We start from the raw sequence: 221,830 nt of genomic DNA, 5'->3' as shown, positions 1-221,830 counted from the left end.
TTCAAGAACGGGCAGAAACGCCCAAGGAGGCAACGATCATCCCCTCAATCTAATAAAACAATTATCTCCTATCAGACTGGAGATGTAAAGAAGTAGGTCTAAGGGTTTATAGGTATCCCTTGAACAACCTAAATACATTATACAAGGAGGCTATATGATGATAATGCATAGGAACAATGGTTGGGTGCGGAGGATATCTCCGCTTTAAAGGAGAAAGACATGATAACAGAGAAATTAAGAATAGATGGTATCCCTGCGATTCTGTGGGGAAAAGAAAGCAGCAAGTGGATGATAGCGGCTCATGGAAGCCATTCGTCTAAAATCGATGACTGCATATGGATACTGGCAGAGGAAGCGCAGATCTTGGGGTATCAGGTGTTAAGCTTTGATTTCCCCCGGCATGGCGAGCGCGTATATGAGACAGAACATTGCATGGTGCAGCAGTGCGTGCGGGAACTGGCACAGGTTATGGAGTACGCAAGGAAGAGGGCAGACCATATAAGCATTTTCGGATGCAGCATGGGTGCTTACTTCAGCCTTCTGGCGTACGGGCAGGAGAAGATAGAACATGCACTGTTCTTATCTCCGGTGACGGATATGGAACGTGTGATTCAAAACACGATGAAGCAGTTTCAAGTATCTGAGGAACGGCTGCGGGAAGAGAAGGTAATAGAGACGCCCTTTGAACCGCTTATCTGGGATTACTACTGTTATGTTAGAGAACACCCGGTCCTGTCATGGAACCATCCCACATCTATCCTGTACGGAGAACATGACAATATCTGCGAATATGAATACGTCAGTGCGTTTGCTGAAAAGAATGAATGCCATCTGGAAGTACAGCCGGGAGGAGAGCACTGGTTCCACACGGAGGAAGAGCTGGCGTATTACAGAGACTGGCTGGGACGCAGGCTGTAAGTTCTGCCAAATGAAGGTTGGTGATAGTAATGACGGATGTTATGACGAAGGAGCAGCGGAGCAAGACGATGAGCCGTATCCACCGGCAAGACACCAGTATCGAAGTGAAGCTCAGAAAAGCGCTGTGGAACAGGGGATACAGATACCGGAAGAATTATAAGGGGCTTCCAGGCTCTCCTGATATCGTCCTCACGAAATATCATATCTGCATCTTCTGTGACAGCGAGTTCTTCCACGGAAAGGACTGGCTCGTTCTTCGGCCGAAGCTTGAGAGAGGGAATAATCCTGGCTACTGGGTCAGGAAAATATCCAGAAATATGGAAAGGGACGACGAGGTGGACAAAAAGCTGCTGTTCATGGGTTGGACGGTGATACATTTCTGGGGAAAAGATATTCTCAAAAATACGGATGAATGTATAAAAGTAATTGAAGAGACCATATTTGAAGACCGTTTACAAGATATTGAACTGGATGAAATGTGAGAAAGGGATAAGCTATGCTGCCATATGATAAGACGGATCCTGCCTCTATAGAGGCCTACGCTAAGGGACTGACAGGCAAGACGTTCCGCCAGGTACTGGAGGAAAGCCGGTATCTGGACTTTGCCGTGAAGGACAGCAAGATTGATTACAGCAACCCGAACCAGAAGGGAAAGCTGGGGAACCTGCTGGAGGAGAAATACTTCGGTTATAAGGCGAACAGCGACCAGGAAGCCGACTTCCCGGAGGCGGGAGTCGAGCTGAAAGTCACCTGTTATGATGTGCTGAAGAACGGCAGCATATCTGCAGGAGAGCGCCTTGTCCTGACGATGATTTCCTACGAGGGTCCTGTGGAAAAAGATTTTTATAAGTCTCACGTGTGGGAGAAGTGCCGCAGAATCCTGCTCGTATATTACGAGAGAGATAAAAAGCTGGCGTACAATACGCTGTATAAGATTACATTTGCAGATATGGTATCACCGGCCCGGCAGGATATGCCGATCATCGTGCAGGACTATAACAGGATCATCCAGAAGATGGAAGCGGGAAAAGCCGATGAGCTCAGCGAGAGCGATACGCTCTATCTCGGGGCATGTACGAAAGGTGCGACGGCAGCTTCCAGCATGCGTCCCCAGTTCTATCCGCCATATACGCCGGCAAGAAAAAGGGCATTCTGCTTCAAGAGGCAGTACATGGATTATATACTGCACACGTATATCATGCCGGGAAGGACCACATATGAGCCACTGATTCGTGATGCAGAGGAACTGGCAGGAAGAACCTTTGAAGAGGTCATCACGTCCCGCGTTGCACGTCATTATGGAGCAAGTGACAAAGAGCTGTGCGACCTGTACGGCAGAGAATATAACAATAATAAGGCGCAGTGGTATGATCTGGCGTACCGGATGCTTGGCATCAGAGGGAACCACGCAGAAGAATTCCAGAAGGCGAACGTCGCAGTCAAGGTGATACGCCTGGAAGAAAACAATACGATAAAAGAGAGCATGTCTTTTCCTCCTTTTAAATCTAAGGAGCTGGCCGCGCAGACGTGGGAAGAATCGGATGTATTCAGGTATTTTGACGAGACGAGGTTTTTGTTCGTCATCTTTAAAAAGGCAGGAGATGTGTACTGCCTGCATAAGTGCCAGTTCTGGAACATGCCGTACCGTGATTTGAACGAAACAGTCAGAGACGGATGGGAAAGGGTGAAAGAAAGAATTATAAACGGTGTGAGCTTTCATATATCACCTACGAAAACGGGACATATCATCCACAATAACCTTCCCGCCAAGAAGGACAACCGGATTATCCATGTCAGGCCTCATGCGGCGAAAAGCGCATATAAGCTGGACGGATTTGTCTCGGGCAATATCGACAGAGACGCGGATGAGCTTCCAAGCGGCGAGTACATGACAAGGCAGAGCTTTTGGATCAACAATAGCTATCTGCTGGAGCAGCTGGAAGTTTAGCCGGGTAAGCTTAAGGTTATCCGGCGGTGTACGGCGAAGCGGTCCGGCCCATATGGGCCGGACCGCTTCGCCTGCGTTTAATGTACGATACCTTCATGGTATATTCTTAGGATTTCCGGTGCCATATCTGTGACAAGTTCTGTGACAAGTGCATTTCCCATCAGGAAGTAGCGCTGCCGGTTGCTTAAGGTCGTCTCTACCGTATTGCCATCCTCGAGCATCTGTATGCCATGCTTCGTCCAGTTGTCAGGGAAGGTCTGGATACGTTCTGCTTCCAGGGGGAGCAGGATCCGCTTCTGTCCCGTGGCCGGATCCAGTACGACATGGGAGGACCGGTTCACGGAACCTTCGCTTGTCAGCATTGTCCTGGCGGGAACGGACTCGTTATCAGGATACGGGCAGGTACCCTCAGAAAAGATATAGGTAAATCCTTCCTTTGTCGTCCGTTCCTTTTTCTTGGACTGCTTTGCTTCGATCCACGGAGCTTCGTTTTTGATATTATAACTGTCGTCTGGTGCGGGCACGAGTATAGAGCCGAGGATGCGGTCATTATCGGCTTTCACCGCAGCCGCCTTTTTCGTCGTGATGATACCGTCTGCCATATGGCCGGCCGTTTCAAACGTGAAAGCAAAAGATTCACTGATCTGTGAGATGTCAAGATCTCTTACCGTAGCCTGCTTACACGTCTTTTCCTCATAGGTACAGGGGAAAATGCTGCCAAAAAAATCAGGGTTTTCCCCGGCATATCTTAAATGATTCTTATACGCGAAGATAAACGTACGGCGCCTTTTCTGCGGCTTTCCATATTCAGCGGCATTGATGACCCGCCATTGGACATCATAGTCCAGTTCATCGAAGCATTTCAGGATGACGCCGAAGTCGCGCCCTCTCTGCGAGGCAGGTGATTTCAGCAGCCTGTCTACATTTTCGAGCAGGACATAGGAAGGAGATTTTGCCTCCAGAGTCGACCGGATGTCCCACCAGAGGATTCCCTTTGTTCCCTCTATGCCTTTTGAAGATTTAGGCCCTGCCACGGAATAATTCTGGCAGGGGAATCCCCCTACAAGCAGGTCAAAGTCCGGCAGCTTGTCCTTGGGGACCTGATGTATATCAAGGTTGGTGTACGGACGCAGGTCTTCGGCGATGGTATCTAACGGATAGTGCTTTATATAGCACTCATATGCAAATTGGCTTTTATAAGAAGGTTCCCACTGGTTGAAGAACACGGTTTCAAACTCATCGGAATAACGCTCCAGCCCATACCGGAAACCGCCGACACCTGCGAATAGTTCGCATACTTTCATATAAACAATCCTTTCTGTTCAGAATCTATTATATTATAAAGTAGGTGGAGAAATAAAACAAGCGGCAAATCATACTGTATAAAATTAGAGGGTTGCATAACGGACAAAGCATATTTATAATCATGACATACAGATGTCGTGATTCACATGCTATTCTGTTACCACAGACAAGATAAGGGGGATTGAAGATGGCATCAAGCAAAGAATTTGTAGAGTATATCGCGGACCAGCTCTCGGGTGCGGGCGAGATCACTTACCGGAAGATGTTCGGGGAGTACGGTATGTACTGTAACGGGAAGATATTTGCCCTGATCTGTGACGACCAGCTCTTCGTCAAGATTACAGAAGCCGGGCGTAGTTTCTGGCCGGAACTGGAGGAGGCGCCGCCTTACGAGGGAGCGAAACCATATTTTCTCGTAGAAGACATTGATGGCAGGGAGCGTCTTTGCATGTTGGCGGCAGAGACGTATAAGGAACTGCCCGAGCCAAAGCCGAAAAAGAAAAAGGCGGAAAGGAAAAAGAATGGATAAAGAGAAGGCGACAAAACTGGATTACAAAAAGGAATATAAGGACCTGTATCTTCCCAAGACAAAGCCCATGGTCATCGATGTGCCGGAGATGATTTTCATACAGGTAGAAGGGGAGGGGGATCCGAATACGGCCGACAGCTATAAGAATGCGCTGGAAGTATTATACGGCCTGTCCTTTGGCATCAAGATGAGCAAGATGAGCGGCAGCCAGCCAAAGGGATATTTTGAATATGTCGTGCCGCCGCTGGAAGGACTCTGGTGGATGGAAGGAGATAAATATCTGGGGACCACGGGTCTGGCCGGACAAAAGGACAAGTTCCAGTGGATATCGATGATCCGGCAGCCTGAATTTGTCACACCGGACGTATTTGAATGGGCAAAAGAGAATCTGAGGAAGAAGAATCCGGACATCGACCTTTCATCCACGAGGCTCGTGACATACACGGAAGGCCTCTGCTGCCAGGTCATGCACATCGGCCCGTACGACGATGAACCGGCTACGATAGAGAAGCTGGGACGGTTCACCGAGGAAAGCGGATATATATGTGACATAGGGGAAGAACGCCGCCACCACGAAATCTATCTCGGAGACCCGAGGCGGACGAAGCCGGAACGGCTGCGGACCGTAATCCGGCATCCGGTCAGGAAAGCGTGATACCGCTATTTTCTGCTGTAAAAGATATCCTGAAAAATAGACGGTAAAATATGTCCACATCTGTTGGTTTTGTGATAGAATGTGTATAGAGTTTTGCATTGATATAACAAACTATGATTTTGAGGGCAGATGTGGAGCAAGAACGATATGCCGGATGATAATCTCATAAATTATGTGAGCAGCATCATGGACGAGCTTCTGACCGGAGAAGGCGAATATGGGCTTGAGAGGACCGGCTACGGAGCGTTTAATGATAATCTGGAGAAGCTGGGCGGAAGATGGGAACAGATTAAGGCGGAAATAGCCGAAGTGAGGAAGGGGAACGATAAAGATACGCTCCTTAAGTCAAGCGACGCGCTGTTTGATATTGCAAACGATACAGTATTTTCCATAGAAAAGTATTTCGTAATGCGTTCCGCATCTCTGGCCAGGCAGCTGATTGTCATGGGTGTATTCTGCTTTCTGATCGGCATAATCATAATCGGATATTATGTACGGGAATATTTCAGGCTCCGTAAAAAAACGGAGACGCTGGCGGATATGGCGGGACGTGACAAGCTTACAGGTGCTTTGACAACAGAGCGCTTCTATGCGGACGCGCAGAAGGAGCCGAAGCACTTATACGTTGGATAAACGCTGACGGAGAGTTCATTACTCCGGGAGAATTTATCACCCTGTTTGAAAAGAACCACAGCATAAGAAAGCTGGATCAGTATGTATTCGAGACAGTGTGCCGGCTGAACATCAAGGCGGTAGCGGAAGGGATTGAGACGGAGAGCCAGGTTGCCTTCCTGAAAGAGTGCGGCTGCGACTATATACAAGGCTATTACTACTATAAGCCGATGCCGGCGGAAGAGTTTGCTGCAGAACTGGACAGGCAGTCGGGAAAGGCTGTTTAGCATTGGGCATGTACAATATTGAAGGATAGTTGAAAAAATGCCCCCTTCAGTTGAATACACGTCCATTGTGGATGTACCCGCCTTTGCTGTAAAATAAATATAACAGGCAGAACAGCGGAGGTGGATGCATGAAAGAAGAATTAGGAAGAACAATACAACAGTTACGAAAAGTACAGTGCTATACGCAGGAACAGATGGCGGCCGCGGTGGGGGTGTCTGTCGCGGCGGTATCAAAGTGGGAGAATGGCGTGAGCTGCCCCGATGTCACGATGCTCCCGGTGCTGGCGAGATATCTGGACACGGACGTCAACACGCTGCTGTCTTTCCACAAAAAGCTGGCGGAGGCTGAAGCAGCCTCGCTAATCAATAGGCTGACGGATATATTCTTTGACAGCGGATTTGAAGCAGCCTATGCCTTTCTGATGGAAAAGATAAGGGAGTATCCCGGCAGCGACATGCTTGTGCTGAATGGAGTTATGGCATTGAGCGGCGCACTGGTCATGAACGGAGACCGGGAGGCGGCAGAACGTTATGAAGAAGAGATAGAACGGCTGTATGAAAAGGCAGCTGAAAGCGAAGATCCTGCCGTCTGCAGCCAGGCGCGGTACATGCTCGCCTCAAGATATATGGGGCGGGGAGATTACGACAGGGCAGAGGCATTGATTGACAGGCTGCCCGACGAACCGGCTTATGATAAAAGGCAGATGCAGGCGAATCTCTGCCTTGCACGCAATCAGCTTGCGGATGCGGGGGAGATGGAAGAGAGGAAGCTGATGCTTGCCGCCAGCAGCCTGAGCATGGTGCTTGTCACCCTCATTGAGATAGCATTCAGGGAAGGCCGGACAGAAGACGCCCGATATCTGGCAGAGGCTGCCGAGCGTACGGCCCGTGCCCTGGACATGTGGGAATATACGGCGCAGCTGCCGTGGCTCGAGCTGTACACACATATGGAGGACAGGGACAACTGCCTGAAAACACTCGGATCCATGCTTGCATCGGTGACAGACGGGTGGGATTACACCGCTTCCCCGCTGTACAGGCACATGAGGAAGAGGGCAGGGGAAGAGGGGCTTGGCTCCAGAATGAGGGAGATGCTCCTATCCACAGTAGAATCCACAGTAGAGCATGACGGAAGATATGCTTTTCTTAGGGACTCGGAATAATGGAACATGATAATATCCGCCGGAGGCGGAACGGACAGGGGTGCTGGACGAGATGAAACGTAAGGTAGACTTAAAGGATATATCAGACGGGAGACTGTATTCGTCCAATGACATGGTACGGGCAGACTGCTATAACTGCGAAGGGTGTTCTGCCTGCTGCCGCGGGATGGGGAGCTCCATCGTGTTGGACCCGCTTGACATTCAGAGGCTGTGTAAAGGGCTGTCCGTAAGCTTTGACGGACTGATGGAGCGGCATATAGAACTCCATGCAGAGGACGGCATGATTGTGCCGAATCTGAAGATGGACGGGAAGGAAGAAGCCTGCGCGTTTCTCGATGCCAGGGGCAGATGCAGCATCCATCCTTTCCGCCCTGGCCTATGCCGTCTGTTCCCGCTTGGCCGGTACTATGAGGAAGATGGGTTCCGGTATTTCCTCCAGATCCACGAGTGCAGGAAGAAGGACAGGGGAAAGACTAAGGTAAGAAAATGGCTCGACACGCCGGACCTTAAGGCATACGAACAATACATAACAGACTGGCACGGATTTCTGACAGGCTGCCAGGAGGCCGCGGGAACGCTCGATGAAGAACAGGCGCGTATCCTTAACCTGTTTGTGCTGAAGACGTTCTATCAGTTAGGTTACAAGACCGAAGATTTCTATCAAGAATTTTACACCAGGCTCAGCCAGGCGAGAGAAAAGCTTGGCATCTGATGCAGATAGCAGAACACAGGATGTAAAGGACGTGGGGCAGCAGCCACGTCCTTTTTTATGTCTTTATCTGTCGAAAATTGTAAATATATGGAACGAATCATCTTACGGATTCCCCTGTCCATGCTATAATAGTGTCAATCAGATAAATTACGTAAAGAGGTGTTACTATGTACATAGCAGATCTGCACATCCATTCCCGTTACTCAAGAGCCACGAGCAAAGACTGTACTCCGGAACATCTGGATCTATGGGCCAGGCGGAAAGGCATCCACATCGTAGGCACCGGGGATTTTACACATCCGGCATGGAGGAAAGAGCTGGAGGAAAAGCTCGTGCCTGCCGAAGAGGGGCTGTATGTCCTGAAGCACGAATATCGTATAGAAGACGGATTGGACACAGGTGGTCCGGCGCCCCGCTTTATCATTACCGGGGAGATAAGCTCCATATATAAGAAGGGGGACCGCGTCCGGAAAGTGCATAGCCTGATACTGCTTCCGGGACTTGAAGCCGCGGAGGTGATAGCGGGGAAGCTGGAAGCCATCGGCAATATCCATTCCGACGGCAGGCCCATTCTTGGGCTGGACTGTCATGATCTGCTGGAAATCGTTCTGGAGCTTTGCCCCGACGCCATCTTTGTACCTGCGCATATCTGGACGCCGCATTTTTCCCTGTTCGGAGCCTTCTCAGGATTCGACACGGTGGAGGAATGTTTTGGGGACCTGTCGCCTTACATACACGCCATGGAGACAGGGCTGTCCTCCGACCCGCCTATGAACTGGCGTGTTTCTGCACTGGATAAGTACCAGCTTATCTCCAATTCAGACGCCCATTCTCCGGCAAAGCTCGGGAGGGAAGCCAATCTGCTCGATATCACGCTGTCTTATCCCGGGCTCAGAGATGCTGTCCAGTATGGAAAGGGGCTGTATGGTACGATAGAATTCTTTCCCGAGGAGGGGAAGTACCATTTTGACGGACACAGAAAATGCAGCCTCTGCCTGACACCTGCAGATACGGAAAGATATCACGGAGTATGCCCCGTATGTGGAAAGAAGATTACCATCGGCGTATCCCACAGGGTGGAACAGCTTTCAGACCGGGAGGAAGGCTATGTCAAGGCAGACGCCGCGGGGTTTGAAAGCCTGGTGCCCCTGCCGGAAGTAATCGGAGCTTCGGTAGGACATGCTCCCGCCAGCGCGGGCGTGCAGAAGGAATATATCCGTATGCTGAAGCGGCTCGGGACGGAGTTCGACATATTGAGGGCAGTACCGGTAGAAGAGATACGTGGCACGTCCGGTGCCCTGATTGCGGAAGGAATCCGAAGGCTCCGTGAGGGGAAGGTTGGCCGTGTGCCGGGATTCGACGGGGAATATGGGACGATCCGGCTGTTTGAGCCTCGCGAGATAGAAGAGACAAGCGGACAGATGGACTTCTTTGACCTGCTCGGCATGGGCAGGGGCAGTGCAGATGCGGCTGGAAAGGCTGCGATGGTGAATGATACTGTTCGACAGGAGAAGGAACCAAAGGAGAAGAGGGACAAAGAGCCGGTAGAGATAAAGATGAAGGAGCAGCAGACAAAAGGGCAGAGGACAGAGGCAAAGGGGGCGGTAGGAAGCGGGCTCAATAAAGAGCAGGAACATGCCATGATCTGTCCGGCACGTACCATTGCTGTCGTTGCCGGGCCGGGGACGGGCAAGACGAGGACGCTTGCCGCCCGTATCCTGTACCTGTTGGAGCAGAGAAAAGTAAAGCCGTCTGAGATAACGGCAGTAACCTTTACGAACGAGGCGGCCCGTGAACTGAAGGAGAGGATACAGAGGGAGGCTGGCAGCAGGCGGCGGATCGGCAGGCTTAAGACAGGCACCTTCCATGCTATCTGCCTTGCCTTCCTGAAGGAGCAGGGGCTCACGTTTTCAATCGTGGATGAGACAGAGGCGAGAGAGATTGCCGGTGAAGCGGCGAAGGAGGCCGGTATCCGTATAACGGGCAAGAAGCTGGCGGCCCAGGCGTCCATGGAAAAGTCAAGAGGGCTGCCGGAGGAGGAGCTGAGTCCGGAAGTAAAGGTATACAATCGGCTGCTCAGAGAGAGGGGGCTTTTTGACTTTGACGACCTGCTGCTTGAGACGTTGCGGCTTCTCGAGGGCAAGGCGGCGGACGGCTGGCAGAAGAGCTATGCTTATCTGTTCGTAGATGAGTTCCAGGACATCAATCCGCTGCAGTACAGGCTTGTGAAGGCGTGGAATGAGAACGGGAGAGAGCTGTTCGTCATCGGGGACCCGGACCAGTCTATCTATGGATTCAGAGGTGCGGACGCAAGGTGCTTTGCAAGGCTTGGGGATGACTATCCCGGATTAGAGACGATCCGGCTCACGGAGAATTACCGGTCCACGTCGGAAATCGTATCATCAGCGCTTCACGTCATTTCCGGCAATCCCGGCCATGCGCGCACGCTGCATGCCAACCGGGAAGGAGGCACGATCGTACGGCTTGCCGGTGCAGAATCGCCGATGGGAGAGGCTATATTTGTGGCGAAGGAGATTAACCGGCTGGCAGGGGGCATCGGGATGCTTGAAGCCCACGAGGCGGCACATGACCAGGGGGAGAGGAAGATAAGGGCGTTCGACGATATCGCCGTCCTCTACCGGACGCACCAGGACGCGGAGCTGCTGGAGACATGCCTGAAGAGGGAAGGCATTCCGTATGTCGTCGCAGGGAGAGAGTCGTTCCTTCAAGAGGACATCGTCCGGGGAAGCCTCCACTTTTTCCGGTATCTCGCAGATGAACTTGACCGGCATGCCAAAGAGCAGAGCCTGAAGATACTGTGGAACCTGGACCGGAATCCGGTGTCGGAAGAGGTGTTCGGGCGTATGGCAGAGAAGTACCGGCCGCTCTATGCAAAGGAAAAGCCGCAGAAGTTTCTCAAGCTGTGGATGCAGGAGATACAGGCTCCGGACAATCTGGCGATGAAGAAGCTGTCGCAGATGGCCGTATTCTATAAAGATATGGGAGAACTATCGGATGCACTCAGCCTTGGGGTGGAAAGCGACCTGAAGCGCTGCGGGGGCAGGCAGTACACTTCCGGAGCGGTCACGCTTATGACGCTGCACGGCTCCAAGGGGCTGGAGTATCCGGTTACATTTATCTTTGGCGTGCGAAAGGGGAAGATGCCGCTTGAAAGCGAACGGTACGAGGCTGACATGGAAGAAGAGCGGCGGCTGTTCTACGTCGGTATGACCAGAGCCGAAGAAGAGCTCATACTGACTTCGTCGGGAGAGGAGTCCGTATTTGTAAAAGGCATGCCAGACCGTATATTTACAAGAGAACAGGTTCACAAAAAGAAGAAAGAGGTGGCAGGTCATCAGATGAGCCTGTTCGACTTTTAGCATGGAGAATATTTCTGGTGGAGGACAGGGGACGTATGATGTATAATGTATAATGGAAACAGCAATATAATGACAGGAGGTACAAGTATGGGTGAATTATCTAGTCTGCCGAACATAGGTCCGGTAGTAGAACAGCAGCTGAATGAAGTTGGGATTACGACGGCCAAACAGCTCAGAGAGACAGGCAGCAAGCAGGCCTGGCTTAAGATTAAGGCGATAGATGACTCGGCCTGCATCCAGAGGCTGCATGGGCTTGAAGGGGCTGTCAGGGGCATGAAGAAGCGTGACTTGCCCCCGGAGGTCAAGGCGGAGCTTAAGGAATTCTATAATGCTGCAAAATAAAGCAAGGATACAGATGATCCTGTCCATGATAATCTTCGGCACGATCGGAGCCTTCGTGAAAGAATATCCATCTGCCGTCCGCAGAGATAGCCCTGTGGAGGGCGGTGGCGGCATTTCTCATGCTCACCGCGGTGGCAGCGGCCAGCGGGAAGCTTGAACATATCAGAAGCTTTAAAGGCCGGATAGGAATGTTATTCTGTTCAGGAGCCGCGCTTGCGTTCAACTGGATACTCTTATTTGAAGCTTACCGGTACACAAGCGTGGCGGTATCTACGTTGTGTTATTGTTTTGCCCCTACATTGGTCGTCATACTGAGCGTTGCCGTCTTCCGGGAGCGGCTGAAGGCAAAGCAGGCGGCGATACTGAGCTATATCGACCCGATGGTGGCGATCCTCGTCTCTTTTTTCGTACTGGGAGAGAACATTACCGTGCCACAGATAGCAGGGGGAGCGATGATCATAGGATTCGCCTTTCTGAATGAAGTGAATACGCAAGATAAGTTAGAAAGCAGGAAATGAAACATGAGGATTATCATATCACCGGCAAAAAAGATGAGAGCGGACAACGATGCATTTGCACCTTGCGGCCTGCCCTCTTACATAGACAAAACCGAATATCTGATGGAATATATGAAGTCCCTTACCTATGAGCAGTGCAAAGAGATATGGAGATGCAGCGACAAGATAGCCAAGCTGAACTACAGGCGGTTTCAGGAGATGGAGCTGTATAAGAACCTGACGCCCGCCCTCCTTTCTTATGAAGGAATCCAATATCAGTATATGGCGCCTGCCGTCATGGAAGAAGGCGCATTTGCCTATCTCCAGGAGCACCTGAGGATACTGTCCGCATTTTACGGGATGCTGCGTCCTTTCGACGGAGTCGTCCCGTACCGGCTGGAGATGCAGGCCAGGATGGGAGGACATAGCAGGTGCCCGGAATTAGATTCCCTGTATGATTACTGGGGAGCGGCGATGGCAGAGGATATAGCAGCCAAGGACCGGGTCATCCTGAATCTGGCCTCGAAAGAATACAGCAGGTGCATAACAAGATATCTGCGCGAGGACATCGCCTTTGTGACCTGCGTCTTCGGAGAACGGTCCGGCGGGAAGGTGATAGAAAAAGGGACGCTGGCTAAGATGGCGCGGGGAGAGATGGTGCGTTTCCTGGCGCAGAGCAAAGCCGGCAGCATAGAAGAGGTCAGGAAGTTCAAAGGGCTTGGCTACCGTTTCCAGGAAGCGTATTCGGATGACAGCACCCTCGTATTTTTAAAGGAAGCCAGAGAAAAGGAAGAAGCACTTACATGATTACGAAGAGAACAGACAATTTTGATATCGACCAGATCTGCGTATCCGGGCAGTGCTTCCGCATGGAGCGCACGGCAGGGGGGACATATTCTGTCATAGCCGGCGACCGGTATGTGGAAGTTGCGCAGGAAGAGGATAGGTGTACATTTTATTGCGGCGCTGAGGAGTTCGAGGCATTTTGGAGAGATTACTTTGACTTGAGTAATGACTATGGAGCATACATAGAGAGCATAGACACGAAGGACGAGTACCTGAGGAAAGCGGCTGAGGTTGGCAGCGGCATCCGGATATTGCGGCAGGATCTGTGGGAGATGACAGCATCGTTCCTCATATCCCAGCAGAATAATATTACCCGCATACGAAAGTGCATCTCCAATATCTGCGAGAAGTACGGAGAGAAAAAGGAGGCGCTGTCCGGGAGCACGTACTATGCCTTCCCACGCCCGGAAGCGCTCGCAGAACTCGGAGAGGATGACTTGAAGGAATGCAACCTTGGATACAGGAGCAAGTATGTCGTGCGAACGGCCAGATCCATAACATCCGGCGAGGCGGATTTGGATTACATCAGGAGCCTTCCTTATCCTGAGGCGAAAGCAGAACTGCTGAAATTATATGGAATCGGTGAGAAGGTGGCGGACTGTATCTGCCTGTTTGCGCTGCATGAGCTGGATGCGTTTCCGGTGGATACACATATCAGCCAGGCACTGAAGCGTCACTACCGCAGAGGATTTCCGAAGAGGCGTTATAACGGATACCGGGGCGTGATGCAGCAGTACATCTTTTACTACGAATTGAACGGAAAGCCTTGATATTGGGGCGGATGCGGAGATAAGTCTACGCTGCGTAGACCTGGTGGAACGTTGCGTGTATTGCATAGAACGCTGCAACTGCTATCATGATATACAAGAGCCGGCGGGACACATTGGCGTCGGCAGACAGGAGGCAAGGCATGGATTATAATAAGACCGGGCAGCTGATTGCCAGAAGGCGGAAAGCGGTGGGGCTGACCCAGAAAGAACTGGCCGGATATCTGGGCGTAACGAATAAGGCGGTATCTAAATGGGAGACCGGAGTTTCCCACACAAAAAGATATTAAGAAATAACCTGTGTTTGCCTGCTTGCAAAAATACTAATGTATAAGAGAATGGCATTTGGAATATAGTGTCTTGTTATCTTAAAAATAGATAGGAAATCGGAAATGTCCGCATAAATACAGTATCTATCAGCAAAACAACTAAAGAAAAAAGAAGAAAATTACAACAAATGAAAGAGCCTTATGTAACGACTTATAGAGCGTTATACAAAGTTATGGAAGAACGACACTTGAAACAGAGTGTCTTTTTCTATGCAGTGTAACAGCATACTATTTCATTTCTGCTTGATTACCTCAAAACTTATTAGTCTATGGTTTGTCAAGGGCTTGTTGCGTAAGCAATGCTGAATAGCACCCTTTACAAATCATGGACTGATAAGTAACTTTTCAAAAGCAGAAAAGAAATGACGATATTGAAGTATCATGGTATAATGTACATAAAGATAAATTGGAAATTTTTAAGGAAGTGAAATAAAAATGTGTGTGGAATGTTATGTTGATGAAAAAAGAATAACACCGCTGTTAAATCCGATAGAATGTTTACAAAATCATATGCAATATATTTGTGGGACTTGTGGACGGTGTATCTGTATTGAAAAAGAGCCTAAGCGTGGATTGCAAAGATGGAATTTCCCTTTTAAGTCATTAGAAATTGCAAAAATGTATTTGCGTACAGCTGATTACAGTATGAAAAAATCTTGCGGTATTTATGAAATAGAAAGTGAAAATGGCAGACGTTCCTATAAAATTTTTGCTAGTGATAATGATTTACAGTTGTACTTGAAAAAGAACAAAGGCAAATTTTGTAAATGTATGAAACCTATTTTCGCTGTTACAGAATACAAAGAATATACAAATACACAAATACGAAAATTGACTTCTAATGAAGTACAGCAATATATGTCAGAACGATAAATATGAAATTGTAGAGGTTAATTTATGAAAATCATATCATTGGTAGAAAATAGAACGAAATCAGATTGTATGGCAAAACATGGACTATCACTTTATATCGAAACAAAGACACATAAAATTTTATTTGATTTAGGTCCAGACAATACATTGTTTGACAATGCAGTTAGAAGAAATATTGATATTTCAAAGGTGGATACGGTTATTGTTTCACATGGGCACTTTGACCATGGAGGTGCTTTGAAAAAGTTTTTAGAGGTCAATTCTTTAGCTAATATTTATGTACAGAAAGAAGCTTTTGAACCACATTACAGCAAAACTTTATTTTTTAAAATACCAGTTGGAATTGATAGTAAACTCAAGTCAAATAGACAGGTGATACTGTTGGATGGTGATTATAAAATTGATGATGAATTATCATTGTTTACAGTGAGTAAAACAAATAAATTTTATTCTCCTGCTAATAATGCTCTTTATGGTGAAAATGGAAAAGATAATTTTAGACACGAGCAAAATTTGATTATTTCAGAAAATCAAGTAGTACTTATTATGGGATGTGGACATACTGGTGTTGTCAATATAATGGAAGAAGCAGAAAAGTATAAACCTGATTTTTGCGTTGGAGGTTTCCATTTATTCAATCCGCTCACAAAGAAAACAGTGTCAAAAGAATTGTTAAATGGCATTGTAACGGAACTTCAGAAATATAAAGATACTGAGTTTTATACTTGTCATTGTACAGGGAAGAAAGCATTTGACTATTTATCTCATCAAATGAGTAATATGCACTATATGTCTTGTGGTGAAAGTGTTGAAATTTAATATTTTAGAAAGTTAAATTCCAGTTTATGCGAAAGATACGCTCAAAATCTCAAAACCGACGGAGTGATCCAGACACGGTGGCGGAAGTCCCTAGACTTTCCGACACGCCAGCTTGCTGGCGAGGGGCTGATTCACTTCGTCGGTTGGGCGAGCTTGCGAGCTGTTCAAAGCCCCCGTTATCTAACAGGGGGGTACTATTACAAAAGACAAGAGAAAAAACAAATACAAAACTGCTGATATGCAACGATTTATAAGTTTATAAGAACTTATTTCACTTCACACCCTATTCTTTCTACCCGACAGGTCTAAAACAGCATATCAATAGAAAATAAATATAAGATACAAGGTGTATGCTCCTATGAGTATATGCCTTTTTTGATTGGAGGAATGAAGCATGAATGATATAGAATTTATTGAAACATTAAAGCAAAAGAGAAATGCCTGTGATTATTCGCAATCACGACTGGCACAGGAACTACAAATCAGCAGGCAGAACTTAAATGAAATTGAAAACGGAAAAACAAAAGCCAGTAAAGAAATGAAACATATACTTTTACATTATCTTGATTATTGTAATTGTACACAGCCTTTCACTTTAACGATTGACTATCTGCGTGTTCGTTTTCCTACCACAGACGCATTGGAAATTATAAAAAATGTACTGGCAATTAAAAGCGAATATTTTATACATGAAGATTACGGAATGTATGGTTATGAAGAACAGTATATCTATGGGGATATTAGTGTAAATGCTTCTAAAGATAGTTCTAGGGGTGTTTTATTGGAATTAAGAGGTATGGGGTGTCGGAACTTGGAATATGTTTTACAGGCAAGAGGGATAGACTGGTATTACTTTTTAAGATGTTGTATAGATTATCAAGGCGTTTTTAAACGCATAGATTTAGCAATCAATGATATGGGCGGATTGCTGGATATAGAAATTCTAAGGGAACGTTATTACGCCAACAAGGTATGGAAACGTTCAAGAACCCATGAAGCAGTAGACAGCGGAAAATTATCGGGTACAAATGGAGATACTGCAAAAACTTTTTATATCGGTTCAAAGAATAGTTCTATCTACTTTTGCTTGTATGAAAAAGAAAAGGAACAAAAAAGCAAGGGCATAAAAACAGACATTAAGAACCGCTTTGAAATTCGTTTAAAAAATGGAAAAGCAGGGCAAACGATAGAACAACTTGTTTTTTCAAGAAATCCCGAACAGACCATAGCAAGCCTTATCCTCACACAGATAGATTTTCCCGATTATATTTTATGGGATATATTTTTAGATAATGTAACGACCTCACTTCCGTTTATTATGACACCTGTTGCTGTCAATATGGATAAAACAAAACGCTGGTTAGAAAGACAGGTCATGCCCTCTTTATTGATGATAAAAGAGATTGAAAAGAAAACAGGAGCAAATTATCTGGAAGAAATCGACAGGCATACAAGACTAACAGAAAAGCAGGAATTAAAGATTAAACAAATGACAACAGACATAGCAGACATGATTGAGAAAGATACCGCTGTTCCACAAGGGAATGACGGTATTTTTTAATTTCTTCAAAAAAACTGCAACAAAACGACTACTTGTGTACAGATATGGTGCGAGGAAAGGAAATCTAACTTTTTTTGAAAACAGGTCATCAAATCGGTGGTTGCTGTCCCTATATGATGTGAAAGAAGAAACAATTTTTAATTTCAACTTAACATTTGACAGTTTTCATTCCCTATATGGAGCAAAGAAAATCTTTTATTCCATAGTTGGCAGTTACGGTGTTGCATGGGTAGTTAGGGTATGAAAAGAAAAATAATTTTTTCATTATCAACTTAGCAACTGGACGTTTGCTGTACAGATATGAAGTGAAAAGAGAAAAAGTTTTGAATATTGGTTACGCTTCTGCTCTTTTCCAACGCGGTATATAGGAAAGACGATTTTCTTCTTTCGTGTTCTTTGACAACTGAATAAAGCAATTCAATACGTTTGACAGACAGCGAGCCATTGAAGCAGATACGCCATGACCTTTCCCCTGCAAAAGCGAGCGAACCCTATTTGTGTTCCTGTAAAAGACTTGTCCTCTTTTATCGCCATGACCTGTTCTGTCTGATAATGATACTCCCGTACAGCCACAGTTTGAGCGTTCAGAGCGTCGCACGCAATGGGTACGGCTACATAAGAACTATGCAGAGGTGAAACTCCTGTGGGCTATGACAAAAGCCGTTGAATTGCTTAAAAAAAGATTATGGAAAGGGGGTATGTGTTATTGCTGATATTGTAAAAACAATGCAAGAAAAGACAAATAATAAGCGTGGCATTGGCAACAGAGGAAAGACAAAGATTGTTGTAAAAGAGCATTTTTCCGAAAAGGGAAAGACAATGGGAGAACTTCTGACTGATGTTATGCTGGAAAAAGCAAAGCAGACAATCGCATAAAATCGGTGCAGTTGTAAGAAATAGATTGAATGGCAAAAAGTACCCGTGTTATACTTTACTTGCAAGCAGGTATTGTAAACACGGGTTAGTTATAAAGGAGGATAACTGACAATGAAACAACAGATTTACAATACTGCACTTTATCTTAGGTTAAGCCGAGATGATGAATTACAGGGCGAAAGTTCCAGCATTACCACACAAAGAAGTATGTTGCGTCTATATGCAAAAGAACATCATTTGAATGTGATTGATGAATATATTGATGACGGCTGGTCGGGAACAAATTTTGAAAGACCGAGTTTTCAAAGAATGATTGAGGATATAGAGGCAGGAAAAATCAACTGTGTTGTAACGAAAGACCTTTCCCGACTTGGCAGGAACTATATTATGACAGGACAATATACAGAATTGTATTTTCCCAGCCATAATGTCCGTTACATAGCGATTGACGACGGTGTAGACAGCGAAAAAGGCGAAAGTGAGATTGCACCATTTAAGAACATCATCAATGAATGGGTGGCAAGAGATACAAGCCGTAAAGTGAAATCGGCATTTCGGACAAAATTTGCAGAGGGTGCTCATTATGGTGCTTATGCTCCGTTAGGATATAAGAAACACCCTGACATCAAAGGGAAACTGCTGGTTGATGAGGAAACAAAGTGGATTGTTGAAAAAATCTTTTCCCTAGCTTATCAAGGCTATGGTAGTGCCAAAATCACAAAGGTACTGCGAGAGGAAAAAGTTCCGACAGCGTCTTGGCTGAATTTTACAAGGTACGGTACTTTTGCACATATCTTTGAGGGAAAGCCCGAAAGCAAACGTTATGAGTGGACGATTGCTCATGTCAAGGCAATATTAAAAAGTGAGGTTTATATAGGCAACAGCGTTCACAATATGCAGTCTACGGTTTCATTTAAGAGCAAGAAGAAAGTGCGTAAGCCCGAGAGTGAATGGTTTCGAGTGGAAAATACCCATGAGCCGATTATTGACAAGGAAGTGTTCTATCGTGTGCAGGAACAGATAAAATCAAGACGTAGACAGACAAAGGAAAAGGCAACGCCGATATTTGCAGGGCTTGTCAAGTGTGCGGATTGTGGCTGGTCTATGCGGTTTGCAACGAATACGGCAAGTAAAACGCCTTACAGTTATTATGCTTGCAGTTACTACGGACAGTTTGGCAAAGGTACTTGTTCTATGCACTATATCCGTTATGATGTTCTGTATCAAGCCGTATTGGAACGCTTGCAGTATTGGACTAAGGCAGTACAGCAGGACGAAGAAAAGGTCTTAAATAAGATACAAAAGGCTGGCAATGCAGAGCGAATACGGGAAAAGAAGAAAAAGGCAAGTGCCTTGAAGAAAGCCGAGAACCGTCAAAATGAGATTGACCGCTTGTTTGCGAAAATGTATGAAGATAGAGCCTGTGAGAAGATAACGGAACGAAACTTCATCATGCTGTCGGGGAAATATCAAAAAGAGCAGATAGAACTGGAACAGCAGATAACCAACCTAAGAGAAGAATTAAGTAAAATGGAACAGGATATGATAGGTGCTGAAAAGTGGATTGAGTTAATCAAGGAGTATTCCGTACCAAAGGAACTGACAGCACCGTTATTAAATGCAATGATAGAAAAAATCCTTATTCACGAAGCAACAACGAATGAGGATAACGAAAGAATACAGGAAATAGAGATATATTACCGATTTATTGGAAAAGTAGACTGATAAAGAGGGTTCATATCTTTAACTAAGGGAAAGCGGGGGCGGCCTGCCCGATGTAGGCATGCTCAGGGAGCTGTGCCGGATACTGGAGATAAGTGTAGATGAACTGATGGACGGCGAGCAGCGAGGTACCGGAGGCGGCAGCGATGGGAGAGGCATGGCCGATGGAGAAGAGGCGCGGCGCAGGAAGAAGAGGAAAACAGCAGGAATCTTGTGTGCCATACCGGCCTTGATTCTCGTGTGTATGCAGCTTGTATATGTTATAGCCGGGAAGGCATACCAGATGGAATATATTTCGGACTTCCTGCCATATCTTGTGACTATGCTGCTTATCCTCCTGCTGGCAGCGGCGGCAATCCTCTTCTTCTGGGCGGCAAGGTGTGCGCTTGAGGAAAACGATAAGCAGTATGCGGTGAACGGGATAGACGTCACAAGGAATATCACCCATATGGAGATGCTGGCAGGAGATATGTATGACTGCCTCGTGCAGATAGATTCTACGGATGTATATTCAGATCCTTACACCAATGAAGAAGAGGAGATGGACACGGCAGGGGACCTTGCGTATTTTAAACTGTTCCGGGTGAGCGGCAGGAGGGTCAGTAGATGGAAAAGACAGATACTTTTCTATATGACACCGTGCCTGCGAACTACAGGGAGAGATCTGAGAAGTGCCAGAACAGCAGGATAGACGGCTTCGTCATTGTTATCGGGTATGGGGTGCTTTTCATGGTTATGCTGCTGAATGCGGTCGGCGTCCTGGCCGGCTGGCATCCGATGCTTAAGATGGCCGTGCTGGCGGCGGTGGCAGAGGCGGTCTTGCTCGGTACGGTACGTTTCTGCAACGGCATATCCAGAAGAAGGATGTCCGCGTTGATTAAGAGCCGGGAGCAAGGCAGCCTGAAGGGGACGTTCTACCCGGACTACCTTTTTATCGAGTATGGTGACGGCCGGCAGCAGAGCATCCGTTATTCAGACATATCGGCAGTCCGGGAAAACGAGGAGGCTTTTGATATCTGCGGCGCCGCGACAGGGGTGCGGCTTGAAAAGAAATATATCGGCAGAGACGGGATGCTTTCTCTGAGAAACTGGCTGAAGAAGCATTGCAAAGACAAGTATACGAACAACCTGCATCCGGAAGAGGAGGCGGTCCACATAGAGTTTGGCTGGTGCCAAGGAGACAGGGAACAGGCGGTAAAGTGGTCTGCCCTGTACGCGCTCTATAACCTGCGCTATTATTATTCGGAAAAGAGGGCGGGATTCATCAGCATCCTGGCAGCAGCCCTGCTATACATGAACGTTATGAATCCTATGCTGGCTGTCACTGTCTGCATGTGCCTCGTCTTGGGTATCTCTATGCTGATCATACTGTTACGGCAGCTGGCATACCGGCTGTCTGTGAAGGTGACGAAAAAGAATTATGACAACCGCCCGGAAGATGCAAAGACGATCGTAGAACTGTCTGGTGGCGAGCTTGTCATCCACACGTACGACAGCGTCACCGGAATGCCGGTAGGGAAGCTGGAACATGTAAAAGAAGGAGAACGCTTTTTTGCAGTCAGCAATCATTTTATATACAAAGGGGATATGGCGAAAGAAGAGCAGGCCATACTGCGGAACCGCCTGAAAAAATACTGCGGGAACGGATGCGATTATATCGATATCTCTGGTTCTGCCAGAGGCAGGACGATACGGTCCGCGGCAGCCATTGCGGTACAGGCACTGCTCATCTTCCTGCTCCTGTGGAATTATAATGCGGGCAATACCAAGTCCGGTGACATCCTAAGAGACGGACTGTATTCCACATCAAAGCAGGAGCAGAAAGAGACGAAGGCTGCCAGGGAGGCCCTCGTGCAATACGTGGACACGCCGGACAAAGAAGGTCTGAACCTGGGAGCCCCTAAGCTTCGTATTGAAGACTGCTACAGTGACAACGCTGTCAGCTATGACAGCAGATTTTATATAGAGAATTGGACGTTATATGGAATCTCGGCCAATGAACACGGTGAACTGGGCCGTGGGGGGACAATACGTACGGACAATGCGGCATCCCCGTATCAGAAGGTACGATCCTGCCGGTGCAGGCCAGGGAGAAGGTGAAGGCTGTCTGGGCCGATGCGCTCATGTACCGTTCGCCGGAACAGTACCCGCTCTATGACCGGGAAGAGCCGCTTCCTTATATCGGTTACCGGATGTACATCCAGCAGACGGACGGTGAGGTCCGTGCATGCGGAGAGAACCTTGTGCCGGAGGGAGACGAAGTATTCACCCGTGCCATGGTACAGCAGATATATTAGACAGGAACGTCGGGAGGAAATCATATGACAAGAGAGATATTGCTGCTTGGCAACCCCAGGCTGTATGAAAGAAGCGAAGAGGTGAAGGAAGAGGAGCTGGACAGTATAAGGCCGGTCATTCAAGATCTGCATGACACGCTGATGGACTTCCGGGCGGCATACGATGCGGGAAGGGCCGTGGCCGCCCCGCAGATTGGAGTATTCAAGAGAATCTTGTATATGTACATAGACCGTCCGGTGGTGTTCATCAATCCGTGTCTGGAATATCCGGATGAAGAACGGATAGAGGTGATGGATGACTGCATGTCCTTTCCGGGCCTGCTTGTCAGGGTGAGCCGTCATAAACGGTGTACGATACATTATAAGAATGAACAGTGGGAAGACTGCCGGATGGAGCTGGAGGGAGACTTGTCAGAGCTTCTGCAGCATGAGTATGACCATCTGGACGGGATACTGGCTACGATGCGGGCGGAAGATGACAAGTCGTTCTTTATAAAAGAGAAGCTACATCAGCCTTAAGGCCGAAGAGTAGAAGGCCTCAAGCCCTGTGATACCGTACTCTTTTATAAAGCTTTCGATGCCGTCCCTGACCTCAGCTCTGGAATAATCCGATTCCCGGAGAAAATCGTCATCGTAGTCGTTGATGTGTGAGTAGAAGGACAGGCCCATCAGCAGATAGTCCTCGTTATCACAATCCAGATTCTCATAGAGCAGGTTCTCGGCTTCGTTGATTCTGCCCGCGTCAGCCATGGCGATGATGCGGGTATAATCATCGCCGCACGCCGAGGGCTGCTCTATGTCTGTCTCATACCGGAACCGGGGTTTTCCCGTGATGAGCTGCATGAGGAAGCGGACCAGGTCTTTGACCAGCCTCATAATATAGTCTTGTTCAAAATCCATTAGAGAACCTCCTGATTCTAATCATCTCCATAAGTTTCATCCAGCTTTTTCTGTTTTCTTTTCGTGTATTCTCCCATAGCTGCCAGCACCCCGAACATAAGCAGAAAGATAAAGGCTGCAAAGGCCAGCGTCATACCGGCAAGATGCCTGGCATTCTGCAGGGCCATGGCGCCTGCGAACAGAAGCGTAAAGATGACAGTTCCTCCGAGGCTGTGTATGAGATAGTCTTTGACGCACGGTACAGAATAATTCGTCCACAGCCCTCTCTTCGCACATCCGATGATAATGTTTACGCATCCCGCAAGAAAGACGATATGTTCCCCGATCAGATTCCTCACCGGGACGTGAAAGAACAACACTTTAAGCAGGATATCTGCGGCCAGGGCGATAAATAGCACCCAGAATCCGGTGCGTTCTATCTTCGTGATTTCCAGTTCCTGTCTTTCATCTACTACTTTCTTCATATATCTCATCCTCCTCCCAGAACAAATCGTTTAAGGTTGCGCCGAGTGCCCGGCAGATCGCGATGCATAGTTTGAGTGACGGATTAAATTTCCCGGCCTCTATCATACCTATCGTCTGGCGGGTGACTTCCACGCGTCTGGCAAGGTCCTCCTGGGACATGTCCATATTGATTCTTGCAAGTTTCATTTTTTTGTTTTTCATCTCCCGCCTCCTTTAGCTCAAGTATACACTGTTAAAATATGAATGTCAACTATATATTACATTATGTAATGTTTATATTGCGGCAAAGCGGATTGTCGTTTGACATAAGGTCTGGCAGAGATTAAAATGAATAGAAACCACTTCACAGAAAAGGAGGATGACCATGATACATGTAATAAAAGGTGATATTACCAGACTTACAGATGTTGATGCGATAGTCAATGCCGCCAATTCTTCCCTTCTCGGAGGAGGAGGCGTAGACGGGGCTGTCCACAGAGCAGCAGGCCCAGGACTTCTGGAAGAATGCAGAGCGCTCCATGGCTGTCCTGCTGGTGAAGCGAGGGTGACCGGAGGCTACCGGCTGCCGGGCAGGTATATAATCCATACGGTAGGTCCTGTCTGGCGCGGCGGTGAGAAGAAAGAGGCAGAGGTGCTGGCGGCCTGCTACAGGAATTCACTGGAAGCCGCGGCGGGAAAGCGGGTTACGTCCATCGCGTTTCCCGCCATATCGACCGGCATCTACGGATATCCGAAGAAAGAGGCTGCCACTGTCGCGGTACATACGGTACGGTCATATCTGGAAGAGCATCCCGGAAGGATAGAGAAGGTGGTGTTTGTCCTGTTTGATGACGAAAGCCTCCAGATATACAAAGAATTGATGAAAAAAAGAGGAACAGTATGACAAAGAAGAACTTAGCACTAGAGATAATCGAACGCTTGAAAAAGGAGTACCCGGATGCCGGCTGCACGCTGGATTACGACCATGCGTGGAAGCTCCTCGTCAGTGTCCGGCTGGCGGCGCAGTGCACGGATGCAAGAGTCAATGTGGTCGTAGAGGACTTGTACAAGCGATACCCGGATGTGGACGCGCTGGCTGCCGCAGACGCAAATGACATAGAAGAGATTGTAAGGCCGTGCGGCCTTGGCAGGAGCAAGGCGCGGGATATCAGCGCCTGTATGAAGATATTGAGAGATGAGTACAGTGGGAAAGTGCCGGATGATTTTGACGCGCTGCTGAAGCTTCCGGGCGTGGGCCGTAAGAGCGCCAACCTTATCATGGGGGACGTGTTCGGCAAACCTGCTATCGTGACAGATACGCACTGCATCCGTCTTGTGAACCGGATGGGGCTTGTAGACGGTATCAAGGATCCGAAAAAGGTGGAGATGGCGCTGTGGAAGATGATTCCTCCGGAAGAAGGCAGCGATTTCTGCCACCGCCTCGTCTACCATGGCCGAGACGTGTGCACGGCGAGGACGAAGCCGCTCTGCGATAAGTGCTGTCTGGCAGATATCTGCAGGAAGAAAGGCGTGTAGTGTAACACTACAGCCTCCGTTTCCGGTACGAATAATAGAGGATGAACAGTACCGCCGAGATGATCCAAGTCACCGGATAGCTGAAGATGACCGTATCTACGGCAGGATGTATCTTGAGCGCCCCCGCGACCCATATGATTCTCAGCAGGCAGGTGCCGAACATCGTAATGATAAGGGGTATGATGACATCTCCGATACCCCGCAGCGCCCCGGACAGCACTTCCAGGAATACATAGAAGATATAGCACGGCGTAATGAGGCCGAGCATCCAGGAACCAAGCCGCATGACTTCTGCGTCTGTCGTGAAGTTGCCAAAAAGGGGCATGCGGAAAACGAGGAAAAAGATAACGAGGATTCCAAAAAAGAGCAAGTCGATGCCAAGGCAGACGCGGACGCTCTTTTTTACCCGGTCTGTCTTACCTGTCCCGTAATTCTGGCCGACAAATGTGGTAATGGCGATGCCGAAGGCACCGCTCATCATCCAGAACAGCCCGTCCAGCTTGTTATACACCGACCATGCCGCCGACGTGTCGGTCCCGAACCCGTTCAGCGCCGCCTGGATCATCGTGTTGGAGATATTGTACATGACAGACTGGAAGCCCGCGGGCAGCCCGATGCGCAGCAGCAATCGGAGAATTGGACCGTGGATGCGGATCTGCGTCAGAGACAGCGTAAGCATCGTCTCTCCCCGGATAAGCCTGATCGTCACAAGCAGGGCGCTTACAGCCTGTGACACTAAGGTGGCTGCCGCCACGCCTGCCACGCCCATGTGGAAGACGACGACAAATACCGTGTCCAGCACGATGTTCAGGATGCAGCACACGATGAGGTAGTACAGAGGATGCCTGCAAAGTAGATACGCAGGTACGTGGTGGAGTCTGCTACAAGCTCGGCAGGCGTATTCATCCATGCCAGCATCCTTGGTGCAAGCAGGAATCCAAGCATACCGATAACGATACTTCCCGCTGCGGAAAATGCATAGGCAGTATGCAGGCTCTGCCTCAGGGAGTACCTGTCTTTTGCTCCGTAAAACTGAGCGATAATGACAGACGCACCGGAAGAAAGGCCGGTGAAGAAGCCGACAATCAGATTGATGATCTGCGTGGAAGAGCCCCCACGCTTGCCAAGGCCTCTTTGCCGACGAAATGTCCGACGATGATCGTGTCTATCGTATTATAGAGCTGCTGAAAAAATGTTCCGAAAACAATCGGAAAGAAGAAGATAAGAAGCTGTTTCCAGATTACGCCTTCTGTAATTTGACTTGTATCCTGCGTTCCCCGTGCCATTGTCCCATAACCTCTCTGCATATTATACCTTGCGATTGATGGCGCCGCTCCCGGCTGCGCCATCGATACTATATCATGAAAGACAGGGGGATGTCGACAGATTTTGAAAGGATGTTAAGCATATGAGATATACGATATGATGGCAGATCACTTAGAAGATATGCCTGCGCCCGGGGAAGGATGGGACGTAAGCTGCAAAAGTCCATCCACTGGAACCGTGCGGTATACCGGCAGAAGAAAGGAAAACGCTGTGCCTTTCTGGATGAGGATAATCTGTGCCGCATGTATGCAGAACTGGGGAAAAGGAGCCTGTGCAGGACGTGCCGGCTTTACCCGAGGCACATAGAAGAATTTGAAGGCGCCCGCGAGATTACACTGTCTCTGTCATGCCCCGCTGTCGCGAAGATACTTATGAACAAAAAAGAGCAAGTGGCATATCTGGCATATGAAAAGGTGGGGGAAGAGACATACGAAGACTTTGACCTGCTGCTATATTCTGTGCTGTCCGATGCCAGGGAAGTGATGCTGGAGCTGCTGCGCGAAGACTGGAGGAACTGTCTGGATGAGACGAGGGCGTTCCTGCATATGGGAACGGCAGACAGCTACGCCGGGAGATGCCTGGAATTCGGCACATGGCTGAAAGAACAGATGCCGGAGTGGGAGATACAGGCGGAGCAGCTTCTTGTCTACTTTATCTTCACTTATTTCTGCGGGGCGGCATATGATGGCAGAATCAGCGCCAAAGCAAAACTGGCGGCAGTAAGCCGCATGGTGATAGAAGAGCTGCTCATGGCGCGATGGGTGAAGAATGAGAAGAGGCTCGATTCGGAAGATGTCATAGAGACAGTCTACCGTTATTCGAGAGAGATCGAGCATTCGGACAAGAACCTGGAGCGATTAGAAAGGATCATGGAGATAGTGCCGTCAAACCTTACATCTTCTGTAAGTGGTTTCGTGCCGCCATATACGGTATAATTCCTGTAGATGGGAGGCACGATAATTATGAAGCAGAAAATATTACAGGTACAAGGCCTGCGTAAGCACTTTGGAAAGCATGGCAGCATGACAAAAGCACTTGATGGTATGACGTTTGACGTATTGGAAGGGGAGTTTCTTGGCATCATGGGCAAGAGCGGTTGCGGCAAGACGACGCTTTTGAACTGTATCGCAACCGCCTTAAAGCCGACGGAAGGCAAGATTCTCCTCAATGGTGAGGATATTGGCGGATTCGACGACAGGCGGCTGGCCGAATACAGAGGCAGCCGTATCGGATATCTCTATCAGGACTTTGAACTGCTTGACAATCTGACCGGAAGGGAAAATATTACGCTGCCGCTGGCAATTCACGGGAAAGAAGAGGGGATAGAAGCAGACAGGCTGCCGGAGCTTGTGGATTATCTGGAAATCAGGGAAGTGCTGGATAAGTTCCCGTCACAGATGTCGGGAGGCGAGAAGCAGAGAGTGGCGGCCGCCAGGGCGCTCATACCAGATCCTGGCATCGTGATTGCCGATGAACCTACCGGAGCGCTTGACACGGAAAATGCAAGAGCGCTTATGCAGAAGCTTAATGGGCTGAACCGTGAGTTCGGCCGTACGATTCTGATGGTTACCCATGACGCAGGGGCAGCCAGCTACTGTTCCCGCATCCTGTTCATGAAGGACGGGTATATTTTCCACGAGCTGAGAAGAGAATTTCCGCAGGAATCCCAGAAGGACTATTATGAAAGAATTCTTGCAGCTATGGCACAGTTGGGAGGGAGCGCGGATGTTTTTTGATATGATAAGGAGAAACAGCAAGAGGAACCGCGCGGAAAACAGTATATTTTTCGGCTCGCTCGTGGCTGCGGTCGTATTGTTCTACCTGATACTGTCACTGGAAAGCCAGAATGTGATGCAGTTTCTGTACACGATGGAGAGCGATGCAGTGGACCGCCTTTTAAGCCTCGTGCCGGTACTGTATGCATTTTCACTGTTCCTCATCTTCTTCCTCGTCTATTTTGCAGGCAAGTACCAGCTGGAATGCAGGAGCCGGGAATTTGGCATCTATCTGATGCTTGGGATGAAGAGAAGAAGACTATTCGGCATACTGATGGCGGAGGACATGTGGAACAGTATCCTGGCATTGCTGGCCGGTCTTCCGCTATCTGTCTTTCTTTCCGAGATGGCCAGCCTGATAACATCCAGGCTAGCCGGTCTTGGAATCCTCGGACATCAGCCTTCCTTTTCCCTGAAGGCGGCGCTGTGGACTGCAGCGGGATTCTTCGGGGTTAAGATTCTGGCATTCCTCATCCTGAGCGGCAGGATTGCAGGACAGGAAATCAGCAGCCTGATGGAAGAGGGGCCGGAAGAAAAGCACCGAGTGGAGAGCAGCCTGTATCCGTCTCTTCGGCTTCTGGCCGGGCTTCTGCTTCTTCTGGCCGCTTATGGCACGGCAATCGCTGGGGCTGCATGGGCGAATATATTGACGATGGCGCTGACAGTAACTGTCGGGACAGGAGGGACGTTCCTGCTCTTTTCCGGTCTGGGGAAGGGGCTTGAATCTTTCCTGAACAAGAGATGCAAAAAGGGGCTCTCTACGTTTACGTACCGGCAGCTTCAGGAGCATGTGTTCCTGAAGCACAGGTCTATGGCAGTAGCTTCTCTTTTGATTCTGCTGGCCCTGGTATGCTTTGCTTACGGCATCGCGGTCGGATGGGTGTCAAAAGGGGACGAAGGCCATGTCGTGGACTTTACATTCACAGGGGAAGAGGAACACATCCGGAGGGAGCTGGCCGCACCGGAACTTAACGGCATGCTCACCGGCCTGTCAAGAGTGAGGGTAAGCATGTTGTATACCGAAGGGGATACGCAGGGGGCAGAGCGGAAGGCGCATACATTCGGTACGGCACAGCTGACAGAAGCCGTGGGCAGGCTGAAGGATACGGAGGAAAAGCAGAAGCTTATCAATAATCTGCAGTATTTTACGTCTCCCTATGTCATCTCCCTGTCAGGATATAACGCGATTCAAAAGATGGCGGGAAAGGATACGATTGATCTGAAAGATGACGAGACAGCGCTCTATACTGACGTGGATTTTTCGGACGACAGATACAAAGAGGCGGTAGAGGACGTGTGCAGGATGGACACGTATCTTTCGATAGACGGGGAACAGTATAAAGTATCAGGTACGCTGTACACTGACAACTTTGTGGCGGACCGTCTCATCACGATCGACCTCGGGCTGATTGTTACAGACACCGTATTTGACCGGCTGTTTGCCGGGGAGCAGACCAGCGTGTACTGGAATGCTTCCGTACAGAAAGAGCTTGTGGAAGAAAAGGGCCTTCTCCAGGCGGTGATGCAGGTGAACAGCCTGCTGAAAAAGACGGATTTGGAATATGAGACGTATCTGCAGGGGCTTGGGCGGCAGATGTTCTACAATGTCGCTTCTGCATATGTAAGCCTATATCTTGCGGCGATATTTCTTATGATAGCCAATACGGTCATAAGCGTACAATATCTGATGCAGCAGAAAAAGAGCGGGAGGCGTTACCGGATGCTTATGATGCTGGGCAGTGACAGCAAGGCGGTCTGCCGTTCCTCGGACACGCAGATCAGATGGTACTTTGCGCTGACGGTAGGGACAGCGGCCATAAGCAGCATATTTGGAATCGGTTCGCTGTTCGGCGGGATACTCCCGTCTGGGCTTGAGAGCAGGGCCGGCCAGCTCTTTTGGACTGCGCTTCTGATGGCCGGCCTTCTCGGAATCGTGGAGTATGTGTATATTACGATTGTCATGCGGGCCGGCAGGCGCCATATTCTTGAAATGGTGCATCCTCCAAAAGAACGGACAGACTGAGGGGACTATATGAAAAAGATAGCGGTTGTAGAAGATGAGATTTTTATGAGGGAAGAGCTGGAATGCATATTCAGCAAGGCGGGGTTTGAGGTAACATGTATTACTGATTTCGGCAGGGCGGCTGAGCTTATACGCGGGTACGCACCTCAGCTTGTGCTGCTGGATCTGAACCTTCCGGGAAAGAGCGGATTTGACATATGCATTGAACTGAAGGAGCACAGCAGCATTCCGGTGCTTGTACTGACGTCCAGAAACCATCTGAACGATGAGGTGAGGGCACTGCGCCTTGGGGCTGACGAATATCTGACGAAGCCATGCCGTAAGGAGCGGCTTCTTGCCAGGGCAGAGAATCTGCTGCGCCGGTATGAAGGAAGGGAACACGTCATCCATCTTGCGGACCTGTCTCTGGACACGCACACATATACGCTGTCTGCGTCCGGCTCCTCCATCCTGCTGCCGGAGAATCAGGGAAAGATCATGGAACGGCTCATGAACGGCAGAGGCGCGGCGGTCACAAAGGAGCAGCTGAGCGAGACGCTTTGGGGCACGACGGAATATATCGATGAGAATGCGCTGCAGGTCAACATGACGAGGCTTAAGAAGTCGCTTGCCCGCCTGTCTCTGGAAGGCAGGATAGTGACGGTGAGAGGCGTAGGCTACCGGATAGCAGGAAGGGATTCGGATGGAAAAGATTAAGAACATATGGGTAAGATGCAGGGATTACAGGATATGGTTCGGGCTGCTCCTTATATCGGACGCCGTATTCGGACTATTCCTCTGGCTGGCAGAGATACGCGCATTCAGGGAACTGGCGGGAACCTTTTTCCTTTTTTCTGTACTGCTGTTTATGGCAGCGGTCATATGGACCTGCCGCAGGGACAGACTGCGGGAAGAACTCGTGGCCGAGTACCTGAACAGCCTGGACACAGAGCTGGAGGCACAGACTTTCCGCTGTCTGCCTGCAGGAGAACGGCAGGAGATCCGTCTGGCGGCAGAATTGCTTCGTGAAAAAGAGATCCGGGTGAGGGAACAGGCAGAGCACCTGGAGGGATATGAAGCATTCATCGAGTCGTGGGCGCATGAGATCAAGACGCCGCTCGCACTTCTGACACTTCTCCTCGACAACCGGAAAGCTGAGATAGAGCCGGATATCCATAAGCGGCTCGAGTATGCCAGGAACCAGATGCAGGGATATGTAGACCGGATATTGATATATGCAAGGCTGAAAGCAGTACACAAGGATTACCTGCTGGAAGAAGTGAGCGTCGCCGAGTGTGTCGGCGAAGTGCTGTCAGAGTATGAGATGCTCTTACATGAGGCCGGTATCCGGGTTACGGCAGACGTCGACGATGCAGTGGTGTATACGGATAGGAAAAGCTTCTGCTTTATTTTAAGCCAGATCGTAAGCAATGCAATCAAATATACGAGAATGGATGTAACATGCCCGGAGCTTGCCATAACAGTCCAAAGGTCCGCTGCGGATAAGAAAATACTGCTAATGCTGGAGGATAATGGAACCGGGATAAGGGACGGCGACCTTCCATTTATCTTTGACAGAGGATTCTCAGGAGACGCCGGTGGCCAGAGGAAGAAGTCGAGCGGCATGGGGCTGTATCTTGCAGGCCAGCTTGCTGGCGAACTCAAGATTGGTCTGGACGTGCAGTCATCATATAAAAAAGGAACCCGGTTTACACTTGTATTGTAACTTATATTACCAATATAACTCTCCTATTAATGCAGATACTAAAAATGCAGCGAACGATAGCTGGCAAGTATTTAGTATTTACAGGAAAGGAGAAAATTATGTCAAAAGAACATTTAGCAATTGCCAATATACCGATGCAGGACTACGGTGAGATATATGATGATAAGAAAGCACTGTGCACCGGTACCATATTTGAAGCGCTGGATATGCCGTTTTTTGCTACGGACATCGAGAAGGGCAATAAGAAAAGCGCCCTGTTCGGTACGGAAAAGAAGCTGCCGGAACAGGAAGAAAGAGAACAGCTCATGACACAGATAACGGAGGTCAGCTTTGTAATTGATGATCTGACACTATACCTTGACACCCATGGTGACGAGGCTCAGGCGTTGAGCCTGTTTGAGCAGAAGCTTACGGAGAGGGAGACGCTGAAAAAGCAGTTTGCGGAAAAGTTTTATCCGCTTACCCGTGAGTGCATTCCGTACTGTGGCAAGAAAGAGGACGGCAGATTCTGCTGGCAGACTGGGCCGATGCCCTGGGAAGGAGCGTGCGTATAATGTGGCAGTATGAGAAGAGATTGCAGTTTCCGGTTAAGATTACAAAGACATGCCCGAAAACGGCTCAGATGATCATAAGCCAGTACGGCGGTCCGGACGGTGAACTGTCCGCTTCCATGAGATATCTGGCCCAGAGGTATACGATGCCGGTCAAGGCGGTTGGCGGCCTGTTGACGGATATCGGGACAGAAGAGCTGGCTCATATGGAGATCATCTGTGCCATGGTATACCAGCTGACGAAAGACCTTACGATTGAAGAGGCCAAGACAGCGGGTTTTGACGCCTATTATATCGACCACACGACAGCGCTCTGGCCACAGGCCGCAGCGTCTGTTCCATTTACGGCACTGGAATTCCAGTCCAAGGGAGACGCGATAGCAGACCTGACGGAGGACCTGGCCGCAGAACAGAAAGCCAGGACCGTATATGACAATCTGCTGCGCATGATTACAGACCCGGAAGTAAGAGAACCGCTTAAGTTCCTGCGTACAAGGGAGATAGTCCACTTCCAGCGTTTCGGTGAGGCATTGGAGAAGACGAAGGACCAGCTGGACAGCAAGAATTTCTACTATTTCAACCCTGAATTTGATAAAGACAAATTTCACGGTAAGCTTTAGAAGCCGGAACAGGCGTGAGGCTGGCAAGGCTGCTCTTTTCCATGCATGTATATTGCGTGTATGGCGGAGGGCAGCCTTATCTTTTTTGTCTTCAATCCAGTAAAATTATCGCGAAAACATGTCAGATAATATTGACTTTATAAAAAAGTAGTCATACAATTATAGTAACAAATAAAAGTGGAAAGGAGTGTTTCGTATGTCATCTAATCTTATATTTACACTTATCTTCGTAGTCGCCGTACTCTTCTTCTGCTACCTGCTTACAAGGTATTGGTTCCGTGCAGGAAGGTATACGCCTGTGAACGACGCCGGTAAGCTGCGGTTCGGTTCAAAGACCGCTTTTGCCATGACACATTTCTGGAATGCGGTGGATGATGCAAAGGAACTTCCGATTGAGTCTGTGAAGGGCGGGATGGGAAGTGTCTGCCTGGATTCGGCGGAAGAGAAAAACGGGAAGGCCGTTCCGATTGGCTGCAATAGGTCAAAGGAAGACGGAACCGGATATGGCAGAAAGAATTACCGGATGAAGGAGAATATGTAAAGCAGTATGGAAAAAGAAATAATGCCACAAGATGTTATGGATGCGGACATAAGGGGGGGGGATACTATTACGAAGTGTCTGGGAGTTTTCGGAAAAGAATATGTAGGCAATAAGAACCGGAAGGAAAAGAGGTGTACATTCTGGTTCTTATTTTTTTGAGCTTTGTGGCTATAGCAGCATCTCGTATAGCCCGAGCACGATCAGTATCATGCCTGAGACCGGTCCGGCCCACCGTTTCAGGGCGCCCGATACTCCTATACGGCCTATTTTATTACCGGCGTGCAGGAATACCATACAGATGAGAAGGGTGGCGATGGAGGTGGGGATGAGCTTCATCCCAGAGATGCTGGCGCCTATGCCCATCCCCATATTATTCACAGTGAGGGCGCAGGCAATGAGGATTGCTTCTTTCAGGGATATCGTCTTATCCGGCGGTTCCGCCTCCGGATTATCCCAGTCATCCGGCGGCAGCCTGCCTTGTCGGTATTCTATGATGGATTTGACCGTATAATACAGGCCGAGGATAATGAGGACGATACAGCCGATCCTCTGGGCGGCGCTGGCCGGAATGAATAAGGTTAACTGCAGACCCATATAGATGGAGAATATCGTGCCGGCAAATGTAATCAGGCTGATGACGATATTTTCGGCAAAGGGTACGCGCTCCTTTTTGATTCCATAGGATATTCCGACGATCAGGGTGTCTATGTTGGCGGACAATGCAAACAGTATAGATGATATAAGGTGCATGGACATTGCTCCTGACTTTGGGTGTATACTCTTTTTACTAATATATTCAGATGAACGTCATATGGAACTGTCCCGTGTCATAGACTGTTAGGAATCCGATATACGGGAGCATGTATGCGTAAGTTTGTTATATCACCGAAGGGCATTGCCGCCGAGCTGCTTCTGATTGTCCTTGCAGCTGCACTTCTGTTTGGAAGGGCTAATGCGGAAAAGACAGCCGCTGTGGCAGAGGAGAAGGAAGACGACTATATCAAATGGGTGGAGTTTAATGTGTCTTATGAGGCATTGGACAAAGCGTACCAGTATGATGTAGATACATACGGTAAGGAACCACATCTGGACTGGATAGAACTGCTTTCATATCTTGGGGCAAAATACGGAGGCGATTTTACAAGTTATAAGGCCGGTGACATGGATGCGCTGGCTGAACAGCTGTCCCAGGACGGGGCCGACATGGAGGCGCTCACCAAAGACATGCAGTATTATGAATATTACCATGAGGCTTATGAGTCCGTTCTCGGCGGCATGGTCGGAACGTTCAAGATCCAGGGGGAGGACGGGAAATATACAGAAACATATGGGCTGAAGGCCTACCACCCTATTGCAAAAGGATTCCCTTATGGAGATTATGATGATTTTGGCGTGTCCAGGACCTATGGCTATAAGAGAAACCATCTGGGGCATGATATGATGGGCCAGGTGGGGACGCCAATATGTATAATAAATAGAATACACTTAAAAAGAGATGCTTAGATTTTTCCCGTCTAAAACACAACGTTTCACAATTTTCCGCACGAGCTCGTTCTGCTCTTTGTAGGACAGCATATCAAGATTATCAAGTAAGAAGCAGATGTTATTAAAAACTTCCTTCCTTTCCTCTTCCTCCGTCTTTTCATTAGCTTTTCGAACCTCTTCGGAATGCAGTTCCCTGTTCAACGAATCAAGTTTCCGGTCTAAAGTCTCCATCTGCGAAATGATGTATTTAGATGCAGTTGAGGATATGTTCTCTTGGAGCTGCGTTGCAAGATTTTCCAATGACCTTTCGACCGCCCGGATTTCCTTTTTTAGTCCGTCAGTGTCTGCCGTGCCATTACTCGTTGCCAGATACACATATTCTGGATTCAGACGGATTTCTCTCAGCTTATCAAAGAACATATCATCTATGACATCAATCTTAACGAACTCCGCATCACAATACTGTAACCCTTTTCTGTCGCGTTCCTGGCAATAGTAGTATGCAAACATCTTCCCATTTTTTATATATACGCGATTATGCATCAAGCGTCCACATTTACAGCGTAGTACACCCTTAAGGATACCAACCTCGTGCTTCTGCTTGCGGATTTGCTTGTTCTGGCCTATCCGCTTTTGTATGGCTATAAAGTCATCGGACGAAAATACCCAATCGTGGATGCCTATGGAAATTATCCAATTTTCGCTAGTCAATATTCTTTTTTGAGCTGTGCCCTTCGTGCGGCCGTATGCAATCAATCCTTTGGTCCCATCGAAACAGCGTTCATCAGGCAGAGTACATCCCTTATCTTGGAAATAATAATAGGCTTGCAAGTCATTTTGGCAGTATACAGGGTTGGTTAATATGCCATGTATCTGTGACGTGTTCAGATATTTTCCCGACTGGCTCGTAATATTGTTATCCCTGCAGTAACGTTCTAAACTCGTTATGCTATATCCGCTTAGAATCATTTGTCCGAGCATCTTTACGAGGCCAATTTTGTTGTTGTCCACTACCAGATAGGAGTGTTCCTTCCCGTCAACTTTCTTCCGGGTAGATGCCATGCCGGTTGGGAGCTTGCCGCCAGTCCATCGACCCGTAACGCCGAGGGAACGCATGCTGTCAGCCACTCGCTCCGACGTGTTCTCCCGTTCCAATTGGGCGAATGCGGCGAGGATATACATTACAGTCCTCCCGATAGGAGTCGATGTGTCGAAGGTCTCTTTTACGGAAATAAAGGAAACATCGTGCTGCTGCATGGTTTCGTACATGGTTGCAAATTCCTGCACATTACGGCTGATACGATCTAACTTATATACCATTACTATATCGAGCTTGCCAGACTTGACATCACGCATTAGCTCCTTGAAGGATGGACGGTTTGTGTTTTTCCCGGAATAACCTTCGTCCTTATCATAGACATAAAAATCAAGATGCTCGTCCCGGTATAAGATGCTGGCATAATCCTTACACATCTTCACCTGGACGGACACTGAATCGCTGTTATCGCGGTATACTGATTTTCTTGGGTAGATACCAATTCTCATACAATCATCTCCTCTATAGCTTATTAAAAAATGGTTAAAAAAATACGCCCACTTGCAGGACGCTAACGGAAATGATATAATTCTCTTGTTGAGGGAGATTCTATCATTCCGGTACGTCCGGCAGGTAGTATCTGCGAAACCGTCTCAGAAATGGGACGGTTTTTAAATTATTACAAATTGCGACTATATTATTACAAACCGGTTGGAAACCGGGCTATAACTGGTATAATTAAGTCATAATAAAATGTGATGAGCGCTTATCCAATAAATACTAAAAACGAAAGTATGTTCGATTTTCCCTATTGATATCTGTGATACAATATAGTATTATAAATATAAGGAATTTCGAACGTGTGTTTGCTATAGCTTTCAGGAGGTCGTACATATGAATAAGGACGAATATCAAAAATTAATAATTGAAATGGTCAATCAAACAACGGATATAAAGATTTTAATAGCAATCTATACGGTTATTAAAAATCTCACGGGATGAAAGCGGGGACTTTAGTCCCTGCTTTTTTCAACCACGTTTTTCAGATAATCCCTAAATACCTGCTTGCTTTTCTCATCTAATTTCCAATATTCAATAATTGCCTGCATAGCTAGTTTATCTTTGCCCTTTGAAATTTGTGTGGCTGCTTTAAAGTATTCATCCTCTACAGGAATATCTTCTTTCATATTTCCTCTACCAGTTCGGAGCCATTCTTCATTGATATTATATTCTCTACATATTGAAAGTATCATTTGGTCTGTGATACCCCTATCTCCATTCTCTAAGCGAGATATGGCAGTCTTGGTTACACCTAATCTTTTCCCAAATTCTTCTAATGTTAATTGAAAAGACTTCCGAATTTCTTTAATTCTATCATTCATTTATATATATTCACCTGCCTTTAATAGGAGATTACCATAATAAGTTACCAAAGTCAACAAAAATACATTGACAAAGTTACCAAAGTGGATTATTATATAACCATAGGCAACACAGAAAGCGAGGTGAAGACAAATTGGCAACATGGATATTGCTACTGATAGTGTGGATTGTAGCTATATGCTTTATATATATTATGCGGAAAATAGCACCGCAGGATAATGTATATCCGGTATGGGCAATTTTTATCTGTACTATGCTCACATTGTTTTTAAAATACCACGTATATTTTTAGAAAGTTCATTAAATGCGTCAAGAGATTGAAAGCCATTCCGGGTAGTAACGCATTGGTTAATATCCATTAGAACAGGAGTTAGTTCAGACGGGAAGTAAATAAGTGCAAGTGCATAATATTCGTCATACAAATGGGCGGATTCATTATCATCACGGTGTATGCAACGCATAGTGTATTTTAGATAGTTTTCGTATACTTCCCTACGATAAAAAAGAAGTTCTTTTTTCTCCTGTAATTCCAGCTCAAGCTTTTTCATTTTTAATTGATGTCGGTTATTTAAAAATGTGGTTATGGATGGAGTAATGGTGGCACACAGAGCGAGTATGACAGATATTGTTACGGTTAAATCTAATTTGGGCATAAGTTTTTATCCTTTCTTTTTATTTTGTTTTGGCGAAAACCTATACCTAAATTATATAGACCATGTGAAAAAAAGCAATATGAGTAAGTGAGGTGAAATAAATGAATAATCAGCTAACAAAAAAAGATACTTCAGAGGGTAAGGAGCTGTATGAATTATTAACGTCACTACCCGAAGCAGAAAGGAAGCAAGCTCTTATTTACGTAAGGGCGCTTGGTGACAGACAAATTATGACGAATGACAAGAAAGCAGGATAGGAGGTGACATAGGTGATTGAGACGAAAAAAATAATAACAAGTGAAACAGAAGAAGAGTTTATAAAAACAGTCATTTCTCTTGTTAAAAAAAATAGCATGACAGTTTCAAATGTATTAGAGGCAACAGAAAAAATAATCAACTACATGAATGATAATGCTGTAATACAAAAAGAGATTGACGAAAAAACGCCAATCTCATCAGAAATCAGTAGAAACGATATTGATATTGGCCCCCACCCTGAACAATCAGATACCAGCGGCCACTTCCCGATACAGTAATGTGAACAGGGGTTTCTGTATAGTGTCCACCAAAATATTTAAATTGTTTACCGGATTTGTATTTTTGAAAATTTGAAGAATCAACTAAAAATACATCTGCCGCATGTTTTAGCTGGACTTCTACGGAAAGGTGCCCATTACTGTCTGCATATGGTACTTGTGCCATGTATTTTGTACTCCCTTCTTATGTACTCGGCATGGCGGTGCCTGTAAATACAGTATAGGAGTAATGGGAGAAAATGGCAACAAGGACAATCCATAATACATACAATTAACCGAGGAGGTGAAGTGCATGAGTAGAAGCAAAGAAGAATACACCTGTACCGCTATATATACGGAAGGTTGCGAAAAGCGGCTTACAGAAGCTCTTGTGGCTCTCTACTACCAGAGAAAACAAAAATCGGAGTACGAGCAAAAGAAGAATACCGCTTAGGCGGTAGGAAAAGAGGACAAGCAACGTGACGACATTTAAAAAACACTGGCTACGGCATCGGGTTAGGAAAATGATAGCGGACAACAGATACTACATAGCTGTCATATTCTGCCTAACAATTCTGATGCTGTCCTATATTGGGGGTGTATACGTACTATGCCGCGCATGCGGACACTAAAAAGGCGCTTAACCAGGGAAGGGATAAGCGCCGAGAGCAGACTGAAACATTCAGACTACATCACATAATGTATTGTTATTATAACGCTTAAAGGAGGATTAGTCAATGAGTAATAGAGATAAGATACACGAATTATTAGACCTGTGCCTAGACATACAGGAAAACGGGAGAGGGGAAGAAGGTTATCCCTGCGTATTCTTTAGCTGTACAAATTACGGGACAGACATTTCAATCCTGATACATGATGGCGGATTCAAGACGGGCAGTTACGACGGGGAGTATAGATTAGACTTTGCCAATATCAGCCCCCGCACTTATGAAAACTGCAGACAGCATCTTTTGGATTTAGGAGGGAGGGTGAACGCATGTATTACAACGAATGCCCCTACTGTGGAGCACATCTAGACCCCGGCGAGCCTTGCGATTGCCGGGACGAGAAGGAACTGCGGCTTAAGAAACGGCAGGCCGCAGAAATAAGAATAACTGAGATGTTAGAGGAGGATGAAAGATGGAGTCAGGAAAAGTTAAGGATTTGCTGTTAAATACAAGCAGAAAAGGCATGAAAAATCTGGTTGATTACATGGAAGAGAACGGTTTTTTTACAGCTCCATGTAGTACAAGCCACCATTTGGCAAAAGAAGGAGGGCTTGCGGAGCATAGCTTAAACGTATGTGACATTGCAATCAGCTTGATAGCGGCCTTTGATGCTGACAGCCGCTTGCTAGAAAGCGTAATTATCTGCTCCCTGCTGCATGATATAGGAAAGATGGGGCAGTTTGGAAAGCCGAACTATGTTCCCAACATGCTAAAAGGCAGGGCCACGAAAGCGAACCCTAACCCGGAACCATACCAGTCGGACAAAAAGCCATATACGACCAATCCAGAGCTGCTGCTCGTAGACCATGAGGTCAGGGCACTGTCTATCATATCAAGATACATAGATTTGACGGAGGAAGAGCAGCAGGCGATACTCTGGCACAATGGCCTTTATGGGCCGTTCAAATATGAAATACAGGGCAAAGAGACGCCGCTTTACATGATCCTGCATTTTGCCGACATGTGGGCCAGCCGCATAGTCGAAGCAGAGGACGGTGATATGGATGATTAAGTTCAGGCCCCTTCGGGCAGACGAGATAGAATGCAGAATCGCAATGGTAAAATCCACTGGAATATCGTTGCTGCTCTACAAGGATGCAAGGTGCGACATGAACATCCTGGACGAGGAGATAGGACCGGAGAGCTGGCAGAGGACGCACAGCCGGGACAACGCGAACTGTACCGTAAGCATCTGGGACGCAAAGAAAGAAATGTGGATATTCAAAGAGGATACAGGGACTGAGAGCCATACGGAAAAGGAGAAGGGATTAGCTTCTGACAGCTTCAAAAGGGCCTGTTTCAATTGGGGTATCGGAAGGGAGCTGTACACTGCACCATTCATCTGGATACCATCATCAGAGTGCATCATAAAGGAGAGGCAAAGCAACGGGAAAACCACAGGATATACCTGTTTTGACAAGTTCTATGTAAGCAATATCGGATACGATGATAAGCGGTGCATTGATAAGCTCCAGATAAAGAACAGCAAGTCACATAAGGTTGTTTTTGAACTTGGCAAGATAGAAAATCAGGAGCCAGTACCGGAGCCGGACAAGCCAGCTACAGAAGCGCAGAAGAAGACAATCCGTAGCCTGTGCGAGAAGCATAAAAATGATATAGATATGGTCTATGCAATGAATAACGTATCTGAGGATACTATGACTGAAAAGCAGGCAGGGGCATTGTTGGAGGCATTCAAGCGGAAGTATGGTGATGACTGATGAAGTGCACAGGTACGTTTGAACAGTTCTATGTAGACTATTTCCGCAAGAAACAGCTTGTCACTGTGGCCGTCAATGAGGACGTCCGGCAGGAATATGACCGTCTGAAGGACAAGGAGAAGCTGACCGTAGAGATTAAGCAGTACCGTGAGAAGCGTAGTCTTAGCGCAAATTCTTACTTCCATGTCCTGGTCGGGAAACTGGCAGACAAGCTTGGAACGAGCAACGCTTACATGAAGAACACGCTTCTGCAACGGTATGGACAGCTTGCCATCGAGAACGACAGCATAGTTCCCCTTGTCATCCGGGACGACATCGACATGATGGAGAGGGAAGAGATGCATCTCCGCCCTACGGACAAGGTGCGGTGCATGGACGATGGAAAGCTCTACCGGGTGTATCTGCTCCTTAGAGGCTCACATACATATGACACCGAAGAGATGAGCCGCCTGATAGATGGAACCGTGCAGGAATGCAAGGAGCAGGGCATAGAGACGCTTACGCCGGCGCAGCTAGAAGAGATGAAACAGAAATGGGGTGTTGAAATTGGGTAAACAGCTATGGAGCATATTCACGTCCAACATGGACGAATGCATCTTCAGCGGCAGCTGTGACGTAGAACGGCATCATGTGTTCTCGCACACGTCGAATGAGCGTAAGCTTTGCGAGAAGTACGGATTCACCGCACCACTCAGGCCGGATTTGCACCCCAACGGCGTACACCGGGGGAAGGGGGCTGCAGAGGTGGACAAGTGGCTCAGGAAGAAATGCCGGGACTATTACCTTGAGCATTATGGAGATGAGGAGGCTTTTAGAAGGGAGTTCTTCTATTCAAGCTAGCGAGGCGGAAGAGCCTTGACTATAGGTAACTAATTAACTAAATCTTGCTTTACGCAGAATGACAACAACAGCAGTGTATCACGACACTACCCCCGGCTCCGGCCGGGGAGGAAGGAGGGGCATGGACGGACAGGTCAAAGGGCAGATGGAGCTGGAAGAATACCTGAAGGAAATAAACAGAGAGAATTTTGACATCCTTGATTATATCCCCACGGGCAGCACGAACGCAGTAGCAAGGGTTATGCTCAGATTCAGGACCGGGCTTAGAGATAGACAGATGCGTAAGCTTATACACTTTGCAAGGCGCAGGATTCCCATACTCAATATGCAGGATGGGAAGGGATATTTTATCCCCGACATGAACAGCGATAAAGACATCCGGCTACTTGTGAAATATGTACAGCAAGAGGAGAGCAGGCTGAGACGTATAGCCTGGTCCTTGATGGCCGCAAGAAAGACTTTGAGGAGCTGCGGCATCAACTGGCGGGATGAAAAGTGGAAGAAGGGCAAGTATAAAAAGGCAGCATAGGCGAGGTGGAAAAGGTGGAAGGATGGGTTAAAGCACACAGGTCTCTTATCGAACACTGGCTGTGGCAGGAAAAACCATTTTCGCGAGGGCAGGCGTGGATTGATATGCTGCTACTTGCAAATCATTCGGGTAACAAGGTGCTAATTGGCAATGAGTTGGTTTACGTAGAAAGAGGCAGCTTCGTCACATCCGACTTAAAACTTTCCAGCCGATGGGGGTGGAGCAAAACGAAGGTAAGGGCCTTTTTGGCGTTATTAGAGAATGACGGAATGATTGTTAGAAATGCAGACCGTAAAAAAACCGCGATAAACATTGTAAACTACGACAATTATCAGGATTTGAAAACCAATAAAGAACCGCAAAAAGACCACGAAAAAACTACAGAAAGACCACAAAAAAACACAAACAAGAATGTAAAGAATGATAAGAATGTAAAGAATGATGAAGATATTATGTCCTCTGGCACTCGTGCCGAGCCAATCACCGAGTACCCGTACAAGGCGGTTGTCGAATATCTGAATCAAAAGACAGGGAAATCATTCAGGGATAAGTCTAAGGACACACAAAGGCATATCAGGGCAAGAGCCAATGAGGGCTATGTTTTTGAAGATTTTGTCAAAGTTATTGACAATAAATGTGCAGAATGGACCGGAACGGATATGGAGCAGTATCTAAGGCCAAGCACATTGTTCGGGGCAAAGTTCGAAGGGTATCTGAATCAAAAGCGGAAGGCTACAGACCGTATAAGCGAGGTGGACAACTGGTGACAAGAGGCGAGTTCAAGAATATTGTGAAAGCTATCCGGGGGGCGTATACGAATTGTGCCATTACAACACAACAGGTATTTGACGAGTGGTATGCACTTCTCGGGGACATGGATTACATGATAGTGTCACAAAACCTGCAGCAGCACATAAAGACAAATAAATTCGCCCCGACGATTGCGGAACTGCGGGGGGCTGACAAACGAGGTTTTAATAATTTTGTCGGACGGAATTATGACATGCTGAAACTGGAAAGGGCACTTCTGGGAGAAAAAACCTATACGAGTATAGAGGAAATTAAGGAGGACATATGTACGAGTTAAACAAGCACAGCCATAACGGCGGCAAGCAGAGGGTATCCGGCGGGTTCAAGCCGGGGAACATGAACGCCTTCATCTTTGCGGGCGGGAGAAAGAAAAGTAAGAGGATTAAACACGGAAAATAGGAGGGAAAATAGATGTTTGAGATAGGCGATTTGGTTAGAGGGACAAAGGAATCAGATGGACAATACGAAATAACAAATTCGGCGATGACGAAAGGAATTGTTGTAGATATAGGCCCTCGTGGAAACATCCTGGTGAGAGTATTACAACACCAGTGCGGCGTACACGGAATGCATTGCGTCAAACCGGAATACTTTGAAAAGATAGGTCATGCAGAACCTTTTGAGGCTGCTAAGTTCCAGGAGGCGCTTAGCAAAGGCAAGGATAAGGCGGTTGAGTATCTGCTTAGTGCTGACCTGAGCTATGCCGACCTGAGACATGCTAGCCTGAACGATGCCGACCTGAGCTATGCCGACCTGAGCGGTGCTAACCTGAGAGGTGCTAACCTGAGCGATACTGACCTGAGCGGTGCTAACCTGAGAGGTGCTAACCTGAGCGATACTGACCTGAGCGGTGCTGACCTGAGACATGCTAACATGAGCTATGCCGACCTGAGCGGTGCTAACATGAGCGGTGCTAACCTGAGCGATGCTGACCTGAGCGGTGCTAACCTGAGAGGTGCTAACCTGAGCGGTGCTAACCTGAGAGGTGCTGACCTGAGACATGCTAACCTGAGACATGCTAACCTGAGCGGTGCTGACCTGGATTTTTCGTGTTTTCCGCTATGGTGCGGAGGGATGAATATCAAATCGGATGTGCGTATTGCTAGACAACTTGCATATCATTTCTGCAGATTAGACTGCGAAAATGAGGAATACATAGACGCGCGCAATGCGCTCGTACAATTCGCGAATGGATTTCACCGCGTACAAGAATGTGGACAATTAGCATTTAGATCAAAAAGTCAGAAGGTAAAGTAGAAAGGAACATCATGGGACTTACAGATAATCAACAGAGATTAATTCGGTCAATTGCAGAAAATGATATCCTGTCAGCTAAAAAGTGCGCCGTTGCCTGTCTGACAGAAGATACAACACGGAAAAATCAATGGTTTTGCAAAAAGTATAAAACTATTTTTGAGACAACCGGTGCAAATATGTACGAGCTACCGCAAGACTTGAAAGGCTTACTGACCGTTGAGGATGTATCATTATCATTCAAGGATGGAAGATATTACCTCTCTGATCGTGAGCAAAAAGTATACAAAAACACAATTCGTATGAAAAAGGTCAGTAAACGTCTTATGGAAATGGGGATACCATACATAAATTCCACTCTTCTTTATGGGGAGAGCGGTACCGGGAAAACTACATTTGGAAGATATATAGCCTTTAAAACTGGATTACCGTTTTGTTACATGAATTTCTCTCATCTAGTAGATTCGCATATGGGAGGCACATCAAAAAATATCAGTAAGGCATTTACCTATGCAATAAGCAATCCCTGTGTGTTTATGCTGGATGAGGTTGATTGTATAAGTATAAGACGATCAGATACAAGTTCAAGTAGTGGCACTGGTGGAGAGATGGCAAGAGTCACAATTACCCTCATGCAGGAGTTTGATAGGCTGCCAAATGACGTTATTGTAATTGGAGCAACCAACCGGATAGATAGAATTGACGAAGCCTTATTAAGGCGTTTTTCATCAAAACATGAGGTAAAGGTACTTAATGAAGCGGAAAAAATAGCAATGGTAAGAAAATACCTACATGATATTGGCTTAGACTTCCCAGATCATAAGATTTCGGAGATGGTGACAAGGAATAAAAATCAATCAATGTTACTGAATGACTTAATACGGGCGATATCAGAAAAGATTGCGGAGTAAGTTGCGTAGGTAAATTAGCATTTAAGGAGAAAAAGATATGGGACAAGCAAAATACGAAGAGTGCAATAAATGTCCTGCGAGAAAAGGATGCAATATTGCATTCGAGCCAGGAAGTGTAATGTGCAGCATAAATAGATTTAGAAGTGGAGCAACACGCGGGGACTCAGAAACAAGCCGTAGAGTATGTCCACATTGCGGGAAACCAATTTAAGATTTAAGGAGGAAAATAAAATGGACGCAGAAATAAAAAATATTTTAGAGTTACACAAAAAGTGGATGATAAATGAGGAAGGTGGCATACGTGCTGACATGAGCTATGCCGACCTGAGCGGTGCTAACATGAGCGGTGCAGACCTGAGCTATGCCGACCTGAGCTGTGCCGACCTGAGACATGCTAACCTGAGCGATGCTGACCTGAGACGTGCCGACCTGAGCGGTGCCGTAGGAATACTTGATGCCATCGACTATCTCGGAGCTAACTTCGAGCGCACAAACGAAGGGTACATAGTTTTTAAGGCGTTCGATTCGCATTATCCTGCACCGGACAGGTGGGAAATTAAAGAGGGCGAGGTAATAACCGAAATCTGCAATCCCGACAGAACATGCCAATGCGGATGCGGAATCAACGTAGCACCGTATCAGCGGGTCAAAGCTACTCATGAAAGCACGATATATAAGCTGCTTATAAAATTTGAATGGCTGGCTGGTGTAGTCGTACCATTTGGGACAGACGGAAATATAAGGACAAGCCGGGCGCAGATTTTAGGAAAAGTAGAGTAAATTAGCATTTAGCGAATTAATAAAGGAGACGTATGATTTTAAGGAGTCAAATTGATGGAAATGGACAAGAGTATATGACCATATGCGTTGATTGCAAATTAGATAGCAGAGGGATTTGTAATGGGAAAAGGGTTGTTCTTGAAAATAATTATAAAAAGAACTGCTATTCGATTTTTGAGATGCAGGGAGCCCGGTATAAAGGAGAATTGCAAAAAAGAAAAGAAGAAACTTTTGAATTGATAGAGTTTCAAAAGTGGCTATCAAAGCATGGCTATATTGAGGATGAACATGCGTGTAAGGCAGCTAGAGAAGGTAGATAATCTGGCATATAGTGAATAAAAGAAAGGAGCCGGAACCTTCCCGGGAATAAGGCGCGCCGGGTTCCTTTCAAAAATGGAATTTAACAAAATTATAAATGATGATTCGATTAAGGTAATGAAGAATTTACCATCTGAAATATTTGATTTGATAGTTACAGACCCGCCGTACAAGACGATTACCGGTGGAGATAGTAACGGGAAAAGTTCAGAACGTCCAAAAGGCATATTGTCTGGAAATAGAAAATTATTTAAACATCAGAATATAAAAATATCTGATTGGATGCCAGAAATATTCAGAGTATTAAAAGAAGGAAGCCATTGTTACATATTTACAAATGTTTTAAATCTGACAGAAATGCTTAATGAAGCAGAAAAAGCTGGATTTAAATTACATAATCTTCTTGTGTGGGAGAAAAATAATTGCACTCCGTCGCAGTATTACCTGAAAAATTGTGAGTATGTACTATTCCTTCGCAAGGGAAAAGCAAAATGGATTAATGATATAGGCGGAAGCAAAACAGTTCATCGGTTTGACAATATTATCGGGAATAAAACTCATCCATGTGAAAAACCTGTAAATTTGTTAAAGTTTTATATCGCAAATTCCAGTAATGAAAATGATGTGGTGTTTGACCCGTTTGCTGGAACAGGTTCTGCTATGGTAGCTGCCGAAGAACTTAATAGACAGTATTTTGGATGTGAATTAGAGGAAGATTATTTTGATATCGCTTATAAACGGGTGAATAAGAAAATAATCCACTAACCGGCCATTTAGGAGGTAAACAAATGGAAATTGATTTGAGTAGATTTAAGGTAATTCACGGCGACAAAGTGTTAAATGCAGTATCACTTGTGGATGTAAGAATGCCGGAGGGCATGAACTGGGAAAATAGAGAAATTAATGTTAAGCCAAAGGTAATAGACATTCTGGCGATAAACGAGGATGGAAATCTGGTGTCCATAATGGACGAGGCTTGGACATTTCAGTTTTTACCGATTATACATAAACCGTAATTTAGGAGAAGGGCCATGAAAAGTAAAACGTGTGAACAAAAATTACAGGAACTATGTGCAGATATCACCCATGAACGTGAGCACTGGAAAGATATAAATAAAACCGGATGCAATGACCCGAACTGGGAAGATGGAGTGAACATGAATCTAATACGAAACCACATCATATATGACAGAAAACAAATAGAAGAGATTTGTCAGGAAACAGGAAAGCCGTTGCCGGAAGAATATTACCTTTCGATACCACCGAAAGTAAACACTGGCTATATGGCAAATTTGAATCAGCAAGAGCGGGTAAAGAGATTTATGAGTCTAGGGCACAAGATAACAACAAGAAAAGTGAAGTTTGAGGATGACGGTCAGTTAAGATTTCTGTGAACTAACCCGGAATTTAACAAAACAAACGAAGGAGATAAATCAATGAGGAAGCATAGAAGGACCAGGAAAGAGAGCGCGCTGGACAAGCGTGACAGGCTGGCCAGATTGGCCGAGTGCAATCCCACCGCAGCGGCGGCCAGGCAGTTCGTCCATAAGGCTTATCAGAACTATAGTGTAGATGAGTATATGAGGAGCAGAGGAAAGAAGGAGATAGAGAGTTGAGAAGGGTGACGAAAAGAGAAGCGCATCAGAGAGGGTGCATCTACTGCACCGACCATAGGAGTGTAGGCAGAAGCGGCGTACATCAGGCGCAGCTGGCCACGGAGCTGAAGGAAAATATCAGGAAGAAGGCAAGAGGATATCTTGTAGATGACCTGTCGTTCGGCGTGTGCTGCATCCATGAGAGGTGCCCTTACAAGGAGCTGGACGGATACAAGAGCTACAAGGAATATCTTGACGGAACCGGCGGGGCGCCAACGGTTAAGCTGCTAGGAATGCTGAAGGGGAGGGCCGGCAATGACAGAAAATGACAGGAAGAAGGAATATCTGCGGGAGTACCGCGCATCGGTCAGGCGGGTAACGCGGATAGAGGAGGAGCTGAAGGAAGTCAGGGAGATGAAGGCCAGCATATCGATCATATATGATGACATGCCGCATGGTTCAGGGCAGAGCGACCTGTCTGATTATGCATCTGAGCTGGACAAGCTTGAGCGGGACCTGGTAAGCGAGCGGTACAGGCGCGTCATGCTGTACAAGGACATATCTTCCCGTATCAAAAGCCTGAAAAGCAAGAACGAGAACGACGTCATGTTCTACAGATACATAAAAGGCCTGGACTGGTGGGAGATCGCGGAAAAGATGGGATATTCGGAACGGCAGATATACAGGTTTCATGGGAAGGGGTTAGTTCATTTTGAGTTGCCAGAATCAAAGATGTCAGTAAATGTCAGTGAATGTCAGTAGCATAAGTGGTATTATGGTAGCATCAGGAAGCGGTAGAGAAGTACCGGTCCTGACACATTCCTCCTATTGACGACACGCGTGAAAGCGGCTGGGTTCCCGAATGGGAGTAGGCTATAGACTTAGAATTCCTTTGCCGCTTTAAAAGAGATAACCATATTGATTGTGGTTGAAAGGCACTCCGGCATGGGGTGTCTTTTGAATTTTCTACTGAAGGACACGCTTGAAGTGCTGCAAAGATATACAGCGTGTAGAAAACTTTACCCACGAGTAGATGAAGACAAGCCAGTGATTGTAGTCTGGGGCTTGTGGGTAGCACTCTGGAAGTAAAAGGTTTCCTGCTGGGCGGGATAGGTAGTTTATAAGGAGTGCTTAAAAAGAATAACGGAACGTACTCCGGTGCCTTCGGGCCGAGGGTATGTTTATCTATAAAAAACAACGGAACGAGAGGTGATGGTATCGTGGGGAAAAGATTAAGGTTTAAAACACCTGGAGAACTGGCGGAGACATGGGATGCGTATAAAGAGGAGTGCGATAACCAGATGGTCCTCACTCATGACTTTTCGTCAAAAAACAGCGAGTTCGTCAGCAAGGAATTACGGCGTAGCGTTACATACACAATTGAGGGATTTTGTGTGTTTGCAGGCATTGCGAGGTCTAAGTTTTATGCGACATATGCCGAAAGAAGAGGTTATGGGGACATCGTAACGCGCATGAAAGAAGAATGCGAGGTTGACGCCCGTAAGAAGTTTGAGATGCAGGTGATACCTTCCCAGCTTGCGGGCCTGTGGATGAGTAAGTATGGATATACCACAAAGCAGGATAATAATATCTCTGGCAGTCTGGGTACCGAGCAGACGAAGCTGGATGACCTGTTGAAACAGATGCGTAGTGGTGATGGACAGTGAGCGAAGAAAGATTATTGCTATCAGATAAATATAAAGCATTCCTGCATTGCGATGCTCCGGTAGAATTTTTGGAAGGCACTACGGCTGCGGGAAAGACAACGGTAGGACTATTTAAGTTTATGCTCAAGGTAGCCGAAAGTCCTAAGAAGCTGCATATTCTAGCTGCTGACGATACCGGGGCCGCCGAGAAGAACATCATTCAGAAAGACCTGGGCATTCTGGATGATTTCGGTGTGCTGGTGGAGTACAAGGGTAACGGCTCTGGCGAGTATAAGATGCCACACCTGGTGTTCTACACGTCAGCTGGAGATAAGATAGTGTTTGTCGTCGGGTATGGCAACAAAAGTAAATGGAAAGACGCCCTGGGTGGTCAGTATGGTTGTCTGTATATTGATGAGATTAACACGGCAGATATTGAGTTTGTCCGTGAGGCTGCCATGAGGTCGGATTATCTGATGGCAACGCTTAACCCGGATAATCCCAGCCTGGAGGTGTATAAGGAGTATATCAACTGTTCACGGCCACTGCCGGAGTGGGCGGATGAGACGCCACAAGAGATCAAAGATGAATTACGAGAGGGACCAAAACCCGGATGGGTACATTGGTTCTTTTCTTTTGCAGATAACGCAGGGCTTCTCCAGAGTATGCTTGATAGGATTCTGAACAATACGCCAAAAGGGACGAAAATCTGGAAAAATAAGATTCAAGGACTGCGCGGTAAGGCAACCGGCTTGATATTCCCTAACTTCGACCGGAAGAAACACGTGGTATCTGCTGATTGGTTGAAACAGCAGATTAAGACCGGCAAGGTAAAATTCAAGAAGTTCACGGCAGGGCTGGATACATCCTATTCCAGCAAAAGCCCTGACACCATTGCCATGATATTCCAGGGAATAACAGAGGATAGAGTGCTGTACACTCTTGCCGAGAAGACATATAACAATGCTGACCTTGATGTGCCGCTGGCTCCCAGCGATACAGCAATACGTTTCATCGGATTTCTTGACCAGTGCAAAAGGGAATGGGGGTTCGCAAAGAATGTATTCGTGGATTGTGCGGACCAAGCGACGATAACGGAGCTGCGCAAATGGAAGCGGCTGCATGGATGTCTGTATAACTTTCTGGACAGTTACAAAAGTGTTGAAATTATAGACCGTATCAACCTGCAGTTGGGTTGGATACAACAGGGCAGCTATTATGTTGTTGATACCTGTACAGAGCATTTGAGTGAGTTGGAACGGTATTCGTGGGATGATGAGAAAGACAAGCCAGAAGACCGGAACGACCATACGATTAATGCGAACCAGTATGCGTGGATTCCATACAAAGATATGATTGGATTTGAGGAGGCCGAGAAATGAGGTGGACGCAGAAATTGAGTGAAAATATCAAGCGGAGCGTCAGGAGCTGGCTGAATGTGGTTCCTGCAAATCCGTATAACATCCAGATCAATGAGGTGTTGGACTTTGAGACCAATGCCATCCGTAACCGTATATGGTACCGGGGTGATGGCAACGAGCTGGAACAGATGTACCAGCAGAACCCGGATTATGCAGATAAGTACAAGTTCTGGGCCTGTAAGTGCAGCCCTGGGATGGAAATGCGGAAGATACATACAGGATTGCCGGGGTTGATTGTGCGCATCTTATCCTCTATCGTGCTGGATGATATGAACGATTTTGAGTTTAAAGATGCAAAGCAGGAAACGCTCTGGAAAGAGATTGAGAAGAATAATAAATTCAAAAAAAAGATGGAGAAGGCATTGAAAGACGCTTTATACATAGGTGATGGGGCGTTTAAAGTAACTATAAACACTAAAAAAAGCCAGTACCCAATCCTTAAATGGTATCCAGGGGACCGCGTGGAGTTGGTACGGGATGATGATGAACTGCAGGAAGTGGTGTTTAAAACTCCATATATCGACAACGGCAGAACTTATGTCCTCAACGAGCGGTATGGATACGGATACATCATAAATGAACTGTATCTGCATGACAAGCTGGTTGATATCAAATCAATCCCGGCTACAGTCAATATGGAGGACTGGAAGTTTGACGAGAATGTAATACTGGCTGTACCACTGCAAATATACGAATCAGCGAAATATGAGGGCCGTGGAGGCTCTATTTTTGATGGGAAATTGGACAGCTTCGACGCGTTTGACGAGGCATGGTCACAGTGGATGGATGCATTGCGGGCAGGCCGGGCCAAAACCTATATCCCTGAATGTCTGGTACCGCATGATCCAGAAACGGGGAGGCTCATCAAACCGAACGCGTTTGATAACCGGTATCTTGCCGCAAATGGGGATATGCGAGACGGACAGAAGAACGTTATTAATACAGAGCAGCCCGGCATTCCACACGAAAGCTATCTTGCCAGCTATGTGACAGCCCTGGATCTCTGTCTGCAGGGATTAATCAGCCCCAGCACGCTTGGAATCGACGTCAAAAAGCTGGACAATGCAGAAGCACAGAGGGAAAAGGAGAAAGCCACTCTGTATACACGCAATGCCATTGTGGAGGCCCTTCAGGAGACATTACCTGAGCTGGTATCCACATGCAGTAATGCATACAATATCCTGTTCAAGAAGCCCATAGAAGCGGTTGGGGTCAATATACCATTTGGTGAGTACGCCAATCCGTCGTTTGAAAGTCAAGTGGAGACTGTTGGGAAGGCAAAGACACAGGGCATCATGAGTATCGAGCGCTGCGTTGAGGAGCTTTACGGCGACACGCTGGACGAACATTGCAAGCAGGAGGAAATAGTCCGACTGAAAAAAGAACAAGGTCTTATGGAGACAGACGAACCCAGTGTTGCCGGTATGGACGGGTTGATGCAAGTGCCTCCGGCGGAGCCACTACAAGAGTCAAAGAAGGAAGATGAGCCGCCGAAAGCAGGTGAATAAGTATGGCCGATAAAAAGCGTGAGGACGATGCCTATAATCTGCGCAAGGTCTTTGAAGAGATGGAACTCGAATTGGTTCGGTCAATGCGCCGGAATCTGAAACGCCATGAGAAGGAAGAGGAAGAAGAGGGGTTCCGCTGGGAGATGTGGCAGCGGGCAAAGCTACGGAATTTACAGCGGTATCGAAAAGAGAACAAGGCTATTGTAGACAAGATTAGCCCTGAAGTCGAGCGAATAGTAAATGAAGCTCTGGAAAGCAATTATCAGAGAGGCCAGAACATGTTTGAAAGGATTTGGGAGAAAATCAAGTCTGTTTTTTTTAAACGGAAAAGAGTTCAGTTTCCCGGAAATATTGCACACCATAAGTTGTCTACCTCTCCGCTCAATGAACAGAACTTTTTCGGCATAAATGAAAAGAAACTGGAAGCAATGCGGGAGACTGTGAATCATGATCTAAAAGAAGCACAGCACGCAGTTTTACGCCGCATGGATGATGTTTACCGAAAGACGGTATATAACGCCGAGGTGCAGATGGCTGCTGGGGCAAATACACTGGATCAGGCAATTGACCTTGCTACAAAGCAGTTCCTGGAAAAGGGTATTAATTGCATAGAGTACAAGAACGGCAACCGGGTAAATATAGCCAGCTATGCTGAAATGGCATTGCGGACCGCTTCACACCGGGCAATGCTGCTGGGGGAAGGTAAGAAAAGAGATGAATGGGGGATACACACGGTTGTTGTTTCTGCTCATGCCAATACTTGTCCTCTATGTTCCCCTTGGCAGGGCAAGGTACTGGTGGATGATGTGTTTTGCCGTGGCGCTCCTGAAGAGGCCGAAGAGTTGGGATATCCTCTATTATCCACTGCTATGAGAGCTGGTCTCCTGCATCCAAACTGTCGGCATACAATATCTACATACTTTCCAGGTATTACAAAGCTGCCGGAGGTTCCTGATTCAGATAGAGCGGCAAATACCTATCAAGCAGAACAGAAGCAGAGGGAGCTGGAACGGAAAATCAGGAAATGGAAACGCAAAGCGGAAGGCAGCCTCAGCCCGGAGAATGTCAGTAATGCCAATGGAAAAGTAACGCAATATCAGGAAGAACTCAGAAAACATCTTGACAGCCACCCGGAATTAAGACGGGAATACAACAGAGAGAAGACGCGGGGGATACTTGCAACTGGACAATCTGAAAGTAGATATGGTTACGAGAATTTTGACAAAGTTCATCTGGCAAGTGATGCTTCAGAACTTCTGCCAAACTTTGAAAGTGTTAATATCCCTGACGGGAAAATCACAGGATATGCATTAAATAAGGAACACCCTAAAGGGAAGAATAAAGCCGTTGCCTTTGAAAAATATCTGGGGTACAATGTTAATACCAAAGAGGAGCTGCTGCAGGAAGTTTATGAGGGACTTAAAAAATATAAGTGTTCTAAGCGGGCCGCAAATCAGTATGGGCAGCCTTATGAGGTGGCAATGGTCATAAAGGGCGCAAACGGGAAATATGCCAGGGTAAAAACCGGATGGATTGTTGATAATAATACCAGCATACCGAGGCTTACAACTATTTATGTAGATGAGGGGTGATGAAGTGAAAGAACTTGACATTGTGCTGTTAAAGGATGGAAGACAGGGAACTATTTTAGAAATGTATGAGCGGGGAAGGGCATATCTGGTTGAAATTACAGACGATAAGGGCAAGACGATAGACACCCCGATAATACAGAAAGAGGATATAAAGGAACTTGTATATATAACATAGATACCACCTGTCAAAAATGGCCGGTGGTATCTTTATGTCCTGAAAGAAAGGAGGGATATCATGAAGGTAAAGGTGTTAAGAAATTTCCGCGATCGAGAGAATGCTCTTCGCCTACGCAAGGAAGGCGATACTTTTGAGGTGGAAGAGAAACGCGCGAGAGAACTGGAAGGCCGGGGATTTGTGGAGATTACAGCCGGAAAATCCGGTAAAGAACAGGGGAGATAATGAAGGAATTCCCTTCGAGGCACAGAAGGTGTGCCTTATTTTTGTGTCCAAACACGATATGACCTAAAAAGATGCGTGACCGGTGACACCGATGACAATGGAAGATAGGGCGACACCCTAAAAATGGAAAGGAGATCAAGTATGGAAGGAACAGGAACACAGACACAGCAGAACAACCAGCAGCAGGCGCAGACACAGAATACAGCACCAGGAACCCAACAATCAAACCAGCAGGCGCAGTCCCCGGTGATTGATTATGCTAAAATCCAGCAGATGCTGGAAGGCACGCTGGCCGCGAAAGAGGATACGGCCCTGAAAGCATACTTTAAACAGCAGGGACTTAGTCAGCAGGAGGTCGAACAGGCAATAGCAGCATTCAAAGAACAAAAAGCGGCTCAACAACCTGATGTTAATGCAATCCAGACACAGCTCACACAGGCCCGGGCTGCGGCGCAGAAAGCTATGGTGGAGAGTGCAGCTACAATGGCAGCTGTCGGCCTGGGTATAGATGACAAGACTATCCCGTATGTCCTCAAAATGGCTGATTTAAGCCAGGTTATGGGGACAGATGGAAAAATCAACGACGAGACGCTTAAAGATGCTTTAAACAAGGTGCTGGAAGATGTACCGGCATTAAAACCCGCGGCCTCAGGCCAGACAGGTTTTGTACAGATTGGTGCAACCAGCCAGACAGGGCAGCAGCAAGCAACAGATGACACCTTGAAAAAGGCGTTTGGACTTTAAAGTTAAAGAAAGAGAGGATTAAACATGGCAGTATATGATTATGCAACAACGTTCACGCAGCTCTTACAGCAGAAGTACAACAAGGAGCTGTGCTCCGATGCGCTGTCAAACAGCCACCCGGAGATTAAATTTATAAATGCGCAGACTATCAAACTCCCGAGGATGACGGTATCTGGATACAAGGACCATACCAGGACAATTGGATTCAATTCCGGAACATTGTCAAATGACTGGGAGGCAAAAAAACTCGCACATGACCGTGACATTGAATTTTGGGTTGACCCAATGGACATAGACGAGACAAACCTCACTCTGTCGGTGGCGAATATCCAGAATACCTTTGAGACTGAGCAGGCCATCCCGGAGACGGACTGTTATCGCTTCTCAAAGCTTCACTCAGAACTGGAGTCATATTCTGGACGTATTGATACTTCAACAGTGGTGTCAGCGGCGAATTTCCTGGAGGCGTTTGATGCAGAGATGGCAATCATGGACGAGGCTTCCGTACCGGAAGAGGGCAGGATCCTGTATGTCACACCGACAATGAACAAGATTGTGAAGGAAGCGGAGGGAATCCAGAGGTCTATTACGGTAAATACATCATCATCTATCAACAGAAAGGTACATAGCCTTGATGATGTAACAATCAAGATGGTTCCGGCGGCTAGACTGAAGAGCAAGTACAACTTTACAGATGGATGTGTGGCTGCTGCCGACGCAGATCAGATTAACTGGATTTTGATTCATCCCACATGTACTGTTTGCCGTGATAAATACAGCTACATCAAGCTGTTTACACCGGGGACCGACAGCCGGACAGCAGATGGATACCTGTACCAGAACCGTAAGTACGGAGACCTTTTTCTCCTGGAGAAAAAAATTCCGGGCTGTGCAATGAACGTTACAGCCCATGCATAGGAGGTAGGATATGTTAGCAGCTAAAGGGAATAAAGAATACACCATTGATGAAAGCCAGCAGGAGTTCTATCAGGATTCCGGTTTTGACATCAAGGATGAAAACGGGGATATTGTAGCATATGGCAGGGGAAAAACGGTACCTTATGATGAGTATATGGCAGCAATAAAAGAAGTTGAACGTCTTCAGAAGCTGTGTACGGACCAGCAGAAAGAACTGAGGACTTTGAAGGCGGAGAAAAAGACAGCAGGTAAGAAAGCCGGTGAGTAAATGGCATACGAATCTTATGTGACACCGGTATATTACCGGGAAATGTATAAAGGCGAGATAATTCCAGATGAAAACCAGGAGAAAGCACTCCGGCAGGCCAGCCGTCATATTGATTCACTGACCTACAACAGGATTGTGGGCTGTGGATTTTCTGACTTGACGTCTTTCCAGCAGGAGACCATCCGAGAAGTAGTTTGTATGCAGGCGGATTTCGAGCATGAGAATGCCGATGAAATTAATACTATCCTGCAGGGCTATAGCATTAATGGGGTGTCGGCGCAGTTCGGGAAGAGCTGGAATGTATACACAGATAAGGGCATAGCAATGCGGCGTGATGTATATGCCCTGCTGTCTCAGACTGGTTTATGCTGCCGGTTAGCGAGGTGAGGTTGTGAAATATCCATGCTTAGTACCAAAGCAGCTCTGCAAGGCGGATATCCATGTCTGTATCGAGCAGGAGGGCCTGACTGAAGACGGCGGGCCTATACCTGCATTTGAAGCAGATTTGAAGTGCAACTATCAGGATACAGCTAAGACAGTCTTAACGGCAGAAGGAAAGCAGGTGCAGTTATCAGGAGTGGCGATGATGCCAGGCGATATATGCCCAGAACTGCCGGTTATCTCTGGTGGGACGGTCACAATATTTGGAGTTGAGAGGACCATATACCAAGGCAACAAGGCTAGGAATCCCGACGGAACAGTGAATTACACGGAATTGAGGCTGATATAGTGGGCGCGAAGGTGAAAATTACGATATATCCGGATAAAGTCCGTAGGCTGCAGGAAACTACACAGAAAGCTTTTGAACTTACAGTAGAAGCTGTATTATCGGATATCCAGCTGTCCCAGACAGTACCGAAGAATACAGGAGAGCTGGAGCGGAGTGGATTTACGGAGATTGATGTCAAGAAGATGGTCGCCCGGATTATCTTTGATACAGCTTACGCCCGCCGCTTATACTGGCATCCAGAATATGATTTTAGGCAAGACAAGAACCAGTACGCAGGCGGCCTCTGGATGCAGCCTTATATTGACGGAGAAAAGAAGGATTTTGTAAGGGAAACCTTTGGAGCGTTCCTGAGGCAGAAGGGAGGAGGCCTGATTACATGACACTGGCGGATGTAAAAGACTATCTTAAAAATAGAATTATATGCCCCAACTGGTATGTCGGAAAGCGCGACAAGGACAAGGAACAGAGCATTACAGTCTATCCCACTCAGGGCCCAGTCCCTCGCATACCTATTGGAGGTTTGGAACAATCCAGGTATGGTACAAAGGTAGCATCTGTCCTCGTACACTGGGGGAAGAGCTACACCCCGGCAGAACAGAAAGCGCAGGAGGTGTACGATTGCCTGTTCGGACAGGCCGGAGTAATCGGTGGCAAAGAAGTAATCATGTTCGACATGCGTACCAGTGAACCGGTAGGGTTGGGGACGGATGGCAAAGGTTACTATGAGTTTGTGATTAATTTTGTAGTTTACTACAGGAAAGGATAGGATATGGCATTTTTAGGAGTGTTCCCGGTCTACAAATTAAAGTTTAAAATCGGGACAAAAGGAAAAGCAAGTGAAGCGGCAGACATGGCCGAGATTGCAGAGCTTGAAAGTTTTGGACTTTCCATTGAGGGGAATGTAGAGAACTGGACAGCTATGAATACAGACGGCTGGGCGAGCAACCTTATGACGGGCAAATCGTTCAGCTTTGATATGAAAGGAAAGCGCTGTGTAGGAGACCCAGGTAATGACTATGTGGCAGAAGTAGCAATGAAGGACGGACTTGACTGCTCTACCAAAGGCGAGATTGAATTCCCGGACGGCGCAAAGATGGAGTTTAACTGTGTGCTGGATGTGACGAATATCGGCGGCGGAGACTCTACCAATGTTGCGCCTCTGGAGTTCACCATGCACGGGGACGGCAAGCCGGAATATACCCCGGCGGGATAAGGAGGATATGAAAGATGGCAAGGTTTTATGATATTTCAGAACGAATGAAATCAGGGAAGGAAAAACCGAAAATAAAAATTGATGAAGAGCACGAATATAAAATCAACACAGGAAAGAGTGCAGTGCTATTTATCCAGGGAATCTCTGAAGATAAAAAGCTAAACGACGTGGAAAAGCTCGAAAAGATTATATTGACGGCATTGGGGAAAGAGGCACTGGACTATATCAATGAGCAGGATTTACCAATGCCGATGATTATTACTATTGCGAACGTAATCATGGCAGCTATTGAAGATGTGGAATTAGAAGAAGTGGAAAAGCTGTCAAAGGAGGAAGCGAAACGCGGAGGAAAAAAGTAAATAACTGGTACGATATTGAGGAGGATTGGGAGCTGATAGAAGCTTCCTTCCTCACCCAGTATGGCATCCGACTGATTGAAACAGAAATGGACTGGAAGGAATTTAAAATACTTCTGTCTGCATTGCTGCCTGAAACTCCGCTTGGGAAGATTGTTGAGGTGCGTTGTGAGGAGGATAAGGACGTTCTGAAGCATTTCACGCCGGAGCAGCATCGAATCCGAAATACATGGAGAGAAAGACACAGACTGGAGATGTCGGAGGAAGATATGGAAAAAGCGGTTGCAAGCCTGCAGGAAACATTTGCAAGAGCTTTCGGATAGTTGTATACTGAACATAAAGGAAAATTATGGGAGGTGTAGTAAAATGCTTGGATCAACAAAAAACACCGAAGTGAGAAAAGCATTTAAAGAGAATAAATTAAGTGTGAACCTTTATTACCAGTATTGTACTATTCTTGAGAAACAAGTACTTGATGATGAAAAAATCCTTTTCTTATTGCCTACTTACTCTTTGGATGCAAATGGAGGAAAGATACAGTCATTCCTTGCTATTACAAACGTGCATATAATCTTTATTTTGGGGCGAGGGACAAAAACACGGTTTATTAAATTCCCACGTAGTGAATTAAGAAGCTATGAGGCTATCAAGGGTGGGTTATCAAAAGTGTCAGTAATACGGTTTGAATTTATGAATAGGACTATTGATATTGTAGCCAGTATGACGGCATATGGAGAAAAACTAGCCGAAGTTTTAGCGGACAAAGCTTATTATAAAGGAAAACCAAAAAATCAAAAGGCGGATGACCCAATAAGTCAATTATCAAGGTTGGCAAAACTCAAAGACATTGGTGCTTTAAGTGAAGAAGAGTATAAAAGCAAAAAAGAAGAACTGTTAAAAAGAATATAGTATAAAAACCCACTTACATTTAGTAGGTGGGTTTTCTTATGCAAAAAAAATGAGGAGGGATTTTAGGTGGCGAATGACAGCATAGGGAAAGTATCTTTAGATATGGAAATCCAGTCTGACCTCGACAAACAGATAAGAACAGCGGCGACGAACATCGGAAAGCAAATCGAAAATGCACTAAATAAATCCGGCGTTGATACACGATTGACAAAGCTCTTTGATGGTGCTGCTAAAGCGTTAAATAATAATCTGAAAAAGACTATGGACAATCTGTCGAAGCAGATTGATTCATACCTTAGAAAACTGACCCAGGTACAAATGCCTACAGTAAAAGCACCACAAAGCGTAACACCGCCTAAAAGCACCGGACCCAGCGTGCAGGCGCCAAGAGGCCCGCCTGTCTCGGCACCGAAGGTAAAGATTGACTTTAACTCTGATGTGGCAAAAAGTCAGATGGAGACGATCGAGTCTGAAATGGACTTGACCGAATCCAGAATTCGTGAGTTGAATCAAAAACTTGCAGAATTACAAAACCTATATGACCAGACCTTTAACGCACAGAAGAAAAATAAACTAAAAGAGGAAATTTTTAAAACTGAGAGTAGCGTCGTACGGCTCGTAAAAAAAATGGACACCCTCGGTCTTAAATACTCAGAGATCGAGAGCAAACTGGCCAGCCTCAGCGCCACTAATACAGACACTGTACGTATGTTTAGCGGAATGAAGCTAAATATCCCGACAAAGAACATAGCACCGGCAGTATCGCAGGTATCAGGCTTAAATGATTCGATAGCAAAAATCAGCCAAAGCACTGCGGCAACATCTACGCCTTTGCAAAATATGTCGCAGATGCTAAAGCGGACTTTTTCGGTTGATGGAGTGAGGACTCTTGGGGACGCATTAAAAACACTTCAGCCAAGAGTGAAAACAACATCAAAATCATTTAGCAGTCTAATACCTAAAATACATTTGTTTAATAGAGCGGCCAAGACAGCAAGGGGCGGAAATGACTATTTTAAAAATGGGCTTGCCGGAACATTAAAGCAAATGTTTAAGTGGATGATTATACTTCCAATGCTCGTCAAAGGTATTACTGCTATGGCCCGGTCCCTTTACCAGTCATTACAGACAAATAAACAGTTCAGCACTTCCCTGGCACAGATTAAAACAAACCTGATGGTGGCTTTTACGCCAATATATCAGGCAATCCTACCGGCTATCAATACCTTGATGTCCGCACTGTCTAAAGCAACGGCTTACATAGCATCATTCATCAGTCAGCTGTTTGGCAAGACATATCAACAGAGTTTCAATGCGACGCAGGGATTAATTAGTGCTAAGGATGCGATGGGGGCCTACGGGTCTTCTACGAAGGCGGCCACAAAAGCTGCTGAAAAATTCAACAGGACCTTGGCAGGATTTGATAAAATCGAAAAGCTGGATACACAATCAGATGGCGCAGATACCGATGGCGTAGAATCATCAGCCCCTGGTTTGGCGCAGCCCTCTATTGATGCGGCGGTTTTAGATTCTTCTACAATGCCCTGGGTAAAAAAATTCAAAGATGTTTTATCACGTATATTCCAGCCGTTTAAAGAGGCATGGGCAGCGGAGGGACAAAATACCATCAATGCTATGAAAAATGCATTGAATGGCATACTGGGGCTTGTAAGGAGTATTGGAAAAAGCTTCTTGGAGGTCTGGACGAATGGTACGGGGACGTTAGTGCTGATAAATATTCTGCAAATCTTCCAGGGTATTTTTAATCTTATCGGCAACATTGCCGTCGGTTTAGATGAGGCATGGAATAAGAACAATACTGGTACAGCCATAGTGCAGGCACTATTTGATATTCTTAATGCTATACTGGGAACCATTAATCACATTATAAGCGCTACTGTGGAATGGGCAGCTAAACTTGATTTCAGCCCGTTGCTTGTTTCGGTTCAGACGCTCCTGGAGGCGATAGCGCCATTTACAGAAACGATAGGGGCAGGACTTTACTGGTTCTGGGAAAAGGTGCTTTTGCCTATCGCAGGGTGGGCAATGCAGACAGCAGTTCCTACTTTTTTAGATATGTTATCAGCGGCTTTGGATGCGCTCAACTCAGTTTTACAAGCCCTGCAGCCATTGGGAGTCTGGCTGCTTGATAATCTCTTAAAGCCATTGGGTGAGTGGGCAGGAGACGTATTTATTGGAGCAATGAAGATAATTACAGATCTGCTTAAAAAATTCTCAGACTGGTGCAGCGAACATCAGACCACTGTGCAAAATATTGCCTTGGCAATTGGTTCTTTTGCTGCTGTCATTACTGCGGGCGATGTGATTTCTGGCATCATGACATTTATTTCAAGCATAGGAGGCATAAGCGGAGCTTTAACTACTCTTGGCGGAGGAATTACAACGATAGTAGCAGCACTTGGAGGTCCGTTAACTATTGCTATAGGCGCGGCCATTGCTATCGGATTACTACTCTGGAAAAACTGGGATACCATATCTGCGAAAGCGAAAGAAGTATGGGAGTTTGTTAAGACAAAATTCCAGGAGTTTAGTGATTTCCTGGCGAACGTGTTTGTGCATGACTGGACAGCTGAATTTGGCATTATAGGAGAAGTGATAAACGGATGGCTAAAAAACGTATCGAATGTATGGAATTCCGTCAAAAGTATATTTGGTGGGATTATTGATTTTATATCAGGAGTATTTTCAGGCAATTGGAAGAAGGCCTGGGGTGGTATAAAAGATACATTCAAAGGCATGTGGGACCTAATGGTATCAATAATTAAATCACCGATTAATTTGATTATTGGCGCAATAAATGGATTGGTCAAAGGCGTTGTGAGCGGACTTAATCTTGTAATCGGGGCTTTAAATAAATTGAGCTTTGACATCCCGGACTGGGTGCCGAAATATGGAGGCAAGAAGTTTGGATTTGACATCAGTAAAATTACAGCACCACGGATTCCTTATTTGGCGCAGGGTGGTTACGTAAAAGCGAACACTCCACAGCTGGCGATGATTGGTGACAATAAACGCCACGGAGAGATTGTTGCGCCGGAAGATAAAATGCAGGCAATGGTGGACGCCGCGGTAAAAGCGGCTACAGGAAACGGAATCAGCAAAGCAGAGCTGGAGTCAATCATAAACTATGCGGTGACTCGTATAGTAGCGGCAATACTTCAGTCCGGCGCAGAATTTGACAGTGATATGTTTTTGGCTATGGCGCGGAAAAAGCAAAAAGAATTAGATTACAGATATTCTTTACAGGGGTGATCAGTTGAAAAATATATTAACAGCCGGGGGCATAGCGCTCCCGGCTCCCGTATCTATTACGGTCAATGATGAACTGATATGGACTGCAGACACCGGGCGGCTTATGGACGCAACTATGGCTGGAGCAGTTATAGCAGAGAAAAAGACCGTATCAATAAAATGGGGGATCCTGCCAGAACAGGATGTGGTAACGATAAGAAAAAGGATTGTTGCGGGTTTTTTTCCGATTACTTTTCATGATGACGGAGCTGATATTACGATATATGTGTACAGGAGTACAATCGCAAAAGAACAGATCGGGACGCTTGGTGACGGAATTTTCTGGTATCGCAGCGTGACAGTTGATTTAGTGGAGAGGTAAAGATGATTAATGTAAGTAATGAGTTTAAAAATTATGTTTCTTTAGGCAAAAGGAATTTTCTTGCTTATATAGATATCGTACTGACAGATGGCACGACTATCCATCTTGAAAATTTTAACCTGCGTACTAACGGCCTGAAAATCAATGACGGAGTTACAGCCACAGATACCTTCACAGTGGGAAGTTGTATTGTCAATAAGTTGACATTGAATATAAGCAATGTCGAGTCGGAGTTTAGTACATACGATTTTGACGGAGCAGTAGTAACTGTTTATATAGGTCTACAGCTGCCGAACAGCCTCGAAAAGATTCGCAAAGGTATTTACACTGTATTTGAGGCGCAGTATTCGGAGAGCGCAATCACATTAGAGTGTATGGACAATATGTCTAAATTCGATGTGGATTACGCAGAAGTAAATACCTCCTATCCGGCAACCCTGGGAGAAATTGTAAAAGACATATGCAACTATTGCGGGGTATCGCTAAACACGCCGGATTTTGACAACTATACTTATGAGGTTGCCGGCCGGCCAGTGGATGAGGCATTGACCTGCAGGCAGATGCTGGCCTACTGTGCACAGCTGGCCTGCTGCTTCGGACGGTGTGATACCTATGGCCGGCTGGAATTTAGGTGGTTCGAGCAGGAGATATTTGAAAAGAATGATAATATTGACGGCGGCATCTTTGACGATGGGACGCCGCAGTATATATCTGGAGACATCGTGGATGGCGGCGACTTTGAAGATTACTCTTCCGGTGCTTCGATAGATGGCGGCACGTTCGAAGATTTGGATGCATTCCACCATCTATATTCGCTCAACAGTTTCAAGGTAAGCACGGATGATGTGGTGATAACCGGAGTGCAGGTTACGGAAGAATTTACCGAAACGGAGCAGGACAAAAAGCAGACAGTGACGGTAGGTAGCCCCGGATATATCCTTGCGGTGTCCGGGAACAAGCTGATACAGAAAGGGACAGCCGAGACGGTTGCACAGTATCTTGGCGGCAAACTGATTGGCTTGAAATTCAGGCCGATGTCCACACAGACCCTGGGGGACCCAACCGTAGAGGCGGGGGATTTGGCATACGTGACGGACCGGCGGCAGAATACATACAACTGCCTGATTACGAACCTGACTTTTAATCTGGGCGGATTCATGAGCGTATCCTGCGATGCGGAGACGCCGGGGAAGAACAGCTCAAAGCAATACTCGGAGCTTACGCAGGCGATAGTGGAAATCAGGAAGGAAGCGCAAAAACAGGCTTCGAGCTTGGCAACTGTAATGTCGCAGGCCTTTGGCGTATTTAAGACCGAGGAGGCCCAGGAGGATGGTAGCATTATTTACTACATGCATGACAAGCCGACGCTTGCAGAATCTAAGTGCATCTGGAAGTTTACCGCGGATGCATTTGCAGTTAGCACGGACGGTGGCAGGACGTGGAATGCCGGGCTTGACTCTTCCGGAAATGCCACCGTTAATATCTTAAGTGCCATTGGCATCAACTGCGACTGGATACATGCGGGGACGCTTACCCTCGGAGGATATAATAACCAGAACGGAAAGCTAGTAATGCAGGATGCAAGCGGTACGGTACAGGGCCGGTGGAATAATGGAGGCATTTACACAACCGGACCGATAACCTCAGATAACCCAAAGGATAAATATTCTATATCCATAAACAATGGATGTTGCTATATCAGAGGGGCCAATGGTACGACAACAGGGATTATATCATACATCAATGGCGGCATAACTGTTGACAGCTATGGGGGAAAGACATCGAGGCTTACACTCACCAATGACGGGAAAGCGATGCTGACGAGTTCGGGGAGTATCACTGTTGGTGCAAACGGAACTTTGAACTTAAGCGGCAATCCGGTAAACATCGGTGGCGGCAAGACAGGTACAGCCAATTTTTCAGATGGAAGCTACCTGACTTTTAAGGGCGGCATATTGACCGGCGGCAAGACCGCCAGCGGCTCGACATTTTAGAGAGGGGGATTGAAGACATGTCAGTGATTGAAACAGCTGTGACCTGGGCCATCGGAATAGCTAATGATGACAGTCACGGATACAGCCAGGCAAACCGGGACGGGCCGGACTATGACTGCTCGTCTCTCGTATGTTGGGCGTATTATAATGCAGGGCTTAATACCCGGCCGGGCTATACTCCATCGACGCATACCATGTACAGCGTATTTACAGCGGCAGGCTTCCGGGATGTGACAGGCTCTTGCAGCTTATCGTCGGGGGCTGGCATGGAACGCGGGGATGTATTGCTCAATGTACAGAACCATACGGCTATGTATATCGGTAGCGGCCGAATGGTACAGGCATCGTCAAACAAGGGGTATCCTCAGACAGGAGACCAGACTGGGACGGAAATATATACGTGCAGCTATTACAACTATTCCGGCGGCGGATGGGATTATGTTTTGAGGTATCCAGAGATCAAGACAGTCTCGCTGGTAAGCTGGATACCCGGTTAGGAAGGAAGGGATGACATGGCAATACAGAATAGGCGCGGCCCTTATGAGAAGCTGGATAAGACAAAGCTGCTCCCTGGGGAGCCTGCTGTCGTGCTGCAAGGCGACCCGCTTTGTGAGGATGGGAAATCAGTGTATATCTGCTTTACCGCGGGGGATACAAAGCGGATGGCAACCTATGAAGATATGGTTGAGAATATCGATGACGCTACCGAGGAAGTGCAGCTCAAGTTTACTGAGGAAGTTCGGGAAGCGACCGATAATGCCAATACGCAGGCAGGCTACGCCAAGGCGCAGGGTGATTACGCCAAGGCGCAGGGCGACTATGCGAAGGAGCAGGGAAGCTATGCTAAAACGCAGGGGGATTATGCCAAGGCGCGAGGAGATTATGCCGGGACGCAGGGGGCGACCGCTAGTGCTGCTACGAAGGAGTGCAAAAGGCAGACGACAGCCTGCGAGTTGGCGACACAGTCCAGCATAAATCAGACCATTGAGTGTAAGTCTGCTACGGAAGCAGCAATCGAAGCGGCAATGGGCCACAGTATTATTTACGACCCATCCGATGGGAACCAGGAAACAGTACAGGAAGTGATAAATCATATATGGGTCGAGTTGTTAAAAATGTTCGGCAGCCCGCTTACGGCAGGGGAGTATGATGCTAAAGGATTAACAGCAGGAGAATATGATGCTAAGAACCTGACGGCGAATGAATATGATACACGAGCTGGAGCTATTTTAAAGTAAGGAGGCAGAAATTATGGCTATGACAAAAACGGGTGAACCGTTGGACCTGTCAGCACCGATTGCAACCGATACGCCGGGATGGGTGACTGACTTCGCTGGTAATTCGAGAAAAATTAATGATTTTGCAAGAGCGACTAGCAATAAAATAGGTGATATAACTGCACTGCAGACAGAATTCAAAGATAATCTTGTCGGTGCGGTGAACGAGGTGATAAATACAATACCGGATTTAGGCGGGACAAATATTCTGAACGCAACGAATGAACTGGTGACGATTGGGGCATCCGCAAGCTGGCTAGGAAGATCATGGCGATATGGAAAATCTGGAGCCACGCCGAACGCAACGGGAACGCAGGCTGTATTTGCCGTTTCGGACGCACCTAATCCACAAATCAAGTATGGGTTTGAGATACATAACGATTCAGGCAGACGTTTTGTCACGCAGGATAACATACCGCTCGCAACCGGAACAACATATACGCTCAGCTGCTACGCCCGCGCCACTGCAGGTAGCCCTAAATTAGTATTACAGACCGGTGGTAATGCCGGGGGCTACAATACGTCCGTGGTGGAAATAACAGATGGCTGGAAGAAGTATACGATGACATTTACAGCAAGGGCAGATACAGAAAGCGCTTATTTTGGATGCGATGGTGCAGACGTTACCCTACAGATATGCGGAGAAAAACTTGAGACCGGGGACTATGCTACAGACTGGAGCTACTCGCCAAATGATATTGATGCGGCGAATTCGGAGAAGCTGGACAAATCAAAGGTCGTAAATGGGCTGCTTACGACGGAGGAAGGCTTTGCCTTGGATGCTAGGCAGGGGAAAGCTCTTGATGAAAAGATTGCAGAGCTAAACAGCAATTTGGCAGGGCTTATCATTAAAAATACGGCAACAAACAAAGTAAACGTATCCGCCGGCGCACAGTCTTATACATACATTACAATTAGTCTGCCCGCCGGCTATAGCGTGCTGTCTATATCTGCTGTAGCCGCGCACTCTACTACACTATGCGGCACGGCATCCATAAGCGGCGATAGGGTATATATACCATACGTCACTACCGCTGCACAGACCCCCGAGACGTTTAGCGCAGAAATCGTGCTCTTAAAAACCCTATAGTTTTGCTATCAAGAAAAGAAACCCGTAAACCCGGAGCCGCAAGGCTCCTATTTTTGTGAAAGGAGTGATAGCTTGAAGGCTATATTCAACGACGCCTCAGGACTGCTGATACAGCAGGCATATATCGCCGCGGATGGTGCGTTGCATCTCAAGACGATTTCCGCGACGGAAGAAGAGCTCCGCGAAATTTTGTCTGACGAATTTAAGACGAGTAAGATTGTCATACAGGAGCGCGGCCAGGTGCTTGCCGAATACGAGAATTACACAAACTTTGACGGTATCTACAAGCAGAATGCTGGTATTTTAGAGCCGCATCTCTATAAGGCGGGGGAAAGCCAGGCTGACAGGATAACGGCTCTGGAGCAGACCAACATTGAGCTCAGAGAGCAGAATGAGTTCCTTCGGGGCTGCATCTTGGAGATGTCGGAGATGGTGTACCAGTGATGAGCAATTTGTTAACCAATATTATACTATTTTTAATCAGAAAGGATGATTTTATGATGGCAATGTTATGGGCACAACAGATTATGTTAGGGAAGAAGGAGTACACACAGGTTCCGCGGCTGCTGAAGGAGCAGGTCAAGGAAATCCTTATTGATTCAGGCATGGAAGAACTTATAACCGAATAATAACCGAAAGAGAGGTAGCATGATGTGACAGAAGAGCAGATTGCAGTTAAACTCGAAGGCCATGAACATGAGATTGGCTCTCTAAAGCATCGGATGAAGGACCAGGAGGAGCAGACCAAGACCATACAGGAGCTGGTCATATCGGTAAAGGAGCTGGCCTTGAACATGAAAACCATGATGGAGGAGCAGAAAGACCAAGGGGCGCGTCTGGAGCAGCTTGAGCAGGAGCCGGCAAAGAGGTGGAAGGATTCTACAAAAGCTATATTCAACGCCTTCCTGGGGGCATTGGGGACCGCCGTAGCAGGCGGCCTCATTTACTTGTTAACTATGATTCAGTAGGAGGTAAAGGATATGAAGAACAAAACGTATTGGATCGAATGGGGCAAGAGGGCAGGTATGAGAGCAATCAAGACCGTTGCGCAGGCGGCAATCGCCGGCATAGGCACGGCGGCGGTAATAAGCCAAGTAGATATCAAGTATGTCATATCTGCGTCGGTGCTGGCCGGAGTGCTGTCCCTGCTGAACAGCTTGGCCGGATTGCCGGAAATAAATACGGAACATGGGGACGCGGAGTAAGCGTCCTCTTTTTAATGCAGTAAAATCAGCAGAAAGGATTGATATTATGTTAGTAGAAATAACAAGGATTAATAAAGACGAAGTTACGGTTGTAAGCAGTCTGGATATTGCGGAGACGTTCGGAAAGGAACATAGAAATGTTCTGGCTGACATCAGAAATATAGAAGGTGATATTAGTACCGCTGAATTTTCAGCTCTATTCCATCTGGTCTCTTACAAGGCTTCAAACGGAAAGAGTAATCCGATGTATCTTATGACAAAAGATGGATTCACGCTCTTGGCTATGGGATATACAGGAGAAAAGGCTATGCGGTTTAAATTAGCTTACATCAAGCAGTTTAACGCAATGGAAAAAGTCCTTATTGGCAAGATGAAAGAACGGGAGAAAGGGATTGCGGTGAGACAGGCCCTCACCAAGGCATTGCAGCAGTCTGCCGAGGACGAACGGATGCATGGACACGCATATTCCACTTATACAAACTGTATCTACAAAACATTATTTGGGATGAATGCATCACAGCTACGGGCATCCTACGGGATAAGTAAAAAGGAAAATCTGCGCGATTATTTCAGTGCTGAAGAACTGGACTGCGTGCAGTCAATGGAAAGCCTTGTCAGCGGGTTGGTTGCCTGTGGATGGGATTATGACAGAATAAAATCATTTATCCAGCAGACAAATACAAAGCAGCTGGCAGGGTAAACAGCTAAATAATCCGAGAGCTTGGAAACAGGCTCTTTTTTAAATGGAAGGAGAAAAAATACATGAAAATCATAGAATCGAATCTATCATTTGGCAGCATGAGCAGAAGGAGCAAGACGAACCGTATCATCCTGCATCACGCAGAGGCGTCCACCTGCACTGTTCAGGACGTTCACCGTTGGCATAAAAACAACGGATGGGCGGGCATAGGCTACCACTTCTTCGTTCGGAAGGACGGCTCCGTATATCGCGGCCGGCCGGAAAATACCGTAGGCTCCCACGCATATGGGAGCAACTCGGATTCTATCGGAATCTGCTTCGAAGGCGCGTACATGACGGAGACCATGCCGGCGGCGCAGAAAACGGCAGGGAAGGAGCTTGTTGCATATCTGAAAAAAAAATACGGCATCAGCAAGGTGCAGGCACACCGTGACGTATGCGCCACGAGCTGCCCCGGAACCAATTTCCCGTTTTCGGACATTGCTGGAAGCTCTGGCAGCGTGTCGGTCACGACCACACCATCTAAGCCAGCAACGTCTGGTGACGCTTGGGTGAGAAGATTACAGACTGAGTGCAATGCACAGGGATTCAGCAAGCAGGCTGTGGACGGAATCGCAGGACCGAACACGCTGGCCGGATGCCCGCAGCTAGGCCGGACAAGCCGGGGAAATATTACGGCACTCCTCCAGGAGCGTCTTAACACGCTTGGATACAATTGCGGAGCCGTGGACGGAATAAACGGAGTTAAGACACAGGCAGCCATCAAGGCATTCCAGAGGGCACACAATCTTGTGGCAGACGGTATCGTCGGGCCGAAGACATGGAGCAAGCTGCTCGGATTATCTTAATAATAGTTATTATAGAGCCTCGGAGCGTAAAAACTCCGGGGCTTTTTATTTTTTTTTACAGAAATCTATTGACATAGTGCGAAATTCGCACTATAATATAACTAGAAAGACAAAAGGAGGAATCAGATATGGCATGGTATTACGGAACATATTCTTGTGGACATGAAGGAAGGGTAAATGTGATTGGCCACAGAAAAGACAGGCAGTGGAAAATAGATAGGGAATTCGAGGGCATGTGCCCAGATTGTTACAAAAAGTGGCTGGAAGAGGAAAAGGAACGCAAGAATAAAGAGGCAGAAAGCAAGTCAGAGTCTATGGAGCTGCCAGAGCTTACAGGAACGGAAAAGCAGGTCAAGTGGGCAGTTACATTAAGAGTTGATTTTATTGAAAATATTGACAAAAAGCTGACGAGATGGATGGAGAAAACAGGAAGCAAAAGAATCGTTTTGGAAGAGGGAAATATGGAAGACATCGTTGCAACAAGAGAAGAAATCATGGATGCAATCGACTATGGCTGTACAAAACATACAGAAGCAAAATTTTGGATTGATAGAAGAGATTCACAATATGATACAATGACTTTTCTTCTCAAGGAATTCCGCGAAAGGAAAAAAGAAGAGGAAGTGCCAGATGATGTAAGGAATGAGCTTGAAGAAGAGAAAGAAAGGCTGACGGTGAAACCGGAAGAGACCAGCAAAGGTGGAATCGTCGAGCTAAAGACGACGAAGGACGGAAACCTTGTAGCCATCTATGTAAAAGATGAAAAGTTCAGGGAAATTGCAAAAGAGAAGAACTTCACATGGAGCGGAACAGGATGGGAAAAAGCGATAAATGAATATTCGGGAGACATAGATGACCGTGCGGCAGAAATAGGTAACGCCCTCATATCGAATGGATTTACGGTAAGATTTTTTAACGAGAACTCAAAACAGAAAGCTATATCTGGAATGTTCGAAAAAGAGCAGAGAAGATGGATAAAATGGAACGATGAAAAGAAAACGTTTGCAATATGCTGGAATGGATATAACAGTACATTGTATAATGCGGCAAAGAAGCTGCCCGGAGCTTACTGGGATAACGGAAATATGAAAGTAGCTGTCGAATTCTATAAGGAGCTTGAAGACTTCGCAGAAACGATGGAGTTCACCTTCTCCAAAAAAGCACTCAAGGAAAAAGAAAAATATCTGGAGATGGAAGAGAGATACCAGATTGAAAATGTAGAAGAGAAGGCGCAGGAAGAAATTTCTGATGAGGAACGTCTCAGAAAAAGCTTGAAGGAATCGGGAGCAATCATAGAGGATTTGAAAGATGAAGCTTAACAATGAACTTCTAGGACATCAGAAAGATGCTGTCGACAAGTTGATAAAATTAAAAGTAGGCGCCTTGTTCATGGAGCAAGGCACCGGGAAAACAATAACGACACTTGAAATTGCAAGAATAAGGTACGAATCGTCAAAGATTGACAGCGTCATATGGCTCTGCCCGTGTTCGGCAAAGAACAATATAAAACGGGAGATTCAAAAGCAGTGCCCGGAAGAGATGCTGGACATATTTACAATCTGCGGCATAGAGACGTTGAGCACGAGCATCAGGGCGAGGGCATACCTGCTTGAACTGACGAAGAAAAAGAGATGCTTTCTTGTCATAGATGAAAGCCTGCTCGTGAAGAACCCGCGGGCGTACAGAACGAACAACATAATGAAGATATCAGAAAACTGTCCGTACAGAATCATTCTGAACGGCACGCCGATATCACGGAACGAAGCTGACCTGTACTCACAATTCTATCTGCTTGACTGGAGGATACTAGGATATAGAAGCTACTGGAGCTTTTCAGCTAACCATCTCGAATACGACGAACATGGGCAGAAAAGGAGGGTGCTGAACACAGAGTATCTTGCGTCAAAAATAAAACCATACGTGTACCAGATTTCTAAAAATGAATGCATGAAGCTGCCAGGAAAAAACTATGAAACGGCCTACTTCTATATGACGGAACAGCAGGATATGGAATATTCATACGTAGCAGAAAGGCTGATGAATGGAGTTGACGAGTGGAAGCCAGAAACGATATACAGATTATTTTCGGGGCTGCAGGCTGTGATATCAGGGAAAAAGCTCATATTCAATGAATCAGGAAAACATTTCGAGGCTGTGGAAATGTTCGATACGCCCTTAAAAAATCCAAGGATACGGAAAGGCCTGGAGCATCTTACTGATGAAAAGACAATCATCTTCTGCCGATATGAATCGGAAATATCTCAGTTGTGCGGGCTGTTGCCAGATGCGGTCAGATTTGACGGGAAGGTTCCGCAGAGGAATCGCGACCAGGCATTGCGTAAATTTGAAAAAGACAAAAAATATCTGGTTGCAAATAAAAACTGTGCGGGATTTTCCCTGAACCTGCAGTTCTGCCATAATATCATCAACATGTCGAATGATTGGGATTTGGGAAAACGGCTACAGTCAGAAGACCGGATACACAGGATGGGCCAGACGGAAGAGGTATATATAATAGATATCTGTGCCGCAAACACGATCGATGAGAGCATACTAAAATGCTTGAACAAAAAGGAGAATCTTCTAGACTGTATAAAAAGCGAGATGAAGAATGCGGAAGATGTGAAGCGGGTTATAAATAAATTAATATATGGAAGCCGATACAACCATGAAATATTCGATTGTTCGGAATTGGGGGATAGAGATGCCGAAAGTATATCGTAATACTAATGTATATGAGGAGGCCTTGAGAAGATATCAGATCGTATTCCGGGAATTCGACAATTACTACGCGTCCGTTTCAGGAGGGAAGGACAGCTCCATCATGCTGCAGCTGATGGCCCAGGAGGCCAGGAAAGCCGGAAAAAGATTCTCTGTGCTATATATAGATTTGGAAGCGCAGTACAAGGCGACCATAGAGCATATAGATGAGCTGATAGACGCCACGAAAGATGTAGTAGATGAGTGGTATTGGGTAGCAATGCCGATATCATTAAGGAATGCAGTATCGGCCATACAGCCAAAGTGGGTCTGCTGGGATAAAAAAGATGCTGACAAGTGGGTGAGGGAATATCCGTCGAAGAGGAAAGATATCATACTATGCACGGAAGAAAATCATCCGGCCGGATGGGAATGGTTTGCTAAAGGGATGGAATTTGAGGAATTTATCCTATGGTTTGCAAAGTGGTACAACGAGAAGCATGGAGGCAAGACGGCAGCAGGAATCGGGATTCGTTCAGATGAATCGCTGAACCGGTTCCGTACAATCGTAAGCAAATCAAAGGAAAGGCATGCAGGATATGGATGGACAACAAAAGTGAAATTCAAATCAGAACCATTAAACTGCTGGAACTTCTATCCTCTGTATGACTGGAAGACGGAAGATGACTGGACAGCGGTAGCAAGGTACAACCTGAAATTCAATAAGATTTATGAACTGATGTATAAGAATGGCTTATCAATCCATGAACAAAGGCTTTGCCAGCCTTACGGGGACGACCAGAGGAACGGACTCGACCAGTTCCGCACACTGGAACCGGAGACCTGGGAGAAGGTATTGAACCGGGTGGAAGGGGTAAATTTTGGTAACATCTACTGCAGGACATCACTCCTTGGAAATATCAAGTCTGAGAAGCCGGATAGCATGACGTGGGAGCAGTACGCAGTGTTCTTGCTAGAAAGCATCGGCTTATATGCTCCAGAGGTAAGGGACCATTATCACAAGAAAATAACTACATTTTTACAATGGTACGAGAAGCAGGAAAATGTAAGCATAGAAGAGATACCAGAAGTAGCTGAAAGAAAACTAGAGTCGGCAAAAAAAGCGGCATCATGGCGGCGTATAGCAAGAGCGATAGAAAAAAATGATTTCTGGATGTCGAGGCTGTCTTTCGGGGAGACGAAATCAGATGTCAAGAAACTGTTTGAATTGAAGGAAAAGTACCATAACATTATAAGGCCAAAAGACACGGACAATAAGAAATTGAGGTTGCTGGCAGAAAAAATAGAGGAACAAGAGCATGATAGAGAGGACGAGTAGATTTGGCAATGTGATTGGAGGAAGAGATGAGCAGACTAAAGAAATTAACGGATAAACTCGCGGAAGAAATCGAACGGCTCGGAACGACGGATGAAAAGGTAGAGGCGTTAAATATGGTGAGGAAAAAAATACATGATGTAAGCCCGTTCAAGGAAGAACCTTGTGACTGCATACAATGGATAAGACAGGACAACGTTAAGGCCAACGAATATAATCCGAACCATGTCGCCACACCGGAGATGAAGCTTCTCTACGAGTCAATAAAACTTGACGGATACACGATGCCGATAGTAACATATGACTTAGGAGACAGCAGCAGGGAGATAGTGGACGGATTCCACAGGAACCGAATTGGGCGAGAACATGCAGACATCAAAAAGAGGGTACACGGTTACCTTCCGGTATCAACGATAGACAAGCCTGCGGATGAGCGTATAGGTTCAACAATCCGACATAACAGGGCACGTGGGTCGCATGGGATACGTCCTATGTCAGACATCGTAGTGGAGCTTGCGAAGATGGGATGGGATGATGAAAAGATATGCAAAAGATTAGGGATGGATTTGGATGAAGTAATCCGTTTGAAACAAATCACAGGGCTAAAGGAAGCATTCATGAATCATGAGTTTAGCAGGTCATGGGAAGAATTTGAAAAAAATCACTATGGAGAAGGAGAAAAATAGTATGACAAAATTTGAAGTTGGACAAATAATACCGGAAGCAGTCGGACATGAAGAAGGGGTAAAATTTGATATGGCGGATGACGGCGCAATGATGATAGTATATTTTAACAATCCAACGGACGAGGAAATAAAGCAGTTCGGTTCGAACAATCCATACGAGATAAGATTTACAGAATTTAAAAACGTAACGGTGATAACTACAAAGATAGGCAACCTAAACTGGATGGATGCACCGTACACTCCACACCTGAGCCTGAACTTAACAAAATATACGTTGCCAGGTGAAGGGCAAGGACTTGCACTTATACTTATGCTGGTAGATTCTGCAACTGGAGAAATCAAAAGCATGAGGTTGATGGGGCTTTCAGAACAGTTCACCAAGAAATTATTTGGTTGTGTAATGGAACAAAAAATGAGACCTTTTAATCGTGAAGAGTATGCCACAGATATCAATAGAATATTTTCTGCATATAGCACGAAAAAAATAGCTGATCAAGCGACAGCATACTGCAAGGTGAGATAATCTATGAAGGAGAATAAAATAAGGAAATCACGGATGGAAGCAGGTCTGACGCAACAGCAAATGTCAGATATGTTAGAGATACCGATTAGGACGATAAAGGATTGGGAAGCCGCTACACATAATCCACCAAAATATGTTGAGAAGCTAATCATAGAAAAGCTGGAGAGCATTAAAGAAGGAAAGCTAAATAAATAGTATAATGCAAGCCACCGACACCAATGGCGGTTTATTCATTAGATATTAAGACTATGATATATTAATACTAATAATAGAAACCATTTTGGAATGTAAAAATAGGGTTATTGATTATCTATTTTTTTAATAGTTACATTTTGGAAGAAAGCCCTGAGCGAAACAACACAGGGCCTTCATTCATAATCATAATGCGTCCGCCGCGGTGAGCTGTTGTACCGTACATGCATAGCTGCCTCCTCAGGCGTCCGGTATAGTCTGCTCTCCCTAATCCGTATCCCCTTTCCGCTCCCGAACCGGATAACGCAGAACCCGCCGCCGCTTCGGACTACGGTGGCGGGACGGATGTGCATGTTGTTTTCGATGATGTAACATTTATCGCCTTTATGCCACATATCAACCCCTATTGTTTTAGAATTTGGACCTTAGCCATCTGCATATTTTTGCAGGCGGCCATAGTAGGCCCCACCCTTGCCTGAATAGATACTCTTTCCCTAGTTTAATTGCTTCCCTGTCTTCGTCGGATAACATATATTTGTTGCAAGTCATAATCGTGCAAGTTTTCCATAGTCTGGTCTCCATTATCAAACAGATTTTGCGTAGTTGGCAAAAAATTTTGACCTATAATTATCCGTTATACTTATTTCTAATCCTTTTATTACGACATGCTTTCTACAGATGGAATCAATATAGTGCGAATTTATCAAATAACTCTTGTTCGGGCGAAGAAAAAAATTGCAAATGATACTTATATCCTTTTCTACCTTATCCAGTTTGCCATAAAATTGCATAACATCCGAATAGGTATGTAATTTGACGACCCTTAATGATGATTCGAAATAAAGCACGTTGAGAAGGTCTATCTTATGCTCCGCCCCATTGATTGCACAGGAATATATATAATCTCTCCTGAGAAAACGGATTCTCTCTATGCAGCGTTCTAATACATGATATAGCATGTGCGAACAAACAGGTTTTTCAATGAAGTAGAAGGGCTCGGCCTTTAAGATATTTACTGAATACTTTGTATAAGAAGTTATATAAACTAATAAAATATCAGGCAATAGGGCTTTGAGCATTATGCCAACATCAAAGCCCATCGACTTCTTGAGCAGAACATCAAGGAATACGATATCATAATGTTTACCGGCCTGTATTTCATCTATTAAATCTTCGCCGTTAGCATACGTATCTGTGGAAAGCCTTGTTGTGCAGCCCCAGTCGTAGCAGTCCAAAAGTTCGCATATCTGGTCTCGAAAATATTCCTGGTCATCGCAAATAGCAATAGAGACTCCTACCATAAATACCACCTCCACAAGTATAATAAACCTATAAGGGAAGATAATATCATGGTAATATATACCAATTAATGATATTCTATTTTATATTCATATAGGTACGCCGGTAGTAGCGGTAGAGTCCGGCTATGTGATGGAACTCGGTTGGAACCAGTACGGCGGCTGGCGTATAGGGGTAAGCAGCTTTGACGACAGGCGGTACTATTACTATGCCCATCTGCGCCAGGACTTCCCCTTTGCCAAATCGTTGAAGGAGGGTTCGGTCGTGCAGGCGGGAGATGTCATCGGCTATATGGGGCGTACGGGATACAGTACGAAAGAGAATGTCAATAACATCGACACGTACCATCTGCATTTTGGGCTGCAGCTTATCTTTGACGAATCCCAGAGAGAGGGGAACCATGAGATATGGATAGACCCTTATCCGCTCGTCCGGTTCCTGTACAGGAACCAGTCCACGGCAAAACGGGATGATGCCACGAAGGAATGGAAGCGCATATATAACATCAAGGATCCGGCAGCAGAGAAATACATCAAAGACAGCAAAGAGAAGTGAAGATTGTTTTTACAGCCAGCCGAAAGTAGAGTATAATGGCAATAACAGAATTGTTGTACAGGACAGGAGGCTGCAAGTTGGATTACAATCGGATATCATCCCTAATACTAGATGAAAGTGAAAATATGGTATATATATCAGATATGGAGAGCTATGAGCTGGTGTATATGAACAGAGCGCTGATGGAAAAGTTCGATATTGACCGTAAGCGTATCGGGGACAAATGTTATAAGGTCCTGCAGGGGCTGGAGGCCCCTTGTCCGTTCTGTACGAACGAGTGTCTTAAGAAAGATGGCTATCACGTATGGAAGCATTACAACCCTATACTAAAACAGCATTATGAACTGAAAGATAAGCTGATAGAGATCGATGGCAGGAATATGCGGCTGGAAATCAGCGTGGATATTACAGAATCAGAAGCTGAGCACATGGAACTGGAGCGGCAGCTGTCTGTGGAAGAGACGCTGGTAGAATGCATACATACGCTGTCGGAGCATACGGAGATAGATACAGCCATAGAAAAGCTGCTGCAGATAATCGGGGATTTCTATCAGGCGGAAAGGGCCTATATATTTGAAATTGATTACGATGCCCGGTATGTTTCTAATTCTTATGAATGGCGCAGGGATGGGGTTACGCCGCAGATTGATAACCTGCAGGATCTTCCGATATGCACGGTGGACATATGGCTGGAGACATTCAAGGCCAGAGGCGTGTTCTACTTTGATTCGCTGCGTGATTTTGCTGAGGAAGGATCTGAGGATTATGAACTCCTTGCTTCGCAGGGGATTGAGAAGCTCATGGCTGCGCCATTCTGGAAGGACGGCGTGCTTATAGGCTTCATCGGCGTGGATAATCCGTCCTGTGGCACAGGACAGATCAAGCTGCTCCAGTCCGTGCCATATTTCATAGAGAACGATATAACAAAGCGGCATATGCTGGATAATTTCCGTAAGCTGAGCTACAGGGACACTCTGACCGGGCTTGGGAACCGGAACCTTTATATAGAGACGATTGAGAAGCTTCAGGATACAGAGCTTGATTCGCTCGGCGTCGTATTTGTCGACATCAATTCGCTGAAAGCATCTAATGACAGATATGGGCATCAGTACGGAGACTGCATCATCCAGAACGTGGCAACCGGACTGGCCGGCATATTTCCGGAGAATGCTTACCGCGTCGGCGGAGATGAGTTTGTCTGCCTGTTCATAGACGGGGAGCGCAGCGAGTTTGACAGCCGTCTCATGCAGCTTCGGAGGTTCGAGCAGGAAGATTGCATGTGCGACTTTTCCATGGGGGTCAATTACCGGGAAGGCAACGTGGATGTCAAGGAGCAGATCGGCTACAGCGACAACATGATGTATGTAGAGAAGCAGGTCTATTATGGCAATGGTGTAGAAGGGAAGAACTCTTATCACGAGGTGCTTGCCAAAAAGCTGGTGGAAGAGATCGCATCCGGCGAATTTAAGGTGTACCTGCAGCCGAAGGTAAATATCGATACAGGAGAACTGTACGGTGCGGAGGCGCTTGTCAGAAGGCGGACGGAGGATGGGGAAGTCCTTATGCCGGGACAGTTCATCCCTTTGTATGAAGCCGAGGGGGTCATCCAGCAGCTCGACCTGTACGTGTTCGAGGAGGTGTGCAGGCTTCTGGACAGCTGGAAGGAAAAGGGATATCGTATGATTCCTATAGCCGTCAACTTTTCCAGAATCAGCCTGATGGGGATAGATATCATAGAAAGCCTTGCCAGGATAAGAGGAAGGTATGGGGTCGCCCCCGGACTGCTGACAATCGAAGTGACGGAAAGCATAAGCAGGATGGGGGCAGAGACGCTTGGACAGCTGATGGAACGGTTTAAAGAGCATGGCTTTGCATTCTCTCTGGACGATTACGGGACCAGATATTCCAATCTGTCGCTTCTCGCCAGACTGGATTTTAAAGAGCTTAAGATTGATCAGAGCCTTATCAAAGATATCATGACGAACTGGCGCTCGCGCATCGTGCTGGAACACACGATTCAGATGTGCCGGGAGCTCGGTATCATCACGGCGGTCGCAGAAGGGATAGAGACAGAGGAACAGCGGGAGCTGTTGAGGAGCTACCACTGCGATATCGGACAGGGATATCTGTTTTCGGAGCCGATACCGATAGGAGAATTTCTGGACAAGTATGGAAGAGACTATCTGTATTGAGGCACAGGTGCCGGAAGCCCTTATAGGAAAAATAAGACAAAATTCAGAAACTGTTTATAGAATTATAAGGTGTGCGGAGGTATAATAACCTTATGTTCCCATACGGCGTAAAATGTGCGCAGTACGAAGCGTAGAGCAGCTGCCGGAGGGTCAGCTTAAGGAGGATAACATGTTTTTGAGGCGGAAGTCCGGATACGGGACAGAGACAGAAGAAGAGACATATGAGTATGAGGAGGAACGTGCTCCGATAACACGCTACGAGCCGGACTACAGAGAAGGCCTTTCGGCCAGGCAGGTGAAGGAACACGCCGCGGCGGGATACCGGAACGTGTCGGTGGAGCCCCCGGCGCAGACAGTAAAAGAAATCGTACATGAGAATGTATTTACGTATTTTAACCTTATTTTCGCAGTGCTGGCGGTGCTGCTCTGCCTTGTCGGGTCATTCCGTAACCTGACGTTTCTGCCGGTCATCATCGCCAATACGCTTATCGGTATCGTGCAGGAAATACGGGCCAAGAATACCCTTGAGAAGCTGACGATGCTCAACGCGCCGCAGGCGCTTGCGGTGCGGGAAGGAAGGACGTCGACGGTGGATTCTGAGGAGCTGGTGCTGGATGATATCGTCATCTTCAAAGCAGGAAACCAGATATGTGCGGATGCGGTCGTGGCGGCAGGCGAGGTGCAGGTCAACGAATCGCTTCTGACCGGAGAGTCTGATGAGATTACGAAGAAAAGAGGAGACCATCTGATGTCCGGAAGCTTTGTAGTCGCCGGGCAGTGCCACGCAAGGCTGGAATATGTGGGGGCCGATTCTTATATATCCAAGCTGACGCTGGAAGCCAAGGCGATGCAGAAGGGCGAGCAGTCTGAGATGATGCGTTCTTTGAACAAGCTTGTGAAGTTCATCGGCATCGCCCTTATACCGATTGGCATCGCCCTTGTGGTACAGAGCCTGTTCTTCAACCATGGGACGCTCCGCGGCAGCATCACTTCCATGGTAGCCGCTGTTATCGGAATGATACCGGAGGGGCTGTACCTTCTTGCCAGTGTCGCGCTGGCAGTCAGCTCCATGCGGCTCGCGAAGCAGAAGGTGCTGCTTCACGATATGAAGAGCATCGAGACTCTGGCAAGGGTGGACGTGCTCTGTGTGGACAAGACCGGGACGATTACAGAGAATACGATGAGCGTCAAGAAGCTTGTCCCAGTCAGTGCCAAGGGTGCGCAGGACGGGGAATCCGGCGGATTTGGCAAAGACGCCGGAGCAGAGAAAGATGACGGAGCAGACAGAGATGATGGAGCAGGCAAAGATGACGGAGCAGTCGGGAGCGGACGGAATGACAGCCTTTCCAGGCTGGTTGGAGATTTTGCGCTTGCCATGAGCAGCGACAACAGCACGATGGAAGCGCTCAAGTCTTACTTTAAGGAGCACTCGGACGAGAAGCCGGTCAAGGTTACGCCGTTTACGTCTAAGACGAAATACAGCGGAGTCACATATGAGGACAAGGCCCATGTGCTCGGTGCCCCGGAATTCATCCTCCGGGACGATTACGAGACGTATAAAGAGCAGATACGGCAGTATGCGGGGAAGGGGTATCGTGTGCTTGTCTTTGCAGACTATGATGGCGAGATTGACGGGAAAGCGCTGACAGGAAAGGCGGTGCCCCTCGCCTATATACTTCTGGCCAACCCGGTCAGGAAGGAAGCTTCCGAGACATTTGCTTATTTTGCGGAGCAGGGGGTAGAGGTGAAGGTCATATCCGGTGATAACCCGCTGACAGTGTCGGAGGTGGCTAAGGAAGCTGGAATCAAAGATGCAGAGAGCTATGTGGACGCTGCCACGCTTCATACGGACGAGGACATTGCGGACGCGATAGCAAAATATACCGTGTTCGGACGTGTGACGCCGGCACAGAAGCGCCAGTTCGTGCAGGCGCTCAAAAGCCAGGGAAGGACCGTGGCCATGACCGGTGACGGTGTCAACGATGTGCTCGCCCTTAAGGACGCGGACTGTAGCGTCGCCATGGCCTCCGGCAGCGAGGCGGCAGTGCAGGCTTCCCAGGTAGTCCTGCTCGAGTCGGACTTTTCGTGTATGCCTTCTGTCGTACTGGAAGGCCGCAGGGTCGTCAACAATATTCAGCGTTCGGCAAGCCTGTTTCTCGTAAAGAACATATTCTCCTTCCTGCTTTCATTGTTCTCAGTGGCCTTCATGATCACGTATCCTCTGGAACCGTCACAGATATCGCTTATCAGTATGTTTACCATAGGGATACCGGCATTCTTCCTGGCACTGCAGCCGAACAAGGAAGTGATCAAGGGGCATTTCCTGACGAATGTATTCCTGAAGGCACTGCCGGCGGGATTGACGGATGTGCTTGCGGTCGGCGCTCTCGTAGTGTTCGGCGGAACCTTTGGCGTGAGCCCGTCGGATATCTCCACCGCGGCAACGATGCTGCTTGCAATTGTCGGATTTATGATCCTGTTCAAGATATGCCAGCCGCTCAATACGCTTCGGGTTATCGTCTGGATTGGGAGTATCATCGGGCTTCTGGCATGCAGCATCTTCCTTCCCGACCTGTTTGCCATTACGGGAATGTCCGTGGAGTGCATCATGCTTTTCGTCGTATTCTCGATCGCGACAGAGCCTGTGCTGCGTTACCTGACGATGCTGGTCGGATGGCTGAGGCAGCTTTACCGGAAACGAATCAAGAAAGAGGCAGGAGAATAGGGAGGATTAGATATCCAGTATGCCGCCATCCAGGTCTTTCCATTGAAAGCAGCCGTCAAACAGCATATAGCCGTGTGCGGAGCCTTCCTTCGGGATGGAGACGGAGCCGGGATTCATGTACGTATAGCCACCCATGTCCTCATTTGCCGGGACGTGGGTGTGTCCGTTCAGCAGGATGTCTCCTGTTTTAAGGGGAAGGGGCGTCTGTGGATTCCAGTGGTGTCCGTGGGTAGCGTATACAGGACGTCCGCCGAGTTCCAGCAGACAGTAATCTGCCATGACTGGGAAATCAAGCACCATCTGGTCTACTTCTGTATCGCAGTTGCCGCGGACGCAGAGCAGCTCCTCCTTCATCGCGTTCAGCATGGAGGCGACTTCTTTCGGATTGTAATCTTCCGGAAGGGCGTTGCGGGGACCGTGGTACAGTATATCTCCGAGCAGGAGAAGGCGGTCCGCCTTCTCCATATGGTATGCGTCAATCATCTTCCTACAGTAATAGGCTGAGCCGTGGATATCAGATGCAATCATAATTTTCATAACATATATGTTCCTTTCCGTTTCGTTTTGCATATTTTATCATAACACAACTGCCATTCGTTTACTACCTGCTGACGGATGGAGAGAGGGAGGATCTATGAGCAAGAGATTGAGCATAGAGCGGGCAGGATACGGAGATGTTCCTGCGATACGGAAGATCATGGTTGATTCATACAGGCTAGTCCGGGACTCTGGCTGGTATGTCATCGACGATACCTCTTTTCTCGAACGGCATATTGAAGAAGAGGGCATCACGTTAAAAGCTGTTACGGAAGATACATTGGCGGGATTCCTCGTTATCCGTTATCCGGGGAATTCTGAGGATAATCTCGGGAGCTATATAAAGCTTACGCAAGAACAGGGCATGGCAGTCGCACATATGGAGTCCGCGGCCGTCGTTCCTCATTTCCGCGGCCGTGGAATCCAGAAGCAGCTCATGGACAGCGGCGAGAAGCTGCTGGCAGGCACCGCATATACATATCTGATGGGAACAGCACATCCGGACAACATCTACAGCGTGAATAATTTCCTGAAGCTTGGATATGACATTGTGGCGGAAGAGGAGAAGTACGGAGGGCTGCCCCGCTATGTTTTCTGCAAAGTCATATAGATAGATAATACTGCCAGGGCACTGTCACTCAAGGTACAGTGCCTTTAATGTGTCTCTTTTGCCTCGATCCAGTCCTACCTTATCTTCCAGGAAGGCGCTGATGCTGCCGGATGTCTGCTTCATAATGCCAAAGACGGTCTCAAGATAATCTTCCTTCACTCCCATGCAGATCCGTATGCTTTCCAGTGCGGATGAATCTTTGAACCGGTGGGAGAGGCCGCTGATAATCTTATCAATCTCTTCCTGCAGAAATGTGCCTGTCATCATATAGTCTTCCATAATCGTATCGATGTCCACGCCGAGCATGTAGAGAAGCATAGCCGTACCGATGCCGACCCGGTCCTTGCCGGCGCTGCAGTGCCAGAGAGTGGCGCCTTCGGCCTGTGCCGCGAGGAGATTGAAAAAGCGGCGGTACTGCTTCAGTGCATATTCGCTGGTGATGATATCTTCATACATCTGCCGCATGTAGGCGGCCGGGTCTATGCCCCGCTCTTTCATGCTCATGGTCGCCTCTCCGAGAGAGAGCTGCCTGTCGGATTCTTCGTCGTGGGTAATTCCGGCTGTCATGGCTTCCAAGATAGGAATGCTTATGTGCCGCACCCCCGGGATAGCCGGGTCGGGGCTTTCGGACTGCTCATGCGTGGTGCGGAAGTCTACAATGTTCTTTAAGCCGTATGTATATGCGAGGGTCTCCTTGTCCTGCCCGGTCATATCGCGGAGCATGCCGCTTCTTATGAGCCTGCAGGGTCTGATGTGCCGGTTGTCTGCAGCAGGGAACCCGCCAAGGTCACGTGTGTTGAAGAGTCCTTCCAGTGGGATTCGTTTGATTTCTTTCATAGTGCAACGACCTCTCTTATGCTTGATACTTTTCAGTATAGCATATGGGGCCGCCAACGTTCAATAAGGATGGATGAGGAAGCGTTTGTCACGTCACGGCAGAGTGTGATATACTGTTTATATACATGATGATCTGCCATTGATTGGTTCAGGCGGATCTGAGTGAGACAGCAAAGGGGGTTATGATAATGACGGAAGAACTGATAAAAGAAGTGAAGCACATTCAGAAATGTCTTGCGGCAAAAGACATGCGGGGTGACGAGTGGGAGGAGAAGCAGGAGATTATCAACAAGCTTGAAGAGGTATCGGATTATCTGAAGGATGCACTCGGGAAAGGAATTGAGTTTTAGAAGATGATAGATGCACTTATATTTGACATGGACGGCCTGCTGTTTGATTCAGAGCGCATTGTCCAGCGCTCTTGGGAGGACTGTGGCAACGTACTCGGGATTCCCCGGATGGGCAGCCATATATATCATACGCTTGGGATGAATGCGGTCAGCCGGAAGGAGTATTTTTCACAGGCTGTCGGGGCTGATTTTCCACATGAGGAGTTTGCGGCTCTTACAAGAGTGCGTTTCCGTAAGATAACAGACGAGGAGGGGCTTCCTATGAAACCCGGGGTCAAAGAGCTTCTCCTGTATGCCCGGGCGCACGGGCTTAAGACTGCGGTCGCCACTTCCTCGAGAGGCGAATATGCGCTTCGTAATCTGACCGATGCCGGAATCAAAGGATACTTTGACGGTTTTGTATTCGGTGACATGGTGAGCCGGGCCAAGCCGGATCCGGAGATATATCTGTCCGCATGTATGGCAATCGGGGCGGATGCCGGCCGCTGCATGGCTCTGGAGGACTCGCCAAACGGCATACGTTCCGCCCATGCGGCGGGTATGGTGCCTGTGATGGTGCCCGACCTGGTAAGGCCGGATGAAGCATTGACGCGGCTTACATACAAGGTAGTGGAGACGCTGCACGAGGTACCGGCGCTACTGGAGGCCTTCAATGGGGGCTTGGTAAATTAGGGCGCCGGGCGGAAGCCGGGTGGCATCTGCTCCGATGCGTCCGAGGCTTCGACTAGCCCACGGCCTCCTAACTTTGCGGCAGAGTCGCTGATAGCAGCTCCTCTCCCGCAAACCAGGGATACCGGGACGGATTCTCCGCCTCTTACGCTTACACCTGCGCATCTGCCACCCGGCTTCCGCCCGGCTATCTACTTTACTGGCAAGGGAAGGGGTGGCTGCGTGACGTTACTGGCCGGCGGATAGCCGCTGGCTGCGTCGGCTGAAGGATTAAATAGAGCCGGAAACAGGCAGGCGATGTTATATGAGATAACATCACTGTACCTGATTCCGGCTCTTCCTGCTTTACGAATCTGTGTGATAGTCGCAGTTCCCGGACGAATCGCAGCAGATGCCCCATACCGCCCCATCGGCGTCTCCTTTACGAAACCTACTACTAAGCTTCCCACCGCCCGGAGGCCCCGCAGGGCAGTACCAGTCCGGAGTCTGTGACAGGCAGCCCTATTTCCTGGGCTTCTACACGTCCGTTATATTTCTTAAGTTCGGTGCCGAGCATATAGGCCAGCACGGCAGGAGCAAGCCCTGTCGTGTAGGAATTGACAAGGAAGAAAAGAGGCCGTTCTGTCAATAGCTGCGTACATAGTCGGATAAGCGGATGTATGGCATCTTCAATCTTCCAGATTTCCCCTTTTGGACCCCGCCCGTATGAAGGGGGATCCATTATGATGGCGTCGTATGTGCTGCCCCGGCGTATTTCCCGTTCTACAAACTTGACGCAGTCATCCACAAGCCATCGAACGGGCCTGTCGGAAAGTCCGGAAGACGCTGCATTTTCCTTTGCCCAGGCAACCATTCCCTTCGAGGCATCTACGTGGGTGACGCTTGCGCCTGCCGCTGCCGCCGCAAGCGTGGCGCCGCCGGTATAGGCGAACAGGTTCAGAACTTTTACAGGGCGTCCTGCTTTTTTAATCTTATCGGAAAACCAGTCCCAGTTAACAGCCTGTTCCGGAAAGAGTCCTGTATGCTTGAAGCTGAAAGGCTTCAGGTTAAAAGTCAGCTCCTTATAGTGGATCTGCCACTGTTCAGGCAGATGAAAGAACTCCCACTCTCCGCCGCCTTTCTTGCTGCGGTGGTAGTGGCCGTTTTTGTTGTGCCATCCTTTATTTTCCTTCGGGGTATCCCAGATGACCTGGGGGTCCGGGCGCACAAGGACGAAGCGGCCCCATCGTTCGAGCTTTTCGCCTCTGCTGCAATCTAATACTTCATAATCGTTCCATTGGTCTGCAATCCACATGTATATGAGATTCCTTTCTGTCGGTATTCCTCAATATTTATGCGGAACAGGGGAGAAATGCCCTTTTCCGCATATGTTATGGGACAAGTATATCACAGAATCTCTATAAAATCATCATATAGATAATGTCTATAATAGCCGTCTATTATAAAAAAGGTCTATTTGATGACGGGACGGAAGGTTTATATAATGAACATAGGTATTATTGCGGGTAACTGGTATATTTTTTATTTCTAATTTCTATAAGCAGACAGGAGTGGATGGCATGTTTATTGATACGCATATGCATGAGATGACCTATTCAAAAGACAGTTTCCTTACGTTGCGTGAAATCGTGGAGCTAGGAAGAGAAAAAGGGCTGGGGGGTATCTGCATAACAGACCATGACAGCATGGGGCTGCGGGAATATGCCCGGGAATATTCGGCAGAAGTGGATTTTCCCATTTTTACGGGGATTGAATATTATTCTCTGGAAGGCGATATCGTAGCGTTCGGCATCGGAGAATATCCCAAGGAGCGCATACCGGCGCAGGAATTCATTGATATGGTCAAGGCCCAGGGCGGGGTCTGCTTTGCCGCGCATCCGTTCCGGAATAACAACAGGGGGCTCGAAGAGCATCTGCTGAAGGTGAAGGGGCTGGACGGCATTGAGGTGCTGAACGGAAGTACATCACGTGAGGCATGCGGCAGGGCCGCGCTTTATGCCGACAGGCTTGATCTTGTCACTTTGGGCTCCAGCGACTGCCATGTACCGGAAAAGGTCGGCGTATGTGCCACTTATTTTCCGGAAGAAGTGAAGACGGAGGAGGAATTGCTTCGTGCATTTAGGAAAGGCGGCCTGAAACCGGCATATTACCATAATGGACGGTATCATATCGTGGGACTGGAAAGAGGTCTTGTCCCGCAATATTATACGAGATAAATAGCATTTACCCATTTACCTTTTATGGCATTAGTGATAGAATATGTCTATAAGTGCCAGGTGATGGGAACATCAAATTACTGAAAGGTGGAAGTACGATGATTACAGTCAATGCAATGGGAGACAATTGCCCTGTCCCGGTTATCAAGACCAAAAAGGCAATGCAGGCGCTTACAGGGCCGGAGACGATTGAAGTTCTGGTAGACAATGAGATTGCGGTGCAGAATGTGACGAAGATGGCGGAAAGCGAGGGAGGCAAGGCTGCTTCAGAGCAGACGGCCGAAGGAGCATATAAGATAACCATACAGATGGATGACATTCCGGCTGAAAAGGCTGAGGAGGCCGGGAACCTTGTAGTTGCCGTTTCCTCCGACCGGATGGGCACGGGAAATGACGAACTCGGGAAGGTGCTTATCAAGGGCTTCATCTTTGCCGTAACGCAGCTCGATGTGCTTCCGAAGACGATGCTGTTCTACAATGGGGGCGCGACCCTTACGGCGGAGGGCTCGGATTCTCTGGAAGATCTGAGGCTGCTTGAGTCCCAGGGGGTCGAGATCATGACGTGCGGGACATGCCTTGACTACTATGGCCTGAAGGAAAAGCTTGCGGTCGGTACAGTGACCAATATGTACAGCATAGTAGAGACCATGGCGGGCGCATCTAAGATCGTCAAGCCATAACGGAAGCAGAAGCTGGCCGGAGATACGGGTCAGTCCAGATACAGACAGGAGGATGACAGGCATATGAAGCCAGAAGTGAGGCTGACACAGCTGAGCAAGACTGCGGGGTGAGCGGCCAAGATAGGTCCGGAGACCCTTGCCCAGGTTCTGGGTAAGCTGCCGAAGTTTGAAGATGAAAATTTAATAGTAGGCATTGAGACATCAGATGATGCAGCCATATATAAGGTGACAGACGATATTGCCATGATTCAGACCGTCGACTTCTTTACGCCTATCGTGGATGACCCGTATATGTTCGGGCAGATTGCAGCGGCAAATTCTCTGAGCGATGTATGGGCTATGGGAGGAGAGCCTGCGGTGGCTCTGAACATCGTCGGCTTTCCGAACTGTCTGGATCCGTCCATACTCGGGGACATACTGGCAGGAGGTGCCGCGAAGGTCAAGGAAGCCGGCGCCGTGCTGGTCGGAGGCCATTCGGTACAGGATGACGAGCCCAAATACGGGTTGTGCGTGTCCGGCTTCGTGCATCCGGACAAGATATTTAAGAATTATGGATGCAGGCCGGGCGATATCCTCGTGCTGACCAAACAGATAGGAAGCGGCATCGTCAATACGGCCATCAAAGCAGAGATGGCATCCGCAGGAGCTGTCCGGGAGGCACAGACGGTCATGGCATCGCTGAATAAGAAGGCAAAACAGGTCGTAGAGCGCTACGACGTATCAGCATGCACAGATATCACGGGCTTTGGCTTGCTGGGGCACTGCGTGGAGATGGCATCCGCAAGTGACGTCACGTTTGAACTGAACGTCCGTGACATCGCTTATTTTGACGACGCCGTCGATTATGCGAAGATGGGTCTGATTCCGGGAGGGGCATACAAGAACAGAGGATATTCCATAGATAAAGTAGATGCCGGATCCGTGGAAGAACATTATCTGGATCTGCTGTATGACCCGCAGACTTCCGGAGGCCTGCTCATCAGCGTGGCAGAAGAAAACCTTGCAGATATGGTGCGCGATTTCCAACAAGCAGGAATGGATACCGAAGTGTCAGTCATCGGGAAGGTAGCCGAGAAAAGTGACAGATTAATCAGGTTGTTTTAAAAGGGGTCAGACCCCTATGCTTATAGGGGTCTGACCCCTTTGAAGATTCTCACACAATTCAAACTATTTTGGAAGGGAACAGTATTATGGACAAGAACATGTTGTACCGCGGTATTCCTAAGGTGGACGTGCTCCTGGAGAGCAAGGCCGTCCAGGGGATGATTGAACATTACAGCAGGGATACGGTGATGGAAGCGATCCGTATTGAGACGGACAGGCTCCGTGCATTTATCGGCAGATGTGATGACGAGGAGGCGGCAAAGGCGCAGACGGAGATGCTGACGGCCCATATCGAGATGACAGTGGCAGCCATGCACAGGCCGAATATGCGCATGGTCGTCAACGGGACCGGGACTATCCTCCACACGAATCTGGGCAGAGCTCCCATCAGCGGGGAACATATGAAGAAGGTGGCTGCCATTGCTACCGGATACTCTAATCTCGAATACAATCTGGAGGAGGGGCGGCGCGGCGAGCGGTACTCCCACTTTGAGAAGCTGCTGTGCAAGCTGACAGGGGCGGAAGCCGCCATGGCAGTGAATAATAACGCTGCAGCGGTCATGCTCATCCTGAGTTCTCTTGCAAAGGGGGGCGAGGTGGTCGTCTCCCGGGGTGAGCTGGTGGAGATCGGCGGCAAGTTCCGCATACCTGATGTGATGGAACAAAGTGGCGCCACGCTCGTCGAAGTCGGAACGACGAATAAGACCCACTATGACGATTACGAACATGCTGTCACAGAAGAGACGAAGGCGCTTCTCAAGGTGCATACGAGCAATTACCGCATCGTGGGGTTTACCGATACGGTGCCGATTGATGAGCTCGTACCCCTTGCAAGGGAGCATGGCCTTCCCGTGATAGAGGATCTGGGCAGCGGCGTGCTGATCGACCTGAGCAGATATGGCCTCACGTACGAACCCACGGTACAGAACTCGATTGCCAAAGGCGCGGATGTCGTCTGCTTCAGCGGGGACAAGCTGCTTGGCGGTCCGCAGGCAGGCATAATCATCGGCAAGAAGAAATATATCGATAGGATGAAGAAGAACCAGCTGACGCGGGCCCTGCGTATCGACAAGTTTACAGCCGCCACGCTGGAACTTGTGCTGCAGGAGTATCTTTCTGAAAAGAAGGCGGTGGAAAACATCCCGGTGCTGCGGATGATTACAAAGCCCCTTGAAGAGGTGGAGAAGGAGGCCCGTGAGCTTGCCGGTATGCTGAAAGATGCACATCTGCCGGCAGAGATTAAGGCGGAGCGCTGCGAGTCGCAGATAGGCGGGGGATCCCTTCCCCTGGAAAGGATACCGAGCATGGCCGTGTCTGTCCATCCGGAGAAAATCAGCGTGCCGGAGCTTGAAGAGCGTCTCCGGCATCTGCCGGTGCCGGTAATTCCGAGGACGGTGAATGATACGGTCCTCCTGGATGTCCGCACGCTTGGACGAGGAGATTTCAAATTGATTACAGAGCAGATAAAAGAACTGGATGTACTGGAAGAGACAAGTCTTATCGCATCACGTTAAGGAGCATTTGATTATGAAGAACATTATTATAGGCACTGCCGGGCACATAGACCATGGAAAGACTACGCTGATCAAGGCTTTGACAGGCCGCAATACAGACCGGTGGGAGGAAGAGCAGAGGAGAGGCATAACGATCGACCTCGGATTCACCTATTTCGACCTTCCGAACGGAGACCGTGCCGGCATCATCGATGTTCCGGGGCATGAAAAGTTTATCAACAATATGGTCGCCGGTGTCGTCGGCATGGACCTGGTCCTGCTTGTCGTCGCTGCGGATGAAGGGATCATGCCCCAGACGAGGGAACATATGGACATCCTTCATCTGCTCGGCATCGAGAAGAGTATCATTGTTCTGAATAAATGTGACCTTGTCGATGAAGAATGGCTGGAGCTGGTAGAAGAGGAGCTCAGGGACGAGCTTCAAGGGACGTTTCTGGAATACGCGCCGGTGGCAAAGGTGTCGGCGGCAACCGGGGAAGGGCTGCCGGAGCTCATAAGCATCATCGAACGGATGACGCGGGACGAAGTGGTGCCCAAAGATATCCATACGATTCCAAGGCTTCCGATCGACCGTGCATTTACCCTTTCCGGATTTGGCACGGTCATAACCGGGACTCTTGTAACAGGAACGATTACGAAAGAGGATACGCTGCAGCTGTATCCTGTCGGAAAGCCATGCAAGATAAGGAGCATCCAGGTGCATGGGCAGGATGTGAAAGAGTGTTTTGCCGGCCAGCGTGTGGCAATCAACTTATCAAATGTTAAGAAAAAGGAGATAAAAAGAGGCTGTGTGCTTGCGCCTCCTGACAGCATGAAAGAGACAGACCTGCTGGATGTACGTCTCGATGTCCTCGAGTCCTCGATGCGGGTGCTGACCCACCATGCGAGGCTGCATCTCTTTACCGGGACCAGCGAGGTGCTCTGCCGGGCAGTCCTTCTCGACGCGGACGAGATAGGCCCGGGAGAGAGCGGCTATGTACAGCTCCGTCTGGAGGAAAGCATCGCGGTACGAAGGGGTGACAAATTCGTCGTGCGGTTCTACTCCCCGATGGAGACGATTGGCGGCGGCGTCGTGCTGGAACCGAACCCGGGAGTGAAAAAACGTTTCCGGGACGACGCGATAGAAGAGCTCAGGCGGAAAGAATCCGGATCATCTGTCGATGTAATAGAACTTCACGTAAAAGAACACGGACAGTCTATGATTACGCTGGCCGAGCTGGCGAAGCTGACCGCGCTGTCCATGGAAGAAGTGCAGGAAGATGTAAAAGAGCTGGAAGGCAGCGGGATGGTACATTCCTTTGCCATGAGAAAAGATACCTATGTATGGCATGCAGACGCCGCCCGGGAGGCTGCAAAAGGGATAACGCTGGCGCTGGCGGCCTATGAAGAAAAGCATCCGTACCGCTACGGCATGAAGAAGGCGGAAGTCCAGATGACTTATTTCCAGAAGATGAAGCCGAATGTATTCGACAAAGTGGTAGAGCTGCTGGAGGCAGACGGAAAGGTCAGGAGGGTGGATGAATTCCTCTGTACGCCTGAATTTGAGGTGCGTAAGGACAAGACGTACGACAAGGTGTCCGGCCTGATTACCGGGGCTGTCCAAAAGGCCGGGTATGATTTTGTCCGATATTCGGACATGGATATGAAGGGGACGAGCCGGGAGATATCAGATGATATACTGAACATACTGCTTGAGGAAGAGCGGCTTGTGAAGGTCGCGGAAGATACGTATACGCTGAAATCTTACATGGATGAAGCCAGAGAGAGAATCAGCGGAAAGCTCAGGGAGAATCCGGTCATAACGATAGCGGAGGTGCGCGATATGTTCGGCACGAGCCGGAAGAGCGCGAAACCGATCCTGGAATATATGGACAGCATCAGGGTGACCAAGAAGACCGGGGCAGAGAGTGAGAGGGTAGCATACTAATGAATTTAAAACAGTTAGAAGCCTTTGTACAGGTGGCAGAAGGAGGAAGCTTTTCCAAAGCGGCAAAAGAGCTATACCTGACACAGCCTACGGTCAGCGCACATATATCTTCGCTGGAGAAAGAGCTGAATGTCCGCCTGTTCGTAAGGAATACAAAAGAAGTGAGCCTGTCGGACGACGGCAGGGAGCTATACAAATACGCAAGGCAGATGATAGATCTGGAAAGCCAGATAGAAGAAAAGTTCGGCTCGTCGCGGAAGGAGAAAAAGCAGTGTATAACTATCGCGGCATCTACGATACCGTCCCAGTATCTTCTTCCGAAGGTGCTTATAAAATTCAGCGAGAAATATCCGGAGGAGCAGCTGAAGATAATAGAGACGGACAGCAGCAAGGTAATAGCACAGATTGTGGATCATCTGGCTGAGGTGGGCTTCACCGGCACCGTGCTGGAGAAGAAGCACTGCAAATATATACCCTTCTACAAAGACGAGCTTGTCATCATCACGCCCAATACGGATAAGTACAGGCGGATACGGGACGAAGGCGGAGAAGATATATCATGGGTTACGAAGGAACACGTCATCATGCGTGAGGAAGGATCCGGGACACGCAAGGAGGCAGGGAAGCAGCTCCGGCGGGCCGGCGTGGAATTGGCGGATCTGGATATCATCGCAAGCATCGAAAACCAGGAGACGATCAAGAAGTCCGTGCGTCAGGGGATGGGGATATCGGTATTGTCCAAGCTTGCTACATCGGACGAGGCGGAAGACGGGCACCTGCTCGTATTTCCCATACCATTTTCCGACGAAGGACGTAATATCAACCTCGTATATAATAAAAATTATCAGCTGTCACGTTCCGCAGAACGTTTCATTAAGGTGGTAAGGTCTATATATCAGGATAAATAGAGCAGAAGACACCAATTATAGAAACTGTCTATAACTGGTGTTTTTTATGGAGCTTTTTGATTAGACGAAGGAAAAGAATGGTAATATACTTAACTATAGCATATACCTACCCTTGTCAAGTATAGGTATATGCTTTGAAATACGAAAGGACGTATGTACGGATGATATACATGGATAATGCAGCGACTACCATGCACAAGCCGAAGGAAGTGCTGGATGCAGTCATAAATGCTATGAGCTCGATGGGGAACGCAGGAAGAGGAGCCAACGAGGCTTCCCTGAGCGCCTCCAGGATCATATATGATACAAGAGAAAAATTATGCGCTCTGTTTCATGCAGAGAACCCAAGACAGATCGTCTTTACCGCCAACTCGACGGAAAGCCTTAACGTGGCAATCAAAGGGCTTCTCGGACCAGGGGACCATGTAGTGACGACGATGCTGGAACATAATTCCGTGCTCCGGCCGCTCTATGAGATGGCGGAACGCGGGAACGGGCTTACGATTGTAAGAAGCAGCAGGCTTGGAACGGTAAGGCCGGAAGACATCGAGGCGGCGATACGTCCCTCTACAAAGATGATTGTCATTACGAACGGCTCGAACCTGACGGGTAATTATATAGACTTGGAGCCTATAGGGGAAATTGCACGAAAGCATGGCATTCTATTCGTGGTAGACGCCTCGCAGACGGCGGGTGTCTTTCCGATTGACGTGCAGGAGATGAACATAGACGTGCTGTGCTTTACAGGCCATAAAGGCCTGCTTGGTCCACAGGGCACCGGAGGCATGTATGTGAGGGAAGGCGTAGCCGTCCGTCCGCTGAAAAGCGGAGGGAGCGGGGTACAGACATTCAGCAGGACACATCCTGTTGAGATGCCGACTGCCCTGGAGGCAGGGACGCTAAACGGACATGGGATCTCGGGCCTGAATGCGGCGCTTTCTTATCTGGAAAAAGAGGGGATAGATAAGATACGCGGACGTGAACAGGAGCTTATGTGGAGGTTCTATAACGGGGTAAAGGATATCCCCGGTGTAAAAGTATATGGCGATTACAGCGTAAAAGAGCGATGTGCAATCGTGGCGCTCAATATCGGTGACTATGATTCTTCAGAAGTGAGTGATGAACTTCTTACAGCATATGGGATATCTACAAGGCCGGGTGGACATTGTGCTCCGCTCATGCATGAGGCGCTTGGCACTGTGGAGCAGGGAGCTGTAAGGTTCAGCTTTTCCCACTATAACACCGATGAAGAAGTGGATACCGCAATAGCGGCTGTCCGAGAATTGGCAGCGGACTGATTAGGGGTGACTAAGAAGGACCGGGCCAAATGAGAGTTGCTAAAGGAGGAGAAACATGAATTTATCAGATTCAAAGAAGAAACTTGCACTTGCGGGCGTAATATGCGGACTTGTAGCGGCATGTCTGGCATACTTCGGCAATCCGGCTAACATGGCGTTCTGTATCGCATGCTTCATCAGAGATACCGCAGGGTCTCTGGGAATGCACCAGGCGGAAGTTGTACAGTATGCAAGACCAGAAATTATCGGACTTGTACTCGGTGCGTTTATTATTTCCGCGGCGACAAAAGAGTACCGTTCCACGGCGGGCTCTTCACCGATGACACGGTTTGTGCTCGGACTTATCATTATGATAGGCTCCCTCGTATTTCTGGGATGCCCGCTCCGTATGGTCATCCGGATGTCGGCCGGGGACCTTAACGCGTGGGTAGCGCTGATTGGATTCGTACTCGGCGTTGGTTCCGGAGTTGTAGCTTTAAAGAAGGGGTTCAGCCTCGGAAGAGCACATGTGACGAATAAGGCAGGCGGTATGGTGCTGCCTCTTCTCATGCTGGGGATACTTGTCCTTTCCATCGGGACAACCCTTTTGAAGGCGAGCGAAGCGGGACCTGGAAGCATGCATGCGCCGCTCATAGCATCACTGATAGGGGGCCTTGTATTCGGCGCGTTCGCACAGAAGTCCAGAATGTGCTTTGCAGGAAGCATCCGTGATATTATCCTGATGAAAAACTTTGACTTGTTCAGCGTGATTGGCGGCCTGTTCGTGGTCATGCTCGTATTCAACATTGCCACAGGCCGTTTCGTATTCGGATTCGACACGCCTGGAATCATCGCCCATTCCGAGCATCTGTGGAATATTCTTGGCATGTATGCGGTTGGCTTTGCCGCCGTACTTGCAGGGGGATGCCCGCTGCGCCAGCTTATCCTTGCGGGCCAGGGCTCTTCTGACTCTGCAGTTACGGTAATCGGAATGCTTGTCGGTGCAGCGCTCTGCCATAACCTTGGCCTCGCGGCAAGCGGTACCGCTGCCAACGCAGAGACAGGTGAGATTGTCGCGGGGGCAGTTCCGCTTAACGGTAAGGTGGCATGCATAATCTGCATCGCGGCATGCTTTGTCATCGCGTTTACTAACAAGCGTAAAGAAGCGAAATAATTGTGTTTTTATATTGAAATACAGGCTTATAAGTAGTATTCTGAGAAAGAAGGTTAAATAATATGAAGGAAGTAGATGCGAGAGGCCTCTCCTGTCCGGAGCCGCTTATGCTGACGGCGGATGCGATGAAAGACGCCAAAGAGGCGGTAAAGGTTCTTGTCACAGAACCACATCAGAAGATGAACGTAGAAAAGTATGCGAAAGAACATGGAAAGTCTGCGGTATCGACGGAGAAGGAAGGCTATTTCGAAGTGGTAATCGAATAGGCATGAGAAAAAAAGAGCTAAAGCTGGTCGTCACCTTCCATACGACAGCCGATGCGATGGCAATGGAGAAGGCGTGTAAGGCGCACGGTGCTCCGGGGCGGATCATCCCGGTTCCCAGGGCAATATCCGCAGGCTGCGGCCTGTCCTGGTGTGCAGAGCTTGACGACAGGGAACAGATGAAAGAGATGATGGCAAAAGCCGGCATTGAAGAAGAGGACATGCACGAGTGCATGGTATAGGATAACCGATTCTGAACTGAACATGCCCCGGAATACAGGCAGGATTCCTGTACTCCGGGGCATATTTGTATTGCCGTCTGTTATTTATACACCGTTTACGAATGTGTCAAGCACATGCGGCAGAAGCTTGTCGCTGTACTGGGAAAGCGAGTATCTTCCCTTGAAAAGCGACCAGTCATACAGCAGTGCACGCTCGAACATGGCATAGATGGCCATGAGCTCTTCGGCAGTGCTCGTGTTCTTGAATTCCCCTTTTTCCAGACCTTCTTCCAGAATCTCGGTAATCCATTTGAAATAAAAACGTTTGCTGTCAGAAAGAGACTTTTTATCTTTCGTGACAAGCTGTGAAGAATAAAGCAGCGCAAGCAGCTTGATATCTACGCTTGTCTCTATCATATAAAACAGCTCATGGTTTAAAAACAGGAGCTTATCATAAGCAGACAGGTTCGGGTCGATAACTGCTGCCAGTTCTTCATATTTTTCATCAAACAGATATGACAGGGAATTCAGCAGTGCCTCTTTCCCTTTGAAATAGTGGTAGAAGGTGCCTTTAGAGGTCTTTGAAGCACTTATGATATCCTCTACGGTCGTCTGCTCATAACCGTTCTTATAAAACAGATTCCAGGCAGCTTTTACGATGCGGCTCTTCGTGGACTGTCGCTTTCGTGGCATCCTCACCCATTCCCTTCTCTAGATTGACATATCGTGTACCGCGGACAGATGTGCGCTGCACAGCCTGTTTTGATATGCCTTTATATAAAGAGAAGCGGATTATGAACTAATCCGCTTCTATAACTACCGCAGTACCAACTTTAATTCCGGCAGATGTTAACCGACCTGGAACCCATATTTCAATGGATCTGTAGGATCGATCAAGTATGTAGCAACACCTGTCAGGTAGCAGCTTCCTGTAATCATAGGAATCACTGCATCGTAGTCAGCGACCTTTGTCGTCTCTTTGATGATACCCTTGAACGTAGTGCCGATAAAGCTTTCGTAGATAAATTCTTCGCCTACGCCGATCTCTCCCCAATGGTGAAGCGTCGCAAGCTTAGCGCTTGTTCCTGTTCCACATGGTGAACGGTCAGCCATAGCATCTCCGAAGATTACCACGTTTCTCATAGTTGCCTTGTCCGGGTTTGGCGTCGGTCCATAGAACTCTACCAAGTCAACCGTATCGATGTCGAGAAGAGGATGCTTGACCGGAACCTCTTTGTTGATGACATCCAGAAGCTTCATTCCTAATTTGGTGATGTCAGGAACCGTCTTCGGGCTGATCTCTTCGATGCCGATCTTCGTCGTGTCTACTAATGCGAAAAAGCTTCCGCCGAATGAAATCGTAAATGGAATCTCTTTCCCGTCGATTGTAACGGAGAGGTTCTCTTTATAGACGAAAGCCGGTACGTTTGTAAGCGTAACGTGCTCAACCTTGCCGTCTTTTACAACTGCTTCTGTACGGATAATTCCGGCAGGCGCTTCCAGAACAACTTCGTTCACACCTTCTTTGGACTCTACGAGCCCGGCCTCTACTGCTACGGTTACAGCACCGATCGTACAGTGTCCGCACATGTTAAGGTATCCGCCCGTATCCATGAACATTACGCCAAAGTCAGCCTCTTTGTTGACCGGCTCGCACAGGAATGCCCCAAACATATCATGATGTCCTCTTGGCTCGAACATCAATGCCGTACGAACATGGTCGTAGTTGTTCTCCATCCATTTTTTCTTTTCGATCATCGTGCTGCCTTCCGGCTCCGGAAAACCTCCGATGACTACGCGGCAGAACTCGCCGACGGTATGAGCGTCCACTACCTGTAATGCCTGCTCAAACCGATTGAAGTTAACATTTGCTTTTAACTCCATAATTCATTACCTCCTTAAGATTTACTCATAGACAGTTTCTATAAGTTTTTATAAAAACACGTCGGAGATTCCCTTGTCCCCTCGGTGCCTTTTTCAGAAGAAACCCAATATCGCATGCAACAACGATATAAAATTAACAATTAGACCGCGTTCTAGTATCACGTTCAGTCTGCTACAATTATTATGTACGATAAACCTTGAAAAGTCAATGATTTTTTGGTAAGATAAAAAGTAAATAAAAACGGTTGAAATATGCATAAAATTGTGTTATAGTCAAGACGCATGAGGCAAGAACCATGGGGGTAGATGGGTGACTGGTGTGCCTCCTAGTCTTCAAAACTAGTGTGGGGCGTTAAGAGCGTCCTGGGTGGGTTCGATTCCCACATGCCTCCGCCAAAAAAGACATATATAGCGTTAAAAAAATAGCGATAACAATATATTGTAATTATAGATAAAATTGATAAATGACCAAAATGGTATGTTGCGGACATGTAATAAGTAAACGGGATGTATGTTTCGTTTTTTACTTATAAAAAAAGAAAATAAAGGAGAAAGATGTCATGGGAAATGTGCAGATTTTATTACGTCAACATGTTGGTGCACCCTGTGAGGCAATCGTAAAGGCTGGGGATGAAGTTAAAAAGGGTACCTTGATTGCAACACCTACAGGTCTTGGCGCTAACATTTTTTCCAGCGTGTACGGTGTAGTGGAAGAAGTGACGGATGACCGTATTATCATCAAGCCTGATGAAGAGCAGAAAGACGAGTTTGTACCTATTAAAGAAGGCAGCAAGCTTGAGATGGTAAAGGAAGCTGGAATCGTTGGTATGGGCGGTGCCGGATTCCCGACAGGAGTCAAAATCGGGACAGACCTTAAGGGCGGTTATGTGTTGGTGAATGCAGCAGAGTGCGAGCCGGGACTTCGCCATAACATCCAGCAGATTGAGGAACAGACTGATATCACGATCCGCGGGCTGAAATACTGTATGGAAGTCTGTAACGCTGCAAAAGGTATCATTGCTATCAAGAAGAAAAATGAAAAAGCAATACAGATATTAAGAGAAGCTATCAAAGATGAAGACAGCATTACAATCCATCTCCTTCCGGATATCTACCCGATGGGAGAGGAAAGAGCAGTCGTAAGAGAGGCGCTTGGAAAGCTTCTGGATCCTACGCAGCTTCCTTCTGCAGCAGATGCGGTTGTAATCAATTGTGAGACGCTGCTTCGTATCGCAGAAGCCATTGAGCTTAAGAAGCCTTGCTACAGCAAGAATATGACAGTGATCGGCAAGCTGAACGGTGGAAACGAGCCACACGTATATATGGACGTTCCGGTTGGAACATGCGTGGGCGATATGATTGAGAAAGCCGGCGGCATCGACGGTACATATGGAGAGATTATCATGGGTGGACCATTTACAGGTAAGTCCACTACATTAGATGCACCTGTGACAAAAACGACGGGCGGCATCATCGTTACAGTTGAATTTCCGGATTTACACGGCGCTAACGTGGGTCTGTTGGTATGTGCCTGCGGCGGAAGCGAAGACCGTATGCGTGAAATCTGTGAAAAGATGAATGGGAAGGTTGTTTCTGTGGCAAGATGTAAACAGGCGATTGAACCAAAGCCAGGCGCACCGCTCAAGTGCGAAAATCCTGGAAACTGTCCTGGCCAGGCACAGAAGTGCCTCCAGTTCAAGAAGGATGGAGCTGAATTCATCATTATCGGCAACTGCTCAGACTGCTCTAATACAGTCATGGGTTCTGCGCCGAAACTGAAGCTGAAAACATTCCATCAGACAGACCATGTTATGAGAACAATCGGTCATCCTCTGTACAGGAGACTCACTGTTTCTAAAGAAGTAGACCAGCTTCCGGAAGGGAAATAAGTCTGCGGACAATGGTATTACTGCCGCGCATGATGAACTGCAGAAGACCCCCGATTCTTTTGCGGGCGGAAGTCGAGAGGTATTCCGTGTATCATATGTGGCTGTATATATAATTTTAATAAGTGCCCAGAATGGATACTTAAGCAAAACCAAACAAGGAGGGAAACAAATATGTCAATCACAGCTGAAACAGCTAAAGAACATGCTCATGATCCTGCCGTATTATGTTGTAGAGCCGAAGCAGGCATTACAATCGAAGCTGCTAATCTTGAAGATCCAGCGATCTTTGATGATTTGGTAGACTCAGGATTACTGAACCTGGATGGTGCATTGACCATCGAACAAGTTTTAGGAGCAAAACTTACAAAGACTTGTGATTCACTTTGCCCGCTTACAGCAGATGTAGTAGAAGGTGCAAAGGCTCCAAGCGCTCCGGCAGCAGAGGAAGCTCCGGCAGAGGAAGCTCCGGAGGCTCCGGCACCGGCTGCACCACCTGTTGCAGGACCGACAGCAGGCGGAACATTGAAAATCCACATTGGGGAAGGTAAAGACATCGATCTTGAAATCCCGGTTGGCGCTCTTGGCGGCGGCGCAGCAGTTGCTCCATTGCCGGCAGGCGCAGAAGCGGCAGTAGCAGGAGCAGCAGCTCCGGAAGCAGCTGGCGAAGAAAAAGTAGTTAGAAGCTTAACAAGAAAACACTTCACTATCACAGAAGTTAAGAGAGGGCCTGAGACTAAGATCGAAGGTACAACTCTTTACATCCGTGAAGGAATTGAAGCAGATGTTATTGCTGATCAGGATTTGATTAAAGACTTCAAACTGGAAGTCATCACGCCTGATTTATATCACACATATTCTGAAACAGTTATGGATGTTCAGCCAATCGCTACAAAAGAAGGCGATGACGTAGTCGGCGAAGGTGTTACGAGAGTACTTGACGGCGTTGTTATGATGCTGACAGGTGTAGATGAAGGCGGAGTTCAGATTGGTGAGTTCGGTTCTTCCGAAGGATACCTTGACGAGAACATCATGTGGAACCGTCCAAGCTGCCCGGATAAAGGCGAAATCTTTATCAAAGGTAACATCGTTGTTCAGGAGAAGACGAACATGGAGCGCCGTGGACCTATGGCTGCTCATACAGCATTCGACCTCATCACACAGGAAATCCGTGAAGTTATGAAGAAGCTTGACGAGAGCCTTGTAGCTGATACGGAAGAGCTGAAGCAGGTTCGCCGTCCTGGCAAGAAGAAAGTTGTTATCGTTAAGGAAATCATGGGACAGGGTGCTATGCATGACAACTTCATCCTTCCTGTAGAGCCTGTTGGCGTTCTTGGCGCAAGAGCTAACGTAGACTTAGGAAACGTACCTGTATGCGTATCTCCGTTGGAGGTTCTTGACGGATGTATCCATGCTTTGACATGTATCGGACCTGCATCGAAAGAGATGTCCAGACATTACTGGAGAGAGCCATTGGTTCTTGAAGCTCTGCATGATCCGGAAGTTGACCTTTGCGGCGTAGTATTCGTAGGAAGCCCGCAGATTAATGCTGAGAAATTCTATGTATCCAGACGTGTCGGCATGACAGTAGAAGCTATGGACGCTGACGGAGCTTTCGTAACAACAGAAGGTTTTGGAAACAACCATATCGACTTTGCAAGTCACATCGAGCAGATCGGTATGAGAGGAACTCCGGTTGTCGGCATGTCCTACTGTGCAGTACAGGGCGCGCTTGTTGTTGGTAACAAGTACATGAGCTACATGGTTGACAATAACAAATCAGAAGCCGGTATCGAGAATGAGATTCTTGGTAACAATACACTCTGCCAGGAAGATGCAGTTCGTGCATTAGCTATGCTGAAAGCTGCTATGGCCGGAGAAGATGTTAAAGCTGCTGAGAAGAAATGGAATCCAAACGTTAAATCTACAAACGTTGAATTGATTGAAGCTGCTGCAGGCGTTAAGATTGACCTCGTTGAAAATGAGCAGTCACTCCCTATGAGCCAGAAGCGTAAAGAAAAATACAGTTAATTCAGGTAATGTTGAATGAACAATGAACGTTTGAATTATGGTAATAAGGTCATTTACATGGAAGGCGTTATCGTGGATATCGACGACTGCAGCATCAGCGTCGACCTGAAAGGGCGCCTGGGCTTCTTCAAAGCCCCGAAGAGAATGTTTATCTGCGACTATGAGCTGAAAATCGGCCAGGAAGTGGGATGGAACATGAGCTTTCCGGAACAGCTTGGGGATGAGGTAAATGACAAGTATATCAGCAACATTGAAAAAGAAAGACGCAAACAAGAAGAGATGCGCCAACGTATGGATAATAAGGAGGCTTAAAAATGAGTTTAACGGTTGTTAAAGGTTTACAATCTGAAATATTCGTTCCTATTACTCCGCCATCAGTATGGACTCCTGTAACGAAAGAGCTGAAAGACATGTCTATCGCTCTTGCGACAGCTGCCGGTGTTCATACAAAGAGCCAGGAAAGATTCAATCTTGCCGGCGACTTTACATGGAGAAAAATAGAGAACACAACACCATCCAGCGAGCTGATGGTATCCCATGGTGGATATGACAACAGTGATGTTAACAAAGACATCAACTGTATGTTCCCAATAGACAGGATTCATGAATTAGCTGCTGAAGGATTTATCAGAGCTTGCGCTCCGGTACATGCAGGATTCATGGGTGGCGGCGGAAACCAGGAGAAGTTCAAAGGCGAAACTGGTCCGGCTATCGCACAGATGTTCAAAGAGGAAGATGTAGATGCAGTAATCCTCACCGCTGGCTGAGGTACCTGCCACCGCTCTGCAGTATTGGTGCAGAGAGCAATTGAAGAAGCTGGAATTCCTACAATTATTATTGCAGCTCTTCCACCGGTCGTACGTCAGACTGGTACTCCTCGTGCAGTTGCTCCGTTGGTACCTATGGGTGCTAATGCCGGAGGACCGCACAACGTTGAACAGCAGACACAGATCGTAAAGGCAACTCTGGAGCAGTTAGTTGAGATCCAGACACCAGGAAAGATTGTTCCGTTGCCATTCGAATATGTAGCTAAGATTTAGTGAACGCAGGTTCTAATCGAAGGGCAGATGTTTTGCATCTGCCCTTTTTTGAAAAGTGATATAACGATATATCGGAAAAGTATCCAACATATTGTAAACATAGTATGACAACAGATCTCAAATATCGGAGGTGACTTAAATTGGCTGAAGAAGTAAAAGACCTGAGACGACTTGTAATCAAAGCATTCCATATGAATGATGTGGAATGGGGAGAACACAACGACATTACGGTTGACGGTCATATGACAGTCAGTAAAGAAATGCTTGATAAGCTGGTAGCGGAAGAAGAGCATCTTGAGAAGATCGATATCCAGATTATCAAGCCAGGCGACCATGACCGCTGGACGAATACGATCATGGACATCATCCCTGTCTCGACGAAAGTGCTAGGAAAGCTCGGAGAAGGCATTACCCATACCGTAACCGGTGTATACATGATGCTTACAGGAGTAGATGTCAACGGCAAACAGTGCCATGAGTTCGGATCTTCAGAGGGGAATCTGAAAGAGCAGCTCTATCTGAACCGTGCAGGGACTCCAGGAGATAACGATTACATCATTTCCTTTGATGTCACGCTTGCCGCTGGAATGGGGCAGGAGAGGCCCGGCCCTACGGCGGCCCACCGTGCATGCGACAAGTTCATCCAGTCGTACCGCGACAAGCTGAAGAAGTTCAAGGGTGAAAAGTGCACGGAACGCCATGAATATCATGACATCGTAAGACCCGGCAAGAAGCGTGTCCTTATCGTAAGGCAGGTTGCCGGTCAGGGCGCTATGTATGACACACATTTATTCGCCAAGGAACCTTCAGGAGTCGAAGGCGGACGTTCAATCATCGACATGGGCAATATGCCGATACTCGTTACACCTAACGAGTACAGAGACGGCATTATCCGGTCCATGCAGTAGGAGGTGTAATCATGGGAATAGGACCATCAACAAAGGAAACATCATTACATCACTTCAGAGATCCGTTGCTGGATGTCGTGTCTAGTGATACGGACCTGGATCTAATGGGAATCATCATCGTGGGGACGCCGGATGATAACGAAGACAAGATGCTGGTAGGCACGAGGACTGCGGTATGGGCGGAAGCTATGCGTGCTGACGGAGTCATCATATCATCTGACGGATGGGGCAACAGCGATGTAGATTACACGAATACATGCGAGCAGCTCGGGACACGTGGAATCGCAGTAACGGGGCTGAATTTCAACGGAACAGTGGCTCAGTTCGTCGTAATGAACGACTACCTGGATGGCATCGTGGATATCAACAAAAGCACGGACGGAACAGAGACCAATGTGGTCGGAGAGAACAACATGGTAGAGCTGGACTGCAGGAAAGCGACAGCGCTGCTGAAGCTGAAAATGCGCAAGAAATAGGAGTTTAGTGAAGTGGACGCCGCTGTGGAGGTAGGGGGCAGATGCTCCGATGCGTCCGGGAACTGCGACTATCACACAGATTCCTAAGCTTGTGGAATGTTCGCCGATTGCGGCTCTCATCCCACAAGCCAAGGAATCTGGTGAGGATTCTCCGTCCCTTCCGCTTATACCTGCGCATCTGTCCCCTACCTCCCCATCGGCTATCTACTTTACTGGCACGGGCGAAGGCGGATGTGTGGCGCTGTCGGCTGATGGTAGGGCTTTGGCTATGTCAGCATAGTGATTAAAGGCGAAGCAAGTGGATAACCTTGGTGGAAGTAATCGTAATGAAGAAGAGCCGGAATCAGGTACGGGGATGTTGAGATGACATCTCCTGCCTGGTTCCGGCTCTTCTTGCAGCAACGGCGTGCACGCCTCGCTGCAAATGCTTAACAACGAACATATTCGCCAGCCTGATTCATGTGGACTAGCAAAACTCTTATCATTCATCTGCTCTTTGTGTTATTCACATTAAGCTTGCGATATTTTATCATTCAACTGACGCAGCCAGCGTTCATCCGCTGGCCAGTAACGCCGCACGGCCATCCTCGCCCTTGTTAAGTGAAGTAGATAGCGGGCGGGGAGCCGGGTGGTAGATGCGCAGGTGCAAGCGGGAGAGGCGGAGAATCCTTTCCGTAGCCCTTATCCTGCGGGATGTAAGCCGCTGTCGGCGCACATTCCGCAGGGTTAGGGATACGTGAAATAGTCAGAGCCTCGTACGCATCGGAGCAGATGCCACCCGGCTCCCCGCCCGCAGCCACTTTACTTAAACTCCCATTTAATACCGCAGCTGAATCCCCTGCTCTTCGATCCAGTCCTCAAGGTCATCTTGCGCGTCGGCAGCCCAGGTGCCAGACAGTTCTTTTTCTATGTCTGTTGAAGCGCCATCCTTTTTATCTGTGACCTCTCTTTGTTTTCTTTTTTCGTCTTCCATAGTAGACCTCCTTCTCTTTTATGTGCTGATATTAATAATAATTCTAGCATATGTATAGTTATGCAAATGAGCCGGTCTATCGGCGCTCATGGATAAAGAAAAGGCACGACATACGGTATGTCGTGCCCTTTCTTTTTGGTATGTCATTGAGAGGTCTTTCCTCGTTGCATTGCAGTTTTGTTTATATACAAAGCTGGGGAATGCTCCTACTAAAGAGGATGTATATATCAATTGAAGTCTACTGCCGCAGGACCATTCTTGGGGGAAATGGTCGGCGGCAGCTTAACTGCAATTACAACCATATTGGTGTTAACTTACCTGTACTTTTTTAAAAATAGGCAGTTCCCTTGCTCGAGGTAACCGCCATTGGTTTTCGTACATTTAAGTTGCTATTAATATATCATTAATAAATTTAAGTGTCAATACAAGTATAATAAAAAATTAATTTTTATGCAAAATATCAATAAAAAGACAATAAATTATTAAATTTTAATGCACTTTAACATAGTAAAATGGTAAAAGAGCAAAGAGGCATTATCTTTTGTTTTTTTTCTTTTCCTCTTGACGTTTTTTTACTTGTTCCGCCCGTACATCCCGATATTCCATCATCATTTGAATACGGACCTTCCATGGTATATAGAGTGGGCGTATTGGCTGACCTGTCTTATCAGACAGAAAATCATAGAACTGGGTCGGGTCTCCCAGAACAAAGTCTGACTTGGGAAGAAGCTGCAGATCTTCATTGTTGATACTGATATAGTAGTTGTTGTCATCGACATATACAAAACTGATTTCCGCATATTTTATACGTTCATTCTGGTCGAGATCAATGTTCTCTATATGAAACTCACTCTCTCCAAAGACGAGATGTATTTCGCTCTGGTTCTGGTAATTCTTATCTACTTTGGCAAGTTTTCTGAAACTGATACGATGTCTGTTCAAAGTAAACCCTGCAAGAAGGACTGCCAGTACAATAAATATGTACATTCCCGCGCCACCTCTTGTGAAATAAGCAAAAGCGGCAAAACAGGCTGATAATATGAGAAGATGCGTAGTAACACGAGGATACTTGATTCTAAATGTAAATTTTATGAAATCCTCCAATACTTTCTGTGTATGTGTTGTTTTTACTTCGTATACCGGGGTCATAAATGGTATCTCCTTATTGTGTTGATTATTTGAGTGTAAGCGGGGAACTACGATACCCGCTGTTTTACATATTATAATATGCTTTTTACGTTTCTACAAGCATTACTTTTCCACGAATTTGTGCTGTTTTATACTATGCATCGGAATATAAAAAGGACAGCAGAAGCTGTCCTTTCTATTATCAAATAATAAAATTGTGCTTAAGCTTTGGCTGCATCTTTGAAGAACATGATTGCCGTGAAGACCATAACTACACATACCAGGTAAGTCAGAACGTACATTGAGAATGCATACTTTGTTAACAGATAAGCGCCTAATACACCAATACATCCGAATATTGCCAGATAAAGAGCAGCTCTTCTGTCGTATTTGTCTTCTTTGATGAATTTGAAACATGCAGCATTCATAAGGAATGCACAAGAACCCATCATGATTGGGAAAGCAGTACCAACGTTCATGCCAAGAGCACTAACAAGAGCGATACATGGTGCGTAGAGACCAACGCCAATCATCATCAGGGCGCCCAAGAAGAAGTTGATAACAACACCGATAACTAACTTGATACCTGTCAGACCGGTTGCTTCACCAACTAAACCGAAAGGTCCGATTCCGGCATTCTTAGAAGCGAGAACAATAGCCAGGATAAGAAGACCGATACCAAGAGCGATACGAACCATCTTAAGATTCCATTTACATACGATACCGGCACCTACAAGTGCTCCGATAACAGCTGCGGCAAGCATAAGTACTAATGTAAGTGGGTCGATGTTTACAAAACTGAAGAATAATAGCGCTTCCAACGTTACAGGGAAGGTATCTCCTACATTCAGTGTACCGGGCATTGTGATATCCTCGCTGGACTTTGTGAATTTGAAGCCAGCCTGGGTAGTAGCATAACTTCCGATTCCCCATGTATCGAGCCAGTTGGTAATAAAACCAATAATAGCCAGAGCAACAGGCTTGCCGCCCTTAAGTTCTTCTTTGTGTGCCGCAAGGTCTTTAATAAAGAATATAGCTGATACTAATACAAACAGACCTAACACAATACGTAAAATCAAAATAACATCCATAGTTCATCCCTCCAGATTGTTTATAAAGATACTAAAAAATAGCGAAAACAAACAATATATTTATGTAACCAGCTGACAAGAATAGATACACCCCGATTTGTATATATGCTTGTTAAAATATTGTCTGTTCTTGTTCCAATTGTATCAATTTCTATAGAAAAAGTCAATTGAATTTATAGATTATAGCCAAATAAAGACAAGCCTCCAACGGTTCGACAGCGATTTGTGTACATAGAAAACGATAAATGGTATAAATTGTCTAAAATTGGACACTTGAATTGCTGTTTATACTTGATAATTTAAAGGGCAAATATCGACCAGTTAAGGATATCTGCTTTGATTTTACAGATCAAGATTATAAGATAGTAATATAATGCGACAGGTCTATTTGTAAATGGCCTGCCATTACCGGTTAAGAAAAGGACAAAGGGCGTGGAGAGGAGGGCGGTTGGTTGAGAAATAAGACGGTCATCCGTAATATCGTAATGCTTGCAGCTGGTTTTATGGCTGGAAGAGTGAGTATGGCATATATGACAGATACCGTGCGGGAAGACGAGAGCAACATAATTGCGTTCGTGAATCTGGACGAGGGAGTGATAAGTGGAGACAGAGCGGTCAATTATGCCGCAAGCCTGATTCATTTTCCGGCGGCAATATGTATACGCAGGTCTGGAATATGCCAGGAATGGAGTGCAGACGGGAGATTATGTGGCTTATATCGTTATACCGGCAGGCTTTTCTGCAGATATCGAAAGTCTGAATACGGTGATGTCCAAGTCAAATTTAACATATGAGTTCAATAAGCAGCTCGCCCAGGAGAAAAAGATAACGATTCTTAAACAGGTCGATTCTTTCATACAGTCGATGGCGGACGATATCGCCGGTGTTCTGAGTACCGGTACATATGATACGGGCTCTCCGCCAGTATGGACGGTCCATGATGGGACCGTTACGATGGACGGAGCTGCATACACGCTGACGGCAGCGGATGGAACCTTGAATGCGGGAGAGCTGGAGCGGCTGCTTTCAGATTACCGGCAGAACAGCAGCGGCACCTATAGGGAGGGAGCGGCTTCGGCAGATATCCGGGACGAAGCAGAAATAAGAGCAATCGCTCTAAGCCTGTTGCCAGGCTGCGGCATAGAACGGTTCGTAGAAGATGAGGACGGAACCTTCACAGAAGGAGATGCGCAGGAGAATAGAAAAGAGGCGGACAGGCTGTTTGCGGACAGCCTTGCGGCATCGGGCGTTGACCTGGCGGCAGATGAAGATTATAAGATTGAGCCAATCAGCCAGACAAAACTGGATGATATTATAAGAAGCCTCAGAAGCGATGTCGTATCCCCTCTGCTTAACAGGGCCGACGAAGTGAAACATGCCTTCCAAAGCAGCTATGCCGATTCCGATGGAAAGCTGTCCACATTCCAAAGCTCGATGACAGCATATGATCCAATTGGGCATATAGACAGCAGCGCAATACAGGATTCATATGCAGACATGCACGACAGTACGAGTTCTCTGCAGAAGGAGGTGCTGGAAAAAGACACGGATCGTCTGGAGAGCATGGTAAAGACCTATGAGACCTACACGGCTAATGAAGTGGCATTGCAGCAGCATATACAAGAGGCGACAAAAGCATCGGAAGAAGCAGTCGTACAAGGGCTTGCAGGGGCACAGAAAGTAAAGGAAGAGAGCAGCCGGGACAACCAGGAACGGATGGAGAGCTTTACGGGCAAATTGCCGTACACTAGGATAGGAAAAGCAGAGAATCTGGAAGCGGGCCGGTTTATTGTGGATCCTTTCTGGGTGACGGAGCAGAATACGGCAGGCAATACCGATGGCGGCAATTTGGAGGATGACGCTGTACCTGCGTCAGGAAGCGAGGTAAAAGAGGCCTCGGCAACCGGCAGGGCCGTACTGGAAGTGCTCGGTGCATTTGCCATCCTCGGCGTCAGGGCAATGCAGGAGTATACGGAGCTGCGCTCATTTCTGGATACGATTGTCAACAGCAAGCTGCCGGAGCTGTGGCAGGGAGCAGGAGCAGAAGCGTACATAACCCGCTATCAGGAACTGGCGCCAAGTTTCCAGGCAATCCAGGATCTGATTCAGGATATTGGGACAGGCCTGCAGCAGAATGCGACATACTATGAAGAGGCAGACCAGGCGGCAAGTGCGGCCAATTCAGGCAGATAGGACGATGGGGGCCAAGGGCCGGGTGCTCCGGCTCCCCTTTTGATGATACGTCCGGCAATGCGAATGCAATGGGAGGCTATATGGAGACAGAAGAAGTTCAGGTTCAGCGGGAAGATACAGACATAGAGTGGGATACTTCTGTAATAACAGAACAGAAAGGCGCGACCGGCATCTCACTCTGTGACCTGTACGGCGTACCAGTATTTGAAGACAGATCACAGGAAAAGATACAGTCCTAAGAGATAGAAAAAGTGCATAACATAACGTATATCGGACAGCAGGTGTTTGTCACCACGAATGACGGAGAAGAGAAGCTGGATGTTATCCGCAGTCAGGTGTTTTCCGGGACTGTGGAAAATATCGGGAATAAAATAGAAAAAGAGGAAGCCGGTACCGGATCGGACGTAATTTTCTGGATAGAGATTATCGCAGCCGCGGTGCTGGCAGCCGCATACTTATATGCAGGAAAGCTGAGAAGGGAAAGGAAACGCAGGGTTGATAGTATTAACGATATGTACGGCGTACAATAAAGTAAAGATAGATGTAAGTGTCAAGCCAGAGCAGAGGATCCGGGATGTGAATGGTTAGGAATGAGCATTGTTACATAAGCAGGAAAGGAGAAAGGTATGGGCGTAAAGATGAATGTAGGTACGGTACTGTCGGAACTCAATTCCATGAACAGATACCTGTCGGATGTCTGGATGAAAAGCGGCACGCTTGGCAAGGCGTTCCGGTCTTTTGAAGGAGAGGCCGGCCTTCAAAGCACGGCCTATAACAACCATAAGAGCTATATAGGGCAGATGCATCAGCCCGTCGCGGACGGAATCGCCGGCTTCTGTTCTGAGATGATGGAGGCAAACGATGCGTACGGAGGCTGCCTCCGCCAGTATTTTTCAGACGGAATGACGGTGGACGAAGATAAGTGGAAAAGCGAGCATGAAGCTTTAAAAGCGCATTATGACCAGCTTAATTCCATGCTGAACTATATCATAGAAACGATACGTGGCATGGTCTCTATGGGACGCCCTGGGGCCGCCTATACGGATATGAGAAGAAGAGCTTAAGAAGATAGAATACTGCCGTGAAGAGGCGCAGCTGGACGAGCACGTCAAGACGCTTAAAAAGAAATGCCGCAGGCTGAGGGAATCGATAGAGATATATGAGTTAGAATATGCAAAGGATGCAAGTGATGGAGAAAATAAAGAAAACTTTTAGTATTTTAATATAATGAATGGGCTGAATGCAATAGGAGGTATTGTATCAAAAAAAATACAATATCTGCACAAAAAACCTTGCAAAAAGCGTTTGTATCATATATACTAAAAAAGCTGTGACATTGATAGCGTAGAAGCGTGAGGTTGCTGCCCATAGCTGGCAGGTTTTCCGTGGAGCGAATGTCAAGTTAGGAAACTGGCGACAAGTCACTGTACGAACTATAACGGCCACTGGGATGTGGTAACAACGTGTGAGTTTCTCACGACACACACGGGAGAGTGTACAGTCACCGCTTGTCGTACTGAAGTTATAAGTACGAAAAGGAGGCGACTTTTTTTATGGCAAGTCAAGTAATGAGAATCACATTGAAAGCGTATGACCATCAGCTCGTTGATGCATCCGCAAAGAAAATCATCGAAACTGTAAAGAAAAATGGATCACAGGTGAGCGGACCGGTACCACTTCCTACTAAGAAGGAAGTAGTCACAATCTTAAGAGCGGTTCACAAGTACAAAGATTCGAGAGAGCAGTTCGAGCAGAGGACTCATAAGAGACTCATCGATATCATCACGCCTACACAGAAGACTGTAGATGCATTATCCAGACTGGAGATGCCGGCAGGCGTGTACATCGATATCAAAATGAAAAACAAATAAGACGCAGTAATTCCTAAAATTTAGGATGAACGTCCAAAGCGGCGTTCCGCTGTAAATCACAGGAGGTAATTATAATGAAGAAAGCTATTTTAGCTACGAAAGTCGGAATGACTCAGATCTTCAACGAAGACGGTTCGCTTACACCTGTAACGGTGCTTCAGGCCGGACCTTGTGTCGTAACACAGGTTAAGACGGCTGAGAATGACGGTTACGATGCAGTGCAGGTCGGCTTCGTTGATAAGAAAGACAAAACTGTCAACAAAGACAAGAGCGGCAAGAAAGAGATCGTTCACCGCCATGGAGTGACAAAAGCAGAGCAGGGACATTTTGCAAAAGCTGGAGTATCCGGCAAGAGATTTGTAAGAGAGTTCAAATTTGAAAATGCATCTGAATATGAGCTTGCGCAGGAAATCAAAGCTGACATCTTTGCAGCTGGCGACAAGATTGACGCGACAGCGATATCAAAGGGTAAAGGCTTCCAGGGTGCAATCAAGAGACATAACCAGCACAGAGGGCCGATGACACATGGTTCCAAGTTCCATCGCCACGCAGGTTCCAACGGTGCTGCTTCTGACCCGAGCAAGGTATTCAAAGGCAAGAAGATGCCTGGACATATGGGAAGCAAGAGGATTACGATTCAGAATCTGGAAGTTGTACGCGTGGATGCTGAGAACAATCTGCTCTTAGTAAAAGGTTCCGTACCGGGACCGAAGAAATCTTTAGTAACAATTAAAGAAGCAGTCAAAGCAGTCTAAGCTTGGACTCAGGAAGGAGGAAACTAGAGATGGCAAACGTATCTGTTTATAATATCGAAGGTAAAGAAGTTGGCACAATCGACTTGAACGATGCGGTATTTGGTGTGGAAGTTAACGAGCACCTCGTACACATGGCAGTTGTAAGTCAGCTTGCAAATAAACGTCAGGGAACACAGAAAGCTAAGACACGTTCTGAAGTTTCCGGCGGCGGAAGAAAACCATGGAGGCAGAAAGGGACCGGTCACGCAAGACAGGGGTCTACCAGAGCTCCTCAATGGACAGGCGGTGGAGTTGTATTCGCCCCGACGCCGAGAGATTATTCATTCAAGATGAACAAGAAAGAGAAGAGGGCTGCTCTGAAATCTGCCCTTACTTCTAAAGTGGAAGAGAAGAAGTTCATCGTTGTCGATGAAATCTCATTTGACGAGATCAAGACAAAGAATTTTGTAAACGTAATGAAGAACCTGAATGTATCTAAAGCATTAGTAGTATTAGAAGACGGCAATAGAAATGTTGAACTGTCAGCAAGAAACGTAGCGGACATCAAGACGGCAAAGACTAATACGATCAATGTGTATGATGTCTTAAAATACAACACGGTAATCGCAACGAAAGCTGCTGTTGCCGGCATCGAGGAGGTGTACGCATAATGGCTGATATTAAATATTATGATGTAATCCTTAAACCGGTAGTTACGGAGAAGAGCATGGAGCTTATGGGAGAGAAGAAATATACGTTCCTTGTACACCCGCAGGCTACAAAGTCTCAGGTAAAAGAAGCTGTCGAGAAGATGTTCGACGGTGCCAAGGTGAAGAGTGTCAACACGATGAACCAGGCAGGAAAGAAAAAAAGAGTGCGCGGTACGATGAAGTTCGGTATGACTGCAAAGACAAAGAAAGCAGTTGTCCAGCTTACGGAGGACAGCAAAGATATCGAGATTTTCGAGGGGCTGTAGGCACTGGACACTTGACGAAAGCCAAGCGTCAGCGCCGACTGAAGTTAAGAGGTAACACCACAGCCGCTAAGTTCGAAAGAACCTCGCTAAGTGGACCGGGTGTATTTTCACGCTAAACTCGAATACACCTAGTTAAATGTTCATTATACGGATAGCAACCGTGACATTAAACAAGTATTGAAAGGAGAAGTAATCATGGGAATCAAAACATATAACCCATATACGCCTTCCAGAAGACAGATGACTGGGTCTGATTTCGCGGAAATCACGAAGACAACTCCAGAGAAATCTCTGTTAGCTCCAAAGAGCAGACAGGCAGGACGTAATAATCAAGGTAAGATAACAGTTAGACATCGCGGAGGCGGAGCTAAGAAAAAATATAGAATCATCGACTTCAAGAGAAAGAAAGACGGTATTCCGGCCACTGTAGTAGGAATCGAGTACGATCCGAACAGGACAGCCAACATCGCACTGATCTGCTACGCGGACGGCGAGAAAGCCTACATCCTTGCACCGGAAGGGTTAAAAGCGGGCATGAAGGTCATGAACGGTCCTGAAGCAGAGGTGAAAGCCGGCAACTGCCTTCCTCTTTCTGAGATTCCGGTAGGTACACAGATCCACAACGTGGAGATGTATCCGGGAAAAGGCGGACAGCTCGTTCGTTCCGCAGGCAACAGCGCACAGCTGATGGCCAAAGAAGGAAAATATGCAACTCTGAGACTTCCGTCAGGCGAGATGAGAATGGTCCCGATCATCTGCAGAGCATCTGTAGGCGTCGTAGGAAACGGAGACCACAACCTGATCAATATCGGTAAAGCAGGACGTAAGCGTCATATGGGCTTCAGACCTACCGTACGTGGTTCTGTCATGAACCCGAATGACCATCCGCACGGTGGTGGTGAAGGTAAGACGGGAATCGGACGTCCGGGTCCATGTACACCTTGGGGCAAGCCAGCGCTTGGTCTTAAGACGAGAAAGAAAAACAAAGCTTCTAACAAGATGATTGTAAGAAGAAGAGATGGTAAAGCGATTAAATAATTCAGTTTTCAAGGAGGTTAGAACTTATGTCACGTTCTATTAAAAAAGGACCATTCGCAGACGCAAGCCTGCTCAAGAAGGTTGACGCAATGAACGCAGCCGGAGATAAGTCTGTCATCAAGACTTGGTCCCGCCGCTCTACAATCTTCCCAAGCATGGTTGGACATACAATAGCCGTTCATGACGGAAGAAAACATGTACCTGTATATGTGACAGAGGATATGGTCGGACACAAGCTCGGTGAGTTTGTTGCGACAAGGACATACAGAGGACATGGAAAAGACGAAAAGAAATCTAAAGTAAGATAGTAACCATATATTCGAAAGGAGGGTTCATCCATGGCAAAAGGACACAGATCCCAAATCAAGAGAGAGAGAAATGCTAACAAAGACACAAGACCTTCTGCAAAGTTATCTTATGCAAGAGTTTCTGTCCAGAAAGCATGTTTCGTATTAGATGCCATCAGAGGCAAGGATGTAACGACAGCACTTGGTATTTTAACATACAATCCAAGATATGCTTCCAGCTTAATAAAGAAATTATTAGAATCTGCAATCGCTAATGCTGAGAACAACAACGGCATGAACGCTGAGAACCTTTACATTGCAGAAGCTTATGCAAACAAAGGACCAACAATGAAGAGAATCAGACCTAGAGCGCAGGGAAGGGCTTACAGAATCGAGAAACGAATGAGCCACATCACACTTGTGCTTGATGAAAGATAAGGAGGGCAGACATGGGACAGAAAGTTAATCCTCATGGTTTAAGAGTCGGCATTATTAAAGATTGGGATTCTAAGTGGTATGCAGAAAAAGAGTTCGCCGATTACCTTGTGGAAGACCATGAAATCAGAACGTATCTTAAGAAAAGATTATACAGCGCAGGTATCTCCGATATTGAAATCGAGAGAGCATCCGACCGTGTGAAGATTATCATCTATACAGCTAAGCCAGGTGTCGTAATCGGTAAAGGCGGATCTGAGATTGAGAAAGTGAAAGGCGAGCTTAGGCAGTTCACGGATAAGAAATTAGTTGTAGATATCAAAGAAATCAAGAGACCGGACAAAGATGCTCAGCTCGTAGCTGAGAACATTGCGCAGCAGCTGGAGAACCGTATATCTTTCAGACGTGCAATGAAATCCTGCATGTCCAGAACTATGAAATCAGGAGCGCTCGGTGTTAAGACTTCCGTATCAGGAAGGCTCGGCGGAGCAGATATGGCCCGTACAGAGTTCTACAGCGAGGGTACGATTCCTCTTCAGACACTGAGAGCAGACATTGACTACGGATTCGCTGAGGCTAACACTACCTACGGCAAAGTTGGTGTGAAGGTATGGATTTACAAAGGCGAAGTTCTTCCGGAAAAAGCAGCAAAGGAAGGGAGCGATAAATAATGTTAATGCCAAAAAGAGTTAAACGTCGTAAACAATTCCGTGGTTCCATGAAAGGGAAAGCGCTTCGTGGAAACAAGATTACAAACGGTGAATATGGTATCGTTGCTATGGAGCCTTGCTGGATTCGTTCCAACCAGATAGAGGCGGCCCGTATCGCTATGACACGTTATATCAAGCGTGGCGGTAAAGTATGGATTAAAATATTCCCTGATAAACCTGTAACTACGAAACCAGCTGAAACACGTATGGGTTCTGGTAAAGGAACCTTAGAGTACTGGGTAGCAGTTGTCAAGCCAGGCCGCGTCATGTTTGAAATCGCGGGCGTATCCGAAGAAGTTGCAAGGGAAGCGCTTCGTCTGGCGACCCACAAGCTGCCATGTAAATGTAAAGTAGTTTCTCGCGCAGACTTAGAAGGCGGTGATAACAGTGAAAATTAATGCATTTGTAGAAGATTTAAAAACAAAATCAGCTGCAGAGCTGAATGAAGAATTAGTAGCTGCTAAGAAGGAACTTTTTAACTTAAGATTCCAGAACGCAACAAACCAGTTAGACAATACAAGCAGAATTAAAGAAGTAAGAAGAAACATTGCCAGAATTCAGACAGTAATTACTGAGAAGGCAAATGCTGCGGAATAATCCGGAAAGGAGCATAAACTGTGGAAAGAAATCTTAGAAAAACCCGCGTGGGCAAGGTTGTCAGCAATAAAATGGATAAGACCATAGTAGTTGCAGTAGAAGATCATGTAAAACATCCGCTTTACAAGAAGATCGTAAAGAGAACATACAAGCTGAAAGCACATGATGAAGCAAATGAATGCAACATTGGCGACAAAGTAAAAGTTATGGAAACAAGACCTCTGTCTAAAGACAAGAGATGGAGACTTGTAGAAGTTATGGAAAAAGTTAAATAGTATAAGGAGGGAAACCTGCATGATACAGCAAGAAAGCAGACTTAAAGTAGCAGACAATACAGGTGCCAAAGAGTTACTGTGCATCCGTGTGCTTGGCGGCTCGACAAGAAGATATGCAAGCATCGGCGACATAATCGTTGCGACTGTTAAAGATGCAACACCAGGCGGCGTTGTTAAAAAAGGCGATGTAGTAAAAGCTGTAGTTGTTCGTACTGTAAAAAGTACTCGCCGCAAGGACGGTTCTTATATCCGTTTTGACGAAAATGCTGCTGTTATTATAAAAGATGACAAGACACCAAGAGGAACCCGTATCTTCGGGCCAGTAGCAAGAGAGCTCCGTGAGAAGCAGTTCATGAGAATTGTATCCCTGGCTCCGGAAGTACTATAAGGAGGTGCGCGTAAGATGTCAATGTTAAAAATTAAAAAAGGCGACACGGTAAAGGTGATTGCCGGTAAAGATAAAGACAAAGAAGGCAAAGTAGTAGCCGTTAACCAGAAAGACGGTAAGGTCGTCGTTGAAGGAGTCAACATGCTGACAAAGCACACGAAACCCAGTGCTTCTAATCAGAATGGCGGCATCGTCCATCAGGAAGGACCTATCGATGTTTCTAATGTAATGTATGTCCACAAGGGTCAGGCCACTAGGGTCGGATTCAAGATGGAAGGCGATAAGAAAGTACGTTACGCGAAATCAACAGGCGAAGTGATTGATTAATTTGAGGAAGGAGGTCCATGGCTTTGAGTAGACTGAAAGAACATTACCAGAACGAAATCATCGAAGCGATGAATAAAAAGTTCGGTTATAAAAATATTATGGAAGTGCCAAAACTTGAAAAAGTTGTTATAAACATGGGTGTTGGCGAGGCAAAAGACAATGCGAAGATCTTGGAGTCGGCAGTAGCTGACCTGGAGAAGATTACAGGACAGAAAGCAGTTATCTGTAAAGCGAAGAAATCTGTAGCGAACTTCAAGTTAAGAGAAGGAATGCCAATCGGATGTAAAGTTACTTTAAGAGGAGAAAAGATGTATGAATTTGTTGACCGTCTGATCAACCTTGCATTACCTCGTGTACGTGACTTCAGAGGGGTCAACCCGAATGCGTTTGACGGCAGAGGGAACTATGCCCTTGGCATCAAGGAGCAGCTCATCTTCCCTGAGATTGAGTACGATAAGATAGATAAGGTGAGAGGGATGGATATCATCTTTGTTACAACTGCAAGGACAGACGAAGAGGCGCGTGAATTGTTAACACAGTTCAACATGCCATTTACAAAATAAGGAGGTAAATTATGGCTAAGAGAGCAATGAAAGTAAAACAGCAGCGTAAGCAGAAGTTCTCCACAAGAGAATACAATCGTTGCAGAATCTGCGGACGTCCGCACGCATATTTAAGAAAATATGGAATCTGCCGTGTTTGCTTCCGCGAGTTGGCATATAAAGGACAGATTCCAGGCGTTAAGAAAGCAAGCTGGTAAGAGGAAGGAGGACAATTCACATGACTATGAGTGATCCAATCGCAGATATGCTTACGAGAATCCGTAATGCGAATACTGCTAAACATGATACAGTAGATGTACCTGCATCGAAGATGAAGACTGCAATTGCTAACATCTTGTTAGATGAGGGATATATCCAGAAATATGACATCGTAGAAGACGGCGTGTTCAAGACAATCCACATCACATTAAAATACGGTGCAGACAAGAATGAGAAAGTTATCACAGGACTTAAGAGAATCTCTAAACCAGGTCTTCGTGTGTACGCTAACAGCACCGAGCTTCCTAAAGTATTAGGCGGACTCGGAACAGCGATCATTTCGACAAACCAGGGCGTCATCACAGATAAAGAAGCAAGAAAGCTCGGCGTAGGCGGAGAAGTATTGGCTTTCATCTGGTAGCATGCAATGGGTGAAAGAGGTAACACCACAGCCACTAGGTCCGAAAGAACCTCACCAAGTGGACCGGGTGTGCTTTCGCACTAGGTTCGAGAGAACCTCACCAAGTGCTCAATGCAACTGAAAACAGAGCGGGCAAAGCTCCCGTTCCGAGAATTTAAGTTAAGGAGGAAAAGGTATGTCACGTATAGGAAGACTGCCAATTGCAGTTCCGACAGGTGTAACTGTTGAGATTGCAGAGAATAATAAAGTGACTGTTAAAGGTCCGAAGGGAACCCTTGAAAAAGAGCTTCCTGTAGAGATGGAAATCAAGCAGGAAGGCGATACAATCGTTGTTACAAGACCGAATGACTTGAAGAAGATGAAATCTTTACATGGTCTTACAAGAACACTCGTCAACAACATGGTTGTAGGTGTAACGGACGGATACCAGAAGGTTCTGGAAGTGAACGGTGTTGGATACAGGGCGGCAAAATCAGGAAACAAGCTGACATTGAATCTTGGATACTCCCATCCGGTAGAAATGACGGATCCGGAAGGTGTTGAGACGGTCATGGAAGGCCAGAACAAGATTATCGTCAAAGGTATCGACAAAGAAAAAGTAGGCCAATACGCAGCTGAAATCAGAGACAAGAGAAGACCGGAGCCATACAAGGGCAAAGGTATCAAGTATGCTGATGAAGTTATCAGACGTAAAGTTGGTAAGACTGGTAAGAAATAAATAAGGAGAGTGTGAAAATGGTTAGCAAAAAGTCAAGAAGCAAAGTTCGTGTTAATAAACACAGAAAATTACGTAACCGTTTCAGCGGTACGTCTGAATGCCCGCGTTTAGCCGTATTCAGAAGCAATAATCATATGTATGCACAGATTATTGACGATACGGTTGGCAACACTCTGGTTGCAGCTTCCACTCTTCAGAAAGATGTGAAAGCAAACCTGGAAAAAACCAACGACGTTGCAGCGGCAGCATATTTAGGTAAAGTGATTGCGGAAAAAGCGATCGAAAAAGGTATTAAAGATGTTGTCTTTGACCGAGGCGGCTTTATATACCAGGGAAAAGTTCAGGCATTAGCAGACGCAGCTAGAGAAGCTGGGTTGAATTTCTAGAAGGAGGAGCACACATGAAACAAGTACGAATTGATGCTGGTCAATTAGAATTAAATGAAAAAGTGGTATCAATTAAACGTGTTACCAAGGTTGTTAAGGGTGGTCGTAACTTCAGATTCACAGCTCTAGTAGTTGTAGGCGACGGAAACGGCCATGTTGGTGCAGGTTTAGGAAAAGCTACTGAAATTCCTGAGGCAATCCGCAAAGGAAAAGAAGATGCAGCTAAAAATCTTATTACTGTAGCATTAGATGAAAACGATAGTATTACACATGATTTTATCGGTAAATTCGGAGGAGCTTCCGTATTGCTTAAGAAGGCTCCGGACGGTACCGGAGTTATCGCCGGCGGACCGGCGCGTGCTGTAATCGAGATGGCGGGAATCAAGAACATCCGTACAAAATCTCTTGGTTCCAACAACAAGCAGAACGTAGTTCTTGCTACGATCGACGGATTACGCCAGTTGAAGACTCCGGAAGAAGTAGCTAAGCTTCGCGGTAAATCTGTAGAAGAGATCTTAGGCTAAGGAGGTAGATCATAATGGCAAATTTAAAAGTCACATTAGTTAAATCTACAATTGGTGCTGTACCAAAGCATAAGAAGACTGTTGAAGCTTTAGGACTTAAGAAGTTGAACAAGACAGTTGAACTGCCGGACAACGCAGCAACAAGAGGTATGATCAAACAGGTTTGTCACCTGGTAAAAGTTGAAGAAGCATAAAATAACAATCAGATAGGAGGTGTCATAATGGACTTATCAAACTTAAGACCTGCTGACGGCGCAAAACAGAGTGATAATTTCAGAAGAGGACGTGGACACGGCTCTGGAAATGGTAAGACGGCCGGCAAGGGACATAAAGGCCAGAAAGCTCGTTCAGGAGCTACAAGACCTGGTTTTGAAGGTGGCCAGATGCCGTTATATAGAAGGATACCAAAGAGAGGCTTCACGAACAGAAACTCTAAAGATATCGTTGGTATCAATGTAAGCGCTCTTGAAGTGTTCGATAACGATTCGGTTGTTTCAGTTGAGACATTGCTGGAGCAGGGAATCGTCAAGAACCCGAAAGACGGCGTCAAGATCCTTGGCAACGGGGAGCTGACGAAGAAGCTTACAGTACAGGCAAATGCGTTCAGTGCAGGCGCTGCTGCTAAGATTGAGGCTTTAGGTGGAAAAGCAGAGGTGATCTAATGTTAGAAACTTTCCGAAAGGCATTTCAAATAAAGGATATTCGCAAAAAAATCGGATATACATTTTTGATGTTAATCGTGATAAGAATCGGATCTGAACTGCCAACACCTGGTGTGGATCCAAGCTACATCAAAGATTTCTTTGCACAGAATACGGGGGAAGCGTTTAACTTGTTTAACGCTTTCACCGGTGGATCCTTTGAGCAGATGTCTGTGTTCGCTCTAAGTATTACACCATACATTACTTCTTCCATCATAATGCAGCTCCTTACGATAGCGATTCCGAAGCTGGAGGAAATGCAGAAAGAAGGAGAGGACGGAAGAAAGAAGATTGTAGCGATTACACGTTACCTCACGGTTGCCCTTGCCCTCGTAGAATCTACGGCGATGGCGGTAGGTTTTGGACGGAGAGGACTGCTTGTCGAGTACAACTTTGTAAATGCCGCAATCGTAGTTCTGACACTGACTGCCGGAAGTGCGTTCCTGATGTGGATTGGTGAAAGGATTACAGAAAAAGGAGTCGGAAATGGTATCTCTATCGTACTTGTGATAAATATCATTTCACGTATTCCAAACGACATGACAACGCTGTTTGAACAGTTCGTTAAAGGAAAAAGCCTAGCCTCTGGAGGGCTGGCCGTCGTCATCATCCTGGCAATCATCATAGCTCTCGTCGTATTTGTCATTGTACTTCAGGACGGTGAGAGAAGAATTGCGGTCCAGTACTCACAGAAGGTGGTAGGAAGAAAAACGTTCGGTGGACAGTCCACGCACATTCCGCTGAAGATAAATACCGCGGGCGTCATCCCGATTATATTCGCATCTTCGCTGATGCAGTTTCCGATCGTAATCGCATCTTTTCTCGGAAAGGACGGCGGGACGGGGATCGGCAGCGAGATTCTGCGGGGAATGAATCAGGGGAACTGGTGTAACCCGGAGAACCTGAAGTATTCCTGGGGATTGCTCATATATATCATCCTCACCGTGTTTTTTGCCTATTTCTACACATCGATTACATTCAATCCTTTGGAGATAGCAAACAACATGAAGAAGAGCGGAGGATTTATACCGGGTATCCGCCCTGGAAAACCGACAGTTGAATATTTGACAAGAATATTGAATTATATTATTTTTGTCGGAGCATGCGGCCTTGTACTTATACAGATCGTTCCAATATTCTTTAACGGCTGGCTTGGGGCGAAAGTATCGTTCGGCGGTACGTCGCTTATCATCATCGTCAGTGTTGTGTTGGAGACTCTGAAGCAGATAGAATCACAGATGCTTGTACGTAATTACAAGGGATTTTTAAATAATTAACACCATTTTGAACTCGCAGAATTTTTTTCTGCGGGTTAAAATGCTATAAGGAGGAACACATATTATGAAAATTATTATGTTAGGCGCGCCGGGAGCGGGCAAAGGTACTCAGGCAAAGAAAATTGCCGCGAAATTCAGTATTCCTCACATTTCAACTGGTGATATCTTCAGAGCGAATATTAAGAATGGTACAGAGCTCGGCAAAAAAGCCAAGACGTATATGGATCAGGGGCTGCTTGTGCCGGACGAACTGGTAGTGGACCTGGTCGTAGACCGTGTGAACCAGGATGACTGCCGCGACGGCTATGTGCTTGACGGCTTTCCGAGGACGATACCACAGGCAGAGGCTTTGGATAAAGCGCTCTCAAAGCTCGGGCAGAAGGTGGACTTTGCCATAGATGTAGATGTGCCGGACGAGAATATCGTACGCCGTATGGGTGGGCGCCGTGCCTGCGTGACATGTGGAGCCACATATCATCTGGAGTATGCGCCGACGAAGAAGGACGGCATCTGCGACACGTGCGGGGGCGGCCTGATCCTCCGTGATGATGACAAGCCGGAAACTGTGGAGAAGCGTCTTGGCGTATACCATGAACAGACACAGCCGCTGATTGACTACTATACAGATACCGGCATATTAAAGACGGTTGACGGGACTGTGGATATCGAAGACGTCTTCCGGACAATTGTGGAAATCTTAGGAGCGTAGGTTATGCCAATCAGTATAAAATCGGGCAGGGAAATTGAATTGATGACAGAAGCCGGACGGATTCTGGAAATCGTCCACGATGAACTTGCCAAAGCGTTACATCCAGGTATGAGTACCAAGGACATAGACGTACTCGGGGAGGAAGTGATAAGGAGCTATGGCTGTATCCCTTCCTTCCTCGACTACAACGGCTATCCCGCATCTATCTGCGTATCCGTCAATGAAGAAGTCGTGCACGGCATACCAGATAAGCACCGCATTCTAAAGGAGGGCGATATCGTCAGCCTCGACGCGGGGGTCATATATAAGGGATATCACTCCGATGCCGCGAGGACGCACGGAATCGGAGAAATAAGCAGAGAAGCCGCGAAACTGGAAGAAGTTACTAGGGAAAGCTTCTTTGAAGGTATAAAATACGCAAAAGAAGGCAATTATCTATTTGAAATTTCGGCAGCTATTGGCAGATATGCAGAAAGCTTCGGTTATGGGGTAGTACGTGACCTGTGCGGCCACGGAATCGGAACGGATCTGCATGAAGCACCGGAGATACCGAATTATGAGATGAACAGAAAAGGCGTGAAGCTCAAAGCAGGAATGACACTTGCGATAGAACCGATGATCAATGCCGGTACCTGGGAAGTAGACTGGCTTGACGACGACTGGACCGTGGTCACGAGGGATGGCGCTTTATCTGCCCATTACGAAAATACGGTATTGATAACAGACGATGAACCGAAACTTTTGACCTTATCGAAATGATTTAAGTAAAGAGGACATCAGATATGGAAGAAGTAAAGACAGGAATGCTAGCAAAATCAAAGGCGGGTCATGATAAGGGTCAGGTTTATGTTATAATGGACACCGATGATGCATATGTATATTTAGCAGACGGCAGGATTAGAACTCTCGAAAGGCTGAAAAAGAAGAAAAAAAAGCATATACAGCCTATCAAGAGGGAGTTCGATGTGACAGCAGCAGATGATGCAGCTATAAAACAGATACTTAAAAATTTTAATAAGGATAGAGAGAATCAGGAGGATTTATAATATGTCAAAAGCTGACGTAATTGAGATTGAAGGAAAAGTAGTGGAGAAACTGCCTAATGCCATGTTTCAGGTAGAGCTTGAGAACGGGCACCAGGTGCTCGCTCATATCAGCGGAAAGCTGCGTATGAACTTTATAAAGATACTGCCCGGAGACAAAGTGACATTGGAATTATCCCCGTACGACCTCTCAAAAGGAAGGATTATCTGGAGGGATAAATAATATTCAAATATCTATTGACTTTGTTTGACGGCAGGTGCTATAATATATAAGCGTGTTTCTGGGCAAAAGCTGGAAACGCGCCGAAAACGTAGGCAGAGCAATGGATGAAAGGAGGATTTGACGTGAAGGTTAGATCATCAGTAAAACCAATTTGCGAAAAATGCAAAGTAATTAAGAGAAAAGGAAGCGTTCGCATAATCTGCGAGAATCCAAAGCATAAGCAAAGACAAGGCTAGGTACTGAGCACTTAGTGAAAGCGAAGCTTGAACTTAGTGGGAAGACCGTTCCCAAGCCTTAGCGAGGTGTTTTCGAGCTTAGGCGCACGGAACTTTCTATCCATGTCATCAGATTATGCACACAAAATAGGCGGCTGATAGTAGACACGCCAGGTGGTGTGTAGACTATTTAAAATATACAAGGACGCACCATTAGCCGGTGAATATCCTCGTATATTGCTTATAATACCGGCCTGTCATCACGGAGACATCCGGTGGCCGGAAAGGGCGTGCATACCGACACGCCTGGGAGCAGCCAAAGCTCCCCAGTTAGAGACGATATGCAACTAAATGAGACGTGCACAGATTTCACAATCGGCTTTTGCAGGCTTGCCTGCATAAAGACAAATTGGGAAAGATGTATAGGGCGAAAGCCCGCATCGAGATGCAGCGAAGCGGAATCGAGATGGCACGGCGGGGCAGGACAAAGCCAGCCGGCACGGCAGAATTCAATCAAAAAGAAAATGGAGGAAATTCACATGGCTCGTATAGCAGGTGTAGACTTACCAAGAGACAAACGTGTAGAAATCGGACTTACTTATATATATGGAATCGGAAGGACGAGTGCGACACGTATCCTTAGCGAGGCAGGAGTTAATCCTGACATTCGTTGCAGAGATCTTACAGACGAAGACGTTAAGAAGATCAGTGCTGTAATTGAAGAGACCCAGACGGTAGAAGGTGACCTTAGAAGAGAGATTGCCCTGAACATCAAAAGACTGCAGGAAATCGGATGCTACAGAGGTATCCGCCACAGAAAAGGACTTCCGGTCCGCGGACAGAAGACGAAGACTAACGCAAGAACGAGAAAAGGTCCTAAGAGAACAGTAGCGAATAAGAAGAAATAAGCAACACATTAATGAATAAAAAGGAAAGTGTAGGTTAGTTTTATTATGGCAAAAAAAGTTACAAAGAAAGTGACAAAGAAACGTGTCAAGAAAAACGTTGAACACGGACAAGCACACATCCAGTCATCATTTAACAATACGATTGTTACATTGACAGATGCTCAGGGTAATGCTCTTTCATGGGCAAGTGCAGGCGGTCTGGGATTTAGAGGTTCAAGGAAATCTACTCCTTATGCAGCTCAGATGGCAGCTGAGACAGCAGCTAAAGCGGCATTGGTACATGGCTTGAAATCAGTAGACGTAATGGTTAAGGGACCAGGTTCAGGGAGAGAAGCGGCAATCCGTGCACTTCAGGCATGCGGAATTGATGTTACAAGCATCAAGGATGTAACTCCGGTACCACACAATGGTTGCCGCCCACCGAAACGCAGAAGAGTCTAGTGAGCAGCCGCAGGACGGATGCTTACCTTAAGCAAGTAGTGAAGCGGATTGCTGATATCCGCTGTTATAAATAGGAGGAAATCGTAGATATGGCAGTAAACAGAGTTCCAGTTCTTAAAAGATGTCGTTCACTTGGTATGGACCCAATCTTTTTAGGAATTGATAAAAAATCCAATAGACAGTTAAAGAGGTCTAACAGAAAGATGAGCGAGTATGGTCTCCAGTTACGTGAGAAGCAGAAAGCGAAATTTATCTATGGCGTATTAGAGAAACCTTTCAGAAACTATTACAAGAAGGCAAAGCAGATGAACGGCATGACCGGTGAGAATCTGATGGTTCTTCTTGAATCAAGACTTGACAATGTCGTATTCCGTATGGGGTTTGCCAGAACAAGACGTGAGGCAAGACAGATTGTCGATCACAAGCATGTAATGGTAAATGGAAAACAGATTAACATCCCTTCTTACATTGTAAAAGCCGGTGATGTTGTTGAAATCAAAGAAAAACACAAAAGCTCTCCGAGATACAAAGGAATCCTGGAGGTTACAGGAGGACGTCTGGTTCCGGGCTGGTTAGAAGTAGAGGCTGAAAACCTGAAAGGAACTGTAAAGGAACTTCCTGCACGAGATGCAATCGACGTTCCTGTAGACGAGATGTTGATTGTCGAATTATATTCTAAATAATAACCCGTAACACCACAGGAGGTGGACTTAGTGTTTGATTTTAATAAACCGAATATTGAAATAACTGAGATTTCAGAAGATAAAAAGTATGGAAGATTTGTTGTGGAACCTCTGGAAAGAGGTTATGGTACAACATTGGGTAACTCTCTTCGCAGAATCATGCTTTCTTCTCTTCCGGGGTCAGCGATCAGCCAGGTGAAAATCGACGGCGTGCTGCACGAATTCAGTTCAATCCCGGGCGTGAAAGAAGATGTTACCGAAATCGTCATGAATTTGAAATCACTGGCTATCAAGAACACATCTGAGACAGATGAGCCGAAGACGGCCTATATCGAATTTGAAGGCGAAGGTGTTGTAACAGCGGCAGATATCCAGGTGGATCAGGATATTGAGATCATGAATCCTGAAACAGTTATTGCAACACTGAATGGCGGGGCAGACAGCAAATTATACATGGAGCTTACCATCACAAAAGGCAGGGGATATGTTAGTGCTGACAAGAATAAAAACGACGAGTTACCAATCGCAGTAATTCCGATTGATTCGATTTACACCCCGGTGGAACGTGTGAACCTCACTGTTGAGAATACACGTGTCGGCCAGATTACAGACTTTGACAAATTGACATTGGACGTATTTACCGACGGAACTTTGCTTCCGGACGAAGCAGTCAGCTTAGCGGCCAAGGTACTTAGCGAACACCTTAAACTTTTCATCGACCTTTCAGAAGTTGCCCAGGCGGCAGAGGTCATGATTGAAAAGGAAGACGACGAGAAGGAAAAAGTGCTCGAAATGAGCATTGATGAATTGGAGCTATCCGTACGTTCATACAACTGCCTGAAGAGGGCAGGAATCAATACCGTTGAAGAACTGACGAACAGGACACCGGAAGATATGATGAAAGTACGAAACCTAGGACGCAAGTCCCTGGAAGAAGTGTTGGCAAAGTTAGACGAACTTGGCCTATGCCTAAGCAGAGGTGAAGAGTAATCACGCTGCCAGTAAGACCAAAAGAGCATGGCAGGGCATTTGGCTAGTAAGTCCGAAGAAGCATAACCAGATGTTAGATAATGGAGGATTAGAAAGATGGCAAAATATAGAAAACTTGGCAGAACATCAAGCCAGAGAAAAGCATTAATCAGAAACCAGGTGACAGCATTGCTCAACCATGGCAAGATTGTTACAACAGAATCAAAAGCGAAGGAAATCCGCAAAGTGGCAGAAGGCCTAATCGCTATGGCTGTAAAGGAAAAGGATAACTTTGAAGAAGTAACTGTCAAAGCCAAAGTTGCCCGCAAGGACAAGGACGGCAAGAGAGTGAAAGAAGTAGTAGATGGAAAGAAAGTTACTGTTTACGACGAAGTTGAAAAGAAGATTAAGAAGGATATGCCAAGCAGGCTCCATGCAAGACGTGAGATGCTGAAGGTCCTGTATCCGGTGAAAGAAGTTCCGGCTGCACAGGCAGGTAGGAAGAAGAACACAAAAGAGGTCGATCTTGTCGCTAAGATGTTTGATGAGATTGCACCGAAATATGTTGGACGTAACGGCGGTTACACAAGAATCGTCAAGATTGGACAGCGTAAAGGTGATGCGGCTATGGAAGTTCTTCTTGAACTTGTATAGAATAGCTTAATAGAGGTATGAAACGGGGTCAGGCCCCTATGGAATATCCATAGGGGCCTGACCCCGTTTTCAATATCTTATTTCCACGATATCTTCAATTGAACATTCCAATATCAGGCACAATGTAGCGAATGACAGAAGATAGACAAAGTATTTTGGGACATATATCTTGGCTTCATGAATGCGCAAGCCTATAATGGAGCCAACATAATTGAATGCGGAGCGGGTATGAAAGATAATATTTCCAGAGAACAGTTTATAAAGGCTACATATGAGATTCTCTCGAAGGAAGGGATCCAGGCATTGAGCATCCGGCGTCTGGGAAAGATGATGGACTGTAATCCTGCCAACATCTACCGGTATTTTACGGGGCCGGACGTGGAGCAGACGCTCGAAATTATCGGGCGGACGCTGGATGCCCACGGGAGAAAAGAGTATGAGATGCCGGCTAAGATTGGAATCCACCCGTATGATGATGTGTTCTATCATGCAATGCCCGCATATGTGCCGGGACAGATGGCGTGCGGAGAGAAATGGATAGAGTGCTATCCGAGGAACCCGAAAGAATTTGGGCTTCCACAGACATCAGGGCTCATGATTCTCAATGAAATACTGACAGGGTTTCCGATGGTCATCATGGACGGGGCATGGCTCACGGCGATGCGTACTCCGGCTGTTACTTCAATTGCTGCTGCCGCCATTCACCCGGATGCTGAGACGTTCGGAATGTTTGGATGCGGCGTTCAGGGAATCGGCCATGTGAGGTATATCGTGCATAAGGTGAAGAACTTGAAGAAGATATACGTCTATGACGTGAGGCGGGAGTCTATGGAGCGGCTCATAGAACAGGTGAAGGACGAAGTGGACGGAATCGAGCTGATTATGGCTGTATCACCCCAGGAAGTAGCAGAAAGCTGTGATGTCATGAGTTCTGCAACCATCATCACAAGAGAGAATATGGCCGTCGTGAAGAAGGAATGGGTACATGCCGGACAGACGATCCTGCCGCGTTTTCATTTGTAATCGTCCTGCTTCTTTTTTTGCCGGTCAGGGTTCTATAAAATATTGTTAAAAAAATATCATAAAAGTATTGACAATTATTTAACGAGGTACTATACTAAGCCCTGAAGAAAGATAAACACTATTACGGGAGGAACATAAAATGGCGAAGAAAAAGGAAGCAGTACCAGCAGTTGTTGACAGCGTAGAGACTCTCGAAGCTAAGATGAAAGCGATGAGAGAAGCTCAGAAAGTATTTGCTACATACACACAAGAACAGGTAGATAAGATATTCTATGAAGCGGCACTTGCGGCCAACAAGATGCGTATCCCCCTTGCGAAGCAGGCAGTCGAGGAGACGGGACGCGGCATCGTAGAAGATAAGGTCATCAAGAACCACTATGCTGCAGAGTATATCTATAATGCATATAAGAACACGAAGACATGCGGGGTGATCGAAGAAGATGCGGCTTTTGGAATCAAGAAGATTGCAGAACCGATTGGCCTAGTAGCGGCGGTCATTCCTACGACGAACCCCACATCTACGGCTATATTTAAGACGCTCATCTGCCTGAAGACGAGGAATGCCATCATCATCAGCCCTCATCCATCCGCCAAGGCTTCCACGATTGCGGCAGCCAAGATCGTACTTGATGCGGCAGTAAAGGCAGGCGCTCCGGAAGGCATCATCGGCTGGATCGATGTCCCATCTCTTGAACTTACGAACATGGTAATGAAGGAAGCAGATATCACTCTTGCCACCGGAGGCCCCGGCATGGTGAAGGCGGCCTACTCTTCCGGCAAACCGGCGCTTGGCGTGGGTGCCGGCAATACTCCTGTTATAATAGATGACACGGCAGATATCAAGATGGCAGTAAGTTCTATTATCCATTCCAAGACATTTGACAATGGTATGATATGTGCTTCTGAACAGACCGTTACGGTTCTTGACAGCATATATGATGAGGTGAAGAAAGAGTTCGCGTACAGAGGGTGCTATTTCCTGAAGAAGGGCGAGGAGCTCGACAAGGTGCGTAAGACGATTATAATAAACGGCGCCCTCAACAACAAGATTCCCGGAAAGTCTGCCTATGAGATAGCTAAGCTCGCCGGTGTTGAAGTTCCAGAAGATACGAAGATTCTTATAGGCGAAGTCGAATCCGTAGATATCTCTGAAGAATTTGCCCATGAGAAGCTGTCACCGGTACTCGGAATGTACAGGGCGAAAACATATGATGAAGCGCTTGCAAAGGCAGAACAGCTCGTAGCCGACGGCGGATATGGACATACGGCATCTCTGTATGTCCATCCGGCAGAGAAGGAAAAGATTGCAAAGCACGCGGCAGCAATGAAGACGTGCCGGATACTTATCAACACGCCGTCATCCCACGGAGGAATCGGTGACTTATACAACTTCAAGCTTGCTCCGTCTCTGACTCTCGGATGCGGTTCCTGGGGAGGCAACTCCGTATCAGAAAACGTTGGAGTAAAACATCTGATCAATATCAAGACGGTTGCTGAGAGGAGAGAAAACATGCTTTGGTTCAGAACACCTGAGAAGGTATACTTTAAGAAAGGCTGTATGCCTGTTGCACTTGACGAACTTGGAACAGTTATGAAGAAGAAAAAAGCATTTATCGTAACGGATTCCTTCCTATATAAGAACGGCTATGTCGCTCCGATTGAGGAGAAATTAGACGAGATGGGCATCCAGCATACATGCTTCTATGAAGTGGCACCAGACCCGACGCTGCAGTGTGCACAGAAGGGTACCGATCAGATGAAGCAGTTCGAGCCTGATACGATTATCGCCCTTGGCGGAGGTTCCGCTATGGACGCAGCCAAGATCATGTGGGTGATGTACGAGCATCCGGAAGCGAACTTTGAAGACATGGCAATGGACTTCATGGATATCCGCAAGAGGGTGTACACCTTCCCTAAGATGGGTGAGAAGGCATACTTTGTGGCGATTCCAACCTCTTCAGGAACAGGGTCCGAGGTGACGCCTTTTGCAATTATCACAGACGCAGACACCGGCGTCAAATGGCCGATAGCAGATTATGAGCTGCTTCCGAATATGGCTATCGTCGATGTAGATAATATGATGACACAGCCAAAAGGACTTACAAGCGCTTCTGGCATCGATGTCATGACACACGCGATAGAGGCATATGTATCAATCATGGCTACAGACTATACAGACGGGCTTGCGATGAAAGCAGTGAAGAATGTATTTGAGTATCTGCCTTCTGCATACAAAAATGGGGCAAATGACCCGAAAGCGCGTGAGATGATGGCTAACGCCTCCTGTATGGCAGGTATGGCATTCGCCAATGCGTTCCTCGGGCTCAACCACTCCATGGCACACAAGCTGGGCGCGTTCCACCATCTGCCGCACGGTGTGGCCAATGCAGTCGTCCTCACAGAGGTTATCAGGTATAATGCAGCAGAAGTGCCGACCAAGATGGGGACATTCTCACAGTACGAATATCCACATGCGCTTGCAAGATACGCAGAACTGGGACGCTTCGCAGGATGCCAGGGCAAAGATGACCAGGAAGTGCTCGACAGCTTCATAGCAAAGCTGGAAGACCTGAAAGAAAAGATAGGTATCAAGAAGACGATCAAAGATTACGGCATCGACGAGAAATACTTCTTAGATACGCTGGACGACATGGTAGAACAGGCATTCAACGACCAGTGCACAGGAGCAAATCCAAGATATCCGCTCATGAAAGAGATTAAAGAAATTTACCTGAAATGCTACTACGGTAAATAACATAATTTGTAATTAGGGACGTAACCTTTTTGAATTTTGTTACGTCCCTAATTGCATTTTGTGGTGTACCTATATGAAGACAACCGTGTACCTTTAAACTATAGTTAAAATATTAACAATAAAGCATCGTGAAAATAATAAGTTAAAAATATATCAAACTCTCTTTTCAAATGAATCCCAGAGGTGTATAATAGCAATATCTAATAAATGAACGGCTGTAATTACTAAAAGGAGGCAGAACTATGAATATGGAAAATGCTGTATTGATTGTTGAGAGACCACATAAGAAGGTGTATAAATGTGAAAAAAACATTGTCAAAGTCTTTCATCCGGAGCATCCGAAGGCGGACGTGTTCAACGAGGCGTTGAATACTGCGAGGGTGGAGGCTGCGGGCCTTGATATACCGAAGGTTAAGGAAGTGACGGAGATTGACGGCAGGTGGTCGCTTGTCATCGAATATAAAGACGGCAAGACGTTGGAAGAGATGATGGCTGTCGATGCAGATAATATGGAGAAGTATATGGAAGATTTTGTGGACCTACAGCTCCAGATGCACGGCAAGAAGTCCCCCCTGCTCAACAAGCTTCATGATAAGCTGGCACGGCAGATAAATGGCTTGAAGGAACTGGACGCTACGACGAGGTATGATCTGCTGACGAGGCTTGACAGCATGCCGAAGCATGATAAAGTCTGCCACGGGGACTTTAATCCGAGCAATGTGATCGTGGGAAAGAACGGGAAGATGACGATCGTCGACTGGGCACATGCCACTCAGGGCAATGCCAGCGCGGACGCAGCCATGACGTATCTGCTGTATGCTTTGAAGAACGAGGAGACTGCGGACTTGTATCTGAAGATATTCTGCAGGAAGTCCGACACTGCAAGGCAGTACGTACAGCAGTGGCTTCCAATCGTGGCGGCCGCTCAGCTTGCTAAGGATAATGAACTGGAAAAGGAATTCCTCATGAAATGGATAGATGTGATGGACTATCAATAAAAGCCGTAGGAGTCCGGCGGGATATTTAGAAAACAAAAATCCGGAGAAGAATACATAAAATTCTTCTCCGGAATATTTACTCCTGCCAGATGTTCGGCAAACGTTCCGTCTACCAGAACACGTTGCCGCCTACGTTGACTCCTGAGGCGCCTGTCCATGCAGCATTGAACGAATAGCAGTTAAGAACTGCAGAATGCCTTGCTCCGCCAAGCGCCGCCTGGGCGGCTGAATAGGCAGATTGTGACGGCCCTCTCGCCAGGACCCGGTTCAGGCTGCCGTCCCATGTAGGGGCAAACTGGCCTGACTGGTAGATGACTCCGCTGATAGTATTCGGATAACTCGGGCTGGCTACCCGGTTCATGATAACCGTGGCAACAGCCAGCATCCCATCGTAGCTTCCGCCTGCCTCGCACTCAAGTATAGCGGCAAATAACGCTGTGTCAGATACATTGGCATCTATAGAACCACCGTTGTTGACAGTCCCTCCGTTATTGCCATTCGTATTGCTGTTATTATTACCATCGTCAGTCTTGCCCGGCGCTGTAGTAGGGCCGGCAACGGAATTATCCTGGGCGGTTCGGCTTGCCGCCGCCGCGGCTTTCGCACGTTCCAGCTGTGCACTGTACTCGGACAATTCACCTGAAGTAGAAGATATCTTCGCATTTAATGCTTCCTGTTTGGATTTAAGGTCGCTTTGCAATCCCGCTAATTCTTCTTGTTGTGTTTCTAAGGTTCCCTGTTTCTTCTCGATGTCGGCCCGGGCTGTCTGAAGTTCGTCCAACATCTGTCTGTCGTATGTACTTATATTAGTTACAAATTCTGCCTTGTTCAAAAAATCCGCCATGTTTTCGGATGATAAAAGAATCTCAAGCAATGAGGCGCTGCCGCCTTCATACATGAACTTGATCCTGTCCTTCATGGCATCATACTGGGCATCCTCGTTAAGCTTAGCGGCGGCTACATCCAGCTTGGACTTTTCGACCGCGGCAGACAGCTCCTCTATCTTAGAGGATGTTGCATCCAGTTCGTCACACAAAGCGGACAGCTGACTGTTGAGGTCGTTGAGCTCCCCCTGCAGATCAGAAGTCTTTCCTTCTAACTCGTTTGTTGAAGGTTCTGCATATACCGACGTATTAACAGAAGCAATTGTTACGGCGCAAGTGAGACACATTGCAGCACGCAATATACGTTTCTTTTTCGTACTCTTCATATACATTTCCTTTCCCTTTTTAGCGAGTGCTTTTCTATTATACAACAAATTGCTTTATAAAGCAAATTTTGTTAAAATAGAACATAGAATGTATGGACGTGGAGGAAAGGGCTTTATGAGAAAATACGAAGAAGAGCACTATAAGTATGAAAATATCAAAGACGTGGTATATCCTTGGATTAAGGAGGAGCTTATCGACAGCCATGCGCTCAACGGGAAACATATATCTGAAAAAGATACTCCGGTCGTATCTTTTGTCGGCGGATTGAAAATAATCTTTGTAATCAAACGGGCCGATGATACTTTTGAAGTGATGAAGGATAATATGCTGCCGCCTGACTGCGATATAGAAGAATTATATCATCTGTCATGTGAAAATCTGATACGAGATGTGGAGTTTGTAATAGCGAATACATGGTATGGCGCTTTTGCCATCATTGCGGACGGACATCACGAGTGCAGCTCCCTTTGCTTTAAGCATATATGGCAGGTATGCGTAGATAAGCTCAAAGATAATATTATAATAATGGCGCCGACGAAAGATATGGTTCTTTTTGCCGCGGAAGGTCAGGAGGACATAGTCAGGAAGATGGTTGACCATGGAAGACAGGCGTATGAAAGTTCTTCAGAAAAGATCAGCCAGTCGCTGCTTCTGTTTTCTAAGGACAGAAAGGAACTGACGGTATATGAAAAAAAATATTAAGATGGTGGCATTTGACCTGGACGGCACGCTGCTGACGACGAAAAAGGTATTCACAGAACGGGCAAAGGACGCCATAACAAAGGCCGCCGCCCGGGGAATCGTAATGCTTCCCGCTACGGGCAGGCCGCTGACGGCTATCCCGGAAGAGATCCTGTATTTTCCGGGAATCAGGTACGCCGTTACCGCCAATGGGGGAAGGGTCATGGATACCGCCCGCAACAAAGCGATATTTGAAGAGCTTGTTCCTCCGGAGATTGCGCGAAAAGTATTGGATATTTACGAACATTATGATACACTACGAGAAGTATATTATGACGGAGCGGGATTTGCAGAAGAAAAGATGCTCGTGCGGATTAAAGATTTCTTCGGAATATCAGCAATGGCGGATTATATTCTGTCCACAAGGATGCCGGTTGATGATATCAGAAGAAAATTTGAAACCGAAGGCAGAGCGGTAGATAAAGTACAGGCTGTATTTGCTGATCTGGCAGATAAGCAAAAAGCGCTCGATGAGCTGAAGGCTGTGGACGGAATCGAAGTGACCGGAGCGCTTGTCAATAATATCGAAGTAAGTGTTAAGGGAGTCAATAAGGGCAACGCGCTCTTGCGGCTCGGCGAGATGCTTCATATTAAAAAAGAAGAGATCCTGGCGCTGGGGGATGGCGCTAACGATATTGAAATGCTGAAGAAAGCCGGTTTCGGCGTTGCTATGGAGAATAGTTCTGATGAAGTGAAAAGCGCCGCGGACTTCGTGACGGTATCAAATGATGAGGAAGGCGCCGCCAGGGTAATCGAAGAGTATGTGTTGTAACCTTTTGGCAGGATAGCTGTATAAGATGTGGCACAGGGTGCAGAAAGTGACTGCAGATACGCTGTGGATTAAGAAGGGAGAAAAGGATGTTAGATATTATTAAAGTTATTATTCTGGGGATTGTAGAAGGGATTACGGAATGGCTGCCGGTCAGCAGCACCGGGCACTTGATTCTTGTAGGGGATGTGCTGAAGCCGAGCATGTCGGCCGGGTTTATGGAGATGTTCAACGTGGTTATCCAGCTCGGGGCTATCATGGCGGTCGTCGTACTTTATTTCCACAAGCTGAATCCATTTTCTCCACGCAAGTCGAGGAAGCAGAAGATGCTCACATGGCAGATGTGGATCAAAGTAGTAATCGCTTCCGTTCCGGCCGGGATTATCGGCATACTGTTTAATGATATTCTTGACGAACTGTTCTATAAACCATTGCCGGTAGCGGTCATGCTCATCCTGTACGGCGTGCTGTTTATCATAATCGAGAACCGTAATGCCCACAGGAAACCGAGCATAAGCCGGATATCTGACCTCACGGTACCGATGCTGCTATGGATAGGGTTCTTCCAGATGCTTGCGCTGATTCCGGGGACGTCCAGATCGGGCGCGACCATCGTCGGCGCACTGATCATCGGAGTTTCAAGAGAGATTGCGGCGGAATTCACCTTCTTCCTTGCCATACCGGCGATGTTTGGGGCAAGCCTCATAAAGCTCATCAAGTTCGGTTTCCACTTTACAGGTGCGGAATTCGGCCTGCTCATGCTAGGCTGCATCGTATCATTCGGGCTGTCCATCGTGGCAATCCGTTTCCTGATGGGCTACATCAAGAAACACGACTTCAAAGTATTCGGCTGGTACCGGATCGTGCTGGGCGGGATAATAGTCATATCCGCGGCCGTGCAGATTTTCCTTAAATAAATGGGAGTTTAGTAAGCCAGACCGCCGAAGGACAGGTATGGGGCATCTGCTTTACTGGCACGGGCGGGAGTGGCTGTGTGATACTGCCGGCTGATGGTAGGGCTTTGGCTGTGTCAGCATAGTGATAAGGGACTAAGCAGGTTGATAATCTTAGTTGAAAGTAATCGTAATGAAGAAGAGCCGGAATCAGGTACGGAGATGTTTATGAGATGACATCCCCTGCCTGGTTCCGGCTCTTCTTGCAGCAACGGCGTGCGCACCTCGATTTAAGCGCGTACAAAGGCCTTTACAAAGCTCCATAGTAAAACCGATTGGAAGCTCGCTCTGCCCGTTCCATCGGCGGCCACAGATTTCTTCTATCACTGCACATATTAAACTTGCTATTTTTTATCAGCCATCTCACGCAGCCAGCGGCTATCCGCTGGCCAGTAACGCCCCACAGCCGCCCTCGCCCTTGTTAAGTGAAGTAGATAGCGTGCGGGGAGCCGGGTGGTAGATGCGAAGGTGTAAGAGTAAGAGGCGGAGAATCCGTCCCGGAATCCTAGGTTTGTGGGAGAGGAGCTGCTATCAGCGACTCTGCCGCAAAGTTAGGAGGCCGTGGACCAGTCGCAGCCTCGGACGCATCGGAGCAGATGCCACCCGGCTCCCTGTCCGCGGTCTGTTTCACTAAACTCACAATTCATTGCAGATTCTACTTGTTTTTCCCGGAAAACATGATAAAATATGTACTAGACTTGTATTTTTATGCAGAATATGTTATCAATAAAATTTGGAGGAATAATATTATGAAATTGAAGAAATTATTGAGCGTACTGTTAGTTGGTGCTTGTGTCGTCTCCCTGGCCGCATGTGGTTCCAAAAAGGATGAGAAAAGTGACGATGGTGATAAGAATTCCAAAGACACGCTGGTAATGGCGACGAACGCGGAGTTCCCGCCATATGAGTTCCGCGACGGAGACAAGATCGTCGGTATCGATGCAGAGGTCGCGCAGGCTATCGCCGATAAGCTTGGAATGGAGCTGAAGATTGAGGATATGGCGTTTGACTCTATCATTCCAGCCGTTACAAGCGGAAAAGCTGACTTTGGCGCAGCCGGGCTTACAGTGACAGAGGACCGTAAAAAGAATGTCGACTTTACAGATACTTATGCGAAGGCAACCCAGGTAATCATGGTAAAGGAAGACAGCGACGTGGCAGGTCCGGACAATCTGGAAGGCAAGAAGATAGGCGTACAGCTTGGAACGACAGGCGATATGTATGCCGGCGACATCAAAGATGCAGAAGTAGAACGTTACAATAAAGGATTCGAGGCGGTCCAGGCCGTACAGCAGGGCAAGATTGACGCTGTAGTCATCGATGGCGAGCCAGCCAAAGAATTTGTAAAACAGGCGGAAGGGATCAAGATTCTGGATGAAGCGTTTACAGAGGAAGAGTATGCGCTTGCAGTAGATAAAGGAAATGACGATCTGCTCAAGAAGATCAATGACGCGCTGAATGATCTGAAAGAAAATGGCAAGCTGGACGAAATCGTAGATAAATACATCAATGCAGATGATGCAGAATAAAGAGATAAGGATGTAAGGTATGTTACAGACATGGCAGGATAAATTCGTTGCAAATTTTATAGAAGAGAACCGCTGGAAATATCTGCTGGACGGTCTGAAGGTCACGCTTCAGATTACGTTTTTTGCCGTGCTCATCGGTATTGCGCTTGGTTTCCTTGTGGCAATCGTACGCTCCACTTATGACAGGACAGGAAAGCTCAAGATCCTGAATCTGCTGTGCAAGCTGTACCTGACGGTCATACGTGGAACTCCTGTCGTCGTACAGCTGCTTATCATATACTTTGTCATATTCGGAAGCACGGATGTCGACAAGGTGTTCGTGGCAGTTCTGGCGTTCGGCATCAATTCGGGAGCTTACGTGGCGGAGATATTCCGTTCCGGCATCATGTCCATCGACAACGGGCAGTTTGAAGCGGGACGGAGCCTGGGATTCAATTACGTCCAGACGATGATACATATTATAATGCCGCAGGCATTCAAGAATGTACTGCCTGCGCTTGGAAATGAATTTATCGTGCTCCTGAAAGAGACATCCGTATCCGGCTATATTGCCATGCAGGATCTGACGAAGGGCGGGGATATCATAAGGAGCCAGACATTTGACGCTTTTATGCCCCTTATCGGCGTCGCCCTTATCTACCTGGCCATGGTATTGATATTTACAAAGCTTGTAAATATGCTGGAAAGGAGGCTGAGGAGCAGTGACCATTAATGGAGAGACATTGATTAAAGTAGAAGGCCTGCATAAGATATTCGGGGAGCTGCATGCACTTGACGGAGTTTCCGAGGAGATACGCAAAGGGGAAGTGGTCGTCGTCGTAGGACCGTCAGGTTCCGGCAAATCTACCTTCCTGCGTTCCCTCAATCTGCTGGAAGTGCCGTCCAGAGGGCATGTGTACTTTGAAGGTACCGATATTACCGGCAGGAATGTGGATATCAACAAGCACCGCCAGAAGATGGGGATGGTATTCCAGCACTTTAACCTGTTCCCCCACAAGACGATACTGCAGAACATCACGCTGGCACCTGTCAAGCTGCTGAAGAAGAGCAAGGAAGAGGCGGAAGAAAAAGCCATGGATCTGCTCAGGCTCGTAGGGCTGGAGGAGAAGGCGAACGCGTATCCTTCACAGCTGTCAGGAGGACAGAAGCAGAGGATTGCTATCATACGTTCTCTGGCGATGGATCCGGAGGTGATGCTTTTTGATGAACCGACGTCCGCCCTCGACCCGGAGATGGTAGGAGAAGTGCTGGAGCTTATGAAGAAGCTGGCGCAGGACGGCATGACCATGGTCGTGGTGACGCATGAGATGGGATTTGCCAAGGAAGTGGCGACCCGGGTCATCTTCATGGATGAAGGGCAGATCAAGGAACAGGGAAGTCCCGCGGAGTTCTTCGGAAACCCGAAGGAACCAAGGCTTCAGGAATTCCTCTCGAAGATACTGTAGCATTATAATATACGCAATTTAAAGCATGTGCGCTGCTGGAGGAAGATTGACTTATAAGGGATGCAGAGAAAAGAATAAGACGGAGAGGTTACAGAGAGCGGAGCAGATTCCCGCTCTCTGTTTTTTCGTTCCAAACAAGGATAAAGGTTAACTAGACAGGAAGTTCGAGATAGATGTCTTTCCCTTCTTTAATGGAGATAACGACTTTCCCGCTCTTCACTGTCGTAACGGCGCCCGATACACCGATATCAAGCGAGGCGGGTTCAGCGGCTTCCTCTTCAGAGGCAGGTTCTTTGGCATCGGAGACTTCTTTAAAGCCCTCTACGTTGTCCATCGTCAATGGACAGAGGGAGTCGCTTGTCTTGGTCAGCCTGGCGCCCAGTACCTGTTCAATCGTCAGGCAGCCGTCTAAAGATAGAAGCCCGGAATCCACGAGTTCGTCAAAGATTGCAGGATCCTCCAGATTAGATGCCTCGATGGTTATACCTTCTTCAGCCCGGCAGCATAGCACGGCCGGGTCATTTGCATGTTCTTTTGCTGTTTCTGCTGTAATAGACATTGATTTATTACCTCCTGTTTTTATTACTTTAAGTATAGTTAACATATTCCGGGATATCCAATTGCTTTTTTTAATATTGCCACGAAATTTATAGAACATGTCTATGCCGTTCCTCCTGTTAACACTTATATATAGAATCGCTCTATATAGTTATTGGAACAATCAATTTTACTTGACAACATTAAAGTGCTAACATAACTATGTATTGAATATCTATAATTTGACATTTTTCAATAGCAATCAAGAGGAAATGTAATGAATACGAAAGAAGTTGTCATCACACCTTTTCTGGAGACGGAAGACATCTATAAAAGCTTCAACCAGGTAAAAGCTTTAAAGGGGGTGTCGGTGAATGCATTCGGCGGCGAAGTGCTGGCCATTGTCGGAGACAATGGCGCGGGGAAATCGACATTGATCAAGATACTGTCCGGAGTCCTTCAGCCGGACAGCGGGATTATCCGCATAGAAGGAAAAGAATATAAAAGGCTGACGCCAAAAAAAGCCGCTGAAACAGGTATCTCTACCGTGTATCAGGATTTGGCGCTTGGCAATACGATGAACGTGGCCGCGAACCTGTTCCTTGGCAGTGAGATTGCAAAAGGGGGCATTCTACAGAAAAAAAAGATGCGCGAAGAAGCGGAGGAGCTGCTTAAGAATCTGGATATCCATATCCCGGACGTGACTGAGACTGCAGGGAATCTGAGCGGTGGACAGCGTCAGGGCGTGGCGGTGGCAAGGCTTGTACATAAGGGCGGGAGGATTTTGATATTTGATGAGCCCACGGCGGCGATGGGGCTGAACGAATCAGCCGCGGTCTTAAAGCTGATCAAAAGGCTGGCGTCGCAAGGGTTCGCGGTCATCGTAATCAGCCACAACCTTCCGCAGGTATTCCACATATCAGACCGGATCTGTGTGATGCGGCAGGGAAAAGTAATAAAAGAGCTGGTGACGGAAGATACGACGATGGATGAAGTGGTGGCTATGATTACGGGAGCATCCACTACATCGTAGCGGGGGAATCATCTTGAAGAAGAGACTGAAGAACAATTCATATACGTTTATACTATTTGGGGTACTGACGCTGCTGACCGTAGTGATGGCGGCAGCGTCCCCCTACTTTTTTTCTTGGAAAAACTTCAGAAATATACTGAACCAGTCAGCGATATACCTTGTATTGTCCATCGGCATGACGCTCGTCATATGCGCGGGGCAGATAGACCTGTCCGTGGGCGCGGTCATCGGCTTCTCCGGGATGAGCATGGGAATGCTCCTGAAGGCCGGAGTGCCTGCACAGGCCGCGGTCATTCTCGGACTGCTTATTGCTGCTTTGGCCGGCTTTCTGAATGGCTGGATCGTGGCATACGGGAGGATCAATTCGTTTATCGTGACGTTAAGCACTATGACGATATTAAGGGGCATCATACTGGTTCTCACAAATGCAAAGTCTGTGTTCGGATTCGGGCCTGTCTTCGGCTTTATAGGGAGTGGAAGAGTCGGGCCTGTAAACATGCCTATTATCATATCGGTCATCATGGCTGCCATCGGTTCTGTGCTGCTTCATAAAACGAAGTTCGGCAACTACTGCCTCTTTACCGGTTCCAATGAGGTCGCGCTGAACCGGTCCGGCGTCAATGTCAAGAAATATAAGGTTCTGGTATTTACCTTCTGTGGCCTGTGCGCGGGGATAGCAGGCATGATCGTAACAGCAAGGCTGAATTCAGCGGAGCCTCTGGCGGGGCAGGGTTATGAGATGGATGCTATTGCAGCGACGATTCTCGGAGGGACGAGCATGCGGGGTGGAAAAGGAAGCATCATCGGTACCGTGGCTGCCTGTTTCATCCTGAACGTCATGAAGAACGGCCTGACGTTATTATCCATATCCACACATTATCAGGAAATCCTGACAGGCCTGATCCTGCTCGTATCGGTCCTTATATCTGAGAGCAGCCAAAGAAGAAAGAGCGAGGTATAGTATGGGGAAAAAATTATTATCTCTTGGGGCAGTTGCCATGGATATCGTAATTAACAGCCATGAGCTTCCAAAAGACGATGGGTTTGCATTAATCAGCCAGGAAAGGATGCTCCCCGGCGGGAGCGCATCTAATGTATCAGTCTCCGCGGCACACTTCGGCCTGAAGGCATTCCAGACTGGTAAAATCGGTGATGATAATGTCGGCAGGGAATTCCTGAGGACGCTGGCGGCGGACGGTGCAGACGGGCGGCATGTAGTAGTCAAAAAGGACGGGACGACGCTTCATACATATATTATGACTGCCCCCGGAGGAAGACACTGCATCTTTGCCAATACCGGGGATACGGTCTGCACGCTCGTGCCGGAAGAGCTGCCGGACGATATTATGGATGCTATGGATATATTCTACAATGACATGTTCTCTCCTAAGGCGGCCCTCTGGATTGCCAGGAAGGCTGTGGAACAGGGCAAGCCGGTTCTCTACAATATGCAGTGCGTTCCGTCATTTATGGAAAAATGTGGAACCACTATGGAAGAGATAGAGGAGATGATGCGGCTGTGCACCGTATTCGTGAGCGGCAGAGACGGATATTACGAGCTTACAGGTGAGACAGACTATCGGAAAGCCATGCGCGCAGTCTGGAAAAAGTACCGGGTCAGAGACGGCGTTATCTGCACGGCAGGCGGTGAAGGAGCCATTTGGTATGACGGCAGGGAATATGAAGTGCCCGCATATGACATAGACCCGGTGGATACGACCGGGGCCGGCGACTGTTTTCTCGGGGGACTTCTATATGCCTATTTTCAGGAAGGGCAGGACAAAGAGGCTGCTCTGGCATTTGCCAATGCGTCTGCGGCAATCAAGTGTCTGCAGGAAGGGCCAAGAAGCCGGGCGGATGTAGCAGCTGTTATGGAGTTTAAAGATTCTCAATGTAAAGAACTTTAACGATAAATCAATCTTAACGAACTGAAGGAGGAAATTATTATGAAAAGAAAAGTGGTCAGTATGCTCTTGTGCATAGCTATGGTGGCGTCGATGGCGGCAGGATGTAGTTCAGGCGGGGCAAAAGACGACGGCAAAGATACCGCGAAGACAGAAGAGAAGGAAGAGACCGAGGAAGTATCTGCGGATACGGTATTTGGCAAAGCGCTTGCACAGGTGAATGAAGACCTTGCACCGCTTCCGGCGAAGGATACAGGCAAAAAGCTGGCGGCAATCGAGAGCACCCTTACAAATTCCTTCTGGGTCACGATGCAGGAGGGATATGAAGACACTGCCAAAGAGTATGGGGTGACGATTGATGTGCAGGCTACGGATTCTGATACGGATACGACAGGACAGCTTGATATCCTGAACAACATGCTCGTAAAAGATTATGAAGCGATTGCAGTATCTCCGCTTACGGAGGACTGTCTCATATCCGGCATTGTCACGGCCAATCAGAATGACGTCAAGATCATCACTACAGGAAATGAAGTAAATGAGGATACACTCAAAGAGGCCGGCGGCAAGATAGATGCGAAAATCACCGTGGATTTCTATAACCAGGGGGTCATGGGCGCACAGTATATCATCGATAAGATGGAGAGCAAAGGCCAGGTCGCAGTAATTGCAGGAAATGAAGGCGCCACGCAGTCGGATGCCCGCAGGGATGGGGCAAAGGATACCTTTGAGGATGCCGGGATGGATGTCGTGGCTGTAGAGCAGTGCGACTTTGACGCGCAGAAAGCATATGACGCGGCAGCGGCTATCATTGAAGCGAATCCGGATCTCGCCGGCATCGCATGCGGCAATGACGATATGGCTCTTGGAGTTGTGCGTGCTCTGGAAGAGAAAGGTGTCAAAGAGGATGTGACGGTTGTAGGTGTTGATTTCACAGAGGAGGCAAAGGCGGCGATCGAGGAAGGCACATACGACGCTTCTGTAGCCATGTCACCGTACCTGATGGGGCGTGAGGCAGTCATAATCATGCTAAAAGCGTTAGAGGGACAGGATGTATCTAAAGTTGGAGACAGCACGCCGATGGCAGTCGTGGATGCCGGAAATGTAGGTCAGATGACGGACTGGCATTAATCTCTGGCCCATATACGATAAAAAGTGAAGCAGGTCGGGGGAGATGTCCACAGGGCATGTCCCCTTTCCTGTGAAAACGGCAGGACGCCGACGTGACACGAGAGGATAAGGAGGGGACAATACGATGTATGACAGGATACTTGGGGGTCTGGTTGGAGCAGCCGCGGGCGATGCCATGGGAGCGGCAACGGAAGCCAGGACGACGGAGCAGATTATCGAATACTTCGGACATGAAGTGACGGACTTTGAGAAGCCCCCGATGGATACGTTCGGAGCGGGGAACGTACCTGGACAGCTGACGGATGATTTCAGCTCTGCGTATTTTGTGGCAAGGCATATCGCGGATAATCACGGGGAAGTGACGAAGGAAATCGTGCAGGAGGCGTTGATCGACTGGTCGGAGCACGCGGTGTTCTTTGACCGGTTCGCAGGGCCGACGACGAGGCTTGCAATACGGAGATACAAGGGGGAGCAGATTGAACGGTCAGGCGGGGTGGAGCTGGTCACAAGACAGGCCACCAATGGCGCGGCCATGAAGATATCGCCCATCGGGCTTCTCAATGCCGGTAATATCGGACAGGCTGTCAAAGATGCCGTGACGGTGACCATGGTAACGCATGACAACTATCTGGCCCTTTCAGGGGCCTGCGCGGTTGCCGCGGCGGTAAGCCGTGCCGTCATGCCGGACGCTGACGTCTATCATGTGCTTCATGCCGGACTATACGGAGCCAGGGAAGGGGAACGCATCGGCAGGGAAGTGGCAAGGGATGTGGCAGGTCCGTCCGTCGCCAAGCGGATGGAGATGGCAATCGACATTGGCCTGGGAAGGGGCACGCCCAGAGAGAAGATGGTTGAGATAGGGCACCGCATCGGCGCGGGGCTGCATGTTTCAGAAGCGATTCCGTCTGCATTCGGGCTCTTTGCAGCGAACGGAGGGGATGCGCTCGGCTCCGTAGTAGGAGCCGTTAACGTGGGGTATGACACAGATACTATCGCCACGATGTCGGGAGCCATAGCGGGCACGTTAAGAGGCGCGGGTGCATATCCGGTCCATTTCCTTCCGACACTTCAGGAGGCCAACCATCTGGATATCGAGAAGCTGGCAAGAGATCTCACTGAGATTGCGCAGGACAGGCTCCGCAAGCACAAAGGAGGAGACGCAGATGAATAGAAAGGTACTGGGCTGTCTGCTTGGAGCTGCCGTGGGAGATGCCATGGGAGCAGCCACGGAGACAAAATCTGTAAGGCAGATAGAGCAGACATTCGGCGGAAAAGTAAGGGAATTCAAAGAACCTCCCGCGGATACGCCGGCCAGAGGAAGAAGGGCGGGACAGGTGACGGATGCGTTCAGCATTCCATATATCCTGACAGCACATCTGATTAAGGAAGGCGGAAAAGCCACCAGGGAACTGGGAGAGCGGGCATTGCTGGAATGGGGGCGGACGGAGTATTTCGAGCCTTTTGCAGGCATGACGACGAGAAATGCTGTAAACCGCCTGAAAAAGGATGGAAACATGAGCGCATGGGCTTATGCAGGACATCTCGGTAATAAACTGTATAAGGGCCATTATTATGCGTTATCTTCTAATGGAGCGGCGAGCAAGGCATATCCGGAAGGGCTGATCAGTAACGGTGATATCGAGAAGGCGATTGCAGACACGGTAGAGATAACAATGTCTTCCCATGACGATCCTTACAGCATATCCGGAGCGTGTGCGGTCGCGGCAGCAGTCAGTGAGGCAATACATGATTCAACATCGGTATATCAGATAATACAGGCTGCACGTTATGGAAGCATACGAGGCGAGGAACTGGCAAGGGCACGGGAAGATATCTGGACGTATCCGGGGCCGTCTGTCACAAAGCGGATTGAAATGGCGGCCGAGATTGCCGTCTGCTGCAAAAGCAAAGAAGAAGCAGTGGCGGAACTTGCGCAGCGGATCGGGAGCGGGCCTGCCGTTTCAGAGACCGTCCCGATGGCGCTTGGAATCCTCATTGCAGACGGTGGAGATACGATGGAAAGCATCTATGACGCGGTAAATATCGGGGATGAGACGAGTGCCGTGGCATGTATCACAGGCGCTATTGCAGGAGCATACAATGGTGCGGACAGCATTACGGAAGGATATCTTGAACTCATAGAGCGGGAGAACGATATGAATCTTACCGGTCAGGCAGAAGGGATCGAATCGTTATGGTAGGGCATCTGGTGGAATCTGCGCTTCTGGCCCACGGACTGAAAAGTATCAGCGATGAAAAGCTGATGCGGACATGGCCCCACGACGATGCCGCGATTGCATGGATGGAAAAAGGCAGGCTGATAACAGGGGGAATCGAAAAATTCTGCGCATTCAGAAGAAAAGCCAGCGATTATGGAAGAATAAACTATTACAATTATGACAGCTGTATGACAGATGGATGGTCAGGGGCCCTCACTGCTTCAGGGACAATGCGGGCGTGTGAGGCGCTTGGGCTGCCCCTGGCAGTGACGTGCGGGATGGGCGGCCTTATGGAAGGGCAGGAGCCGGAGGAATGTCATGACCTTCAGGCACTGGCGGAGAGTCCGGTCTCCCTGCTGGCAGCCGCGCCTAAGGATATGTTTGATCTTGGCCGGACCGTCCGGGCGATGAAGGCGGCAGGAATCACAATCCTCGGATATGAGTCGGATGTATGCGACGGCTATATATTTGCCGGAGAGCCGGTCAGCCTTTCCGGCCGGTGGGCCGGAGAGGTTCCGGCAGGGAGAAGGCTTTTCCTGAGAGGAATCCGGTCAAAATACAGGATTCCTGACAGGGGGCTGTTGAGACAGGCATACGAATACGGAAAAGGCCGTAAGAGGGAGGGGATACATTTTCATCCGGCGGTCAATGAAAAGCTGGATGAGCTGACAGCCGGAAGATCTTCCAGAATCCAATACGACGCATTGGCTGACAACATAACATGGGCGGAAGAACTCATCCATATACTTCGGGAAATAAAGTAAGGGAGTTTCCTGTCTGGATTCATAGAAAGCCTCTATAAAGACATTAGGAATATCAATTAGGACGTGAAAATTATCTGTGTTATCATATAGGCAGTAACGTATATAGTGATGCTGCGGCATTGAAAAGGGAATCTGGTGTGAATCCAGGACAGCCCTCTCTACTGTGTGACGGACAACGGTTCCGGAAGCCACCCGGGAATCGGGGAAGGCGGAACCCTAGGAAGAAGTCGAGTCAGGAGACCTGCTATATATATAGATTTCTTTTCGGTGGGGAAAGGACAGAGGCTGTGCTGTCCTTTCTCTGCCGTTTTTTTGCATAGGATATTCCTTCGGCCTCCTATGCACGGGTTCTATATTCTAATATGCGAAACAGGAGGAACGAGATGGAGATACAGATTGTCGCGGGTTTTCTGGGAGCCGGAAAGACAACCTTTCTGAACCAATACCTGCCGCTGCTGTCTGGAAAGACGGTGGTGATAGAGAATGAATTTGGGGATATCGGGATTGACGGCAGGCTGATTCAGGGAGACATTCCGGTAAGGGAGATTTATGCGGGGTGTATCTGCTGCAGCCTTGCACTGGACTTCCAGGAAGGAATCAGGGAGATAGCCAGGACCTACAATCCTGACCGCATCCTCATAGAGCCGTCGGGATTAGGAAGGCTGTCTGATATCGTGAAAGCCTGTAAGATGGCAAGGGAAAAAGAGAAGGTTAGCCTGCAAGTTACGAAGCTGATTACCATCGTGGATATCGTATCCTGTGAAGAATATATGGAAGGGTTTGGAGCATTCTATCTGGACCAGATCGAACGGGCGGGTCTGCTGCTTTTAAGCAATATAGAGGAACTTGATGAGGCAGTGAAGAACAGGGCCATCGCCAGTTTGAAGGAACGGAATCCGGGAGCGGTCCTCTATACCGGCGACTGGCGGCAGTTGGATAAAGCCGCGCTCTTAGCGCTGCTGGATGCTGCCGGTGACTATGACGAGAAGGAGAACGCGGTTAAGCCTGTGCCGGCGGTTCCCGCCGACAAGGTGTTTTCCAGCCTTTCCTTTTCCGGCCTGAAGGAAATGACGGAAAAGGAGCTTGCCCTGCTTCTGGAAGCACTGAAGAAAGAGGAATATGGATACGTGCTAAGGGCAAAGGGCAGGATAGAGACAAAAGAGGGGGCTGTGATGCACTTTGACTACACTCCTTCTGCCTCGGCTTATAGAGAGGATACGGGGGCTGCCGGCAACGGGAGCGAGGCCGTGGTAATCGGATGCAGGTTGAACGAGCCGGCGCTGGAGCTGCTGTTTGGGACACTATAAAAAGATAACCAAAAGGAGCGTAAGATGGAGACAAAAGAAGCATTGCTGAAAAAGCTGTCAGACTGTGTGTTTGACATGGAAGATGAGGAAGTGGTGGATGTAGTAAAGGAGTATATCGCGTGCGGCTATGATCCTGAGGAAGGGATGCTAAGAGGCCTTGTCGATGGGATGAAACGGGCAAGCGGACTGTACGAAGAGGGCGAGTATTTCGTTCCGGAGCTCATCGTATGCTCTGACGCCATGTATGCAGGAATCGAAGAATTCCAGAAATATCTGCCGGATTCTGAGCATACGAGTATCGGAAAGGTGGCCATCGGAGTCGTGGAAGGGGACACCCACGATATCGGGAAAAATCTTGTGAAGATTATGATGGAGACCGGCGGATTTGATGTCTGTGACCTCGGACGTGACGTACCTCTCGACAAATTTGTCGACTATGTAAAAGAAAATGAAGTAGACATACTGTGCCTCTCCTCCCTCATGACGACGACGATGCCGGGAATGGGGATAGTCATTGATAAGCTGAAAGAAGCCGGACTGCGCGGCAAAGTTAAGATAATGGTAGGAGGTGCCCCGGTATCCCCTGCATTTGCAGAGAAGATAGGCGCGGACGGCTACACCGGCAGCGCCATAGAAGCGGTAGAATATGCAAAAAGCCTGGTTGATGCATAAGGGGGGAGCAGCCATGATGGAAAAAAGAGAAGCGGTAAAGGCGATACTGGAAGGGAAAGGGGCAGACAGGATACCGATTATAATGAATGCATTTTCCCTTCCGGTCATGCGGTATGGCTATACGATGCCTGAGGTGATGATGAGTCCGGAGAAACTGACGGAATGTATGGTAGGAACGAGGCAGGCACCTGCGTTTAAGGCCATGATAAAGAATCCGGAACTTTTTCTCGCCCTCTGCGATTACGTAGAGGATGCCGTGGTGGAATCGTGTAAAGTGCTCGTGGATGCGGGCCTGGATTTCCTGTGGTTTCCGATGCCCAACTTCGGCGGCTACTGCATATCCAGAACATCCTATGAGAAATGCATCTCGCAGAGCAACATACGGGCAAACAGGCGTATCAAAGGCTGCGGGGCGTCAATCGTCATACATACGTGCGGCTTATATGACGACCGGTTTGACCTCGTATTGTAGGAATCCGGGGATGCATGGCATATATCTGATACGCAGACGAAGAAGGTGAAGGAAGAATATGGAGACAGGGTAGCTCTGATGGGCAATATCCCCTGCTGTTCCATCCTCATGGAAGGGAGCGAAAAAGAGGTATATGACTTTGCTTTCCAGGAATGTATGGATGGGGCAAAGGATGGACGGTTCATACTGAGCGGCGACTGCGACGTGTCTCCGCTGACACCGGATGAAAACGTGAAGGCGGTGGTAAAAGCAGCCAAAGACGCGGAGAAAGTGCTGTTTGGATAAGGAGGAAGTGATGGGAGAGATAAAAGATTTTCACTGTACATACGACAATTCCGCTGGCATCAATGAAGAGGTGACGCGTAAGCTTAACTTAAAGTTTCCCGACGCATATATGCACTGGGAGACGATGGCGGCCCTGTCCAAGGCGCTGAAGATGCACGACGGGGCATCCTTCTGCGAGCTGCCCTTCTGCCATACGGTTGAGGCCGAAGCGATGGGCGGCGTCATCAATTATGGGAATGAAAAGACGGGCCCCAGGGCCAAAGAATATGTCTGTACGGCTCCGGAAGAGCTGCTGGACCTGCCGGAGATGGACTTCCGGAAAGGAAGGATTCATGAAGTGCTCCTTGCCTGCCAGGCGCTTAGAAGGGAAGGCGAACATGTTGTACTCCAGGTATCCGGGCCATTTACGATTCTGAATGTACTGATCGATGCGAAATATGTATTCAAGGCTATGCGCAAAAAGCCAGATCTGATGAAAGACGTATTCTGGAAGCTGGGAGATGAGATTCTGCGTTTTATGGAAGAAGCCAGGAAATATGGAGTGGATATGATCAGCTATGCAGATTCTTCCGGAGGGCTTAGTATCCTTGGCCCTAAGATGGCAGAGCAGGTAGTGGAAGACTTTACCTATGGATTTCTGAAAAGAGTCGAGGAGAGGATGGAAGGCGAGACGCTCGTACTTCTATGTCCAAAGACTACATTTGCTCTTCTCGGGACAAAGAAGGCAGAGCTCTTGGATGCACGATTGTCCGGACCGTCAGATTATGGCGAGGCCTGTATCGAGATGGTCGGAAAAACCGGATTTGTAGGGCAGATGTGTATCAAAAACATACACTATAAGCTGGAGAATGCAGTCATAAAGACGGTGAAGCTAATGTAAAGGAGAGGACAGATGAGTGAAAAGGAAGAATTGTTGAAAAGGTTGTCGGACGGCGTAGTTGATATGGAAGAAGATGATGTGGAGGAGGCGGCCAGAGAATATCTGGAGGCCGGATATCCTGCATTTGACGGTATCATGGAAGGGCTGGTGGATGGAATGAACCGTGCCAGCCTGCTGTACGAAGAAGAGGAATATTTTGTCACGGACGTGCTTCTCTGTTCGGATGCCATGTACATCGGGCTGGATATCCTGCGCCCGTTTCTTCCGGAGGAAAGCGGGGAAGGAAAGAAAAAGGGCGTCATCGGAGTCGTGGAAGGCGATACCCATGATATTGGCAAGAATCTCGTAAAAATCATGCTGGAGACAGCCGGCTTCGATATGGTCGATCTTGGAAGGGATGTGCCTCTTACGCAGTTTATCGAGACGGCCAAAGAGGAAGGGGCCGACTTTATCTGTATGTCCACCCTGATGACGACAACCATGGGCGGCATGGAGGAGGTTATCCGGATGCTGGAAGAAGAGGTGATGCGCAAGAAGGTGAAGGTGATGATAGGCGGCGGTCCTATCTCGCAGAAATATGCGGACAAGATTGGGGCGGACGGATATTCGCAGAATGCGGTGGAGGCAGTGAAGCTTGCAAAACGCCTCCTGAATATTGCTTAGGAGAGAAGGAGAGGTACATGCTGACACCAAAGGAAAGGCTGCATAATGTTATGAAAGGGAAGTCGGTGGACAGGCCACCGTGCATATGTCCGGGGGGCATGATGAACATGGTCACGGCGGAACTGATGGATGCAGCGGGCATCTATATGCCGGAAGCCCATACCGATGCAGAGAAGATGGCAGGGCTGGCCCGGGCCGTATACGAATCAGGATGCTTTGAAAATTATGGAGTCCCCTTCTGCATGACCATTGAGGCAGAAGAGCTGGGGGCCAGGGTGGAGATGGGTTCCCTGGTGTATGAGCCACATGTGAGCGGATATGCCATAGAATCCGTGGAAGAGTTCAAGAAACTTCCTCGTATGGATACGGGCAGAGGCCGGGCAAAAGTCGTTCTGGACGCAATCAGGATACTAAAAGAGAATGCAGACAGTGTTCCTGTCATCGGGAATCTGACCGGGCCGATAAGTACAGCCAGTTCCGTGATGGAACCGGTGATATTCTATAAGGAACTGCGGAAGAAGAATGAACAGGCCCACGCATACATGGAATTTATCACAAGCCAGCTGATCACGTTTGGCAGAGCCCAGATTGAAGCCGGTGCAGACGTAATAGCCATATCAGATCCAAGCGGGACAGGCGAGATATTAGGTCCCGGATATTTTAAAGAATTTGCCGTGACATATCTGAACCGCCTGCTTGACGGGCTCCAGTTGGAGAAGATGGGGACTATCGTACATATCTGCGGACAGATGAGCCCTGTATATAAGGAAGTGCAGGAGGTACGAAGCAGCGTGCTCAGCTTTGATTCGGTCGTTCCGATGAAAGAAGCGAAGGCGAACCTGAAAGACAGGGTACTGATGGGGAACGTCAGCACATATGCGCTGGAATTCGGGGAGCCGGAAAAGGTAAAGACACTGGCCAGAGGCTGCGTAAAAAGCGGTTCGGATATCATATCCCCTGCCTGCGGGCTCGGAATGAAATCACCCCTGGCGAATGTACAGGCAATACTTAAGTGCCTGAAGGAGGATGCGTAAGATGGCGTCGGTGACGATAAGGGAAAGCGGGGAGAAGATTTCCTGCAGGACGGGGGAGAATCTGCTGAACGTGCTGCTGGAATCCGGCATATTCATAGATAATCCGTGTAACGGAACGGGAGTATGCGGAAAATGCAAGATTAAGGTATCAAGCGGAACATTGTCAGAGCCAACCGGCACGGAAAGCAGCCGGTTAAGCCCCATGGAGCAGGAGGCCGGAATCCGGCTGGCCTGTATGGCGGATGTCCAGGGCGATGTGAAAGTGGAACTTCTTAACAAGGACCGAAAACACAAGGTGCTGACCAATGGATATGTGCCGGAGTTCGAGATGGATTCTTTTGAGGACGGATACGGCATTGTCATAGACATCGGTACGACCACAGTCGTAACGACCCTGGTCGAGCTCCGTACAGGAAAGGAGCTGGCGGATGCATCTATGCTCAATGCCCAGAAGCGTTACGGACAGGATGTGCTGACGAGGATTACTTATGAGTATGATAATCCGGACCAGGGAGCAGAGGAGCTGAAGGATGCAATCGTCCGCTCCATCAACGCCATGATAGAAGAGGTGTGCCGGGAGGCGGCTGTGGACAAGGAGGGAATCTGTGCAATCCATGTGGCTGCCAACTGCACGATGATGCATATGCTTCTTGGCGTGGATGCCCGGCCGATTGGAAGGGCGCCCTATGAGCCGGTATTCAAAGAGGCCCGTGAACTGGCGGCCAAGGAGATCGGGCTAGAGGCCGGAGAGGGTACGAGGCTCTACTGTCTTCCACAGGTGTCCGGATATATCGGTGCGGATATCGTGGCGGGTGCGTACGTGTGCCGCCTTCAGGAGGAAAAAGGGAATGTGCTGTTCATCGATATCGGGACGAATGGCGAGATTGTGCTTGCAAGCGGCGGAAGACTGCTGTGCTGTTCCTGTGCCGCGGGCCCGGCATTGGAGGGGATGAATATCAGTTCCGGGATGCGTGCCGCTGAAGGTGCGGTAGAGGACGCCGTGATCACGGAACAGGGAGTGAAGCTTTCAACGATAGATAACAAAGAGCCGGCGGGAATCTGTGGCAGCGGAATCCTGGCGGTAGTGAAGGAGCTTCTGCGCACCGGGATTGTCAAAAAGACCGGGGTATTTATCAAGAAAGATAAGCTTTCGGAAACGGACTACCGGTATCCGATGATTCAGATGAACGGATCCAAACGGGAGTTTATCCTGCATGAAGAGCCGAGGCTGCTCGTCACGCAGGGGGATGTCCGGCAGGTGCAGCTCGCCAAAGGGGCCATACTGTCCGGATTTACGGCTCTGCTTGCCAAAGCCGGAATCTCTATGCATGACCTTGACAAAGTGATGATAGCGGGCCAGTTCGGTGCCCATCTGCCGGCAGATTCATTGACAGGAACCGGAATCCTGCCGATAGAAGTGGAAGATAAGCTGATATATGTGGGTAACGCTTCTAAGACTGGAGCCTATATGACGCTGATGTCAGAAAGGGCAAGGCAGGAAGTGGAAGAACTGGCCCGGAAGATGGAATATCTGGAGCTGGCGGAGGCTGAGAACTATGAACGGATATTTACGGAGAGCATGATATTTCCCGAATATCCGTGACAGAGATAATGCTGCGGCATCCGTGACAAGACGGAGGAAGGAGTGGAAAGATGGAGTATGAAGAGCTAAAGCGGCTGATGGGCGCCCAGAAGGGGGAGATGACGGCCGCCGAACGGATGAAGGCATATAATGCAGGGGAGGAGGTAGATTATACTCCCTATACGCTGCAGGCGCCAGATCCGGCGATGGCGGATATATTTGGTTTCACGACGGCTCAATTTGCCAGAGACTTTGAAGTAAAGAGCGAAGTCATCCGCAGAAGAAAGGAAGAGTTCGGCCTTGACAGCTTCAACGTAGGCCTGGGACTCAAAACGATAGGAGGCGCCCTCGGGTCCAAGCTACGGGCGCCGGAACACGGGATTGATTATGTAGAAGAACATGTGCTGAAGGATTATGCGGATTTTGACAGGCTGGAGGTGACAGACCCGTATAAGAACCCGGTGCTGTCCCCCATCCTTGAAAGTGCGAAACGGCTGAAAGACCGGTTCCCGGACGTGAGCATGACGACGAGCGTGGCAGGCCCCATGTCTACGGCGATTGCGGTCCGTCCGGTGGAAATGGTGCTGAAAGATACCCGGAAGAATCCGGAAATGCTGCATAAGCTGCTGGATCTGACGGTGGAATGTTCCCTGAGATGGTTTGAAGCATTCCACCGGGAATTTGGCCCCGTAGGGACCAGCTTTTCAGACCCTGTCACCTGCATGGATGTCATCAGCAAGAAGCAGTTTGACGAATATTCACTGCCATATATCAAGAAACTGATCGACGGCACGGAGCAGATCATGGGATCCAGGCCCGGGGCTCATATCTGCGGCAAGACAAGCCCCATATGGGGGGATCTTGCAGATGCGGGACTGTTTTCCTTCAGCATCGACAACTGTGAAGATCTGGAAGCGGCCAAGCATGCTGTTGGCAGCCGGATGCGGATTGCAGGCAACGTCCCTCCCGTGGACGTGATGAAGGAAGGAACCATTGACGATGTAATCGCGTCATGCAGGGAATGTCTGCTGAAATGTGCGGACAGCCCTGCCGGATTCATCCTGAATACGGGATGCCAGCTCCCGATAGGGACGCCAAAGTCCAACGTGGAGGCCTTCATCTATGCGGCGCGAAAGTATGGCAGAGGCGCCCGGATCGGGACCATGCCCAAAGGGATTACGGAAGGATAGACCGGAGCGAGAGGATTACAGGGACAGGAATGGACGGCCTATACGATTCTGGTCCCCCTGTATTCCTCTAAAGCAGACTTTAGAGCGTCCTTCGCGTCTGCATCGAGATGGTTGGTAGGCTCGTCGAGCGGCAGGATATCCGGCTTCTGAAGGAGCAGCTTGCCGAGCAGGACCCGTGTCCTCTGTCCTCCGCTTAAGTCGGTGACATACTTATCCAGCCCGATGTCCATAAGTCCGAGCGCACGTGCCACTTCTTCTGCCTTGGCATCTATCATATAAAAATCGTGCAGGGTCAGCGTATCCTGAATCGTACCCAGTTCTTCCATCATGAGGTTCATGCTGTCTTCGTCCGCCGAGCCAAGCGCGGTGCAGATGTCGTTCATCCTTGCCTCCAGATCAAAGAGATGGGAGAAAGCAGATATTTTAAGGCATCACGTATGGTCATCCCTTTTTCCAGAACGGTATGCTGGTCCAGATAGCCGATGTGGATGTCTTTGGTCCATTCTACTCTGCCGGAATCCGGTATCAGCCTGCCGGTTACGATATTAAAAAACGTTGATTTACCTTCCCCGTTCGCGCCTACTAGACCGATGTGCTCGCCCTTCTGCATACGGAAGGAGACATCATGGAAGATGGCACGGTCGCCAAAGCCATGGGATAGATGATCTACAGTTAAAATACTCATGGTTCGATAACTCCTTTGCTGCTGCCATAGGTGGACAGCAGTATCAATATAATATAATAAGGAGCGGCACTCAATGGTTTTTGACAGTTCATCTGCTAATTGCCAGGACAGCAGAGATGCTGTAATATAAAATTGTAATCAATTGTAAGAAGACGGAAGAGGGATATAATATGGACATGTTGAAGAAGATTGCGGGAAGTACGGCAGGCAGATGTATCATCGTGGCAGTCATATTGATTATGGCTTTTGTCATACATAACGAACTGGAAGGCCAGCGGGACAGGCATCAGGCCGCACAGGAAAAGCAGCAGAAGCCGCAGAGGGATGTGGAGTATGCCAGCCAGGTGGAAAGCGGAAACAAGATATTGAAAGCGTTTGAAGATCAATTCCCAAAAGCGGAAGTGATACTTGCATGTGAGGAAGACGTGACAGATGACGGCAATAAGGATCTGGTCGTTATCTACAAAGAGGAGGGGCTGACAAGGACGGTAACGGTCATAGACAGCGGGGATGGCGTCGATTATACATTTACGGCACCGATTCCAGGGCCGATAGAGAATCAGAAGATTCAATTCAAGAACATTGATAAAGAAGGGGAGATCGAGATTATCGTAACCGGGGAGAAGAACGGGGCGGTCGGCTATGCCATCTACCGGATAATAGATGAAGAGATGGTCGACTTGTTCGGGGAGGGAATGGAAGACTGCTGCTAAAGCAGTATCAAAAGCGGACGCGCATGATGTTATGGCGTCCGCTATGCCTGTCTACAGGAAAAACTGGTATCCCTTCCCCCACACGGTGCGTATGTGTACCGGAGCAGAAGGGCAGTCTTCAATCTTGCCGCGGAGTTTCTTGATATATACGAGAATCGTGCTGTCGTCAGCCGCATCGCTTTTCCATACTTTGCGGAACAGCTCTTGTTTGGTAAACGTATATCCGGGATGATCCATAAAAAGGCAGAAAAGTGCAAATTCTTTGGAGGTAAGTGCAATCTCCCTGCCGTCTTTCCATATGGTCTGTGAATTCATATGCAGGGTAAACGGCCCTTTTTGGACCGGGGCCTGAATACTGTCAGGAGCTGCGGCATATTGGCTTGTGCGGCGCATGATAGCCTGTATCTTGGATACGAGCACAGATTTGCTGAACGGCTTGGTTATATAATCGTCGGCTCCGAGCTTCAAGCCTTCTACCTGTGCGGCATCTTCTGCCCTGCCGCTCAGCATGATTACCGGGGTATATATCTTTCGCCGGCGAAGTGTCTCAAGCAAGGCAAAACCATCCTGCTCTGGCATCATGACATCCAGGAGAATGATATCATACGTGCGTGCTTCTAACATTTCCAGCGCAAGCGTACCGCTTCCAGCGCAAGAGACATCCATATGCTCCCGTTTTAATACAGCGCCGACTGCTCTTAGTACAGCGGGTTCGTCATCAATGATAAGTACCGATATATCCTGCATGTTGCTGCCACCTGTCCTTCTGTTATAATAACCATAGGTAGATTATATCTGCCCTGTTTTTTAAAGTCAACTGCCGGAGAATAGAAGATGAAGAAAAGAATGAAAACAAGCATGAAAAGCAGACGGGTACAGACTTCCATCACAGCGGTGGGGGCATTGCTGATTCTGGTGATAGCTTTCATATGCTACCGTACGGTCAAGGAGACGATTGTCAATAATGAAAAGGAGAACATGATAAGTATTGCAAGGGTAAGTGCCAGAAGCCTTGAGGCCGGTTTCCGCGCCAAAAGTAATCTCGTCTATGCCGCCCTGTCAGGTGATATGGATAACGTAGAAGCCATAGAACAGAATATGCTGAAGACGGGTGAAAAGAGCAGATATATACCGCAGGCAGATGCAGGGAGCCTGAAGAAGTGGGAGAAAGAGGCATGCGATGAAGCGGCCGTACAGCCTGGGGAGGTTATTGCAGGACCGGTCAGACATCTGGATGAAGGCTATTATGCCCTCTATCTGACCAAAGCTGTCTATATCGGGAAAAGCCTTGCGGGGTATGTGCAGGTTGAGCTGAACCTGGATGAAGTCTATGAAGAGGAACAGGCATTGTCTAATCTAAAACTGGGCAATGGAGGATATTGTGTAGTGAAGGACAGGAATGGGATAACAGTCATGTCAGGGGATGGTGGAAAAGAAGAAGAGCTTTCCGTCTCTGAATACAAAGAGACAGACTGTGAGATGGTATGGTCCTATCAAGTCCGGGGCGGAACACCCGAACGTACGCGCAGACTGATAGCATATGATACAGCAGAATTTGAGGGCGAGCCGTTCAGACTGTGCGTGGTTGAAAGCTATGACGGCATCGTAGAGCCGATTGACAGGATTGCACTTTATCTTGCCGTGCTTGGGCTGGTGCTATTGTTGTGGATCAGCCTATTCATCAGCCGGCTTGTGCAGCAGCGTAGAAAAGAGGAGAAGCTTAAGATGGAGCTTCAACATGAAAAGGAACTGAATGAGGCGAATGAAGCGCTGAGAAACCAGGAGAATCTGATGCAGAAATATAACCATTCAAAGACCATGGCTGTCCTTACAGGGGCAATAGCACATGAGTTTAACAATCTCATGACTCCGGTCGTGCTATACAGCGAGCTGCTGATCGAGAATGAGACGGTACAGAGGGAGATGCCGGATGAGACGGCAGAACTTTCGGCTACGGCAAAGCGCTGTGAGGATCTGGCACGACAGCTGCTGGATTACAGCAGACAAGGCAGGGCGGAGAAAGTGCTGTCTGTCTACAATGCAACATTCGCGGTGGAAAACAGTGTCTGTATGGTGGAACGTCTTGTTCCTGATAATATCACACTGCGCACGGCGGTCTGCCGGACAAAGTATTACGTAAGAGGACAGGTTGGCGCGTTAAACCAGATCATACTGAATCTGGCTGCCAATGCGATACATGCAATAGGTGAAAGGAGGGGGACGATAGGAATCCAGTTCGGACTGAGCACCGAAGATGAGAGAATGGCTAGGCTCGTGGTAGAAGATGACGGAGGCGGGATTCCGGTAGCTGTACGCCAGCATATCTTTGAACCATTTTTCACCACAAAATGTGAAGAGGGAGGAAATGGAATCGGGCTGACGGTGGTAAAGCGACTGACAGAAGAACACGGAGGATCTATCCGGGTCAAAAGCGAGGAAGGGAAAGGAACCGTATTTATGATGGACTTCCCCTGGGTTCGGAATGAATTGGGGGTTTAGTAAACCAGACGCCGAGGGGGAGGTATGGGGCAGATGCTCCGATGCGTCCGGGAACTGCGACTATCACACAGATTCCTAAGCCTGTGGAATGTTCGCCGATTGCGGCTCTCATCCCACGGGCCAAGGAATCCGTCCCGGAATCCTTGGTTTGTGGGAGAGGAGCTGCTATCAGCGACTCTGCCGCAAAGTTAGGAGGCCGTGGACTAGTCGAAGCCTCGGTCGCATCGGAGCAGATGCCATCCGGCTCTCCTCCCGCAGCCCACTTTACTTAAAACCCCCATTTATTCATAAGTGATCCGGTCTTTCAGATCTTTATTCAGATAAGAGGTTGCCGTATCGGATATGTCTACGGCTTCTTTGTCTGATATATTATCGATTTCTTTTGCCTTGCCGTACCAGTCTTCGAAGGTCATTCCTATCGGCATGACAGGATCGATTTTTTCTTCGATGAATTTTTCGAAATCTTCAACTCCGGCGTCTTCAGATATTTCGGTCTGCATAAATTTGCTTACGTCATTGACATGTGGTATCTCTTCATCTGGTATCTGGGGATATTGGGTAAAATAATGTTCATAATTCTGAATGTTCTGCTCTGTAAAGTGCCAGGTGATGGTGCGTCCCTCGGCTACCGTCTTCATGTAGATCGTGCGGAGCGCCACATAAGGATCCACGTCAAACCCGTCTGCGAACATCATAGCGGCATTATACGGATGTTCATACATGTATTCGATTGAAAGCTGGTGTGCATATACAAGGCGTCTTGCCAGCTCCGGGTGGTTTTCCTTGAAGTCATTGGACATTGCGTAGATACAGCAGAGCCCCCATGTATCTGCGGATGATTCGGCATCTACATCAGCAGCGCCCCAGCCGATTCCCATAATCTTACCGAACCCCTCAAATTCAGCCATCGAGGCATAAGGATCGCAGCAGGTAAAAGCATCAATCTGTCCGGCCTTGAGCGCAAAGCAGGCATCCTGCTGTCCCATGTCCACGATATTGTAGCTGGATGCGTCTGCGGGTATGCCGAGCTTTTGTGACCATGTCAGAAATTCAGGATCGATATCGGGCGTAGCGGTCATGGAACCTATTGTCTTGCCGACAAGGTCCTGCGGCTCTTCAATGTCATTGCTAACGACAAGATAACGGGAACCTCCCATATGGTTAGCAGCCGCCATGCAGAACGGAGCACCTTTGTTTACGGCAAGTATGGCACCTTCAATGCCGGTATAGCCGACATCCATGGCGCCGCTCGTCAGTGCCTTGAGCGTCTCGGCGGATTTGGTAATATTGACATTGAGCCCCATAGCTTCATATATGCCGGCTTTATCGCCGATAATACCTGCAACCATGTGGTCACAGTTAAAATACCCCATTTCTACCGTATAGCTCTTCTCTTCGCCTGTCAGCTCTCCGAATTCAAAATCCTTTACGGCCTCCTTCGGATCATATCCTGTTGTCTCTACATCTTTTGTCACCGTCTCCGTCTCGCTGTCATGGCAGGCAGTGATAACCGGGACGAGCAGTGTAACAACGAGAAGAGCGGCTAATAATTTTCTCTTCATAATCTTTCCTCCTTTGTAATAAATATTAATATTTGTTAATATTTAGTAGTTAAATGATAGCAGAACAACAGCTGATTATAAAGTTGGGAGGAAGAATATCGTGAAATCAAATAAATAGAAAACGGAATATTTAAAAACCAAATAAATGTCGCCTTCCGTTCTCCGTCAGCTACTGGAGCAGTTCGATAAAGGCCCCGAGCCGCGTATCTATCTGCGCCTGATCTGAAGGGGAGTAGTCAGTATTTATCGCAATATAAGGGATATGCTTCTTCGTGGTGACGAATGTTTTCACCGCGTCTGATTCGATAGCGAACGTGTGGCAGGCCTGAAGGAGCACTTCCACTACGCCATCTACCTGATATTCGTCAATCTGTACATCAAGAGCTTCTAACCGGCCCGGGTTAGGGCTCATGACAGAACAGTTGACGCGAAGGTATTTTTCGGAGATTGCCGTAATCGGATCCTTTGCCTCATCAATCGGATCTTTCTTCTCACGTGGGCCGCAGCAGTTCTCGAACCCTACGACATCGGCGCCCAGTTCCTCGATACACTTTATAATCTTGTCCATGATGCCGGTGGTCGGACAGCCTGTGATCAAAATACGGGGCCTGGACGGCTTTCCTTTTAATTCGCGCTCATATAAGTCTTTGAGCTCCTTAGTCCGCTGCTCGAGGAATGCAATCTTGTCTTCGAGGTCCGGTGAAAACTCATTGGAAGATATGACGGTGCTGATTTCATATCCTGTAATAGGAGAAGGTTTCAGCTTCGCGACCTCGAAGAAATCAAGAACCGCCTTCCGTTCCCGGTTGCGCAGACGGATGGACGCTCTTAGCTTGTCTTCCGTAATCTCTATTCCATAAAACTGTTCCAGGTCCTCCTTGACGCCAATCACTTCCTGTTTCCAGAAATCCAGTGCTCCCCGTCCTGTCTTGCCAGGCGGGAGCTGCATGATGTGGCAGTGCTTCAATTCACCCATCAGCTCATACATTTTCTTTTTTCCGTCGCAAGTAGTCTCAGCCAGGACCATGTCGGAAAAATAGAAAAACGGACATTTATCTGTCACTGCGGCGCCGTAGCTCGCCTTGATGAGCGGGCAAAGGTTCTTTGGCAGACGCACTTCGGCCGCCGGAATATTGTCATCTCCGATTCCGCACAAGACGACGGCGACCGCGTCTGCGGCATGGATCAATTCCCACGGCGTATAGGTACAGAATACGCCGACGATGCGCCGCCCCTGTTCCTTTAGTTCCTTCATGGTGAGAAAAGCCTTTTTCCTGGCTTCAGGATATGTCTCGAAATTCTCGGGCAATACCAGCTCAGACATGTTCATATACCTCCTCTGTCGTATATTGATATTTGTTAAGAAATATTATAGAGCATCAGCCTGAAAATGCACAATCGAAATAGTCTATAACTATATTGATACAAACTATTAGACGGGAGGCAGAATACATTTTAAAATGATATCAGAGGATCAATACGGTCGGAGAAAAGAGGAAGTGTATGCGCCTTGAGTACATAAGAAGTTTTATCAGTGTAGTGAACTGCAAAAGTTTTTCGCTTGCTGCCAGACAGATTTTCCTGTCACAGCCGACTATCAGCACTCACATCAAGCAGTTGGAATCGGAACTGGGCGTGCAGCTGCTGGTACGTTCTACGAAAGATGTGATACTGTCGGAAGCCGGGGTCATATTCTACCCTTTTGCGGTGCGTCTGCTGGAAACAGAAAATGAAGCGCTCTCACAGATACACAAGACGGAGATGGCGGTAAAAGGCACGGTATCGATTGCGACCTCGTCGGTACCCGGCAATTATATCCTTCCTCAATTCCTGTCATGCTCGCGAAAAGCCTATCCGGACATTAATTACCGCATCTCGGAGGGGGACAGCGCCCAGGTGCTTCAGTCCATACTGCATTTTGAAACGGATATCGGAATCGGAAGCATAAAGAGCGCCAATGAGAAGTGCATGTGCCTTCCGCTGGTGAAGGACCAGATAGTGCTGGCCGCTCCCAATACGGAGGAATACCGTAACATGAAAGGGAATTTTCCACCGGAGAGGCTGAAGCAGGAGACATATGTGCTGCGTGAGCCCGGAAGTGGTACGAGACTTGCCACCGAGAGTATCGAACAGGCGCTGGACTTACATTCAAAGCCTTTGAAAGTAGCGCTGCAGGCGGAGTCCTCGGAGCTGGTCAAGAGGGGAGTGGAGCAGGGCATCGGGGTTGCCTTTATCAGCAGCCTAGCGGTAAAAGAATCCGTAGAACAGGGAAAAGTGCTGAAGTTCGAGTTTCCGGACATAGATACAAGCCGGCAGCTGTACCTTTTGTATCATAAGGACAGAGTGATGACGGTGCCGGTCACAACCACGATAAAGATACTGAGGCAATATTGTCAGAGCATATAAGCGCGTTTTCGTATATATAGAAAAATACAGGTCCTACGATCAAGTCGCAGGACCTGTATTTTTGTGCAAGATGACAGGCAATCTGGTGGCCATGCCTTCCATGTATCATCTTTACGTTGCCCTCCATCTCAGCAGGAACTTTTCTGCCAGGACCATGAGCGTGTCGATTAAGAAACCGATCAGTCCGGCAATCACCATGTAGGCAATCACCTTTTCTGTCTGCATCTTAGCCTGGGCTTCCACCATACAGTAGCCGAATCCGGCACTGGTCGCTATGAACTCCGCTCATATGACGGACATCCAGCCCAGCCCGATCGCGAGCCGGAGCCCTGTCAGTACGCCGGGCAGCGACCCGGGGAGGACGACGTCCTTAATGACGCCTAAGGTATTGGCGCCCATGGATCTGGCGGCATGGTAATAGTCCTTGCTGATATCCTGTACCCCTGATATGGTGTTCAGTATGATCGTAAAGATGCCGCTGAAAGCGATAAGGAATATAGTTGGCCCGTCCCCGATGCCGAACCATACGATTGCCAGAGGAACCCATGCCATGATCGGTACTTGCCGCAGCGAGTTCATGAATGGCGATATCGCTCTAAGTATCTGTCTGGAATAACCCATCAGCATCCCGAGAGGAAAGCCGATGCCAAATGCATACAGGGAACCGGTCAGTACACGTCTCATCGTGATGCCGAGGTTGCGAAGGACATACATGTCAGTGAGCGAATATCCGACTTCTTTTAATACGTCTTCCAGATATGGGAACAAAAAAGGCTTGTCAACGATGTGGGCAGCGGCAAACCATATGATGCATATGACAGCCAGCCCGACCAGCGCCGCAATGTTGCGGTGGCTGCCGCCGAATCTGCGCCATCTGTTCCGATCGCCGGCGTTTGCTGCCGCTTTCATGCGGTTCACCTGCCGGTCATTATTTTCTACCATATAAGTGCCTCCTTTCTTCCAGAATGTATACCATTGTCAAATCAAGGTATTGAAATCATAACAAAATCAAATGAGAGAAAATAGAAATATTAAGTATTAAAATATTAATCTTTGTTAATATTGGTATTTTTGATAAAGAAACAAAAAAGACCGTTTACCAGATATAATGGAAATGTTTAGAAAATGTTGTCGATAGAAAAGGGTGAGGATATGGAAAAACCATGTATTGAATATATCAGTGCCTGTGCCTGATGTGAAGTATTTGGGGACTTGGTTCAAGTCCTAAAGGAGGAATATGAAGGGAAGGTCCATGTGAAGATATACCGTGCAGGAAAGGACTTTGATTATATTCCTAAATATGGAGCGGTAACGAAAAGCATGCTCGTGATCAATGAGAAGAAAGCGGTCACCAAGCTGACAAAACCTGTGGTACGTGAAGCGTTCAGGGAGGCGCTTAAGTCATGCTAGTTGATTTTGGACATTTTATATTGAAAATACTGGCTTCTGCCTGGAATATGCTGAACAGCTCTTCCGGGTGGATGATATTCAGCTTTGTCATTGCAGGAGTTCTACACGAATTCCTGAAGCCGGAGAAGGTGCAGAAGACGGCAATCGGGTCCTCGCGGGTAAGCGGCGTGTTCTGGACGACGGTATCCGGGATGTTCATACCGATCTGCAGCTGCGGTACGATTCCCCTCGGCATCAGCATGTATTACAGCGGTGCATATCTGGGACCGACGCTTGCTTTTATGACCAGCACTCCGATGATCAATCCGATTGCGCTGCTGCTGGCTTTTGGCCTGCTTGGAAAAGAAGTGGCGGTCATATATCTGATTACCGGATTCGTGGCCCCTATGATCATCGGTATTACCGCGAACCGTTTTGCAAAGGATGAGCTGCATATTGGATTGAAAAAGAAGAAAGAGGAGCCTTCCCTTGCCATGGATATGCCAAAAGAGGAGGATACCGGCAAAGAGGAACCAATGATACAGCTGGAGTTTGAAGAGCCGGGGTTCTGGGAGAAGATTAAATCCGGCCTGCACTGGTCGCTGACTGAGTTGAGCGTGACAATCAGCAAGTACACGGTGACAGGGATGCTCATAGCGGGAATACTTTTTAACGTCGTTCCCCAGTCTTTCATACAGGATTATCTCGGGAATCCCGGGTTGGTATCTCTGCTGGGCATAACGGTGATTGCTGCGCTCATGTATGTATGTGCGGTCGGGCATATTCCCTTCATCGCGGCTCTCGTTGCAAGCGGCGCGGCGCCCGGGGTGGCGATTACGTTCCTGATGGCAGGTGCCGGAACGAATATTCCGGAACTGCTTACTATAAGCAAGACGATAGGTAAGCGGGCAATGCTCATGTATTTTGGAATGGTAGCTGTCATATCCAATGCAGTAGGGTATATCACGAACAGGCTCCTGATGCCCGGATTTACGCCGGTTCTGAACTATGACCAGGCGCAGCATACCATTTCTTACGCCAATAAGATGATTGTTGTGATGCCTGGGTGGCTGCAGAATATATGCAGCGGAATATTAGTCTGCTACGCGCTCTATTCGCTGTTCAAGATAGTGAAGGCCAAGGCGGGAAAGCGGTGTATGGCATAAGGTATGAGGATTAACAAAATAGCGGCGGCCGTATTCGGCATATTTTTAACCGCGGGAGTAGCGGCGTCCATATTGCTGCCAAAAGAAGAGAGAAGAAATAAGGAAGCGGAGATCAAGATAGGGGCAGGTGACGATATATCAGGGGTGCTCATGGACGAGACCGTCAGAAACCTGTCGAAAGAGTATGAGGTCACACAGTCGCTGGAGAGCTCTTCCTTCCAGGACTGCTGCAGCAACACGGCACAGTGGGCGCTGAATGCAAAAGAGATTAACGTGGGATTCTACTGTACCCATATTGCAAAGCATACAGTGGAACAGAATCAGGATGTAGAACTGTATGGCCCTGTCATTATGAACGGGGAGACGATCGTATACAAAAAAGACTGGGAAAAGGTGGGGAATCTAGCTGTCACGCAGGGACGGGAACAATCAAAAGCACTGGCACAGGAGACGTATCCACAGATTCAGGGGTTCAACGAGATTACCCAAAAGGGAATCCTGTACTCGGTAGAGGATGAACAGGTGGACGCAGCTATACTGGATGTGACGAAAGCCGCACAGGTACAGGAGTATAAGGACAAGCCCCTGTCAGGGACGGACTATATATCCTATGTCCTCGTCGTAGATAAAGAATTTGAACAGACAGAGGAATTTGAAAGCTTTCTTAAGAGCTATAACCGTGCGGTATCCAGGCTTAACGATAAAGGCTATCTGGCGGAGGTGCTTGGCGTGGAAATAAGCTGGCTGGATAACAAGAACATTAAGTTCTTGACATTAGAAGAGACAGGAGAAGATTAGAATGTCAATTATAGTACAGGGAGTATCGAAGAATTTCAAAGGCAGGAGAAAAGGCGAACCGGAGAATGAGGTATTGAAAGATGTTGATTTTGAAGTGGAGGAGGGACAGTTCGTGTCACTTCTCGGGCCTTCCGGCTGCGGCAAGACAACTACGCTGACAATTATCGCAGGCTTCCAGAAAGCGACCTCGGGCGTGATAAAAGTGAACGGCGAGGAAGTCACGAAACCGGGGCCGGACAGGGCTTTTATGTTTCAGAATTACGCCCTTTTTCCATGGCTCAGGGTCGGAGAGAACATCGAATACCCGATGAGAAAGACGAGGATGCCGAGACAGGAGCGCAGGAAAAAAGTAAAGGAACTTCTGGAGATGGCGCAGCTTACGGAATATGAACACTATTATATTCACGAGATATCAGGAGGAATGAAACAGAGGGTAGCCCTTCTGCGCGCACTGGCATGTGAGCCGAAAGTGCTTCTGATGGATGAGCCGCTTGGGGCAGTGGATTTTCAGATGAGGCAGCTTCTTCAAGTACAGCTGGAGAATATCCTTGGGAAGAAAAAAACGACATCGCTCATGGTAACACATGATGTGGATGAATCAATCTATCTGAGCGACAGGGTGATTGTCATGTCGCGAAACCACGGCAAGATACTGGAGGATGTAACAGTCGATCTGCCAAGGCCACGTGACAGGACGGCGCCGGAATACCATGCGTATGTGGATCATCTGACCAATATACTTAAGTCTGCACTGGACGGCGGGGTATTCACCCAGGAGGACAAGGATATCATGGAATTCATACAAGGAGTGGAAAAGGGCAAAGAACCTCTGCGTGAAGCAGTAGGGACTACGGCCTGAACATATGCAGAAGAGAAAGGGAAAATCGTGGAACAGAATATACATAGGAAATTTACTGAGAGACAGAACGAACTGAGACTCTACATCATCGGCTTCATCCTTGACAGCCATCGGCCGTTCCGATTGGATGACGATATGGGACAGGCGCTGGAAAGCCTGAAGATGACCAGAGAAGAGTACGGGGATATAACGTCCTGCCTGCTTGAGAAAGACGGGATGGTGATAGATGAAGAACGGAACGTGAACTTTATCTATCCGGTGTCAGCATTGGAGACGAGCCATGAAGTGACATTGGCGGACGGGAGAAGATTTACGGCCATGTGCGCAATCGATGCGATAGGAGCCGCATTTACCTTTCATCAGGATACAGAGGTCCACTCTGTGTGTGCGTCGTGCGGCAGTCCGGTATATGTAAAAGTCAGGGACGGGATGGTAGCGGAATATGCGCCGGAGACACTCCATGCGCTGACGTTTCCACTTGGTGAGCTTACCAACTGGGCAGGCTCCTGCTGAAATGTCATGAACTTTTTCTGCAGCGGTGCAGAATTTGACCAGTATGTTACGGATATGGAGCTAGATGCGGCTTCCGTGATAAAAGCAGACATTTATAAAGCAGTGGAAGAAGCAAAAGCGACATTTGAAGTATAAATAAAAAAAGTACACAGGAGGTACAAATGATGAAGGTAGCTTATTTATTTGAATCGGAACATGCCAGAGAGATTCTGGAAAACATGATTATTCCACAGCTGGAAGAGGAGCGCCACGGGGCAGAGGTGGCAGGAATGATGTTCTTTTTTGACAATGCGTACATGCTTGTAGAGGGATGTGATATTGCCTCCAGACTGCAGGCCATAAGCGAGAAGACCGGCATGCTGCTAATGGCCTGCGACAGATGCTGCTATCAGAGGGACATAGCCGATAAGCTTATCGCTCCTGCGGGAATCGGCTGCTTCCCGAATGTATATGCGGCACTTGCTCCGGCAGGGGTTGACCAGGTAATCACATTATAAAAAAGACGGGATGTTTACCGTCTACTTTTCTGGTATACATCTTATATAACCTGCCATTAACGGGGGCGTCTTTGCAGAATGCGAAGATGCTCTCTTCGTGTTCTTCCATAAAGCGGAGCGCCAGGCCGCATCCGCTGCTGACAGCGCCCGGTACAGGCATGACGGCGGCTTTTATGCGTCCTTTTGCATATGCTTCTGCATGCATGGCATCTGTCGTAGTGTCAAATGCCATAATATAATAAAATTCAGGCTTGTCCATTTGGCGTCCTTCCTTCCATATCAGTAGATCCTCTGAATAATTATAACATGGCAGGAAGCGTTTCGGGAACAGGAAATCAGGAAATATGCTATAATGTTGCGTATGGCGCATCAGGAAAGAAGGGGGAAAAGTATGTCAAAGTCTAAGATTGTCAAGACAGCCTGTGGAATCTGCGGGCCGTGCTGCCAGGCGGATGCATATGTAAAAGACGGGAAGATCATATCTGTGGAAGGGAGCAGGAATGTGAACGGACAGCCGGGCGGCCTGTGTGCCAAAGGGATGGCGGCAAAACAATTCGTATATAATAAGGATCGGGTACTCTATCCGATGAAGCGGACCGGGAAAAAGGGGGAAGGAACGTTTGCACGGATTACATGGGACGAGGCGTATGACCTCATTGCAGAGAATCTTCTGAAAGTGCGGGATACATACGGTTCCAGGTCAACGGTCTTTTACGCCGGATACCCGAAATGGTACCGTCCGGCGCTGCTTCGGCTTGCCAATGCATATGGATCGCCGAATTACTGTACAGAATCCAGTACATGCTTCCAGGCTGCGGATCTGGCGTGGCGTTCTACGTATGGCAATCACATATGCGGTCCGGATATGGTGCACGCAAGAACCGTGATGCTGTGGAGCTCAAACCTGTATCACAGCAATACCCCTATGAGCCGGATGTACCAGGGGCTTAAGGAACGGGGAACGAAGATCATCGACGTAGACTCCAGACATACGGTCACAGCCCGTGACGCGCATATACATCTGAAGCCGGTTCCGGGAACGGACGGCGCACTGGCGCTTTCCATGGCCCATGTCATCATAGAGGAAGGGCTATATGACGGAGCGTTTGTAGAGAAATATGTGTATGGTTTTGAAGAGTACCGGGATTACGTGAGAAGATTCACGCCGGAAAAGGCCGAGGGGATCACCGGTGTCAGTGCGGATCAGATCAGACGCGCTGCCAGGCTGTTTGCACAGAACAGACCGTCCTGCATCCTGTTTTCTGCCTCGCCTATCGTGCATCATACGAATGGGGTGCAGAATTACCGGGCCGTCTTTTCTCTGCTGGCCATCACGGGCAATTATGATGTGGAGGGCGGCAACTGTCCGAAAGCGGGCATAACTTCTCCGTGCAATGAGTTTGGAAAAGTAAAGCGGCATGACAGAGAAGAAGCAATCGGACAGCGCGATTTTCCAGTATGGTTTGACCTTTCGTGTGAGGAGGCGCAATGCACAAGGCTGGCAGACTATATTATGAAAGAGGAGCCGTATCCGATAAAAGCCGTGTTCGGCATGGGGCTGAACCACCGTATGTGGCCGCAGCCCGGCTATCTGAATGAAGCGCTTCAAAAGCTTGACTTCTATGTAAATGTGGAACTGTTCCTGTCAGACTCCTGCATGGCGGCGGACCTTGTGCTGCCGGCATGTACATCCTATGAACGGGAAGAGGTGCACAGCCTGAAAGGCGGACGTTACTTCTTCTCCAACAAGGCGATAGAGCCTCTGGGGGAATCGAAGAACGATATTGAGATCATTATGGAAGTCCTGAAGCGGATGGGGCTTCAAGATGAAGTGCTGGAGCTGGGCTATGACGGCTACATGCAGCATATCCTGGAGCCGTCGGGCCTGTCCCTGAATGAGCTTAAAAGGAACGAAGAAGGGATGCAGGGGAGGAATCTGCACATGCCTTCTTTTCAAAACTTTGAGAAGGAGAAGTTTCAGACGCCATCCGGGAAGATAGAATTAAAGTCTCTCGTGCTGGAAAGGTACAGAGACAGCCATGGGTATGATGGGCTTCCGGTTTTTCACGACTTCAGGAAGGAGGCAGAGGTGGACAGAGAGGCCTATCCATTCATCTTAAATACCGGATGCCGGAAGCCACAGTATTTTCACGCGAGAGTCTACCGGGTCCCGTGGCTGGATTCTCTGCAGAGATCGCCTCTTATAGAGATGCATCCGGAGGATGCGTCTACATATGGGATTGCTGACGGGGATGTGGTGAAGATCAGCTCGCCTGTGGGAACCGTAACTGGGACGGCGGCGTACAATATCAGCGGAGGCACAGGAGCCGTGTACATGTACCACGGTGATTCCAGAGGGGATGCCAATGAATTGATAGATAAAGATTATCTTGATCCGATATCCGGCTTTCCAGGATACAAGAGTTACTTCTGCAAGGTAGAAAAGGTGGAGGACATGAAGCTATGAGATATAGATACCGGTTTGACGAGAAGAAATGTACGGGCTGCTTCGCATGCCAGACAGCCTGCCTGGATGCCCACTATGGTCCGGAAGAAGAGGGCATCCGCTTCCGCTGTGTAAAGCAGATCATAATAGAGTCGGAAGGGTTCCAGAAGACGGTATGTCCGGGCTGTATCCACTGCGGCGCCTGTGTCCGCGTATGCCCTTCCGGTGCGTTGTATGTTGACGGGGCAACCGGGCTCGTCCTTGCCAGGCGGGAGTCGTGTACCGGGTGCCGTGCGTGTGAGACGGTATGCCCTGTGCAGGCAATCCGGTATGATTATGACGGAAAAGCGGCCAAATGTGACGGATGCCTTCTCCGGCTGAAGGAAGGGCGTGAGCCTGCCTGCGTGCGGGCATGCCCGACGGGCGCAGTGACGGCTGCGGCAATGGAAGATGGGGCGTGACCAGATGGACAGAAGTGTAGCAGGATATATACTGGCCGGGGGTAAGAATACCCGTATGGGCGGCAGGAAAAAGCTGTTATTGGACTACAAGGGAAAGAGCTTTTATGAATGGCTTAAGGAGAGCCTCCGGGATACAGGAGCCGTGTATGTATCTGTCGAGGGACGTGCACCGTACGAATGCCTGGATACAGGCCTTATCTCAGATATATACAAGGATGCAGGACCACTCGGAGGAATCTTAAGCGGACTTAAGATGTGTATGGAGGAGGCGCTGCTCGTGGTGCCCTGTGATATGGTTCCGGTACCGGAAGGGCTTCTTAAGGCTCTTCTCGATACGTATAGGCGGACAGGACGGCCGGTATGCCCGTCTGCAGGAGGCCGTCCGCTCCCGCTTCCGGCAGTCTACGTCAAGGGGATGCTGCCCGCGGCGGAAGCGCTGATAGGCGAGGGGGATTACCGTCTGAGCAGGCTGTGGAACGCGCCGTGCGTCCAATATGAGACTGTCGCGGCGGATACGATATCTGTAGCTAATGTAAATACGTCAGAGGATTATGCCATGCTGGAGGAAGATAAAGATGGTCACACTAGAAGAGGCACAAAGCATTCTGAAAAGCCATGTGAAGAGAATAGATGATACCGAAGAGTGCGGCCTGATAGAATCTCTGGGGAGAATCACCGGAGAAGGGCTGGCAGCCAGGACAGACCAGCCCCCGTTTCCGCGGTCGCCTCTGGACGGTTATGCAGTATACGCACAGGATACGTACGGGGCTTCAAAGGACGGTCCGGCTAAGCTTAAGGTAGCCGGGGAACTGCTGGCGGGTGACAGAGCGGTTCACGACCTCTGTCCCGGGCAGGCGGTGAGAATCATGACCGGCGCGCCCCTGCCGCCGGGAGCAGATGCAGTCGTGCGCCAGGAGGATACCGATTATGGCGAAGAGCTGGTGCGTATCTGCCGGAGCGTGAAGCCCTACGAGAATTACTGTTTCAGGGGAGAAGACTTTAAAGCCGGGGACATGCTCATACAAGACGGGGAGACGATGGATACGGCACGCGTGGCGCTGGCTGCCTGCATGGGATATGACAAGATAATGGTAAGGAAGAGACCGAAGATTGCCCTGCTTACGACGGGAAGCGAGCTGCGCGGGCCGGGTGAGATCCTTAAGCAGGGAGAAGTCTATGATGCCAACCGCTATCTGGTCGAGGCCAGGCTGCGCGAGTGGGGGATCGTCCCATCCTATACGGGCACGGTAGAAGACGATGTCCGTAAAGCGGCCGGCTGTCTGGCGCATTTATGCCGGGAGGCAGATCTGGTCATCACGACAGGCGGGGTGTCTGTGGGAAAGAAAGATATCATGCATGAAGTGGTCCGCCGGCTTCCCGCAGACCGTCTGTTCTGGAGGGTCAAGCTGAAGCCCGGTTCTCCTGCCATGGCATCCATATATAAGGATACCTTGATTATCAGCCTGTCCGGCAATCCGTTCGGAGCCGCGGCGGGGATGGAGCTTCTCATCCGTCCCGTCCTGCATCACATGACCGGAGACAGACGGCTTAAAACGGTACGCATGCCGGCAGTCATGGAAGAGGATTTTCCAAAGGGAAGCGGGCTTCGGAGATTTGTGAGGGCATCTTTCAGGTCGGGAAAGGTATATGTACCGTCCGGCTCCCATTCCTCCGGCGCGCTCCGTTCCATGAAGGACTGCAACTGCCTGATTGATATTCCGGCGGGCAACCAAGGATTGTGTAAAGGAGACAGTGTATGGGTGATACGATTGTAACAGAACCATATATCTTTGCAGTGTGCGGATATAAGAATACCGGAAAGACAACGCTTATCACGAAGCTCATACCGGTGCTTGCGCGGCACGGATACAAAGCGGCGGTCATCAAGCATGACGGGCATGACTTTGAACCGGACGTACCCGGTACGGACAGCTTCCGGCACCGCAAGGCTGGCGCCTGCGGCACCGCCGTGTTCTCGGCCGGAAGGATGATGGTCGCAAAAGAGTGCCCGGGTATCACAGAACGTGACCTGGTACAGGCATTTCCGGAGGCGGACGTAATATTGCTGGAAGGATTGAAAGACAGCCCGTACCCAAAATATATATGCCGCTATCCGGAAAGCGTTCCGGACATCCATGAAATCGCACATATGATTGAGAGAAATATTATGAAGAAAAGGAGCGGGACAGGTATATGACTAACAGGGAGCTTATGGAAGGCATCGGGCTGCCCGAGGAAGGGCAGCGCGTCGTAGAGGGCCGTCATATGGCAGAAGCCGCATACCGGAGGTGGAAGGAATTATTCTACAAGGATACGGAACGATTTCTGCGGGAGGCCGGGAGAGAGGAACAGAAGGAACAGCTCCTTTTGTACCTGTACGTGTCTTTTGCGGCTGAACTGTATGAAGAATATAAGAGGCAGGGGATAGAAGATAAGGTTTACTTTGATACGTTCTATGATTTTACCATCTGGTACCGCTGCTGCCTGAAAAGGCGGGGGACTGCGGGACTGATAGAAGAGGGATGGCTGAGCCTTCCTCTGAAGCTTCGCATCTTCCGTCTCGGAAGGCTTCAGTTTGAAAAAGGGGACGGTGTGCTGCACGTGCATGTTCCGGAGGGGGAGCCTCTGACGGACGAAGCGTGTGAAGATTCCTTCTGCCAGGCAGATGCGTTCTTCGATTCATCTTATATGATGTATGACTGTGATTCGTGGCTGCTGTCGCCGAACCTGTCTTGTGTACTGGACGATGGCAGCAATATCATGAAGTTCCAGAAGCGCTTCCAGATTCAGAAGGTATCCTATCCGTACCGCCAGGCCGAAGAGCGTATATTTGGAAAGGTGCTGGACAGTAAAGAGGCCTACCAGGAGGAGACAAGCCTTCAGAAAAAGGTCAAAAATTACGTGTTGGAGGGCAGAGACATCGGAATCGGATATGGCGTCATATATAGACGACATCTATAAAGACATATAAAATATCAATTTGTGATATGGACATGACGATTATATACTGATTAAGTAGTATTATGATACCAGGGTCAAAAGGTCATGCGTTTCATGCTTGCATGAAAAAGCGTGACTTTAGGACCCGTAAAACATAAGAAAGTAGCCCGATTAGGTCGGATTTTGAATGTTTTAGGATTGCGGGAGCATGATAATGCGGAGCAGTCCGTAGGTATCAGGGGGTCAAATACCTTTTGACCCCAACATCTATGTAATTTTATGGGAGGCAATTATGAAAAAGAGATTAGCAGCAGCGCTTGCTTTCGTCCTGTCCTTATCTTTGCTGGCCGGATGCTCCGGCGAGGAGAAGAAGAGCGGAGTCTCGTCAAAAGACGACGGAAAGACAACCCTTACATTCTGGTGCCACGATAACGAGCCATGGGTGAAGGCATACGAGGAGATGGCCGAAAAGTTTGAGAAGGCCAATCCGGATATAAAGGTAGAGATACAGGACTATCCGTATGAAGTATATAACGATAAGATCCAGACGGCGCTCACTTCCAGCACGTCCGGGCCGGATGTGATAGCTGTATGGGGCGGGATGGCACCGAACTTTATCAAGTCGGATGCATTGTCTGAAGTTCCGGAAGAACTTTCCAAGGAGCTGGACGAGGACTATATGGAGCCAACTGTAGGCATCTATCAGAAAGACGGCAAGTATTATGGCGTGCCGATGGAATTCAACCTGGAATATGGCGGTATGATCGTGAACAAGAAATTATTTGATGAAGCGGGAATCTCTTATCCTGAGACATGGGAAGAACTCCGCAAGACGTCCAAAGAGGTGTCGAAGTCAAATGGCGATATCGTAGAAGTCAAAGGATTCGAGATGATCGATACCGATGCGCTTATCTGCAACTATCTGGCAATGATACTGCAGCAGGGCGGACAGTATCTGCAGGAAGATAATTCTGTCAACTTCGCCACCGAAGAAGGCGTAAAAGCCATGAATGAGATACTCAGCATGGTAAAAGACGGAGAATGCGATCTGGAGAACCTGACGGCGGATGAATACTGCTATAATGATGTATACCAGGATAAAGGCTACATGTCATCGGTAGGTTCCTGGGCGATCGGCGAAGGTACCGGCTCTTATGAACTTACCTACGGAGAGGATTTTGAATATGTAAAGGTCCCGCAGTACGGCGAGGACATGGCATTCGCGTCCGAGACAGGATGGGGAATCATCGTGCCGGAGAACGGTAAGAATAAAAACGCGGCATGGGAGTTTGTCAAGTTCTTCAGCGAACCGGAGAATCTCGTGCAGCACAATATCGCCTGCAACCAGCTTCCGCCGAGAAAGTCTCTTCTTGACAGCGAGGAATATAAAGAAGCCATGCCGAATGTCACGTTCCTTCTCGATATCCTTCCGAGCGGACAGTGGATGGGGCCTTACAACACTTCTGATATGAGAGATATCTTTAACCAGATGTTCATCGACCTTTGCCAGTCCGATAACCCGGATGTGGAAGGTGCCTTAAAAGAGGCATCTGAGAAGATTACCGAAGAGTGCCAGATTGGCTATTCTATGGATTAGTACAGGAGCGGCAGAGAATATCCGGACAGGATTCTCTGCCCTTTTTCGTTGACTGAGAAGGAGTCCTTTATATGAAGAACAATCGGTTTACAGCGGCGGTACTCGTGCCGAGCTTTCTGTTTTTATTTATGTTTACGGCGTTTCCGGTCGTCTATGGCCTCGGAATCTCTTTTTTTGACTACAACCCTGCGAGCACAGAGAATCTTTTCCTTGGCCTGGAGAATTACAAACGGCTTGTCCGGGACGATGTGTTCTGGGAGGCAGTGAAAAACACGGTGTTTTTTGGCGGTGCAGCCGTATGTGCCAACATCGTCATCACGCTGTTTCTCGCTAAGATCATATCAGTGCTTCCGTGGAAGAGATGGAAGACTTTCTTCAGGACCATATTGTTTATCCCATGTATTGCCCCTGTCGTAGGGACATCCATGGTGTGGAAGTACGGGATACTGGGGACGGACGGCGGGGTATTGAACAAGATAGCGGCGGGCTTCGGGGCAGCTCCCAAGAACTGGTTCCTCACGACCCTCCCGCTGATGCTGCTCATAATCGTGTATACGCTCTGGGCGGATATCGGTTATAATGTCGTGCTGTTTACCGCCGGCATAGAAGGGGTGCCGAAGGAATTTGACGAAGCCGCGGCTATCGACGGCGCAGGACCCGTACGCCGGTTCCTATCGATCAAGCTGCCGCTGATGGGCCGTACGTTCGCGTTTGTTGCCATTATGACCATGGCGAACTATTTTCAGATGTTTGCCCAGTTCCGCATCTTTGCCCCGAAGGGCGGCATGAACAACTCGGCCATGGTGCTGACGAACTATATATACAGGACAAGCTTTATAAGCTTTGATATGGGATATGCCTCTGCCATTGCGGCAGGACTGTTTCTGATCGTATTTGTGGTGGCGATGATACAGAATAAGATGATGCGTGCAGATTGGAGTTATGAATGATGAAGAAGAAATACCATTATGTAATCGTTACATTCCTGAGCCTGTTTTCCGCTGCCATGATGTATCCCATGGCATGGATGCTGATGATATCCTTTAAGACGAATGCGGACATCCGTACGAACAAGACAAAGTTCTTTCCGGAAGAATGGACGCTGGAAGGGTATAAGACTGCGTTTGCCAAAGCCCCTATCGGGCACTGGTTTGCGAACAGCATGTTTATAACCATATGTATCACGGCAGCAGTCATACTCACAAGTACGCTGATCGGGTATGTATTTGCCAAGTATCAGTTCCGGGCGAAGAAGATGATGTTCGTCTTGCTGCTTGCGACGATGATGGTGCCGCCGCAGGTGACGATGATTCCACGGTATCTGATGATACAGAAGATGCATCTGTTCAATACGAAGTGGGCGCTGATCGTTCCGGCGCTTGTGAGCGCGTTTTCCATCTATCTGGCGAAACAGTTCATCACGGACGTGCCGGACAGCCTGTGTGAGGCGGCAAAGATGGATGGAGCCGGGCCGCTGCGGATATACTGGAGCGTGATACTGCCCAATATAAAGCCGGCCATCGGCTCCATCGGCATCTTTACAGCCATGGCAAACTGGAACGATTATCTGAATCCGCTGCTGATGCTCAATGATATCGACAAGATGACGCTGCCCCTCGGCCTTGTCATCTTCGACAGCCAGAGGACGGTGGACTTATCCGCCACGATGGCGGCGGCAGCGATGATCATGATGCCCATGATCATCATATTCATTCTGTTCCAGAAGCAGTTCATCAAAGGCATGACCTTAAGCGGTATGAAGTGAAGTCCTTGCGGCAATCTCTTTGTTGATCCGGTTGCGGAGCCAGATCATGTACATGTCTGATTTCGGGAACCGCTTGAACGTCAGAGGCTCCGCCAGATTTTCCTCGATAAGTTCCATGACATATTCCCTGCTTGTGAGGGATTCCAGCAGACGGCATGCCCGAAGGTCGCAGAGCGCTTCGTAGTGGACCATCATGCGTAAGGACTCTTCCGGCTGTCCGCCGGCTCCAGGATATACGAGGAATGCATCACCAGCGGGGAAGCCTCCCCCTGCGTCCGTGACTTCATACGGGTTGATATGTTCAAGGGAGAACTGGCTGTTATAGAAATTGTATCCCCAGTGCAGGATGCCGATGATGTCGTACTTATATAACTGGATGCCATAGATCCGGTTGCGCAGCGACGGCATGGACATGAACCGGTTGCTCACTTCGAGGTATTGTCCGACGCAGTAATAGGTCCACATATCGGTAAGTCCGTGCCCGAGGAACTCGTCGATCTCATTATTGCCGGGAATCGGTTTGTCTACAAGGCCGTGCCGGTAGAAATCGTAGCTGGAGAGGGCGTCGAAGGTATGGAAGCCTTCCAGCAGGTCCGCCACAGATTCTTTCGCCTGCCGGTACGTATCCAGGTCGTCCGGGCGGGGCTCATCCGACAGATGGAAGTAGGTAATCTTATCTATGCCCCACTCTTTGAGCTTTCCGGTAAGCTCGGGTAGGAAGGCGTGGAGAAAGCGGGTATATTCTCCGATGGCTGGCGTGTGCCAGCCGAATATCTTTTCCTGCCGGCCTCCTACGTCGGCCATGATCTTCGGCGGATATTTGGCGCCCCACTGGGAGAAGAGATGGGACATCTCAAAGTATTCTATGCCGCATGCACGGCAGAGGTCCACCCAGCGCTTCAGCCGGCTGAAGCCAAAGGTATAAGTACCGCCTTCTACGGTGACGTCTATGAGCTGTACCGTGGTCCTGTCCCCACCGAAAGCCGTGTCCAGCGCGGGAGTGAATAACGGGGTCAGCATCATGTTGCATCCCCTGTCCGTATATTCCAGGAAGAAGTTCTTTAAGATCGCCCAGTGCTCCTCAGAAAATACAGGGACATGGTAGTAGTCTGCAAGGCAGTCGGCATGCATCCATTCGGTGTGCATGATCTCCTGCTTCGGCAGCACGGCATCATATATGGTGACGGAACACTCGGCGCGGCAGAGCGTCTGCCCCTCGTCCGCCAATGCTATTTCTATCGGATATACGCCAGGCTCCATATCTTCCGGGACTCTGATATCGATCCAGAGGCTGCGCCACATTCCGGGATAGATGTATGTAGTGTCATCGGTCAGGTCCCGCAGCAGATCGGGGTACATTCCTGATGTGGTCCTCAGATAGTTGTCGTCTGTCTCTGGATTGCATGCGCGGCCTACGGGAACGTTCTGCACATTGCGCACCCGGATCAAGTCCTTTATCGGAGACTGGATGGCTACTTTCGCCTCTGTCTTGAAAAAGGTGTTGGAAACGGTGCAGGCGGCCTGGAAGGATACGGTCTCCCCTTTGAGCGAGCTTAAGGGAAGGCACTCCGGCCGGTAGACGGGAGTCTCGTCCGGGAAGACCTTCGCAAGTGAGCTGAGCAGCTTTATTTCATAAACGGGTGTCTGTGAATCCATTACACGTAAACCTCTCTTTCTTCATTTTTATAGCTGTAGGAATATTGTACGTTGTTAGGGCGGCAATGTATAGGACAAACGATACATTTCCTTATAGAAAATACTGATATAGCTATAGAAGATGACTATGCAAATTCAGGAAGAATATGATTCTGTATTGGCGGGAAGCCGCAGTCTGTGCTAGAATGGCTTTTGTAAACGTAAGGGAAAGGTCAGGAGAGAAGAACGATGAAGTACGAACGGATCAGGAAAGGGACGTTTCTGGAGCGTCCGAACCGGTTTACCGCATATATTGAACTAGACGGAAGGAAGGAGACGGTCCATGTCAAGAACACGGGCCGCTGTGCAGAGCTGCTCCTTACGGGGGCGGAGGTATATGTGCAGGAGTCGGAGAACCCGCAGCGGAAGACAGCATGGGACCTGATCAGCGTCAGGAAAGGAGACCGCATGATCAACATGGATTCCCAGATGCCGAACCGGGTGGTGCAGGAATGGATGGAAGAGGGGCATTTTACAGAAGATATCCGTCTCATCCGTCCGGAGTATACGTACCGTAATTCCAGGATCGACCTGTATGTGGAAGCCGGGGATAGGAAGATCCTTGTGGAGGTGAAGGGCGTGACGCTGGAAGAAGACGGCGTCGTGCGGTTTCCGGATGCCCCCAGCGAGAGGGCTGTCAAACATGTGCAAGAGCTTGCGGAAGCTGTGAAGGAAGGATATGAGGCATATGTGTTCTTTGTCATACAGATGCAGGATGTGCGCTGCTTTACGCCGAATATGGACACGCATCCGGCCTTTGGCGAGGCGCTTAGAAAGGCTGCCGGAGCCGGCGTCCATGTGGTGGCCTATGACTGTGAAGTGGATACCGGCAGTATCACGCTTGCCAAAAAAGTCCCCGTCATCCTTCATGAGCCGCTTCTGTATGAGCTGGCAGAACCTCTCGTTGTCTGGTACCGCAGCAACAAGAGGGATCTGCCATGGAGAGAACAGCCGGATGCCTATCATGTATGGGTGTCGGAAATCATGCTCCAGCAGACGAGGGTAGAAGCGGTGAAGCCCTATTACGAACGGTTCCTGAAAGCGCTTCCGACGGTAAAGGATCTGGCGCAGGCCGATGAGGATACGCTGTTAAAGCTCTGGGAAGGGCTTGGATACTATAACAGAGTGCGCAATATGCAGAAGGCGGCACAGCAGATCATGGCGGACTACGGCGGCGAGTTTCCGGGGACCTATGAGGAGATACTATCGCTGAAAGGGATTGGGAGCTATACGGCCGGGGCGGTCAGCGCGTTTGCCTACGGTATCCCGAAGCCTGCCGTGGACGGTAACGTGCTGAGGGTCGTCTCAAGGATACTGGCAAGTACGGAGGACATTATGAAGCAGAGCGTCCGCAAAGATATCGAGAAGAAGCTGGAGGAAGTCATTCCCGCCGACGCGGCCAGCGACTTCAGCCAGGGGCTGATTGAGCTCGGCGCTATCGTCTGCCTGCCGAACGGAGAGCCAAAATGCTGGGAATGTCCTGCCAGAAAGCTGTGCAGGGCCCACCGGATGGGGATAGAGTCGGATCTCCCGGTAAAGAAAAAGCAGAGCGCGCGGCGAGTCGAGGAGCGGACGGTATTCATCTTCCGGGACGGGGAGACGGCCGCCGTCAGAAAGCGTCCCGGAAGGGGGCTGCTCGCCGGAATGTATGAGCTTCCCAACGTGGAGGGCAGGCTGACAGAAGAGGAGGCTCTTGGCTATAGCAGGCGTATCGGGCTGGCCCCGATCCACATAAAGCGCCTCGGGGATGCAAAGCATATTTTCAGCCATGTCGAGTGGCACATGACGGGATATCTCATCCGGGTGGACGAACTCGAGAATTCCTGTTCCGAAGATTTCCTGTTCGTCCGCCCGGAAGAGGTCCAGGAGAAGTATCCGGTACCCGCAGCATTTGAACATTATACAGGCTTCATCGACATCCGGCTTGGACAGGAGAAGTACAGGCGGTAAAGCGGGCGCAGGACGAGAGACATGCGTACGTCAGAGCAGGGGCACGAAGGGGCAGCGGACAGAAAAAAAGAAGGGGCCAGGCCCCTTCTTATCGTTTCACTTCGGTCTTACAGTCTTTCGTTGTTGCCGCGCATGAACTTGTACTCTGCTACAGAGCGGTCAAATCCTTCGATGTGGACGTAGAACCATTTTACGATGTTTTCTTCTACTTTCTCCACGAAAGCCTCTGACGGGCCTTCTTCTTCCTGCAGCATCTCCTGAAGTTCATTGATCGTCTGCTTGAATACTTCATGCTGTGCTTTGTGCTTCTCGTATCCCGGATATTCAATGTCTTTCTGGAGCTGCTCTTCTGCCTTGAAATGGTAATCTGTATAGTCGGACAGATAGTCAAGGGTCTTGATAGCGGTGAGCTTCTCATTGCCGCCTTCACAGCTCTCAAGCAGGCCGTTCATCCTTTCGATCAATTCTTTGTGCTGAGCGTCAATCATCTCATTTCCTGTCACGAGGTTTTCACTGAATTCTGCATACATTGTTATCGTCTCCTTTATTATTGTAGTAAGCCAGCCTTTCAGATTGGCTGATGGGAAAGCTTCGGCGCTTTCTTTTCCTGAGTTACATATACGAGCGGGTAGAGGACACATGCCATTGCCGCGGCGGCAATAACGTCTGTCACGGAATGCTGTTTCAGGAACATGGTAGATAGAATAATCAAAAATGCCATCATATAGGTGCCGTACTGGATGGTCTTATGCTTCTTAAGCGCACTGCTGTGGGACACGGCTATCGTAACACCGATGGAATTGAACACGTGGATGCTTGGCAGGACGTTCGTAGGCGTATCGGTAGTATAGAGCCTCTGTACCATATCTACAAATACGTTGTCCCTTTCAAATACGACCGGCCGGAGATTCAAACCATTCGGGAACACCGAGCATATGACGAGGAAAATGGTCATCCCCGTAAACAAAAATGCGGTGAGCTGGTAAAATCCCTTCCTGTCGGTAAAGAAGAAATAACCGATAGCAAGCGCGATAAAGAAGAACCAGAGCAGATAGGGCACTATAAAGTATTCCACAAATGGAATGTAGTCGTCCAGCGGTGAATGTATCAGGTAAAAATGACTGGTGACATTCTTTTCCAGATAGACGAACCATGGCATATAGATGAATACGTATAAGAACACCCATGCGTGCCTGTATTTTTTAATAAAATGCGTTATCTTATCCCAGGCTTTCATTCATATTACCCCTTTTTCTTTTTCGGCCAATAAAATCATATTCTTGGTTCAACACGGATTATAACATGAAAAAAAAGAATCAACAACAATGTTTATTATTTATTAAGAAATTTTATATGGGTTTTTGAATTATCCGCATAAACACTATACTTATAAGCAATTTCATAATTGCAAAACCATTCATTTTACCACGAATTTACCACGATTGAAGAGCCTTGATATGACAATAAAACCGATAAGGGAGATAGCACATGAAAGCTGTGTATCTCCCTTTGTTCGTACTAAATGACTACTTCACTCTGATTTCAAACTTCAAGATAGCTTTCATCATTTCCGCATGGATTTCTCCCTTTAGTTCTTCATCAACCTGCATATGTACAGTACCATTTTCGTGATAGCATGGTCGTAAGCATACTTTGGAGATATAGGCGTTATAAAAATCTAATATTTCTCTGACTGCTTTTTCATCTCCGCTGGTCGCTCTGCAAATGAGGTCATAAGAGGGATAACTATAATCTTTTTTCATTTATCCTATTTCCTTTCGTTTAATAACTTCTGTAATTTTTTCATTCCTCTATCCCGTCTGCTATTGATAGCAGAACGTGATACATGACAAAGTTCTGAAATCTCTCTGTCGCTCATGTCTTGAAAGAAATGCAACAAGATAGCACTACGCTGTTTCTCTGTTAATTCTTTCAAAGCTGTACTTAATTTTTCATCAGATATACAAATTACAAAATTCAGCACTTGAAATGATACAAATTCATGTGAATAGCTATCATTCATAGCTTGTTCAAACTGTTTTATTTCAGGCAATTCACAAAACAACACTTCACACTTAGAACGTCTGGCAATTTGTCTTCTATGACTTGATAATGTGCCTTTAATAACAATCATCATCAAAGAATTAAACTGTAAACTGACGATATGCTCGAAAGAAGATGTCCTCATAATCTCACCCCCTTTCTGCCAAAGCAAAACTATATAAACGAAATATTTCATAATGGAAATACCGTTTATAACTTTTGAAAAAAGCAGAAAAAAGGTGTATAAAAAAGCCCGCACAAAATATACAATTTGTACAGGCTGATATATCGGAATATTTATCTAAAAACGAAATTTTTTCAAATCTAATTTGAGTATCTAAATTTATATCTAAAGCATTTCATATCACCAAGCCCCTTTGGAATATTAAGAAACATAATCTCTAATTTGTTATTTCATTTAGAAATAGAATGAATGGTGCTATTTACTTATGCTATTCATTTACTTTTAATGCTGACACCATATCTATATACTTGATTTTTTGCGTCAGTAATTTATTGATAAGCCATGAAAGCAAGAATGTCCCTAATAAGCTTGCAAGATAGACGTAATACGGAGTATAAACACTTATATCAATAGAAGTTTGAACCGTGCCCAACATGACAAGCAATAAAATGTACCCTACGGGCAGACCAATGATTACACCAATAAATGTAAGCCATAAGTTTTGTTGTATCATGAGTTTTTTAATCCGCTTATTGTTAAATCCTAATACTTTTAAAGTTGCCATATCTCTATAACGTTCCATATAAGATAACGTTCCCAAATTATACAAGATAACACTTCCTAAAAGAATTGCCATAAATAAAAATAAACTGCATAGCATAACGGAAGAGTCCAGCATGGTATCTAATCCAGATTTTAAATCAGATTTATTTTGGGTATTGCTTACATAATCAGAGTCTATTTTGACATTTGTTGGACTGTATCCGATAATAGATGTTGTATAAAAAGGAATATTTTCCTTATCCATATCAGACTTCATCATTGTAACGCCTTGCGACATTGGCGTATGAATGATTTCTGACACAATGGACATATACCATTTATCTGTGCCAGAAAACCTGAACCGAATTCGTTCCCCAACTCGAATACTCAATTCATCTGCGATATTTTGGGATAAAGCAACACCATTTTTCAATGTCACCTGTTTATCATTCGTATCATATAAGCGAATATAATCCTGACTTTTCAGTCCCGTAAAAGAGGTTGTTTTTTCATTATTTTCCGTTTTTAAAACAATAGAGCTTTCCATAAGTTCTTCGCCGAATGTATCTTCTAACAATTCACTTCTATACGTTTCATCTGAAAATGTTCCCGTGATTTTTGTTTCAAATGTCTGCACTTTTTCAAATGTCCAATCTGTTAAATTCTGCATTGATGTAAATAATCCCATTGAAGAAAACAATAAAGAAACACAGCCAATCACTCCGAATATCGTCATCATACTTCTAAGTCTATTTTGAAAAATGTCACGAATGTTCCAACGCTTGTAAAAGGATCGGCACCTATTCAGTGTATGGAATGATATTTCTTTCATAGCCTTTTCGCCAGAATTTGTATAAAGTATTTTGGAAGCATTATCGTTTAAATACTTTCGGCATATAAACATAGAAACAATAAAACTTAAAAATGCACATACCAGAGGTAAACACCAGCTTCCTTGAATAATTGCAGGCTCTAACTTAGGGAGTACATACATTTCTCCCATAGTTGGATATAGCAATTTGGGAATTATGATAGAACCTATGCACCACCCTATAACTGCACCTATAAAACATACAAAGGTGCTATGAGAAACATAATGCAAATATAGTTTACTTTTATGAAAGCCTAATGCCTTTAAGATACCAATTTGCATACGCTGTGAATTTAATAAACGGTGAACAGTCGTAATAGTGATAAGGACTGCGATAAACAAAAATACGGCAACGAAAATCAAACCTATTTCTTTATGCTGTGTAACTTCATCACCTATCATAGAATAGCTAGGGTGGTCCTTTTGCATGACTACGGATATTCCCTGCACCCCAAACACGCTATCTATCGTCTTTTCTATATTTCCAGTTCCTTTTATCAAGAGTTGGTTATAAGGGACTGATAATACATCTTTTTGAATGGAACATTTATTAACAAAAGCAAAGCCATTCTTTTGGTGGTTTGGCAACATTTCTCCCTCATTAACATTGTAAATATATTCAGGAGAATAACATAATCCGATTATTTCATTCTCTATAAGCTGTCCATTTACATTCAATACAATTTTGTCATGGAGAGCATAGTCATTCTCCTGTGCAAAAAGTAAATCAAGCCATATCCCCTTTTTCGTCGTGTCATATGCTTCACCGTCTGCCACCTCTATTTTAGAAATAGAATTTTGATTATCCAATACATAGAAATCCACAGATTTATTTTTATCATGTTCAAGTGTTGATGAAAGATATAATCTTTTTTCGATTTTAAGTATATTTGACTTGCTTTCCAATTCATCTACTTTTGCTTTATCGAGTGTTTCGCTTGTTATCCATGCGTCGGCTAAATTCGTCTTATCCACAAATGAATGAAAAGATTTGTTGATTCCATTGTATTCGCATGTAATGCCTGAAAAAATAAAGTTACTTGCAAACATCATTAAAAAAATTGCAATAAAAGGGACTTTATTCTTCCATATATCTCGGAGCATTTTTCTAATTAACATTACCATTCCACTTCCTTTATACTAATTGGATTTTCATTTTCTATGATTTCAGTGATTTTCCCATTTCGCAAACGTATTACTTTGTCTGCCGCCTTTGCAATATTGGCATTATGGGTAACTATAATTGCAGTCTTTTGATACTCCCGGCATATATCTTGTATGAGTTCTAAGACCATACAGCCTGTTTCACTATCCAAAGCACCCGTAGGCTCATCACAAAGAAGAATTTCAGGATTTTTAGAAACTGCACGGGCGATGGAAACTCTCTGTTGTTCGCCACCTGATAGCTGGTTCGGAAATTTCTTTAAATGCTGTTTCAATCCAACCCTTTCTAAAATGGCAGTAGGTTCAAGAATATCCTCTTTAATATCTTTCATCAAAGCAACATTTTCATAAACAGTTAAGGTAGGTATCAAATTATAAAACTGAAAAATAAAACCTATCTCGTTTGCTCTATAATCAGCTAAAATTCGTTCATTCATTGCGGATAAATTTGTGTCATTGACTGTGATTTCCCCAGAACTTAAAGTATCAATGCCACCTAAAATATTAAGCAAGGTACTTTTACCAGCACCAGATTGTCCTAGTATTACAACAAATTCTCCTTTGTTAATTTCAAAATTTATATGGTTTAATGCGTATATTTTTTTAGCACCATTTTCATATATTTTAGATACGTTTTTTGCAAGTATCATAGCCATAAATTTCATTCCTTTCTTAAAAAAGAGCATAAGAAAAACACGTACATAAAAGAACAGAAATTATGCAAGCGTTTTTACTTCATTTGACCAATAAAGCCAGTACAGAATAAGCGGAATAACTTTATAAACTCTGCTTTAGCGTCATTGATATTGTCATGTTCGATTAAGACGTGTTTTAAACAGTCTGCCAATACATCAATTACGATTTTAGAATAGTGAGCGTCATCTTTCATGCGAATATGTTGCTGTAAATGCTCCTGCAATTCTTCTATGAATTTTTCTTTTCTTTCTAGTAAAGATGAACTCTCTAATTTCAATATGATAACGATACGTTTATCAAGAAAACCTCTCAATTCGCTTTTATCAAAAAATTCTTCTAAGTGTTCTGCATAGTATAAAGCTTCCTTTTGTGTCAGAGGACATTTTATTTCATTTTCAAAATGCTGTTTCATCAAATTCTCAATATTGTCAAAAACGGGTATAAGAATTGTCTGTAATAAAACTTCCTTGTTTTTAAAATAGTGATATATGTTCCCAATCGTAGTGTTTGCCTTATACGCAATCACTCTCATAGATACATTTTCATACCCCATTCTCATAAATTCATTTGTCGCTACATCTATGATTGTTTGTCTTATTTCTTCTTTTTTTACTTGCACAATATCACCTCCATGACTACATGATATGGGAAATTAAAAATGATTTCAATAGATGTTCGTTATTAAAAATCAGAAGTTAAAAAGCGTTCATTTTTGAAAAATACACTCCCCCTTTGTTCCTCTTGATTACCCAACACAGAAAATAAAAAGCCCTGTCAAGAGCCTGCCACCATAGGTGGTGCTTTGCACTCTTGATCGGGCTTTTTAGATTTCTGTATCTTTAGTAAAGAGGAAACACTATCTCCTCGGTTTTGCGAAACCGATTTCCTCTAGGTAATGCTTATAATCTTCCTCATCAAAATCAGACTGTGGCGATACATCGGGAATATTTCGCTTTCTGCCGATGTCTGCCAGTTCCCTTAGCTGTTCATCATCATACGGATTGTCATACACATACCCCTGTGGCTGTTCCCCGTAGCGGTCAAGGCTGTGCAGTTCCTTGTACATCTTCAACAGTCGCTCTGTTTTCTGACGCTGGACTAACTGCTTGAGTTCCAGCAGTTCCTCAATGGAAGTCTTCGTATCGTCTAAATAATTTCGGACATACTCCGCCAGCTTGTCTTTCATGTAATACTGCCACTGCTCATGACTTTGGAAATATTCATTCTCATGCAGGGTATCTAAAGACACGTCAAAATCCGCCTCACGTCGGATAACGTCTATGAGAAACGGTTCTGCATGGTCTGTATGCGACCATTCCCCCGATAACAGTTCATTCGGCGTAATCCCTAATGCGTTCATTATCTTTTCCAGCGTTTCAAAGGTCGGATAGTTCAGCCCTCTTTCAATCTTGGACAGGCTCTGCATATTGATACCGATTTGGTCTGCCAGCTCCTGCTGTTTCATTCCCCTTGCTTTTCTTATGGTCTGTAAATTCTCTCCTAAAAGTCTGTATTTCATGGCATAGCCCTCCATATTCCGTTAAATCTTTCTGCTTATAAGCCTATCATACTTAATTAAATTCATTTTGTCAATAAAAAGTTGTTGACAAATAAGCATAGAGTGATTATTATAGTCTTGTAAAACAAATTAAGCCTATTAGATTGAATTGTAAACTTATTCAAGATTGGATAATCTATTCTATTAAACTTATGAGATTGAATAACGGTTGATATGGCATGGATAAGACAAACAGACAGACGCTGTCGTGTCGCTGGAAAATCTCCCAGATTTTTTAAGCGTTCCGACTTGTCGGAAAGCGACAGCGTCGGGCGAGCCTGTGGCGAGCCCAGTGCCCCCGTTCTCTAACAGGGGGGCACTATTTCACAAAAAACAAGTAAAAAACCATACAACCCCAAAGCTGTAAGGAGTTATGAGGAGTTTTAAGAAGATAGTGCATATCACACCTTTTGAAAGTTGGTTTACAGGTATTTCAAGGCTATTGTGGGATTGGAGGAATACAATGAACAACTTAGAATTTGCACTTGAAATGAAGAACAAGCGTCTTGCCAGCGGTCTTTCACAAGGAGAACTTGCAGGTCTTACCCATGTATCAAGATATAGTATCAACCGCTTTGAGAACGGAAAAGCCAACGCCAGCAGGGAAACACAGAACATTATCCTGCGTTCTTTGAATTACTGTATCTGCGAAAAGCCATTTACTTTATGGATTGACTATCTCGCTGTCCGTTTCCCGACCACGGACGGACTGGCTATCATCAGAAAATTGCTGGGAATAAAAGCAAGATACTTTATCCATTATGACTACGGGTATTATGGATATAAGGAACATTATGCCTATGGAGAAATCAAGGTCATGGTATCTGATGATGAACACATGGGCGTATTCGTGGAATTGAAAGGAACTGGCTCACGCAATATGGAGTACGTCTTACAGGCACAGCATAGGGACTGGTATATGTTTCTAAACCACTGTCTTGATTTGGGCGGTATCATCAAGCGTATTGATTTAGCGGTCAATGATATGTGCGGTCTGCTGGATATTCCTGTCCTGTCTGAAAAATACCACAGGGGAAATACGGAATGTCGCTCAAAAAGTTTTGAAAGTGTCCATAGTGGCAGGCTAGGCGGAAAAAATCGCCAGTCCGCAAACACTCTTTATATCGGCTCAAAGTCAAGTACGAAATATTTCTGTCTGTATGAAAAGGATAAGGAACAACAGGCAAAGGGCAAGAAAACGGATATTAAAAACCGCTTTGAAATCCGTCTGCGTAGCACAAAGGCGGTACAGGCAGTAGAGGAACTGTTATTGACACAGAATCCTCGTGAGCTGGTCTTTTATCTGATTACTGACTTTGTAGATTTTCCCGACTATTCATTGTGGGAGATATTCATTTCCCATGACAGCCTGCCTCTTGAAATGAACCCCGTACCTGTCAATTTAGAGCGTACTTTGTCATGGCTGGAAAGACAGGTCATGCCCTCACTCGTCATGTTAGAAGAAATCGACAGGCTGACAGGCACAAGTTATATGAAAGAGATTGACGAGAATTCCAAGCTGTCGGAAAAGCAGGAAATGACGGTCTTGCAGATGTGTATGGATATATCCGAAGTGATTGAAAGTGAGGGGGTGTTTTATGAGTAATGCACAGGATATTCCCGTATGGGAAAAATACACCCTTACCATTGAAGAAGCGTCAAAGTATTTCCGTATCGGAGAAAACAAGTTAAGACGATTGGCAGAGGAAAACAAGGACGCTGGCTGGCTCATTATGAATGGCAATCGCATACAGATTAAACGCCGACAGTTTGAAAAGGTCATTGATAAATTGGACGCAATCTAATGCAAATGAGCCTTGTATGTGTTATGATGAACACAAGTCATATCAAGGCTCTTTCCAACAAGGAAAGGAGCAGATACCATGAAAGAAAAAAGACGGGATAACAAAGGACGTATCCTGTATACTGGAGAGAGCCAACGAACAGACGGGAAATATTTATATAAATATGTGGACGCATTTGGGAACACAAAATATGTGTATGCTTGGAGATTGACACCCACAGACCCGACACCAAAGGGGAAACGGGAAAAAACCTCACTTCGAGAACTGGAACAGCAGATAAGACGGGATATAGAGGACGGTATCGACAGCACAGGCAAGAAAATGACGCTTTGCCAACTCTACGCCAAACAGAACGCACAGAGGGCAAACGTGAAGAAAAGCACACAGAAGCAACGGGAACAGCTCATGCGGTTATTGAAAGAGGACAAGTTAGGTGCTAGGAGCATTGACACAATCAAACCCTCTGACGCTAAGGAATGGGCGTTACGCATGAAAGACAAAGGCTTTTCCTACAATACCATTAACAACCATAAACGCTCGTTAAAAGCGTCATTCTATATCGCTATACAAGACGATTGCGTAAGGAAAAATCCTTTTGATTTCAAGTTGAGTGAAGTCCTAGAAAATGATACCAAAGAGAAAGTCGCATTGACAGAAGAACAGGAACAAACCTTACTGTCATTCATCAAGACGGACAACGTATATCACAAGTATTATGATGATGTGCTGATACTGTTAAAGACAGGACTTCGTATCTCGGAATTGTGCGGACTGACAGTAGATGATATTGATTTCAAGAATGAAGTTGTCATTATCGACCACCAGTTATTAAAAAGCAAGGAACAGGGCTATTATATTGAAACGCCTAAGACAAAAAGCGGAATAAGGCAAGTACCATTAAGCAAAGAAACGATACAGGCATTTCAACGGATTATGAAGAAACGCCCAAAGGCAGAACCATTTGTAGTTGACGGACGGGGCAACTTCTTATTTGTCAATCACAAAGGCAAGCCCAAAGTTGCCATTGATTACACTATGCTTTTTGTCCGTATGGTAAAGAAATACAACAAGCACCATAAAGATAACCCCTTGCCACATATCACACCGCATACGTTACGCCATACGTTCTGCACAAAGTTGGCAAACAAGAACATGAACCCGAAAGATTTACAGTATATCATGGGGCATTCAAATATCAGTATCACAATGAACTGGTACGCTCATGCGTCCATAGATACCGCAAAATCAGAGGTTCAGCGTCTAATCGCATAAAAAGTATTTACCACGATTTTAACCACGATTGACAGGGAAAATATAAGAAGATAGACCTAGATATGTGAGGTTTACCACAAAAGCAAAATGCCCGTAGAGCCGATAAAATAAGGCTTTGCGGACATTTGTGAAGATATAAAAAGATAGTCAAAAAGACATATATAATTTGTTAATAATTTTCATTTTGTTTTTCAAATATCTGCATATCGTAGCAGCGGATCCCTTCTGCAAGAGCGGCTTCTGTACGCAGCGTCCACACGGCTACAGGGGTATGGGTCAGAGAGCGGAGGGCAGATACGCTGAGATTCGGGAGGTCTGCCAGCTTGTAGGAGATGAAGTCCGGCCTTCCGAGAAAATTGGTGAGAAGATAGCGCACCATAAACCGCAGAAGCCACGGTTCTCTGCTCTTCTTTTTCGTCAGGTTATCAGACAGCTGCCCCCGCAGCACGTCTGGCGCGTGCAGCTTGAACCAGCGTATCCCCATCGTGTTGAAAGACTGGACAAGAAAAGGCCCGTGATAGCTTTTCAGCGTCTCATATAACACGCTGCAGATATCGGTTGCAGAAGAGGGAATCTTCATCTCGATGAGCAGCGGCACCTGGCCGTTGACGAGAGAGAGCACGTCTGTGAACAGGGGGATATGCTCTTTCGTGCCAGACAGGCAGTATCGTCCCAGTTCTTCGTATGTGAGATCCTCTATGGATTCCTTGCTGCCGCACACGCGCAGCAGGTCGTCATCGTGGAACACGGCCAGCTTCCTGTCCCGGGTCAGATGGACATCCAGTTCAATTCCATATCCCTTCTTAACAGCAGCCCGAAAAGCAGACAGAGAGTTCTCCGGGATGCCCCGTGATATACAGTGGTATCCCCGGTGGGCAAAAAGCGTGTGCTCATAGCGCCGCATCTGCCCTTTCCTCGAGGTACGTGGCCAGACGGCAAAGAAGTAGAGCGGGGGGATAAGAAGGAAGATAACAGGTATCATATACATAACGGCGGAATCCCTTTCCTTAATCTAAGATAATATGAGTTTCATTTTCTGGGGCTCGAGGGAGGCGCATATATGCCTCTGGAGGAAGATCGGTTCTCCGTCCGTGTGGACCGGAAGCGGTGTCCTGCTCACGATATCCGCCTTCCTGCAAGTAAAGATATGTATCCCTTTGAAGCGGACGTGACAGCCCTTAAAGGCAGTGGGAAGGAGGGCCAGCGCCTTCAGCTTGGACATGTTGGCAATCACGATGACATCGAGAAGGCCGTCCGAGGGGTCGGCATCCGGGCAGAATTTGAAGCCTCCTCCTTCGTAACGCGTGTTCATGGCAACGGCAAAATAGACGGATTCAAATTCCATCTTCCGGCTGTCATCAAGCGTGACGGTCATTTTACCCGGTTTCAGGGACATCATCAGACTCAATGCGACTCCGACATAAGACAGCTTGCCGAGCCCTATCTTGTTCAACAGGACTTTCAGGCGGGAGACCACGACCTGATGGCAGACGCCCGCATCGAAGCCGATACCGGTGCTTACCGCGAAACGCCGCCTCTTACCTTGATAGGACATGGCTCCTACATTAATATATGTATATTTGGACGGCGCCAGAATATGCCCGAGTGCCGTCAGGGGATCCGTAGACAGTCCGAGGCCGCGGGCGAAGTCATTGCTCGAGCCGATGGGGATATAGCCGAATGTCACCTGGCTCAGATCTGTGATACCATTCATGACCTCATTGACGGTGCCGTCGCCGCCGAGCACGATAAGCGTACATGGCCTCCGGTGGCAGGTAAGCTCTCTGGCGATACTGGTGGCATGACGCTGGTATCTTGTCAGATATGCCTGATAATCTGCGCCGCTTTCCTTTAACGAGCGTTCAATATCTTTCCAGACCTTGTGTCCAAGTCCGGAGCGGGCATTTGGGTTGACGATGAAAGTATACATGTATGGCCTCCTGACTGGTAAGAAAGTTTACAGCGCCCCGTCCAGATATGTCTCCAGCGAGCGGCGCATGTTGCCCTCGAAGTCTGCTTTGCCGCTTTTGAGACACCATTCAAATACGTTGCCGATGACGATTATCCGGATGTCTGTGGTGATATCGTCAAGGCTCGTGCGGGGGGTGACGATGCCCGCCTTGATCGCCTTGTCCAGATAGTTGCGCACTGTTACGATCGGATAAGGGCGTTCCGTACGTATGAGCGGGTTCAGCGACTGGTTCTTAGGCGTATAGTAGTTGGACATGAACTCCACGCCGAGCTCCCTGCAGTAGGTCACATAATTCAGATACACATGGACGATGGTCGTCTTGGCTTCCTCTGTATTGCCCGGAAGGTCGAGGTAGTCGGGATTGATGCTCGGCTGCTCTTCGATATAGTAGGAGAGCAGATCGTCCTTTGTCTTAAAGTGGTGGTAGAAGCTGCCGTTAGAGACACCGGCTTCCTCACATATGTTTTTGATTGACAGCGCCTCATATCCCTGCTTTTTCAAGATAGACTTGGCGGCACGGAATATCCTGGCCTTCGTTTCCTTTGACTTTAGCTGCTGCTTGGACAGTTCCTGTGTTTCATTTATCTCATTCATAGTATAGAATAATCCCTTCTTGATATGTACGTTTCCGTTTAGTCCAAGTATAGCATATGGAACTTTGTTTTTCAACGAAACAGAGTGAACTCTGTATTGCGAATAAAACTGTTCTTGCAGTTGAAAAAATAACGTGATATGATAATAAAACAACGAGTTGTTTTGTGAAAACACTCGGGAGGATAATATGGAAAAAACATTTAGACAGATAAAACGAAAATCAGAGGAAGATATAGATGTGATCTTAGTCACGATCATCGCCGGAAAGGGTTCTGTTCCCCGAGGGGCTGGTGCAAGGATGTGGCTGTCCAGGGACGGGGAGATGTCAGGAACTATCGGCGGCGGCAATGTGGAATACCATGCAGCAATGAAGGCGAGAGAGCTGCTGGAGCGAAAGCGGTCCTTTATGACCGGATATAACTTGGGACAATCGGATATTGCGGATATGGGTATGGTATGCGGTGGGCAGGTACAAGTATTGTTCCAGTACTTATGCAAGAAGGATATTCCGTGCATGGAAGCAGTCATTACACAGTGTGGGAAGACAAAGGATGCGTGGTTATTGCTTCATGTGACAGACGCAGACACCTGGGATATGCGTGTAATGACCAAAGAGGAAGCGGCAGGCCATAAGGAGTATGAAGAGATTTTAAAATTGATGAAAAATAAGCCTGCTTATTTAGAAACCGGCTCTGGTAATTATTATATAGAATCATTGGAAGAAACCGGGATTGTCTATGTCTTTGGCGGAGGACATGTGGCACAGGAGCTGGTGCCTCTTTTATCCCATCTGGGCTTTCAGTGCTTTGTTACAGATGACCGCAGGGAATTTGCCAGCAAAGAGCGGTTCCCGGATGCTGTAGAGACGCTGGTCTGCGACTATGATGAACTGGAAGAACATATTCATATTAAAAGTTGTGACTATGTGGTAATTATGACGAGAGGGCATCAGTATGACTATGAGGTGCAGACGCAGCTTCTAAAGTATAATCCATTCTACATGGGAATTATGGGTAGCCGTAATAAGATTGCTTATGTGTCCGGGCGACTGTTGAATGATGGGTATACGAAAGAGGAGATCGGTAAGTGCCACATGCCGATTGGTACAGCCATCAAGGCAGAGACACCGGCAGAGATTGCGGTCAGTATTGCAGGAGAACTGATATGTAAGCGGGCAGCAGGAAAACTTTCAGGATAGAGGAGAAGAAAAATGGAGGCAAAGTCAGGAAATAAGACGCGGTATCGTCCCGTAATTACTGTAAGAATGGCTGGGGACAATGTGTTTTTCGGACCGGGAGTTGCCATGCTTTTAAAAGAGCTGGTATCAACGGGAACCATGAAGGATGCATGCAGAATTTCAAAGATTTCTTATTCTAAAGCATGGAAAATTCTGAACACAGCGGAAAAGGAACTTGGCTTTCCGCTGGTACATAGACTTCACGGCGGGAAAAACGGCGGCGGCTGTATCGTGACGGAACAGGGGAAAGAATTGATGAGAGTGTACTCGGAAGTGGACAGGCAGATTAAAGAGTATGCGCAGAAGTTATTTGAAAATATGAATAGTCAGGAGTAAAATACGTTGAGCGAATTTACACATTTTGACAATGCAGGAAATGCGATAATGGTAGATGTATCTGAAAAGAAGGTGACGGACAGAACGGCAGCGGCGGCCGGAATTATTAAGACAAAACCCGAAGTTATCCTCGCTGTTGTGCAGCAGTCTGCTGCAAAAGGAGATGTGCTTGGGGTGGCCCAAGTGGCAGGAATCATGGCAGTGAAACAGACGGCGGCAATCATCCCAATGTGTCACGTACTTCTTATCCGGAAATGCACCATTGATTTTGACATCAACGAGGAAGACAGTGAAATACGGGCAGTCTGCTCCGTCAAAACAGACGGGAAGACAGGTGTGGAGATGGAGGCGCTGACAGGTGTAAGTGTGGCGCTGCTGACCATATATGATATGTGTAAGGCCATGGATAAAAGCATGGTAATGACAGATATCCATCTGCTGGAGAAAACCGGCGGAAAGAGCGGGGATTATATAAGCGTAGACGGCCAATGACGGAGGGGGATTATATATATGAAAATGGTGAGGACAGAAGATTCAGTCGGACATATGCTCTGCCATGATATTACACAGATTATACCGGGTGTGACGAAAGATGCGGTGTTCCGGAAAGGACACATTGTGCGGGAAGAGGATATTCCGCTTCTGTTAAGCGTCGGTAAGGAGCATCTGTATATTTGGGAAAACAGCGAACATGTGATACATGAAAATGATGCGGCGGCTGTCTTATATCATATTTGCAAAGGAAATCACATGCATGGCAGTGAAGTGAAAGAAGGGAAGATTGAACTGATTGCCGATTGTGATGGTTTATTGAAGATAGACCGTCCAAAGCTTCACAAGATCAATGCATTGGGCGAGATGATGATTGCCTCAAGGCATGGTGATTTTCCTATAAAAAAGGGAGATAAGATTGCAGGTACGAGGATTATTCCGCTGATGATAGAGAAAGAAAAATTAGAAAAGGCGGAAGAAGCAGGGAAAGGAGGATCTGTTTTTCAAATTTTGCCAATTGAGCCTAAAAAAGTGGGTGTAATTACAACAGGCAGCGAAATGTATAAAGGAAGAATAAAAGATGCATTTACCCCTGTTCTGGAAGAAAAATTAAAAGAGTATGGAAGCCGGATGGTTATGCACGATATTTGTGATGATAATCATGAGATGATTACCGCGGCGATTTTAAAGATGCAGAAAAATGGAATGGATATGATTATTTGTACCGGAGGGATGAGCGTAGACCCGGACGACCGCACCCCGCTTGCAATAAAGAATACAGGCGCTCACATTATCACCTATGGTGCACCGGTGCTTCCGGGAGCGATGTTTCTCTTGTCCTACGGTAAAAATGGAGTGCCGGTCATTGGGCTGCCGGGCTGTGTGATGTACGCGAAAAGAACCATTTTTGACTTAATACTGCCGAGGGTGCTGGCGGGGGAGAGGCTTGCGGCATCGGATTTTATCAGCATGGGAGAAGGCGGCCTGTGTTTATCCTGTGATGTGTGTACATATCCAAATTGTGGTTTTGGTAAAGGGGCCGGATTATGAAAGATACATATGAAAGAGAAATAGATTATATGCGCCTGTCTATTACTGACCGCTGTAATCTAAGATGCAGGTATTGTATGCCTGACGGTATAGAACTTTTGCCAAGAGATGAGATTCTTACGTTGGATGAGATTGAACTGATCTGCAAAGAGGCCGCAGCGCTCGGTATCCATAAGCTTAAGATAACAGGGGGAGAGCCGCTTGTAAGAAAAGACTGCGTGTCTTTGGTACACAGCCTGAAGAGGATCCCCGGAATTACACAGGTGACTCTTACGACGAATGGAGTTCTGCTGCCGGAATATGCCGGGGACTTAAAAAAGGCCGGTATCGATGGGATTAACGTTAGCCTGGATACATTAGACCAGGAGAACTATCGTGAGATCACCGGGTTTGATGCTCTTCCCGCTGTTTTAAAAGGAATAGCCCAAAGCCAGGAGCTTGGTATTCGGATAAAGGTGAACACCGTTCTGCAGCGTGATATGAATGAGGAAGCGTGGAAGTCCATTGCCAGATTAGCTGAAATCTATCCGTTGGATGTGCGGTTTATAGAGATGATGCCTATAGGGCATGGGAAATCCTATGAGACAATAGCCAATACTGTTGTTTTAGAAAAGATAAAAGAGAAATTTGGGGCGGCCATACGAGATGAAAGCCTGCATGGGAACGGCCCTGCCATTTACTATAAAATAGCCGGGTTTAGAGGCAGTATTGGATTCATTAGTGCAATACATGGGAAATTCTGCAGCAAGTGTAACCGTATCCGCTTAACGTCAACAGGACAGTTGAAGCCATGCCTCTGTTTTGGAGAGAGTATTTCTGTAAAGGAGGCAGTTCGGTTAGGGGACCGGGCAAAGGTTCGGCGGCAGATTGAAAAAGCGATTATACATAAACCAGGAATGCATCAGTTTGAGCAGGAAGCGGCGATTACAGAAAAGAAAGACATGAGGCAGATAGGAGGATAGACATGGGCGTAATTAAAGGGATATGTGTCAGTGAAAAAAAAGGGACACAAAAACAAGAAGTATATCAGGCAGAGCTCCGGGAAGATTGGGGAATTGCGGGAGATGCCCATGCGGGGAAATGGCACAGGCAGGTCAGTCTGTTATCCTTTGAGAAGATAGAGGATTTCCGAAAGAAAGGTGCGGAAGTAGAATTCGGTGCATTTGGTGAAAACCTGATTGTGGAGGGGTATGATTTAAGCAGACTTCCCATAGGAACCCGGTTTCAGGTTGGGGATGCAGTACTCCGGCTGACACAGATCGGCAAGCAATGTCATGCACATTGTGAGATATATAAAGTCATGGGGGATTGTATTATGCCCAGGGAAGGCGTATTTACCGAGGTATTGAAAGGCGGACACATTCAGCCGGGAGATGAGATCAACATTATTGAATAAAGCAGAAAGGAACTCAGCTATGAAAAAAAAGGTATTTTCCGTATTACTGGTATTATGTATGACAGCAGGCATTACAGGCTGCTCATCCAAAAGTGGCAGTGACAAGGCAGAGGCAGACACAAAGCAGGAAACAGAAGAAACGGAAATTCGGGTATTTATTGCAGCAAGCTTGAATACGGTCATGCAGGAACTGGCAGAGGCTTATCATAAAGAACATCCGGAAGTGAAGATTACATTTAACGCAGACAGCTCAGGCACCCTGCTGACCCAGATTGAAGAAGGTTACGAATGTGATATCTTCTTTTCGGCAGCACAAAAGCAGATGGATCAATTGGAAACAGACGGACTTGTGAAGGCAGGCACAAGGGCGAATGTAGTAAATAATCAGGTAGTCCTGATATCATTAAAAGACAGTGACACAAAAGTAGCCGGATTAGAAAATTTGCAGGATGCTTCCAGTATTGCGCTGGCAGGCGGAAGTGTGCCGGTAGGAAAATATACGAGAGAAGCTTTTGTGAAACTTGGGGTATTAAGCGGTAAGGAAGACGCATCTGAATATACGTCTGCGGAGGTATCTGAAGCGCTTGGCGGTGTGGAGATCAGTGAACAGTATAATGTAAGCAAAGTATTGATTGCAGTAGCGGAAGGTGCTTGCGAGGTCGGTACGACCTATTATTCCGATACATACGGATATGAAGATAAGCTGGACATTCTGCAGACAGTAAGTTATGATTTGACAGGTAATGTCATTTATCCGGTGTGCCTTGTGGATAATAAAGAAGCAGATGATACGCAGATGAAGGCGGCAGAGGATTTTTACGAATTCATCCTCTCCGATGATGCAAAAGCAGTGTTTGACAACTACTACTTTGATACCGATGTGGAACGGTAGAAATATATGAATAAAAGGTAATAAAAAAGGGGGGAGAAATCGGTGGATGAGTTTTGGGAAATTATAAAGGGGCTGGATTTCAGTCCGTTATGGATATCGTTGAAAACAGGAATTATCGCAACGGTTCTCTCCTTTTTTCTTGGCATTTTTGCAGCGAGAAAAGTGATAAAAGCGAGGCCGGCAGTGAAAGCGGTGGTTGATGGCCTATTGACGCTGCCCATGGTGCTTCCACCTACGGTTGCGGGTTTTTTCCTGTTGCTTATCTTTAGTACGAGGCGTCCATTTGGAGCGTATTTATTTGAGACTTTTGATATAAAAGTGGTGCAAAGTTTTCTCGGGTGTATACTGGCGGCTGCCGTGATAGCATTTCCATTGATGTACCGCAATGCAAGAGCCGCATTTGAGCAGATTGATGTGAATCTTGTCTATGCGGGACGTACCCTCGGCATGTCTGATGTGCGGATATTCTGGCAAGTGGTGATACCGACGGCGGGGCCGGGGGTTTTTGCCGGAACAATATTGACCTTTGCCAGAGCCTTGGGAGAGTACGGGGCGACATCCATGCTGGCGGGAAACATTGCTGGAAAGACCGGAACGATATCCCAGAAAATCGCAATGGTCATTCAGGATGGGGACTTTCTGACGGCCGGTGTGTGGGTGGCGATTATTATGGTCATAGCATTCGTTATCATCGTGCTGATGAATGCCGCAATTGGAAAGCAAATGAACCATATAGAACCATGGTAAAAGAAAAGAGAATGGATAAATGGCTGTACATATCTGTGTGAAAAAAGACTTCGGCGGTTTTATGCTGGATGTGGATGTTAAAAGTGACAGTAAGAGAATAGGGATACTTGGAGCGTCGGGATGCGGAAAAAGCATGACGCTTCGTTGCATTTCCGGGATTGTAAAGCCGGATGCCGGTATTGTTAAGGTGGAGCAGAATGTCTACTTTGATGCAAAAGCTAAAATAAATTTAAAACCGCGGGAAAGAAGCATCGGTTATCTCTTTCAGAATTATGCGCTTTTTCCCACGATGTCAGTGGAAAAAAATATTGGAATCGGCATCCGGGGTACAAAAGCAGAACGAAAAGAAAAAGTGGAACAGATGATGGAACGGTTCCAGATAGAAAGTCTGCGGAATCGTCTGCCACGGCAATTGTCCGGGGGACAGCAGCAGCGTGCGGCACTGGCAAGGATACTCGTCTGTAATCCGAGAATCCTGCTTTTGGATGAACCTTTTTCTGCCTTAGATATCCATCTGAGAGATAAGATGCAGCAGGAGCTGTTAGAGATTCTGGAAGACTACGGGGGAACGGTTATTATGGTGTCCCATAACCGGGATGAAATCTACCGGTTTAGTGAAGAGCTGTTCATACTGGATGAAGGTGCAGTAAAAGGAAAAGGGGATACGAAACAAGTATTTAATAATCCGGGCAGCTTTGCGGCGGCGAAATTAACCGGATGCAAGAATATTGCACAAGCAAGGCAGGAGGGGGACAGGACAGCAGATGTCAAAGCGTGGGATATGAAGTTTCAGATGCGGCGGAAGCTTCCGGATAACCTTAGCGGGGTGGCAATCCGTGCCCATGAATTCCAGATAGAAAAGCCGCAGGAAGAGCCGTACCTTGTATTTCCAGTCTGCGGACCAAGAGTAACAGAAGACCTGTTTGAATACAACATAGCATTTTATACCAGTGAAAACGCGAAAGAACCTATACAGTGGAAGATTGGAAAAGACCGGTTTGAGGCAAAGAGACAGAACATTCCCAATGAAGTATATCTTAAGGAAGGTAAGCTGCTGCTGTTAGAGAGTGAGAAATATTGATTGTTGCGGCAGTGAAATGAGCAGGGGAATTATTAATTGAGGAGGGGAAAAATAATGGCATGTGAAATCCCTAAAAATGGTATGCTCGGAGCAAGTGTACCGGTCCGTGATGCGTCACTGAAAGTGACCGGACAGATTAGATACGGGAGATATGAAGCTTCCGTGCATGCTTTATGTAAAAATGCTTTTTTCTTCACATCCTCATGCAAGGAAGCGGCACTTAAAACTGCATCCCGCACCTATACAAGACGTTTGAAATGCCTGCGGCAGATCATTGCGCAATAGAGACTCACGTCTCCATTGCCGAATATGACGCGGCAGGGAAGCTCACCGATTGGAGTCGGTATGGGGTGTGGCTCTCACGGTACATACATGTTCCCGTTTATGCCGGATGTCACGGGCATTACCATGAAGATGAACGAGGATGGCACCATAGTATTTACTACCGGAACCTCAGATATGGGTAATGGGTCGGTAACAACACGATGCATGATGATTTCCGAGGTACTGGGTATCCCGCTGGATAGTATTGCATACATAGACAGGAGAGATTAAGATTCTGTACCATAGCCAATGCGGTATCCATTGCAGTCGGGACACAGTTTTACAAATGCCAATACGGCCGGGGAATTGGAAGCATTAAAGGATATGAAATCCAGGTCAAACGCATGAAAAAAGTTGACGAGTAAAAACTCGTCGCTTTTTTATGCATTTGTGAAATATCTTGTACTGGAAAACGGAATTACCTCCTAATTTAGAAAAGATCATTTTTCAACATGAAACAGGGTAAACTCTGTATTGCAAATAAAGCAAGGGTGCGGGTTGAAAAGCGCTTTCTTTTCGATTACAATATAGCTTAGTGCTTATATAAAATAAAGGGGAATACATTTACATGGATATTAATCAGAAAATAACTGAAGAATTAAGCGTCAAGAGATGGCAGGTGGACGCCGCGGTCAATCTGATCGGTGAAGGCAATACGATCCCGTTTATTGCCAGATATAGGAAAGAGGCAACGGGAACGCTGGATGATGAACAGCTCCGCAAGCTCTTTGAACGGCTTACGTATCTGCGCAGCCTGGAAGAGAAAAAAGAGCAGGTGCTGTCAAGCATCGAGGAACAGGGCAATATGACGGAAGAGCTGAAGAGGCAGATACTGGCTGCAGAGACGCTCGTCGTCGTGGAAGACCTGTACCGTCCATACCGGCCCAAGAGAAGGACGCGGGCAATGATTGCCAAAGAGAAGGGGCTGGAACCGCTGGCAGACCTCATCCTCTCTCAGGAGCTCGCACATCCTCTGGAAGAAGAGGCGCTGCCTTATGTAGATGAGGAAAAAGGAGTCGGCACGGTTAAGGAGGCTGTGGACGGGGCGAAAGACATCATAGCCGAACGCATATCTGATGAGGCGGATTACCGCATATGGATACGGAAGCTCACAGCCCAGAAAGGCCGCGTCGTGTCTCAAGCGAAGGATGAAAAAGCGGAATCTGTCTATGAAATGTATTATGATTTTGAAGAGCCTGTCAGCAGGCTGGCTGGACATCGCGTGCTGGCACTGAACAGGGGAGAGAAGGAGAAGTTTCTGACGGTCAAGGTAGAAGCGCCGGAGGAAGACATCATCCGGTATCTGGAGAAGAAGACGATCGTCTCGGACAACCCATATACGGCTCCTGTTCTGAAAGAGGTGGCAGAAGACAGCTACAAGAGGCTGATTGCGCCTGCCATCGAGCGGGAAATCAGGAATGACCTGACGGAACGGGCGGAAGACGGGGCGATTGAAGTGTTTGGCAAGAATCTGGAGCAGCTCCTTATGCAGCCACCGATCGTGGGACAGACGGTGCTTGGCTGGGACCCGGCATTCCGCACGGGCTGCAAGCTGGCAGTCGTAGACCCGACAGGCAAGGTCATCGGCACGACGGTCATCTACCCGACCGCTCCGACGACACCGCAGAAGATGGAGGCAGCCAGGAACCTGCTCAAGAAAATTATCAAAAAATACAATATCACACTCATATCGCTCGGCAATGGGACTGCGTCCAGGGAATCAGAACAGTTCATCGTGGAGCTTCTGAAAGAGATACCTGAGAAGGTACAGTATGTCATCGTGAGCGAGGCCGGTGCGTCAGTCTACTCTGCGAGCAAGCTGGCTTCAGAGGAGTTCCCGAAGTTTGATGTAGGGCAGCGGAGTGCCACGTCTATCGCGAGAAGGCTTCAAGATCCCCTTGCGGAACTTGTCAAGATAGACCCGAAATCTATCGGCGTAGGACAGTATCAGCATGACATGAACCAGAAGAAACTGAGCGAGACGCTCTCCGGTGTCGTGGAAGGCTGTGTCAATAAAGTCGGGGTGGACCTGAATACGGCTTCTGCCCCGCTGCTCTCCTATATCTCGGGCATCACGGGGACGATAGCGAAGAATATCGTCACATACCGTGAGGAGAATGGAAAGTTCTTGAACCGGAGGCAGCTGCTGAAAGTGGCGAAGCTCGGACCGAAGGCTTATGAACAGTGTGCCGGATTCATGCGGATTCAGAATGGTGACAATCCGCTGGATGCAACGAGCGTACATCCGGAATCCTATGAGGCGGCCGAAAAGCTGCTTGAGAAGCAAGGGTTCTCTATAGAGGATATCAGGGGCGGAAAGCTGACCGGCCTGTCGCTTACGATCAAGGACTACAGCCGGCTTGCAAAAGAGCTCGGTGTCGGAGAGATTACACTCAGGGATATGGTGAAAGAGCTTGAGAAGCCTGCCAGGGATCCGCGTGATGAGATGCCGAGGCCCATATTGAGGACGGATGTGCTGGAGATGAAGGACCTGACAGAAGGGATGGTCTTAAAGGGCACGGTGCGCAATGTCATCGACTTCGGCGTGTTCGTGGACATCGGCGTACACCAGGACGGCCTTGTGCATATCTCTGAGATAACGGATAAGAAGTTTATCAAACATCCGCTGGAAGCGGTGAGCGTCGGAGATATCGTGGATGTGAAAGTAATGAGCGTCGACCTTAAGAAGAAGCGGATTCAGCTGACGATGAAGGGAATATCTTAACGGGACGCAGTAGTGTCATTGGGGGAAATATAAAATGAAGAAAAATTTGAAAATTGTACTCGGGGTGCTGGCGGGAAATGCGATTCTGGCTCTGGCGGTGGCAGCATTTGTCGTGCCACACGGAATCATCATGGGAGGTGCGACCGGTATCGGTCTGGCAATCACCCACTATGTATCTGTCAACCTGTCTGTCGTCATCTTTATTGTCAATGCCATACTCTTTGTGCTTGGGGCATTTACGCTTGGCAGGAAGTTTGCGCTTACTACCATTATCAGTACCTTCGTATATCCGGTATTCCTTGAGGTCGCAAGTAAGATTCCAGGGGTGGGCAGCCTGACGGACAACATACTGCTTGCCACCGTGTACGCCGGACTACTGCTTGGCCTCGGCATCGGGCTTGTCGTGCGGCAGGGGGCCTCTACCGGCGGTACGGATATTCTGGCGCTCGTGCTGAACAAGTTTCTGCATGGACCGGTGGCGGTGTTCATGTATATCGTGGATTTCATCGTACTCGGATGCCAGATATTCTTTTCAGGCCCAGAGCAGATCCTGTATGGCATCCTGGCACTTATGCTCATGACGATGGTGATGAACAGAGTGGTGCTATTCGGACAGACACAGATACAGCTCTTTATCATCTCTGAGAAGCATGAGGAGATCCGGCAGAGGATCCTTAAAGATATGAACGTAGGCGCGACGATGGTGCACATCGAGACCGGCTACGGAAAAGAGCAGCAGAAAGGCGTGCTCTGCATCATCCCGCACCGGAAGCTGTATGCAGTGAATGATACGATCAGCAGGATTGATGACAAGGCATTCACGACCATCACTCAGATAAAAGAAGTGAAAGGGCGCGGTTTTACCATGGAGCGGGTCAGCTATCAGGAGGAACTGTAAGTTTAAGTGAAGTGGCTCCCCGCCCGCCGCCTAATTTACTTAAACCCACATTTATTTGACGGGAGCCAGATTCTTCAGCGAGATGTCCATAATAGGGGCAGAGTGGGTCAAAGCGCCGGAGGACACGTAATCCACGCCGATTTCGCGGATTTCCTTCAGCCTCTCCAGCGTTACATTGCCGGAGCATTCGGTCTCTGCACGGCCTCCCACGGCGGCTACCGCTTTTTTCATCGTCTCATTATCCATGTTATCGAGCATGATGATATCTGCACCGGCGTCCAGAGCCTCGGCAAGCATGTCCAGATCTTCCACTTCCACTTCTATCTTACGTACGAAAGGCGCATATTCCTTTGCCATACTGATTGCTTTGGCCACGCCTCCGGCAGCTCCGATATGGTTGTCTTTGATGAGAATCCCGTCGGAAAGATTATATCTGTGGTTATATCCCCCGCCTATCCTGACGGCATATTTTTCAAAAGCCCTGTTGTTGGGGGTCGTTTTTCTCGTATCGAGAAGTTTGGTGCCGGAACCTTCCAGCTCTTTCGCCAGCCTGTTCGTGTAGGTAGCTATGCCGCTCATGCGCTGCAGATAATTGAGGGCAGTGCGTTCTCCTGAGAGGATGGCCCTGATGTCGCCGGAGATTATTCCGATGAGCTGGCCTCTTTTTACAGGATCCCCATCTGCTGCGTCTGTCTCAAACAGGGCGGTCTCATCCAGTAGTTCAAAGACGCGGGCGAATACGGGAAGGCCGCATATGATTCCGTCTTCTTTGCAGATCAGTTCAGCTCTTCCGGGGCATGGCGACCTCATCACCGCGTTTGTGGTGACATCTTCGCTCGTGATATCCTCTTTTAAAGCATTCCATATGTATTCATCCGTATTAATTTTCATCGTTACACCATTTATCATAAAATTCTCGGTCCCTTCTTTTGATTTCATTCAGTATCAGTGCTTTATCTTCTCGGCTTCGTGCCTGGGGATCTGCATAGGCGGAGACGTCTATGGATGCCGGTACGGGTGGAGGGCTTATGCTGCCGATGGCGGAGGCGAGAAGCCCGGCACCACGTCTTGCAAATACGAGGCTTTCGAGCAGGGAATTGCTCGCCAGGCGGTTGGCCCCGTGTACTCCGTTGCATCCGGCTTCACCGACGGCAAACAGATTGCCAAGAGACGTACGTGCAAAGGAATCCGTACAGATTCCGCCCATGAGATAATGCTGTGCCGGGGTGATAGGGATGCGGTCTCCTGACAGGTCATAGCCTTCCTCGAGGCAGCGTTCGTATATGTTCGGAAAACGGTATAATATCTTCTCTTTCTGCATATGTGCCAGCGATAGATATACAAAGGGAGAGTGGAATCTGTCCATCTCCTGCCGGATAGCTTCCGTCACCACGTCTCTGGGCTGCAGTTCATCTACAAAACGTTGTCCATCAGGGTTCAGCAGAATGGCACCCTCTCCCCTGACGGATTCCGAGATGAGAAAGCGGCGGCCTTCTCTGTGGGAATAAAGGGTGGTAGGGTGAATCTGTATATAGTGGATGTTCTCAAGTTCGATTCCGTGTCTCAGCGCCAGCGCTAGGCTGTCCCCGGTTATATGCCGGAAGTTGGTGGAATTGGCAAAGAGCCCTCCGATTCCTCCGGTTGCCAGATATACTGCCCTGGAGGACACCGGCCTTATGCCGCCATCCGGTTCGCGCACGACGACACCGGTACAGCGATCCTCCTGTATGACGAGGTCAGCCATGGCCGTGCGGGCGGCTATCGTAATGTTGGGCCGCTTCCTGGCACAGGCAATCAGCTTTCTTGTAATCTCTTTGCCGGTGACATCTTTGTGGTACAAGATCCGGCTTGCCGAATGTGCCCCTTCCTTCGTGTAGGCAAGCTCTTCCCCGTCATGTTCAAATTCCACGCCATATGAGATAAGGCTGGCGATGATGCCGGGAGAATCCTGTATCATAATACGTACCGACTCCTTGTTGTTTTCATAGTGTCCCGCCCGCATCGTATCCTCGAAGTAGCTTTCGTAATCCTCTTCAGACTTCAGGACACAGATGCCTCCCTGGGCCAGATAAGAGTCGCTGCTTTCCACCTTGTCTTTTGTTATCATGAGAATGCGCAGATGCCCAGGCAGGGACAGGCCGGTGAACAGCCCTGACGCACCGGTTCCGACTATGACAACGTCATAATATGCTTCCATCATAGTACACTTCCTTATCACTGTGCCAGTTCCAGCATGCGTTCCAGCGGCCGTGCCGCTTTTCGTCTTGTCTCTTCATCCATTTCTACGGGATGTTCCATACGTTCCAGCGCGCGTGCGACTTTCTCAAGCGTAATCAGCTTCATATCTGTGCAGCACTGGTGTCCGTGCACAGGATAGAAGCCCTTCTCTGGATTCTTGTCTTTCAGTTCTTTGAATACGCCGGTCTCGGTACAGATTATAAACTCGCTGCAGCTGCTTGCGGAAGCATAATTGATGATGCCGGTCGTGCTACCTGCGTAGTCCGCCAGAGCTACAGCATCCGGCGTACATTCGGGGTGGATGAGCACGAGTGCGTCCGGATGGGCTTCTTTTGCATTTTGGATATCTGCTGCAGTGATATCCTTATGTACATGACAGTAGCCGTCATTGAAGATAAAGTGCTTGTCCGGCAGCTTCGAGGCGATAAACTGCCCGAGGTTGGCGTCCGGTATAAAATAGATATGCCTGTTCGGCAGTGCGCGGACGACGTCCATCGCATTGGCAGAAGTGACACACACATCGGAATATGTTTTGAGAAGCGCAGTAGAATTGATGTAGCAGACGACAGCAAGGTCGTCGTATTCTTCCTTGCATTTTTTAATCTTTTCAATGTCCGCCATATGTGCCATAGGGCAGTCGGCCGCTGCATCCGGCATGAGCACGGTCTTGCCGGGATTGAGTATCTTAGCGCTCTCTCCCATGAATGAGACGCCGCAGAAGACTATGACATCAGCCTCTGCTGAGGCCGCGGCCTTGCTCAGATAATAGGAGTCGCCTACATAATCGGCCGCTTCCTGTACGTCATCGTCCACATAGTAATGTGCAAGGATGACGGCATTTTTTTCTTTTTTTAATTGTTTGATTCGTTCTAAAGTAGTCATGATCCGCTCCTTCTAATATACCCGGGACAGCCGTCCGGGCAGGTTCATGACTTACTATTGCATAAAAAGATATACATGTCAAGTCAACTGACAAGACAGATAAAAAACGTCGTTATGACAGGGAGGATTTGTTGAAAAGACTTGTATATTGTAAGGCTATGAGCTATAATAATATCGAATTGAATAGAAATTCTTCAGGGGTCGGGTGCAAATCCCAACCGGCGGTATAGTCCGCGACCCGTGCCAGTGGTGGCACGGCTGATTTGGTGCAATTCCAAAACCGACAGTAAAGTCTGGATGAGATGAAGAAATGTACAGCAGCGATTGTTGCAGTATTTCAGGCCCCCCGGTTTTCACCGAGGTCTTTTTTATTACATAGGGATGCTTTTCCTATGAAATAAAAACCTCCGGGGGATGCACGCAATGTGCAGAGGAAGGCAGCCGCACAGCCGCACGTTGACGCACAAAGCGTCGATGCTGTATAGTTCCATGAAGATTTTCTTTCTTTGATAACTATAATGAACATCGAAAAGGAGAGAAAGAAAATGAGTACAGATGTAATGACGAATGCAGATGCAAGGACAAAGACAAGAACAAAGGTAAGGATGATGGCCCAGACGGGCATGCTCGGGGCGATTGCTACAGTATTGATGCTGTTTGAAATTCCTCTTCCTTTCGCTCCCGCCTTTTATCAGATCGATTTCAGCGAGGTGCCGGTACTTGTAGGATGCTTTGCCATGGGCCCTCTGGCAGGCGCCGCCATCGAATTTATCAAGATATTGCTGAACTTTGCCATTAACGGCACGATTACCGCAGGAGTAGGCGAGGCTGCGAACTTTCTTATCGGGTGTGCGCTTGTAGTTCCGGCCGGACTGATCTACAAGAGGAGACGTTCCAGGACACGGGCTATTGCCGGGATGGTATCCGGGACTGTCATCATGACCGTAATCGGCTGTTTTCTGAACGCATATATCCTTCTTCCGGCATACGCAAAGGCTTTTGAGATGCCGATAGACGCGCTTGTAGGGATGGGCAATGCAATAAACGCAAGTATCACGGACTTGTTTACGTTCGTGATGTTTGCGGTCGCACCGTTCAATCTTCTGAAAGGTGTGCTTGCATCTATGATCGTATTGCTCATATATAAGAAAATCAGCCCTGTTTTTAAGATGAATGAACGATAGGAAAATCGTAACGGGCAGCCTGATATGCAGGCTGCCCGTGGCAGTGTGAACCTAAGCTGCTATGCTGTATCACGATCAGTGGTGCCCATGGCCTCCGCAGCCATGGCTGCCACATGTGTGGCCCTCTTCTCCGTGGTGGTGGCTGCACATCGTATCTGGATCATAGGACAGTGTACCGTCCAGGAACGATGCTACCTGGGCGTCGGCTTCGCCTACAGCTCCAGGGTACAGGTCTATGCCTGCTTCAGACAGTGCATTCCTTGCACCGCCTCCGATTCCTCCGCAGATGAGCACATCCACGCCAAAGCTCAAGAGCAGGGAAGCAAGTGCCCCGTGCCCTTGTCCTTCTGTACCCTTCACTTCGGAAGAGAGGATGGTTCCATCTTTTACTTCATAGATTTTGAACTGTTTCGTGTGGCCGAAATGCTGGAATATCTGTCCGTTTTCATAAGTGACTGCAATTATCATAATATAATCTCCTTTTTCCTCTTTTATTTTCATAAGCCGGCTGCGGGAGTATCTACCACAGATGGTATAGTCGCCTCCGCTGATATCTAGGTATGTCCCTTCGACGAGAAAGCGGGCGACCTTTTTGCGTGCCTGTGTATAGAGGGACTGGACGGTAGCGCGGCTTACCTGCATCTGGACCGCGCACTCTGCCTGCGTCATGCCGCTGTAATCCATGAGCCGGATTGTTTCAAACTCCTCGACAGAGAGGTTGATTCCAGTTCTCGGACTGCCTGACGCGGCGAAACGTACGCATCGGGGCATGCTGCCTACGCAGCGGGTCTTGCCTGGACGTGCCATAAGATACTCCTTTCGTCGTCCATCTTGTATTGCTTAGATGGTGTTATCAGTATATTACTATAGTTATTGACATATGTCAATAAAAGTGCGGGATACTATTATTTTATTCTTTGCAAGGGCAGATTTCAATCCAATAGCCGTCAGGGTCCTCGATAAAGTATATGCCCATCTCAGCATTCTCAAAGCATACGCAGCCCATTTCCCTGTGATGTGCAAGCGCCTTGCCAAAGTCGTCTACACGGAAGGCGAGATGAGATTCGTTGTCGCCAAGCTCATACGGGCGGTCCATATCACGCAGCCATGTGAGCTCCAGCAGATGGGGTGTCGTACCATCTCCGAGAAAGACGAGCCGGAAGCTGCCATCTTCAGCCTCTTTTTCATGTGTGGCCGTAAGTCCGAGCGCTTTGTTATAGAAATCCAAAGATTTCTCAAGATCTCGCACATTGATATTGTTGTGGTAAAAGGTAAACTTCATATAATGATCCTCCTGTTATCCATTGGTATGCAAATAAGTATATCATTAGTGGCGGAAGAAAAAAAGATGTGTTATACTGTTTCAAAAGGACAGGGGGTACGGATGATGTCTGTTAAAGTGGAAGTAAAGCTGGATGTTGAATCTATGGCAGATTTTATGATTTATCATATCTATACAAGTGGCGCGGGGATGACCGCGCTTATACTCGGCATGCTCAATGTAGGGCTGACGATTGCTTTTGTCATGAAGCGGCAGTTTCTGCTTGCGGCAGTCTTCCTTCTGTTTGTCTGCCTGGTATTTATCGTGTTTCCTGTATTTATCAGGAAAAAGGTCATCAAGCAGATGCAGAACTCCAGACGCCTTGAAGAGACGGTGACTTATGAGTTCATGGACGACGGCATCCTGACAACTACATCCGAGGACAGCGGGAAAGCTTCCTGGAGCAAGTTCAAAAGAGCAATATCCAGAAAGCAGATTATCTTCCTGTATGATGCCCAGAAGCGTGCCATCATTCTTCCGGTCAGCCAGCTTGGAGACAGGTATACGGAGATTGTGGACATGATTTTCGCACACATGCCGGCACCTGCAGTCAGAATCCGCCGTATGGACGGCAGGAAGGGGACAGCTCCCAGGCCCCGGAAGGAAGCAGATAGGAAAGCGTATGTGGACGGGAAAGTGACGCGGGAACCGGAAGTGGAGAAAGGGCCGGAAGAATAGAAGGGGTATGCAATGGTTATAGAGAGTTACAGCGAGAAGGAGACATATGAACTTGGGCGGGGCATGGGGGAAAAAGCCTGTCCCGGCGAGGTCTACACACTGATAGGGGACCTGGGCACCGGCAAGACCATCTTCACAAAAGGGCTTGCGGCCGGACTGGGCATTCTGGAACCTGTGAGCAGCCCGACTTTTACGATTGTACAGGTATATGAAGAAGGGCGTCTGCCCTTCTATCATTTCGATGTCTATAGGATCGGCTCCGTAGAAGAGATGGATGAAATCGGATATGAAGACTATGTATACGGAGAAGGGGTGAGCCTGATCGAGTGGGCGGACCTAATAGAAGAGATCCTTCCGGAACATTATACGGAGATCAGGATAGAAAAAGACCCGGAAAAGGGATTGGATTATCGGAGGATTGGCATATGCGCATATTAGCACTGGACAGTTCGGGGCTGGTTGCCAGCGTCGCTGTCGTCGAGGAAGAACAGACGGTTGCGGAATACACGGTAAATTATAAAAAGACGCATTCTCAGACACTTCTGCCTATGCTCGATGAAGTGGTGAAGATGATTGAGCTTGACATGGATACGATCGATGCTATCGCAGTGGCGGGCGGACCGGGGTCCTTCACCGGGCTGCGGATCGGTTCGGCGACCGCTAAGGGACTGGGGCTGGCGCTTGATAAGCCGCTCATACATGTCCCGACGCTGGAAGGCATGGCATACAGCCTGTATGGAACGTCGGGAATCATATGCCCGGTCATGGATGCCAGGAGAAATCAGGTATATACAGGGCTGTATAGGGCGGAGCACACGTTTGAGGCGGTGGAAGGTCAGATGGCCGTCCCGGTTGAAGAGCTGGCCCGCCGGCTCAATGATGCCGGAGAGAAGGTTACATTCCTGGGAGACGGAGTTCCTGTATACAGAGGGATGCTGGAAGAGAAGCTCGCAATCGAGCACTACTACGCGCCGGCGCATATGAACCGCCAGCGGGCAGCCGCGCTTGGAACGCTCGGTTTGAAGTACCTGCTGGAGGGCAGGAGCGAGACCGCGGCACAACACCGTCCGGATTATCTCAGAGTATCGCAGGCGGAACGGGAGAGGAAAGAGAGGTTGAAAGAATCATGATCATATTTGAATGCGATTATACGGAAGGGGCTCATCCTGAAATCTTGAAGAAGATGGAAGAGACGAATTATGTGCAGGCGCCGGGATACGGCACGGACGCCTTCTGTGAAAGTGCAAGGGAGAAGATAAAGAAAGCTTGCGGCTGTGAGACTGCGGACGTACACTTCCTGGTCGGAGGAACACAGGCCAACTTTACAGTCATCAGTTCTATCCTCCGCCCGTTCCAGGGTGTGATAGCGGCTGAGAGCGGGCATATCAACGTACACGAGACAGGGGCGGTGGAAGGTACCGGACACAAGGTCCTGACCCTTCCGAGCGAAGACGGAAAGATAACGGCAGACCAGGTACGCCGGATGTATGAGTCCCACTGGGACGATGCCGCTCATGAGCATATGGTACAGCCGGGCATGGTATACATCTCCCATCCGACAGAGAATGGGACCTTGTACAGCAAGGAAGAGCTGGAAGAACTATACGATACGTGCAGGGAGAGGAATCTGCCACTGTTTCTGGACGGGGCCCGTCTCGGCTATGGAATCATGTCTGAAGCGTCTACGCTGACGCTGGAGGATATCGCCGCGCTGACCGATGTATTCTATATAGGGGGCACGAAGGTGGGTGCCTTGTTCGGGGAAGCAGTAGTGATAGTCAGCCCTGCGCTTAAAAAGGACTTCCGTTATATGATCAAGCATAATGGAGGGATGCTGGCAAAAGGCAGGCTGCTCGGCATCCAGTTTGACACGCTGTTTACGGATGGTCTATATTATAAGGTGGCGGAACATGCGGATCGGCTCGCCATGCGCCTTAAAGCTGCATTTCAGGAGAAAGGATACGGGCTGCGCTATGATTCCTATACGAACCAGCAGTTTCCCATCCTTCCGAACGCACATATGGAGAAGCTGGCCGAGAAGTATTCATTCAGCTTCTGGGAGGCGGTCGATGAAGGCCATACGGCAGTAAGATTCTGTACCAGCTGGGCGACGAAGGAAGAAGCGGTCCGGCAGCTGATGGAAGACATTCAGGATCTGTAGGACAGGCGGGAGGCAGTTGATATGTTTACAGTGCGCCAGATTAAGGAAACGGACGTTGAGAGGATAGCCTGCCTGGAGCAGCAGATATTTCCGGACGGCTGGAGCTATGAAGCGGTCCGTGACACATACCGGCAGGACAATTCCGTACTGTTCGGGGCTTTTGACGGCGAGAGGCTGATTGGCTATCTCATCGTATATTATGTAATGGATGAAGGGGAGATTGCCAGGATTGCCGTGGAGGAGGGCAGCAGGAGACAAGGGGCTGCCGGGCACATGCTGCTTAAGCTTGAGGATTTCTGCGAGGAAAAAAGGATTGCAAAGCTTATGCTGGAAGTAAGGGAAAGCAATGAGGCGGCGGCTGCCTTCTATAAAGATTACGGTTTTGAAGAGGACGGCGTACGGAAGGGGTACTATGCGGACCCTGCGGAGGATGCGGTGCTCATGAGCCGCAGGCTTGGCAGGTAATTGACAGTTTTAACAGCAGTTCCCACTAGGAACGGCGGCGGCAGTCCGTTATAATATAGGCGTAGCACAGAGAAGTCGAAGTGAGATACACACAGGAGGAATCGTATGCGCCAGTATAGTGTTCAGATAAAAGAAGCAAAAGATATTGAAAAAATTATTTGCAATAAATGTGGTAAAGAGATTATCATTTCCAGAGGGGTTCCCCAGGAGGATTATCTTGAAGTGGAAAAACGATGGGGATACCAGTCCGGCAAAGACAATCAGGTAGACTGCTTTGATCTTTGTGAAGACTGTTATGACGAAATGGTAAAAGGATTTAAAATCAAGATTTAGAATAGAGGTATGATATGTTAGATGTATGTTTGTTGGGAACCGGCGGCATGATGCCGCTGCCTTACCGCTGGCTGACGGCGCTTATGGTGCGGTATAACGGCAGCAGCGTGCTGATCGATTGCGGAGAGGGTACGCAGATTGCTATCAAGGAGAAGGGATGGAGCTTCAAGCCCATTGACGTGATCTGCTTTACACACTATCACGGCGACCATATCAGCGGGCTTCCCGGCCTGCTTCTGACGATGGGCAATGCAGACCGTACGGAGCCGCTGACGCTGATTGGACCGAAGGGCCTTGAGAGAGTTGTAAACGCGCTCAGGGTAATCGCGCCGGAACTGCCGTTTCCTGTCAAATATATCGAGATTACTGAGCCGGAACAGGTATTCGAGATGAACGGATACCGTCTGAAGGCGTTCCGGGTAAACCATAATGTCATCTGCTATGGATATACGATGGAGGTAGACCGGGCCGGCAAGTTTGATGTAGACCGGGCGACCGCAGCCGGCATCCCCAAGAGGTACTGGGGTATCCTGCAGAATGGGGAGGAAGTGGAAGAAAACGGTACGGTGTATACGCCGGATATGGTACTTGGCCCCCCAAGAAAAGGAATCAAGCTGGCCTACTGTACCGACACGAGGCCGACCGACTCTATCCGGGAGAATGCCGCCGGTTCCGACTTGTTCATCTGCGAGGGGATGTATGGAGAGAAGGATAAGCTGAAAAAGGCGAAAGAATATAAGCACATGACGTTCCATGAGGCTGCCCGGCTTGCCAAAGATGCAGAAGTCAGGGAGATGTGGCTGACCCACTACAGCCCGTCGCTTACGCATCCGGAAGATTACATGGATGATGTGCGGGCCATATTCCCTAATGCAGTGGCGGCCAAGGACAAGCGTACGGTCGAACTGACATTTTCACAGGGATAGGAGATATTATGAGCGAAGAGAAAGAGATACTGATACTTGCAATTGAGAGTTCGTGCGATGAGACAGCGGCAGCCGTGGTGAAAGATGGGCGGGATGTGCTGTCTAATGTCATTTCTTCCCAGATCGATCTTCACACGCTATATGGCGGCGTCGTACCTGAAATTGCATCCAGAAAGCATATTGAGAAGATCAATCAGGTGATACAGGCGGCGCTTGACGAGGCGGGGGTGACGCTGGCCGGTATCGACGCCATAGGAGTCACTTATGGTCCGGGCCTCGTAGGAGCCCTGCTTGTGGGCGTGGCTGAAGCCAAGGCGATTGCCTACGCTGCGAAAAAGCCGCTCGTAGGCGTCCATCATATTGAAGGCCATATCGCAGCTAACTTCATCGAGCACAAGGAACTGGAGCCGCCATTTTTCTCTCTGGTAGTGTCCGGGGGACATACGCATCTTGTCAGGGTAAACGATTACGGCAGGTTCGATATCATCGGACGTACAAGGGACGATGCGGCAGGGGAAGCGTTCGACAAGGTTGCCAGGGCCATCGGGCTTGGCTATCCGGGCGGCCCGAAGATTGACAGAGTGTCTAAGGAAGGTAATCCTGACGCGATTGCTTTTCCGAGGGCGCATATGGAAGATGCCCCTTTCGACTTCAGCTTCAGCGGACTTAAGTCGGCCGTGCTGAATTATATCAACGGCTGCCGGATGAAGGGGGAAGCATACAGCCAGGCTGACGTAGCAGCTTCATTTCAAAAAGCGGTTACAGATGTGCTTGTAGATGCTGCGATGCGTGCCGTGGAGGAATACCATATGGACAAGTTCGCCATAGCAGGCGGAGTGGCGTCCAACAGTGCACTGCGAGAAGCCATGGCAAAAGCCTGTGAGGAGAGGAACATCGAACTCTACTACCCATCGCCTGTCTACTGTACAGACAATGCGGCTATGATAGGCGTGGCGGCATATTATGAATATAGGAACGGCACAAGGCACGGATGGGACCTGAATGCGGTGCCGAATCTAAAGCTTGGGGAAAGATAGCCCGGGCATGTCGGGGGAATGTGAAGATATGGAAGTGAAGAAGAAGTGTACGGCTGTCGTGCTGGCGGCAGGACAGGGAACGCGTATGGGGACGTCTGTCCAGAAGCAGTATCTTGAGCTGGAAGGGAAGCCTTTGATCTGTTATGCATTAAAGACATTTGAAACGTCTTCGGTTATCGATGATGTCGTACTCGTGGTGGGCACAGGACAGGAGGCGTATGTCCGTGAACAGATTATAGAGCCGTATCAATTTGCCAAGGTTACAGCCATCGTGGAAGGCGGCAGGGAAAGGTATGATTCGGTCTATGAAGGGCTGAAGGCAGCAGTCCGTGATGAAAAGGGACAGGTGCGCGACGGCTATGTCTTCATACATGACGGAGCAAGGCCATTCGTTGATGAAGAGATGCTGCACAGACAGTATGAAGCGGTTGGAACATACAGAGCCTGCGTTGCAGGAATGCCGAGCAAGGATACGGTAAAGCTGATCGATGACGATAATTATGCCGTAAAGACTCCAAAGAGAAAATATGTGTGGACTGTCCAGACACCGCAGGTATTTGAAAATTCTTTGATTATGGATGCATATTCTAAGATGATGAGGGAAGACTGTGAAGGGATAACTGATGACGCCATGGCAGTAGAACGGTACATGGATGTGCCGGTGAAGCTTGTAGAAGGCTCGTACCGGAACATCAAGATTACAACACCCGAGGACCTGGCAGTCGCCCGTACTTTCGTAAATGGAAAAATTTGAAAATCTTGAGAATTATATATTGACGCTATAATGTATGTATGATAAAATGCATATTGTCGCTGAGAAAGCGCGGCCTGATTGAATATGTGGAGAGGTATCGAAGTGGTCATAACGAGGCGGTCTTGAAAACCGTTTGTCCGAGAGGGCGCGTGGGTTCGAATCCCACCCTCTCCGCTCTTAAAAGAGGAGCCGGAAATTCCGTAAAGGAGTTTCCGGCTCTTTGCTGTATATTTCCGTAATAAATGTATCAAACGAGTAGAGTATATAGACGCACTGCCTTAATTGTATTAAATATTAATATATGATACCAGGGTCAAACGACTTTTGTCCCCTACACCATATCATACAGAAGGGGTGTAAAACATGTTTGAAAAGGGAAAGATATTACGAGAAATAACAGGTGCATGCCTGCTGTCCATTGCGCTGAGCTTCATATGCGGAACGACGCTGCGGGCCGACGGGCCTTCTGCGGCAGCGGAGTCGGTACAGACGGATTTTTTTACGGGGATTAAAGTTGTAGACAAAGACAGGAATGACATTGCGGAATTAAAAGATGTGAAACGGGGTACAGAGGTGTACCTCGTCTATCATTATGAAATTTAGGCAGGAGGATATGAGACTGGGAAAGAATATACATTCTCCATCCCAAAGGAAATACATATGGAAGATGGAGCCACATTTCCCGCATTGACTTTGCCATTGACAAGCAGAGTGCAGAGGTATCTATCGTGAAGCAGGCAGTCCGGATCTTGGTAGCCTGACGATACCATGGAGGATTACGCTTAAAGTGGAGAATGCGGCCCGGCTGACCTTCCTGTCACGGGACTTGTGATAACGGATACGCTTCCCGAAGGGCTCAGCTTCGATGAGACGGATCCTGACGCCTATAATTGTGAAGAATCAGGTGGCACTACGGTCACGGGCGGTTTCATTACAAAGGGTACGGACGGGAGAATCACTTATAAGTTCCCGGACGGTTTTTCAGCCGGGCTTGGCGACTCAGAACATAGCTGTCTGCCTTGGAGATATAGATGAAACATATACTATACATTATACGACGACAGTGGCTGACGAATACTACGATGAAAATAAGACGAAAGAGTTCAAAAACCATGTTGATTTTATCGGAGGTCCGGGGCCTGACCCTTCGGTTTCAGTCTCGAAAGATGCGTCTGTCAAGGTAAACAATGCTCTGATAGATAAGGCAGGCAGCTATAACCGGAAGAATCACACGATTACATGGACCATTACATTGAATCAGTATGAAAGCACGCTGGGGAATCCTGTCCAGGTGGAAGATACGATACCGGAGGGGCTTACTCTTGTGAAAAAGGGCAGCGATTTCGTGGGGGCAGATGATATCCATATTACAAAAGGGAGTGATTCGGGTATTACGTTCCAATATGACGAAGGCAGCCGCAAGCTGACGGGGGAGATAACAAAGGATATATCAGAGGTGGTAGAATTCCAGTTTCAGACGACGGCAGACAACGCGGAAATATGGGCGGTAAACGGTTATAAGAGCAGACCGTTTAAAAATGAGGCGGTCATCAAAATCAGCGGTGCAGAATATGCCGTCACGTCTGAGCCTGAGATTATAAGCGAGATGTTTGCCAAGGCAGCCGGTGTCAGAGTCCTACGAGGCATCTTCAAAGACCCTGCGGATTGACCTGCCGTCCGATGTGGATGAGCAGTATACCATGACGTTCAGGACGAAGATAACGGACGGAGACTTCCTGGCAGCCAATACGACAAAGAGATTCTGCAATACAGCGGTGCTTTATGGAGACGAAATGTCTGCGCCAATTACGTGTACGGCAGAAAAAGAGGTGACAGGTTCCGTGCTGTTGAAAAAGGGGGAGGTCAAGAAGGACTCTGCCGGAGTAAATTATCTGGAATGGGCGGTGACGGTAAACAGGAACAAGGCTCAGATGAATAAGCCGGTTATCGTGGACAAGCTGTCTGTAGACCCGAAGCTGGAGCTTGATCCATCCAGCGTCAGGCTATATGAGGCAGAAGTGCAGACGGACGGTTCGGTCAGACAAGGGACCGAAGTGCCTGTAACAAGAGACAATATTACATATGATCTGACTGACAATACGTTTAAGTTCCATTTCCTACAGCAGATAGACCGTGCATACCTGCTTGTGTTCCGCACTGACTTTGGCGATGACGCAAAGAATAAAGAAGTGGTCAACCAGGTATATTATGAAGGCTCTGAGGCGGATCAGGAAAATTCCGGAACGCGGTTAAGAATTGCAGGAAGCATTGCAGGCGGGAGCAGCATTCCTAAGGGAAATATCGCGGTGAAAAAATATGCGGATGATAAGTCAACGGTATTAAAGGACGCGGTATTTGCAGTATATAATGATTATGTCACCTATACGATGCAGCCTACCGACATGAACGGTGAATCTAGTCTGGAACAGATTAGAACAGGAAGCTACAATATCAAAGAAATAACCGCTCTTGAAGGATATGTGCTTGACAGTACAGAACGTGCTGCTGCGGTAAGTAAAAACAGTACATTTACTTATGAGGCATATAATAGCCTTATAAAAGGAAAGCTTGACTTGACTGTTCTTGATGACGGCAGACATCCCAAGCCAGTGGAAGGCGTCAAAGTTGAGATCTACGATAAAGAGGGAAACCTTATCGCAGAGATAGTTACGGACAGCAGCGGAAAAATTATGACGGATGATTTGAAATACGAAGATTATTATTATAAGGTAGTTGAGGTTCCACCGGGATATGGAATCCCGGGTGGCACATTCCCGTTCCGTATCGAGACGGACGGTCAGGTCATCATAAAAGAAGTAACCATCCAACGGCATACCTCGGATATGGCAGCCGGTCAAACGGATGGAACGCCAGGAGCTATGCGGCCGGGCGGAGACGGTGCAAAGATAGGAGACGATGCTGAACCGGCTTTATATGTGCTGCTGCTTGTCGGTGCTCTGGCATGTATGACACTAACATGGCGTCGGCGGGTTGAGAAAGTATAGTGTCCGGGCTATGATAGATACAGAACAGGCTCACCTAAAATGACAGTACCGGGTACCCCGTATACAGGTGTCCGGTACTGTCATTTTAATCGGGCGGCGTGAAGTGGCCCTGAAGCTGTCGCTTCAGGAAGGCGGAATGAGAGGCATTTTGCAGAGCTGTGTAGAAAAATTGAAAAAAAGAGAAAAAATACTGGACAATGATGAGAAATTCGTGTATAGTATTTTACGGACACTTTTGGAGAAGTACCCAAGCTGGCCGAAGGGGCTCCCCTGGAAAGGGAGTAGGTCGTTAATAGCGGCGCGAGGGTTCAAATCCCTCCTTCTCCGTCAGATTGCTGTCTTAGTCAACCGCATATTCTTGTGTTTTGATTTGAAAAAATCATAGATGTAGTAAGAAAGAAAAAAGAGTAAAAAGTACTCGAAAAAATCTTTAAAAATTACTTGACACGGATGCGGCTTAAATGATACTATATCTGAGCTGACCCAAACGGGGGAGCAAAAGCACCTTGATAATTAAACAATAGACAACGACCCTGAAGATTTCTTGAAAAGAGAAAAATTCAGAACGGACATCGAATGAGATGTCAACCTAAAAACAGTAATAACGGGATAGGATTAGCTAGTAGTTAATCCTGACCGCGATTGAACAAGGAAGCTTCCGCGATGCCAGGCTCGGTGAAGA

Annotated in this window: 270 protein-coding genes, 3 tRNA genes, 8 pseudogenes and 2 riboswitches; of the genes and pseudogenes, 233 read left to right on the top strand and 48 right to left on the bottom strand. The window is 47.6% G+C overall.

Annotated features, from left to right (window positions below):
• Window positions 1-219 precede the first annotated feature (219 nt).
• Genes E1963_RS09660 through E1963_RS09650 form a run of 3 tightly spaced genes read left to right on the top strand, consistent with a single transcriptional unit; the run spans window position 220 to window position 2,866 of the window.
• Window positions 220-918 (top strand): alpha/beta hydrolase, encoded by a 699-nt coding sequence (locus E1963_RS09660; RefSeq protein WP_132277496.1) that lies wholly within the window; start codon window positions 220-222, stop codon window positions 916-918.
• A gap of 29 nt (window positions 919-947) precedes the next feature.
• Entirely contained in the window at window positions 948-1,400 is a 453-nt protein-coding gene (locus E1963_RS09655; RefSeq protein WP_132277494.1) for a very short patch repair endonuclease, read from the top strand.
• 14 nt (window positions 1,401-1,414) lie between these two features.
• Window positions 1,415-2,866, top strand: coding sequence for a Sau3AI family type II restriction endonuclease (locus E1963_RS09650; RefSeq protein ID WP_132277492.1), 1,452 nt, complete (start codon window positions 1,415-1,417; stop codon window positions 2,864-2,866).
• 77 nt (window positions 2,867-2,943) lie between these two features.
• On the opposite strand, the gene dcm is transcribed toward E1963_RS09650, so the two are convergent.
• The gene (dcm, locus tag E1963_RS09645; protein ID WP_132277490.1) at window positions 2,944-4,170 is read right to left on the bottom strand and encodes a DNA (cytosine-5-)-methyltransferase; all 1,227 of its coding nucleotides are present in this window, start codon (window positions 4,168-4,170) and stop codon (window positions 2,944-2,946) included.
• A gap of 188 nt (window positions 4,171-4,358) precedes the next feature.
• Here dcm and E1963_RS09640 point away from each other — a divergent pair, with 188 nt between their 5' ends.
• The 22 genes and pseudogenes from E1963_RS09640 (at window position 4,359) to E1963_RS09530 (ending at window position 22,957) form a co-directional block, all read left to right on the top strand.
• Window positions 4,359-4,700 carry a TfoX/Sxy family protein gene (locus E1963_RS09640; protein ID WP_132277488.1) on the top strand — a complete coding sequence of 114 codons (342 nt, stop codon included), beginning with the start codon at window positions 4,359-4,361 and terminating at the stop codon, window positions 4,698-4,700.
• A complete protein-coding gene (locus tag E1963_RS09635; protein WP_132277486.1) occupies window positions 4,693-5,355 on the top strand; it encodes a GyrI-like domain-containing protein in 663 nt (220 codons plus the stop codon). Before E1963_RS09640 ends, E1963_RS09635 begins: the two co-directional genes overlap by 8 nt.
• A 147-nt stretch (window positions 5,356-5,502) precedes the next feature.
• Entirely contained in the window at window positions 5,503-5,988 is a 486-nt protein-coding gene (locus E1963_RS09630; RefSeq protein WP_132277484.1) for a hypothetical protein, read from the top strand.
• A pseudogene (locus E1963_RS22645) lies at window positions 5,976-6,032 on the top strand (hypothetical protein); the annotation flags it as partial. The gene E1963_RS09630 and the pseudogene E1963_RS22645, both read left to right, overlap by 13 nt.
• A gap of 51 nt (window positions 6,033-6,083) precedes the next feature.
• The gene (locus E1963_RS20585; protein ID WP_243117659.1) at window positions 6,084-6,254 is read left to right on the top strand and encodes an EAL domain-containing protein; all 171 of its coding nucleotides are present in this window, start codon (window positions 6,084-6,086) and stop codon (window positions 6,252-6,254) included.
• A 128-nt stretch (window positions 6,255-6,382) separates the two neighbouring features.
• Window positions 6,383-7,417: a helix-turn-helix domain-containing protein gene (locus E1963_RS09620; RefSeq protein ID WP_132277480.1), complete on the top strand. Its 1,035-nt coding sequence runs from the start codon at window positions 6,383-6,385 to the stop codon at window positions 7,415-7,417.
• 52 nt (window positions 7,418-7,469) lie between these two features.
• Complete coding sequence (locus tag E1963_RS09615; protein WP_132277478.1) at window positions 7,470-8,129, top strand: YkgJ family cysteine cluster protein; 660 nt, start codon at window positions 7,470-7,472, stop codon at window positions 8,127-8,129.
• A 167-nt stretch (window positions 8,130-8,296) separates the two neighbouring features.
• Window positions 8,297-11,509: a UvrD-helicase domain-containing protein gene (locus tag E1963_RS09610; protein ID WP_132277476.1), complete on the top strand. Its 3,213-nt coding sequence runs from the start codon at window positions 8,297-8,299 to the stop codon at window positions 11,507-11,509.
• Between the two features lie 87 nt (window positions 11,510-11,596).
• Window positions 11,597-11,851 (top strand): TfoX/Sxy family protein, encoded by a 255-nt coding sequence (locus tag E1963_RS09605; protein ID WP_132277474.1) that lies wholly within the window; start codon window positions 11,597-11,599, stop codon window positions 11,849-11,851.
• 104 nt (window positions 11,852-11,955) lie between these two features.
• Entirely contained in the window at window positions 11,956-12,369 is a 414-nt protein-coding gene (locus E1963_RS09600) for an EamA family transporter (protein ID WP_243117658.1), read from the top strand.
• 3 nt (window positions 12,370-12,372) lie between these two features.
• Window positions 12,373-13,155, top strand: coding sequence for a peroxide stress protein YaaA (yaaA, locus tag E1963_RS09595; protein WP_132277472.1), 783 nt, complete (start codon window positions 12,373-12,375; stop codon window positions 13,153-13,155).
• Complete coding sequence (locus tag E1963_RS09590; RefSeq protein WP_132277470.1) at window positions 13,152-13,964, top strand: DNA-3-methyladenine glycosylase family protein; 813 nt, start codon at window positions 13,152-13,154, stop codon at window positions 13,962-13,964. Before yaaA ends, E1963_RS09590 begins: the two co-directional genes overlap by 4 nt.
• Before the next feature lie 140 nt (window positions 13,965-14,104).
• Window positions 14,105-14,251, top strand: a complete 147-nt coding sequence (locus tag E1963_RS09585) for a helix-turn-helix domain-containing protein (protein ID WP_132277468.1) — start codon at window positions 14,105-14,107, stop codon at window positions 14,249-14,251.
• A gap of 474 nt (window positions 14,252-14,725) precedes the next feature.
• Window positions 14,726-15,163 (top strand): hypothetical protein, encoded by a 438-nt coding sequence (locus E1963_RS09580; protein WP_132277466.1) that lies wholly within the window; start codon window positions 14,726-14,728, stop codon window positions 15,161-15,163.
• Between the two features lie 24 nt (window positions 15,164-15,187).
• Window positions 15,188-15,982: an MBL fold metallo-hydrolase gene (locus tag E1963_RS09575; RefSeq protein ID WP_132277464.1), complete on the top strand. Its 795-nt coding sequence runs from the start codon at window positions 15,188-15,190 to the stop codon at window positions 15,980-15,982.
• Between the two features lie 394 nt (window positions 15,983-16,376).
• Window positions 16,377-17,543, top strand: coding sequence for an XRE family transcriptional regulator (locus E1963_RS09570; protein WP_132277462.1), 1,167 nt, complete (start codon window positions 16,377-16,379; stop codon window positions 17,541-17,543).
• 726 nt (window positions 17,544-18,269) lie between these two features.
• A complete protein-coding gene (locus tag E1963_RS09555) occupies window positions 18,270-18,419 on the top strand; it encodes a hypothetical protein (RefSeq protein WP_462811224.1) in 150 nt (49 codons plus the stop codon).
• Window positions 18,420-18,530: 111 nt separating this feature from the next.
• Entirely contained in the window at window positions 18,531-20,144 is a 1,614-nt protein-coding gene (locus E1963_RS09550; RefSeq protein WP_132277456.1) for a recombinase family protein, read from the top strand.
• 58 nt (window positions 20,145-20,202) lie between these two features.
• Entirely contained in the window at window positions 20,203-20,832 is a 630-nt protein-coding gene (locus E1963_RS20145) for a hypothetical protein (protein ID WP_201272022.1), read from the top strand.
• On the top strand, window positions 20,748-22,241 hold the full coding sequence (locus E1963_RS09540; protein WP_132277454.1) for a hypothetical protein: 1,494 nt from the start codon (window positions 20,748-20,750) through the stop codon (window positions 22,239-22,241). The genes E1963_RS20145 and E1963_RS09540 overlap by 85 nt, the downstream gene beginning before the upstream one ends.
• Window positions 22,238-22,438 (top strand): hypothetical protein, encoded by a 201-nt coding sequence (locus E1963_RS09535; protein ID WP_167482166.1) that lies wholly within the window; start codon window positions 22,238-22,240, stop codon window positions 22,436-22,438. Before E1963_RS09540 ends, E1963_RS09535 begins: the two co-directional genes overlap by 4 nt.
• 24 nt (window positions 22,439-22,462) lie before the next feature.
• Entirely contained in the window at window positions 22,463-22,957 is a 495-nt protein-coding gene (locus tag E1963_RS09530) for a peptide deformylase (protein WP_132277450.1), read from the top strand.
• On the opposite strand, the gene E1963_RS09525 is transcribed toward E1963_RS09530, so the two are convergent.
• Genes E1963_RS09525 through E1963_RS09515 form a run of 3 tightly spaced genes read right to left on the bottom strand, consistent with a single transcriptional unit; the run spans window position 22,943 to window position 24,004 of the window.
• The gene (locus E1963_RS09525) at window positions 22,943-23,338 is read right to left on the bottom strand and encodes a DUF6483 family protein (RefSeq protein WP_132277448.1); all 396 of its coding nucleotides are present in this window, start codon (window positions 23,336-23,338) and stop codon (window positions 22,943-22,945) included. The genes E1963_RS09530 and E1963_RS09525 overlap by 15 nt on opposite strands.
• 17 nt (window positions 23,339-23,355) lie before the next feature.
• Window positions 23,356-23,802: a DUF6773 family protein gene (locus E1963_RS09520; RefSeq protein WP_132277446.1), complete on the bottom strand. Its 447-nt coding sequence runs from the start codon at window positions 23,800-23,802 to the stop codon at window positions 23,356-23,358.
• Entirely contained in the window at window positions 23,783-24,004 is a 222-nt protein-coding gene (locus E1963_RS09515) for a helix-turn-helix transcriptional regulator (RefSeq protein WP_066572352.1), read from the bottom strand. The genes E1963_RS09520 and E1963_RS09515 overlap by 20 nt, the downstream gene beginning before the upstream one ends.
• Window positions 24,005-24,167: 163 nt before the next feature.
• On the opposite strand from E1963_RS09515, the gene E1963_RS09510 reads away from it, so the two are divergent.
• Together E1963_RS09510 and E1963_RS09505 are read left to right on the top strand one after the other, a co-directional pair.
• Window positions 24,168-24,686, top strand: a complete 519-nt coding sequence (locus tag E1963_RS09510; protein ID WP_330570765.1) for an O-acetyl-ADP-ribose deacetylase — start codon at window positions 24,168-24,170, stop codon at window positions 24,684-24,686.
• Window positions 24,683-25,318 carry an endonuclease III domain-containing protein gene (locus E1963_RS09505; protein ID WP_132277442.1) on the top strand — a complete coding sequence of 212 codons (636 nt, stop codon included), beginning with the start codon at window positions 24,683-24,685 and terminating at the stop codon, window positions 25,316-25,318. Before E1963_RS09510 ends, E1963_RS09505 begins: the two co-directional genes overlap by 4 nt.
• A 7-nt stretch (window positions 25,319-25,325) precedes the next feature.
• Here E1963_RS09505 and E1963_RS09500 read toward each other — a convergent pair.
• A pseudogene (locus tag E1963_RS09500) lies at window positions 25,326-26,604 on the bottom strand (MATE family efflux transporter).
• Window positions 26,605-26,733: 129 nt separating this feature from the next.
• On the opposite strand from E1963_RS09500, the gene fliB reads away from it, so the two are divergent.
• The 9 genes from fliB (at window position 26,734) to E1963_RS19695 (ending at window position 34,018) form a co-directional block, all read left to right on the top strand.
• A complete protein-coding gene (gene fliB / locus E1963_RS09495) occupies window positions 26,734-27,579 on the top strand; it encodes a flagellin lysine-N-methylase (RefSeq protein WP_201272025.1) in 846 nt (281 codons plus the stop codon).
• A gap of 27 nt (window positions 27,580-27,606) precedes the next feature.
• Window positions 27,607-28,380 carry an ABC transporter ATP-binding protein gene (locus E1963_RS09490; RefSeq protein WP_167482165.1) on the top strand — a complete coding sequence of 258 codons (774 nt, stop codon included), beginning with the start codon at window positions 27,607-27,609 and terminating at the stop codon, window positions 28,378-28,380.
• Entirely contained in the window at window positions 28,370-30,442 is a 2,073-nt protein-coding gene (locus E1963_RS09485; protein WP_167482164.1) for an ABC transporter permease, read from the top strand. The genes E1963_RS09490 and E1963_RS09485 overlap by 11 nt, the downstream gene beginning before the upstream one ends.
• A 9-nt stretch (window positions 30,443-30,451) precedes the next feature.
• A complete protein-coding gene (locus E1963_RS09480; RefSeq protein WP_132277436.1) occupies window positions 30,452-31,138 on the top strand; it encodes a response regulator transcription factor in 687 nt (228 codons plus the stop codon).
• Window positions 31,125-32,147, top strand: coding sequence for a sensor histidine kinase (locus E1963_RS09475; RefSeq protein ID WP_132277434.1), 1,023 nt, complete (start codon window positions 31,125-31,127; stop codon window positions 32,145-32,147). Before E1963_RS09480 ends, E1963_RS09475 begins: the two co-directional genes overlap by 14 nt.
• Before the next feature lie 98 nt (window positions 32,148-32,245).
• The gene (locus E1963_RS20140; RefSeq protein ID WP_201272024.1) at window positions 32,246-32,701 is read left to right on the top strand and encodes a spore coat protein CotJB; all 456 of its coding nucleotides are present in this window, start codon (window positions 32,246-32,248) and stop codon (window positions 32,699-32,701) included.
• Window positions 32,701-33,318, top strand: coding sequence for a manganese catalase family protein (locus E1963_RS09465; protein ID WP_132277430.1), 618 nt, complete (start codon window positions 32,701-32,703; stop codon window positions 33,316-33,318). Before E1963_RS20140 ends, E1963_RS09465 begins: the two co-directional genes overlap by 1 nt.
• A gap of 196 nt (window positions 33,319-33,514) precedes the next feature.
• Window positions 33,515-33,859 (top strand): hypothetical protein, encoded by a 345-nt coding sequence (locus tag E1963_RS09460; protein WP_132277428.1) that lies wholly within the window; start codon window positions 33,515-33,517, stop codon window positions 33,857-33,859.
• 6 nt (window positions 33,860-33,865) lie between these two features.
• Entirely contained in the window at window positions 33,866-34,018 is a 153-nt protein-coding gene (locus E1963_RS19695; RefSeq protein ID WP_167482163.1) for a hypothetical protein, read from the top strand.
• Between the two features lie 9 nt (window positions 34,019-34,027).
• Here E1963_RS19695 and E1963_RS09455 read toward each other — a convergent pair whose 3' ends face one another.
• Window positions 34,028-34,609: a manganese efflux pump gene (locus E1963_RS09455; RefSeq protein WP_167482162.1), complete on the bottom strand. Its 582-nt coding sequence runs from the start codon at window positions 34,607-34,609 to the stop codon at window positions 34,028-34,030.
• 114 nt (window positions 34,610-34,723) lie between these two features.
• On the opposite strand from E1963_RS09455, the gene E1963_RS09450 reads away from it, so the two are divergent.
• Window positions 34,724-35,362, top strand: coding sequence for a hypothetical protein (locus tag E1963_RS09450; protein WP_201272021.1), 639 nt, complete (start codon window positions 34,724-34,726; stop codon window positions 35,360-35,362).
• Here E1963_RS09450 and E1963_RS09445 read toward each other — a convergent pair.
• From E1963_RS09445 to E1963_RS09435, 3 genes are all read right to left on the bottom strand, one after another.
• Window positions 35,345-36,889: a recombinase family protein gene (locus E1963_RS09445; protein WP_132277424.1), complete on the bottom strand. Its 1,545-nt coding sequence runs from the start codon at window positions 36,887-36,889 to the stop codon at window positions 35,345-35,347. The two genes, E1963_RS09450 and E1963_RS09445, sit on opposite strands and share 18 nt — an antisense overlap.
• A 504-nt stretch (window positions 36,890-37,393) precedes the next feature.
• On the bottom strand, window positions 37,394-37,762 hold the full coding sequence (locus tag E1963_RS09440; RefSeq protein WP_132277422.1) for a helix-turn-helix domain-containing protein: 369 nt from the start codon (window positions 37,760-37,762) through the stop codon (window positions 37,394-37,396).
• 258 nt (window positions 37,763-38,020) lie between these two features.
• A complete protein-coding gene (locus E1963_RS09435) occupies window positions 38,021-38,416 on the bottom strand; it encodes a hypothetical protein (RefSeq protein WP_132277420.1) in 396 nt (131 codons plus the stop codon).
• A 101-nt stretch (window positions 38,417-38,517) separates the two neighbouring features.
• Between E1963_RS09435 and E1963_RS19690 the strand changes: the two genes are divergently transcribed.
• Window positions 38,518-38,673: a hypothetical protein gene (locus E1963_RS19690; protein WP_167482161.1), complete on the top strand. Its 156-nt coding sequence runs from the start codon at window positions 38,518-38,520 to the stop codon at window positions 38,671-38,673.
• A gap of 12 nt (window positions 38,674-38,685) precedes the next feature.
• Window positions 38,686-38,952, top strand: coding sequence for a hypothetical protein (locus tag E1963_RS09430; RefSeq protein WP_132277418.1), 267 nt, complete (start codon window positions 38,686-38,688; stop codon window positions 38,950-38,952).
• Here the strand turns inward: E1963_RS09430 and E1963_RS22640 are convergent.
• Window positions 38,879-39,118 carry a DUF1883 domain-containing protein gene (locus E1963_RS22640; RefSeq protein ID WP_132277416.1) on the bottom strand — a complete coding sequence of 80 codons (240 nt, stop codon included), beginning with the start codon at window positions 39,116-39,118 and terminating at the stop codon, window positions 38,879-38,881. The two genes, E1963_RS09430 and E1963_RS22640, sit on opposite strands and share 74 nt — an antisense overlap.
• 126 nt (window positions 39,119-39,244) lie before the next feature.
• Between E1963_RS22640 and E1963_RS19685 the strand changes: the two genes are divergently transcribed.
• The 56 genes from E1963_RS19685 to E1963_RS09165 all read left to right on the top strand — a co-directional run bounded on the left by E1963_RS19685 (window position 39,245) and on the right by E1963_RS09165 (window position 76,310).
• Entirely contained in the window at window positions 39,245-39,385 is a 141-nt protein-coding gene (locus E1963_RS19685; protein ID WP_167482160.1) for a hypothetical protein, read from the top strand.
• Window positions 39,386-39,668: 283 nt separating this feature from the next.
• On the top strand, window positions 39,669-39,968 hold the full coding sequence (locus E1963_RS09420) for a hypothetical protein (RefSeq protein WP_132277414.1): 300 nt from the start codon (window positions 39,669-39,671) through the stop codon (window positions 39,966-39,968).
• 103 nt (window positions 39,969-40,071) lie between these two features.
• Window positions 40,072-40,671, top strand: a complete 600-nt coding sequence (locus tag E1963_RS09415; RefSeq protein WP_132277412.1) for an HD family phosphohydrolase — start codon at window positions 40,072-40,074, stop codon at window positions 40,669-40,671.
• A complete protein-coding gene (locus E1963_RS09410; RefSeq protein WP_132277410.1) occupies window positions 40,664-41,380 on the top strand; it encodes a hypothetical protein in 717 nt (238 codons plus the stop codon). The genes E1963_RS09415 and E1963_RS09410 overlap by 8 nt, the downstream gene beginning before the upstream one ends.
• Window positions 41,380-41,934, top strand: coding sequence for a hypothetical protein (locus E1963_RS09405; protein ID WP_132277408.1), 555 nt, complete (start codon window positions 41,380-41,382; stop codon window positions 41,932-41,934). The genes E1963_RS09410 and E1963_RS09405 overlap by 1 nt, the downstream gene beginning before the upstream one ends.
• The gene (locus tag E1963_RS09400) at window positions 41,927-42,220 is read left to right on the top strand and encodes an SAM domain-containing protein (RefSeq protein WP_243117656.1); all 294 of its coding nucleotides are present in this window, start codon (window positions 41,927-41,929) and stop codon (window positions 42,218-42,220) included. The genes E1963_RS09405 and E1963_RS09400 overlap by 8 nt, the downstream gene beginning before the upstream one ends.
• 58 nt (window positions 42,221-42,278) lie before the next feature.
• Window positions 42,279-42,749, top strand: coding sequence for a hypothetical protein (locus E1963_RS09395; RefSeq protein ID WP_145964176.1), 471 nt, complete (start codon window positions 42,279-42,281; stop codon window positions 42,747-42,749).
• 5 nt (window positions 42,750-42,754) lie between these two features.
• On the top strand, window positions 42,755-43,516 hold the full coding sequence (locus E1963_RS20135; RefSeq protein WP_243117655.1) for a conserved phage C-terminal domain-containing protein: 762 nt from the start codon (window positions 42,755-42,757) through the stop codon (window positions 43,514-43,516).
• Complete coding sequence (locus E1963_RS09385) at window positions 43,513-43,836, top strand: replicative helicase loader/inhibitor (RefSeq protein WP_167482159.1); 324 nt, start codon at window positions 43,513-43,515, stop codon at window positions 43,834-43,836. The genes E1963_RS20135 and E1963_RS09385 overlap by 4 nt, the downstream gene beginning before the upstream one ends.
• Window positions 43,824-43,958 (top strand): hypothetical protein, encoded by a 135-nt coding sequence (locus E1963_RS21275; RefSeq protein ID WP_262201017.1) that lies wholly within the window; start codon window positions 43,824-43,826, stop codon window positions 43,956-43,958. Before E1963_RS09385 ends, E1963_RS21275 begins: the two co-directional genes overlap by 13 nt.
• 12 nt (window positions 43,959-43,970) lie before the next feature.
• Window positions 43,971-44,816: a pentapeptide repeat-containing protein gene (locus tag E1963_RS09380; RefSeq protein ID WP_132277402.1), complete on the top strand. Its 846-nt coding sequence runs from the start codon at window positions 43,971-43,973 to the stop codon at window positions 44,814-44,816.
• Between the two features lie 11 nt (window positions 44,817-44,827).
• Window positions 44,828-45,724 (top strand): ATP-binding protein, encoded by an 897-nt coding sequence (locus E1963_RS09375; protein WP_132277400.1) that lies wholly within the window; start codon window positions 44,828-44,830, stop codon window positions 45,722-45,724.
• A gap of 37 nt (window positions 45,725-45,761) precedes the next feature.
• Entirely contained in the window at window positions 45,762-45,935 is a 174-nt protein-coding gene (locus E1963_RS19680) for a hypothetical protein (protein ID WP_167482146.1), read from the top strand.
• 20 nt (window positions 45,936-45,955) lie between these two features.
• Window positions 45,956-46,504: a pentapeptide repeat-containing protein gene (locus tag E1963_RS09370; protein WP_243117654.1), complete on the top strand. Its 549-nt coding sequence runs from the start codon at window positions 45,956-45,958 to the stop codon at window positions 46,502-46,504.
• Between the two features lie 32 nt (window positions 46,505-46,536).
• On the top strand, window positions 46,537-46,824 hold the full coding sequence (locus E1963_RS09365) for a hypothetical protein (RefSeq protein ID WP_132277396.1): 288 nt from the start codon (window positions 46,537-46,539) through the stop codon (window positions 46,822-46,824).
• Window positions 46,825-46,897: 73 nt separating this feature from the next.
• Window positions 46,898-47,587, top strand: coding sequence for a DNA-methyltransferase (locus E1963_RS09360; RefSeq protein WP_132277394.1), 690 nt, complete (start codon window positions 46,898-46,900; stop codon window positions 47,585-47,587).
• A 23-nt stretch (window positions 47,588-47,610) separates the two neighbouring features.
• The gene (locus E1963_RS09355) at window positions 47,611-47,838 is read left to right on the top strand and encodes a hypothetical protein (RefSeq protein ID WP_132277392.1); all 228 of its coding nucleotides are present in this window, start codon (window positions 47,611-47,613) and stop codon (window positions 47,836-47,838) included.
• Window positions 47,839-47,853: 15 nt separating this feature from the next.
• Window positions 47,854-48,216, top strand: coding sequence for a hypothetical protein (locus E1963_RS09350; RefSeq protein WP_132277390.1), 363 nt, complete (start codon window positions 47,854-47,856; stop codon window positions 48,214-48,216).
• 42 nt (window positions 48,217-48,258) lie between these two features.
• Complete coding sequence (locus tag E1963_RS09345; protein ID WP_132277388.1) at window positions 48,259-48,438, top strand: hypothetical protein; 180 nt, start codon at window positions 48,259-48,261, stop codon at window positions 48,436-48,438.
• On the top strand, window positions 48,435-48,746 hold the full coding sequence (locus tag E1963_RS09340; RefSeq protein ID WP_132277386.1) for a hypothetical protein: 312 nt from the start codon (window positions 48,435-48,437) through the stop codon (window positions 48,744-48,746). The genes E1963_RS09345 and E1963_RS09340 overlap by 4 nt, the downstream gene beginning before the upstream one ends.
• On the top strand, window positions 48,733-49,179 hold the full coding sequence (locus tag E1963_RS09335) for a hypothetical protein (protein ID WP_132277384.1): 447 nt from the start codon (window positions 48,733-48,735) through the stop codon (window positions 49,177-49,179). The genes E1963_RS09340 and E1963_RS09335 overlap by 14 nt, the downstream gene beginning before the upstream one ends.
• A 458-nt stretch (window positions 49,180-49,637) precedes the next feature.
• Entirely contained in the window at window positions 49,638-50,084 is a 447-nt protein-coding gene (locus tag E1963_RS09330) for a terminase small subunit (protein WP_132277382.1), read from the top strand.
• A complete protein-coding gene (locus E1963_RS09325; protein WP_132277380.1) occupies window positions 50,081-51,445 on the top strand; it encodes a terminase in 1,365 nt (454 codons plus the stop codon). The genes E1963_RS09330 and E1963_RS09325 overlap by 4 nt, the downstream gene beginning before the upstream one ends.
• A complete protein-coding gene (locus E1963_RS09320; RefSeq protein WP_132277378.1) occupies window positions 51,442-52,992 on the top strand; it encodes a phage portal protein in 1,551 nt (516 codons plus the stop codon). The genes E1963_RS09325 and E1963_RS09320 overlap by 4 nt, the downstream gene beginning before the upstream one ends.
• A gap of 2 nt (window positions 52,993-52,994) precedes the next feature.
• The gene (locus E1963_RS09315; protein ID WP_132277376.1) at window positions 52,995-54,584 is read left to right on the top strand and encodes a phage minor capsid protein; all 1,590 of its coding nucleotides are present in this window, start codon (window positions 52,995-52,997) and stop codon (window positions 54,582-54,584) included.
• Window positions 54,574-54,759: a DUF4926 domain-containing protein gene (locus tag E1963_RS09310; RefSeq protein ID WP_132277374.1), complete on the top strand. Its 186-nt coding sequence runs from the start codon at window positions 54,574-54,576 to the stop codon at window positions 54,757-54,759. The genes E1963_RS09315 and E1963_RS09310 overlap by 11 nt, the downstream gene beginning before the upstream one ends.
• A 60-nt stretch (window positions 54,760-54,819) precedes the next feature.
• Window positions 54,820-54,984, top strand: coding sequence for a hypothetical protein (locus tag E1963_RS19675; protein WP_167482158.1), 165 nt, complete (start codon window positions 54,820-54,822; stop codon window positions 54,982-54,984).
• Between the two features lie 141 nt (window positions 54,985-55,125).
• Window positions 55,126-55,728 carry a hypothetical protein gene (locus E1963_RS09305; protein WP_243117653.1) on the top strand — a complete coding sequence of 201 codons (603 nt, stop codon included), beginning with the start codon at window positions 55,126-55,128 and terminating at the stop codon, window positions 55,726-55,728.
• 24 nt (window positions 55,729-55,752) lie between these two features.
• A complete protein-coding gene (locus E1963_RS09300; protein WP_132277372.1) occupies window positions 55,753-56,646 on the top strand; it encodes a capsid protein in 894 nt (297 codons plus the stop codon).
• 10 nt (window positions 56,647-56,656) lie between these two features.
• A complete protein-coding gene (locus tag E1963_RS09295; protein WP_132277370.1) occupies window positions 56,657-56,914 on the top strand; it encodes a hypothetical protein in 258 nt (85 codons plus the stop codon).
• A complete protein-coding gene (locus E1963_RS09290; protein ID WP_132277368.1) occupies window positions 56,915-57,301 on the top strand; it encodes a head-tail connector protein in 387 nt (128 codons plus the stop codon).
• Window positions 57,302-57,305: 4 nt separating this feature from the next.
• On the top strand, window positions 57,306-57,644 hold the full coding sequence (locus E1963_RS09285; RefSeq protein ID WP_132277366.1) for a hypothetical protein: 339 nt from the start codon (window positions 57,306-57,308) through the stop codon (window positions 57,642-57,644).
• An 11-nt stretch (window positions 57,645-57,655) separates the two neighbouring features.
• On the top strand, window positions 57,656-58,024 hold the full coding sequence (locus tag E1963_RS09280; protein ID WP_243117652.1) for a hypothetical protein: 369 nt from the start codon (window positions 57,656-57,658) through the stop codon (window positions 58,022-58,024).
• Window positions 58,021-58,410, top strand: coding sequence for a minor capsid protein (locus tag E1963_RS09275; RefSeq protein ID WP_132277362.1), 390 nt, complete (start codon window positions 58,021-58,023; stop codon window positions 58,408-58,410). Before E1963_RS09280 ends, E1963_RS09275 begins: the two co-directional genes overlap by 4 nt.
• A 3-nt stretch (window positions 58,411-58,413) precedes the next feature.
• A complete protein-coding gene (locus E1963_RS09270; RefSeq protein WP_132277360.1) occupies window positions 58,414-58,857 on the top strand; it encodes a phage tail tube protein in 444 nt (147 codons plus the stop codon).
• Between the two features lie 14 nt (window positions 58,858-58,871).
• Entirely contained in the window at window positions 58,872-59,216 is a 345-nt protein-coding gene (locus E1963_RS09265) for a hypothetical protein (RefSeq protein WP_132277358.1), read from the top strand.
• Window positions 59,159-59,536 (top strand): Gp15 family bacteriophage protein, encoded by a 378-nt coding sequence (locus E1963_RS09260; protein ID WP_132277356.1) that lies wholly within the window; start codon window positions 59,159-59,161, stop codon window positions 59,534-59,536. The genes E1963_RS09265 and E1963_RS09260 overlap by 58 nt, the downstream gene beginning before the upstream one ends.
• 43 nt (window positions 59,537-59,579) lie before the next feature.
• Entirely contained in the window at window positions 59,580-60,122 is a 543-nt protein-coding gene (locus tag E1963_RS09255; protein WP_132277354.1) for an SHOCT domain-containing protein, read from the top strand.
• 66 nt (window positions 60,123-60,188) lie between these two features.
• On the top strand, window positions 60,189-63,395 hold the full coding sequence (locus E1963_RS09250; RefSeq protein ID WP_132277352.1) for a hypothetical protein: 3,207 nt from the start codon (window positions 60,189-60,191) through the stop codon (window positions 63,393-63,395).
• Window positions 63,396-63,399: 4 nt separating this feature from the next.
• On the top strand, window positions 63,400-63,756 hold the full coding sequence (locus tag E1963_RS09245; protein ID WP_132277350.1) for a hypothetical protein: 357 nt from the start codon (window positions 63,400-63,402) through the stop codon (window positions 63,754-63,756).
• Between the two features lie 2 nt (window positions 63,757-63,758).
• Entirely contained in the window at window positions 63,759-65,750 is a 1,992-nt protein-coding gene (locus E1963_RS09240; protein ID WP_132277348.1) for a hypothetical protein, read from the top strand.
• A 17-nt stretch (window positions 65,751-65,767) separates the two neighbouring features.
• Window positions 65,768-66,247 carry an endolysin-like domain-containing protein gene (locus E1963_RS09235; RefSeq protein WP_132277346.1) on the top strand — a complete coding sequence of 160 codons (480 nt, stop codon included), beginning with the start codon at window positions 65,768-65,770 and terminating at the stop codon, window positions 66,245-66,247.
• A 15-nt stretch (window positions 66,248-66,262) separates the two neighbouring features.
• Entirely contained in the window at window positions 66,263-66,988 is a 726-nt protein-coding gene (locus E1963_RS09230; protein ID WP_132277344.1) for a hypothetical protein, read from the top strand.
• A 13-nt stretch (window positions 66,989-67,001) separates the two neighbouring features.
• Window positions 67,002-68,117, top strand: coding sequence for a phage head spike fiber domain-containing protein (locus tag E1963_RS09225; RefSeq protein ID WP_132277342.1), 1,116 nt, complete (start codon window positions 67,002-67,004; stop codon window positions 68,115-68,117).
• Between the two features lie 72 nt (window positions 68,118-68,189).
• A complete protein-coding gene (locus tag E1963_RS09220; protein ID WP_132277340.1) occupies window positions 68,190-68,561 on the top strand; it encodes a hypothetical protein in 372 nt (123 codons plus the stop codon).
• Window positions 68,562-68,614: 53 nt separating this feature from the next.
• Window positions 68,615-68,746: a CD1375 family protein gene (locus E1963_RS21270; protein WP_262201036.1), complete on the top strand. Its 132-nt coding sequence runs from the start codon at window positions 68,615-68,617 to the stop codon at window positions 68,744-68,746.
• Window positions 68,747-68,770: 24 nt separating this feature from the next.
• Complete coding sequence (locus E1963_RS09210) at window positions 68,771-69,085, top strand: hypothetical protein (protein WP_132277338.1); 315 nt, start codon at window positions 68,771-68,773, stop codon at window positions 69,083-69,085.
• 12 nt (window positions 69,086-69,097) lie between these two features.
• Window positions 69,098-69,322: a holin gene (locus E1963_RS09205; RefSeq protein ID WP_132277336.1), complete on the top strand. Its 225-nt coding sequence runs from the start codon at window positions 69,098-69,100 to the stop codon at window positions 69,320-69,322.
• Between the two features lie 46 nt (window positions 69,323-69,368).
• Window positions 69,369-70,022 (top strand): Rha family transcriptional regulator, encoded by a 654-nt coding sequence (locus tag E1963_RS09200; RefSeq protein WP_132277334.1) that lies wholly within the window; start codon window positions 69,369-69,371, stop codon window positions 70,020-70,022.
• 62 nt (window positions 70,023-70,084) lie between these two features.
• Window positions 70,085-70,870 carry a peptidoglycan recognition protein family protein gene (locus E1963_RS09195; protein ID WP_132277332.1) on the top strand — a complete coding sequence of 262 codons (786 nt, stop codon included), beginning with the start codon at window positions 70,085-70,087 and terminating at the stop codon, window positions 70,868-70,870.
• 128 nt (window positions 70,871-70,998) lie between these two features.
• Window positions 70,999-72,189, top strand: coding sequence for a hypothetical protein (locus E1963_RS09190; protein ID WP_132277330.1), 1,191 nt, complete (start codon window positions 70,999-71,001; stop codon window positions 72,187-72,189).
• Window positions 72,179-73,594 carry an SNF2-related protein gene (locus tag E1963_RS09185; RefSeq protein WP_132277328.1) on the top strand — a complete coding sequence of 472 codons (1,416 nt, stop codon included), beginning with the start codon at window positions 72,179-72,181 and terminating at the stop codon, window positions 73,592-73,594. The genes E1963_RS09190 and E1963_RS09185 overlap by 11 nt, the downstream gene beginning before the upstream one ends.
• Window positions 73,575-74,909, top strand: coding sequence for a DUF3440 domain-containing protein (locus tag E1963_RS09180; protein ID WP_167482157.1), 1,335 nt, complete (start codon window positions 73,575-73,577; stop codon window positions 74,907-74,909). Before E1963_RS09185 ends, E1963_RS09180 begins: the two co-directional genes overlap by 20 nt.
• A gap of 26 nt (window positions 74,910-74,935) precedes the next feature.
• Complete coding sequence (locus E1963_RS09175) at window positions 74,936-75,592, top strand: IbrB-like domain-containing protein (protein ID WP_132277326.1); 657 nt, start codon at window positions 74,936-74,938, stop codon at window positions 75,590-75,592.
• A gap of 1 nt (window position 75,593) precedes the next feature.
• Window positions 75,594-76,115, top strand: a complete 522-nt coding sequence (locus tag E1963_RS09170; protein ID WP_132277324.1) for a hypothetical protein — start codon at window positions 75,594-75,596, stop codon at window positions 76,113-76,115.
• 3 nt (window positions 76,116-76,118) lie between these two features.
• On the top strand, window positions 76,119-76,310 hold the full coding sequence (locus E1963_RS09165; RefSeq protein ID WP_132277322.1) for a helix-turn-helix domain-containing protein: 192 nt from the start codon (window positions 76,119-76,121) through the stop codon (window positions 76,308-76,310).
• Window positions 76,311-76,483: 173 nt separating this feature from the next.
• Here E1963_RS09165 and E1963_RS09160 read toward each other — a convergent pair whose 3' ends face one another.
• Together E1963_RS09160 and E1963_RS09155 are read right to left on the bottom strand one after the other, a co-directional pair.
• A complete protein-coding gene (locus E1963_RS09160; RefSeq protein ID WP_132277320.1) occupies window positions 76,484-76,702 on the bottom strand; it encodes a hypothetical protein in 219 nt (72 codons plus the stop codon).
• Window positions 76,703-76,891: 189 nt separating this feature from the next.
• On the bottom strand, window positions 76,892-77,608 hold the full coding sequence (locus E1963_RS09155) for a LytR/AlgR family response regulator transcription factor (protein ID WP_132277318.1): 717 nt from the start codon (window positions 77,606-77,608) through the stop codon (window positions 76,892-76,894).
• A gap of 91 nt (window positions 77,609-77,699) precedes the next feature.
• Here E1963_RS09155 and E1963_RS09150 point away from each other — a divergent pair.
• The 3 genes and pseudogenes from E1963_RS09150 to E1963_RS09140 form a co-directional block, all read left to right on the top strand.
• A pseudogene (locus tag E1963_RS09150) lies at window positions 77,700-78,161 on the top strand (M23 family metallopeptidase); the annotation flags it as partial.
• A gap of 77 nt (window positions 78,162-78,238) precedes the next feature.
• On the top strand, window positions 78,239-80,353 hold the full coding sequence (locus tag E1963_RS09145) for a putative bifunctional diguanylate cyclase/phosphodiesterase (RefSeq protein WP_243117651.1): 2,115 nt from the start codon (window positions 78,239-78,241) through the stop codon (window positions 80,351-80,353).
• Window positions 80,354-80,522: 169 nt separating this feature from the next.
• Entirely contained in the window at window positions 80,523-83,078 is a 2,556-nt protein-coding gene (locus E1963_RS09140) for a cation-translocating P-type ATPase (protein WP_132277314.1), read from the top strand.
• Between the two features lie 6 nt (window positions 83,079-83,084).
• On the opposite strand, the gene yfcE is transcribed toward E1963_RS09140, so the two are convergent.
• Entirely contained in the window at window positions 83,085-83,615 is a 531-nt protein-coding gene (gene yfcE / locus E1963_RS09135) for a phosphodiesterase (protein WP_132277312.1), read from the bottom strand.
• A gap of 97 nt (window positions 83,616-83,712) precedes the next feature.
• Here yfcE and E1963_RS09130 point away from each other — a divergent pair, with 97 nt between their 5' ends.
• Window positions 83,713-84,225, top strand: coding sequence for a GNAT family N-acetyltransferase (locus tag E1963_RS09130; protein WP_132277310.1), 513 nt, complete (start codon window positions 83,713-83,715; stop codon window positions 84,223-84,225).
• Window positions 84,226-84,249: 24 nt separating this feature from the next.
• Here the strand turns inward: E1963_RS09130 and E1963_RS09125 are convergent, their stop codons facing one another.
• A complete protein-coding gene (locus tag E1963_RS09125; protein WP_132277308.1) occupies window positions 84,250-85,062 on the bottom strand; it encodes a tyrosine-protein phosphatase in 813 nt (270 codons plus the stop codon).
• A gap of 188 nt (window positions 85,063-85,250) precedes the next feature.
• On the opposite strand from E1963_RS09125, the gene E1963_RS19670 reads away from it, so the two are divergent.
• Together E1963_RS19670 and E1963_RS09120 are read left to right on the top strand one after the other, a co-directional pair.
• Window positions 85,251-85,412 (top strand): hypothetical protein, encoded by a 162-nt coding sequence (locus E1963_RS19670; RefSeq protein ID WP_167482156.1) that lies wholly within the window; start codon window positions 85,251-85,253, stop codon window positions 85,410-85,412.
• 3 nt (window positions 85,413-85,415) lie between these two features.
• Window positions 85,416-86,084 (top strand): HAD family hydrolase, encoded by a 669-nt coding sequence (locus E1963_RS09120; protein ID WP_132277306.1) that lies wholly within the window; start codon window positions 85,416-85,418, stop codon window positions 86,082-86,084.
• A gap of 188 nt (window positions 86,085-86,272) precedes the next feature.
• Here the strand turns inward: E1963_RS09120 and E1963_RS09115 are convergent, their stop codons facing one another.
• Both E1963_RS09115 and E1963_RS09110 read right to left on the bottom strand, forming a co-directional pair.
• Entirely contained in the window at window positions 86,273-86,530 is a 258-nt protein-coding gene (locus E1963_RS09115; protein WP_132277304.1) for a hypothetical protein, read from the bottom strand.
• The gene (locus E1963_RS09110) at window positions 86,518-87,375 is read right to left on the bottom strand and encodes a class I SAM-dependent methyltransferase (protein WP_132277302.1); all 858 of its coding nucleotides are present in this window, start codon (window positions 87,373-87,375) and stop codon (window positions 86,518-86,520) included. Before E1963_RS09110 ends, E1963_RS09115 begins: the two co-directional genes overlap by 13 nt.
• Window positions 87,376-87,640: 265 nt before the next feature.
• Here E1963_RS09110 and E1963_RS09105 point away from each other — a divergent pair, with 265 nt between their 5' ends.
• From E1963_RS09105 to E1963_RS09060, 10 genes are all read left to right on the top strand, one after another.
• Window positions 87,641-88,297, top strand: coding sequence for a PHP domain-containing protein (locus tag E1963_RS09105; RefSeq protein WP_132277300.1), 657 nt, complete (start codon window positions 87,641-87,643; stop codon window positions 88,295-88,297).
• A 98-nt stretch (window positions 88,298-88,395) separates the two neighbouring features.
• Window positions 88,396-88,977, top strand: coding sequence for a sulfurtransferase-like selenium metabolism protein YedF (gene yedF, locus E1963_RS09100; protein WP_132277298.1), 582 nt, complete (start codon window positions 88,396-88,398; stop codon window positions 88,975-88,977).
• Between the two features lie 63 nt (window positions 88,978-89,040).
• The gene (gene selD, locus E1963_RS09095; RefSeq protein ID WP_132277296.1) at window positions 89,041-90,081 is read left to right on the top strand and encodes a selenide, water dikinase SelD; all 1,041 of its coding nucleotides are present in this window, start codon (window positions 89,041-89,043) and stop codon (window positions 90,079-90,081) included.
• Window positions 90,082-90,167: 86 nt separating this feature from the next.
• Window positions 90,168-91,595 (top strand): L-seryl-tRNA(Sec) selenium transferase, encoded by a 1,428-nt coding sequence (selA, locus tag E1963_RS09090; protein ID WP_132277294.1) that lies wholly within the window; start codon window positions 90,168-90,170, stop codon window positions 91,593-91,595.
• Between the two features lie 13 nt (window positions 91,596-91,608).
• Entirely contained in the window at window positions 91,609-93,522 is a 1,914-nt protein-coding gene (gene selB / locus E1963_RS09085; RefSeq protein WP_132277292.1) for a selenocysteine-specific translation elongation factor, read from the top strand.
• On the top strand, window positions 93,522-94,430 hold the full coding sequence (locus E1963_RS09080; protein ID WP_132277290.1) for a selenium metabolism-associated LysR family transcriptional regulator: 909 nt from the start codon (window positions 93,522-93,524) through the stop codon (window positions 94,428-94,430). The genes selB and E1963_RS09080 overlap by 1 nt, the downstream gene beginning before the upstream one ends.
• Window positions 94,431-94,591: 161 nt before the next feature.
• Window positions 94,592-95,728: an aminotransferase class V-fold PLP-dependent enzyme gene (locus E1963_RS09075; RefSeq protein WP_132277288.1), complete on the top strand. Its 1,137-nt coding sequence runs from the start codon at window positions 94,592-94,594 to the stop codon at window positions 95,726-95,728.
• Window positions 95,729-95,783: 55 nt separating this feature from the next.
• Complete coding sequence (yedE, locus tag E1963_RS09070; protein WP_132277286.1) at window positions 95,784-96,881, top strand: YedE family putative selenium transporter; 1,098 nt, start codon at window positions 95,784-95,786, stop codon at window positions 96,879-96,881.
• A 62-nt stretch (window positions 96,882-96,943) separates the two neighbouring features.
• Window positions 96,944-97,147 carry a sulfurtransferase TusA family protein gene (locus tag E1963_RS09065; protein WP_066572438.1) on the top strand — a complete coding sequence of 68 codons (204 nt, stop codon included), beginning with the start codon at window positions 96,944-96,946 and terminating at the stop codon, window positions 97,145-97,147.
• 2 nt (window positions 97,148-97,149) lie between these two features.
• Window positions 97,150-97,386: a putative Se/S carrier protein gene (locus tag E1963_RS09060; protein WP_132277284.1), complete on the top strand. Its 237-nt coding sequence runs from the start codon at window positions 97,150-97,152 to the stop codon at window positions 97,384-97,386.
• An 84-nt stretch (window positions 97,387-97,470) separates the two neighbouring features.
• Here E1963_RS09060 and E1963_RS09055 read toward each other — a convergent pair whose 3' ends face one another.
• Together E1963_RS09055 and E1963_RS09050 are read right to left on the bottom strand one after the other, a co-directional pair.
• Complete coding sequence (locus E1963_RS09055; RefSeq protein ID WP_066572448.1) at window positions 97,471-98,058, bottom strand: TetR/AcrR family transcriptional regulator; 588 nt, start codon at window positions 98,056-98,058, stop codon at window positions 97,471-97,473.
• 156 nt (window positions 98,059-98,214) lie between these two features.
• Window positions 98,215-99,249 carry a proline racemase family protein gene (locus E1963_RS09050; protein ID WP_132277282.1) on the bottom strand — a complete coding sequence of 345 codons (1,035 nt, stop codon included), beginning with the start codon at window positions 99,247-99,249 and terminating at the stop codon, window positions 98,215-98,217.
• A gap of 298 nt (window positions 99,250-99,547) precedes the next feature.
• Here E1963_RS09050 and E1963_RS19665 point away from each other — a divergent pair.
• From E1963_RS19665 to E1963_RS09015, 9 genes are all read left to right on the top strand, one after another.
• Window positions 99,548-99,645 (top strand) — tRNA-Sec (locus tag E1963_RS19665).
• A gap of 146 nt (window positions 99,646-99,791) precedes the next feature.
• The gene (gene prdC / locus E1963_RS09045; RefSeq protein ID WP_262200689.1) at window positions 99,792-101,138 is read left to right on the top strand and encodes a proline reductase-associated electron transfer protein PrdC; all 1,347 of its coding nucleotides are present in this window, start codon (window positions 99,792-99,794) and stop codon (window positions 101,136-101,138) included.
• Between the two features lie 171 nt (window positions 101,139-101,309).
• Window positions 101,310-103,166: a D-proline reductase (dithiol) proprotein PrdA gene (prdA, locus tag E1963_RS09040; protein WP_132277278.1), complete on the top strand. Its 1,857-nt coding sequence runs from the start codon at window positions 101,310-101,312 to the stop codon at window positions 103,164-103,166.
• A 15-nt stretch (window positions 103,167-103,181) separates the two neighbouring features.
• Window positions 103,182-103,478 (top strand): CBO2463/CBO2479 domain-containing protein, encoded by a 297-nt coding sequence (locus E1963_RS09035; RefSeq protein ID WP_132277276.1) that lies wholly within the window; start codon window positions 103,182-103,184, stop codon window positions 103,476-103,478.
• 2 nt (window positions 103,479-103,480) lie between these two features.
• On the top strand, window positions 103,481-103,933 hold the full coding sequence (locus E1963_RS23505; RefSeq protein WP_465221081.1) for a glycine/sarcosine/betaine reductase selenoprotein B family protein: 453 nt from the start codon (window positions 103,481-103,483) through the stop codon (window positions 103,931-103,933).
• Window positions 103,934-103,960: 27 nt separating this feature from the next.
• Window positions 103,961-104,206, top strand: coding sequence for a proline reductase (locus E1963_RS23500; RefSeq protein WP_004607306.1), 246 nt, complete (start codon window positions 103,961-103,963; stop codon window positions 104,204-104,206).
• Window positions 104,207-104,346: 140 nt separating this feature from the next.
• The gene (gene prdD, locus E1963_RS09025; RefSeq protein WP_132277272.1) at window positions 104,347-105,114 is read left to right on the top strand and encodes a proline reductase cluster protein PrdD; all 768 of its coding nucleotides are present in this window, start codon (window positions 104,347-104,349) and stop codon (window positions 105,112-105,114) included.
• Between the two features lie 11 nt (window positions 105,115-105,125).
• Window positions 105,126-105,590, top strand: coding sequence for a glycine/sarcosine/betaine reductase component B subunit (locus tag E1963_RS09020; RefSeq protein WP_132277270.1), 465 nt, complete (start codon window positions 105,126-105,128; stop codon window positions 105,588-105,590).
• Window positions 105,591-105,639: 49 nt separating this feature from the next.
• A complete protein-coding gene (locus tag E1963_RS09015) occupies window positions 105,640-105,870 on the top strand; it encodes a hypothetical protein (RefSeq protein WP_132277268.1) in 231 nt (76 codons plus the stop codon).
• A gap of 316 nt (window positions 105,871-106,186) precedes the next feature.
• Here E1963_RS09015 and E1963_RS09010 read toward each other — a convergent pair whose 3' ends face one another.
• The 4 genes from E1963_RS09010 to E1963_RS09000 all read right to left on the bottom strand — a co-directional run bounded on the left by E1963_RS09010 (window position 106,187) and on the right by E1963_RS09000 (window position 108,782).
• The gene (locus tag E1963_RS09010; protein ID WP_132277266.1) at window positions 106,187-106,390 is read right to left on the bottom strand and encodes a hypothetical protein; all 204 of its coding nucleotides are present in this window, start codon (window positions 106,388-106,390) and stop codon (window positions 106,187-106,189) included.
• A 17-nt stretch (window positions 106,391-106,407) separates the two neighbouring features.
• Window positions 106,408-106,563 carry a hypothetical protein gene (locus E1963_RS19660; RefSeq protein WP_167482155.1) on the bottom strand — a complete coding sequence of 52 codons (156 nt, stop codon included), beginning with the start codon at window positions 106,561-106,563 and terminating at the stop codon, window positions 106,408-106,410.
• A gap of 534 nt (window positions 106,564-107,097) precedes the next feature.
• The gene (locus E1963_RS09005) at window positions 107,098-107,550 is read right to left on the bottom strand and encodes a YcxB family protein (RefSeq protein ID WP_243117650.1); all 453 of its coding nucleotides are present in this window, start codon (window positions 107,548-107,550) and stop codon (window positions 107,098-107,100) included.
• Window positions 107,551-107,912: 362 nt separating this feature from the next.
• Window positions 107,913-108,782 (bottom strand): permease, encoded by an 870-nt coding sequence (locus E1963_RS09000; protein WP_132277264.1) that lies wholly within the window; start codon window positions 108,780-108,782, stop codon window positions 107,913-107,915.
• 452 nt (window positions 108,783-109,234) lie between these two features.
• Between E1963_RS09000 and E1963_RS19440 the strand changes: the two genes are divergently transcribed.
• The 40 genes from E1963_RS19440 (at window position 109,235) to E1963_RS08810 (ending at window position 134,022) form a co-directional block, all read left to right on the top strand.
• Entirely contained in the window at window positions 109,235-109,576 is a 342-nt protein-coding gene (locus E1963_RS19440; protein WP_145964175.1) for a hypothetical protein, read from the top strand.
• Window positions 109,491-110,975 carry a WXG100 family type VII secretion target gene (locus tag E1963_RS08995; protein WP_132277262.1) on the top strand — a complete coding sequence of 495 codons (1,485 nt, stop codon included), beginning with the start codon at window positions 109,491-109,493 and terminating at the stop codon, window positions 110,973-110,975. Before E1963_RS19440 ends, E1963_RS08995 begins: the two co-directional genes overlap by 86 nt.
• Window positions 110,976-111,055: 80 nt before the next feature.
• Window positions 111,056-111,214: a hypothetical protein gene (locus E1963_RS19655; RefSeq protein ID WP_167482153.1), complete on the top strand. Its 159-nt coding sequence runs from the start codon at window positions 111,056-111,058 to the stop codon at window positions 111,212-111,214.
• Between the two features lie 12 nt (window positions 111,215-111,226).
• Window positions 111,227-111,505, top strand: coding sequence for a hypothetical protein (locus E1963_RS08990; protein ID WP_132277260.1), 279 nt, complete (start codon window positions 111,227-111,229; stop codon window positions 111,503-111,505).
• A 96-nt stretch (window positions 111,506-111,601) separates the two neighbouring features.
• The gene (locus E1963_RS08985) at window positions 111,602-112,039 is read left to right on the top strand and encodes a hypothetical protein (RefSeq protein ID WP_132277258.1); all 438 of its coding nucleotides are present in this window, start codon (window positions 111,602-111,604) and stop codon (window positions 112,037-112,039) included.
• Window positions 112,040-112,528: 489 nt separating this feature from the next.
• Window positions 112,529-112,846, top strand: a complete 318-nt coding sequence (gene rpsJ / locus E1963_RS08980) for a 30S ribosomal protein S10 (RefSeq protein WP_004607300.1) — start codon at window positions 112,529-112,531, stop codon at window positions 112,844-112,846.
• A 74-nt stretch (window positions 112,847-112,920) separates the two neighbouring features.
• The gene (rplC, locus tag E1963_RS08975; RefSeq protein ID WP_066572530.1) at window positions 112,921-113,601 is read left to right on the top strand and encodes a 50S ribosomal protein L3; all 681 of its coding nucleotides are present in this window, start codon (window positions 112,921-112,923) and stop codon (window positions 113,599-113,601) included.
• 29 nt (window positions 113,602-113,630) lie between these two features.
• Window positions 113,631-114,251, top strand: a complete 621-nt coding sequence (gene rplD / locus E1963_RS08970) for a 50S ribosomal protein L4 (RefSeq protein ID WP_132277256.1) — start codon at window positions 113,631-113,633, stop codon at window positions 114,249-114,251.
• Window positions 114,251-114,556, top strand: coding sequence for a 50S ribosomal protein L23 (rplW, locus tag E1963_RS08965; protein WP_049729971.1), 306 nt, complete (start codon window positions 114,251-114,253; stop codon window positions 114,554-114,556). The genes rplD and rplW overlap by 1 nt, the downstream gene beginning before the upstream one ends.
• Window positions 114,557-114,751: 195 nt before the next feature.
• Window positions 114,752-115,594: a 50S ribosomal protein L2 gene (rplB, locus tag E1963_RS08960; protein WP_066572536.1), complete on the top strand. Its 843-nt coding sequence runs from the start codon at window positions 114,752-114,754 to the stop codon at window positions 115,592-115,594.
• A 26-nt stretch (window positions 115,595-115,620) separates the two neighbouring features.
• Entirely contained in the window at window positions 115,621-115,902 is a 282-nt protein-coding gene (gene rpsS / locus E1963_RS08955; protein WP_066572538.1) for a 30S ribosomal protein S19, read from the top strand.
• Window positions 115,903-115,932: 30 nt separating this feature from the next.
• Window positions 115,933-116,319, top strand: coding sequence for a 50S ribosomal protein L22 (gene rplV / locus E1963_RS08950; RefSeq protein WP_004607294.1), 387 nt, complete (start codon window positions 115,933-115,935; stop codon window positions 116,317-116,319).
• An 11-nt stretch (window positions 116,320-116,330) separates the two neighbouring features.
• Window positions 116,331-116,987 (top strand): 30S ribosomal protein S3, encoded by a 657-nt coding sequence (rpsC, locus tag E1963_RS08945; RefSeq protein ID WP_066572540.1) that lies wholly within the window; start codon window positions 116,331-116,333, stop codon window positions 116,985-116,987.
• Window positions 116,987-117,424 (top strand): 50S ribosomal protein L16, encoded by a 438-nt coding sequence (rplP, locus tag E1963_RS08940; protein ID WP_006445002.1) that lies wholly within the window; start codon window positions 116,987-116,989, stop codon window positions 117,422-117,424. The genes rpsC and rplP overlap by 1 nt, the downstream gene beginning before the upstream one ends.
• Window positions 117,414-117,623 (top strand): 50S ribosomal protein L29, encoded by a 210-nt coding sequence (gene rpmC, locus E1963_RS08935; protein ID WP_006445003.1) that lies wholly within the window; start codon window positions 117,414-117,416, stop codon window positions 117,621-117,623. Before rplP ends, rpmC begins: the two co-directional genes overlap by 11 nt.
• A 20-nt stretch (window positions 117,624-117,643) precedes the next feature.
• The gene (rpsQ, locus tag E1963_RS08930) at window positions 117,644-117,898 is read left to right on the top strand and encodes a 30S ribosomal protein S17 (RefSeq protein ID WP_006445004.1); all 255 of its coding nucleotides are present in this window, start codon (window positions 117,644-117,646) and stop codon (window positions 117,896-117,898) included.
• A gap of 19 nt (window positions 117,899-117,917) precedes the next feature.
• Window positions 117,918-118,286 (top strand): 50S ribosomal protein L14, encoded by a 369-nt coding sequence (rplN, locus tag E1963_RS08925; protein ID WP_066572543.1) that lies wholly within the window; start codon window positions 117,918-117,920, stop codon window positions 118,284-118,286.
• A 15-nt stretch (window positions 118,287-118,301) separates the two neighbouring features.
• Window positions 118,302-118,613: a 50S ribosomal protein L24 gene (gene rplX / locus E1963_RS08920; protein ID WP_132277254.1), complete on the top strand. Its 312-nt coding sequence runs from the start codon at window positions 118,302-118,304 to the stop codon at window positions 118,611-118,613.
• 23 nt (window positions 118,614-118,636) lie between these two features.
• Window positions 118,637-119,176: a 50S ribosomal protein L5 gene (gene rplE / locus E1963_RS08915; protein ID WP_132277252.1), complete on the top strand. Its 540-nt coding sequence runs from the start codon at window positions 118,637-118,639 to the stop codon at window positions 119,174-119,176.
• A gap of 11 nt (window positions 119,177-119,187) precedes the next feature.
• Complete coding sequence (locus tag E1963_RS08910) at window positions 119,188-119,373, top strand: type Z 30S ribosomal protein S14 (protein WP_132277250.1); 186 nt, start codon at window positions 119,188-119,190, stop codon at window positions 119,371-119,373.
• Between the two features lie 20 nt (window positions 119,374-119,393).
• Window positions 119,394-119,795: a 30S ribosomal protein S8 gene (rpsH, locus tag E1963_RS08905; RefSeq protein WP_132277248.1), complete on the top strand. Its 402-nt coding sequence runs from the start codon at window positions 119,394-119,396 to the stop codon at window positions 119,793-119,795.
• Between the two features lie 175 nt (window positions 119,796-119,970).
• Entirely contained in the window at window positions 119,971-120,513 is a 543-nt protein-coding gene (gene rplF, locus E1963_RS08900) for a 50S ribosomal protein L6 (protein WP_132277246.1), read from the top strand.
• 17 nt (window positions 120,514-120,530) lie between these two features.
• Window positions 120,531-120,899, top strand: a complete 369-nt coding sequence (gene rplR / locus E1963_RS08895) for a 50S ribosomal protein L18 (RefSeq protein ID WP_066572558.1) — start codon at window positions 120,531-120,533, stop codon at window positions 120,897-120,899.
• A gap of 14 nt (window positions 120,900-120,913) precedes the next feature.
• Window positions 120,914-121,423 (top strand): 30S ribosomal protein S5, encoded by a 510-nt coding sequence (gene rpsE, locus E1963_RS08890; protein ID WP_006445011.1) that lies wholly within the window; start codon window positions 120,914-120,916, stop codon window positions 121,421-121,423.
• 14 nt (window positions 121,424-121,437) lie between these two features.
• Window positions 121,438-121,617 carry a 50S ribosomal protein L30 gene (gene rpmD, locus E1963_RS08885; RefSeq protein WP_049729980.1) on the top strand — a complete coding sequence of 60 codons (180 nt, stop codon included), beginning with the start codon at window positions 121,438-121,440 and terminating at the stop codon, window positions 121,615-121,617.
• 27 nt (window positions 121,618-121,644) lie between these two features.
• Window positions 121,645-122,085: a 50S ribosomal protein L15 gene (gene rplO / locus E1963_RS08880; RefSeq protein ID WP_132277244.1), complete on the top strand. Its 441-nt coding sequence runs from the start codon at window positions 121,645-121,647 to the stop codon at window positions 122,083-122,085.
• Entirely contained in the window at window positions 122,085-123,401 is a 1,317-nt protein-coding gene (gene secY / locus E1963_RS08875) for a preprotein translocase subunit SecY (protein ID WP_132277242.1), read from the top strand. Before rplO ends, secY begins: the two co-directional genes overlap by 1 nt.
• 64 nt (window positions 123,402-123,465) lie before the next feature.
• Window positions 123,466-124,110 carry an adenylate kinase gene (locus E1963_RS08870; protein ID WP_132277240.1) on the top strand — a complete coding sequence of 215 codons (645 nt, stop codon included), beginning with the start codon at window positions 123,466-123,468 and terminating at the stop codon, window positions 124,108-124,110.
• 3 nt (window positions 124,111-124,113) lie between these two features.
• A complete protein-coding gene (map, locus tag E1963_RS08865) occupies window positions 124,114-124,869 on the top strand; it encodes a type I methionyl aminopeptidase (protein ID WP_132277238.1) in 756 nt (251 codons plus the stop codon).
• Between the two features lie 23 nt (window positions 124,870-124,892).
• A complete protein-coding gene (locus E1963_RS08860) occupies window positions 124,893-125,156 on the top strand; it encodes a KOW domain-containing RNA-binding protein (protein ID WP_132277236.1) in 264 nt (87 codons plus the stop codon).
• Between the two features lies 1 nt (window position 125,157).
• Window positions 125,158-125,376, top strand: coding sequence for a translation initiation factor IF-1 (gene infA, locus E1963_RS08855; RefSeq protein WP_006445018.1), 219 nt, complete (start codon window positions 125,158-125,160; stop codon window positions 125,374-125,376).
• Between the two features lie 122 nt (window positions 125,377-125,498).
• Complete coding sequence (gene rpmJ / locus E1963_RS08850; protein ID WP_005339020.1) at window positions 125,499-125,612, top strand: 50S ribosomal protein L36; 114 nt, start codon at window positions 125,499-125,501, stop codon at window positions 125,610-125,612.
• A gap of 518 nt (window positions 125,613-126,130) precedes the next feature.
• Window positions 126,131-126,499 carry a 30S ribosomal protein S13 gene (gene rpsM / locus E1963_RS08845; RefSeq protein WP_066572577.1) on the top strand — a complete coding sequence of 123 codons (369 nt, stop codon included), beginning with the start codon at window positions 126,131-126,133 and terminating at the stop codon, window positions 126,497-126,499.
• Window positions 126,500-126,544: 45 nt separating this feature from the next.
• Window positions 126,545-126,940 (top strand): 30S ribosomal protein S11, encoded by a 396-nt coding sequence (gene rpsK / locus E1963_RS08840; RefSeq protein ID WP_049729986.1) that lies wholly within the window; start codon window positions 126,545-126,547, stop codon window positions 126,938-126,940.
• Window positions 126,941-127,029: 89 nt separating this feature from the next.
• On the top strand, window positions 127,030-127,623 hold the full coding sequence (rpsD, locus tag E1963_RS08835) for a 30S ribosomal protein S4 (protein ID WP_132277234.1): 594 nt from the start codon (window positions 127,030-127,032) through the stop codon (window positions 127,621-127,623).
• 30 nt (window positions 127,624-127,653) lie between these two features.
• A complete protein-coding gene (locus E1963_RS08830) occupies window positions 127,654-128,613 on the top strand; it encodes a DNA-directed RNA polymerase subunit alpha (RefSeq protein ID WP_132277232.1) in 960 nt (319 codons plus the stop codon).
• Window positions 128,614-128,709: 96 nt separating this feature from the next.
• The gene (locus E1963_RS08825) at window positions 128,710-129,246 is read left to right on the top strand and encodes a bL17 family ribosomal protein (protein ID WP_132277230.1); all 537 of its coding nucleotides are present in this window, start codon (window positions 128,710-128,712) and stop codon (window positions 129,244-129,246) included.
• Window positions 129,247-129,474: 228 nt separating this feature from the next.
• Entirely contained in the window at window positions 129,475-130,269 is a 795-nt protein-coding gene (locus tag E1963_RS08820; RefSeq protein WP_243117649.1) for a hypothetical protein, read from the top strand.
• Between the two features lie 139 nt (window positions 130,270-130,408).
• Window positions 130,409-133,024, top strand: a complete 2,616-nt coding sequence (gene adhE / locus E1963_RS08815; RefSeq protein ID WP_132277228.1) for a bifunctional acetaldehyde-CoA/alcohol dehydrogenase — start codon at window positions 130,409-130,411, stop codon at window positions 133,022-133,024.
• Window positions 133,025-133,266: 242 nt separating this feature from the next.
• Window positions 133,267-134,022 (top strand): aminoglycoside phosphotransferase family protein, encoded by a 756-nt coding sequence (locus E1963_RS08810; RefSeq protein WP_132277226.1) that lies wholly within the window; start codon window positions 133,267-133,269, stop codon window positions 134,020-134,022.
• Window positions 134,023-134,131: 109 nt separating this feature from the next.
• On the opposite strand, the gene E1963_RS08805 is transcribed toward E1963_RS08810, so the two are convergent.
• Window positions 134,132-135,232, bottom strand: a complete 1,101-nt coding sequence (locus E1963_RS08805) for a coiled-coil domain-containing protein (protein WP_132277224.1) — start codon at window positions 135,230-135,232, stop codon at window positions 134,132-134,134.
• 115 nt (window positions 135,233-135,347) lie between these two features.
• Between E1963_RS08805 and E1963_RS08800 the strand changes: the two genes are divergently transcribed.
• The 3 genes from E1963_RS08800 (at window position 135,348) to E1963_RS08790 (ending at window position 137,660) form a co-directional block, all read left to right on the top strand.
• Entirely contained in the window at window positions 135,348-135,935 is a 588-nt protein-coding gene (locus E1963_RS08800; RefSeq protein WP_132277222.1) for a hypothetical protein, read from the top strand.
• Window positions 135,919-136,746, top strand: coding sequence for a Cof-type HAD-IIB family hydrolase (locus tag E1963_RS08795; RefSeq protein WP_132277220.1), 828 nt, complete (start codon window positions 135,919-135,921; stop codon window positions 136,744-136,746). Before E1963_RS08800 ends, E1963_RS08795 begins: the two co-directional genes overlap by 17 nt.
• Window positions 136,747-136,832: 86 nt before the next feature.
• Entirely contained in the window at window positions 136,833-137,660 is an 828-nt protein-coding gene (locus tag E1963_RS08790; protein ID WP_132277218.1) for an undecaprenyl-diphosphate phosphatase, read from the top strand.
• Window positions 137,661-138,201: 541 nt separating this feature from the next.
• Here the strand turns inward: E1963_RS08790 and E1963_RS21265 are convergent.
• Window positions 138,202-138,336, bottom strand: coding sequence for a hypothetical protein (locus E1963_RS21265; protein WP_279230708.1), 135 nt, complete (start codon window positions 138,334-138,336; stop codon window positions 138,202-138,204).
• 109 nt (window positions 138,337-138,445) lie between these two features.
• Between E1963_RS21265 and E1963_RS08785 the strand changes: the two genes are divergently transcribed.
• From E1963_RS08785 to E1963_RS08775, 3 genes are read left to right on the top strand one after another with little or no spacing between them, the layout of a single operon-like run.
• A complete protein-coding gene (locus tag E1963_RS08785; protein WP_132277216.1) occupies window positions 138,446-139,225 on the top strand; it encodes a basic amino acid ABC transporter substrate-binding protein in 780 nt (259 codons plus the stop codon).
• Window positions 139,226-139,244: 19 nt separating this feature from the next.
• On the top strand, window positions 139,245-139,937 hold the full coding sequence (locus E1963_RS08780; RefSeq protein ID WP_066572641.1) for an amino acid ABC transporter permease: 693 nt from the start codon (window positions 139,245-139,247) through the stop codon (window positions 139,935-139,937).
• Window positions 139,927-140,670, top strand: coding sequence for an amino acid ABC transporter ATP-binding protein (locus tag E1963_RS08775; RefSeq protein WP_132277214.1), 744 nt, complete (start codon window positions 139,927-139,929; stop codon window positions 140,668-140,670). Before E1963_RS08780 ends, E1963_RS08775 begins: the two co-directional genes overlap by 11 nt.
• A gap of 298 nt (window positions 140,671-140,968) precedes the next feature.
• On the opposite strand, the pseudogene E1963_RS23070 reads toward E1963_RS08775, so the two are convergent.
• Window positions 140,969-141,229: pseudogene (locus E1963_RS23070) on the bottom strand (sugar transporter); the annotation flags it as partial.
• Between the two features lie 255 nt (window positions 141,230-141,484).
• Here E1963_RS23070 and E1963_RS08765 point away from each other — a divergent pair.
• The 15 genes and pseudogenes from E1963_RS08765 to E1963_RS08695 all read left to right on the top strand — a co-directional run bounded on the left by E1963_RS08765 (window position 141,485) and on the right by E1963_RS08695 (window position 156,343).
• A complete protein-coding gene (locus E1963_RS08765) occupies window positions 141,485-142,240 on the top strand; it encodes an ATP-binding cassette domain-containing protein (RefSeq protein ID WP_132277210.1) in 756 nt (251 codons plus the stop codon).
• Window positions 142,241-142,253: 13 nt separating this feature from the next.
• The gene (locus E1963_RS08760; RefSeq protein ID WP_132277208.1) at window positions 142,254-143,201 is read left to right on the top strand and encodes an ABC transporter permease; all 948 of its coding nucleotides are present in this window, start codon (window positions 142,254-142,256) and stop codon (window positions 143,199-143,201) included.
• Window position 143,202: 1 nt separating this feature from the next.
• The gene (locus E1963_RS08755) at window positions 143,203-144,147 is read left to right on the top strand and encodes a carbohydrate kinase family protein (RefSeq protein ID WP_132277206.1); all 945 of its coding nucleotides are present in this window, start codon (window positions 143,203-143,205) and stop codon (window positions 144,145-144,147) included.
• 39 nt (window positions 144,148-144,186) lie between these two features.
• Window positions 144,187-145,275 (top strand): sugar ABC transporter substrate-binding protein, encoded by a 1,089-nt coding sequence (locus tag E1963_RS08750; RefSeq protein WP_132277204.1) that lies wholly within the window; start codon window positions 144,187-144,189, stop codon window positions 145,273-145,275.
• Between the two features lie 124 nt (window positions 145,276-145,399).
• Window positions 145,400-146,446: an ADP-ribosylglycohydrolase family protein gene (locus E1963_RS08745; protein ID WP_132277202.1), complete on the top strand. Its 1,047-nt coding sequence runs from the start codon at window positions 145,400-145,402 to the stop codon at window positions 146,444-146,446.
• Complete coding sequence (locus E1963_RS08740; protein WP_132277200.1) at window positions 146,439-147,476, top strand: ADP-ribosylglycohydrolase family protein; 1,038 nt, start codon at window positions 146,439-146,441, stop codon at window positions 147,474-147,476. Before E1963_RS08745 ends, E1963_RS08740 begins: the two co-directional genes overlap by 8 nt.
• Window positions 147,470-148,258 carry a pseudouridine-5'-phosphate glycosidase gene (locus tag E1963_RS08735; protein ID WP_132277198.1) on the top strand — a complete coding sequence of 263 codons (789 nt, stop codon included), beginning with the start codon at window positions 147,470-147,472 and terminating at the stop codon, window positions 148,256-148,258. The genes E1963_RS08740 and E1963_RS08735 overlap by 7 nt, the downstream gene beginning before the upstream one ends.
• Before the next feature lie 86 nt (window positions 148,259-148,344).
• Window positions 148,345-148,521: riboswitch (cobalamin riboswitch) on the top strand.
• Between the two features lie 120 nt (window positions 148,522-148,641).
• Window positions 148,642-149,565 carry a GTP-binding protein gene (locus E1963_RS08730; RefSeq protein WP_132277196.1) on the top strand — a complete coding sequence of 308 codons (924 nt, stop codon included), beginning with the start codon at window positions 148,642-148,644 and terminating at the stop codon, window positions 149,563-149,565.
• 24 nt (window positions 149,566-149,589) lie between these two features.
• Window positions 149,590-150,237, top strand: coding sequence for a corrinoid protein (locus E1963_RS08725; protein ID WP_132277194.1), 648 nt, complete (start codon window positions 149,590-149,592; stop codon window positions 150,235-150,237).
• Window positions 150,212-150,994, top strand: a pseudogene (locus E1963_RS08720) (uroporphyrinogen decarboxylase family protein). The gene E1963_RS08725 and the pseudogene E1963_RS08720 overlap by 26 nt, the downstream one beginning before the upstream one ends.
• A gap of 10 nt (window positions 150,995-151,004) precedes the next feature.
• On the top strand, window positions 151,005-151,874 hold the full coding sequence (locus E1963_RS08715) for a uroporphyrinogen decarboxylase family protein (protein ID WP_132277192.1): 870 nt from the start codon (window positions 151,005-151,007) through the stop codon (window positions 151,872-151,874).
• 12 nt (window positions 151,875-151,886) lie between these two features.
• A complete protein-coding gene (locus E1963_RS08710) occupies window positions 151,887-152,537 on the top strand; it encodes a corrinoid protein (protein WP_132277190.1) in 651 nt (216 codons plus the stop codon).
• 17 nt (window positions 152,538-152,554) lie between these two features.
• Window positions 152,555-153,571 carry a methylcobamide:CoM methyltransferase MtbA gene (locus E1963_RS08705; protein ID WP_132277188.1) on the top strand — a complete coding sequence of 339 codons (1,017 nt, stop codon included), beginning with the start codon at window positions 152,555-152,557 and terminating at the stop codon, window positions 153,569-153,571.
• On the top strand, window positions 153,564-155,174 hold the full coding sequence (locus E1963_RS08700) for an ASKHA domain-containing protein (protein WP_330570760.1): 1,611 nt from the start codon (window positions 153,564-153,566) through the stop codon (window positions 155,172-155,174). The genes E1963_RS08705 and E1963_RS08700 overlap by 8 nt, the downstream gene beginning before the upstream one ends.
• Before the next feature lie 50 nt (window positions 155,175-155,224).
• A complete protein-coding gene (locus E1963_RS08695; RefSeq protein WP_132277184.1) occupies window positions 155,225-156,343 on the top strand; it encodes a uroporphyrinogen decarboxylase family protein in 1,119 nt (372 codons plus the stop codon).
• Between the two features lie 41 nt (window positions 156,344-156,384).
• Here the strand turns inward: E1963_RS08695 and E1963_RS22635 are convergent.
• A pseudogene (locus E1963_RS22635) lies at window positions 156,385-157,028 on the bottom strand (ATP-binding cassette domain-containing protein); the annotation flags it as partial.
• 170 nt (window positions 157,029-157,198) lie between these two features.
• Between E1963_RS22635 and saoC the strand changes: the two are divergent.
• Window positions 157,199-157,741 (top strand): Cys-Cys-COOH (seleno)protein SaoC, encoded by a 543-nt coding sequence (gene saoC / locus E1963_RS08680; RefSeq protein WP_167482152.1) that lies wholly within the window; start codon window positions 157,199-157,201, stop codon window positions 157,739-157,741.
• A 51-nt stretch (window positions 157,742-157,792) separates the two neighbouring features.
• Here saoC and E1963_RS08675 read toward each other — a convergent pair whose 3' ends face one another.
• Entirely contained in the window at window positions 157,793-158,488 is a 696-nt protein-coding gene (locus tag E1963_RS08675; protein ID WP_132277178.1) for a response regulator transcription factor, read from the bottom strand.
• Window positions 158,489-158,575: 87 nt separating this feature from the next.
• Between E1963_RS08675 and E1963_RS08670 the strand changes: the two genes are divergently transcribed.
• Together E1963_RS08670 and E1963_RS08665 are read left to right on the top strand one after the other, a co-directional pair.
• Window positions 158,576-160,240 (top strand): sensor histidine kinase, encoded by a 1,665-nt coding sequence (locus tag E1963_RS08670; RefSeq protein ID WP_243117648.1) that lies wholly within the window; start codon window positions 158,576-158,578, stop codon window positions 160,238-160,240.
• 41 nt (window positions 160,241-160,281) lie between these two features.
• Window positions 160,282-160,512: a hypothetical protein gene (locus tag E1963_RS08665; RefSeq protein WP_132277176.1), complete on the top strand. Its 231-nt coding sequence runs from the start codon at window positions 160,282-160,284 to the stop codon at window positions 160,510-160,512.
• A 9-nt stretch (window positions 160,513-160,521) separates the two neighbouring features.
• On the opposite strand, the gene saoX is transcribed toward E1963_RS08665, so the two are convergent.
• On the bottom strand, window positions 160,522-161,802 hold the full coding sequence (gene saoX, locus E1963_RS08660; protein ID WP_132277174.1) for an ABC transporter substrate-binding subunit SaoX: 1,281 nt from the start codon (window positions 161,800-161,802) through the stop codon (window positions 160,522-160,524).
• 169 nt (window positions 161,803-161,971) lie between these two features.
• Window positions 161,972-163,126, bottom strand: coding sequence for a double-cubane-cluster-containing anaerobic reductase (locus E1963_RS08655; RefSeq protein ID WP_132277172.1), 1,155 nt, complete (start codon window positions 163,124-163,126; stop codon window positions 161,972-161,974).
• A 179-nt stretch (window positions 163,127-163,305) separates the two neighbouring features.
• Between E1963_RS08655 and E1963_RS08650 the strand changes: the two genes are divergently transcribed.
• Window positions 163,306-164,208 (top strand): selenium metabolism-associated LysR family transcriptional regulator, encoded by a 903-nt coding sequence (locus E1963_RS08650; protein WP_132277170.1) that lies wholly within the window; start codon window positions 163,306-163,308, stop codon window positions 164,206-164,208.
• A 111-nt stretch (window positions 164,209-164,319) separates the two neighbouring features.
• Here E1963_RS08650 and saoP read toward each other — a convergent pair whose 3' ends face one another.
• Window positions 164,320-165,150 carry an ABC transporter permease subunit SaoP gene (gene saoP, locus E1963_RS08640; protein WP_239591046.1) on the bottom strand — a complete coding sequence of 277 codons (831 nt, stop codon included), beginning with the start codon at window positions 165,148-165,150 and terminating at the stop codon, window positions 164,320-164,322.
• 264 nt (window positions 165,151-165,414) lie between these two features.
• Here saoP and saoT point away from each other — a divergent pair.
• The 6 genes and pseudogenes from saoT to saoD all read left to right on the top strand — a co-directional run.
• Window positions 165,415-165,618, top strand: a pseudogene (saoT, locus tag E1963_RS21260) (thioredoxin-like (seleno)protein SaoT); the annotation flags it as partial.
• Window positions 165,612-166,763: an efflux transporter SaoE gene (saoE, locus tag E1963_RS08630; protein ID WP_132277164.1), complete on the top strand. Its 1,152-nt coding sequence runs from the start codon at window positions 165,612-165,614 to the stop codon at window positions 166,761-166,763. The pseudogene saoT and the gene saoE, both read left to right, overlap by 7 nt.
• A 3-nt stretch (window positions 166,764-166,766) precedes the next feature.
• Window positions 166,767-167,561, top strand: a complete 795-nt coding sequence (gene saoB / locus E1963_RS08625) for an ABC transporter substrate-binding (seleno)protein SaoB (RefSeq protein ID WP_132277162.1) — start codon at window positions 166,767-166,769, stop codon at window positions 167,559-167,561.
• Window position 167,562: 1 nt separating this feature from the next.
• On the top strand, window positions 167,563-168,420 hold the full coding sequence (gene saoA, locus E1963_RS08620) for an ABC transporter ATP-binding protein SaoA (protein WP_132277160.1): 858 nt from the start codon (window positions 167,563-167,565) through the stop codon (window positions 168,418-168,420).
• Between the two features lie 24 nt (window positions 168,421-168,444).
• Window positions 168,445-169,068, top strand: coding sequence for a MerB-like organometallic lyase SaoL (saoL, locus tag E1963_RS08615; RefSeq protein WP_243117660.1), 624 nt, complete (start codon window positions 168,445-168,447; stop codon window positions 169,066-169,068).
• Between the two features lie 29 nt (window positions 169,069-169,097).
• Window positions 169,098-169,430 (top strand): DsrE-related protein SaoD, encoded by a 333-nt coding sequence (gene saoD, locus E1963_RS08610; protein WP_066572771.1) that lies wholly within the window; start codon window positions 169,098-169,100, stop codon window positions 169,428-169,430.
• On the opposite strand, the gene E1963_RS08605 is transcribed toward saoD, so the two are convergent.
• Window positions 169,420-169,689 (bottom strand): putative Se/S carrier protein, encoded by a 270-nt coding sequence (locus tag E1963_RS08605; protein WP_132277156.1) that lies wholly within the window; start codon window positions 169,687-169,689, stop codon window positions 169,420-169,422. The genes saoD and E1963_RS08605 overlap by 11 nt on opposite strands.
• A gap of 132 nt (window positions 169,690-169,821) precedes the next feature.
• Here E1963_RS08605 and E1963_RS08600 point away from each other — a divergent pair, with 132 nt between their 5' ends.
• The 9 genes from E1963_RS08600 to E1963_RS08565 all read left to right on the top strand — a co-directional run bounded on the left by E1963_RS08600 (window position 169,822) and on the right by E1963_RS08565 (window position 178,639).
• Window positions 169,822-171,897, top strand: coding sequence for a molybdopterin-containing oxidoreductase family protein (locus E1963_RS08600; protein WP_132277154.1), 2,076 nt, complete (start codon window positions 169,822-169,824; stop codon window positions 171,895-171,897).
• Window positions 171,894-172,337 (top strand): 4Fe-4S dicluster domain-containing protein, encoded by a 444-nt coding sequence (locus E1963_RS08595; RefSeq protein ID WP_132277152.1) that lies wholly within the window; start codon window positions 171,894-171,896, stop codon window positions 172,335-172,337. Before E1963_RS08600 ends, E1963_RS08595 begins: the two co-directional genes overlap by 4 nt.
• 4 nt (window positions 172,338-172,341) lie before the next feature.
• On the top strand, window positions 172,342-172,971 hold the full coding sequence (mobA, locus tag E1963_RS20580; protein WP_243117647.1) for a molybdenum cofactor guanylyltransferase: 630 nt from the start codon (window positions 172,342-172,344) through the stop codon (window positions 172,969-172,971).
• Window positions 172,913-174,112, top strand: coding sequence for a molybdopterin molybdotransferase MoeA (locus tag E1963_RS08590; protein ID WP_243117646.1), 1,200 nt, complete (start codon window positions 172,913-172,915; stop codon window positions 174,110-174,112). The genes mobA and E1963_RS08590 overlap by 59 nt, the downstream gene beginning before the upstream one ends.
• Complete coding sequence (gene mobB, locus E1963_RS08585) at window positions 174,094-174,534, top strand: molybdopterin-guanine dinucleotide biosynthesis protein B (protein ID WP_132277150.1); 441 nt, start codon at window positions 174,094-174,096, stop codon at window positions 174,532-174,534. Before E1963_RS08590 ends, mobB begins: the two co-directional genes overlap by 19 nt.
• Window positions 174,531-175,298, top strand: coding sequence for an acyltransferase domain-containing protein (locus tag E1963_RS08580; protein WP_132277148.1), 768 nt, complete (start codon window positions 174,531-174,533; stop codon window positions 175,296-175,298). Before mobB ends, E1963_RS08580 begins: the two co-directional genes overlap by 4 nt.
• Window positions 175,299-175,569: 271 nt before the next feature.
• Entirely contained in the window at window positions 175,570-176,874 is a 1,305-nt protein-coding gene (locus tag E1963_RS08575; RefSeq protein WP_132277146.1) for an ABC transporter substrate-binding protein, read from the top strand.
• 71 nt (window positions 176,875-176,945) lie between these two features.
• Window positions 176,946-177,824 carry a carbohydrate ABC transporter permease gene (locus E1963_RS08570; RefSeq protein WP_132277144.1) on the top strand — a complete coding sequence of 293 codons (879 nt, stop codon included), beginning with the start codon at window positions 176,946-176,948 and terminating at the stop codon, window positions 177,822-177,824.
• Window positions 177,821-178,639: a carbohydrate ABC transporter permease gene (locus tag E1963_RS08565; RefSeq protein ID WP_279230707.1), complete on the top strand. Its 819-nt coding sequence runs from the start codon at window positions 177,821-177,823 to the stop codon at window positions 178,637-178,639. The genes E1963_RS08570 and E1963_RS08565 overlap by 4 nt, the downstream gene beginning before the upstream one ends.
• On the opposite strand, the gene E1963_RS08560 is transcribed toward E1963_RS08565, so the two are convergent.
• The gene (locus tag E1963_RS08560; protein ID WP_132277142.1) at window positions 178,622-180,295 is read right to left on the bottom strand and encodes a DUF4091 domain-containing protein; all 1,674 of its coding nucleotides are present in this window, start codon (window positions 180,293-180,295) and stop codon (window positions 178,622-178,624) included. The genes E1963_RS08565 and E1963_RS08560 overlap by 18 nt on opposite strands.
• 228 nt (window positions 180,296-180,523) lie before the next feature.
• On the opposite strand from E1963_RS08560, the gene mutY reads away from it, so the two are divergent.
• Window positions 180,524-182,284 (top strand): A/G-specific adenine glycosylase, encoded by a 1,761-nt coding sequence (mutY, locus tag E1963_RS08555; protein ID WP_132277140.1) that lies wholly within the window; start codon window positions 180,524-180,526, stop codon window positions 182,282-182,284.
• 107 nt (window positions 182,285-182,391) lie between these two features.
• Here the strand turns inward: mutY and E1963_RS08550 are convergent, their stop codons facing one another.
• From E1963_RS08550 to E1963_RS08515, 8 genes are all read right to left on the bottom strand, one after another.
• On the bottom strand, window positions 182,392-182,814 hold the full coding sequence (locus E1963_RS08550; RefSeq protein WP_066572822.1) for a bacteriohemerythrin: 423 nt from the start codon (window positions 182,812-182,814) through the stop codon (window positions 182,392-182,394).
• Window positions 182,815-182,852: 38 nt separating this feature from the next.
• Window positions 182,853-183,521 carry a phosphatase PAP2 family protein gene (locus tag E1963_RS08545; protein ID WP_132277138.1) on the bottom strand — a complete coding sequence of 223 codons (669 nt, stop codon included), beginning with the start codon at window positions 183,519-183,521 and terminating at the stop codon, window positions 182,853-182,855.
• 289 nt (window positions 183,522-183,810) lie between these two features.
• A complete protein-coding gene (locus tag E1963_RS08540; protein ID WP_132277136.1) occupies window positions 183,811-184,047 on the bottom strand; it encodes a helix-turn-helix domain-containing protein in 237 nt (78 codons plus the stop codon).
• A gap of 5 nt (window positions 184,048-184,052) precedes the next feature.
• On the bottom strand, window positions 184,053-184,472 hold the full coding sequence (locus E1963_RS08535) for a sigma-70 family RNA polymerase sigma factor (RefSeq protein ID WP_132277134.1): 420 nt from the start codon (window positions 184,470-184,472) through the stop codon (window positions 184,053-184,055).
• Between the two features lie 307 nt (window positions 184,473-184,779).
• On the bottom strand, window positions 184,780-187,044 hold the full coding sequence (locus tag E1963_RS08530) for an ABC transporter permease (protein WP_167482151.1): 2,265 nt from the start codon (window positions 187,042-187,044) through the stop codon (window positions 184,780-184,782).
• Window positions 187,044-187,745, bottom strand: coding sequence for an ABC transporter ATP-binding protein (locus E1963_RS08525; RefSeq protein ID WP_167482150.1), 702 nt, complete (start codon window positions 187,743-187,745; stop codon window positions 187,044-187,046). Before E1963_RS08525 ends, E1963_RS08530 begins: the two co-directional genes overlap by 1 nt.
• A 74-nt stretch (window positions 187,746-187,819) precedes the next feature.
• Window positions 187,820-188,404 carry a TetR/AcrR family transcriptional regulator gene (locus E1963_RS08520; RefSeq protein ID WP_132277130.1) on the bottom strand — a complete coding sequence of 195 codons (585 nt, stop codon included), beginning with the start codon at window positions 188,402-188,404 and terminating at the stop codon, window positions 187,820-187,822.
• A gap of 237 nt (window positions 188,405-188,641) precedes the next feature.
• Window positions 188,642-189,304, bottom strand: coding sequence for a helix-turn-helix domain-containing protein (locus E1963_RS08515; RefSeq protein WP_201272020.1), 663 nt, complete (start codon window positions 189,302-189,304; stop codon window positions 188,642-188,644).
• 502 nt (window positions 189,305-189,806) lie between these two features.
• Here E1963_RS08515 and E1963_RS08510 point away from each other — a divergent pair.
• From E1963_RS08510 to E1963_RS08500, 3 genes are all read left to right on the top strand, one after another.
• Complete coding sequence (locus E1963_RS08510) at window positions 189,807-190,949, top strand: XRE family transcriptional regulator (protein ID WP_132277126.1); 1,143 nt, start codon at window positions 189,807-189,809, stop codon at window positions 190,947-190,949.
• Window positions 190,942-191,148 (top strand): excisionase, encoded by a 207-nt coding sequence (locus E1963_RS08505; RefSeq protein ID WP_009009528.1) that lies wholly within the window; start codon window positions 190,942-190,944, stop codon window positions 191,146-191,148. The genes E1963_RS08510 and E1963_RS08505 overlap by 8 nt, the downstream gene beginning before the upstream one ends.
• A 78-nt stretch (window positions 191,149-191,226) precedes the next feature.
• Window positions 191,227-192,420, top strand: a complete 1,194-nt coding sequence (locus tag E1963_RS08500; RefSeq protein WP_132277124.1) for a site-specific integrase — start codon at window positions 191,227-191,229, stop codon at window positions 192,418-192,420.
• A 169-nt stretch (window positions 192,421-192,589) separates the two neighbouring features.
• Here E1963_RS08500 and E1963_RS08495 read toward each other — a convergent pair whose 3' ends face one another.
• Genes E1963_RS08495 through E1963_RS08485 form a run of 3 tightly spaced genes read right to left on the bottom strand, consistent with a single transcriptional unit; the run spans window position 192,590 to window position 194,986 of the window.
• Window positions 192,590-193,408, bottom strand: a complete 819-nt coding sequence (locus tag E1963_RS08495) for a glycerophosphodiester phosphodiesterase (RefSeq protein ID WP_132277122.1) — start codon at window positions 193,406-193,408, stop codon at window positions 192,590-192,592.
• Between the two features lie 24 nt (window positions 193,409-193,432).
• The gene (locus E1963_RS08490) at window positions 193,433-194,350 is read right to left on the bottom strand and encodes a diacylglycerol/lipid kinase family protein (RefSeq protein WP_132277120.1); all 918 of its coding nucleotides are present in this window, start codon (window positions 194,348-194,350) and stop codon (window positions 193,433-193,435) included.
• Window positions 194,351-194,377: 27 nt separating this feature from the next.
• Window positions 194,378-194,986, bottom strand: coding sequence for a TetR/AcrR family transcriptional regulator (locus E1963_RS08485; RefSeq protein ID WP_132277118.1), 609 nt, complete (start codon window positions 194,984-194,986; stop codon window positions 194,378-194,380).
• Between the two features lie 187 nt (window positions 194,987-195,173).
• Here E1963_RS08485 and E1963_RS08480 point away from each other — a divergent pair, with 187 nt between their 5' ends.
• The 13 genes from E1963_RS08480 to E1963_RS08420 all read left to right on the top strand — a co-directional run bounded on the left by E1963_RS08480 (window position 195,174) and on the right by E1963_RS08420 (window position 206,164).
• A complete protein-coding gene (locus E1963_RS08480; RefSeq protein ID WP_132277116.1) occupies window positions 195,174-196,184 on the top strand; it encodes an XdhC family protein in 1,011 nt (336 codons plus the stop codon).
• 12 nt (window positions 196,185-196,196) lie between these two features.
• Window positions 196,197-196,559, top strand: a complete 363-nt coding sequence (locus E1963_RS08475; protein ID WP_132277114.1) for a winged helix-turn-helix domain-containing protein — start codon at window positions 196,197-196,199, stop codon at window positions 196,557-196,559.
• 6 nt (window positions 196,560-196,565) lie between these two features.
• The gene (moaC, locus tag E1963_RS08470) at window positions 196,566-197,051 is read left to right on the top strand and encodes a cyclic pyranopterin monophosphate synthase MoaC (protein WP_132277112.1); all 486 of its coding nucleotides are present in this window, start codon (window positions 196,566-196,568) and stop codon (window positions 197,049-197,051) included.
• A gap of 18 nt (window positions 197,052-197,069) precedes the next feature.
• Window positions 197,070-198,101 carry a molybdopterin-binding protein gene (locus E1963_RS08465; RefSeq protein ID WP_132277110.1) on the top strand — a complete coding sequence of 344 codons (1,032 nt, stop codon included), beginning with the start codon at window positions 197,070-197,072 and terminating at the stop codon, window positions 198,099-198,101.
• Entirely contained in the window at window positions 198,098-199,063 is a 966-nt protein-coding gene (gene moaA / locus E1963_RS08460) for a GTP 3',8-cyclase MoaA (RefSeq protein WP_132277108.1), read from the top strand. Before E1963_RS08465 ends, moaA begins: the two co-directional genes overlap by 4 nt.
• 2 nt (window positions 199,064-199,065) lie before the next feature.
• Window positions 199,066-199,497 carry an MOSC domain-containing protein gene (locus tag E1963_RS08455; RefSeq protein ID WP_132277106.1) on the top strand — a complete coding sequence of 144 codons (432 nt, stop codon included), beginning with the start codon at window positions 199,066-199,068 and terminating at the stop codon, window positions 199,495-199,497.
• Window positions 199,498-199,516: 19 nt separating this feature from the next.
• A complete protein-coding gene (gene modA / locus E1963_RS08450; RefSeq protein WP_132277104.1) occupies window positions 199,517-200,389 on the top strand; it encodes a molybdate ABC transporter substrate-binding protein in 873 nt (290 codons plus the stop codon).
• Window positions 200,390-200,431: 42 nt separating this feature from the next.
• Window positions 200,432-201,136, top strand: a complete 705-nt coding sequence (gene modB / locus E1963_RS08445) for a molybdate ABC transporter permease subunit (protein WP_132277102.1) — start codon at window positions 200,432-200,434, stop codon at window positions 201,134-201,136.
• Between the two features lie 19 nt (window positions 201,137-201,155).
• Complete coding sequence (locus E1963_RS08440) at window positions 201,156-202,217, top strand: sulfate/molybdate ABC transporter ATP-binding protein (protein ID WP_132277100.1); 1,062 nt, start codon at window positions 201,156-201,158, stop codon at window positions 202,215-202,217.
• Window positions 202,218-202,271: 54 nt separating this feature from the next.
• A complete protein-coding gene (locus E1963_RS08435) occupies window positions 202,272-202,502 on the top strand; it encodes a hypothetical protein (RefSeq protein ID WP_132277098.1) in 231 nt (76 codons plus the stop codon).
• 24 nt (window positions 202,503-202,526) lie between these two features.
• Entirely contained in the window at window positions 202,527-202,772 is a 246-nt protein-coding gene (locus tag E1963_RS08430; protein WP_243117645.1) for a molybdopterin cofactor-binding domain-containing protein, read from the top strand.
• Between the two features lie 337 nt (window positions 202,773-203,109).
• Complete coding sequence (locus tag E1963_RS08425) at window positions 203,110-205,266, top strand: Tex family protein (RefSeq protein WP_132277096.1); 2,157 nt, start codon at window positions 203,110-203,112, stop codon at window positions 205,264-205,266.
• Window positions 205,267-205,300: 34 nt separating this feature from the next.
• Complete coding sequence (locus tag E1963_RS08420) at window positions 205,301-206,164, top strand: YitT family protein (RefSeq protein WP_132277094.1); 864 nt, start codon at window positions 205,301-205,303, stop codon at window positions 206,162-206,164.
• Between the two features lie 51 nt (window positions 206,165-206,215).
• Here E1963_RS08420 and nadC read toward each other — a convergent pair whose 3' ends face one another.
• From nadC to nadA, 3 genes are read right to left on the bottom strand one after another with little or no spacing between them, the layout of a single operon-like run.
• Window positions 206,216-207,070 carry a carboxylating nicotinate-nucleotide diphosphorylase gene (nadC, locus tag E1963_RS08415; RefSeq protein WP_334295641.1) on the bottom strand — a complete coding sequence of 285 codons (855 nt, stop codon included), beginning with the start codon at window positions 207,068-207,070 and terminating at the stop codon, window positions 206,216-206,218.
• Entirely contained in the window at window positions 207,045-208,364 is a 1,320-nt protein-coding gene (locus E1963_RS08410) for an L-aspartate oxidase (RefSeq protein ID WP_132277092.1), read from the bottom strand. The genes nadC and E1963_RS08410 overlap by 26 nt, the downstream gene beginning before the upstream one ends.
• 14 nt (window positions 208,365-208,378) lie before the next feature.
• A complete protein-coding gene (gene nadA / locus E1963_RS08405) occupies window positions 208,379-209,284 on the bottom strand; it encodes a quinolinate synthase NadA (protein ID WP_132277090.1) in 906 nt (301 codons plus the stop codon).
• Between the two features lie 187 nt (window positions 209,285-209,471).
• A riboswitch (FMN riboswitch) is annotated at window positions 209,472-209,597 on the top strand.
• Between the two features lie 232 nt (window positions 209,598-209,829).
• Between nadA and E1963_RS08400 the strand changes: the two genes are divergently transcribed.
• Window positions 209,830-210,468 (top strand): ECF transporter S component, encoded by a 639-nt coding sequence (locus E1963_RS08400; RefSeq protein ID WP_132277088.1) that lies wholly within the window; start codon window positions 209,830-209,832, stop codon window positions 210,466-210,468.
• Between the two features lie 75 nt (window positions 210,469-210,543).
• Here the strand turns inward: E1963_RS08400 and E1963_RS08395 are convergent, their stop codons facing one another.
• Both E1963_RS08395 and E1963_RS08390 read right to left on the bottom strand, forming a co-directional pair.
• Window positions 210,544-211,275 (bottom strand): DUF134 domain-containing protein, encoded by a 732-nt coding sequence (locus E1963_RS08395; RefSeq protein ID WP_132277086.1) that lies wholly within the window; start codon window positions 211,273-211,275, stop codon window positions 210,544-210,546.
• Window positions 211,276-211,378: 103 nt separating this feature from the next.
• Window positions 211,379-211,750 carry a VOC family protein gene (locus E1963_RS08390; protein ID WP_132277084.1) on the bottom strand — a complete coding sequence of 124 codons (372 nt, stop codon included), beginning with the start codon at window positions 211,748-211,750 and terminating at the stop codon, window positions 211,379-211,381.
• Between the two features lie 102 nt (window positions 211,751-211,852).
• Between E1963_RS08390 and E1963_RS08385 the strand changes: the two genes are divergently transcribed.
• The 15 genes and pseudogenes from E1963_RS08385 (at window position 211,853) to E1963_RS08320 (ending at window position 221,475) form a co-directional block, all read left to right on the top strand.
• On the top strand, window positions 211,853-212,467 hold the full coding sequence (locus E1963_RS08385) for a YcxB family protein (protein ID WP_243117644.1): 615 nt from the start codon (window positions 211,853-211,855) through the stop codon (window positions 212,465-212,467).
• A gap of 12 nt (window positions 212,468-212,479) precedes the next feature.
• Complete coding sequence (gene tsaE, locus E1963_RS08380; RefSeq protein WP_132277080.1) at window positions 212,480-212,905, top strand: tRNA (adenosine(37)-N6)-threonylcarbamoyltransferase complex ATPase subunit type 1 TsaE; 426 nt, start codon at window positions 212,480-212,482, stop codon at window positions 212,903-212,905.
• Window positions 212,893-213,594: pseudogene (gene tsaB / locus E1963_RS08375) on the top strand (tRNA (adenosine(37)-N6)-threonylcarbamoyltransferase complex dimerization subunit type 1 TsaB); the annotation flags it as partial. The gene tsaE and the pseudogene tsaB, both read left to right, overlap by 13 nt.
• Window positions 213,594-214,628 carry a threonine aldolase family protein gene (locus tag E1963_RS08370; RefSeq protein ID WP_132277076.1) on the top strand — a complete coding sequence of 345 codons (1,035 nt, stop codon included), beginning with the start codon at window positions 213,594-213,596 and terminating at the stop codon, window positions 214,626-214,628. The pseudogene tsaB and the gene E1963_RS08370, both read left to right, overlap by 1 nt.
• A 21-nt stretch (window positions 214,629-214,649) precedes the next feature.
• Window positions 214,650-215,093, top strand: coding sequence for a ribosomal protein S18-alanine N-acetyltransferase (gene rimI / locus E1963_RS08365; protein WP_132277074.1), 444 nt, complete (start codon window positions 214,650-214,652; stop codon window positions 215,091-215,093).
• Between the two features lie 105 nt (window positions 215,094-215,198).
• The gene (locus tag E1963_RS08360) at window positions 215,199-215,426 is read left to right on the top strand and encodes a hypothetical protein (protein WP_132277072.1); all 228 of its coding nucleotides are present in this window, start codon (window positions 215,199-215,201) and stop codon (window positions 215,424-215,426) included.
• 14 nt (window positions 215,427-215,440) lie between these two features.
• The gene (locus tag E1963_RS08355; protein ID WP_132277070.1) at window positions 215,441-216,352 is read left to right on the top strand and encodes a ribonuclease Z; all 912 of its coding nucleotides are present in this window, start codon (window positions 215,441-215,443) and stop codon (window positions 216,350-216,352) included.
• 8 nt (window positions 216,353-216,360) lie between these two features.
• Window positions 216,361-217,389 carry a tRNA (adenosine(37)-N6)-threonylcarbamoyltransferase complex transferase subunit TsaD gene (gene tsaD / locus E1963_RS08350; protein ID WP_132277068.1) on the top strand — a complete coding sequence of 343 codons (1,029 nt, stop codon included), beginning with the start codon at window positions 216,361-216,363 and terminating at the stop codon, window positions 217,387-217,389.
• Window positions 217,390-217,417: 28 nt separating this feature from the next.
• Entirely contained in the window at window positions 217,418-218,143 is a 726-nt protein-coding gene (gene ispD / locus E1963_RS08345) for a 2-C-methyl-D-erythritol 4-phosphate cytidylyltransferase (protein ID WP_132277066.1), read from the top strand.
• An 88-nt stretch (window positions 218,144-218,231) separates the two neighbouring features.
• Window positions 218,232-218,317 (top strand) — tRNA-Ser (locus E1963_RS08340).
• A gap of 189 nt (window positions 218,318-218,506) precedes the next feature.
• Entirely contained in the window at window positions 218,507-218,746 is a 240-nt protein-coding gene (locus tag E1963_RS08335) for a hypothetical protein (RefSeq protein WP_132277064.1), read from the top strand.
• Window positions 218,747-218,971: 225 nt separating this feature from the next.
• A complete protein-coding gene (locus E1963_RS19650) occupies window positions 218,972-219,178 on the top strand; it encodes a hypothetical protein (RefSeq protein WP_167482148.1) in 207 nt (68 codons plus the stop codon).
• The gene (locus E1963_RS08330) at window positions 219,135-219,812 is read left to right on the top strand and encodes a hypothetical protein (protein ID WP_207669404.1); all 678 of its coding nucleotides are present in this window, start codon (window positions 219,135-219,137) and stop codon (window positions 219,810-219,812) included. The genes E1963_RS19650 and E1963_RS08330 overlap by 44 nt, the downstream gene beginning before the upstream one ends.
• Entirely contained in the window at window positions 219,754-221,148 is a 1,395-nt protein-coding gene (locus E1963_RS08325) for a SpaA isopeptide-forming pilin-related protein (protein WP_132277060.1), read from the top strand. The genes E1963_RS08330 and E1963_RS08325 overlap by 59 nt, the downstream gene beginning before the upstream one ends.
• A 237-nt stretch (window positions 221,149-221,385) precedes the next feature.
• Window positions 221,386-221,475: transfer RNA gene (locus tag E1963_RS08320), tRNA-Ser, on the top strand.
• Window positions 221,476-221,830 lie beyond the last annotated feature (355 nt).

It is taken from the genome of Extibacter muris (assembly GCF_004345005.1).
Taxonomy (GTDB): domain Bacteria; phylum Bacillota; class Clostridia; order Lachnospirales; family Lachnospiraceae; genus Extibacter; species Extibacter muris.
Note: the sequence above shows the minus strand (reverse complement) of the source record. Positions and strands in the feature narration are given on the sequence as shown.

Excerpts from the sequence above, each read along its gene's own strand:
- E1963_RS09660 (WP_132277496.1), top strand. The coding sequence starts at position 220 with ATGATAACAGAGAAATTAAGAATAGATGGTATCCCTGCGATTCTGTGG.
- E1963_RS09655 (WP_132277494.1), top strand. The coding sequence starts at position 948 with ATGACGGATGTTATGACGAAGGAGCAGCGGAGCAAGACGATGAGCCGT.
- E1963_RS09650 (WP_132277492.1), top strand. The coding sequence starts at position 1,415 with ATGCTGCCATATGATAAGACGGATCCTGCCTCTATAGAGGCCTACGCT.
- dcm (WP_132277490.1), bottom strand. The coding sequence starts at position 4,170 with ATGAAAGTATGCGAACTATTCGCAGGTGTCGGCGGTTTCCGGTATGGG.
- E1963_RS09640 (WP_132277488.1), top strand. The coding sequence starts at position 4,359 with ATGGCATCAAGCAAAGAATTTGTAGAGTATATCGCGGACCAGCTCTCG.
- E1963_RS09635 (WP_132277486.1), top strand. The coding sequence starts at position 4,693 with ATGGATAAAGAGAAGGCGACAAAACTGGATTACAAAAAGGAATATAAG.
- E1963_RS09630 (WP_132277484.1), top strand. The coding sequence starts at position 5,503 with ATGCCGGATGATAATCTCATAAATTATGTGAGCAGCATCATGGACGAG.
- E1963_RS09620 (WP_132277480.1), top strand. The coding sequence starts at position 6,383 with ATGAAAGAAGAATTAGGAAGAACAATACAACAGTTACGAAAAGTACAG.
- E1963_RS09615 (WP_132277478.1), top strand. The coding sequence starts at position 7,470 with ATGAAACGTAAGGTAGACTTAAAGGATATATCAGACGGGAGACTGTAT.
- E1963_RS09610 (WP_132277476.1), top strand. The coding sequence starts at position 8,297 with ATGTACATAGCAGATCTGCACATCCATTCCCGTTACTCAAGAGCCACG.
- E1963_RS09605 (WP_132277474.1), top strand. The coding sequence starts at position 11,597 with ATGGGTGAATTATCTAGTCTGCCGAACATAGGTCCGGTAGTAGAACAG.
- yaaA (WP_132277472.1), top strand. The coding sequence starts at position 12,373 with ATGAGGATTATCATATCACCGGCAAAAAAGATGAGAGCGGACAACGAT.
- E1963_RS09590 (WP_132277470.1), top strand. The coding sequence starts at position 13,152 with ATGATTACGAAGAGAACAGACAATTTTGATATCGACCAGATCTGCGTA.
- E1963_RS09585 (WP_132277468.1), top strand. The coding sequence starts at position 14,105 with ATGGATTATAATAAGACCGGGCAGCTGATTGCCAGAAGGCGGAAAGCG.
- E1963_RS09580 (WP_132277466.1), top strand. The coding sequence starts at position 14,726 with ATGTGTGTGGAATGTTATGTTGATGAAAAAAGAATAACACCGCTGTTA.
- E1963_RS09575 (WP_132277464.1), top strand. The coding sequence starts at position 15,188 with ATGAAAATCATATCATTGGTAGAAAATAGAACGAAATCAGATTGTATG.
- E1963_RS09570 (WP_132277462.1), top strand. The coding sequence starts at position 16,377 with ATGAATGATATAGAATTTATTGAAACATTAAAGCAAAAGAGAAATGCC.
- E1963_RS09555 (WP_462811224.1), top strand. The coding sequence starts at position 18,270 with ATGCAAGAAAAGACAAATAATAAGCGTGGCATTGGCAACAGAGGAAAG.
- E1963_RS09550 (WP_132277456.1), top strand. The coding sequence starts at position 18,531 with ATGAAACAACAGATTTACAATACTGCACTTTATCTTAGGTTAAGCCGA.
- E1963_RS20145 (WP_201272022.1), top strand. The coding sequence starts at position 20,203 with ATGCTCAGGGAGCTGTGCCGGATACTGGAGATAAGTGTAGATGAACTG.
- E1963_RS09540 (WP_132277454.1), top strand. The coding sequence starts at position 20,748 with ATGGAAAAGACAGATACTTTTCTATATGACACCGTGCCTGCGAACTAC.
- E1963_RS09530 (WP_132277450.1), top strand. The coding sequence starts at position 22,463 with ATGACAAGAGAGATATTGCTGCTTGGCAACCCCAGGCTGTATGAAAGA.
- E1963_RS09525 (WP_132277448.1), bottom strand. The coding sequence starts at position 23,338 with ATGGATTTTGAACAAGACTATATTATGAGGCTGGTCAAAGACCTGGTC.
- E1963_RS09520 (WP_132277446.1), bottom strand. The coding sequence starts at position 23,802 with ATGAAGAAAGTAGTAGATGAAAGACAGGAACTGGAAATCACGAAGATA.
- E1963_RS09515 (WP_066572352.1), bottom strand. The coding sequence starts at position 24,004 with ATGAAAAACAAAAAAATGAAACTTGCAAGAATCAATATGGACATGTCC.
- E1963_RS09510 (WP_330570765.1), top strand. The coding sequence starts at position 24,168 with ATGATACATGTAATAAAAGGTGATATTACCAGACTTACAGATGTTGAT.
- E1963_RS09505 (WP_132277442.1), top strand. The coding sequence starts at position 24,683 with ATGACAAAGAAGAACTTAGCACTAGAGATAATCGAACGCTTGAAAAAG.
- E1963_RS09490 (WP_167482165.1), top strand. The coding sequence starts at position 27,607 with ATGAAGCAGAAAATATTACAGGTACAAGGCCTGCGTAAGCACTTTGGA.
- E1963_RS09485 (WP_167482164.1), top strand. The coding sequence starts at position 28,370 with ATGTTTTTTGATATGATAAGGAGAAACAGCAAGAGGAACCGCGCGGAA.
- E1963_RS09480 (WP_132277436.1), top strand. The coding sequence starts at position 30,452 with ATGAAAAAGATAGCGGTTGTAGAAGATGAGATTTTTATGAGGGAAGAG.
- E1963_RS09475 (WP_132277434.1), top strand. The coding sequence starts at position 31,125 with ATGGAAAAGATTAAGAACATATGGGTAAGATGCAGGGATTACAGGATA.
- E1963_RS20140 (WP_201272024.1), top strand. The coding sequence starts at position 32,246 with ATGTCAAAAGAACATTTAGCAATTGCCAATATACCGATGCAGGACTAC.
- E1963_RS09465 (WP_132277430.1), top strand. The coding sequence starts at position 32,701 with ATGTGGCAGTATGAGAAGAGATTGCAGTTTCCGGTTAAGATTACAAAG.
- E1963_RS09460 (WP_132277428.1), top strand. The coding sequence starts at position 33,515 with ATGTCATCTAATCTTATATTTACACTTATCTTCGTAGTCGCCGTACTC.
- E1963_RS19695 (WP_167482163.1), top strand. The coding sequence starts at position 33,866 with ATGGAAAAAGAAATAATGCCACAAGATGTTATGGATGCGGACATAAGG.
- E1963_RS09455 (WP_167482162.1), bottom strand. The coding sequence starts at position 34,609 with ATGCACCTTATATCATCTATACTGTTTGCATTGTCCGCCAACATAGAC.
- E1963_RS09450 (WP_201272021.1), top strand. The coding sequence starts at position 34,724 with ATGCGTAAGTTTGTTATATCACCGAAGGGCATTGCCGCCGAGCTGCTT.
- E1963_RS09445 (WP_132277424.1), bottom strand. The coding sequence starts at position 36,889 with ATGAGAATTGGTATCTACCCAAGAAAATCAGTATACCGCGATAACAGC.
- E1963_RS09440 (WP_132277422.1), bottom strand. The coding sequence starts at position 37,762 with ATGAATGATAGAATTAAAGAAATTCGGAAGTCTTTTCAATTAACATTA.
- E1963_RS09435 (WP_132277420.1), bottom strand. The coding sequence starts at position 38,416 with ATGCCCAAATTAGATTTAACCGTAACAATATCTGTCATACTCGCTCTG.
- E1963_RS19690 (WP_167482161.1), top strand. The coding sequence starts at position 38,518 with ATGAATAATCAGCTAACAAAAAAAGATACTTCAGAGGGTAAGGAGCTG.
- E1963_RS22640 (WP_132277416.1), bottom strand. The coding sequence starts at position 39,118 with ATGGCACAAGTACCATATGCAGACAGTAATGGGCACCTTTCCGTAGAA.
- E1963_RS19685 (WP_167482160.1), top strand. The coding sequence starts at position 39,245 with ATGAGTAGAAGCAAAGAAGAATACACCTGTACCGCTATATATACGGAA.
- E1963_RS09420 (WP_132277414.1), top strand. The coding sequence starts at position 39,669 with ATGAGTAATAGAGATAAGATACACGAATTATTAGACCTGTGCCTAGAC.
- E1963_RS09415 (WP_132277412.1), top strand. The coding sequence starts at position 40,072 with ATGGAGTCAGGAAAAGTTAAGGATTTGCTGTTAAATACAAGCAGAAAA.
- E1963_RS09410 (WP_132277410.1), top strand. The coding sequence starts at position 40,664 with ATGATTAAGTTCAGGCCCCTTCGGGCAGACGAGATAGAATGCAGAATC.
- E1963_RS09405 (WP_132277408.1), top strand. The coding sequence starts at position 41,380 with ATGAAGTGCACAGGTACGTTTGAACAGTTCTATGTAGACTATTTCCGC.
- E1963_RS09395 (WP_145964176.1), top strand. The coding sequence starts at position 42,279 with ATGACAACAACAGCAGTGTATCACGACACTACCCCCGGCTCCGGCCGG.
- E1963_RS21275 (WP_262201017.1), top strand. The coding sequence starts at position 43,824 with ATGTACGAGTTAAACAAGCACAGCCATAACGGCGGCAAGCAGAGGGTA.
- E1963_RS09380 (WP_132277402.1), top strand. The coding sequence starts at position 43,971 with ATGTTTGAGATAGGCGATTTGGTTAGAGGGACAAAGGAATCAGATGGA.
- E1963_RS09375 (WP_132277400.1), top strand. The coding sequence starts at position 44,828 with ATGGGACTTACAGATAATCAACAGAGATTAATTCGGTCAATTGCAGAA.
- E1963_RS19680 (WP_167482146.1), top strand. The coding sequence starts at position 45,762 with ATGGGACAAGCAAAATACGAAGAGTGCAATAAATGTCCTGCGAGAAAA.
- E1963_RS09370 (WP_243117654.1), top strand. The coding sequence starts at position 45,956 with ATGGACGCAGAAATAAAAAATATTTTAGAGTTACACAAAAAGTGGATG.
- E1963_RS09365 (WP_132277396.1), top strand. The coding sequence starts at position 46,537 with ATGATTTTAAGGAGTCAAATTGATGGAAATGGACAAGAGTATATGACC.
- E1963_RS09360 (WP_132277394.1), top strand. The coding sequence starts at position 46,898 with ATGGAATTTAACAAAATTATAAATGATGATTCGATTAAGGTAATGAAG.
- E1963_RS09355 (WP_132277392.1), top strand. The coding sequence starts at position 47,611 with ATGGAAATTGATTTGAGTAGATTTAAGGTAATTCACGGCGACAAAGTG.
- E1963_RS09350 (WP_132277390.1), top strand. The coding sequence starts at position 47,854 with ATGAAAAGTAAAACGTGTGAACAAAAATTACAGGAACTATGTGCAGAT.
- E1963_RS09345 (WP_132277388.1), top strand. The coding sequence starts at position 48,259 with ATGAGGAAGCATAGAAGGACCAGGAAAGAGAGCGCGCTGGACAAGCGT.
- E1963_RS09335 (WP_132277384.1), top strand. The coding sequence starts at position 48,733 with ATGACAGAAAATGACAGGAAGAAGGAATATCTGCGGGAGTACCGCGCA.
- E1963_RS09320 (WP_132277378.1), top strand. The coding sequence starts at position 51,442 with ATGAGGTGGACGCAGAAATTGAGTGAAAATATCAAGCGGAGCGTCAGG.
- E1963_RS09315 (WP_132277376.1), top strand. The coding sequence starts at position 52,995 with ATGGCCGATAAAAAGCGTGAGGACGATGCCTATAATCTGCGCAAGGTC.
- E1963_RS09310 (WP_132277374.1), top strand. The coding sequence starts at position 54,574 with ATGAGGGGTGATGAAGTGAAAGAACTTGACATTGTGCTGTTAAAGGAT.
- E1963_RS19675 (WP_167482158.1), top strand. The coding sequence starts at position 54,820 with ATGAAGGTAAAGGTGTTAAGAAATTTCCGCGATCGAGAGAATGCTCTT.
- E1963_RS09305 (WP_243117653.1), top strand. The coding sequence starts at position 55,126 with ATGGAAGGAACAGGAACACAGACACAGCAGAACAACCAGCAGCAGGCG.
- E1963_RS09300 (WP_132277372.1), top strand. The coding sequence starts at position 55,753 with ATGGCAGTATATGATTATGCAACAACGTTCACGCAGCTCTTACAGCAG.
- E1963_RS09295 (WP_132277370.1), top strand. The coding sequence starts at position 56,657 with ATGTTAGCAGCTAAAGGGAATAAAGAATACACCATTGATGAAAGCCAG.
- E1963_RS09290 (WP_132277368.1), top strand. The coding sequence starts at position 56,915 with ATGGCATACGAATCTTATGTGACACCGGTATATTACCGGGAAATGTAT.
- E1963_RS09275 (WP_132277362.1), top strand. The coding sequence starts at position 58,021 with ATGACACTGGCGGATGTAAAAGACTATCTTAAAAATAGAATTATATGC.
- E1963_RS09270 (WP_132277360.1), top strand. The coding sequence starts at position 58,414 with ATGGCATTTTTAGGAGTGTTCCCGGTCTACAAATTAAAGTTTAAAATC.
- E1963_RS09265 (WP_132277358.1), top strand. The coding sequence starts at position 58,872 with ATGGCAAGGTTTTATGATATTTCAGAACGAATGAAATCAGGGAAGGAA.
- E1963_RS09255 (WP_132277354.1), top strand. The coding sequence starts at position 59,580 with ATGCTTGGATCAACAAAAAACACCGAAGTGAGAAAAGCATTTAAAGAG.
- E1963_RS09240 (WP_132277348.1), top strand. The coding sequence starts at position 63,759 with ATGATTAATGTAAGTAATGAGTTTAAAAATTATGTTTCTTTAGGCAAA.
- E1963_RS09235 (WP_132277346.1), top strand. The coding sequence starts at position 65,768 with ATGTCAGTGATTGAAACAGCTGTGACCTGGGCCATCGGAATAGCTAAT.
- E1963_RS09230 (WP_132277344.1), top strand. The coding sequence starts at position 66,263 with ATGGCAATACAGAATAGGCGCGGCCCTTATGAGAAGCTGGATAAGACA.
- E1963_RS09225 (WP_132277342.1), top strand. The coding sequence starts at position 67,002 with ATGGCTATGACAAAAACGGGTGAACCGTTGGACCTGTCAGCACCGATT.
- E1963_RS21270 (WP_262201036.1), top strand. The coding sequence starts at position 68,615 with ATGATGGCAATGTTATGGGCACAACAGATTATGTTAGGGAAGAAGGAG.
- E1963_RS09205 (WP_132277336.1), top strand. The coding sequence starts at position 69,098 with ATGAAGAACAAAACGTATTGGATCGAATGGGGCAAGAGGGCAGGTATG.
- E1963_RS09200 (WP_132277334.1), top strand. The coding sequence starts at position 69,369 with ATGTTAGTAGAAATAACAAGGATTAATAAAGACGAAGTTACGGTTGTA.
- E1963_RS09195 (WP_132277332.1), top strand. The coding sequence starts at position 70,085 with ATGAAAATCATAGAATCGAATCTATCATTTGGCAGCATGAGCAGAAGG.
- E1963_RS09190 (WP_132277330.1), top strand. The coding sequence starts at position 70,999 with ATGGCATGGTATTACGGAACATATTCTTGTGGACATGAAGGAAGGGTA.
- E1963_RS09185 (WP_132277328.1), top strand. The coding sequence starts at position 72,179 with ATGAAGCTTAACAATGAACTTCTAGGACATCAGAAAGATGCTGTCGAC.
- E1963_RS09180 (WP_167482157.1), top strand. The coding sequence starts at position 73,575 with ATGCCGAAAGTATATCGTAATACTAATGTATATGAGGAGGCCTTGAGA.
- E1963_RS09175 (WP_132277326.1), top strand. The coding sequence starts at position 74,936 with ATGAGCAGACTAAAGAAATTAACGGATAAACTCGCGGAAGAAATCGAA.
- E1963_RS09170 (WP_132277324.1), top strand. The coding sequence starts at position 75,594 with ATGACAAAATTTGAAGTTGGACAAATAATACCGGAAGCAGTCGGACAT.
- E1963_RS09165 (WP_132277322.1), top strand. The coding sequence starts at position 76,119 with ATGAAGGAGAATAAAATAAGGAAATCACGGATGGAAGCAGGTCTGACG.
- E1963_RS09160 (WP_132277320.1), bottom strand. The coding sequence starts at position 76,702 with ATGTGGCATAAAGGCGATAAATGTTACATCATCGAAAACAACATGCAC.
- E1963_RS09155 (WP_132277318.1), bottom strand. The coding sequence starts at position 77,608 with ATGGTAGGAGTCTCTATTGCTATTTGCGATGACCAGGAATATTTTCGA.
- E1963_RS09140 (WP_132277314.1), top strand. The coding sequence starts at position 80,523 with ATGTTTTTGAGGCGGAAGTCCGGATACGGGACAGAGACAGAAGAAGAG.
- yfcE (WP_132277312.1), bottom strand. The coding sequence starts at position 83,615 with ATGAAAATTATGATTGCATCTGATATCCACGGCTCAGCCTATTACTGT.
- E1963_RS09130 (WP_132277310.1), top strand. The coding sequence starts at position 83,713 with ATGAGCAAGAGATTGAGCATAGAGCGGGCAGGATACGGAGATGTTCCT.
- E1963_RS09125 (WP_132277308.1), bottom strand. The coding sequence starts at position 85,062 with ATGAAAGAAATCAAACGAATCCCACTGGAAGGACTCTTCAACACACGT.
- E1963_RS19670 (WP_167482156.1), top strand. The coding sequence starts at position 85,251 with ATGACGGAAGAACTGATAAAAGAAGTGAAGCACATTCAGAAATGTCTT.
- E1963_RS09120 (WP_132277306.1), top strand. The coding sequence starts at position 85,416 with ATGATAGATGCACTTATATTTGACATGGACGGCCTGCTGTTTGATTCA.
- E1963_RS09110 (WP_132277302.1), bottom strand. The coding sequence starts at position 87,375 with ATGTGGATTGCAGACCAATGGAACGATTATGAAGTATTAGATTGCAGC.
- E1963_RS09105 (WP_132277300.1), top strand. The coding sequence starts at position 87,641 with ATGTTTATTGATACGCATATGCATGAGATGACCTATTCAAAAGACAGT.
- yedF (WP_132277298.1), top strand. The coding sequence starts at position 88,396 with ATGATTACAGTCAATGCAATGGGAGACAATTGCCCTGTCCCGGTTATC.
- selA (WP_132277294.1), top strand. The coding sequence starts at position 90,168 with ATGGACAAGAACATGTTGTACCGCGGTATTCCTAAGGTGGACGTGCTC.
- selB (WP_132277292.1), top strand. The coding sequence starts at position 91,609 with ATGAAGAACATTATTATAGGCACTGCCGGGCACATAGACCATGGAAAG.
- E1963_RS09080 (WP_132277290.1), top strand. The coding sequence starts at position 93,522 with ATGAATTTAAAACAGTTAGAAGCCTTTGTACAGGTGGCAGAAGGAGGA.
- E1963_RS09075 (WP_132277288.1), top strand. The coding sequence starts at position 94,592 with ATGATATACATGGATAATGCAGCGACTACCATGCACAAGCCGAAGGAA.
- yedE (WP_132277286.1), top strand. The coding sequence starts at position 95,784 with ATGAATTTATCAGATTCAAAGAAGAAACTTGCACTTGCGGGCGTAATA.
- E1963_RS09065 (WP_066572438.1), top strand. The coding sequence starts at position 96,944 with ATGAAGGAAGTAGATGCGAGAGGCCTCTCCTGTCCGGAGCCGCTTATG.
- E1963_RS09060 (WP_132277284.1), top strand. The coding sequence starts at position 97,150 with ATGAGAAAAAAAGAGCTAAAGCTGGTCGTCACCTTCCATACGACAGCC.
- E1963_RS09055 (WP_066572448.1), bottom strand. The coding sequence starts at position 98,058 with ATGCCACGAAAGCGACAGTCCACGAAGAGCCGCATCGTAAAAGCTGCC.
- E1963_RS09050 (WP_132277282.1), bottom strand. The coding sequence starts at position 99,249 with ATGGAGTTAAAAGCAAATGTTAACTTCAATCGGTTTGAGCAGGCATTA.
- prdA (WP_132277278.1), top strand. The coding sequence starts at position 101,310 with ATGTCAATCACAGCTGAAACAGCTAAAGAACATGCTCATGATCCTGCC.
- E1963_RS09035 (WP_132277276.1), top strand. The coding sequence starts at position 103,182 with ATGAACAATGAACGTTTGAATTATGGTAATAAGGTCATTTACATGGAA.
- E1963_RS23505 (WP_465221081.1), top strand. The coding sequence starts at position 103,481 with ATGAGTTTAACGGTTGTTAAAGGTTTACAATCTGAAATATTCGTTCCT.
- E1963_RS09020 (WP_132277270.1), top strand. The coding sequence starts at position 105,126 with ATGGGAATAGGACCATCAACAAAGGAAACATCATTACATCACTTCAGA.
- E1963_RS09015 (WP_132277268.1), top strand. The coding sequence starts at position 105,640 with ATGCGTCCGGGAACTGCGACTATCACACAGATTCCTAAGCTTGTGGAA.
- E1963_RS19660 (WP_167482155.1), bottom strand. The coding sequence starts at position 106,563 with ATGGAAGACGAAAAAAGAAAACAAAGAGAGGTCACAGATAAAAAGGAT.
- E1963_RS09005 (WP_243117650.1), bottom strand. The coding sequence starts at position 107,550 with ATGTACATATTTATTGTACTGGCAGTCCTTCTTGCAGGGTTTACTTTG.
- E1963_RS09000 (WP_132277264.1), bottom strand. The coding sequence starts at position 108,782 with ATGGATGTTATTTTGATTTTACGTATTGTGTTAGGTCTGTTTGTATTA.
- E1963_RS19655 (WP_167482153.1), top strand. The coding sequence starts at position 111,056 with ATGGAGACAGAAGAAGTTCAGGTTCAGCGGGAAGATACAGACATAGAG.
- E1963_RS08985 (WP_132277258.1), top strand. The coding sequence starts at position 111,602 with ATGGGCGTAAAGATGAATGTAGGTACGGTACTGTCGGAACTCAATTCC.
- rpsJ (WP_004607300.1), top strand. The coding sequence starts at position 112,529 with ATGGCAAGTCAAGTAATGAGAATCACATTGAAAGCGTATGACCATCAG.
- rplC (WP_066572530.1), top strand. The coding sequence starts at position 112,921 with ATGAAGAAAGCTATTTTAGCTACGAAAGTCGGAATGACTCAGATCTTC.
- rplD (WP_132277256.1), top strand. The coding sequence starts at position 113,631 with ATGGCAAACGTATCTGTTTATAATATCGAAGGTAAAGAAGTTGGCACA.
- rplW (WP_049729971.1), top strand. The coding sequence starts at position 114,251 with ATGGCTGATATTAAATATTATGATGTAATCCTTAAACCGGTAGTTACG.
- rplB (WP_066572536.1), top strand. The coding sequence starts at position 114,752 with ATGGGAATCAAAACATATAACCCATATACGCCTTCCAGAAGACAGATG.
- rpsS (WP_066572538.1), top strand. The coding sequence starts at position 115,621 with ATGTCACGTTCTATTAAAAAAGGACCATTCGCAGACGCAAGCCTGCTC.
- rplV (WP_004607294.1), top strand. The coding sequence starts at position 115,933 with ATGGCAAAAGGACACAGATCCCAAATCAAGAGAGAGAGAAATGCTAAC.
- rpsC (WP_066572540.1), top strand. The coding sequence starts at position 116,331 with ATGGGACAGAAAGTTAATCCTCATGGTTTAAGAGTCGGCATTATTAAA.
- rplP (WP_006445002.1), top strand. The coding sequence starts at position 116,987 with ATGTTAATGCCAAAAAGAGTTAAACGTCGTAAACAATTCCGTGGTTCC.
- rplN (WP_066572543.1), top strand. The coding sequence starts at position 117,918 with ATGATACAGCAAGAAAGCAGACTTAAAGTAGCAGACAATACAGGTGCC.
- rplX (WP_132277254.1), top strand. The coding sequence starts at position 118,302 with ATGTCAATGTTAAAAATTAAAAAAGGCGACACGGTAAAGGTGATTGCC.
- E1963_RS08910 (WP_132277250.1), top strand. The coding sequence starts at position 119,188 with ATGGCTAAGAGAGCAATGAAAGTAAAACAGCAGCGTAAGCAGAAGTTC.
- rpsH (WP_132277248.1), top strand. The coding sequence starts at position 119,394 with ATGACTATGAGTGATCCAATCGCAGATATGCTTACGAGAATCCGTAAT.
- rplF (WP_132277246.1), top strand. The coding sequence starts at position 119,971 with ATGTCACGTATAGGAAGACTGCCAATTGCAGTTCCGACAGGTGTAACT.
- rplR (WP_066572558.1), top strand. The coding sequence starts at position 120,531 with ATGGTTAGCAAAAAGTCAAGAAGCAAAGTTCGTGTTAATAAACACAGA.
- rpsE (WP_006445011.1), top strand. The coding sequence starts at position 120,914 with ATGAAACAAGTACGAATTGATGCTGGTCAATTAGAATTAAATGAAAAA.
- rpmD (WP_049729980.1), top strand. The coding sequence starts at position 121,438 with ATGGCAAATTTAAAAGTCACATTAGTTAAATCTACAATTGGTGCTGTA.
- rplO (WP_132277244.1), top strand. The coding sequence starts at position 121,645 with ATGGACTTATCAAACTTAAGACCTGCTGACGGCGCAAAACAGAGTGAT.
- secY (WP_132277242.1), top strand. The coding sequence starts at position 122,085 with ATGTTAGAAACTTTCCGAAAGGCATTTCAAATAAAGGATATTCGCAAA.
- E1963_RS08870 (WP_132277240.1), top strand. The coding sequence starts at position 123,466 with ATGAAAATTATTATGTTAGGCGCGCCGGGAGCGGGCAAAGGTACTCAG.
- map (WP_132277238.1), top strand. The coding sequence starts at position 124,114 with ATGCCAATCAGTATAAAATCGGGCAGGGAAATTGAATTGATGACAGAA.
- E1963_RS08860 (WP_132277236.1), top strand. The coding sequence starts at position 124,893 with ATGGAAGAAGTAAAGACAGGAATGCTAGCAAAATCAAAGGCGGGTCAT.
- infA (WP_006445018.1), top strand. The coding sequence starts at position 125,158 with ATGTCAAAAGCTGACGTAATTGAGATTGAAGGAAAAGTAGTGGAGAAA.
- rpsM (WP_066572577.1), top strand. The coding sequence starts at position 126,131 with ATGGCTCGTATAGCAGGTGTAGACTTACCAAGAGACAAACGTGTAGAA.
- rpsK (WP_049729986.1), top strand. The coding sequence starts at position 126,545 with ATGGCAAAAAAAGTTACAAAGAAAGTGACAAAGAAACGTGTCAAGAAA.
- rpsD (WP_132277234.1), top strand. The coding sequence starts at position 127,030 with ATGGCAGTAAACAGAGTTCCAGTTCTTAAAAGATGTCGTTCACTTGGT.
- E1963_RS08825 (WP_132277230.1), top strand. The coding sequence starts at position 128,710 with ATGGCAAAATATAGAAAACTTGGCAGAACATCAAGCCAGAGAAAAGCA.
- E1963_RS08820 (WP_243117649.1), top strand. The coding sequence starts at position 129,475 with ATGAAAGATAATATTTCCAGAGAACAGTTTATAAAGGCTACATATGAG.
- adhE (WP_132277228.1), top strand. The coding sequence starts at position 130,409 with ATGGCGAAGAAAAAGGAAGCAGTACCAGCAGTTGTTGACAGCGTAGAG.
- E1963_RS08810 (WP_132277226.1), top strand. The coding sequence starts at position 133,267 with ATGAATATGGAAAATGCTGTATTGATTGTTGAGAGACCACATAAGAAG.
- E1963_RS08805 (WP_132277224.1), bottom strand. The coding sequence starts at position 135,232 with ATGAAGAGTACGAAAAAGAAACGTATATTGCGTGCTGCAATGTGTCTC.
- E1963_RS08800 (WP_132277222.1), top strand. The coding sequence starts at position 135,348 with ATGAGAAAATACGAAGAAGAGCACTATAAGTATGAAAATATCAAAGAC.
- E1963_RS08795 (WP_132277220.1), top strand. The coding sequence starts at position 135,919 with ATGAAAAAAAATATTAAGATGGTGGCATTTGACCTGGACGGCACGCTG.
- E1963_RS08790 (WP_132277218.1), top strand. The coding sequence starts at position 136,833 with ATGTTAGATATTATTAAAGTTATTATTCTGGGGATTGTAGAAGGGATT.
- E1963_RS08785 (WP_132277216.1), top strand. The coding sequence starts at position 138,446 with ATGAAATTGAAGAAATTATTGAGCGTACTGTTAGTTGGTGCTTGTGTC.
- E1963_RS08780 (WP_066572641.1), top strand. The coding sequence starts at position 139,245 with ATGTTACAGACATGGCAGGATAAATTCGTTGCAAATTTTATAGAAGAG.
- E1963_RS08765 (WP_132277210.1), top strand. The coding sequence starts at position 141,485 with ATGAATACGAAAGAAGTTGTCATCACACCTTTTCTGGAGACGGAAGAC.
- E1963_RS08755 (WP_132277206.1), top strand. The coding sequence starts at position 143,203 with ATGGGGAAAAAATTATTATCTCTTGGGGCAGTTGCCATGGATATCGTA.
- E1963_RS08750 (WP_132277204.1), top strand. The coding sequence starts at position 144,187 with ATGAAAAGAAAAGTGGTCAGTATGCTCTTGTGCATAGCTATGGTGGCG.
- E1963_RS08745 (WP_132277202.1), top strand. The coding sequence starts at position 145,400 with ATGTATGACAGGATACTTGGGGGTCTGGTTGGAGCAGCCGCGGGCGAT.
- E1963_RS08740 (WP_132277200.1), top strand. The coding sequence starts at position 146,439 with ATGAATAGAAAGGTACTGGGCTGTCTGCTTGGAGCTGCCGTGGGAGAT.
- E1963_RS08735 (WP_132277198.1), top strand. The coding sequence starts at position 147,470 with ATGGTAGGGCATCTGGTGGAATCTGCGCTTCTGGCCCACGGACTGAAA.
- E1963_RS08730 (WP_132277196.1), top strand. The coding sequence starts at position 148,642 with ATGGAGATACAGATTGTCGCGGGTTTTCTGGGAGCCGGAAAGACAACC.
- E1963_RS08725 (WP_132277194.1), top strand. The coding sequence starts at position 149,590 with ATGGAGACAAAAGAAGCATTGCTGAAAAAGCTGTCAGACTGTGTGTTT.
- E1963_RS08715 (WP_132277192.1), top strand. The coding sequence starts at position 151,005 with ATGGGAGAGATAAAAGATTTTCACTGTACATACGACAATTCCGCTGGC.
- E1963_RS08710 (WP_132277190.1), top strand. The coding sequence starts at position 151,887 with ATGAGTGAAAAGGAAGAATTGTTGAAAAGGTTGTCGGACGGCGTAGTT.
- E1963_RS08705 (WP_132277188.1), top strand. The coding sequence starts at position 152,555 with ATGCTGACACCAAAGGAAAGGCTGCATAATGTTATGAAAGGGAAGTCG.
- E1963_RS08700 (WP_330570760.1), top strand. The coding sequence starts at position 153,564 with ATGCGTAAGATGGCGTCGGTGACGATAAGGGAAAGCGGGGAGAAGATT.
- E1963_RS08695 (WP_132277184.1), top strand. The coding sequence starts at position 155,225 with ATGGAGTATGAAGAGCTAAAGCGGCTGATGGGCGCCCAGAAGGGGGAG.
- saoC (WP_167482152.1), top strand. The coding sequence starts at position 157,199 with ATGGACATGTTGAAGAAGATTGCGGGAAGTACGGCAGGCAGATGTATC.
- E1963_RS08675 (WP_132277178.1), bottom strand. The coding sequence starts at position 158,488 with ATGCAGGATATATCGGTACTTATCATTGATGACGAACCCGCTGTACTA.
- E1963_RS08670 (WP_243117648.1), top strand. The coding sequence starts at position 158,576 with ATGAAGAAAAGAATGAAAACAAGCATGAAAAGCAGACGGGTACAGACT.
- E1963_RS08665 (WP_132277176.1), top strand. The coding sequence starts at position 160,282 with ATGCGTCCGGGAACTGCGACTATCACACAGATTCCTAAGCCTGTGGAA.
- saoX (WP_132277174.1), bottom strand. The coding sequence starts at position 161,802 with ATGAAGAGAAAATTATTAGCCGCTCTTCTCGTTGTTACACTGCTCGTC.
- E1963_RS08655 (WP_132277172.1), bottom strand. The coding sequence starts at position 163,126 with ATGTCTGAGCTGGTATTGCCCGAGAATTTCGAGACATATCCTGAAGCC.
- E1963_RS08650 (WP_132277170.1), top strand. The coding sequence starts at position 163,306 with ATGCGCCTTGAGTACATAAGAAGTTTTATCAGTGTAGTGAACTGCAAA.
- saoE (WP_132277164.1), top strand. The coding sequence starts at position 165,612 with ATGCTAGTTGATTTTGGACATTTTATATTGAAAATACTGGCTTCTGCC.
- saoB (WP_132277162.1), top strand. The coding sequence starts at position 166,767 with ATGAGGATTAACAAAATAGCGGCGGCCGTATTCGGCATATTTTTAACC.
- saoA (WP_132277160.1), top strand. The coding sequence starts at position 167,563 with ATGTCAATTATAGTACAGGGAGTATCGAAGAATTTCAAAGGCAGGAGA.
- saoD (WP_066572771.1), top strand. The coding sequence starts at position 169,098 with ATGAAGGTAGCTTATTTATTTGAATCGGAACATGCCAGAGAGATTCTG.
- E1963_RS08605 (WP_132277156.1), bottom strand. The coding sequence starts at position 169,689 with ATGGACAAGCCTGAATTTTATTATATTATGGCATTTGACACTACGACA.
- E1963_RS08600 (WP_132277154.1), top strand. The coding sequence starts at position 169,822 with ATGTCAAAGTCTAAGATTGTCAAGACAGCCTGTGGAATCTGCGGGCCG.
- E1963_RS08595 (WP_132277152.1), top strand. The coding sequence starts at position 171,894 with ATGAGATATAGATACCGGTTTGACGAGAAGAAATGTACGGGCTGCTTC.
- mobA (WP_243117647.1), top strand. The coding sequence starts at position 172,342 with ATGGACAGAAGTGTAGCAGGATATATACTGGCCGGGGGTAAGAATACC.
- E1963_RS08590 (WP_243117646.1), top strand. The coding sequence starts at position 172,913 with ATGGTCACACTAGAAGAGGCACAAAGCATTCTGAAAAGCCATGTGAAG.
- mobB (WP_132277150.1), top strand. The coding sequence starts at position 174,094 with ATGGGTGATACGATTGTAACAGAACCATATATCTTTGCAGTGTGCGGA.
- E1963_RS08580 (WP_132277148.1), top strand. The coding sequence starts at position 174,531 with ATGACTAACAGGGAGCTTATGGAAGGCATCGGGCTGCCCGAGGAAGGG.
- E1963_RS08575 (WP_132277146.1), top strand. The coding sequence starts at position 175,570 with ATGAAAAAGAGATTAGCAGCAGCGCTTGCTTTCGTCCTGTCCTTATCT.
- E1963_RS08570 (WP_132277144.1), top strand. The coding sequence starts at position 176,946 with ATGAAGAACAATCGGTTTACAGCGGCGGTACTCGTGCCGAGCTTTCTG.
- E1963_RS08565 (WP_279230707.1), top strand. The coding sequence starts at position 177,821 with ATGATGAAGAAGAAATACCATTATGTAATCGTTACATTCCTGAGCCTG.
- E1963_RS08560 (WP_132277142.1), bottom strand. The coding sequence starts at position 180,295 with ATGGATTCACAGACACCCGTTTATGAAATAAAGCTGCTCAGCTCACTT.
- mutY (WP_132277140.1), top strand. The coding sequence starts at position 180,524 with ATGAAGTACGAACGGATCAGGAAAGGGACGTTTCTGGAGCGTCCGAAC.
- E1963_RS08550 (WP_066572822.1), bottom strand. The coding sequence starts at position 182,814 with ATGTATGCAGAATTCAGTGAAAACCTCGTGACAGGAAATGAGATGATT.
- E1963_RS08545 (WP_132277138.1), bottom strand. The coding sequence starts at position 183,521 with ATGAAAGCCTGGGATAAGATAACGCATTTTATTAAAAAATACAGGCAC.
- E1963_RS08540 (WP_132277136.1), bottom strand. The coding sequence starts at position 184,047 with ATGAAAAAAGATTATAGTTATCCCTCTTATGACCTCATTTGCAGAGCG.
- E1963_RS08535 (WP_132277134.1), bottom strand. The coding sequence starts at position 184,472 with ATGAGGACATCTTCTTTCGAGCATATCGTCAGTTTACAGTTTAATTCT.
- E1963_RS08530 (WP_167482151.1), bottom strand. The coding sequence starts at position 187,044 with ATGTTAATTAGAAAAATGCTCCGAGATATATGGAAGAATAAAGTCCCT.
- E1963_RS08525 (WP_167482150.1), bottom strand. The coding sequence starts at position 187,745 with ATGGCTATGATACTTGCAAAAAACGTATCTAAAATATATGAAAATGGT.
- E1963_RS08515 (WP_201272020.1), bottom strand. The coding sequence starts at position 189,304 with ATGAAATACAGACTTTTAGGAGAGAATTTACAGACCATAAGAAAAGCA.
- E1963_RS08510 (WP_132277126.1), top strand. The coding sequence starts at position 189,807 with ATGAACAACTTAGAATTTGCACTTGAAATGAAGAACAAGCGTCTTGCC.
- E1963_RS08505 (WP_009009528.1), top strand. The coding sequence starts at position 190,942 with ATGAGTAATGCACAGGATATTCCCGTATGGGAAAAATACACCCTTACC.
- E1963_RS08500 (WP_132277124.1), top strand. The coding sequence starts at position 191,227 with ATGAAAGAAAAAAGACGGGATAACAAAGGACGTATCCTGTATACTGGA.
- E1963_RS08495 (WP_132277122.1), bottom strand. The coding sequence starts at position 193,408 with ATGTATATGATACCTGTTATCTTCCTTCTTATCCCCCCGCTCTACTTC.
- E1963_RS08490 (WP_132277120.1), bottom strand. The coding sequence starts at position 194,350 with ATGTATACTTTCATCGTCAACCCAAATGCCCGCTCCGGACTTGGACAC.
- E1963_RS08485 (WP_132277118.1), bottom strand. The coding sequence starts at position 194,986 with ATGAATGAGATAAATGAAACACAGGAACTGTCCAAGCAGCAGCTAAAG.
- E1963_RS08480 (WP_132277116.1), top strand. The coding sequence starts at position 195,174 with ATGGAAAAAACATTTAGACAGATAAAACGAAAATCAGAGGAAGATATA.
- E1963_RS08475 (WP_132277114.1), top strand. The coding sequence starts at position 196,197 with ATGGAGGCAAAGTCAGGAAATAAGACGCGGTATCGTCCCGTAATTACT.
- E1963_RS08465 (WP_132277110.1), top strand. The coding sequence starts at position 197,070 with ATGAAAATGGTGAGGACAGAAGATTCAGTCGGACATATGCTCTGCCAT.
- moaA (WP_132277108.1), top strand. The coding sequence starts at position 198,098 with ATGAAAGATACATATGAAAGAGAAATAGATTATATGCGCCTGTCTATT.
- E1963_RS08455 (WP_132277106.1), top strand. The coding sequence starts at position 199,066 with ATGGGCGTAATTAAAGGGATATGTGTCAGTGAAAAAAAAGGGACACAA.
- modA (WP_132277104.1), top strand. The coding sequence starts at position 199,517 with ATGAAAAAAAAGGTATTTTCCGTATTACTGGTATTATGTATGACAGCA.
- E1963_RS08440 (WP_132277100.1), top strand. The coding sequence starts at position 201,156 with ATGGCTGTACATATCTGTGTGAAAAAAGACTTCGGCGGTTTTATGCTG.
- E1963_RS08435 (WP_132277098.1), top strand. The coding sequence starts at position 202,272 with ATGGCATGTGAAATCCCTAAAAATGGTATGCTCGGAGCAAGTGTACCG.
- E1963_RS08430 (WP_243117645.1), top strand. The coding sequence starts at position 202,527 with ATGACGCGGCAGGGAAGCTCACCGATTGGAGTCGGTATGGGGTGTGGC.
- E1963_RS08425 (WP_132277096.1), top strand. The coding sequence starts at position 203,110 with ATGGATATTAATCAGAAAATAACTGAAGAATTAAGCGTCAAGAGATGG.
- E1963_RS08420 (WP_132277094.1), top strand. The coding sequence starts at position 205,301 with ATGAAGAAAAATTTGAAAATTGTACTCGGGGTGCTGGCGGGAAATGCG.
- E1963_RS08410 (WP_132277092.1), bottom strand. The coding sequence starts at position 208,364 with ATGATGGAAGCATATTATGACGTTGTCATAGTCGGAACCGGTGCGTCA.
- nadA (WP_132277090.1), bottom strand. The coding sequence starts at position 209,284 with ATGACTACTTTAGAACGAATCAAACAATTAAAAAAAGAAAAAAATGCC.
- E1963_RS08400 (WP_132277088.1), top strand. The coding sequence starts at position 209,830 with ATGAGTACAGATGTAATGACGAATGCAGATGCAAGGACAAAGACAAGA.
- E1963_RS08395 (WP_132277086.1), bottom strand. The coding sequence starts at position 211,275 with ATGGCACGTCCAGGCAAGACCCGCTGCGTAGGCAGCATGCCCCGATGC.
- E1963_RS08390 (WP_132277084.1), bottom strand. The coding sequence starts at position 211,750 with ATGAAGTTTACCTTTTACCACAACAATATCAATGTGCGAGATCTTGAG.
- E1963_RS08385 (WP_243117644.1), top strand. The coding sequence starts at position 211,853 with ATGATGTCTGTTAAAGTGGAAGTAAAGCTGGATGTTGAATCTATGGCA.
- tsaE (WP_132277080.1), top strand. The coding sequence starts at position 212,480 with ATGGTTATAGAGAGTTACAGCGAGAAGGAGACATATGAACTTGGGCGG.
- E1963_RS08370 (WP_132277076.1), top strand. The coding sequence starts at position 213,594 with ATGATCATATTTGAATGCGATTATACGGAAGGGGCTCATCCTGAAATC.
- rimI (WP_132277074.1), top strand. The coding sequence starts at position 214,650 with ATGTTTACAGTGCGCCAGATTAAGGAAACGGACGTTGAGAGGATAGCC.
- E1963_RS08360 (WP_132277072.1), top strand. The coding sequence starts at position 215,199 with ATGCGCCAGTATAGTGTTCAGATAAAAGAAGCAAAAGATATTGAAAAA.
- E1963_RS08355 (WP_132277070.1), top strand. The coding sequence starts at position 215,441 with ATGTTAGATGTATGTTTGTTGGGAACCGGCGGCATGATGCCGCTGCCT.
- tsaD (WP_132277068.1), top strand. The coding sequence starts at position 216,361 with ATGAGCGAAGAGAAAGAGATACTGATACTTGCAATTGAGAGTTCGTGC.
- ispD (WP_132277066.1), top strand. The coding sequence starts at position 217,418 with ATGGAAGTGAAGAAGAAGTGTACGGCTGTCGTGCTGGCGGCAGGACAG.
- E1963_RS08335 (WP_132277064.1), top strand. The coding sequence starts at position 218,507 with ATGTTTGAAAAGGGAAAGATATTACGAGAAATAACAGGTGCATGCCTG.